The organism is Mesorhizobium sp. CCNWLY176 (genome assembly GCF_037153935.1).
GTDB classification, from domain to species: Bacteria; Pseudomonadota; Alphaproteobacteria; order Rhizobiales; family Rhizobiaceae; genus Mesorhizobium_M; species Mesorhizobium_M zhangyense.
Genome location: NZ_JBBBDZ010000004.1, coordinates 171,782 through 399,376 on the forward strand (window position 1 = coordinate 171,782; position 227,595 = coordinate 399,376).

Sequence of the window (227,595 nt, forward strand, 5' to 3'; positions counted from 1 at the left end):
TGGTCAGCTCCACGCGCGCTTCGGCTGCAGCGACAAGGGCCTCGGACTGTGCCACTGCCGACGCGAAAGGCGCCGGATCGATCGTGACGAGCAGGTCGCCCTGCTTTACCAGTGCGCCTTCGCGAAAATGCACCGACTGTATGGCGCCAGCGACACGCGAGCGAATTTCGACGCGGTCCACCGCTTCAAGGCGGCCGGAGAACTCTTCCCAGGTCGTAATCTCACGCGGTTCGACGACCGCGACCGAGACTGGAGTTGCCGGCGCGGCCGCCGGTGCCGACACTTCGGCCTTGGCGTTTTCCGGCAGGTTGGTGATTGTCGCTACGCCGAAAATCAGCGCAACAAGGGGTAGGCCGGCGCCCCAGAGGAGCCGGCGAGTGGTAGTCTTCTTCATAATGATCTCCTTAGCGGCGCTCAGGCCGTATAGGTTGGAAACGGTCCGTCAGTGGGGTAACGCTCCGGTCTCTTGGAAAAACTCGACAAACTGGCTGCGAACAGTCTCCCCCCATCCCGGCTGAACGGCCGGGCATCTCGAATAAGTGGCCGGCCATCCCGTCGGGATGCTCAACACACTTTCACGGACGATCACGCCCGCATCATTCAATCGCCGTGCATATTTCAGGCTTTCGTCGCGCATCGGATCGTCCTCCGCGGTCACGATGAGCGCAGGCGCGACGCCGGCGAGGCGCGCGCAATATGCAGGTGCGGCATAGGGGTGGCAGGCATTGGCGCCGAACCCCAGATAACGGTTCCAGCCGTCCGACCATTGGCAGCCGGTAGGCTTGGCTTCGGCCTTGCGAAACGATCCCGTCGCCATGAACGGATCAAGCATAGGCGAGAGCAGTATCTGCCCCTGCAAGGCGCCAAAATGCTGGTCGCGGCACATCAGCGCCAGCCCCGCGGCAAGATTGCCGCCGGCCTCTTCGCCGGCAACGAACAGTGCGGATTTCTTGTCCGCCCACTTCGCCCGCTGGCCGCACACACGGCCAAGAACTTCGTAGGAAAGCTGCAGCGCCCGTGGGAATGGATGCTCGTTGGCGCAGGAATAATCGGCTGAGACGACGACCGCGCCAGCTTCGGCAAGCAGGGTGGCGATTGCCTGCCCGGTTGCAAGCGAGCCGCCGAGAAACGAGCCACCATGCAGATGCATGACCAGCGGAGGCGCTTTTGCCAGCGCATCGCCGCGATAGAGGCGCACCGGCACGCGGCATGCTCCACCATCAAGCGATTCTTCTGTCCAACTGGCTTTCATGACCCCTGAAAAACTCGTCCTGTCATCCGATCGATCAGCCATATAGGACCTCAACCTAAGTTGAGGTCAAGCGGCTGATCTCTCATATCTCATATGCCTCCTGACAGCATCTTGTCAGGGGAAGCGCAGTGTCCCCGCGCGTCTTCAATAAGATGGGATTGTTGCTACATACGGAAAAGTAGGCGTTTTGTAATTTCACTGTTTCTGCTAGTGAATAATAAAGCAGATTTCAGAAACTTGGACAGGATAAAACGATGGACCAGCTTGCCGCCATGCGAGCCTTCGTTCGCGTCGTCGAAGTCGGCAATTTCAGCCGGGCGTCAGAATCACTGGCCACGCCCAAGGCCACCGTCACCAAACTGGTTCAAGGCCTAGAGGCGCATCTGCGCACCAAGCTCCTCAATAGAACCACCCGCCGCGTTCTGGTGACGCCCGACGGGGCGCTCTATTACGAACGCGCACTCAGGTTGCTTTCCGACATCGACGAACTCGACAGCAATATGGCGACTTCGCAGGCCCTGCCCAAGGGCAAACTGCGCGTCGACATGGCGGGAGCGCTGGCGAAGCTGATCGTCATTCCGGCGTTGTGCGATTTCTATGACCGCTATCCCGACATCCAGATCGACCTTGGCGTATCCGACCGGCAGATCGACATTCTGGCTGAAAACGTCGACTGCGCCCTGCGGACTGGTGAAATCAACGACCAATCCCTTATCGCTAGGCGCATTTCCGAGATGAGCGTCGTCACTTGCGCGGCACCGGCTTATTTCGAACGGTTTGGTGAACCGCAGCATCCGCTGGATCTCGAGAAAAACCATTATGTCGTAAGCTTTTTCATGCCGCCGATGGGTCGCCAGCAACCTTTCCTATTCAATCGTGGCGATGAGAAGCTGGAGATCCTCGGGCGCTGTTCGATGGCCACCAACGAGGCAATCACCTATGTCGCGGCGGCCGAGGCAGGAATGGGCATCGTCCAGGCGCCGCGTTTTCTGGTCAAGGAAGCGTTCAGCAAAGGCACCCTGCAGCCGGTGCTGCGCGAATGGAGCCGCGATCCCTTGCCGCTCTATGTCGTCTATCCGCCGAACCGGCACCTGAGCAACAAGCTGCGGGTCTTCGTCGACTGGGTCGCCAACCTCTTCGCCAATTCCGGCATAGACGAGCCACATCCATCATCCTGATCCCACAACGGATGCGGGATCAGGTACCGGCCGAACGTCTCATTCCGCCGCCAAAGGCCGTATCTCGCCCAGCGGCGTCACGGTGCTGACCGGTTCGGCCGGGCCGACCGGTTCAGCCGACTTCTTCTTCGGCTCCTTGCCGAAGAAGAGCGCATAACCTGCTGGAAGAACAAGGATGGTCAAAACCGTCGCCACCAGAATGCCGCCCATCATGGCGTAAGCCAGCGGACCCCAGAACACGCCGCGTGAAATCGGGATCAGCGCCAGAACGGCGGTCGCCGCCGTCAGCATGATCGGACGGAAGCGGCGAACGGCGGCACCGATGATCGCCTCCTGCCTTTCCATGCCGGCGGCAATATCCTGGTCGATCTGGTCGACGAGGATGATCGAGTTGCGCATGATGATGCCGAGCAGCGCGATCACGCCGAGAATGGCGACGAAGCCGAACGGAGCCCCGGTTATAAGAAGAGCCATGGCAGCGCCGATGATGCCGAGCGGACCGGTCGCCAGCACCAGCATGGATTTGCCGAAATGCTGCAACTGGATCATCAGAAGCACGAGGATGACCAGCAGCATGATCGGCGCCTTGGCGGCAATCGAAGCCTGGCTTTCCGCGGATTCCTCCGCACCGCCCTGGATCTCAACCTTGTAGCCTGCAGGGAGTGCGGCGCGCAGATCACTCATCCCGTTGAACATGGCTGTTGCTACGTCGTTGGACTGAACGCCATCCGGCAGCGTGCCGCGAACAGTAATCGTCGGCAGACGATCGCGACGCCACTCGATGCCTTGCTCCATCACCGGCACAACCTTGGCGATCTGCGAGACCGGCACGAAGCCGCCGAAATCGGTCGGGATGTAGACCGAGTTGACCGACGAAAGCAGGTGACGGGCAGCTTCCGGCTCCCTAGCCACGATCGACACGGTTTCCTCGCCGTCGCGGAAATCGTCGAGCGGCACGCCGGACATCGTCGCCTGAAGCATCTGGCGAACGCGCTGCGACGTCACGCCAAGCATCCGCGCCCGATCCTGATCGATGACCAGCTTCATGGCAGGTACCGGCTCCAGCCAGTCGTCATGGATCGCACCGATCCTCGGATCAGCATGGAACTTCTGCTTCACCTCATCCGCGATCTTGCGCACTTCCTCCCGGTCAGGCCCCGACACGCGCATCTGCACCGGCCAGCCGACCGGCGGTCCGAGGAAGAGGCGATCCACCTTGGCGCGAACCGTCGGGAAGTCTTCGGCAAGGATGCCGCGCAGCTTGGCGATGATGCGTTCGCGCGCAGGCTCGTCATTGGCCATGACGAGAAGCTGCGCGTAGTTCGGATTGCGCAATTGCTGGTCCAGCGGCAGGAAGAAGCGCGGTGCGCCCTCGCCGATATAGGTGGCGATGAACTTCTTGTCCGGGTCGTCCATCATGCGCGTCTCAAGCGCCTTCGCCTGGTTCTCGACTTCCTTGATGCTGGTGCCTTCCGGCAGCCAGAGGTCGACCAGGACTTCGGGCCGGGACGATTGCGGGAAGAACGCCTGCGGAATGAACTGGAAGGCGTACAGGCTGCCGGCAAAGGTGGCGAGCGTCAGCGATAGCACGATGATCCGGTGACGCACTGCCCATGTCACCGTGGAGCGAAGCCGGCGGTAGAAGCGCGTGTCGAAGACGTCGTGATGATCCTGTCCGGCATGTGCGCGCTGCTTGAGGATCATGTGGCCGAGCCATGGCGTGAAATAGACCGCCACGAACCATGACACCACAAGGGCGATCCCCACCACATAGAACAGCGAGCGTACATACTCGCCAGCCGTCGACGCCGCGAAGCCGACCGGGATAAAGCCGGCGATGGTGATCAGCGTGCCGGTCAGCATCGGAAAGGCTGTTGAGGAATAGGCGAAACTGGCGGCGTCGAGCTTTTCCAGCCCCTCCTCCAGCTTTCGCTCCATGAGTTCGACGACGATCATGGCGTCGTCCACCAGCAGGCCAAGCGCGATGATCAAGGCACCGAGCGATATGCGCTGCAGATCTATTCCCAGCTCGTACATGATGGCAAAGGTTGCAGCCAGAACGAGGGGGATGACGATGGCGATGATCAGGCCGGAACGCCAGCCGATCGACAGGAAAGAGACGACAAGCACGATAATGAGTGCTTCGACGAGCGCCCGCATGAACTCGCCGATGGCTTCCGACACCACTTCGGGCTGGTTGGATATCTGATCGACAGACACGCCGACCGGCATCGATTCCTCGAACCGCTCGTAGGTGGCATCGACAGCTTTGCCTACATCCGTGACCTTGAAGCCGTTTGCCATGACCACGCCGATCTGAACGCTGTCATGGCCATTCATCCGGAACTTGCGCGCATATGGGTCTTCGAGACCGGAGGAAACGGTCGCGATATCGCCCAGGCGTGTCACCTGATTGCCGGCCTTGATGCGCAGCTCGCGAATGTCCTCGACCTTGCTGACATCGCCTTCGACCGCGATGCGCACAGACCGCGTTCCCGTTTCGACCGACCCGGCCGGATCGACATTGTTCTGGCCTGCAACTGTGTTGCGAAGGTCGGTCAATGTCAGGCCGCGCTCGGCCAGCGCCTTGGACGAGACGTCGATATAGATTTTCTGCGGCTGGTCGCCGAGGATCACGGCCTTTTCGACACCCGGCGTGGTGAGCAGCATGTCGCGGGCCTGGATCGCGAACTTCTTCAATTCGGGATAGCTGAAACCGTCGCCGCTGATTGCATTCAGCGTGATGAAAGTATCGCCGAATTCGTCGTTGAAGTAGGGCCCGAGCAGACCTTGCGGCAGCTCGCTGGAGATGTCGCCGACCTTCTTGCGCACCTGATAGAAAGCGTCCTTCACCTGTTCGGCGTTGGTATCGCCCTTGATCTGCACGGTGATGATAGCGCTGCCGGCCCGAGAATAGGACCGTACGAAATCGAGATGCGGCGTTTCCTGCAGCTTGCGCTCTATCTTGTTGACGACCTGGTCCTGCATCTCCTCGATGGAAGCGCCGGGCCAGACCGCCTGCACCACCATGACGCGGAAGGTGAAATCGGGATCTTCCTTCTGCCCCATCCGCATCAGGCCAAAGGCACCGGCGACAATCAGCAGCACGAACAGAAAGCGTGCGATGCTCGGGTGCGCTATAGCCCAACGCGAAAGATTGAACGGCTGGCGTTCCCTGGAGGAATTGCTCATGGCCTTACTCACGCTTTGGAGTTTGAAGAAGGGCTACCGGACAACCCCGGCGTCAGGAACGACAGCGGGTTCCACTGCCGCAGCCTTCTGGTCACCGGTTTCCGGAAGCTTCACCTTCATGTTTTCCGACATGAACTGTGTGCCGGCGGCGACAACGACATCGCCGGGCCGCAAGCCGTCAGCAACGCGGACTCCATCATCGGAAAAGTCCGCGACTTTGACCGGGCGCATGTGAACCGTTCCGGCAGCGCGATCCACGAGCCATACGACCGACGCGCCGTCTTTCTGGCCAAGCGCGCTCAGCGGAATGGATATGGAAGCATTGGCATTGTCCACTTTCGCTTCGATCGTTGCCGTCATGCCCAGCAGAACGCGCGGATCGGCGGGCAGGCTGACGCGCACCGCAAAAGTCCGCGACTGAAGATCGGCACTGCCGGCGACCTCGCGAACCTTGCCATCGAGCACCAACGCATTGTCCGACCAGAAACGCGCCTGAACGGACTTGCCGATGCGGAACTGCGCAATATCGGTTTCCGGCACGGCGATCTGAACTTCCTTCTCGCCATCGACAGCAACCGTCACGACCGGCGTCCCGGTGCCCACGACCTGCCCGACATCGGCATTGATCGCCGTCACGATGCCGTTCAGGCCGGACATCAGATCGGTATAGGCAACCTGGTTCTTCGCCTGCTCCAGCGATGAGGCTGCCGCATCCCGGCTTGAAACCGCCTGCTCATAAGCAAGCGTCTGGGCCTCGAGCTGTGACTTGGATGCGAAGTTCTTCGCAAAGAGCTGTTCGGCACGCTTGCGCGTCAGGTCGGTGGTTTCGACCTGCTTCTGCGCAGCCATCAAGGATGCCTGCGCACTGCGCGTGGCAAGCTCGTAATCATTGGCGTCGACGCGAGCCAGAACGTCGCCCGGCTTCACCCGGTCGCCTATATCGACATTGCGCTCGATGACCTTGCCGTTGATGCGGAAGCCGAGGCTCGTCTCCGTGCGGGACTTTACCGAGCCGGAATAATCGAGACGCCGCGTGTCATCCACCTTGGCGATCTCCACGACCTTGACCGGACGGATCACCTCCATGGTTTCGGCCTTTTCCTGGGAGCAGGCCGAAAGCGTGAGACCAAGCGCAACGAAGAGCGCAAAACCGGGTATAGACGGCCTCTTCGACCGGGCTATGTACAGCGAGACCATGTCCGCACTCCGATAAAACTGTTCAATGAACGATTGCCGTTCCGCTTCCGGAACGGCTTATTTCTTCAGGGCCCGGATCGCGAACTCTATCAGCTCGTCCGCGGTGGCCCGGTTTTCCTTGTTCATGCACTGGGCCGCCACCTGGGGGTGGCACAGAGCGACCATAGAGGCGCCAAAACATCGCGCCGCGATCTCCGGATCCTGTTCGACAAATTCACCAGCGGCGATGCCATCGCTGATGATCTTGGCGAGAACGATGTGAAGCTGGTCGATATGTTTTTCGATAACGCCCCATTGATGCTCCAGGGCGACGACGACCATCTCATGCACCTTCTTCTGGTCGGTCAGAACATCAATGGTGAACTTGTGCTCTTCATGCCCATAACGTCTCAAACGCTCTTCCGCGCTGATCGGGAGATTGGCGATTTCCATCGCGAGGTCGTTTCTGTAGGTCAGCATGCGCTCCATCAGCGCCTGATGGATTTCGGACTTTGAACCGAAGAAGCGATAGATGTTGGCCGGCGACATGCCGAGGTCGCGGGCAATGTCGGCCACGTTCGTCTTGCTGTAGCCATAGTGCCTGAACAATCGGTCAGCCGCATCGAGAATGCGGTTCACGTTTTCCTGGCGACTTGAGTCGGCAACCCTGTCGGCGATATCGCTCACGCTTGGCCTCCGGTTACGAGTGACGATTTTCAATTTTCGTCAGTCGTAATCCATCATTTGACACTTGTCAAACTCCGGTTCCGAAATAGCGGGCACGTTGACCTGCCGTCCTACTCCTTCACCGCACCGGTCATCGACGACACATAATAGTCGACGAAGAAGGAATAGAGGATCACGACCGGAAGCGAACCGAACAGCGCGCCCGCCATCAGCGACCCCCACTCAAACACATCGCCACGAACCAGCTCGGTGAGTACACCCACTGGAACGGTCTTGTTTTCCGACGACTGGATGAAGGTCAGCGCATAGATGAACTCGTTCCAGGAGAGCGTGAAGGCGAAGATGCCCGCGGAGATCAACCCCGGCACCGCAAGCGGCAGGATGATCTTTGTCAGGATCTGCCAGCGCGAAGCGCCGTCGACCAGCGCGCTTTCCTCGAGCTCGAACGGGATCGAGCGGAAATAGCCCATCAGCAGCCATGTGCAGAACGGGATGAGAAAGGTCGGATAGGTGAAGATCAGCGCCAGCTTGGAGTCATAGATACCGAATTTGAAGACGATGAAAGCCAGCGGAATGAACAGGATCGACGGCGGCACTAGATAGGCAAGGAAAATCAGCAGGCCAACCGACCGCGAACCGGTGAAGCGCACGCGCTCGATCGCATAGGCGGCGAATACGGAGGCAGCCAGCGACAGCACCGTTGCGCCGACCGCGACATACATGGTGTTGAGCAGCCAGCCCGGATAGGAGGTTTCGAACAGCAGATATTTGATATGGTCGAGCGTCGGGCCCACCACCCAGAACGGACTATAGTTGTTATAATCGGTGAGCTGCGAGTTCGGCTTCACCGCGGTGATCGCCATCCAGTAGAACGGAAAAAGCAGCACGAAGACAAACACCGCCAGCGGCAGGTAGATCGTTACGACCCGCCGCGGCAGATTGTTCAGATAGCCCATGCCCTCGACATTGTCGGTCAGCGGGGAAATTGCCGGATTTGAGGTGTTCATCGTCATCTCCTAATCCTGCCCGCCCTGTTGCCACTTGCGCCGCTGCAGCCCGAAGAAGCTGAACAGGATCGAGGCCAGCAGGAAGGGGATCATGGCGACGGCGATGGCCGCGCCCTCGCCCAGCTGTCCGCCGGGAATGCCGCGCTGGAAGGAGAGCGTCGCCATCAAATGCGTGGCGTTCACCGGCCCGCCCTTGGTCAGCACATAGATCAACTGGAAGTCTGTAAACGTGAACAGCACCGAAAAGGTCATCACCACGGCAATGATCGGTGTGAGCATCGGCAATGTCACATAGCGGAAACGCTGCCAGCTCGTCGCGCCGTCGAGGGAAGCAGCCTCCTGCAACGACGGCGATATGGTCTGGAGGCCGGCGAGCAGCGAGATGGCGACGAAGGGAATGCCGCGCCAGACATTGGCAGCGATGACCGAGGCACGCGCATTGACCGGGTCGCCCAGGAAATTGATCGGGTGGTCGATCAGCCCGAGTTGCATCAGCGACCACGACACGATCGAGAACTGGGCATCGTATATCCACCAGAAGGCGAGCGCCGACAGCACCGTCGGCACCACCCAGGGCAAAAGCACGATCGCCCGGAAAAAGGATTTGAACGGCAGGTTCTCGTTGAGGATCAGTGCCAGCCAGAGCCCCAGCCCGAATTTGAGGATGGACGCGACGAATGTGTAGAGAACAGTGTTGAACACCGAGAGCCAGAAGACTGAATCGCCCCAAAGGAACTCATAGTTCTCCAGGCCGATGAAGATGCCGTCGCGGCCGATTTTCGTGTCGGTGAAGCCGAGCCAGACACCCAGCCCAAGCGGATAGGTCAGGAAGCAGACCAGAAAGACCGCAGCAGGCAGCATGAACATGACGCCGAGCGCATTGTTGTTCCGAAACAGCGACGTAAGGAAGGACGGCCGCGTTTCTGACGATGTGGTGCTCATCGAACGTCTCCAGTTGGAAGGCCGCCTCCCACCGCAAGCCGGCGGGAGGCTATTCGATTGCCTAGACGCGGTAATAGCGGTTGGCGCGTTTTTCGGCCTGCTCGACCGCTTCCTCGGGCGTCATCTGCCCGGTGACTGCGACCGCAAACATGTCGACAAGCACGTAGTCCGCCATCACGCCGGCTGAGGCGTAACCGAGCGGGCCGGCATAACCGTTCGGACGCAGTGTCTCCGAGGCTCGGGCATAGGGCGCGTGGATCGGATCGGCCGTCCAGACGGGATTGCTTGCAAACGCCTTGAGCGGCTGACAGCAATAGGCGCTGGCACCGGTGATCCAGGAATTCATCTGGTCGGCTTCCATCATGAACTTGATGTAGGCCTTGGCGGCTTCCGGATACTTCGTGTGACTGAACAGCAGCAATGAACTCGTCTGGTGAAGCTCCACGCTCTGTCCGACGGGACCGATCGGAAAATTGGTCGAACGGATATCGGCAGCAATCTCCGCAAGCGCCGGATCCTTCTTGGCTGCATAATAGACGGAGACACCATTGGCGATCAGCGATACCTGACCAGCGAGGAAGGCGCGGTTGTTGTTGATGTCCTGCCAGCTTTCGGTGCCCGGGATGAACGTCTCGTAGAGCGCCTTGGCGTAGTTGATGGCGGCGATTGTCTCCGGGCTGTTGATCGCGACTTTGCCGCCCTCGTCGACCATTTTGCCGCCATGGCTCCACAGCAGCCAGTGGGCGTAGTTGTTGCCGTCACCAACCGCCTTGCCGTGTGGGAAACCTGCGGGCGTGCCCTTGGCTTTCATCGCCTTGCAGAGTTCCAGGAAGCCGTCAGTGTCCTTCGGGAACTCGTTGAAACCGGCAGCCTTCATATGACTGTCGCGGTAGACAACGGCGTTGCCTATAGCCGCCAGGGGCAGAGCGATGAACTTGTCGTCGCGCACAGCATAGCCGCGCATACCTTCGTACCAGCCGCCATATTTGTCGCCGAGATAGGTGGCGAGATCAGTCATATCGACGAGCTTGTCGGGATATTGATGGGCATCGTCGAACCAGCACATGACCATGTCCGGGCCGGAACCGACGTTCGCCGCCACCGCCGCTTTCGGACGAATGTCTTCCCAGCTCTCCTTGTCGACACGGACTTCGACGCCAGTGGCCTCGATGAACTTCTTGGTGTTGGCGAGCCATGCGTCCTCGTCACCCTGCACGAAGGGTGTCCAGCGCAGGAGGCGCAGGCTGGCGCCTGCTTCCGGCGTGTATTTCGGCTCCGCGCCTTGTGCGAACGCAGGCGTCATTCCAAATTTTCCAAGGCCGCCCGCCGCCACAATGCCGGCGGAAGCGGCGAGTAAATCGCGTCTGTTGATCGTCATCGATTTTCCTCCATCTGGGTTTACGGGATCTGGTTATCTGCCAGCGTCGCACCGTCCCGAAGCGGCGCATGCCGTAATGAAACCTTTCAGGAAACGGCCTAAAGCCGGCGTCCGCTTTCGGCGTCGAAGAGATGCGTGGAACCGGTGTCGATCGCCACGTTAATGGTATCCCCGGGCTTGGCCGCGACACGTTCATGGAAGACGCAGGCGACGTCGACGCCTGCGAGTTTCGCCATTATCTGCGTTTCCGAACCGGTCGGCTCGATCACGATGACCGTGATGGGAATGCCCGAACCGTCAAGCCGCATGCTTTCGGGCCGAAGGCCATAGATAAGGTCCTTGCCCTTCGCCGCCTCAACAGGCCTTCCGACCGGAAGCACCGTGCCATCCAATGCAATGAAGCGGCTGGCATTTTCCGGATCGAGGCGGCCCTTGATCATGTTCATCGCTGGGGAGCCGATGAAGCCGGCGACAAAGAGATTAGCCGGCTGATCATATAGCTCGAGCGGCGCGCCAATCTGCTCGACAATACCGTCATGCATGACGACGATCTTGTCGGCCATGGTCATCGCCTCGATCTGGTCGTGCGTGACATAGACCGTCGTCGTCTTCAGTCTCTGATGCAGTTCCTTGATCTCGGCGCGCATGGCAACGCGCAGCTTGGCATCGAGATTGGACAGCGGCTCATCGAACAGAAAAACCTGCGGATCGCGAACGATGGCGCGGCCCATGGCAACGCGCTGGCGCTGGCCGCCGGAGAGCTGGCGCGGATAGCGGTCGAGAAGGGCCGTAAGCCCAAGAATTTCGGCGGCGGGTTTCACCCGCGTCTCGATCTCGGCCGTCGAAGCGCCCTTCAGCTTCAGCGAAAAGGCCATGTTCTCGGCCACAGTCATATGCGGGTAGAGCGCATAGTTCTGGAACACCATGGCGATGTCCCGCTCCTTAGGTGCCAGCCGGTTGACGACCTTGTCGCCGATGCGGATTTCACCTGCCGAGATGTTTTCAAGACCTGCCAGCATGCGCAGCAATGTCGACTTTCCGCAGCCCGACGGACCGACCAGAATGACGAATTCGCCGTCGGCGATTTCGACATCCACTCCTTTGATCACCGGATGCGATCCGAACGATTTCTTGACATTCACGAAGTCGACTGACGCCACGCTATTTCCTCCCAGAATTGCTGTGCAGATTCGGCTGTCGTTATCTTTTCAAGCGGCTCTCCTGTTCAAGCTCTCGTGGTTCGCTTCATCCGCGGCCGACCAATGGCATCTTCGTCGCCATGACGGTCATGGTCAGGACATTGGCCTCCAGCGGCAGGCTCGCCATATAGACCACGGCATCGCCGATGTGGCTTGCCGGGATGGTCGGCTCGCTTGCCATCTCCCCGTTCGCCTGTTGCACGCCGCCTGCCATTCTCGCGGTCATCTCGGTTGCAGCATTGCCGATATCGATCTGCCCGCAGGCGATGTCGAAAGGCCGACCGTCAAGCGCCGTCGACTTCGTAAGCCCGGTGATCGCGTGCTTGGTCGACGTATAGGGCGCGGAATTGGGGCGCGGGGTCTGAGCCGAGATCGAGCCGTTGTTGATGATGCGTCCACCCCGCGGCGCTTGAACCTTCATCAACCTGAACGCCTGCTGCGTGCAGAGGAACGCGCCGGTGAGATTGGCACCCACGACGGCACTCCACTGTTCGAAGGTAATTTCCTCCATCGGCACAGCGGGCGCGCCCATTCCGGCATTGTTGACCAGAAGGTCGAGCCTGCCGAACTCCGCCTTAACCGTCTCGAAAAGTGCCGCGACGGAATTGGGGTCGCCGACATCTGCCGGGATCGCCCGAACCTTGCCGCCCGCGGCCCCTGCGAGCTCGCTCGCAGCCTTGTCCAGAACGTCCTGCCGCCGACCGGTGATCACCACGGTGAAGCCCGCACCAAGGAGTGCCTTGGAGATGGCCTTGCCGACACCGGTGCCGCCACCGGTAACCAGGGCGATTTTGGCCTTTGCCGGTTCGTCCGTCATGATCAGACCTTGCCTCCCAATTCGTCCTCGATATGCGCCTTGATGATATCGTCGAACCGGGTTTCAGCCTTGAAACCAAGGCTCGCTGCACGTTGCGCGTCGAAATCACAGGGCCATCCGGCAACGATCCTGCGGATGGTTTCGTCCGGCTCACGCCTGATGAGGCGCGCTGCCTTGTCGCCCGCCACCCGGGTCAAAGCCGCTATCTCCTCGCCGACGGTCGCGGAAAGGCCGGGCATCGTCAGGTTGCGGCGGGCTCCGACCTTTTCCAGATCGAGCCTGGCGGCATGGATGAAGAAACCGGCAGCCGAGCGCGGGCTTGCGAACCAGTGGCGCACGCTCTCTTCCACCGGAAGCACCGCTTCCTTTCCGGCCAGCGGCTCGCGCAAAATATTAGAGAAGAAACCGGAGGCGGCTTTGTTGGGCGTTCCCGGACGGATGCAGATCGTCGGCAGGCGAATGCCGATGCCATCGAAGATTCCGCGACGGCTGTAGTCCGACAACAGCAGTTCGGTGATCGCCTTCTGGGTGCCGTAGCTGGTCAACGGCGTGGTGAAAAACTCGTCGCCGATCTTGTCCGGAAACGGCGCACCGAAAACCGCAACCGATGAAGCGAAGACGACGCGCGGCCGATACGGTGACTTCATACCTTCGGCGCGGATCGCATCGAAAAGGGCACGCGTGCCGTCGAGATTGACACGGTAGCCCTTGTCGAAGTCGGCCTCCGCCTCGCCGGACACGATAGCGGCCAGGTGAAAGATCATGTCGGGGCGTGATGCAATCAGTTTGGCAGCCGTACCGTCATCGGAAAGATCGACCGCGAACGACTGCGAAAAATCGGCCAGAAGTGGCGGTGCGACCGGCTCGACGACATCGACCAGCGACAGGCGCGTCACCTCGCCGCCAAGAACGCCGTCTTCCCCGGCAATTCGATCCAGAAGTTTGCGGCCGACCATTCCCGCCGCGCCGATGACGAGCACATCCATATGCCTAGTTTCCTCCCGGGGATGCAGCTTCGATGGCGCATCCTGATTCTTGAATTCTCAACGCCCTTCGCCTCGGGCGACGTGGCCTTCCAGCATCTCCTTGGTCGTGTCGTGAATGCGCTGCAGATGTCCCTTGAAGGCCAAGACGACCGCTTCGCGGTCATGCGCCCTCAGGGCCTCGACGATCGCAACGTGATCGGTATAGCTCTCATCGATCGCGCCCGCCCTGGCCATGGCATAGCGGCGGTGCTCCATCATGTAGGTGTAGAGGTCGGTGACGAAATCGGCCAGAAGCGGGTTTCCGCAAGCACGATAGACCGTGACATGAAACTCCCGGTCGCAGATCAGGAAGCGGACGGGATCGGTATTGGCCACCCGCTGCGCGGCGAGCGAACTGTCCAGCCGTGCCAGATCTGCTTCCCCGATCCGATCGGCGGCATCGCCGACCACCTTCAATTCGATGAGCAGGCGGGCTGCGTGGACGGAGTTCAAATCGTATCTGTCGATCGCGCTTGGTGCTGCGATCGTCACCGGGACATGAGTAAGATCGATATTGGCGACCCGCGTGCGGCTGCCTTGCGAGACTTCGACGATGCCGCGCGCCGAGAGCGCCTGTATGGCACCGCGAACGGTTTCGCGGCTGACGTCCAGCGCCGTCGCCAGTTCGCGCTCTCCGGGCAATTCGTCGCCGGCGGCAAGAACGCCTGTGGCGATCAGAGACATCAGTTTATCGGCAATCACATCACGCGCCGTACGACGCGTCAGGCTGGGCCTGAGGTCGGGTACCTGCGCCAGAATGTCGTTGCCGATCATATCCACAAGCACTCACTGATATACTGGTTGGTCCAGTAGACAAGTTAGACTAGTCGCATCGGAACGATGCTGTCAACGAGCAGAACGGCAGCAAAAACGAAGTTGTCAGCAGCAAGTGGGCCGCGTCCGTTCAAAACGCTTTTCATGTACATAAAATTATGAAATAGTTTTCTCATGTCGAAGGGAGAACGGGCTAAATGCGCAAGACTGGCGGGCACGGAAAGAAACTGTCCTACTACGATTTCGGGCACACCACCGTTTATGCCTCGCGCATGGACCAGCGTTTTCCCTACTGCGCTTATGTACCTCAAGATTATGAGGAAGATGGCGACAAGACCTATCCGCTCGCAGTGATCGTCCACGGCACGGAGCGGGGCATGCAGGCCTATCGCGATGGTTTCGCCGATTTCGCCGAGGAGAACGGCGTCATCGTCCTGTGCCCGCTGTTCCCGACCGGCATCTGCTTTCCCGGCGATCTTTCATCATACAAAATGCTGCGCGCAGGCGATCTGCATTATGACGCCATCATGCTCGATATGATCGAGGAGATGCGCGAGCGCTACCGCATCATGGGCGACCGCGTCATGATGTACGGCTTCTCCGGCGGCGGGCATTTCACGCATCGCTTTTTCTACCTGCACCCCGAACGATTGATGGCTGCCTCGATCGGCGCGCCCGGAGTGGTGACACTGCTCGATTTCGACCATGACTTCTGGGTCGGCGTGCGCGATTTCGAGGCTGTGTTCGGCAAGAAGATCAATCTCGAAGCCATGCGCAACGTCGCTGTGCAAATGGTCATCGGCGGCGACGACCACGAGACCTGGGAAATCACCATCACCCCCGAAGACGCGTGGTGGATGCCGGGCGCCGATCTCGCCGGCGCAGATCGCAACGACCGCATGCGCTCCCTCAAGAAAAGCTTCGAACAGCACGGCATCGGCGTGCGCCTGGATGTCGTTCCGGGCGTTGCCCATGACGACCGGCTGCTGATCGCCAAGGTCAAGGACTTCTTTAAGCAATCGCTGAGCGCTGTCCGCGCGCCGGCCTGACAAAACAATCAGCGGACGGAACACCTGGAGATAAACATGAGCTGGAAGAAATCGATCTTTTCGGCCGCGCTGGGCGTTGGCCTGACGCTGGCCGGCGCGGCCTATGCGGAGGAGCCCCAGACCGGCGGCACGCTTAACATCCGTATCAACTCGGATATTCGCGGCACCGAGGGCCTCAATCGTGATGCGAATACAGACACCGTCATGCATCACATTTTCGAGACCCTCGTCGCTTATCGCGAAGACCTGACCATCGGGCCTTTGCTGGCGGAAAGCTGGGAGATTTCGCAGGACGGCAAGACCTACACTTTCAAGATCCGTGAAGGCGCCACCTATCACAATGGCGACCCGGTGAAGGCAGCGGATGTGAAGTGGAACTGGGACCGCCGCGTGGCGGCCGGTGAGGAATGGCTGTGCAATCCTATCTTCGATGGTTCACGCGGCCTTAAAATCGAGGGGGTCGAAGCGACGGACGATCGCACCGTCGTCTTTAGGATCAACGAACCCAACGCCCTGTTCCTTGCCCAGCTTGCCAACATCCAGTGCAGCACCTGGGTGGCGAGCCCCAAGAATGTTGGTGCCGACGGCAAATGGAACCCCGAGCTTGCGATCGGCACCGGCCCCTTCAAGCTGAAGGAATGGCAGAAGGGCCAGTATGTAACGCTTGAGCGCAACGCCGATTATAAGCCGGTGAAGGAAAAGATGAGCGGCTTTGCCGGCGATCGCACCGCTTATGTCGACGACGTGAAGTTCCTCGTCATTCCGGATACGTCAGCTTCCGAAACCGCCCTCTTCGCCGGGCAGATCGACATTCTGCCCAATCTCGAGGCGAGCCGCATCGAGGAGACAAAGGGGCGCGGCGTCACCGTGTTGTCCACGCCGGGCCTCGCCTTCACGCCGCTGTTGATCCAGACAAATGACCCTCTGCTGTCGAATGTGAAAATGCGGCAGGCAATTGCCCATGCGATCGATTTCGCGCAGATCGCCAACGCACGCACCAATGGAATGTCTGCCTTCAATCCATCCGGCGTGGCGCAGGCCAGCGCCTTCTTTGACGACGATTTCCTGAACTGGCCGAAATACGATCTGGAAGCCACCAAGGCGCTGCTGGCAGAGGCCGGCTACAAGGGTGAGACCATCAAGATCCAGACCAACACGCGCTATCAGGGCATGTATGAGAACGGCGTGCTGGCGCAGGCGATGCTTGCCGCAGCCGGCATCAATGCCGAGCTCGAAGTGCTCGACTGGGCAGCGCAGCTCGACAATTATCTCGCCGGCAAGTTCCAGATCCAGGCCTTCGGCTATTCGGCGCGTCTTGATCCATCGCTTATGTACGGCGTTCTCCTCGGTGACAAGGCGACCGACCCGACCTCGCAATGGGACAACAAGGAAGCCTTCGACCTCTATCTGAAGTCGACCAAGACGACGAACTTCGAAGAACGCAAGGCGCTGTTCAAGCAGATCCACACACTGATGGCCCAGGAGGTTCCGATCCTCGGCCTTTACTACGAGCCGGTTACCGATGCGGTGAATGCGAATGTCAAAGGCTACAATGTCTGGCCCGCCGACAAGACGCGCGCCTGGGGCGTGTGGAAAACCAAGTAGCTTCTGCAAATATGCCAAATGAAAAGGGCGGGGAATTCCCCGCCCTTCTTTTTGTCAAAGCTGCCAGAACCAGCAGCCCGACCTGTCAGAAAGCCACCGCTTTTGCCTTGACGGCATCCATGGCCGCGAATTTCCGGTCGAGCAGCATCGCGGCATCGAGAAGCCGCTTGGTGTATTCATGCTTGGGCGCATCGAACACTTCGTCGCGCGCGCCGACTTCGACGATTCGCCCGTTCTCCATGACGGCGACGCGGTCGGCTACCTGTTCCACCGCGCCGAGATCGTGCGAGACGAAGAGACAGGCGAAGCCGTGGCGCTCCTGCAGGCTGCGGATCAGCTTCAGGATCTGTTTCTGCACGGTCATATCGAGCGCCGACACCGGTTCGTCCGCGACGACGAAAGCAGGCCGCCTCACGATCGCCCGTGCAATGGCGACGCGCTGGCGCTGGCCGCCGGAAAGCTGATGCGGCAGACGGCGGGCGAACTCCGGCCCAAGGCCGACTTCCGAGAAAACCTCCTTCACGCGCTCGGCCCGCTGGCGACGGTCCATCGTTGGGTCGAGCTTGAGCGGTTCAGCGACGATATCCTCGACGCGCTGGCGCGGATCGAGCGACGAGTACGGGTCCTGGAAGATGATCTGCATCTCGCGGCGTTGAGCGGCAGCACCCTGATCCAGCAGCGACTGGCCGCGAAAAGTAATCGCTCCGCTAGTAGGCTGAACCAGACCGACAATGGCGCGGCCAAGCGTGGTTTTGCCGGAACCCGAAGCGCCGACCAATGCCAGCGTCTCGCCCTTGCCGATCGTCAGGTCGACGCCGTGCACCGCACGTTTTCCGGCCGTTTTCTTGAAAAGCCCATCACGGCCGGGATAATCGATGACGATATCCCTGAGTTCGATCAATGGCTCGCCGGCGCGATCGGCGCGGGCACCGCCTGCGGAGCGGCGCGGCAGCGCATCGACAAGGCGCTTCGTATATTCGTGTTTCGGGCCATGCAGCACCTGTGTGCTTTCGCCCTGCTCAACGGCAAGGCCCTTGTGCATCACCACGACATTGCGCACGTAATGGGACACCATGCCGAGATCATGGCTGATGAGCAGGACGCTGGTCTGGTTCTCCGTCGTCAGTTCCACCATCAGGTCGAGCACGTCGCGTTGAACCAGCGTGTCGAGCGCCGTCGTCGGCTCATCGGCGATCAGAAGATCCGGCTTCAGCAGCATCACCGAAGCCAGCATGATGCGCTGGCGCATACCGCCGGAGAACTCGTGCGGGAAAGCCGCCAGGCATTTCGCCGGCTCATGGATGCGGATGCGCTCCAGCATCGCCAGGCAACGGTCGCGGATTTCAGCCTTCCCAAGCCGCTGGTGCAGAAGCAGACCTTCCGCCATTTGGTCGCCGACGGTCATCGAGGGGTTGAGGGAGACCATCGGCTCCTGAAACACCATGCCGATGCGCGCGCCGCGTATCTTGCGCATGGCCGCCGGTGGCAGGCGGGTAAGCTCGGTGTCGCGAAAGCGGATGCTGCTGTCCGGCGTCACGATCAGCGGCGGCGGGAGCAATCCAAGAACGGCGCGTGCGGCCATCGTCTTGCCGGAACCGGATTCACCGACGAGTGCCAGCATATCGCCCGGCGCGATCGAGAAACTCAGGCCGTCGACGACCTTGTTTCCAGCCGGGCCTATCTGCACGGAGAGATTGTCGACGGCGAGGATCGGCGAAGGCATATCTGGTTGCGGCATGATCAGCTCTGCATCTTCGGGTCAAGGCGGTCGCGGATTGCATCGCCCAGCATGTTTACGCCGAGCAGCGTGATCGAGATGCACAGGCCGGGCAGGATGATGAGATGCGGCGACTGGCTGATATAGGGCCGCGCCGTTGCCAGCATGTTGCCCCAGCTCGGCGCCGGCGGCGGCACGCCGAGGCCGAGAAAGCTCAGGGCGCTTTCCGAAAGAATGATCCAGCCAAACATGGTGGTTGCCAGAACGGTGATGGGCGCGACGCAATTGGGCAGGACATGCCGCGCCATGGTGATGATCTCGCTGTTGCCCATGACGCGCGACGCCTCGACAAATTCGCGCTCGCGAATGGACAGGACGGCGCCGCGAACGACACGCACCACCACCGGCAGATAGGCAAGGCCGAGCGCTATGATGATGCCGTTGCGGCTTGCACCGAACACAGCCATGAAGCCCAGCGCGAGCAACAGTCCGGGGAACGCCAGCAGCGCATCGTTGAACGTCATGAGTATGCGGTCGGTCCAACCGCGCAAAAATCCGGCGAGGACCCCGACGATCACGCCGAAGAAAATGGCGAAGGCGACGGTGGAAAATGCGATCCAGGCGCTGGTGCGCGCGCCATACATAAGACGGCTCAGAACATCGCGCCCGAACTCGTCGGCACCAAGCAGATGCGCCGACGACGGCCCCTTCAGGCGCGACATCAGGTCGAGCTTGAGGGGATCATAGGGCGCAAGCCATGGCCCGGCGATGGCGATGAACAGCAGCATCGCCACGACGATGCCGCCGACCAGGCCGTTGAAGCGCAGACGCGGCAGTTTCAACGCCCGCGCGATCATGTCGTAACCCTCGGATCAAGAAGCGGATAGACGAGATCGACGGCCAGATTGACCACGACATAGATGAAGGCGACGAACAGCATGCAACCCTGCACGACGGGATAGTCGCGGGCATAGATTCCATCGACCAGAAGCCGGCCGAGACCGGGGATGGTGAAGACGGTTTCGATGACGGCGATATTGGCAAGCAGGCTGCCCAGGATCAGGCCAATGAGGGTCCAGGTCGGCGCAAAAGCGTTCTTGAAGGCGTGCCGCCACATGACGGCCGGTTCCGACAGGCCCTTGGCGCGCGCATGGGTGATGTAGTCCAGCCGCGCAACTTCGATCGTGCTGGCTCGGGCCATGCGGGCGATAGAGCCTGATTCAACCATGACCAGTGTCGCGACGGGCATGATGGTGTAGAGCAGCGCGCCGGTGAAATCGCGCCCGAAGGGAACATAACCGACCACAGGCAGCCACCCCAGCCAGAGCCCGAAGACCATGAGCATCATGAGGCCGAGCCAGAAACTCGGGATCGACAAGAGCAGCGTCGATGTCGCGATGACCGCGATGTCACCGAAACGGTCCTGCCGCCAGGCGGCGAACATGCCAGCAGGCACTGCGATCAGTGATGCAAGGAAGACGGCCAGAAGAACGATCGTTGCCGACACTGAAAAACGTTCGAGAATGAGCGGCAGGACTGCCTGGTGGGTGGAGATCGATTGACCGAAGTCGCCCGAAACGACATTGCCGAGCCAGATCAGATATTGAACGATGACGGGCTGGTCGAGGCCCATCTGATGGCGCAACGCCTCGACCTGTCCCGGCTGCGCGAGATCGCCCAGCATCAGTGTCGCGGGGTCACCCGGAATAAGCCGTATCAGGGCAAATACGGTGATCGAAACGATCAGCAGGGTCGGGATCGCCGTGGCGAGCCGGCTCAGGATGAAGCGGACCATCGTTTCTCCCCGTGTTTGACAGCGGCGCCATTTGCAAGGCCGCCTGTGCTGGAAAGCCTGGCAAGCAACGCTTCGTCCATTCTCAGATCATAGCGGGTGAACGCCCGATTGATCGCTGGCAGCGGTGCAATTTCCATCATGCCTTTCGCCGGCTCGCAGACGATCATCGCGACGGTGGCGGAGAGGTTGCCGCCCTCCTTCTTCATGGGCGCGCGGCAGACGCAGAAAGGTGCTGCAAAATCGTCGAACAGCGCGTTCTTCAGATCATCGGCGACGATGTCGCCGCTGCGCGCAGACAGAAGTTTTTCGACGCGGTGGTCGCGATAAAGACTGTCCGGCACACTGGCGAGACCGGTCTCCCTGAGCTTCGAAAGCGCCACCTGGCTTTGCCAGTGATTGGCGTGCACGATCATCCCGTTTCTGGGATAGATCGGAAAGGCCTCGTCCGGCGCACATTCCAGATCGACCGCGTAGCCTTCGGCCGTGCTGACCATCATGTTGTTCGAGCCGGATTTGGGCGTGATGGCAACGACGCGGAGCGCCAGGGCGAAATGCTGCGCCTCCAGCGCACGCCGGCGAATGAACGGCAGGGGGATGCCGATGTCGCGATAGTCACGATCGGATTCGAGATAGTTGGCCGTTACCGTTATGCCGGCCGAATTGAAACCGCTGCGCGCCAGGCCGCCAGCTTCGGTGAAGGTCAGCACATCGGGCCCGTCGTCGCGCAGGATTCTCAGCACGACCGAGGTGTCGGCGCATTCGGCCTTCCAGTCCCAGTTCTGGCCATGAATGAGTGCGCCATCCCGGGTCGCTTCGGGCAGGATGACGGCGCCGGTGCAGCCATCCGGCTCGTCGTCGCCAACACCCTTCTCGCGGCGCGCCAGCTGAAGCACCTCGGTTCGCGCATTGACGAGCACGACGGAGGTGAGATCGACAGCCGCGCCGGCTGCAATTCCTTCCATCTCCTCAACGAGATCGGGCGCCCATGCCTTGATGTTCGGCAGGAATATCGTGACGAGCCGGGATACGTCTTCCGAGCTGAAACCAAGCCGACGCAGTTGCTCCTCGTAGAGGCTGGCGGAAAGTCTGACGCGCTCACGCGCCTGTTCGCCATACATGCGCCCGCGCTCGCTTGGCGTTCCCCGGACTTCAACGAGAGGGAAAGGGGCAATGTCAGTCATCAGGTTAAGCCTCAGCGGTCGCGTTCCAAATCAGCATAGTGCATTTTGATCAAATGAAAAGCACAATTTCGCGCAGTTTGAGGGGTTCGCGTTGCGTTGTGTTGCATCTATAATGCGCTTCGCACGGGGAGAACTCATGAACCAGACGATGATCGATGAGCACGAGCCTGCGGAAGGACCGAGCCCGCTTCAGATCGATCTGGCGCGGCGCATCCTCGAGCGCATCCGCGATTTCGAGCTGGGCGTCGGCACCCGAATATCAGCGCCGGAACTCGCCCGTGCCTTCGGCGTGTCGCGGTCTCCGATCAGCGCCGCGCTCGACATGCTGGTGGAAAAGGGCGTGCTGCAGCCGACGGAAAAGCGCGGCCTTCGCATCGCCTCGGACATCTCGGGCATAGACATCCACGATCTGCTGCCGAGTTCGCCGATCGAAGATTTGTATCGGCGGATGATGCGCGAACGCGCGTCAGGCGAACTGCCGCAGGACGTATCCGAGGCAGAGCTGATGCCGCGCTACGGTGTTTCGCGAGGGATCGTGCGCAAGCTCCTTATGCGTTTTGCCGCCGAGGGACTGGCGCAGCGGCTACCCGGGCATGGCTGGCGCTTCGTCGACTCGCTGGTTGGCGACCAAGCCTATCGCGAGAGCTACGAGTTTCGCATCGTCGTCGAATGCGCAGCATTGCGGGCGCCGGCGTTCAACGCCGATCCTGAACATCTGGGACAGGTCCGCCGCGCGCATGAGCGCATCCTCAGGGACCCCCAGGCCAGCACTGGCGGCGACGAGTGGTTTCGCGTGAATGCGTCGTTCCACGAAAGCCTGGCCGCCTGTTCGGGAAACCGGTTCCTGGTGGACGCTGTGCGGCAGCAGAACAATCTGCGGCGCATGCACGAGTCGGGCGTCTTCCTCGAGCTTCCGGTCGAACGCATCGAGCAGTCCTGCCGCGAGCATCTGGCCATTCTCGACGCGGTGGAGGCGGGCGACATGGAATGGGCGGAAGCGATGCTGCGCCAGCATTTGCGGCAGGCTTCCGAATTCCGCTGGCCACCGCGAACGCCTCAGGATTCCTGATACCTCACGCCTTGTGGTCGAGATAAGCGACCAGCCTGTCTCCAATCCATTGGATGGCGCAGACCATGACGATCAGCACGACCACGACCGCGATCATGATATTCGTCTCGAAGCGCTGATAGCCGTAGCGGATGGCGAGATCGCCCAATCCTCCGGCGCCGATCGCGCCGGCCATGGCGGATGCACCGACGAGCGTCACCAAGGTTACCGTGAAACCGGCGACAATGCCCGGCAGCGCTTCCGGCACCAGCACCTCGCGGATGATCGTCCAGCGGTTGCCACCCATGGCGCGCGCCGCCTCAATCAGCCCGCGATCGACCTCGCGCAGAGACACTTCGGCGATGCGCGCATAGTAAGGTGTGGCGGCAATGGAGAGCGGAACGATCGCCGCCCAGGTGCCGATCGAGGTGCCGACGATCAGCCTCGTGACCGGGATGAGCGCCACCAGCAGGATGATGAACGGCACCGACCGGAAGCCGTTGATGACCGCGCCGAGAATGCGGTTGACCCACAGGTTCTCGGCAATGCCGCCGCGGTCTGTGGCGATCAGCGCAAGGCCGAGCGGCAGGCCGACGACGAGCGAGATGATGCCGGATGCGGCGGTCATCAGCACCGTTTCCCACAGCGAGCGAAACAGAAGATCAATCATTACCGGTGACATAACCAAGCACCTCCACCCGGGCATTGCGGGTCTTCAGGAATTCGACAATTCTCGCGACATGATCAGCCTTGATCGCAGGCACGCCGAGAAACAGGCTCGCCACCGGCTGGCTCTGGACATGATCGACGCCGCCATGGATCAGCCGGAACGCGCCCGGGACCTCAGCAACCAGATCGGAAAGCAGCGGGCCTCGCGCCGCCTCTCCGGCGACATCGATCCGCAAGATCGCCTCCTTGCCGGCCGGCTTCAGCAGCACCGCGATCTCCGCCGGCAGTTGCGGGCGGATGCCGCCGAGCAGGCTCTGTGTGATTTGCGATTTCGGATCGGCAAAGACCGACCAGACAGGGCCTTCCTCGACGATCCGGCCGGTATCGATCACCGCGACGCGGTCGGCGATGCTGCGGACCACTTCCATCTCATGCGTGACCAACAGGACGGTCAGGCCGAGTTGCCGGTTGATGTCCTTGAGCAGCACCAGAATAGACCGCGTCGTCTCGGGATCCAACGCCGAGGTGGCCTCATCCGACAACAACAGCGCCGGTCTAGCCGCGAGCGCGCGGGCAATGCCAACGCGCTGCTTCTGGCCGCCGGAAAGCGACGCCGGATAGGCCTTGGCCTTTTCCGAAAGGCCGACCAGTTCGAGGAGCTCGGCGGCACGCTTGCGGCGCTCGGCCTTGGAGCGCCCTTCGATCTTCAGCGGCAGCGCCACATTGTCCTCGACTGTCTTGGCCGAAAGGAGATTGAAATGCTGGAAGATCATGCCGATGCGCCGGCGCAGCGGCTGGAGATCGCGCTCGCCAAGCTGGGCAATATCCCGGCCCTCGATGAATATCTGGCCGGAATCGGGGCGCTCCAGACCGTTGAGGCAGCGGATCAGCGTCGACTTGCCTGCGCCGCTGCGGCCGATGATGCCCAGAACCTCGCCCTTGCCGACCGAGAGCGAAATGCCATCGATGGCCGGCGTCGTGCCGAACCGGCGCTTGACATCGACCAGGCGAACGACCTGCTCGGCCTGCTGCGGATCGGCCTTGGCCGGCGGTTCGCCGGCCTCAGTGATGGCAAAGTGCTGGGTCATTTCGGGTTCCTTTCCCGACAGCCGGGAAGCCGGCTGTAAAACGCAGAATGAGACTGCCCGCAGCCTGAGCCGCGGGCAGTCTCATGATTGGAGCAAAGGCGCTTCGGCAAGCGTCAATAAGCGCTGATGCCGGTGCCCTTGTAGACGCGGTCGAACTCGGCTTTCACGGCCTCATTCTGATACGACGCGACCAGCGCCTTGACCCATTGTTCGTTTTCGCTGCCGGCCTTCACCGCGATGAAGTTGCGATACGGGTTGTCGGCCACCGGCTCCTGGGCAATGCGGTTTTCCGGCGAAAGCCCGCTCTTCAACGCCCAGTCGGTGTTCACCACGGCTGCGTCTAGATCCTCGATGGCGCGTCCGACGACGCCGGCATCGAGCTCCTTGATGTTCACCTTCTTCGGGTTCTCGGCGATGTCGGCGATCGTCGCCAGAATGCCGGTGCCGTCCTTGAGCTTGATGACGCCCTCATTCTGCAGCACGCGCAGCGCGCGGCCCTCGTTGGACGGATCGTTCGGCACGCCTATCACGGCACCCTCCGGCAGATCGGCGATCTTGGTGAACTTCTTGGAGTAAAGGCCGATCGGCCAGACGCCGGTGTAGCCGACCGAAACGATGTGGTAGCCTTGGGTCTTGATCTGGTTGTCGAGATAGGGCTGGTGCTGGAAGGCGTTTGCGTCGATCTCGCCGCGCTCCAACGCTTCGTTGGGCTGGGTGTAATCGTTGAAGACGACCGTCTCGATCGTCAGGCCGTTCTTGGCGGCCTGTTCGGTGACGACGCGCCAGACGTCCTCATCCTCACCACTGATGATGCCGACCTTGATCGATTTCTTGTCCTCGGCGAAGGACGGCGACGGCCCGGCGATGCTGACCAAAGCGACGCCGGCGGCGAGCAGTCCCGCGAGAGCCGCGCGGCGGGAAATAGCTTGCGAGAACAATCGGAGCCGGGTTTTTGCGAATGCGGTCATGGTGGATTCCTGTTGAAACCTGTTGCCGGAATTGGAGGGCCACGCTGGTTGCGAAGCCTTGCCCATATCGTCTGGAATGCCCGCCGTTTAAGCAAAGGACTGTTTTTTGCGCATTTCGCAAAGGCGAGAATATCGTCTTAAAAATGTTGCAGGTGCGAGCAGAACGAACCTGCGAACGAGGTGCAACGTCTCCCTCCCCCTTGAGGGGGTGAGAAAACGCCGGCGCGCTTCATCATCGCCACGCCTGCTTTCGCATCTGGCCATTGTCAAAGAACTGGGAACGCGGGGCGCAAAGGCCTTGCCTTCCTAGTTTGTAAATTCGTGGCGCAGCCATTGCGCCCCGCCAGCGCTCTTGTCCCGCTCAGTCGCCTCCACATTCGCGTGCCCAGCCGTAACTAAGACCCGGGCTTAGGGGTTCATCACCCAGCAACACTACCGCAGTGCCACCAGCCCGGACGCCGACACTTCCCCCTGATACCCGGTGCGCACCAGGGATCCCGTTGGAAGCGGATTTGCACGGGGAAGTATGCGCGAGGCTGGAAAGAGGGGGATAGATCGGGCGTGAAAAAATCTGTGTCGCGTGAGGGAAAACAACAGGTTAGAAGGAAATCAGGCGAAAATCTTTCCCACAGTTTTCGCTGGTTTCAGCTTCGGTAGTTCTGCACCGCAGAAGCCGTCATAGGTGTTCCGGCATGGATCCCCGGGTTCCTCCACCTCACTTCGTTCGGCTCCGGCCCCGAGGATGACGAACTTGTTATTTGCGCGTCTGCAAACCGCCAACGTTTGGGATTGGCGACAACCCCCAAATGCAATTCGTCATTCTCGACCTCGTGAGCGAGGAACGAGCGGAGAGTGTCGGGAATCCATGCCGGAACGGTGAGGAGCTTCGGCGGTGCATAACGCGCGTCAACATCAGGATCGGGCCAGACGATGTTGCGGCCGACGGATCCCGGATAACCTGCGCTTCGCTCCGGTTATCCGGGATGGCCAACTTCATCCATGGTTGTCACCGCTAATCGACAAGGTCGACGAACTGCATGTTCTGCCTTCGCCAATCGTCAATGGGGACGAGAGCTTGAGAACCTCACAACGGTTGCTACTGGTCCCGACCTCAACAGCGGCACGAAACCTTCCGCTGTCACCTTAGCGAAAATCCGCTATCGTCGAAAAAACGTTAGTCAGGCTAAATGGTTCAATCATGCAGATACCGATCAGAGCGATCTGGGTGTTCCACACCGCAGCACGCGCCGGCAGTATTTCCAAGGCGGCGGAGGAACTGAGCGTCACGCCGTCGGCGGTCAGCCAGCAGATACAGGCGCTGGAGGTGCAGCTTGGCGTGACACTGATGACCAGGATGGGTCGCGGCATCGTGCTGACGGAGGCGGGCGAGCGCTACTTTGCCACCATCACCGACGAGATCGAGGGCATCGCCGAGGCGACGAACACCATTCGCGGCTATCGCTCGATCACTGCGCTGACCGTGCGCGCCACGCCGACATTTTCGGCCAAATGGCTGCTGCCGCGCCTCGGCTCGTTCCTCGACAACCATCCTGATCTGGAGATGCGGCTCGACGGCACAAACGAGCCGACCGACTTCAACCGCGAACTGGTCGATGTCGAGATCCGCCATGGCGACGGCCGCTGGCCCGGCCTGTTCGTCGAAGGTGTGGCGGAGGAGGAGTTTCTGCCGGCCTGCGCGCCGCATTATGCGCCAGCGGGCAGCATCGAGGCGGCCGACCTGCCGGGTCACCGCCTGATCCATTCGGTGAAGTCGCAGGCGCAGTGGGGACGCTGGCTTTCACTCGCCGGCGTGGACCCAAGGGAGCGCTGGCGCCGCGTGCTGTTCGACCGCAGCCATATGGCGATCGACGCGGCTGTGGACGGCATGGGCATAGCGCTGGAAAGCACGCTGATGATGGAAAGCGAGTTGGCAAGCGGGCGGCTGGTCTGTCCTGTCAGGACACCGCCACAGGTGCGGCTGATCACGCAGTGGATCGTCTGTCCGCGCGACCATCTGCGGCAGAAGAAGGTGCGGCTTTTCCTCGATTGGCTGCGCAGCGAGGGCAGCGCCTGGCAGGCGCGGAACCTGCCAGCTGCGTGAGTACCTACCCGGCGCGCAAGACAGCCACGGCCTGCGCAACGATCTCGCCCGGCGTCAGCGCAATATCGAGGCGGATCGGCGCCTCATCGTCTGTGGGCGGCTCCAGCGTCGCAAGCTGGCTCGCCAGCAGCGTGGTGGTTGCGAAGTGGCTCTTGCGCGCGCCAAGTCTCTGCTCGATCAGGTCGGCAGGGCCGTCGAGAAACAGGAACCGGACGGGGCCGAGCCTGTCGCGCATGAAGTCGCGATAACGAAGCCGCAGCGCCGAGCAGGCGATGACCACCGGGCGGTCCGGCTCTGCAAGGGCGGCATCGCAGATGGCAGCGAGCCACGGCCAGCGCTGCTCGTCGGTGAGGCCGATGCCCTGCCGCATGCGCTCGACATTTTGGGCACTGTGCAGCCTGTCGGCCTCGATCCATTGGCAGGCAAGGGCTTCGGCAAGACGGCTGGCGATTTCCGTCTTGCCGGTGCCGGCTATGCCCATGACGACGAGGAAATCCGATCTGGCGGCAACTGCGTTCTTCATGCCGATGGTCATAGCCGGTCTAGTAAAGCCCGAGCAAGCGGATCGGCCCGAGCGTCAGCACGGGAAACAGCACCAGCGCCAGGATAGCTGCGACCAGCACCGACATCGGAGCAAGCGAACCCTTGATGACGTCCTCGATCGACATTTTTGCCACCTGCGCTACTGCGAAGAGGCAGACACCTACCGGCGGCGTGACAAGGCCGAGGGTCAACGTGATGACCATGACGATGAGGAAATGCATGGGATCCACCCCCATCGAGACGGCCGGCGGCATCAGCACCGGAATGAGGATGAACATCGCGGCAATCGCGTCCATGAACATGCCGACGACGATCAGGAACAGAAAGATCAGCACCAGCGTAGTGGTCGGTCCGTTGCTGATATGGCTGAGGAAGGTCGCGACCTGCGCCGGCAGGCCGTCATAGGTGAAGACCCATGCGCCGAGCTTGGCGGTGGCGGCGATGAACAGGATGGTGCCGGAGACACGCGCCGTTTCCATGAAGATGCCGGGCAATTCCCTTAGCGGTATCGTGCGGTAGAGCACCACGGCCAGGAACAGCGTGTAGAGCACGGCGATCGCGGCGGCCTCGGTCGGCGTGAAATAGCCGTCGACGATGCCGATGAGCAGGATGACCGGTGTCAGCATCGGCAGGATGGCGGCAAGGCCGGTGGTGATCACGAGACGCAGGTTGAACGGCGTCGGCGGGTTGTAGCCATGGCGCACGGCGTAGAAATGGTTGAACACCATGAACATGAAGGCGATGAACAGGCCGGGGATCAGCCCTGCCACCAGCAACGTGCCGATCGAGACATTGGCGATAGAACCGGCGATGACGACGAGGATCGATGGCGGGATGATGGACGACAGCGTCGAGGTGCACAGCGTCATGCCGACGGCATAGCCCTTGGGAAAGCCGTGGCGCTCCATGGCCTTGATCTCGATGGCGCCGATGGAGGCGATGTCGGCGACCGACGAGCCCGAGACGCCGCCGAAGATGACGGAGGAGACGACGTTGACGTGGCCAAGGCCGCCCGGCATCCACCCGACCATGGCGCCGGCGAAGTCGAACAGCTTTTCGGCAACGCGGCCGCGTTCCATGAGTACGCCGACGAGGATGAACAGCGGCACGGCGACAAGGAGGAAGGAGTTCATCGCCGAGAACATGCTCTGCGACAGGAGGTCGATCGGCGTCGAGGTGAACATCAGCATGGCGGCGACGCTGGCGAGGCCAAGCGCCACGGCGAGCGGAACGCCAAGCGCGGAAAGAAGCAGGAAGATGACGAGGAGTGCGATGCTCATGACGGCTTTCCTGCATTGGTGACGACGTCGGCGTCTTCGGTTCGGATTGCCGGGAACGCATCTTCAGGCAAGGCGATCAGGTCACGCCGGGTGCGCAGCGATTCGATGATGGCAAGGATGGCGAGCACCGCCGAGACGGGCATGATGATGCCGATGACCCACATGGGAATGGCGAGGGTTGCCGCAGTCTCGTTCATCATCAGCTGCTGCTTGACCAGCGTGATGCCGGTCCAGCCCATGAGGATGAAAAACAGGACGGAGGAAACGACATAGATCGGCACCGCCAATCGCCGGAACAGGCCGGGCACCGCACCGATGAACACTGTAACGCGCGCGGTCTCGACGGTACGGAAACCGGCGGAGAGGCCGAGAAAGATCATCCAGACGAAGAGATAGCGCGTGGCCTCCTCGGTCCAGGAGACCGGCACGCCGAGGAGGCGGCTCGACACCTGCAGAAGCACGACGACGAGAACGCCGAAGACGGCAATGCCGGCGGCCACGTCGGTCAACAGCGTGACGATCTTGCCGAAAGTGGATGTGTTGCGGGCCATGACGCCTCCTCCCTTTCCGGACCCGCCTGATGGCAGGTCCGATCAACCGGGTTTACTACTGCTTGCCGACGGCCGCGACCGTCTTGTCGAAGAAGGCCTGGTCCTTGACGAGGCCGGCGAAGACCGGGAACAATTCTTTGGACACGGCGACGAAGGCCTGCTGCTGCTCGGGCGTCAGGCGGTTGGTCTGCATGCCGTGCTTTTCGAGTTCGGCGATCGAGGACTCAGCCGTTGCCGCATCGTTCTCGACCTTCCAGGCTTCGGCTTCCTTGGCGGCCTCGGTGAGGGCGGCCTTTTCTGCGTCGCTCAGCGCATCATACTTGGCCGGGTTGATGCCGAGCACCCAGCCATCAGCCATGTGGTTGGTGATCGAGACGTATTTCTGCACCTCGTAGAACTTGGCGCTGACCGGCACGTTGATCGGGTTTTCCTGACCGTCGACTACCTTCAACTGCAAGGCGTTGTAGACTTCGGCGAAAGCCATCGGCGTCGGTGCGGCGCCAAGCTTCTTGAAGAACTCGACCCAGAGCGGATTGTTGGGCACGCGGAACTTCATGCCGGCGAGATCGGCCGGCTTCTCGATCGCATGGCGCGAATTGGTCATCTGGCGGAAGGGGCGCGTCCACAAATTGATGCCCTTGATGCCGATGTTGTTGAGATCGGAAATCAGCTCCTGGCCCTGCTCGCCGGCCAGATAGGTGCGAAGCTGTGCTTCGTCATCGAACAGGTAGGGGATCGAGATGGCCGAGAATTTCGGGTTGAAATTGGCGTAGAGCGACGTCGCCAGAACCAGCATGTCGAGCGAACCGCCGGCCAGCTGCTTCACCGCAGCCGATGGATCGCCGCCATAGAGCGTTCCGTTTGGGAATACTTTCACCGTGACCTCGCCATTGGTTTTGGCGGCGACCAGTTCGGCAAATTTGTTTGCCGCAACCGTGATCTCCGAACCGTCGGGATCGGGCGTAGACAGCGTCAGCGTCGCGCCGGCGTGAGCTGCGGTTGCGACGAACATTGCGGCTGCCGTCAGCAGGCCGCGGATCGAAAGATGCTTCATTTTATTCTCCTCCACTGTAGTCCTCAGATATCTCTATTGGCTCGGGTTAGTGCCTCCGCCGGAATTTATGCGTTCCAGTTCCAGGATGACGGCGCTGTGGTCGAGGTCGCCATCGCCATTGTCCACCATCGCCTGGAAGAGGCGGTCGACATTCTCCGCCACAGGCAATGTCAACCCATGCGCGCGGGCAAGGGAGAGTGCGGTCGACGTGTCCTTGACCTGATATTTGGCAGGGCCGCCCGGCTGGAAATCGCCCTTGACCATGCGCAGCGCGTGCTGCTTCAGCACGGTGGAATCGGCAAATCCGCCGAGCAGTGCCTCGCGCACACGGGCCGGGTCGGCGCCGCCACGTTTGGCCAGGGTGAGTGCTTCGGCGACAGCGCAGATGTTCGACGCGACGATCAACTGGTTGGCGAGCTTGGTGAGTTCGCCGGTTCCAACCGGGCCGACATGGGTGACACGCCCAAGCGGTGCAAAAACGGGGCGCATTGCTTCCACTGTTTCCGCATCGCCGCCGGCCATGATGGCGAGCGTGCCTTCGCGCGCGCCCTTCTCACCGCCGGAAACCGGTGCGTCGATGTAGCGGACGTTGCGCTCCGCGGCAGCAACTGCCTGAGCCTGTGCGGTTTCGACGGGAATGGAGCTCATGACGATAAGCGTCGCGCCCGGCTTCATCGCCGCGATGACACCGCCCTGCCCCAGCAGAACCTCATCGCAGACCGGGCCGGAACTCAGCATGCAGATGACGGCATCGGCATCCCGCGCTGTGTCGGTGGCCGAGGCACCGATCAAAACGCCCTGCCCCTTCAGGGCCTCGGCCTTTTGCGCCGTGCGGTTCCAGGCCGTGACAGTGAAACCGGCCTCGGCCAACCGGCGCGCCATGTGCCCACCCATGATGCCGGTGCCGACGAAGCCGATCCTGCGTCCGGTTTGCATCATGGATGCTGCCGTTCGGAAAAGCGCGGCGGAAGCTCCACCACGATCAGTGGTGGAAAGGCGTCACGGAACCGGCCCAGATGCGGCGTTTCCAGATGGGCATCGAAATCGGCGCGGCTGTCATAGACCTCGTAGAAGACGACCGTATCGTCGGAGCCCTCCGGCCGGATGACGTCGAACTGACGGCATCCGGGCTCATCGGCCACCGAATGGCGCGCATCGTCGAGGGCCGCCTCGAGAAAGGCATCCATCTTTCCAGGCTTCACCCGGAATTCCGCGATGACGACGAATGCCTTTGCCGTATTCACTTTCGATCCTCCCCGATCTTGCCGCCTCAGGCCGCGACGCTCTTGCCGGGACGGAAGCTGTCTTCCATGTCCCGGCGAAGCTTGACGACGTCGAGATCGTTGACCAGTTCGACATCGTCGAAGCTGACGATCTGATCCTTCTTGATCGGCCGCTTGAGCTTCACATTGTGGGCCAGGCCGATCGGCAGGGCGCGCAGATCGAGGCTGCGGGTCGCCGGTATGGCATTGGCCCATACGGCAAAACCGCCCTCGCCGTCGAGCATTTCGCCCGGCTGCATGTCCTTCTTGGCGGTGGCGACGGCATCGCCGCGGAATTCCTTGGACGTACCGGTGGCTTCGCCGCGCAGAACCGCCGAAAGCACGCTGACGGAGGTTTCCAGGCCGATGATGTGGAACGGACGCCACATCGAGGCATACCAGCCGGACGGGTCGGTCAGCAGGCCATACTGCTTGAAGCAGGCGCGGGCATATTCATTGTGCGCCTTGAAGGTGACGAAGACGCCGTAGCGTATGTTGTTGAACACCTCGCGGCCGTCCGGCTCCTGGCTGGCGGCGATGTCGACCAGACCCGAGCGGGCCATGCGCCCGCCATCGGCAGCCGGGCGGAACACTTTTGCCAGATCGTGCAGGCCCGAAGGCGGGAAGGCGAGGCCGTCATCCGGGCAGTCGAGACCGGTGCCGTTGGCGACCGCCGCCATCTCGATGGCCGCCTTGGTGCCGTCGGTGAAGGAGTTGTACATTTTCGGATTGAAGTCGCCCTTGGCGACCTCCTCCTCGGTCCAGCCGAAGAAGCCCCACACGGTGTCCGGCGTCGAATAGCGATAGCGCGGCTCGAAATTCATGCCCTTGCCTGCGGCGGTCACCTCGAAGCCGGAAGCACGCGCCCAGTCGACCAGTTCGCAGATCAGCGCCGGCTGGTCGCCATAGGCCATCGAATAGACCAGACCTTTGGCGCGGGCCTTCTCGGCCAGGATCGGCCCGACCATGACGTCGGCTTCGACATTGACCATGACGACATGCTTGTTGTGTTCGATGGCACTGAGGGCATGGCGGGCGCCGGCAATCGGATGGCCGGTGGCCTCGATGACGCATTCGATCTCGCCGCAGGCAAATAGCGCATTGACGTCGTCGGTGACGAAGGTGGTGCCGTTCTTCACCGCGTCCGCGGCGCTGGTGGCGGAGTAGCGCTCCTTCGGCCAGCCGACGCGATCAAACGATTCCCGCGCCTTGCCGACATTAAGGTCGGCCACGGCGACCATGTGAAAGCCTTCGATGCGCTGCGCCTGGGCGAGCACCATCGAGCCGAATTTGCCGGCGCCGATCAGGCCGACGCGGACGGGCCGGCCTTTGGCGGCGCGGGCTTGGAGCAAGGTCGAAAGATTCATGGTCTGGTCCTTGGGAGGATTGAGTTGATGGTCGGTTGCGGGCGCGTTTCAACGCTCCGGCAAACGGGCACCGCGCCGCTTGCCGTTCAGGTCACGACTTTCATGCCGGGCCCGGCGTCTAAAGACGCTGCCCGCTATCTGGACTGATGCTTGCCGGCTCTGTTTCCTCCGCACATGCGATTGCCGGATCGCCTGCGCAGGCAGCTTTTCAAGCGCTGCTTATGGATGGACCCTAAGAGGATCACCAAATTAGCACAATTTAGAAACTCAGGACGAACTGTTAGCTTAGCTAAACAGTTATGGTCGAATTGCGGCTTTCAGAACCGCAGCCGGGCCATCGCCAGGAGGTCGTGATACTCTCCATCGGTGAAGCCGGCCTTCACATGCCGGCCCTCGACCTCGAAGCCGTGGCGCGTGTAGAGCCGGATGGCCGGTTCGTTGTCGGCATAGACGGTCAGTTCCACCCGCTTCAGAGCGCGCCAGTTGTCGGCAACATCGAGCAGCGCCCCCAGTATCGCCGAGCCGATGCCCTTGCCGACAAAGGCATCGTCGAGACCGATATTGATCTCGCCGATATGCGAACGGCGCGGCGAGCTTTGCGCGATGAGACGGCCATCGCCGACGACCTTGCCATCCACCTCGGCGACGATCCACGTCGTCTCCTGACCGGACTTGGCGATGCGCCGCTCGACCTGCTCGACCATCTCGAACGGCATCCTGAGCGTGCCCCAGCGAAAGCCGGGCATGTTGAAGATGGCGCAAAGCGCTTCGGCATCGCTTGGCCGGACGGCACGAAGCTGCGGCTGCACTTTTTCGGAAGATGGAGATGTCGCGGTGGTCATGGCGTCCCGGTGGCTGGCAAAAATCCGGTTTTCACAATGCGCAGGACATTGCCGCAAAATCCAGCCGCCTTGACGATCTATGATGCCTATTGCGGGCTGTGCCGGGAAGCTGTGTAGAGTTTGAAAACACCGCTGATGCCGATCCAGCCGAACAGGGCGAGCCAGCACGATGTTCCCGTCGCGGACCAGTTTATCTTATGCACGGCAGCGTCGGTGACGGCGAGGCCGACGATGGCAAACAGGCCGATCAGGAGCTGCGCCAGGCCGAGCACCAGCAGCTCCTCGCGCGGGGCGCTTCTCCAGACGAGATAAATGCCACCCGCGCCAGCGAGGAAGATGGCGCTGTAGACCTGCGCGTGGAAAGCGTCGATCGGCCATGGCCAGAAGCTGCTGAATGTCAGAGGAAACAGCAACAAGCCGACGCCATAGAGCCCAAGGATCGCCGATTCCAGCTGCATGTAGCCGCGCCATGCCGGGTTCAAGGTCAACCCCTTGGCCGAAGGACGTGCTCTGGACCGCCACAGGAACCAGCCTGAAACAGCAACCGAGGCCAGATAGACGACAAACCAGAGCCAGGGCGCTTTGCGCGCGAAATCGAAATAGCCGAGGTTGATGAATGAAGCGACCGAGACGATGACGGTGAAGATGAAGGCCATGACAAGCACGAGCCTGCCGGGCGACCAGCGGTTCCAGACCAGCAGTGCGGCCATCACCACCATTTCGGTGGTGTAGAAACCGCCAAGGAAACGGGCGTTGAACGGGGTGACGGCCCATGGCCAGCGAGCCTTGACCAGCGCAGGCGCGAAAAACAGGCCGGCGCCGACGATCAGGACGATGATGACGGCTGCCGAGAAAAGGCGCAGGGCCGCGGGAAATGGCGGGTTGTCGGATGTCTGCATGGGAAAATTCCCAATGATTTATGCCCCGCTGCCAGCATAGAACCACCTGCGCCTGCTGGAAATGCACCGAATACAAATTCGGCTGTCAGCAGGCTCATCTATTCGAATGGCCGGATGGACCGATTCGCAGTAAAATAGAGGACCGTGACCGGAGCATCGGTCTGACAACGTTCCGGGGGCGCATTATCCGGAGCCGCTATGATGAATGAAGTTCAAGACCTGTTCTCACTTCTGCGGCAATCGAGCGATGTCGATCCGCAGGCGATCGACGCGATCAAGAAAACCGTCGCCGAGGGCGAGGATCGGGCGCTTTGCCGTATCAATGCACCGGCCTTCGCGGCCAGGCATGGCCTCGACGAGGAGCGGGTTATCGGCGCCTTTCTCCATGCGGCGCGGGTGGGCGTCTTCGATATTTCCTGGAACGTGCTGTGCCCCGGCTGCGGCGGCGTGCTCGACAGCAACGCCACGCTGAAAACCGTGCGCAAGGAGGAATACACCTGCGCGCTGTGCTCGGAAGGCTATGCGCCGACGCTCGACGAGATGGTGGAAGTGACGTTTACCGTCAGCCCGAGGGTTCGCCGGATCGCCGCGCACAATCCCGAGCAATTGTCGGTGACGGAGTATTTCCGCCAGATCTACTGGGCGTCCGGCGTCGACCTGCCCGAGGAGAATTTCGAGGAGGCCATGGCCAGCTTCGCGCTGGAGGACGTCGAGCTGGAGCCGGGCGAGAAGGGCGTGCTGTCCATCCAGCTTCCCGCCGAGTTCGTCATCATCTTTGAACCGGTCACGCATTCGGCACAGTTCATCGATGTGAAGGGCGAGCCGACAAAGGAACGCCGGAACCTGTCCCTGGTCTTCGACCGCGACCATATCCAGAGCCAAATGCTGGAGATGCAGCCGGGACCGCTGCGCATCGCGCTCGAGAACCGCACGGACACGCGCGTCCTGCCGACGGTCTGCGTTGCCGGCAACGAGCTGCACTGCTTGCTGGGCAAGCGGCGGCCGTTCCTTACGGCCAAGCGCCTGCTCTCCAACCAGACCTTCCGCGACCTTTACCGGACCGACACGCTCGACGTCGACCAACGCCTCAAGATCACCAGCCTGACATTCCTGTTCACCGACCTGCGCGGATCTACCGAACTCTATGAGCGGGTCGGCGACCTTTCCGCGTTCGATATGGTGCGCGCGCATTTTCAGGTTTTGCAGGAGATCGTGGCGGCGGAAGCAGGTGCTGTGGTGAAGACGATCGGCGACGCGGTGATGGCGACCTTCCCGACGCCGGACCGGGCGATCGCGGCGGCGCTGAGGATGCGCGATGCCATGCGGGCGCTGAACGACAAGAGTGGACGCGAGGACCTGCTGCTCAAGATCGGCGTCCATGCCGGGCCGTGCATCGCCGTGTCGATGAACGAACGGCAGGATTATTTCGGCCAGACGGTCAACATCGCCTCGCGCGTCCAGAATCTTGCCAACGCACAGGCGATCTTCGTCACCGGCTCGGTGGTCGACGACGGCCCCACCGCCGACCTGCTGCACAGGAACGCGCTGACGCCCGTGCCGCATGGCGTCTCGTTGCGGGGCATCGAGCGGGAGATCGCGGTCTATACGATCCCGTGACGACCGCTACACACGCCGATAGATGAAATAACGATCGGCCGGCACCGAAGGCGGCGGCGGAAGCTGCTGCAATTGCGGATGCTTGAGCGGCAGGCCGCTGACCGCAATGCCGCCGACGCGAAGCAGGCGCGCGGAAAGATCGGGAAGCCAGGTAAGGGTCACCGCATCGCGGTCTTCATAACCGGTGCCGATATCGGCATGGACGAGCGCTGCTTCGATGCCGACGAAAGTGCTCGCCGTCTCGCGAATTTCGCCGAGCACGAGGTTATCGGCATCGGGAATGGAGCTGGCGTGTGCGGCAAGCTTGCGGTCGAAGGCCACGATCCGGCGTCCGGGCAGGCGCTCGCGCAGATGATTGAAGGTCCGGCCATTGCCGAGGCCGAGCTCCACCACCGGCCCCTCCATCTTTGCCACTTCGATACAGACATGGTTGAGAATGTCGCGCTGTGCGGTCATTCGGCGGATGAAACTGTCGAGACGGCTCATGAGCGGTTATATGTCCTGAACCAGTCGACGAAATCGGCCATCCCGTCTTCCAGCGTGGTTTTCGGTTGGAAACCAAGGTCGCGTTCGGCCAGCGTAATGTCGGCAAATGTCCGCAGCACGTCGCCGGCGGGCTTCGGCTTCATCTCCATGATCGCCTCGCGCCCGGCAGCCTTTTCGATCGAGGCGATGAAGTCGAGCAATTTCACCGGCGCATTGTTGCCGAGATTGTAGACCGGCGCTGTCTCATCGGGCTTGGCGACGATGCGGTCCGCCGCGGCGACGATGCCGGCGACGATGTCGCTGACATGGGTGAAGTCGCGCTGCATCTCGCCATTGTTGAAGACGGAAATTGGTTTTCCCTGCAGAATCGCGTCGGTGAACAGCCACGGCGCCATGTCTGGACGGCCATAGCGGCCATAGACCGTGAACAGGCGCAGACCTGTGGAATGGATGCCGTGCATGTCGGCATAAACATGCGCCAGCAACTCGCCTGCCTTTTTGGTCGCAGCATAGATGGAAACCGGACTGTCGGTGCGGTCTCCTTCCGCGAACGGCACCTTGTCATTGGCGCCGTAGACGGAGGATGAGCTGGCATAGACGATCGGCGGGCGCTTCGGCAGCTGTCCCGCCAGTTCGAAAAGCGCTACCTGCCCCGTCACATTGGCATCGACATAGGCGTAAGGGTTTGTCACGGAATAGCGGACGCCGGCCTGTGCGGCGAGATGGACGATCACGTCGACATCTGCGCCTTCCGGCCCGATCGCTTCGCCAAGGTCGCGCCGGGCGACATCGATCTCCCGGAAGCGAAATCCCTTATGGGATTCAATCTGTTGAAGCCTGTCCTGCTTGAGCTTGACGGCATAGTAGTCGTTGAGATTATCGAGCCCGAGAACCTCATCGCCCCGGTCGAGAAAACGCCGGGCGGCGTGATAGCCGACGAACCCCGCCGCACCCGTCAAAAGTACCTTCATCGCGACGCCCGAATCTCGTCATATTTTGTCATGGCGATGTGTTAAACCCCCGATCGACACTTGCTGGACCGACCGGATAGAAGCGAACGATGAACATTGCAATAACCGAACGGGCAGCCGCCGATGATCATGGCGGCCTTTGGCGGGCCAAGGTGCCCCATGTTCAAGGGACGAACTCATGAAACTGAGCATTTTCGGGACCGGCTATGTCGGTCTGGTCACCGCTGCCTGCTTTGCCGATGTCGGCCACGATGTCCTTTGCATCGATATCGATGAGGATAGGATCGCCCTTCTGAATCAGGGCCAGGTGCCGATCTTCGAGCCCGGCCTCAAGGAAATGGTCACCCGCAATGCCCAGAACGGGCGGCTGCGGTTTTCGACCGACGCGCCGGCGGGCATCAAATTTGCCGAACTGATCTTCATCGCCGTTGGAACCCCGCCGAATGGCGATGGCTCCGCCGATCTCAGCCATGTGCTGGCTGTTGCCAGGACGATCGGCGAACATATCGACGGCCACAAGATCGTCGTCGGCAAGTCGACAGTTCCGGTCGGAACAGCGGACATGGTTTCGGACGTCATTGCCAGCACCTTGAAGGCGCGGGGCGTGGATCATCCCTTCGACGTCTGCTCCAACCCGGAGTTCCTGAAGGAAGGCAGTGCGATCGAGGATTTCACACGCCCTGCCCGCATCATCATCGGCACGAATTCGGAAGCCGTCCTGAAGACGCTGCACGACTGCTACGCCCCCTACAACCGCAACCACGACAAGCTGATGAGCATGGATGTGCGCTCGGCGGAGCTGACGAAATATGCCGCCAACGCGATGCTGGCGACGAAGATCAGCTTCATGAACGAGATGGCCAACATCGCCGAACGGCTCGGCGCCGACATCGAGGAAGTGCGCCACGGCATCGGTTCCGATCCGCGCATCGGCTACCAGTTCATCTACCCCGGCTGCGGCTATGGCGGTTCATGTTTTCCCAAGGACGTACGCGCGCTCGCCAGAACGGCACGCTCCAGCGGCTTCGCGGCAAATCTGCTGGAAGCGGTCGAGCGTGTGAACGACACGCAGAAGCATGTTCTGTTCGAAAAACTGTCGCAGGCCTTCGATGGCGATTTGCAGGGCCGGACGATCGCGCTGTGGGGGCTGGCCTTCAAGCCGAACACCGATGATATGCGCGAAGCGCCGAGCCGGGTCCTGATGGAAGCGCTGTGGGCCGCTGGCGCGAAGGTTCGGGCCTATGATCCGGAAGCCATGAAGGAGGCCCGCCGCCATTACGGCGAGCGGCCCGACCTGGTTCTTGCGGCAAGCCCGCAGGACGCGGCAAAGGGCGCGGATGCGCTGGTGATCTGCACGGAATGGAAGCAGTTCCGTGTCGCCGATTTCGGCTGGCTGAAGGCAAACCTGCTCAACCCGGTGATCGTCGACGGCCGCAATCTCTACGACCCGGCGCAGTTGCGCAAGCACGGCCTGCTCTACTACGCCATCGGGCGTGGCGACTCCGTCAGGCTGAACGGCGCGGAATCTTCGGCCCGGCGCGCGGCGGAGTAGCGGGCCTCACTTGTAGGGGTCGGCCGCATCCCGCAAGCCGTCGCCGAGGAAGTTGAACGCCAGGATGACGAGGACTACCGGCACCATCGGCAGGAGCAGCCAAGGATAGAAAGCAATTACGCTGACGCTGCGCGCCTCTGTCAGCAGGATGCCCCAGCTGGTTATCGGCGCCCTGAGCCCCAGCCCGAGAAAGCTCAGCGCCGTCTCGCCCAGGATCATGCCGGGTATGGAGATCGTCGCCGTTGCGATCAGGTGCGACATGAAGCCGGGAATGAGGTGCCGCCCGATAATGCGGCTGCTTTTCGCGCCCATCAACTGGGCTGCCAGCACATAATCCTCTTCGCGCAAGGCAAGAAGTTTTGAGCGAACGGCACGCGCCAGCCCGGTCCAGTCGAGCAGCCCGAGGATCACGGTGATGCCGAAATAGATCAGGATCGGGCTCCACGTAATCGGCATGATCGCCGCCAGTGACAGCCATAGGGGAATGCTGGGAATCGATTGCAGGACTTCAATTATCCGCTGCACGATCAGGTCGAAGACGCCGCCGTGGTAACCGGCAAGCCCCCCGATGACGATGCCGAGGACAAAGCTGAAGCTGATGCCGACGAGGCCGATGGTCAGCGAAATGCGCGCGCCATAGATGATGCGCGACAGCACGTCTCGCCCCAGCCTGTCGGTGCCGGCCAGAAACAGCTGGCCGTTTTCGGCGGGGCAGACGAAGTGCCTGTCGCCTTCGATAAGGCCCCAGAACCGGTAGCTGTCGCCCTTGCAGAAGAAGCGGATCGGCTGCACCTCGTCCTGCTTCTCGGTGTAGTTGCGCTTGAGCGTGTCCATGTCCAGCGTCATCTGGCGGCCATAGACGAAGGGGCCGACGAACTGCCCGTTATGGAACAGATGCACGCGCTGCGGCGGCGCATAGATGAAGTCCATGTTGCGCGTATGCAGATTGTAGGGCGCAAGGAACTCGCAGAACATGATGACGAGATAGAGCGCCAGAAGGAACACGCCCGAAACGACGGCGAGCCGGTGCTTGCGGAACTTCCACCACATCAGCCGCAACTGCGACGCCTGAAAGACCTTCGCCTGCTCCGGCGTCATCGCCTCGACGGACTGCGGGTCGAAGGGTGCGGTCGAGACGTAATGCTGCAGCGGAGCGCCCGGAGCGGGAAGCGGCGAATGCGTGTTCATTTGGTGCTGCCGCCCTGCAAACGAATTCGTGGATCAAGCAGCGCCAGCGCCAGATCCGAGATCAGGACGCCGATGACCGTCAGGAAGGCGAGGAACATCAGGAACGACCCGGCCAGATACATGTCCTGGCTTTGCAGCGCCTTGATCAGCATCGGGCCGGTGGTTTCCAGCGACAGCACGATCGCGGTGATTTCGGCACCGGAAATGATCGCGGGCAGGATGGAGCCGATGTCGGATATGAAGAAATTCAGCGCCATGCGCAGCGGATATTTGACCAGCGTCTTGAAGGGACTGAGGCCCTTGGCGCGCGCCGTCACGACATATTGCTTGTGCAACTCGTCCAGCAGATTGGCGCGCAGCCGCCGGATCATGCTTGCCGTGCCACCGGTGCCGATGATGAGGACCGGGATCCAGAGATGGGCGAGGATCGATTTCGCCTTGTCCCAACTCATCGGCTGGCCGAGATATTGCTGGTCCATGAGATGGCCGATGGACGTGCCGAACCAGATGTTGGCGAAATACATCAGGATGAGCGCCAGCATGAAGTTCGGGATGGCGAGCCCGAGAAGGCCGAGAAAGGTCAGCCCGTAATCGCCCCAGCTGTATTGATGCGTGGCGGAGTACATGCCGATCGGAAAGGCGATGAGCCAGGTGAAGATGATCGTGACGAAGGAAACCAGCACGGTCAGCCACATTCGGTCGCCGACGACGTCGCGGACCGGCAGCTCGTATTCGAAGGAATAGCCGAAATCGCCCTGCAGCATTCCGCCGACCCAGTAGAAGTAGCGGATGACGGGCGGCTTGTCGAAACCGTACTCCTTGCGCATCATCTCGATGCGGTCGGAATCCACCCCCTCGCCCTGGGCCCGAAGCTCGGCGACATAGCTGTCGAAATAGTCGCCCGGCGGCAACTCGATGATCGTGAACACCAGCGCCGATATGATCAGCAGCGTCGGAACCATCACGGCGATGCGCCAGACTATGTATCGCAGCACGCTCAGGAGTCTCCAAGCCAGAATGTATCCGGCATGTAGACGCCGAAATAGGATGTCGGGTCGAAGCCGTAGAGCGCCTTGTCAGGCAGGTTGCGCAGCCGCGAGGACGTCAGAACCGGTTGGAGCGTGGCGTTGACGGTGCCGATCGAAAACACCTGATCGGTGTAGATAGACAGCATCGAGTTCCAGATTTCGGCGCGCTCGGAGGTTTCGGTCGACGCATTCCAGCGCTTGAGCAGCGCCATAAGCTCGACCACGGGCGGAAGATCGGGCGCTTCGCCGAGCTTGCCGTGCGACAGATAATGCGCGCCCCACAGCGGCCATTGCAGTTGGTCGTCGATGGTGGGAGCGAGCTGGCTCGGGTTCATGTCGGCGGTCGGCACGCCATTGTCGATGCCTGACCACATCGACATCATGATCTGGCCGCCAAGCGCGCGGCTGCGGAAGATGTCGCGCTGCGAGGTGCGGATGAACAGGGCGATGCCGATCTTGCGCCAGTGATCGGTGATGAGTTCGAGCGCGTCGGTTTCCAGCGTGCTTTCGCCGGCAGTCTCGACCATGATCTGCGCCGGGCGTCCGTCGGGCAGTATCCGCAGGCCGTCATCGTCGAGTGTCTTGAGCCCGGCCTCGTCAAGCAGGGCGTTGGCCTGGTCCGGATCGTGAGCGACCCAGGCTTTGGCGAATTCCGGCCGGAAGAGCGGACTTTCCGGCAGGACCGTATCGGCGCTTTCCTGCGCCAGTCCGTAGAACACCGCCATGTTGATCTCGCGCCTGTCGATAGCGAGCGAAAGCGCACGGCGCACGCGAACGTCACGCAGCAACTGACGCCACACCTGGTCCCCGCAATTCAGGTTGGGCAGTAGCGCCAGCCGCGATCCCTGTGTACGCTTCCACAGATGGACCTTTACGGGATAGCGCTTCTCCGCGTCCTTGAGGAAGGTGTAGTCGGTGAAGTCTATCCCCATTGCCTGCAGGTCGGTCTCGCCGGCACCGGTCTTGGCGGAAATGATCGCCGACGAACTCACATTCAGGACGAACCGGTCGATATAGGGCAGTTGCCGGCCATTCTCGTCGATCCGGTGAAAGAAGGGATTGCGGTCGAAGATGAACTGTTCGGCCGGCGGCTTGGTGCGGTTCTGCCAGGGATCGAGCGTCGGCAGCTCCGGGTTCTCGGGCCGATACTGGCGCGCCATGCGGATGTGCAGCAGCGTCCACTTCTTGGCCCGGTTTTCCTTCATCAGGCCAGCCAATTTTTGCGGGTCCTGATATTTCTTGTGGAACTGCTTGAGATAGGCAGCCGGCAGGACAAGCGGCAGCGGCGAGGCCGCTGCGAGCTTCGGCAGGAAATCCGGATTGGGCGCATCCCAGCTATAGCGGACCGTCAGGGGATCGACGATCTCGAAGCGCGGCGGCTTGCCGTCCGCCACCAGGGCCGCTGCGAGACCACCCTGCGAAAGCTCCTCGTTCAGCCAGACATCTTCCCAGCAATAGCGAAAATCCTCCGGTGTCAGCAGGCTGCCGTCGGACCATTTGTGCCCATCCCGGATCTTGAAGGTGAAGACGCGGTCGTCCGCCACGTCGAAGCTTTCGAGGATGTCGGGCTGGAGGTTTAGTTTTTCGTCGTAGCCGACCAGCCGGGCATAGCCGTAGATCGTCATCAGCCGTATATCTTTCTGGCTGCCGATGATCGTGCGCAAGGTGCCGCCATACTGGCCAGGCTGCCGGCCCATGGCTGCGATGTTCACCACGCGCGGGGTCTTCGGCAGGCGCTCAGTAAGGGCCGGCAACGCTCTGGCCTTCAGCAGCTCTTGAAGAAATTCCGGTTCCAGGTCGCTGGCGCGCAGCGTGCCCGGCAGAAATGCCGATGCCATGAGGCCAAGGGCGATACGCCGGGTGATCAAGGGCGTAGCTCCTTGACGTCAGCGGTGCGCCGGGCAAGCACGAGGTGGCCGCCACCAAGGTCGAGCGGCGACAGCACATCGTCGTTGCCTTCGTCGCGGAACTGCGGCCCCCACGCGGTCGCATCCGAGGCGCCCGTTATCTTCAGCGTCTTGAAGTCCATCGGCCTGTCGAGATCGGGGAACGGCACGGCGGCAACCAGCGAGCGCGTATAGGGGTGGATCGGCTTCCGAAGCAGGATTTCGCGCGGCGCGAGCTCGACGATGCGGCCACCGCACATCACCGCGATGCGGTCGGCCATGTAATCGACCACCGCCAGATTATGGGATATGAACAGGTAGGTAAGGCCCAGCTCTTTCTGAAGATCCTTCAGAAGGTTGAGGATTTGCGCCTGGACGGAAACGTCGAGCGCCGAGACAGGTTCGTCGCAAATCAGCAGTTCAGGCCCCAGTGCAAGCGCACGCGCAATGCCGATGCGCTGGCGCTGGCCACCGGAGAAGCTGTGCGGATAGCGTTTGATGAAGCGCGGATCGAGCCCGATTGCCTGCATCAGGCTCTTGACCGTTTCGAGACGGGAGGCGGAATCGCCGCGCTCGTGGATTTCCAGCGGCTCGCTCAGGATGTTTTCCACCGTCATGCGCGGTGACAGTGACGAAACCGGGTCCTGGAAGACCATCTGGATCTTCGCCCGCAGCGTGCGCAGGGCGTCTCCCTCGGCCTTCAGGACATCGATCGGCCCGTCGCGTCCGTTGAAGATGACCGAGCCGCTGTCCGGCGTGACGGCCCGCATGAGGATCTTGCTGACCGTCGTCTTGCCGGAGCCGCTTTCGCCGACCAGCCCGAGACATTCGCCGCGCTTTATATCGAAACTCACGCCGTCCACGGCACGGACCGAGCTTTGCTCGCCGCCGAACCATCCCGATTTGCGCGTGGTGAAGGATTTGCCCAGGTCGCTGACCGACAGCAGGATGTCGTCCGCCCCCTTTGAGACCGGTGCGGTCTGCTTGCCGAGCAGGCTCTCGACATTCACCGGCACCTCGCGCAGCGCCTTGAGTCTTTCACCGGGCTTCAGGTCGAAATGCGGGACCGCCGCCATCAGGCCCTTCAGATAAGGATGGCCGGGCCGGCGGAATATCGCCTCGACCGGCCCCGCCTCCATGATCTCGCCGTGATAAATGACCACCACCTCGTCGGCGACATTGGCGACCACGCCGAGATCATGCGTGATCAGCAGCATCGCCATGTTCAGCTTGGACTGGAGCTCGCGCAGCAATTGCAGGATCTGCGCCTGGATGGTCACGTCGAGCGCCGTCGTCGGCTCGTCGGCGATCAGTAGCGCCGGCTTGCAGATCAGCGCCATGGCGATCATGGCGCGCTGGCGCAGTCCCCCCGAGAGCTCGAAGGGATACATGTCATAGGCGCGTTTCGGATTGGGAAAGCCGACGAGGCCGAGCATCTCCTCGGTGCGGATCTTGCGCTCCGCCGCTGGCATCGGGGTATGGATCTGCAGGGATTCGCTGACCTGGTTGCCGATCGTGTGCAGGGGCGACAGCGACGTCATCGGCTCCTGAAAGATCTTGCCGATACGGCTTCCCCTCAGCGCCCGGATTTCAGGCCCGTCGCGCGGCATCTGCAGGATGTCCTGCGTGGTGCCGGGCTTTTCAGGATCGGAAAACAGGATACGCCCGCGTGTATGGGCCGTCTTTGGCAGAATGCCCATCACGGCCTGGCTGATGACCGATTTTCCGGAACCGGACTCGCCGACAAGCGCGGTGACCTTGCCGGGCAGGACGCGCAGATTTGCCCGCCTGACGGCATGCAACGGTCCCCCGACGATGGCAAAGGAGATGCCAAGATCCTCGATCCGCAGCAGATCAACGCCCGAATTCATACGCACACCGGCCCCACTCCGAGGGCCTGCCTTGTTGGCGGCAGGTCCCAGAAAGGCGAGACTAGCGCATTGCCGGTTTAGAGCAACATGGATTCGAAACGACCACCGGTTCCGTTACGGAACCGGCAACTGGACTGCTTGCCAAAGGGCGTTCGGACCAAATAGCAGCGGTTATTGCAGCTTCTTCAGATCGGCAGCCGACAGACGGTTGGCATCGCGATGAAGCAGCATGACCTGCTCCGCATCCGAGATACGGTCGTAGATCGGCTCCAGCGCGCCATCTTCGTCGAGCGAAAGCGCTTCGGAAAAGTCGGGAGAAAGCACCGTCAGCTTCTGCTTGATGCCCGCCAGTTCCTCCTTGCCGAGCGTCAGCCAGCTATTGGCGCCGCAATAGCTGGAAAAATCCTTGCTGGCGAGAACGCTGTGCGGATACTTCTTGGTAAGGGTCTGGAGGCGCTGAACCTCGTTCACCGCCGAGCCGAAGGCAGAGAATGTGAGGCGGTCGGTAAGCCCGACATTGCCGAACATCACATTGCCGACATGCAGGCCGATGCCGAAGTTAATGTCGCCCAGGCCTTCGCTCTTTCTGCGCAGATTGAGATCGGCCATGCGCGCGGTGGCCTTGTGCGCTGCCGCGAGCGCGGCCTGGCAGGCGATTTCGGATTGCGAGCGATGCCTTTCGCAGGGATAAACGGCGAGGAAGCCATCGCCCATGAAGCTCATGATCTGCCCGCCGCTGCGGTTGAACGGTGCTGCGATGGCGTCGAAGAACTGGTTCAACGTGTCGATATAGATCTCTCGGCCGGAGGTCTCGGCAAGCCTGGACGAGCCGCGCATGTCGGCCATGACCAATGCGGCGCGGATCGTATCGCCCTCGCCGCGTTTGATCTGGCCGTTCAGCACGCGCTTGCCGGCATCGCCGCCGAGATAGGTGGTCATCATGTTGTCGGCGAGCTTGGTGAGCACCGCCATCTTGCTGGCGACAGCGAGATGGTTCTGGATGCGCAGCAGCGCCGAAATCATGCTGTCGCTGAAGCCTGCGGCACTGTCGGTCGCCCACGACCCGATCATGCCCTGGTTAGCGTTGCTGCTGAAGGGATGGACGAAAGCCATGTAATCGGTGACGCCCATCACCTTGAGCTCGTCGAATACCGGAAACTCCGACTGTACCGACGGGTCGATCCGACGCCGCAGGTGGTCGAGCTTGTTGCTGAGCAGGTGATAATACGGGCTGGTCAGGAACCTGTCATTCGGTCCACCGCCCTTCTTGCGGAAGCCTTCGACTTCCATGCCCTGCCCCCGAAGCCAGGTGAAGCCGAGTGCATCGTAAAGCGGGTGGAGCATCGAGAAACTCAGATGCACCCGAACCAGCGGCAGGCCGGCAGCCGCCAGCCGCTCACAAAAGCCCTTCACCAATGTTTCGAGATCGTTGCCAGCCAGCGCCGATTGGGTCAGCCAGTCGGCAACCTTGTCCATGAGAATGGTGGAAATTTCGGATTGCGCTGTGCTCATGCTGTTTCCAAAGCCCACGTCGAAACTATTCACAGGCAGGCCCTCTTCTTCTGATCCAAAAAGACGCGACGACCGGCCGTGGAAGCCAAGCATAAGACCATCGAAGTTAATGAAGCCGGCTAGGGGGCAAAGCCAGCGAAGAATTTCCCGAATGGCTGTCCTTGCGTAGGCAAGGCGCAGGCAAAACCGCATCTATCCGTCTGAGCTTCATGTGGTGAGGCGCCAGGCAGAGTGCAATCTCGATGCTGACAAAAAGGCGAAAAAAATTCGCCGGCGCAGCAAGGATCAGGCCTTCACGACGCTGTCTGAAGCCAGGCCGAGACGCCCAAAAACATTGCGGGTGTCTACGATCAGCGGGGCGTTGTCAGCGATCGCCTGATAGTCGACAGCGTCATGATCGGTTGCGATCACAATTGCGTCAAACCCCTTCAAAGCTGCAGCACTCAGCTCGACCGAACGCCGCCCCTTGATGGCCATGTGCTCGCGCGTGGCGGGGATTTCGGCGACATACGGGTCGTGAAACTCCGCCTTGCCGCCCCATTCCTCGATCAGTTCGATGAGCCGAAGGGACGGGCTTTCGCGGATATCGGGCACGTTCTTCTTGTAGGCGAGCCCGACGATCAGGATGCGCGAGCGACTCAAAGCCTTGCCGCAGCGACGGTCGAGCGCTTTTGCCAGAACATCGACCACGTGGCGCGGCATGGCGGTGTTGATTTCGGCGGCGAGCTCGATGAAACGGGTCGGCAATTCGTATTCGCGCGCCTTCCACGTCAGATAGAACGGATCGATCGGCACGCAATGCCCGCCCAGCCCCGGGCCGGGATAGAAGGGCATGTAGCCGAAGGGTTTGCTCTTGGCCGCCTCGATGACCTCCCATATGTCGATCCCCATCGCGCCGTAGACGACCTTCAGCTCGTTGACGAGGGCGATGTTGACGGAACGGAAGATGTTCTCCGTGAGCTTGACCGCCTCGGCGGTCGCCGTGGACGAGACGGGCACGACCGTCCTGACGACGCTCTGGTAGAAAGCCTGGACCGCAGCCGCCGCTTCGGGGCCGTCGCCGGCGACAACCTTGGGAATGGTGGCAACCTCGAAATTGCGGTTGCCGGGGTCTTCGCGCTCCGGCGAAAACCCGAGAAAGAAATCGACCTTCGACTTCAGGCCGGTTTCTTCCAGGATCGGCCTTATCACGTCGTCGGTGGTGCCGGGATAGGTGGTCGATTCCAGCACGATCAACTGGCCGCGCCGCAGATTGCTGGCGATGGTGCTTGCGGTGTTCCGGACGAAAGAGAGGTCTGGCTCGCGGTGCCTGGTCAGCGGCGTGGGAACGCAGATGATGATGATGTCGCAGCCGGCAAGCTCGGTGAAGTCCGCCGTCGCGCGGAAGCGCCCGCCTGCCACCTGTTCGGCAAGCACCTGCGACGTCACCGCCTCGATATAGGACTGGCCGCCATTCAGGCTTTCGATCTTCTGCGCCTCGATGTCGAAGCCGACAGCCGGGAAGCCGGCGCGTGCGACAGCGATTGCCAGCGGCAGACCGACATAGCCCAGCCCGATCACGGCGACCGACGCAGTCCGTGCCGAAATCCGTTCAAGAAGGAGATGATATGTCGATCCGGAGGTGTCCAAAAATCTGCTTTCCTGCCCGGACAAGCCGCCGCCACCATGGCGATGCCACGCTCATCCCAGGAGCTACCGGCGAGGCATATTGCGGAAATCGGATTTCCGCAAGCCGAAGTCAGCCTGCCAGCTTTGCCTTCAGGCCGGCGGCAGCCATCGCGTAGCCGCCGGCAGCGCCATCGACGAAGTGGACATGGTCGCGTTGCAGCGGCGAGGCGACGATGCAGGTCATGAGGGCCGATTTCTGCCGATGCAGGCCGTAGCTGCACACGCCTGCCTTTTCCGCCTGTTTCAGCCGGTCCTCGATCCTTTGCAGGACGTCCCGATCCACGTCGATGGTCATCTTCAAGCCGTCGTCGAATTTGCGGAAATCGGAATTGCTGGCCACCTGACGTTTGTAGAGATCGGGATCGAACGTCCCGACCTTGCGGCCGAGCTTTATGGCGACGGTCGTAAGCGTCATCAGGAAGACGACCCACAGTTTGGCCAGCCACCGCTTGCCCACGGGCGCTATCGCACGCGCTTCCAGATCGAGACCCGGCGGAGGGAAGCTGAAATCGGGGCCTTCCACCGGGACGGGATGCCCGCCACGCTCTTCTCCGCCAGTCAGGGCGATGATGTCGGACACCAGCGTCTGAAAGGCCTGCATGTCGCGCGAAGCACCGGGAATGGCGATGATCGAGACGATTTCGCCATGCCGCGCCTCGATGGGGTCCCAGCGGCATGAAAGGCCCGTAAGATCCGGTCGGGTTCCCGCTGGCGCGGGGTCGATGCGGTAGCGTCCCGCCTTCATTTCAGCTTCCGCCCAACTGCTGCCGCCACCGGCGAACATGGCGTAGAAAACCTCCTCGGAAGGCTGGAACCTTGCAACGCGCACGTCCAGCCCGTGCGCCCGGATATCGCTGACCGGCACGATCGCCGCGCGCAAGGTAAGGTTCAATTCGTCTGCCACCCACGCCTGCACCGCCGCCAAAGCGTTTCTGGTGATCTCCAGCTGGGAAGCCGGAAAGGCAACCATCGCGCCATCGCCGCCGAAGACGAAAGGAAGATCGCGCTGGCCGAGCGCGTTCAGCAAGGCCGATATTACGCTGGCGCCGGCCATGTTGACCGCTTTGTAACCACCGGCCGAGACTGCGTCGGTCGAGGCAACGATGTCCGCCGTCGCAAGCGCCCAGTCGTCGGGAAGCGGCCGATAGTTGCCGACATCGGCAACACCTTCGAACTCGGTGAAAACCGGCAAGGTGTCGACAAAGGGATCGGTTTTGGCGGATGTGTCCATGCCTATCAAATACCACATTTCCCCTGCGTGAGAGTGAAGTCGATCACGCTTCGAAATTGACTTGCACAGGCTTTCCGATGATAGGGTCCGGCGATGCGAATTGCCTTCTACGCACCCCTCAAGTCGCCCAATCATCCCGTTGCCTCCGGTGACCGCCAGATGGCTCGGATGCTTGTGAAAGCGCTCCGGAGTTACGGCCACAACGTCGAAATAGTTTCCGAGTTGCGCGGCTTTCTGCGCGAACCGGTGCAGGAAAATTTCGATGCGCTGAGAACCAAAGCTCAACAGGAAATCGCGCGGCTGAGCGAACTCTGGGCGCGGGATGGCCAGCCCGACCTGTGGTTCTCCTACCACCCCTATTACAAGGCGCCCGACCTGATCGGCCCCGAACTGGCCTCGACCTTCACTATTCCCTATGTGACGGCGGAAGCTTCGTATTCGAACCGGCGCAATAGCGGCCTTTGGGCCGAAACGCAGGCGCTGGTGGCGCGATCGGTCGAGCAGGCGGTGCTGAACATCTGCTTCACGCAAAGGGATCGGCAGGGGCTGGCGGATGCCATTCCCGACGCCGCCCTTGGTATGCTCGCCCCCTTCATCGACACGTCGGCATTCCAAAAAACGCCGCCAACGAGCGCGCCGGCTCGACTTGTCACCGTCGCCATGATGCGCCCGGGCGACAAGCTTGAAAGCTATGGCATGCTGGCAAAAGCGCTCGGCCTGATCGGCCATCTGCCATGGACCTTGTCGGTCGTTGGTGACGGGCCTGCCCGCGAGGATGTGACGGCGCTATTCGCCGGCTTGCCGGCCGAACGCATCGAATGGCTCGGCGCTATCGAGCCAGCCGCTGTGCCGGACGTCCTCTATGGCGGCGGTATCTATGTCTGGCCAGGTTTTGGCGAGGCTTATGGCGTCGCTTATCTCGAAGCACAGGCCGCCGGCCTTCCCGTCGTGGCGCAGGATATTGCGGGGGTGCCGGAGGTCGTAAAGCACGGCGAGACGGGGCTTCTTACGCCACCCGGCGACGTTGCGGCCTTTGCTTCAGCTATCGAACGGCTTTTGACGCGAGAGGATGAGAGAGCCGTCCTCAGCCACGCCGCCCGTCGTTTCGTGCTCGACGAACGCTCCCTCGACACGGCAGCAACGCGCCTGGCCGAACTTCTTGCGAAAGTGCCCGCATCATGACCGCGGATTCGATCTGGCAGCCATTGCGCGAAGAACTCATGCGCTGGAAAGGTGCCGGTCGCACGGCGGAGTTCTGGCTGCGGGATGATGACGCCGTGGAGCCGACGCCGGCACTTGACCGCCTTTTGACCCTCACCGGCGACTTCGCGGTTCCGGTCACGTTGGCCGTCATTCCGGCCATCACTGATGCGAGGCTTGCCGACCGGCTCAGCCACGCTGCTCATGCCGCGGTCGCCGTCCATGGCTGGGCGCACCAGAATCATGCGCCAGAAGACCAGAAAAAGCAGGAGCTCGGCGCACATCGGCCACGCGGGGCGTTGCTCGATGAACTCGCGCGCGGATTATCGAGAATAATCCGTCTTCACGGCGAGCGCGCGGTGCCGATGCTGGTGCCGCCGTGGAACAGGATCGACGCAGGCCTGATCGACGATCTCGGGTCAATCGGTTTCACCGCACTGTCCGTCTACGGGCCACCGAAACCGGCCCCCATCCGCGTGATCAACAGCAATGTCGACATCATGGATTGGCACGGCACGCGCGGCTGCCGGGATCACGTTCTGCTTGTTCAGGACATCGTCGCGCGATTGCAGCAGGCTTACGATGGCGGCGAGCCGGTCGGCCTGCTCACGCATCATCTCGTCCACGACGAGGCTGCGTGGATTTTCCTGGAGCGGCTCTTCGACGTGACAGGCCGCAGCCGCGCCTGCGAATGGCTTCCGGTCCGCGCATTGATCGATCGCCGGACAGAGGGCGGAAAATAACTATTTCCGGTGCCGTCCCGACGCTGGCAACTCCAGCGTCTGGCCGTCGCGGGCGGCGAATGCACCGGCAAACCTATCCTTGGCCTGCTTTTCGATCTCGTCCAGTTCCTCGTCGGTGCGCGTCGGATCGTGATGAAATAGCGCAAGACCGCGCGCGCCCGCCGCCTCGCACAGCTTGACGCCCTGTTGCCAGGTCGAGTGCCCGTAACCACGGCGACGTTCGATCTCCTCCTCCGTATAGGTACAATCGTAGAGGACGAGGTCGGCATTTTCGATCAGGCCGAGCACCGTCTGGTCAAGCTTGCCCGGCTCATGTTCGGTGTCGGTAATCATCGCCACGACACGACCGCCCCATTCGACGCGATAGCCGATGCAGCCGCCCGGGTGGTTGAGGCTGCCGGTTTTGACGACGATGCCTTCCCGGGGACGCAGCACGTCGCCAGAGACGAAATCCCGGCAGTCGAGGCTTGCCTTGCAGATATCGAGCTTTGCTGGAAACCACGGCGGCTGCATGAATTCGTCGACCATCTGCCGCGTCGTCATGCGCCCGGCCAGATGCCCCGACCAAAGCGTAACGTTCACGCTACGGTCATAGACCGGCGAGAAAAACGGCAGCCCTATGATGTGGTCGTAGTGGCAATGGGTGAAGAGCAGGTCGAAATCGGTCACGCCCGCCGCCCGAAGCGCTTCGCCGGCAGGCCTTAACCCCGATCCGGCGTCGAACAGGAGCGTATGGGGCCCGCACTGCATCTCGACGCAGATAGTATTCCCACCGTAGCGCGAGAACTCTGGCCCGGATACCGCAATGCTGCCGCGCGCGCCCCAAAACCTGACCAGGAAAACGTCGTCGTCCATGCTAGCCCTTCGCAGTCCCCGCCGGCCATAGTAGCCAAACAGCGGCGGCTAGGCGAGACAGGTTTTCTCCGGAGGGCCCCCTGAAAAAGAGGCATGTGCCATGGCTATGGGGCATGGAGGATCGAACGCCCGCCATTCGCTATTTGGCGCTTCGCGCGTCGATCAGTTCCGCTGTCGTATGGCTCAGGCGATCGGCCAGAACGCGCAGTATTTCGATCGTCATTTCGGGGAACTCCTTCATAAGTCTCAGAAAATGATCCTTGCGAATTCGAAGGACTTCCAGCGGAACCGCCGCTCTTACGGTGGCGGTGCGGGAAACGTTGCACAATATTGCGATCTCGCCAACAATCGAATTGGGTTCCAGTTCGGCGACCTTGATCGGCCCGGCGTCGGACTCGACCAGAATATCGGCTGTGCCTGAAAGGATGACATAGGCGGCGTCTCCCTCGTCGCCCTGACGGAAAAGGATCTGGCCGGCACCGTAGCTAACGCGGTCCGACGTGAAGGCGAGCAGCTTCAGCTTTGCCGGCTCGACGCCGGAAAACAGGGGAACGCGTTGCAGCATTCCAACTTCATCCTTGAGCAGCATCGTCGCAAACCTTCCCCAAAATTCGCGTTTGCCAGACCTTTATGACAGCAGTTCCTTGAAGATACCGTTTCTTGCCAAAAGTGTCTCGTGTGTTCCGTCTTCCACCAATTGACCCGCGTCGAAGACGGCAACGCGGTCGAACATCATCCCCATTGACGGGTTTGTCACGACCCAGACAATCGCCGGAGAATGGCCGTCACGTCTAGCCTCCTCAAGCACATTGCGCAGCACCTGTTCCTGCATGCGCTGGTCCAGAGCTGAAAGCGGCCGGTTCATGATGAGAAAATCGGGCCGCTTGAGCAGGGCCCGGGCAACGTCGAGCTTCTGCCTTTGTCCGCCGGTCAGCCGCCTGCCGCCGGACCCTACGTTGAAGTCCAGGCCGACATCCAGAACCTCGTTGTAAAGGCCGAGTTTGTCCAGAATGTCGTAGACGATGGAGCGTATGCGTTCCGGCGCGTCGGGATGATTGTTGCCCACGCGTCCGAACAGGACGTTGTCCATGACGGTGGCCGCAGCAATGTATTTCGCCGGGTCATACCGCTCGATCGCATTCTGCAGCTCGGGCGGCAGGTTTTCATAGAACCGGCTGCGCGCCGCAACGATCTTGCCCATCAGCTCCTCGGTCAGCAGGCCGAAGCGGTGCCGGGGTTCGATATAGGCAAAGCTCAAGGTGACGATCATGGCGCGGTCGCTTTCCGACACCGCCTCGTAAGGGCGGTTCTTGAGCCGCTGCAGCAAGGTTTCGTAGGCCGGAATCTCCTCGGGCGTCATGAAGGCGAGTTGCTGGAAGAACGGGTGATCGGGCGGCAGGTCGGCGAACAGCTCGATTGCCTGTTCGGCAATCTCCAGGCCCATTTCGTAGAGCGTGCGGTCGAGACCGCCCTGTCGCAGCACGGACGCGAAATAAGGATTGGCCGCAAGCGCCCTGTCGGCAAGCTCGGTGCCCGCGGCGGCGCCGAAGAGCAGGTTTTCGCCGATCGTTGCTTCCTTGTTGTAGGCGCCCGGTTCGAACGGAACCACCAGCCCGCTCAGTCCTTCCTGTTCCAGCCGGCTGCGAAGTGCTGCACGCAATTCGATGATCCGGCCGGCGAGCTCAGTGTGACGCGTGACGTCGACCGAAGAGCGCAGGCCGAGATCCAGGATGTCGCGCGACAGCAGCACCGCATCGAGCACCCGGCGCACGGCCTCGAAAAGGTCCTGCGGGCCGGTAGCGCCGGCGGAAGCGTAGTCGATCCAGTCGCTGCTGATGTCGAAATCGGGATTGCCCGACCGGCTTGCTTCATCGACGTCCCAGCGACGCTGGACCGCGGCAGCGCCGTCATAGGTCACGGGCGTAAGCGGCGCATGTTTCAGCCCGTAGAGAAGGTTCTCTCGAAGGCTTGCATGGAACAGGAAAACATCCGACGACGAGTAGGACATGCGCCGGCCGGTCACGGCTTCGGGAAGTTCAAGCAGGTCGTCGGTGCCCGAAACGACCCTGCCGTTCTCCGGCCGGTTCAGCCGCGCGAAAGCTTCCGCAAGCGCCTCGGCTCCGCCCGTCGCGGAACTGACCAGCGCCAGCGTCTCGCCCGGTTTGACCTGAAGGGACACACGGTCAAGCAGCATGGCACCGCCATCGTCAGTCATGGACAGACTGACCGCCGATAGAGCATTGGTCATCGGACCGGGATCTTCGATCGTCAAAGCCTCGATCTGCGGTTCGATGAGACCGTCGACCGTGAATTGCTCGACGACCTGCTGGTATTTGACCTGGACGTCCTGCCGCGCCTGATCCCAGTCGATCAGTTCCTTCATCGGTCCGGGCAGGTCCTTGTAGGCGCTGATGACGGCCACGAGCTGACCGACATCCAGCCGCCCCTGAATGACGAGGTAGCCGCCGATCATGTAGAACAGGAAAGGCGTGATCTGGGCGAGGAAATTGTTGAGGAACTTTACCATGAACTTCCACTGGTAAAGGTCGTAGCGGATCTTGAAGATGCGGCCGAGCCGGGCGGCTATGTCGGCACGTTCATAGTTGGACGTGTCGTGAATGTGGACCGCGCCGATGCCATCGACGATTTCGCCGACCCGGCCCGAAAGCGCGCGCGCCGTCAGCTGCCGCTCGCGGCTGAGGACGATCAGCCGGCGCCGCATGCGCGGGATAAGAATGATCTGAATGCCAACGATCACGGCGGCTATCATGCCGAGCCAGAAGTTCTGGACCATGATGAACAGCATGGCGGTCAGCGCCTGGCCACCGAGCAGCACCGGCTGGATGAAGGCATCGCCGATAAAGCCGCCCAGCGGCTCCACCTCGTCCTTCACCATGGTCGCCACCTCGGCGGATTTCACCCGTTTGAAGTAGAACGGCGGAAACCGCAGCACGCGATCGACCAGCTCGAAGCGGATGCGCCGCAGCATGCGCTCGCCAAGGCGGCCCTTGTAGGTATTGATGTAGAGCTTGAACAGGCCGTTGATGATGACCAGCAGCAGGAAGACCAGGCTCAGCGCAAACAGCGTCGCCTCGCGGCCGAGCTGGAAGCCATCGAAAAACTGGACATCTCCGATGAAAGGAATGTCGTAGTGAAGCTTCAGGAACGGCTGGGTCGCGCCCGGCTGTTCAAAACCGCCGCCCTGGATCGGACCGTTGACGATCAGCTTCGGCAGGTCGAAGGACATGAAATAGGGGATCATCGAGAGCACGACGATCATCACGATCCAGAGCTGCTGCTTCCGGGTGTGCGTCCAGATATAGCGGGCTAGGCTGGGTTCCATATGCGACTGCGGACCGTTCAGTTGGAAGGATGCAGGACGTAAAAGCGTCTTCTGGCGAATGGCGTAGCGGCGATTTCTTCATCGCCAAGGACAAGCTCGAAGTTGCAATGCACCGAGAGTGTCTTGCGCTCGAGGATGGAAGGAACCTGCGAGGCGGCGCGATCCAGTTCCGGCGCATAGTCGATGACGACGACGCTGGCATTGTCGATCAGCGAAAAAAGCAGCTGGCCGAGCGGTTCGCGGCTTCCATAGGGTTTTAGCGAATAACCCAGCAGGACAAGGCCGTAGCTGCGCGGGGCGTAGTCGTAGGAGACTTCCTGGAACTTGCGCGGAACATGCCGCACGCGGCAGGGATGGCCGTTGAGTTCGTCCGCTTCGAAGGCGGCAGTCTTGGGATCGACAGAAAGGACCGACAGGGGCTTATGCGTCAGATAGCCGGTGATTGGCCGTTCATGGCCGCCGATTTCGAGCACATACGGGCAATCGCGGACGAAATGCGCAGCCAGCACCTGACGGATGGAGGCCGACGGCCCGGATAGATGCAGCAGGCCCTCTCCGGCACCGGCCAACGGTGAAGCGGCTTGCAGCATAATCACATCCACGAATCAAACAGCCTTGCGGAAGGCAAGATTGCGTTGTGTCGCCCGAAATCCCAACATACAAGACGAATATGATGGATGTCACGCAAGCAGGCAATGCCGGCACGGACTGGCGCGAGCAAGCCTACGATCTCACGCGCGGGATTGCGGCCTATGCCGCCTGCCCGCTGGTGGCGGGACTGGCGCGCATCATCGCCAAGCATCCCGAGGCCGATATCGCCAACGCCTTCAACCACAAGCAGGTCGCCTGCAAGATGTGGGCGCGCGACAGGCTGTTCGAGACCTGCGGCGGCCGATATCGGAACATATGGGTTCTCGGCGGCTGGTATGGCGTGCTGCCGGCGATGCTTTTCAACGATGCCCGCTTCGACATCACGGCGATCGACAGCATCGATATCGATCCCGAAGTTGGAGCCGTCGCAAAAACGCTGAACCGCGAAGTCGGCGACCGGTTCCGGGCCGTGACCGGCGATATGTACGCGCTCGACTATGCAGCCGAGCGGCCTGATCTGGTGGTCAATACGAGCTGCGAGCATATAGCCGATCTGCGCGGCTGGCTGGCCGTCCTGCCGCAGGGTACGACTGTGCTGCTGCAATCGAACGATTATTTCAGCGAGCCGACCCACATCAATTGCATTGCCTCGCTTGCCGCCTTCGAGGCAATGGCCGCTTTGAAGGAAGTGCGCTTCTCCGGCGAGCTGCCGACGAAAAACTATACGCGCTTCATGCTGATCGGGTCGGTTTAGCTCAGCCGCTCGCGCAGGATTTGAGCCGTGCGCTGCGCGCCCTCCAGATCGAGGCGGTGCGCGGCAGGCGCAGGCGCGGCCAGACTTCGTTCGATAGCCCGGGCAAGTCCGTCCGGCGTAAGGTCCTGTTCCGCCAGTACCGTTGCAAGGCCGAGTTCCCCGAGCATCAGGGCGCGAACCGTCTGTTCGGTTTCGCCGCCGGCGGCAAATGGAACGAGCAGGGAGCGGCAACCGGCGCGCAGGACATCGCAGACCGTATTGTAGCCCGCCTGCGAGACCGACAGGCGGGCGCCAGTCAGCAGGCTGGCGAAATCCTCGCGGAACCGGAAGACGGACAGGCCCGGCGTCGCTTCCGCCGTGATTGCCTCGAAATCTTCTGTGGGCAGATTCGGGCCGGTGATCAGGCACCATTTCCAACCGTTATTGGCCTTCTGAGCCGCCGCGACCGTGGACCTGACAAGGCTCTTTCCCGCCGCCCCGCCGCCAACCGACACCAGAACGTCGAAGCGTTCGGACGTCGCCGGCGGTGGTGGTGCGGCCACAAGGCCGGTATAGGCAACCTTGGCCGCTATCGCGCCGGCGAGCGGGAATGTCTTGTCGATCGTCGCGAAAGCGGGATCGCCATGAACCAATACGAGGTCGAAATACCGATCGATGAGATCGACAGTTTCCTCGTTCCGGCCCGGTTTGACGCGCTCCTGGAGAATGTCGCGGACGGATGTCACCAGCAACGGCCTGGGCGATGTCGCGTCGATTGCCTCGATCAGCGGCAGAAGTTCAAAGCGCATCTGCCGGCGGCCGAAGGGGAACGCCTCGATGATGACGATGTCCGGCCGGCAGTCCCGGAACTCTTTCAACAACATTTCACAGCGACGCTGCTTGAAGGCATCGTCGACGGGCTTGCCCTGCAGGTCGACCAGCCCGGAAAACCCCTCGTCGCCGGAGGTGACAGGCGCAAGGGTCACGGATTTGACCCCTGGTCCCGGAAATCCGGCGACCGGCGCTCCGCCGGTCACGACGGTCACGTCAAAACCGTCATGGGCAAGGGCTGCCGCAATGCGGCTGGCGCGTGCGAGATGGCCGATGCCCAACAAATGCTGGACATAGAAGAAGACCCGCAGAGGTTTCATACGGCCGCCTGCCACTCCCGTTCGAACAGCTCCTTGAGCTGATCGATGCTCGAAACATGATCGAAGTGATGGCGCACTTTGTGTTCGGCAGCTTCGCCGAGACTGGCGCGCAGGGCTGGGTCGCGTATCAGCCGCTCCAGCGCCTTGGCGAGCGCGACCGGATCTTCCGGCGGGACGAGCAGCCCGGTCTCTTCGGGCGACAGCAGTTCGGGAACGCCCGAAACGTCGGTCGAGACGCAGGCAAGCCGCTGACTCGCCGCCTCCACCAGAACATTCGGCAGGCCATCGCGGTCGCCATTGGCGGTGATCCGGCAGGCCAGCGCAAAGATATCGCTGCGGCGGTAGTGCTCCAGCACCTCTTCCTGAGCAAGCGCGCCTTTCCAGGAAACGCGGTCGGCAATTCCAAGCTTTTGCGCCAGCGCCTTGAGCCGGTCGAGTTCTTCGCCACCCCCGATGTGCTCGAAACGCCACGCCAGACCAGCGGGCAACAGCGCCAGCGCATTCAGCAGGATGTCGTAGCCTTTCTTCTCGACGGCGCGCCCGACGCTGAGCACGATCACCGGCTCTTCGGCCAGCGAGCCGTCGCACTCGCGGCGCACCTCACTGAAACTGCCGAAGCGATCCAGATCGAGACCGTGATAGCTCAGATGCACCGGCGAGCTGCCATTGGCGAGCTTCTTCAAATGGTCAAAGCCGGTTTTCGTGCAGGTGACCGTCCAGCGGGCCGAGGAAAGCTTGTCTGCCAGATCCCAATCCGCCGACGTCCAGATGTCTTTCGCATGCGCCGAACAGGTCCAAGGCAAGCCACGAAGCAGGCTGGCATAGCGCGTAACCGAGGCGGGCGTATGCACGAAATGCGCATGCAGCCAGCCGGCATCTGCCGGCCATTCGGCGGCCAGCACCAGCGCCTGCCCGAAGCGCCGCACGCGGTTGCGGGTGAAATCGCGGGGAAAGTCCGCCGCCAGCGACCTGAGCGCGCGCCAGAAGCCCGCCCTCGGAAGGCAGGCCAGCAGCGAGCGCGTCACGCGCAACGGCTCTTGATGCAGATATTCCGGCAGATAATGGACAGGCGCCCTGATTTCGTCGTGGACCGGGTGCCGCTTGCCGTCGGTGGGCCGCCGCAATGCTACGATCGCCAATTCGAGCCCGGCGCGTTCCAGACCGAGCAGTTCCTGGGCGATAAAGGTCTCCGACAGGCGCGGATACCCCTTCAGAACCACGACGATCTTACGGTGCTGCAACTCAGTTCACACCTTCAACGACCGAAAGATGGTGGCCCGCTCGCCGATCCAGCAGCTCGGCCACGATTTCGGAGATATGAGGCAACCCTTCCAGAGTGAGATCCGGGTTGCTCTGCGACGGGCGCGGACGCCCAGGCAGCGCCTTCAACACATCGGCAAAACGCTGTGCATCCTCGGCCTCTTCCGGCAAAAGCATCTCGATCAGCCCGAGTTCGGCCGCCCGGCGGGCGCGTATGAGCTGCTCCTCGCGCGGCTTGACGCGCGGCACGATCAGCGCCGGCTTGTCGAAGGAGAGGATTTCGCAATAGGTGTTGTAACCGCCCATGGCCACCACCGCCTTGGCTCCGGCGATCAGCTCTTCCATGCGGTTATCGAACTCGATGATCTTGATGTGGGGGATCTTGGCTCCCTTTTTCAGCAGCTTGCTGCGCTTGCGCGCCGGCATATAGGGCCCAAGCACGATCAGCGCCTTATGCTGCAATTGCGAATCCTGCTGGTAGGCGTCGATGACGTTATGGATCAACTCGGCGCCGTCGCCGCCACCGCCGGTGGTGACAAGAATATAGTCGCCCTCGGGCCGGTGCCCCGGCATCTCGTCCTGCTGCAAGCCCCGTTGCAGGAAGCCGACGAACTTCATCTTCGCCCTCACGGTCGGCGGCACTTCAAGCCCCGTCAGCGGATCGTAGAAATCCGGCGGGCCATAGGCCCAGATCTTGTCGTAGAACAGGCCGATCTTGCGCATAACGTCCTTGCGCGCCCATTCGGCTTCGAGCAGATGCGGCGCATCCTTCACCTCGCGCAGGCCGAGAATGAGCGTCGTGCCGCGCGTCTTCAGGTAGGACAGGGTATCCTCGATCTCGCCGCGCAGCCCGAGCGGCTCCTTGTCGACGATGAAGATATCCGGCCGGAAGGTCTCTGCAGTGTGGCGGATGATCGACTGGCGCATCTTCAGCGTCTCGTGCAGGTCGATATGCTTCTCCAGCGAGGTGTATTCGCCGTTGCGCAGCTTGATGACGCTGGGGATCTTCACGAAGTCGACGCGGGCGCGGTAGTCGAACGCGCCGGCGATGGTCGCGCCCGAAATGATCAGCACCTGAAGCCCGCGAAAATCCTCGACGAGCGAATGCGCTATCGTGCGGCAACGCCGCAGATGGCCGAGCCCGAACGTATCGTGGCTGTACATGAGAATTCGTGCGTCTTGTACGCGCTGGGTCATTATCGAACCTCTTTTAAAATTCTCACCTTTGAGGACCGTGGATGGCCCCGCAGGCTCCTAAACCTGTATTTGTCAATTGACGATAGCAAGAGCCGGCCGAAGGGGACCGCTCTTACCGATGCAATATGGTCACAGGCGATGGGAGCCACCGCCGCCGGGCAAGTCGCCGCGAAGGGCGGCGATATAGCCCGGTTCGTCATCCAAATCCACTGCCGTACGGTCATGGGAGCTGGGCGCCGCATCGACACGAGAAAATCGCTGGGTTTCGCGTAATCTGTCCGGCATCTCTGTCACCACGGAAAATGGCCCGCTCGGTATATTGCCGACAGACCAGAAGCTACCTCTTGGGAAAAACACTCGTCGCCCCCTGGATGCCCTGATCACTGTGCGAGAAGCATAGGCGAGCAACGGGCCTTCGATCAACCCGAATCTCGGATGCGAGCGGCAGGCTGCGCCAAGTGCGATCTTGCAACCCGCTATTAGGGAAAGTGGAATAAGGTCTCTCCAGTCGAAGGCTGAAGATGGGAGAGGGCCGTGGACAACGAGCCTGCGATTGCCAAGGACGTCACCTCGATGATCACGGGCGTCGGGCAGATCGACGACCGTCTGGTTGCCGGTCTCCACAGCAGACTGACCGCCCTGAACGGCATTTCTGCGGAATTCCAATCGTTGAGAGATGCATTTTCGGCGGCGGGTGTCTCCCCTTTCCTCTTGATTTTCCAGATCATTCTCGTTGTCGCTTTGGTTGGCGGCGTCTTCATCTGGATCAGCCGCCGTTTCCGGCGCGCGACCGCCGACAGAAGTTTCTGGCGCAGATTTTTCGCCGGTGTTGCGGCAGCAATCCTGGCGCTTCTGGCCGGATTCATCGCTGCACGCCTGCTCAGCCGCACCGACCTGGAAATGCGAACCCTACGGGTCTGGACTATTTTTCCTGTTGCCGGCGGAATCACGCTCTTCACGCTCAGACACGTTCTGATGGCTTCGATGCCGCCTGCTTTTCCCAAACCCTCCGTCCACATGGCAACGCTGGTGCGTGGTCTGTCGATTGCCATCGGCTGGGCCCTTGTCGGCATTGGGCTGATCGCAACGCTGCATCTTTGGGGCGCCGGGCCGGGTCTCATGGACCTTGCCGGGACCGGACTGGTCGGAATCCCTGCTTTTCTACTGTTCGTGATCGCAGTCTGGCGCAACAAACGCACAATGGTGGTTGCGGTCGCCGGTTCGCGGCCGAGAAGCCATTGGCGCGGGCGTCTCGCCAGGGCATGGCCGGCGATCGTGATCGGGTTCCTGCTCGTAACCTTCTGCACCACCGAAGCCGCCCAGACATTGGGAATGCCCATTCCGGGGTCCGCCATCCTTCTGACCGCGCTGATCTTCATCGCCACGCCGCATCTGGACACGATGATCAGCCATTGGGCACAGCGCGGGCTCAAATCGCCAAGCACCTCGATTGCGGCGGCAGCTGGTATGCAAACGGCGCGCTTCGCCATTCTAGTGGTCATGCTGGCGCTTCTGGAAACCCTGTGGGCAACGCCTTTGGCTGTCGGGCTGGGCTTCGGCCTGCAGTCGGTCGCAACCAATGTGTTCGACATGGCGCTGATCGCCTTGGGAACGGCGTTCCTGTGGAACGTCATCGGCACGATAACCGGGCGGGCGCTGCTGGCCGAGGTTCCGACACTCGGCGCCAATCCGGAAGCGCTGAGCGCCCCGCGCTCGCGCCTTGGCACGCTGGTGCCGCTGCTGAGCGGCGTCGGCAAATCCACCATTCTGGCGCTGGCCATGCTTTCCGTTCTGGTGACGATCGGGGTGAATGTCTGGCCATTGATCACCGGCCTGAGTGTCTTTGGCCTCGCGGTCGGCTTCGGCTCGCAAACGCTGGTGAAGGATGTCGTTTCCGGGCTGTTCTTCCTGATCGACGACGCTTTCCGCTTCGGCGAATATATCGAAACATCGGGGGCTAAGGGCACCGTCGAGAAGATTTCCATCAGGTCCGTCTCGCTTCGCCATCAGCGCGGTGCGCTGGCGACGATACCCTATGGCCAGATCGGCAAGATCCAGAATTACAGCCGCGACTGGGTGATCGAGAAGCTGATGTTCCGCGTCGCTTTCGACACCGATGTCGAACTTGTCCGAAAGCTGTTCAAGAAGATCGGCCAGGAAATTGCCGAGGACCCGGAAGTCGCCGAGGACCTGCTGGAGCCCTTCAAGAGCCAGGGCATTGCCGAGGTCGAGGACGGCACACTGGTCATCACCGCCAAATTCAAGGCCAAGGCCGGCAAGCAGACCATGATCCGCCGCGCCGTTATGGTGGCCGTGCATCGCGCCTTCCGCGAAAACGGCATCCACGCGGTTTCGAAACCGATTACGTCAAGTCCGGCGCCTGCCTGACTCCGGCTGCTGGCAGGTTAGAACTCCCCTGCTGCTTTGCTTCGGGCAAGTTTGCGCCATCTGGCGTTTTCGCGGACCAGTTTCAGGTCGTCCGTGACCTCGGCTAGCGTCCGGGAACGATATTGCCGAAGTAGTTGGGGGAAAAGCCCGCCTGCCGGCAGGCTTGCAAGCTGCTCCCGTACAGAGATCTGCTCGTCGATGACCCGCATGCCCCAGGCATTTTCCCGGACCTGCAATTCTGCCGCCAGATCGCGCTCTTCCGGCACATTTTCGTCGAGCGCGGCGAGCAAAATCGAGTGGAACAGCGCGACATAGCCGACCTGCCGCAGGCCGCCCAGAACCCGCACGCGCGGCAATATGGCAAGGACGAGGAACATCAGGAACAGGTTCGGCAGCAGCACGCCGTCCAGCAACGCCTGCCGAAGAGGCTCCCGCTCAAGCGGGACCGACACGCCATTCGGCCGCTCCGGTTCGATCAGGCGTCCGTTCTCGATGACGAGCTTGCGCACGCGCTCCTCGCGGATGCCCCAGAAATAATCGGTGGCATTGGGCAGGAACCTGCCGAACGGCCCGGATGCGGCCTCCAGCAAGGCATGATCGAGGCGCTGGCGCCGTTGCGGATTGGTAAGCAGCTTTGTGAGTATGCAGTTGTCGTCTTCGAGGTGACGGGCCAAGGCCTTGGCTGCAAGCCGGTCGTCGATGAAAACCGGCCGGGCGGCAGTCGAACGATCCCAATTGGCCACCAGGTCCTCGTTAAGGCTCGTCAGCGCATCGGCGGCGGTCGGGAATTTTCTGTCGGCGCTGGCAAGCAGCGTGCCGAGCCAGCGGCTGGTGTCGGTTTCGTTGCCTGCCGCCTCTAGGGCCGGCCTGTTGAGGGATACAGGACCGGCCGCGCAAACGCTTTTGCGGCACAGCTTGTGACGTCCCATGCCGAACAGATTGACCTTGTCGCCGCCGACATCGAGCCAGCCAGGCCCTTCCCGGCCGATTGTCTCCATGGTCATGGTCGTTCCCACGAAGCCGACGAAGGCCGACAACCCATTTTCGACCGCCCCGAGCCAGGCAAGCAGGAGGGCATCGAAGGTAATCCGGTCCATCAAGAGCAGGCAGTGCAGGCCGGATTGAATGACCGGCCTCTGCTCGAATTCCTCGATCGCCTTGCGGGCCTCTTCAGGCCGCATGAGCGTGCCAAGCCGATCCTGCAGCACATCACGCAGGATCGAGCGGGCGGCGATTGCCGGACCAGAAGCCGGCTTCGCAACCGGCCGCCACAGATGGCGGGCGTATTCGGACACTGGAGCGTTCCAGTTCTGCTCGATGTCGCGCACGACCTCCGGGCAGAGCAGCGATAGAACCGCCAGAGTTTCTGCAGGGGGCGTTGTGCTCGCGGCAAGGGCATCGGTCATCGGCTTCGTCTAGCCGGTTGCAGCGAAAACGCCAAGATCGATGCGGCGCCTCCGATCCGGAAGTGCTGAATTGACCGATGCGAGCGGTTCATCAGCAGATTGTAAATCGGGTCAAAATGGTGTGAGACGAACACCGGCTATTTCCGACGGAGTTCAACCCCATGAGCAATCACCTGTTCGACGCCATCCGCAACGCGGCAGTCGATCGTGGCGCAACTTTCATCGTCGCACCCGACGGGCGCGTCTGGACCTATGGTGACATGGTGGATTTTTCGGGCCGGCTGGCATCGAGGCTCATCGAGCTGGGCGTGAAGCCGGGGGATCGCGTCGCCGTGCAGGTGGAAAAGAGCCCCGAAGCGCTGATGCTTTACCTTGCCTGCGTTCGGGCTGGCGCCGTCTATCTGCCGCTCAACACTGCCTACACGCTTGCCGAACTCGACTATTTCATCGGCGATGCCGAGCCACATCTCGTAATCGTCGCACCCGGCGCTGCTGAAGGCGCCAGGCCGGTCGCCGCGAGATATAAGGCCACGGTCGAAACGCTGGACGAAAACGGCGGCGGATCGCTGCTTGCCGGCCTGGAGGCTGGCACCGACTTCGCCGACGTGCCGCGCGGCCCGGACGACCTGGCGGCGATCCTCTACACGTCCGGTACGACCGGGCGCTCCAAGGGCGCTATGCTGACCCACGACAATCTCCTGTCCAATGCCGCTACGCTGCGCGACTACTGGCGCTTCACGGCAAAGGATCGGTTGATCCATGCCTTGCCGATCTTCCACACGCACGGCCTGTTCGTCGCCTCGAACGTCATTCTGCTGTCGGGGGCGTCGATGTATTTCCTGCCGAAGTTCGACGCCGGCGAGGCCCTGCGGCTGATGACAAGTGCTACCTGCATGATGGGTGTGCCGACCTTCTATGTCCGTCTCGTGCAGCATGACGGGCTGACGCGTGAAGCGACGGCCGGCATGCGGCTCTTCATCTCCGGTTCCGCGCCGCTTCTGGCCGAAACCCACCGGCTGTTCGAGGAGAAGACCGGCCACGCCATTCTCGAGCGCTACGGCATGACCGAGACCAACATGAACACCTCCAATCCCTATGATGGAGATCGCGTGGCCGGCACCGTCGGCTTTGCCCTGCCCGGCGTTTCGGTTCGCGTGACGGAGCCCGACACCGGCAAGCTGCTCGGAACGGACGCAACAGGGATGATCGAGGTAAAGGGCCCGAATGTCTTCAAGGGCTATTGGCGGATGCCGGAAAAGACCATGGCCGAATTCCGTACTGATGGCTTCTTCATCACCGGAGACCTCGGCAAGATCGACGACCGAGGCTATGTCCACATCGTCGGGCGCGGCAAGGACCTGGTCATTTCGGGCGGTTACAACATCTATCCGAAAGAGGTCGAGACCGAGATCGACCAGCTTCCGGGCGTGGTCGAAAGTGCCGTCATCGGCGTGCCGCATCCCGATTTCGGCGAAGGCGTCACGGCCATCGTCGTCAGGAAAACTGGCGATGCCATAGACGAGCGCGCGGTGCTCGACGGACTGAAGGACCGGCTCGCCCGTTACAAGCAGCCCAAACGGGTCATATTCGCCGACGAACTGCCGCGCAACACGATGGGCAAGGTCCAGAAGAATGTCCTGCGCGATATGCATGCCAATTTATATGAGAGCGCTGACACCGGTCGCATCGCGACGGGCGGGTGAAGCTTAGGCTATCGCTGTTCGCTTTTCCGTTTCGCCGCTGCTTCCGCAATGGCCATGTCCCTTGCGCGCAGGAAGACGCTTTCCATCCGCCAATGCTCATTGCCAAAGCGGGAATCGGCGGCCCATTCGTCCCATCCATGATTGCGGCGGAACTCCCCAAGCAAGCCGGATGCAACGATTTCGTCCTTGTCGACATCGGTGGGGTTTTCGCAGTCGGGCGCGACATAGATCGCGTCCTCCCGGCAATAGAGTTCGCACATGAAGCAGGTCTGGCAATCCTGCTGGTGCGCTATCTCCGGCGGGCCGTTCAAGCTCGGCGCCAGCACATTGGTCGGGCAGATCTCGACGCATGCATTGCAGCCCGTGCAGCGCTCGGCAATGACCAGTTCGATCATGATGCGAGTTCCAGGGCGCGACCGTAGTCGCTTTGGGTCCATACCTTGTCCAGCCCGCCGACAAGAATGCGGCGGTTGAAACGCGGATCGGTCTCCGGCCTGTCCTCGCGCTGGTGCATGCCGCGGCTTTCGTCACGTGCCAGCGCGGAAGCGATGCACCAGCGGGCCGTCGCCAGCATCGCCGCGGTCTCGCGCGTCCTGAGCCGCGTATCGCCGCTTCCGCGTGCGTGGGCATCGACATCCGCCCAGACATCTTCGAGCAGTTCGGCCGACCGTTTCAATTTGCTGCCGTGACGAAAGATGTTCTTGTCGTAAGACAGCATTTCGCCTTGGATCGCCAACAGCGCCTGGCTCAGGTCGATGTCCCTTTCAACCGAGGCGGGACGAAGGCCCGCCTGACCGATCGGCCGACCACCGGACGCAGCGCCATTTTCGGCAGCAAAACGCGCCGCGCCTCTGCCCGCCCATTGGCCGGATGAAACGGCCCAGGCGGAATTGATGTTGCCGCCACCGGAAATCGCGCCGGCGACGAGTTCACGCGTTGCCGTGTCGCCTGCCGCAAAAAGACCCGGAACAGAGGTTGCGCAGTCATCGCCTACGACCCTAAGGCCGCCGATGCCGCGGATGGTTCCCTCGCCGTGCAAGGTCACCTCGAAGCGCTCGCTATAGGGATCGACGCCCCAACGCCGGAACGGCAGCATGAAATTCGGCGAGATCGTCGGCACCTGGGCGCGAATGTCCTCGGGCGTGCGGGAGAGATCGCAGAACACTTTTCCTTCCAGCAATGCGCGCGCCAATGGCCGCATCGTGTCGGGACCGGGCGGCATCGGGATCACAGCGCCATCCTCGTCGTAATAGGTGGCGAAGGCGTAGGACATGGTACGCGTCATCGTCGAGCGCACCGGCGCGACGGTATGATAGGTCGTGAACTCCATGCCGGAGAGTTCGGCGCCAGCCTCAGCCGCCATCAGATAGCCGTCGCCGGTGTTGGTATGGGAGCCGAGCAGACGCGACAGGAACGACGTGCCGCCGGTGGCCAGAACGACCGCGCCGGCATTCACCTGCCAGTCCCCACTCTTCTGCCGCCGGATTCCGCGAGCGCCGGAAACGGAGCCGTCCGGACGCTGCAGCAATTCCAGCGCGGGGCTGTGGTCGAGGATGGTAATGCCGAGGCTTTCGACGAGCCGGCGCAGGGCGCGCATATATTCCGGCCCACGCAGCGCACGATACTGTGGCGCACCGCTTTCATCCTTCGAGAAGTCGTAGAAGCCGGCGAGCGTTGGCAGGCTTTCCCAGGTCAGCGCCAGCGTGCGTGCCATCCAGCCCGCATCGTTCAGGCCAAAGCCGGTCTTGCGCCGGTTGGCGATCGCGTTCTCGCGCAGTTCCGGCGGGTCGGGCGGTATCCACCAATGGCCCGGTCCCGCGGTGGCGGTGACGCCGCTGGTGCCGCAATAGCCTTTGTCGGCGAGGATTACCGTCGCCCCGGCGCGCCGTGCGGCTGCGGCCGCCCAGGTTCCGGCAAGGCCGCCGCCGATGACGAGGACATCGGCGTTGAGTTCCAGCGTTTCTTCAGAGGTTCGGGCCATTGCGACAACTATCCTCGATCACGCATCGTGCTGTTTGCCGTGACGGACACCGAGCCAGTCGAGCAGCGTGCCGCGGATCCTGGCGAAATCGGGATCGGCCACATCGCGCTGACGCGGCAGGTCGATCGGCTCCTCATGCGCAATGATGCCGTCCTTCATCACCAGCACGCGATCGGCGAGAAGCACCGCCTCTTCTACATCGTGGGTGACGAGCAGTATGGCGCAGCCATGCCGCTGCCACAGCTCGCCGACGAGATCCTGCGCCTTGATGCGTGTCAGCGCGTCGAGTGCGGCGAACGGCTCGTCAAGCAGCAGCAGGTCTGGCTCCCGCACCAGTGCCCGCGCCAGCGACGTGCGCTGCGCCTCGCCGCCGGACAGCACCTTCGGCCATTGGTCGGCGCGGTGGCTGATGCCGACTTCTTCCAAGGCGGCAAGCGCCCTCGCGCGGTTCGGTCGTCCGGGCAGGCCGAGCACGACATTGCGCCAGACCGTCTTCCACGGCATCAGGCGCGGTGCCTGGAAAGCGACGGCACGACGCACCGGCACCTCGACATCGCCTTCGATCTCGCGATCGAGATCGGCCAGAATGCGCAAAAGCGTGCTCTTGCCGCAGCCGCTCGCGCCAAGAAGTGCAACAAATTCCCCCGGCGCGATATCAACGTCGAGATCCTTCAGCACCTCCCGATCACCGAAGCGCCGCGACAGGCCACGCACGCGCACCGCAGGCGCAGTTACCCCGGATCGTCCGGAAAGGCGCGGCGGCGCTTCCGGGACGACGATCTTCAAGCTCCGCTGAACGCTGGTCGCCATGCCAGGAAAATCCTTTCGAGGGTGCGTACCGTGAAATCCACGGCGAGGCCGAGAAATGCGTAGACGACGAGGCAGACGACAATCACATCGGTCTGGAAGAACTCGCGCGCATTGGCCATGAGATAGCCGATGCCCGCAGTAGCGTTGATCTGCTCGCCGAACACCAGCGCCAGCCAGGCAATGCCGAGTGAGTAGCGCAGGCCGACAAGGGCACTGGGCAGCGCGCCGGGCAAGACGACGTGGCGGATCATCGCCGCGCGCGACAGGCCGAGCGTCCGGCCGGCCTCGATCAGCGTCGAATCGACATTGCGGATGCCGGCATAGACGTTGAGATAGAGGGGGAAAGCCGTGCCGAGCGCGATCAGCGCAATCTTGGGCGCCTCGCCGATGCCGAACCAGATGATCAGCAGCGGGATCAGCGCGACATTGGGCACCGTGCGCATCATCTGCATCGGCGCATCGACAAGGTCCTCGCCCAGGCGAAACAGGCCGGCGACAACCGCGAGCGTGATACCGATGCTGCCGCCGATGGCGAGGCCGGTCAAAGCGCGCTGGAGCGAGACCAGCATGGCTTCCTGCAGTTCCCCGGTGGCGATCAGCTTGGCGGCGCTCGACAGCACCGTGGAAGGACCAGCCAGCACTTCGCCCGGCAGCACACCGGTGATCGATGCGAGATGCCATGCAAGCAAGAGCAGGAGCGGTCCCGACAGGCGCCTTGCCCAGCGCGGGACGCCATGGCCGGCAGACGAGACCGGCGTTATCTTCTGAAGGGCCAGCCCGGCAGAGCGGGGCGCTGCCGATGCTGTCTTGCCTCGACCACGTAATGGCAGCGGGATCGAGGCGACGGTTTCGATCGAACTCATCGACGTTTCTCCGAGTCGTCAGTTGGTCGCCAGATCGCGATAGACATAGTCTCCCAGATTGAGCGAGCCGGTGAGCACGCCGGCTTCCTTCCAGGTCTCGAAGACGTTCTGCAGGGACGCAACGAAAGCATCGTCTATCGGCAGGCGTTTGATGGCTGCTTCGGCCGGATAAAGCCGTTCCACCGTTTCGCGGTCCTGCTTGGCGAAGCCGGCGTAGAAATCGAGATAGGCGTCCTTGTTCTCGCGCGACCAATCATTGCCACGATCGACCCGGGCGATAAAATCACCGATCGCCGCCACCTTGCCGGGATCGGCAAGCGCAGTGTCGGTGGCGCTGTAGACCGAGTTTCCAGTGTTGATGCCTACGCCCTCGATCAGAACGTTGGCCTTGAGCGTTCCGATGGAACGGGCCAGAAAAACGCCCCAGGTTCCCCAGGCATCGATGCTGCCGGATTGGAAAGCGGCACTGGCATCGGCAGGGGTGAGGAAGGCGAGCTTGACATCATTGGCGGTGAGGCCGGCCTTCTTCAGCACGCCGAGCGTGAGGTAGTGTGCGACGCTGCCGCGCGTGGTCGGCGAAATGGTCTTGCCCTTCAAATCCTGGATGGTCTTGATCGGGCTGTCTGCCGGCACGATCAGCGAACTGCCGAGGCCGCCATTGGAGAAGTTCGCCACGACCTTGATCCTGGAGCCGCCAGCAATGGCGCTGACCGTAGGAGAATCCGCGGCCTGGCCGATATCGACGGCATCCGCTTTCAATGCCTCGTGCAGGTTGACGGCGGCGGGGTAAACCGACCATTCGATCTGATAGGGCACATCCTTCAAAAGCCCGGCCGCTTCCAGCTTGGCACGCGTGGCGCCCGTCTGGTCGCCGACACGCAGCACGACCTTGCTCAGATCCTCCGCGGCGAAGCTCGCGGTCGCTGCGCCAAGCAGCGATGCTGCCGCAAGACCACCCAATGCGAAATTGAAGAGACGGCGGAAAATGGTTGTCATGACGGGGCTCTCTGAACGTTGACTTGTTGATTCCGTGACAGGGCTTTCGGGCCGCTTCATCTGCGAGTGAACGTCATCAGGCTAATTTCTACAAAATTAGTAGACTAGGCATGGCGTACTGAACTTTGCGCCTATCGGAGGTTCGAATTCTTCTTTCCGTCTCGATGCCGGGCATGTTGTTCAACGCGCGGAATTGGTGGCGCGGCCTATCGCGACGCCTTGCGGACATCGAAGACATCCATCAGCGTCACCGAGCGAAAATCCGAGACCAGAACGGTTACGCGCACGACCCAGAAACCATCCAGAGGCAGCACGAAACCGTCGGCATGGAACGCATCGGAAGTGGTGCTGCGCGCCTCATGGGCGAAGGGGCCGATGCCATAAGACGGCTTGTCCAGTTCGACATTCACACTCATCGGCTCGAACGGCTTGCCGTCGAGCAGGAGATCGCCGACCTCGACGCGGACGGGGCCAACGATGGGCGGGCGGATCGTCAGCAACGCGGTGACACCGTCTTTCGCCGCGCGGACTTCCTGCGTTTCATAAAGTGCCGGATTTTCGGCAATCGAGCGCGGCGGCGGCGTGAAGCGCCACAGGCCGAGGACGGCAAGAACCGCGGTTCCGAGCACGATCTCGGCAGTGATGCTGCGCCGCAGCCGTAGGGCTGCATACGCATCCCCCGCCGCTGCGGGTGCCGTAAGTGTGTAGCGGTTGAACAGGGCGAGCAGCAACATGCCGGCGACGAGCGCGAGTTTCACCAACAGGACCAGACCGTAATCGGTCTGCCACAGCGCGCCGATGGTTCTGACCTGCACGACCGCGATAATACCGCCGCTGACAAGCAGCACGGCAATGACAGCCGGGATAGCGGCGGAAAACCGCTTTAGCGCAACCGCAGCATCGCGGCGCGCGAGGACAAGGCCGAGCAGCACGAGCGCGCCCAGCCAAAGTGCGACAGCGACCGCGTGGAAAAAGACTGCCGGCACAGTCAGCCAGCGCGGCGGCGCGGCGGAGGCATGGCCGCTGGCAGCAACGGCTGCCCCGAGCAGCGACAGCGCGACAGTGGCGAGAAGTCTTCCGAACGCCGACCGGTGCGCCGATTGTACCGCGCCATAGGCAAGGATGATCGCGGCAGCGGCAACAAGGGACGCCATGCCATAGCTCGTCGCCCACAGCCCGGCCTGCCAGATTTCCGACTTCAGGATGCCCGGCAGAGGCTCAGCCAATGCGTCGAGACCCTGAAAGGCGATCATTCCGGGTGCAGCAGAGAGGCCTACAAGCAGCGCCAGCGTGACAAAGCGCCTACCCGGCATCGGTTCCCTACCGGTCAGCCATGATGAAGCAGCAACGCCACCCACCCCGAAGACAAGTCCGGCCAGCAGCAAAAGCCGCGCTGTCCACAGCGCGATGCGAACCGGAAGGTCGGATTGCGCAGCATCGGCCGGGGCAATCGCGCTTGGCGAGCCGATCGAAAAGAGCAGGCCGCCACCGATCGGATGCCCGTCCGACGAGGCCACCCGCCACGACAGGATATGCGTTCCCTGTTCGAGAGCGCCCGGCAAGGCAAGCACGATGGCGGCGCCCCTCTCGCCGATGTCGGCGAGGATCTCGGTGCGTCCGCCGGGATGGATAAGCCGCGCGACAAGCGGCCGGACCGGCTCGGAAAAAGTCAGCGTCAGGTGCTTCGGCGCTTCCGCCAGCACCGCGCCATCCACAGGATCAGCTGTGACAAGCTGCGCATGCGCCAGCGCGGGCGCGACAGCGCCCGCTAAGGAAATGGCGACAGCGAAAAGCGCTGCCGCCAGCCGAACCCACAGCAGGCCAAGCCGCTTCACGATCCGGGCGAGACCTTCACCGAAGGCGCTGGAAACTTGAGCGCGTCCGAAGAACCGCCAGCCGGCGGAATCTCGATCCAGCGCTCGACGCCCGTCTCGCATTGCTGGACGATCGGCACGAAGAGCTTGTCTTGTTCAACGTCAGCCGAGACCTTTGCCCGGAAGGCGAACTCATCATAGTGCGCGGCTTCGAGCCTGCCGCCGCTCCAGGAAATCTCCTTGATCAACGCCTCTTCGTCCTCGCCGTGCGATGCGTGTCCGGCCGCAGGTGCACCGTCGCCCTGCGCTTCGACCTTGTTGATGTCGAGCGTCCAGCCGGGCTTGGGTTGCGGCCTGACCTCGGTCAGCTCCTCCGGTATGGAGACACGCACGGCGGTCGTCGGCGAGCCGGCGCAGCCATGCGGGATGCGCAGCACGAACTTTACGGTACCGCCTGCCTTCACCTCCTTGTTCTCGAAGGTGACATGGGCACTTGCCGGCCAGGCCATCAGGGTTGATAGGCCAAGCATCGCGCCCAGCAGGAGTTTGGGTTTCGGTGTCATGTCAGCTCCGGAAATCTGGGGGATCACCACGTCGCGGCAAGGCCGAGATGGCCAAGCGCTTCGCGGCGCAGTTCGGCCAGGCGCGGGTCGCCGCGATGGCGGGGATAGGGAAGATCGACCGTTATGTCGGCGACGATGCGGGCCGGACGTGGCCCGAAAATCAGCACACGCTGGGTGAGGAACAGCGCTTCCTCGACATCATGCGTGACCAGAACCGCAGTCAGCCCGGCTTCCTGCCACAGCTTCACCAGTTCGGTCTGCATGGTCAGGCGGGTGAGTGAATCGAGCTTGCCGAGCGGTTCGTCGAGCAGCAGCAGGCGCGGCTCGTTGACCAGGGCGCGGGCAAGCGCGACGCGCTGGGCCATGCCACCGGAAAGCTGGTGCGGATAGGCCTTGTCGAAGCCGCCAAGGCCGACCAGTTCGATGGCCTTGTCGACACGGTGGCGCGAGCTTTTCAGGATGCCCTGCGCTTCGAGGCCGAGCGCCACATTGTCCCACACCGTCCGCCAGGGAAACAGCGTCGGGTCCTGGAAAACAAGGATACGGGACGGGTCGGGATCGCCGACGACGGTGCCATCGACCTTGAGCGCGCCTTCGGTCGGATGATCGAGCCCGGCAAGCAGCCGGAGCAGTGTGGACTTGCCGCAGCCCGAGGGGCCGAGGAGCGCCACGAAGGAGCCTGGTTCAACCGAGAAGCCGACTTCGTCGAGAACCGGAAGTGGTTCGCCCTCCAGCTCGAACTGATGGGATACTTTCTCGATGTCGATCCGCTGGCCGGCTGCCGCATAAGCAACCGGCGCTTCCACCGTCAGCGCTACCATCTGACAAGTCCTTTCTGCCAGGAGAGCGACCAGTCGCGCACGCGGAAGAGAATGGTGATCAGCCCGGAGCACATCAGCGCCATCACCAGCAGTGCCGCGTACATGTTGGCGTAAGCGGCCCAGCCCTGCGCCCATTGCAGGTACCAGCCAAGCCCGGCCTTCACGCCGAGCATCTCGGCGATGACAAGCACGGCGAAGGAGGTGCCGAGGCCCATGAACAGGCCGACGAAGACATGCGGCAACGCGGCAGGGATCGCGACCTTGAGGATCAGGAAGGATGGTTTTGCCCCAAGCGTGCGGGCGATGTCATAGTAATCGCGGTTGACGCTGGCGATGCCGGACCAGGTGAGGATCGTCACCGGGAAGGCGGTGGCTAGCGCGATCAGGAAGACGCTGGCCGAGCCGCTGGTCGGAAACAGGAAGAAGGCAAGCGGCAGCCAGGCGGTCGCCGGCAGCGGCCCGATCAGCCGGAGCACCGGATGGACCCAATAGCTCGCCACCCGCGACCAGCCGATGGTGACGCCGGTCAGAAAGCCGGCAAGCGCGCCGAAGAAATAGCCCTTCGCCAGCAACAGCACCGAATGATAGACGCTCTCGGCAAGCCGCGCCCAGTCGTCGAAGAAGACTTCGAGAATACTCTGCGGCGAAGAGAAGAACGGCACCGGCAGCAAACCAGTCTTCGCGGTGACCACCTCCCAAGCGGCCATCAGCGCGGCGGCGGCGATCAACCATGGCCCGTAATAGCGCACTGTGCTGGCGACCGGGCCAAGCAGCTTGCCCGTGGCCGCGACGACCGCCACCGCTAAGGCGATCGCGAGCGCAATGATCGCGAGTTCGCGGCCATAGGGCTGCGGGATGATCTCGGGCCACAGCTCGATGAGCGCGGCAACGCCGATCCAGCTAGCCGTCGCCGCCAATCCGACAAGCCATATGCCGGCCCTTGCTTGATTGGCTTCCTGAACCGAAGCTTCGGCGCGCTCGGAAAATGCCGGATCGATCGATGTCATTGCAGCAGCTCCTTATGCGGTCAGCACGTCGGCATAGACGCGATCGGCGAATTGCTGCGGGTCGGTGGACTGCTTGAACACTTGGACGTCGCGCAGTTCCTGGGCGTAGAGCGCGATCTCCTGGCGCAGATCCGCCCCGGTCGGGTTGTGGCCATGGGTCTGGTCGAGCAGCACGCCGACCAGTTGCTCGACGGTCTTGTCCTTCGGTGCATTCGGCAGGAAGGCCTTTGCCGCAAGCTCGGGCTTGGCGACGGTGAGATCCTGCGCCTCCAGAAGCGCGCGGGTGAGCGCCGAGGCAGTCGGCAGGTCGTCGCGGATCAGGCTGCCGCGCAGGCCGACGATGCAGCAGACGCGGTTCTCAAAACCGTGATCGAGGTTGGAGGCAATCTGCGTGTATTTCGGATCCTGTAGCCAGAAATAGGCCTTGGGATCGCCGTCGGCGATGGCATCGATTTCGCCCTTCTCGGCGGCCAGTTGCAGAAGCTCGCCGGGATACTGACGCCATTCGACATCGGCGATCGGGTCCAGCCCCTCCTTGTGCAGCAGGATCGAGAAGAAATTCTTGCCTGGGCTGGCGAGGTCGGAAATGCCGATCGTCTTGCCCTTAAGCTGCTTAAGATCGGTGATGCCGGCCGATTTCAGCGCCACGAGGCGCGAGCAGCCGCCATGCGTGCCGGCTGTGATCTTGACATCGAAACCCTGTTCAAGCGCCTTCAGCCAGCGCAACGCCATGCCGACGCCGCCATCGGCCTTGCCGGTGGCAATGGCCTCCAGCAGCGCTTCGGTCGAGGCACCGAAATTGACCAGTTCGACATCGAGGCCATACTTCTTGAAGATGCCCTGCTCGATCGCCACGAAGACCGGCGCGAGGCAGATCGCCGAGGCGTTGGTGGCGAATTTGATCTTCTTCAGTTCGCCAACAGGTGCGGCAGCCGTCTGAGCCGCGAGATTGCCGACGGAGAATGCGCCGAGCGGGGCAGCAAGCCCGAGCGCGCCGGCGGTCTTCAGGAAGGCGCGGCGATCCAGTCCGCCAATCAGGGAAGCACTTTCAGTCAAAGGCGATTTCTTGACGATCCAGTTCATCTTCGTTCTCCGGTCGGTGTTGTCGAGGAATTGGTGGGGCGGATGGCGACGGCGCCGTTATTCGGCAGCTTCCACGCGCGGCACGGCATTGTCCCGCTCGGCGACGAGTTGCCGGACCCGGGGGATGAGATCGCGCCCATATTGGAACGCATCTTCGAGCGGATCGAAGCCGCGAATGAGGAAGGTGGTGACGCCTAGGTCGTAGTAATCAAGCAGCGCTTCGGCGACCTGATCGGGCGTGCCGACCAGCGAAGTCGAGTTGCCGCTTGCGCCGGTGAGAGCCGCGATTTCCGTCCACAACCGCTTGTCGAGGCGCGTGCCTTGAGCGGCAGCATCCAGCAGGCGCCGCGAGCCTTCATTGGCCGGCCGCTGCGAGCCGTCGCGGACATTGACGTTGATGAGCCTTTCGCCGGCGCCGGCGCGCAGGGCCTTTGCCCGCGCCAGGATGCGCTCGGCCTTGGCCCACGCCGCTTCTTCCGTTTCCGCCAGGATCGGGCGGAGCGAAAGGCTGAAACGCGGCGAGCGGCCATAAGGCTTGGCGGCCGCACGGATGCGATTGATGGTGTCGGCCGCCTGCGCCTGGGTTTCGCCCCAGAAGGCATAGATGTCGGCGTGCCTGCCGGCGACTGCGATTGCCGCATCCGAAGAGCCGCCGAAATAGATCGGCACGCCTTCAGGTCCCTGCGGCCTGACTTCGGAAAATGCGCCGGCTACCTGATAATATTTGCCGTCATAGTCGAACGGCTTTTCGCTCGTCCACTCCTTGCGGACGATGTCGAGATATTCGTTCGTGCGTGCGTAGCGCTCGTCCTTAGTCAGCCTGTCGCCGTCCTGCGCAAGCTCCTGGTCGTTGCCGCCGGTGATGATGTGGACCGCAATGCGGCCATCGGTCAGGTGGTCGAGCGTGGCAAGCTGGCGCGCGGCAAGCGTCGGCGCGGTAAAGCCCGGACGATGCGCGATCATCAGCTTCAGCCGGCGGGTGAGGCTTGCGACATACTGGCTGACAAGAATGCTCTCTGGTGATGTCGAATGGAACGCAAGCAGCACCCGGTCGAAACCGCCATTCTCATGGATCGCGGCCGCTGCCCCGATATGGCTGCGGTCGATGACCGGGCCGGAGCGGGCTATAGTCTCCGAGGCATTGTGATTTCCGATGTAACCAATGAATTCGACAGGCATGGGGAGCTCCTTGATGCTTGCTGATCAGATGCCGAGGGCAGCTTTGCCGGCGCCGATGCGCACTGTGTCTTCCTGCGGGCTGTGAATGCGGCCGCAGAGCACGTCACGATGGTGCCGTTCGAGCGGATTGCTGCGTGAAATGCCGTGATTACCGGTGAGCTTCAGCGCCTTCTCCAATGCAGCGATGGCGTTTTCGGTGGTGACGACCTTGATCAGGCCGGCTTCCGTCTGGGTGAAGGGGCGGCCTTCGTCGATGTCGCGTGTTGCCGATGCGATCAGCCGGCGGTTGACGGCGATGAGTTCCTCTATCTCGCCGACTGCCTGCTGGATGCGCGGCACCGTAGCCAATGGCTGGCCGAGATTGGTGGGTACGCGTGCTTTCAGGAAACCGACCAGCCAATCGCGCGCAGCTTCGGCGACGCCAGTATAGAGCGCTCCGGGCAGCACGCCGAACCAGGCTGCCTGCCCTTCTCCGCGGCTGTCCCATTCAGATGGAAAGCGGATGTCGACAGCATGATCGAGCGGCACCTGGACGTTCTCGAGGATGGCGTCGTCGCTTGCCGTTGCCCGCATGCCGAGCGGGTTCCACGTCTTTTCGATCCGCAGTCCCGGCGCATTTGCGGGCACGAGGAAGGCACCGACGCGCGGCTCCAGTTCATCGGTCCGCGCCCAGATGATCGCCCAGGTCAGGCCCGCAGCACCGGTCGAGTAGATCTTGTGGCCGCTGATCGACCAGCCATCTGCCGTGCGCCGCGCCGCGGTGGCTGGCAGCCCGCCACGGATGGGCGTGCCGAGTTCCGGCTCGACGCGGAAAGCATTGATCAGCGCGCCCTTGCTGACGGCATCGCCGATGACCTGGCGCACCAGATGATCCGGCCAGCGCCCCTTCGGCAAGGTGGCGAGATTGATGTACTGCATGATCAGGATCAGCGCCGTCGAGGGCTCGCCGCGGGCGATTTCCCGGATGACCTCGGCAGCTTCATGGAGACCAGCTCCACCGCCTCCGAATTCCACCGGCGCGGTGAGCGCCGTCAGGCCTGCTTCGTGCAGGAGCCTGATATTTTCGTGCGGAAAGCTGGCGCCCGCATCGTGGTCGCCTGCTGTTCTGGCAAAGACCCTGCCAAGCTCGGCTGCAACCGTCACGGAATCTTCAACAGCCGTCAGGCTGCGGGTGCGGAGCGGTGTGACGGTCATGGGCGAAAACCTCCTGCTGACCGTGCCGCCATCATTCCGCCGCCACGGCCAGTCGAGCGCTTGGGAAGAAAGCCCCGAGCTCTGCAACCGCCTGCTCGACGCGGCGGCGGATCGGATCGGAGACAAGCCGGTAGTCGGCAAAGTCGCGGTCGGCCGCATAGATGGCGCTCGGCAAGGTATGCGCCATGAAGAAACCAAAGAGTGGGCGAAGCTGATGCTCGACGATGAGCGCGTGGCGGTCGCCGCCGCCCGTCGCGGTCAGGATGACCGGCTTGCCCTGCAGGGCGAGCGGATCGATCAGGTCGATCAGATGCTTGAACAGGCCGGTGTAGCTGCCCTTGTAGGTCGGCGTACCGACGATGAGGGCGTCGGCGGCGATGATATCCTGCACCACCTGCCGCCCGGTTTCATCGAGATCCTTGTAGCTGCGGGCATTGCCGAGTGACGGGCCGACGCTGATGAGATCATGCAAACGAGGGGCAAGGCCGTAGCGCTCCTCGGCAAGGTTCGCCACCGCTTCCACCAAGGCGAAGGATTTGGAAGGACGGCTGAAGTTGCCGACGAAACCGACCAGATTGCCGCGTGCCATGTTATACCCTTCCGCATTGATTTCCGATGGATTTCCAGGCTTCCGCGGCGATTCAGCCAAAGACGACCGTGTCGTCGCGCAGTAATGTCTACAATATTTGTAGAATTAGGATTTGGGAGCGGCGGGCGTTTCGAATCTCGGCGTGACATTAGAAAAATCATGTCCAGCGAACGGCGGCTTTGAGGAAACCGCGACACGAATGCCGCGCAGGACCCTTGGGGAAAGCACACCACCGGTCGCCGCCTGAATTGGAGGAATCTTCGCTATGCGCCACCATCAGCGCAATTTTTTCTCTCGTCGGCAGAATCCCGGTCTCTATCCTGAACGGGACGCGATGCCGTCCCATTCTTTCGCCGCCTCAGCAGCCCTCACCGGAAAACGGAGCCCGCAATGCCCACTGCACTTTCGCTCAACGAAACGCTTGCCGAGTTTCAGTCCAAGCGGGCTTTGACGATGCCGGCAGACAAACTGAAGATCAATGTCGACCAGCGCCGCCTGCTCATCGAGACGGCCGACCGTTCGGCCTTCATCAAGGAGGGTGACGCCGTCGAGCCCTTCACCCTGGCCGAGGTCGATGGTGAGGAGCTCAGGCGCGATGCGCTGCTGAAGAAAGGGCCGGTGGTCCTGGTCTTCTTCCGCTTTGCCGGTTGCCCCGCCTGCAACATCGCACTGCCTTACTACAATTCCTATCTTGCACCAGAGCTGAAACGGCTGGGCGCGACCCTCGTCGGCGTGAGCCCGCAGGTGCCGGAGCGGCTGCGTGATATCAAGGAACGGCACAAGCTCGATTTCCTGATCGCAACCGATGCGGACAACGCGTTGGCGCGACGGTTTGGAATTCTCTATTCCTATGATGAGCCTTCGCGTCGCTCTGCGATCGAAAGCGGCAACCCGATCGGCGACGTGACGGGAACCGGCACATGGGAACTGCCGATGCCGGCTACGATCGTCATCGACCGCAGCGGCACGGTGCGCTTCGCCGATGTCAGTCCGGACTGGCTGGTGCGCACCGAGCCAACTGATGTTATCGATGCAGTGAAAGCAATCGAGGCCCGCGCCGCCGCCTAAGGCCACAAGACCCACAGACAGGACAAGCGAGACAATTTTGACGCACGATCACGACCATGACGGCCACCATCATCATCACGGCGATGACCATGACCACCATCACGCCGAGCACGACTGGCGCGACAATGGCGTCAAGGTCATCCCCGGAAACTCGCTCGATCCCAACACGGCGCAGACACCCGGCATGAACCGTGCCACCGCGATCAGCAAGGCTCGCGCCGGCGCGGAAAAGATCTGGGCCGGCACGGTGACCATCCACGCCAACGCCAAGACAGGCGCGCACCATCATGGCGATCTCGAAAGCATCATCTACGTGGTGAAAGGCAAGGCGCGGATGCGCTGGGGCAACAACCTCGAATATGTCGCCGAGGCCGGGCCGGGCGATTTCATCTTCGTGCCGCCCTATGTCCCGCATCAGGAAATCAATGCCAGCCGCGACGAGACGCTGGAATGCGTGCTCGTTCGCTCCGGCCAGGACCCGGTGGTGGTGAACCTCGACATCGAACCGGTGGAGGCACCGGAGGAAGTGCTGTGGATCGACCCTATCCACAAATAGGGCGCGCCGGCATCACGACGGGGAAAGCGGCGGCGGGCGGCGCTCGATCGGCTTGGACTTGACGATGGCCGTGCTCGTCTCGGCCTTGTCGGCAATGCGGTCGAGAATGCCGTCGAGCCGGTCGATGGAGCGGATGTAAAGCCGTGCCACGAAGCAGTCGTCGCCCGTCACCTTGTCGCATTCGCCGAATTCCGGCATGTCCTCGATCAGCTTCTGGACGATGTGCAGCTTGCCGGGCAGAGGCCGGATGCGCACGATCGCCTGCAATTGATAGCCGAGAGCCTTCGGGTCGATCTCGACCGTGAAGCCGCGAATGACGCCGCGCTCTTCCAGCCGCCGCACGCGCTCCGAAACGCTTGGCGAAGACAGGCCGACCTGTGCGGCCAGTTCCTTCAGCGAAATCCGCGCATCCTTGATCAGGATCTCGAGCAGACGCCTGTCGATATCGTCGAGCATTTTACATTTCCTCCTAAAACCTGCCTATTACCTTACATAATTAGGCACGATTGGTCCATCGCCTTTCCATAATCATAGAGAATGTCGTCTGGCTATGAGATTCTCAAATCCTGAAAACTTCAGGAGACGACTATGGACGAAAAGATGCGCGGCACGGTCGAGATGACCGCGGCAATGGCCATTCTGGGAACGATCGGCTGGTTCGTCGTCATGTCGGGGCAGCCGGTGCTGGACGTCGTGTTCTGGCGCTGTGCCTTCGGCGCGGCGACGCTGCTGATCGTCTGCGCGGCCCTTGGACTGCTGCGGGGCAGACTCACGCTTCGCGTCGTCGGCATCGCCGCGCTCGGCGGTGCCGCCATCGTCGTCAATTGGCTGCTGCTCTTCAGCTCGTTTTCCCGCGCATCGATTTCGATTGCGACAGCGGTCTACAACACCCAGCCCTTCATGCTGGTTGGCTTCGGCGCGCTCTTCTTTTCCGAGCGCGTGACCCTGACAAAGCTGGCATGGCTCGGGATCGCTTTTGCCGGCATGTTGCTGATCATCCAGACCAAGCCCGACGCCGGCTATGCCGGCACCGACTATTTTATCGGGATCGTCATGGCGCTTGGTGCAGCCTTCTTCTGGGCGGTTGCGGCAATCATCACCAAGAAGCTCGCCGGCACGCCGCCACACCTGATCGCGCTGATACAGGTCTGCGTCGGTATCGTCATGCTTGCGCCTTTCGCCAGTCTTTCAGCCTTGCCGACCGACGTCTGGAGCTGGACCATGCTGGCAACGCTCGGCGTCGTTCATACCGGGCTGATGTATATCCTGATGTATGGCGCCATCCAGAAGCTGCCGACATATCTGCAGGGATCGCTGTCCTTCATCTACCCGGTGGTCGCCATCCTGGTCGATGTCATAGCTTTCGGCCACCGGCTGCATCCGCTGCAGATCGTCGGTGCCGCCGCAATCCTGATTGCAGCCGCCGGCATGAATCTCGGCTGGTCGTTGTGGCGGTCGCGGACGTCATCGGAAGACCCGGCCTTGCCTGCTCAGGCAAGGATTCAACGCCAGGACAGCTGATCCTTAGGCAACCGCCCGCTGGGATCGAATACTGCGACCTTATGCGGGAGATCGGCTCCCCATTGCCAGAGGACGAGGTTGCGGTCCTCGGCCTCGGCGCCAGGCGCGAAGCTCGGCACGAGAAGGCCGGCAATGCCCCGGGCTGAAAGCCGGTCATGGATCGACCAGGAGGCCGGGCGGCTGCCGTCCGCCTGCGCTGACGCCCATGCACAGGCCATGTCACCTTTGGCAACAGAGAACTCCTCCCGCCCCTGCTCCATGGTCAGGTCCGCTATGTCTTCGCAATCGATCTCGTAGGAGCACAGCACGCAGGGGTCGATACGATGGGCAAAACCCTGGTTGGCTTCCTTGACCGCTGTCATGACGCTCAAGGCAAGGTAGAGCGCGGGCACACCCTTCGGGTTGAAGCGCGCACCCCTAATCGCTGCTCCGTCTCCCGATATCGGTTTGAATGCCCAGCGCGGATCATGCGCCCGGTAACAGGTTCCGATGAACCTCAAGCAAAGCCACCAACGGCCATATGGTCGAGATAGTCTCGAACCGCGCCGGCCTTGCCATCCTTGACCAGAGCCTCGGCGGTGCGCCCGCCAAAAGCCGGCAGCGGCTGCGCACGATACCAGGCCATTGCCTGTTCCTTGCCGCCTGCCCAATCAGCCACCCTGCTGATGATCTCGAGCATTTCGCGCAGCCGCCCCTGCGTCTTCGCAGTCCGGCTGCGCGCCACCCGGTAAAGCGTTTCCCGGGCCAAGCCGGCTGTTTCGGCAAGCTGGCCTTTGGACATGCCGAAACCATCGGCCACCTGCTCGATGGCGATCTTCCCGGCCCTGTCCATATAGGACAAAACCAGCGGCTCGTTCTGCAGAGCTATTTTAAGTACCTGGCCCATGAGGTTCACTTTGCCATATTGTTCGACATGTTTCTTGTGCAAAACATAGGGCAAACTCTCCTTGGTTTCAAGTTACGGCGTCCAGCACCGAAAATGAGACCCTAACCTCCACGGAAATCGGCCCGACTTATGCCATGCCGTTGCAGCTTGTCGTAAAAGGTCTTGCGCGGGATGCCGAGCGCTTCGATCGTCAGGCGCACATCGCCCTGATGTTCGGCCAGCGCCTCGCGGATGATCGCGGCTTCATATCGCTCCATCTTTTCGGGAAGATTGGCCGCCGCCGGATCATCGGACCTCGCCGATGAGCCATTCGCTTCAAGTCCCAAGGCGACCCGCTCGGCAAAATGCGCCAGTTCGCGCACATTGCCCGGCCAGCTATGCCCCGCAAGATGGCGACGGACGGTTTCCCTGACAGCCGGCACGTCGCGACGGAAGCGCTCGGCGGCGCGGAAGAGAAAGTGGGAGAAAAGCAGCGGAATATCCTCGCGGCGCTCCCTGAGCGGCGGGATCGAAAGCGTGACCACGTTGAGGCGGTAATAGAGGTCCTCGCGAAAGTCGCCACGCTGGCCGGGATCGCCGAGATCGATCTTGGCGGCGGCGACGACGCGCAGGTCGATGGGCCGAACCTCGTTGGTGCCGAGCGGCGTGATCTCGCGCATTTCGAGCACCCGCAGCATCTTCACCTGCGTTGCCACCGGCATGCTCTCGATCTCGTCGAGGAAAAGCGTGCCGCCGCTGGCATGCTCGATGCGGCCGGTGCGCTTCTTCTGCGCACCGGTGAAGGCGCCGGCCTCATGGCCGAACAATTCGCTTTCGATCACGGTTTCAGGCAAGGCGCCGCAATTCAGCGCGACGAAATTGCCGGCGCGCCGGCGGCTCCATTGATGCAGGAGTTGCGCGACGACTTCCTTGCCGCTGCCGGTCTCGCCCGCGACCAGCACATCGACATCGGTATCGGCGATATGGCGCAAGGTACGGCGCAGGTTTTCCATTGCCGGCGTCTGGCCGATCAGCGGCAGGCTGTCATTGGCGCTTTCGGCAGCTTGCCTGAGCGCTCGGTTTTCCATCACCAGCCGGCGTTTCTCGGCCGCACGGCGCACGCTCTGCGCCAGCCGGTCGGCAGCGAAGGGCTTGGCAATGAAATCGTAGACGCCATCCTGAATGGCGCTCACAGCCATCGGAATATCGCCATGGCCGGTTATCAGGATCACCGGCAGGTCGGCATCCATCTCCTTGACCTTGGAAAAGAGCTGAAGTCCGTCGATATGCGGCATGCGGATATCGCTGACGACGACCCCATCGAATGCCGCCGTCAGTTCGCCAAGTGCCTCACGCGGGTCAGCGAAAGCGGAGACGGCAAAGCCCGCGAGTTCCAGCGTCTGCGCGGTTGCGCGGCGCAGATCCCTGTCGTCGTCGATGAGGAAAACGGAAACTGGCTGGCTCATTGCGTCAGGCTTTCCTGAGGTGAACGCTGAAGCGCGTTCCGCCGGCGTCGCTTTCAACCTCGATGCGGCCGCCATAATCGCTCACGATGTCCTTGGCGATGACGAGGCCGAGGCCCAAGCCGTTCTCCTTGGACGTGTTGAAAGGCGTGAACAGGCCTTCGCGGATCTTTTCCGGAATGCCCGGACCATTGTCGGCAACAGTCAGCGTCACGGTGTCACCGGTTTCGATCGCACGGACTTCGACACGACCGCCGTCCTCCGGCCCGACCGCTTCCAACGCGTTCTGGAAGAGGTTGATAAGCACCTGCTCAAGCCGGATCGGATTGCCCATGACCCGCAGCTTCTCCGGCGGAAGCGCGATGTCGAGCGCGTCCATGCGCCCGGCAAAGCGGCTGCGCAGCAGCATCAGCGCCCCTTCGATCACCTGTTTGAGCACGACCGGTTCAGCCGAACCACGCCCCTTGCGCGACAGCGCCTTCAAGTCACCAGTAATCGTTCCGATGCGCTCGGTCAGGGCCGCGATGTCGTTCAGGTTTTCCTCGGCCGACTGCCGCTGCCCGCGCGCGAGGAAGGTGCGGGCATTGTCGGCATAGGCACGTATCGTCGCCACCGGCTGGTTGATTTCATGCGCAACGCCCGCCGCCACCTGCCCGAGGATGGCCAGCCGGTTGGCCTGGACGAGATCCTGCTGAACCGTCTGCAAGGTGGCTTCCGTCTTGCGGTGATCGCTGATTTCCACCTGGAGCCGGTCGCGGGCAAGGCTCAGATCCTGGGTGCGTTCCGTCACACGGCGCTCCAGCTCGTCGCGCGCACGTTGCGCCTCGGCAATTCGCGCGGCTGCCCTTCGCCGCCTGTTCAGAAGGAAGCCGGCAAAGGCCAGAAGCGAGACAGCGCCAAGCAATGCCGCCGTCCGCGCTGCACGGACGGCGACGGGTACCTGCGGCTTGATCGGCATGAGGGTCCGGAGTTCCCAGGGTGTCGTCGGCACAGGCGTCCTCACTTCGAGGAATTCCGTCCTGCCGACGTTTCCGGGGAGGATGACGCCAGCGAGTGCCGCATCTTCGCCGACGGCTGCGCCTGCTTCGAAGGGCAGCGGTCTAAGCGGCGCGTCACCGAATTGCAGGCTCTCGCGAATGGCAACAAGCTTGTCGGCTGCTATCTCACTGAGCGTCATGAAGCGCCAGGACGGCAGGCTGGTGATGAGGACGATGCCGCGACGGTCGACGACATAGGACACCCGCCCGGTGGCGTTCCAGTCCGCCTCGACCTGATCGAACTCGAGCTTGACGACGACGACGCCCAGCTGCCCCGATGCGCCATCGACGCGGCGGGAGATGTAGAGCCCCGGCCGCTTGCTGACGGTGCCGAGGGCAAAATGCTCGGCGTTTCCCTCAGTCATTGCACGCTGGAAATATTCGCGGAACTGGTAATCATTGCCGACAAAACTCGTCGGTTCGCGCCAGTTGCTTGCCGAAACGGCGATGCCGTCCAGCCCGATGACATAGATCACCGCAGACTGCGTCCCTGCCGCCAGCCCTTCGAGCTTCTGGCTCAAACGGTTGAAGGCGCTGGCATCCTTTGTGGCAAGGGCAGCCTGAAGCTCGCTGTCCTGCGAAAGCACGAGAGGCAGTGCACGCTGTTTTTCCAGCACGGCGCGCAACAGCGCTGCGTTGAGATTGGCATCCGTCCTGCCCTGCGCCTCCAGTGCGACGATGGCACGGCTGGAAGCCACTTCGCCGGCAATCCACAGCGTTGCCGCGATCACGGCTGCAGCCACCGCGCCGAAGACCCACCAGGCCCGGCGACCGGACGCAGACGGGCCGGCAATCGATGACGGGACGCTCGCGGAAATTACCATCTGAGAATTGTGCATAATTTCGCACAAACCTCAAACGAAATTGAGCGACACCTCGCACAAGGCGGCCATCCCAAGAATCGCCTCTCAATATTTTATCTTTTAATATCAATGAGTAAGCTAATCGCGCCAAAACTGGCACAGGCTTTGCTGATCAGTCCTCAACAACGGCAGACCCGTTGGACTTGACGCTAGAGGGCTCGGGAGGCCGGAACGTATCCGGAGCTGAGCCAAAACGGAGGACATCATGATTGCAGCCCCAACGGGCGCGGCTGTCGAGCCGCGCGGCGCAACGCCTTTCTACAAGCATCTCTATGTGCAGGTCATCGCGGCCATCATTGCCGGCATCCTGCTCGGCCATTTCTATCCCGAACTCGGCACCCAGTTGAAACCGCTCGGCGACGCTTTCATCAAGCTCGTCAAGATGATCATCGCGCCGGTCATCTTCCTGACGGTCGCGACCGGCATCGCCGGCATGACCGACCTGAAGAAAGTCGGCCGTGTCGCCGGCAAGGCGATGCTCTATTTCCTTACCTTCTCGACGCTCGCGCTGATCATCGGCATCATCGTCGCCAATGTGGTCCAGCCCGGCGCCGGCATGCATATCGACCCGGCCTCGCTCGATCCCAAGGCGGTCATGACCTACGCCGAAAAGGCGCATGAGCAGACCATCACCGGCTTCCTGAGCAACATCATTCCGACGACGATCGTCGGCGCGTTTGCGGATGGCGACATCCTGCAGGTGCTGTTCTTCTCGGTTCTGTTCGGCCTGGCGCTCGCCATGGTCGGCGAAAAGGGCAAGCCGGTTGCCGACTTCCTGCATGCGCTGATGGCACCGATGTTCAAGCTGGTGGCGATCCTGATGAAGGCCGCACCGATCGGCGCCTTTGGCGCCATGGCCTTCACCATCGGCAAATACGGCATCGGCTCGATCGCCAATCTCGCAATGCTGATCGGCACCTTCTACCTCACCGCGCTTCTCTTCGTGCTGGTGGTTCTGGGTGCGGTGGCCCGCTACAACGGCTTCTCGATCATCGCGTTGATCCGCTACATCAAGGAGGAGCTGCTGCTGGTGCTCGGCACATCGTCGTCCGAGGCCGCCCTGCCCGCTCTGATGGACAAGATGGAAAAGGCCGGCTGCAAGCGCTCGGTCGTCGGCCTCGTCATTCCGACCGGCTATTCCTTCAATCTGGACGGCACCAACATCTACATGACCATGGCGGCACTGTTCATCGCCCAGGCGCTGGACATCCCGCTTTCCTGGACCGACCAGATCCTGCTGCTGCTGGTGGCGATGCTGAGCTCGAAGGGTGCCGCCGGCATCACCGGCGCAGGCTTCATCACGCTCGCCGCAACGCTGTCGGTGGTGCCGTCCGTGCCGGTGGCCGGCATGGCGCTGATCCTTGGCATCGACCGCTTCATGTCGGAATGCCGGGCGCTCACCAATCTCGTCGGCAATGCGGTGGCAACCATCGTCGTCGCCCGCTGGGAAAACGAGCTGGATACCGAAAAGCTCGCCATCGCCTTGGGCACAACCAAGGGCGGCCGATCTGCCGAACCTGCATTGATGCCTGCCGAGTAAACCGGCTCATAACCAATGAAAAACGGCCCGTCCATGACGGGCCGTTTTTGTATTCTGCAAGCGAATGGCACCGCACTTCAGGTTTGATTGATCGAAAGGTGTTCACGACCTGACTTTTCTACAAACCCTACCTTCCCGTTACCAATAATCCTTGTATTCTCCGCATCACTTTAAATGCCCCGAAATTTGTTTCGCGTATGAATAATCGTGAGAATTATGGGGGAATTAGACAATCATGTCTCTGTCATACGCATCCAAGTATTCCTGGTTCAACTTCAAAGAACATTTTATGGCAACTCGTAATCGCCGCTCGATGAGGATGGCATTTTTCTGCTCTGCTATTGCAGCAATGGCAGTTGGGTGCACATCATCGCCGGACATGACTGCCACGACATCATCGGTATCCAATGCTTCCGGCTATCCTGAACTTCTGATCGAGAAGAGGCCAGCAGTTCAGGAGCAGGCGAGCAAGCGAGTGTTGCCCGTCAAGCTGTCCAGCGACGTCTATGCCGGCCGAGCACCTTATATCTGCACGCCAAGCGGATTTGGCCGGACATCGAGCTGTTTTCTCCGCGGCTCTGCATCATAGCCCGGACTGGAACTGCGGACGGCGCTGGGCCATCGCCGTCCCGGAATATTGATCGATCAGGACAGGTCTTGTCGTCATGCGGGCGGCATAGAGATGCTGCTCAAACGAGCCGGATCTTTTTTGTGCCCTTGAGCGGAATAGCCCGCTGCGTCGCCTTGGTACGGATAGCACTGGGCGTTCTTCCCAGTTCCTTTGCTATCGCGTTCAAATCGACGCGCTTCGAAGCCAATTGCTTCAGTTGCTTCAGTTCTTCACGCGTCCAGCGACCTTTCGACCGGTCTCTTTCCATCCAAACCACCCCCATTGCCCCGTCACTCCAAACACTCGAAATCCAAGTAGCCCAACGCTCTCCTGCACATCCCGTCATACGGCACGGCAGGAGAGTAGTATTTCTGTCGAAGGCCTATTTGCTGCCCGACAACCGCGCCTCGATCCGCTTGAAACGAGCATCGACATAGTTGCCCGGACGCAGCTTGCGATACTCGTCGCCTGCCTGCGTTCGCGCATGCTTGAAGACGTACCAGTCGCCGTCAGGCTCCCGCTTCTGGAAAACAACCCCGTTCTTCTCGCGATGACTGAAGCAGGTCAGAGCCGAGGACACGCCGTCTTTGGCATGCCATTTGGCGTCGAAGCAGAGTTTCCCCGGGTCGGTGATGAACCATCGGCCGACAGCATAAGAACCTTTGCTACCGTCGCCCGTCGAGGCGACAAAACGGCGTTCCTTTGCCGGGAAATAGCCGAAGCCGTCCTTCCACATCCACGACCTATTGGCGTAGAGGCGATAAACCTCTTGCGTCGAAAGAGGCGCGGCGGATTGAGCCGCCACGCTAACCTTGCTCGGAGCCCCTGCTGCGCCCTGCATAGCAAAACCCATGCCTATCGCCACCAGCACCGTGATAGTTGAAAGCTTTTTCATGATCGTTCTCATTGCCTGAGTTGATTGAGACGCCCTAATTCACGGCCGGCCCGCCGACGCGCCAGTTCGGGCGGCCATAGTTGCCCGGCCACGGATAGACCTCGCGATCGTTGAAATAGACAACGCTCGTAAGCTTCGGGAAGTCGGCATTTGGCTTGGCGACGTTTTCGGCCCAGTTGCGGACATAGCCCTGGTCGCCCTCGTAACCGAGTTCGGCCACCACGATCGGCTTGCCGTAGCCCTCGGCCAGGCGATAGCCGGGTTCGAGTGCCTCCGCGAAGGTCCGGTCCTTGCCGAAATGATCCTTGTCGAACTGCTGCAGGCCAAAGACTGTCAGACCCACGACGTCGACATAGTCAGCGCCGGGATAGAAATCACCCATGTCGGGATTTCCTAACGGCGACCACATGTATTTCGCCGTCTTGTTATGCTCGCGACACACCGTGATCATGCGCTGGTAGGCCGCGACATAACTCTTCGGCTCCCAGTGCGACCAGGTGAACTGGTTGTTTGTTTCGTCCATTTCCTGGGCCCAGCGAATGGTGACCGGGCTCTTGAGATCGGCAGCCGTCGAACAGACCGACGCCATGTAGCTGTCGTAGCGACCAGCCAGTATTCCCCTCAGAAGCTCGTCCGATGTTACGCGCCAGTCGACCGACCACGACCACGGCTCGACCGTTATCAGGAGTGACCGCCCGCGCTGCAGGGCATACTCGTCTGCGAGGGCCAGCGTGGAGAGGTCGACGTCCTCCCACGGCAGGAAGAGATGTTCGATCTTCGAATTCGGATCGTCACCGAAATCGCCATGCGGATCATAGGCACCGAAGACGATTGAGGTGTTTGTGATGACCGGGCGCTTGTCCGTGGCCTGCCCTGTTGTCTGCGGGGCACTGCCGGGAAGCCCGCGAGGCTTGCTCGCGGCCAGCACTGCCCCTGACAGGGCCAGCGAGGCGAATGAGAGCGCAATCACCAGTGAAGCGCTTTTTCTGCTCTTACTCATGGCTGAATACTCCAGTTGATGTTGGCCTCTAAACGAGGTTTTTCGGGCTTTATCGCGGGTCTGATCTTCTGCAGTTTCGAGGAGACCAGATCGCCTCTCACAAGTTTGTTGAATTCGTCGTCCTGCGCGGGCGTGGAATGCTTGAAGACGTACCAGGCCTGCCCAGGCTCTCTCCTCTGATAGATCGTGCCGCCGACCCGTTTATGGCCGAAACAGGTCGTGGCCGGACTTGCGCCGGACAAGGAATGCCATTGCGCCTTGAAACAGAGCTGGCCGTTGTCCGAGAGCGTCCAGCGTCCTTCCGCCCAAGTGGCCTTGTCGCCCGATCCTGCCCATGCGGTGAAGCGGCGCCCATCGGACTGCATCCGCCCCGCGCCGTCGCTCCACTGCCACGACTTGTTGCGGTAGAGCATGTAAAGCTCCGCGCTGGTCATGACCTGCGCATCATGCGGCGGGACCGAGGCTTCGCTGTCGGCGGCCTGCGCCGCATCGGCGAAAGCAAGGAGCGAAACCACCGCCGACCCGATTGCAAGGCAGCGCCGCGCACGGAGGGCCTTCGTTGCGCTGTTTGAACGGAAGAACGTTGCCATGGCGTCAGCCCTCCCTCGCCGTACCGGTCAATACGGCATGCGAGACCGGCCTATGATCGGAGACCGCATGAACATCGCCCGAAATGATGCCGGATAGCTGCGGCACAGGCTGGCCGATACTCGTTACATGAAAACCGGCTGCCTGTGCCGCGCCCCGCCCAAACGCATTGCGAAGATCGATCATGATCGCAGACCGCATCGCTTGTTTGAGGCGATAGAGATCGAGCTGGCGGATGCTCTCCCATTCCGTGACGACAACGACGGCGTCCGCGTTGCGGACACATTCGTAGGGGTCGTCGAACATCGTGACGTTCTCGAGGATGCGCGCCGCGTTCTCCATACCGACCGGATCATGCGCCTGGATGTTGGCGCCGAAGCGCTGCAGGGTTTCGATCAGCGCCAGGGACGGCGCCTCGCGCATGTCGTCGGTGTCCGGCTTGAAGGTCAGGCCGAGAACCGCAATGGTCAGGCCGTCGACATCGCCCCCAACCGCATCGAGAACCTTGAGCGCCATCCTGCGCTTGCGGGCCTCGTTGGCGGCGACGGTTTCCTCGACGACGCGCAGGGCAACGCCATAGTCCTGGGCCGTGCGCAGAAGCGCCAGCGTGTCCTTGGGGAAGCATGAACCGCCATAGCCCGGCCCCGCCTTCAGAAAGGCCCTGCCGATGCGATGGTCGAGCCCGATGCCGAGAGCCAGTTCGCCGACATCGGTGCCGACCTGCTCGCACAGATCGGCGAGTTCATTGATGAAAGTGATCTTTGTCGCCAGGAACGCGTTCGATGCATATTTGATGAGCTCGGCGGCGCGCCGCTGGGTGATGACGATGGGCGTTTTTGCATCTGCCAGCGGGCCGTAGAGCACGGCCATCTTTTCCCGCGCCACGTCGTCCTCGATGCCGATGACGACACGGTCCGGGAACAGGAAATCGTCGATTGCTGATCCTTCGCGCAAGAATTCAGGGTTCGAGGCGACGGAGAAGCTGCCCTTGGGACGAATGGTTGCGATGATCTTTTCGACCGCATCGCCTGTGCCGACCGGAACGGTCGACTTGACCACGACGACCGCGTGGTTCTCCATTGCCTGCGCAATTTCCTTGGCCGCGCCGTAGACAAAGGAGAGATCGGCATCGCCATGGCCGGGCCGCGGCGGCGTGCCGACCGCGATCAAAACGACGTCGGCGCCAGCCATCGCCTCGGTGATGCTGGTCGTGAAGACCAGGCGGCCGGTCGCATGGTTGCGAAGCACGAGCTTTTCCAGGCCGGGCTCGTAGATCGGCAGCTTGCCTTGCCTGAGCTGTGCGATCTTTTCCGCATTCTTGTCGACGCAGACGACCGTGTTGCCCCATTCGGCAAAGCAGGTTCCGCTGACAAGACCGACATATCCGGTTCCGATGACTGCAATTTTCATGATCTTCAGCGCTCCCTGGCGCACTTCTGGTCTAGTGGTTGAAACGCGGCTCATCGCTGAGCCAACGGGGTCTGAATGTGATCTTGCGAAGAGCCTCGCCGCCATTTCCCGCGCCGGCGACGGCATATTTCTCGTCAAACAGGCTGACGCGGCCGAAACCGAATGCCAGAGATTCCAGGCCGTCCAGACCGCGTTCGGCAGTTGCGATACCCGGCAGCAGGAAGAGCGAAAGAAGGCTTGCTGCCATCGCCGGCCGATAGGAACGCTGCGAAACCCTGACGACGTTTTCGCGAGAATGTTGGACCACGATCACCAGCAGCAATATTGCGTAGAGGGCCGCATTGATGATCGCGAAGATGTAGAAGCCGCGCGCATCGCTCGCATCCTTCACCAGCAGCACCGGCACGACCGAGGCGACCGAGAGAAAGCCGTAGGGTGCCAGGACGCGCAGCGGCAACGGATCGACTTCCGAGGTGCCCTTCGGCGTGATGCGAAAGTCCACGAAGGAGCCTGTCAGCCAGTCACGAATGGCAGCGATGGTCCCGGCCAATGCCCAGGGCCAGCGCGCGAAGAGGAAGAGCATGAACTCCCAGCTCAGGATCCTGGCATCGACCGGCCGGAACGAGCCGCTTGACCGCCAGCGATAGGCCAGAAGGATCAGGATGGCGGAAAGCGGAGCGAAATGCGCGAGAAAGCCGGGATAGGTGACACTGACGAAATTCTCGCCACGAACCAGCGCCACGATCGGCAAGGCGAACATCAGCGCCATGAAGAGCGCGAACAGCGGATACCAGAACTGTGAAAACACGAACTGGAACTTCAGCCGCAGCGGCAGGCGCGGAACGTAGACCGGAGAATATTGCAGAAGCAGCGTGACCAGGCTGCGCGACCATTGGAACTCCTGGGTGACAAGGTCGGCGAAGGTGCGCGGGCCATCGCCATGAGCGATCGCGTCCAGCGCATGAACGCCGCGCCAGCCATGGGCATTCATCATCAACGTGGTCGAATGGTCCTCAGCGAGTTCCGGCCCGAGACCGCCGATTTCCTTCAGTGCCGCGGTGCGGACGGCATAATGCGATCCGATGCAGAGCGGGGCGAGACCGCCATTGTAGCCGGCCTGCAGCGAACCGTGCATGCTGGCCTCGGCATAGAGGCGTCCACGCGCCGACCAGCTTTCCGCAGCATTGCTGTCGCAGATGCTCGGCGCCGAGACATAACCGACGGCCGGATCAGCAAACGGACGCAGCATCTCGCGCAGATAGCCAGGCTCCGGAACATGATCGGCATCGAGCTGGACGCAGAAGTCGTAGAGTTCATAGCCGTAATGATCATAGAAGAAGGCAAGGTTGCCTTCCTTGCAGCGCGTGCGGCGCGGCCAGGTGGCGCGATGATAGTCGGTCCTGCCCTTGCGCGTCGAAACGAGGACGCCATGCTGCCGGCACCAGTCGAGCGTTTCAGCCGACGGATCCTCGTCGGCAAGCCAGGTGTGGTGGGGCACGCCCTGTGCCAGCATCGCCTTCAGCGTAACAGTCACCACCGAAAACGGCTCCGAAGGCGCCTTGGTTACAACCATCGCGACGCGACTGCCAGCCGGCAGACGAAGCGGGCCACCTGGCTTGCGGGCGCGATAGAAGATGGCAAGGAAATAGCCCGGCAGAAACGTGACCCAGGCAAGCGGCAGCGAAACCGCCAGAAATCCGAAAAGTCCGAGATAGTGCGAAGGGTCGATCCACCACGTCCAGAAATAAACGAGTGCCGCAAGCCAGACACAGGCGCCGGCCAGAAATTCGGCGCGGGCGTAGCCGGAAAGCAGGGGAACCATCAGCGGCTCGGTTGCCCGGTCGCCAATATCCGTCGCGTGCTTGATTGTTGACGTCGTCATGCCCGTGCCTCCAGCCCGAAGAAGGGAGCAGCAGTGCGCACGATCGTGTCGAGATCGGAGAACTCGGTCGAAAACCCCAGGGCCTGTGCGGCCATGCTTGGGTCGGCATAGAGCGCCGGCGGATCGCCGGCGCGTCTCGGATGGAGTTCTATCGGGACTTCACGCCCGGTGGTCCTTGCAACGGCATCCAGGATTTCCCGAATGGAGGAACCCTTTCCGGTGCCGAGATTAACCGCCAGGTTTTCACCGCCGGCATTCAGATAGTCGAAGGCAAGCAGGTGCGCGCGCGCCAGGTCGTTGACATGGATGTAGTCACGAATGCAGGTGCCGTCGGCGGTCTCGTAGTCGTGGCCGAAGACGGTCAGATGCGGAATTCTGCCGCCCGCCGCAAGCAGCGCGCGCGGGATGAGATGCGTTTCGGGATCATGCCATTCGCCGAGTTCGCCATCTGGATCGGCACCGCAGGCGTTGAAGTAACGCAGGGCGACATAGCGTTGGCCATAGGCAGCCGCGTAGTCCTGCAGCATATGCTCGGCGATCAGCTTGGTCCTGCCGTAAGGATTGATCGGAGCCTGCGGCGTCGTCTCCTTGATCGGAAGTGTCGCCGGCACGCCGTAAGTGGCGCAGCTCGAGGAAAAGATGATCTTGTCGACCTTCGCCAGACGGCAGGCGTTCAGGAGCGACTGCGTCCCGGCCACATTGTTCCGATAGTATTTCGAAGGATCTTCGACGGACTCTCCGACATAGGCCGAGGCGGCGAAATGGATGACCGCCTGCGGCTGGTACTGCATCAGCGTCTGCGCCAGATGCGTTGTGTCAAGAATGTCGCCGTGAACGAACGGTCCCCAGCGCACCGACGAGCGGTTCCCGGTCACCAGATTGTCGTAGACGACAGGCTCCAGGCCCTTCGCGCTGAGCAATTTGGACGTATGACTGCCGATGTAACCGGCGCCGCCGGTCACCAGAACGCGGTGCGTGGACATCATGCCGTCTCCGCGAGCTTTCGCGTTTCCCGAGTCAGCAGGTCGTCGAAATAGAGGATGGTCTTCTGCAGACCGACCGACAGCGCCACCTTCGGCGACCAGCCCAGCGCGCTTGTTGCGAGCGAGATATCGGGACGGCGCTGGCGCGGGTCATCGACCGGCAGCGGATGATAAACGATCTTCGAACGCGATCCGGTGAGACCGACCACCTGCTCGGCAAGTTCGCGAATGGTGAATTCGCCAGGATTGCCGAGATTGACGGGGGCGGCCGGCGCATTCGGCGAAGTCATGAGCCGCAGGAAACCGTCGATGAGATCGTCGGCGTAGCAGAACGAACGTGTCTGCGAGCCGTCGCCATAGATGGTTATGTCCGTGCCCTGGAGGGCCTGCACGATGAAGTTGGAGACGACGCGGCCGTCATCGGGACGCATGCGGGGACCGTAGGTGTTGAATATGCGGGCGATCCTGATGTCGACGCCGTGCTGCTTGTGAAAGTCGAAGAACAGCGTTTCGGCGCAGCGCTTGCCTTCGTCATAGCAGGAGCGCGGACCGAACGAATTGACGTTGCCCCAGTAGGATTCCGGCTGCGGATGAACATGCGGATCGCCGTAGACTTCCGAGGTGGAAGCCTGAAAGATCCGGATACCGCGCTCTTTTGCCAGCTCAAGCAGGTTGAGTGCGCCGAGCACGCTGGTTTTCATCGTCTGAATGGGATCGGCCTGATAGTCCGGCGGCGAAGCCGGGCAGGCCAGGTTGTAGATCTCGTCGACCTCGGCAGCCAAAGGCTGCGCGACGTCATGGCGGAGAACCTTGAATCTTCGGTTGTTTCTGAGGTGGTCGATGTTGCTGAAACGGCCCGTCAGGAAATTGTCGACGCAAAGAACTTCATGTCCTTGCGAGAGTAGCTTGTCGCACAGATGTGATCCGAGAAAACCGGCGCCGCCCGTCACAAGGACACGGCGCGGCGCCAGAACGGGACGAGAAATGCGGACATCACTCGACCTTGGTTCGGCGACAGACGTCGCCGATACCGAACGCAGTATTGTCATAATTAACCCCAAATGCCCTTGCTATACCTGCAGTTCGATCGATACGCTTCCTAAGCTTGCGATCTACACAAATACAGCTACCCAGATACGCAGTTACTCTTTACGCTACGCACTTCAGTTTACTTGAAGGTTTCGGACAAGTTTTAAAAATTTCGAAGAAACATTTCCTCCGCCTTCTTGTGTTTTTATATGTAATAGGATCCACTCTGTCGTTATCTTCGAATCCAAAATATTGTCATGGAATACATATCTTGAGCTAATACGATGGAGTTGCCTACTTGGCCGACCGGCTTAAGGCTCCCACCCATTATGATCTGAACTTGCGGCCTGGGGCCGATCAAAGCGCCCGCCCAGCGGGGCTGGGCAGAACATCTTGCTATATCCACAAACTACGCCACATAATTAACTGGGGCTGGGGCATAACCGGATTCGGATATGGCACTACCTGATGGGGAAGTGACTAAACCAAACGACGCGTCGGGAGGGCTCAGCGAGCATCCACAGCGCGAGAGGCGCCGTTGGCCGCGCGACGATGGGCAGCAAACGGCTTCACCCGGACCGCCAGCGCTTGAACCGCTTGTTTTCTCGACCCGCGAGTTGGCGCCGACACAGCAGTTTGCCGCCTGGCAGGCGCATGTGGCGGCGCTCGTGGACGTAAAGCTGCCGGACAACAAATCCATCGATGACGGCTTCCCGGCCGACCACACTGCCTGGAACCTTGGCCGCATGCTGATCGTGCAACAGACCGTTCCAGGCCACAGCTACGTGCGATCCGCCGCGAAGCTTCGATCCAGTTCGATCGATCACTGGAATGTCGTCTTGCCGCGCAATGGGCGGGCGTGGACGGAGGTCGACGGCCGTGTCGTCGAAGCTCCTCCCGGCGGCGTCCAGATCAGATCCCTTGGCTATCCGTTTCGCGGACGCGCGACGGACTCCGAAAGCCTCTGCCTCTATTTGCCGCGCGATCTGTTCACCGACGCTACGGCGCCCTTCGATGCGAAGAACAACTCCGTCCTGTCTGACAATTTCGCCAATCTCCTCATCGGCTACGTCAATGGCATCGAAGCAAGGCTGCGGAATCTGGCTGCCGATGATTTGCCTCGCGTCGTCCAGGCTACGCGCGATATCATCATTGCCGGCCTTTCGTCGCCAGCCGAGCACGACGCAGCTTTCGAACACCTGACGGGCGTGGCGCTGATGGAGCGGGCGCGCCGATACATCCAGAGCCATCTCGACGCGCCGGATCTAACGCCGGAGGTGATGTGCCGGGCCCTCGGCGTTTCACGCTCGCGGCTTTATCAACTTTTCGAGCCAAGCGGCGGGGTTGCGCACTACATCCAGAGGCGGCGGCTTCTGGCTGCACACGCCGCCCTGAGCGACCCCGTGGATATCCGGCGCATCATCGATATTGCCGAGGCAGTCGGTTTCAACTCGTCTGCCAATTTCAGCCGGGCGTTCAGCAAGGAATTCGGCTATAGCCCCCGCGAAGCGCGCAATGCCGAGGCCTGGCTTCGGCCCGCACATTCGAACTCCCTGGCCGAGCACGAAAAAGCCGGGTCCTTCGAAGACTGGCTGAAGGCTTTGGGAAGCTGACGGCGGCCCTGTTCGTCAGCCCACCAGCAGCGTCAGGTCGGGATGCAGTTTCTTGAGATTGGGCAATGATTTCGATTGCCAGGGTATCTCCGACGTCCCCCGCACCGTCATACGCACGCCAGGGTGCTTTCGTGCCTCAATGGTGAATTTCGCCAGGAGATTGATGCCGGACGAGTTGAGAAACTGCAGGTCCGTCAGGTTGAGCGTTATCGCAGGCGGTTCGGCGGCAAGAACGCTCATCGCCAGCGCCAGAATAGGTGCATATTCCGCGGAACTGGCCAGCCGCATGATGCCGTCGAAATAAATATCGTTTCCGTCAGCCCATACCCGGTAGTCGTCTGTCTTTATTTCCATGGCGTGGCGTTTTTCCGCTCAATTATGAGTTTGCGAGATAGGGATAGAAGCATAAGTTTCTAGACAAATACGATCATTTTCATCTGTCGGGCTGAAAATCCAGGCCAGCCGTGCGCCATAGTCGCTCATCAAGGTCAAAAGCCCAAGACCCGAACCCGTCATCTCCGGATCGGCGGCGTTCGCCTCGATGCGCTGAATGAGAAGATCGCCGGGATCGCCGACCGTTATCTCAGACAGGAGGCCCTGGAATCCGGAGGCTACATCACCTTCGACGACATTGGAGACCTTCACCTTGAAGGTTTCCGCGTCCATCGACGCCTCCACCATGATTTCACCCGGAGCGCGAAATTTTACCGCATTCTCGATGAGTTCATTGACCAGATAGCCGATGCTGTGCCGCACTTCCTTATAGTCGTTGCGGGATGCCTGAAACCGCACGGCAAACAGATCGGCGATGAAATCCGACGTCGTGGCGCAATGGTGCCAACTCAATTCTAGTGGCCCGTCGAACAGCCGCACGCGACTGAGGCCTCCGCCCATTCCGATTGCAACGTCGGCCGTTCCAAAAAGCGTGGTCATTTACCTATGCCTCATGATCACGAGGGTTATGTCATCGTGGATCTTCTGAGTTCCGATATAGGCCATCAGATCATCGATAATTCCGGTTTTGATCTCCTCCGCACTGCCACCGTGATGCTCGCTGGCACTCTTGCAGAGGCGGTCCAGGCCAAACAGCTTTCCTTCTGAGTTTTCAGCCTCGGTCACGCCGTCGGTATGAAGAACGATGACGTCGCCGCTGGCGAACGGGATATCGCGGGTGGCAATGAACGGCTTGATGTCCTGCTCCAGCCCGACAGGCAGGCCAAGATCGATCGTATCGATGCGCTCGACCTCGCCAGCGCCCCGCACGACCAGAACCTCCTCGTGCTGGCCCGACAGCGTCACGCGCTCGTCCCTGAAATCGAGAAAGGCCAGCGAGAGATGCTTGTCGGTGTTCGTCCGCTCGATGTTCTTGAAGATCGCCCTGTTCAGGCGATCGAGGAACTGCCGCGGATCGCCCTCGCCCGTCTCCTGCAAGGCGCGTGCGACGGACTGGACCATCAGCATCAGGACGCCGCTCTCCAGCCCATGCCCGGTCACGTCGCCGATCCCGATCTTGACGTGCGCTCCATCCTGCAGGACGTCATAATAGTCGCCGCCGACCTCGTCGGCGGGCCGCATATAGGCGGCAATCTCCACCTGCGGCATCGCTTCGAGTTCGCCGGCCTTCGGCAGGACCATCATCTGTATATGCTTGGCGACCGCGAGTTCGGCGCCAAGCCGGACGTTCTCGTCGCGCAATTTGTTGTTCAGGGCCGAGATTTCCTTGTTCGCGCCCTCAAGTTCCTTGGTCCGGTCGTCGACCAATTGTTCCAGATTTTCGGTGTGGAAGCTGATCTGCTCGGCCATGCGGTTGAAAGCCGCCCCCGCCTCTCCGACCTCGTCGCGCGTCGGAATGTTGACCCGGACGGAGTAGTCCTTTGCCTGAAGCCGCTTGGCAGCACCCGCAAGCGCGCTGAGGCCGGCGGTAATTCTCTTCGAGATTCCGGCTACCGCGGCAAAGACGATCAAAAGGGATAGGGCGATTGCCGCGATCTGATAGAGCAGAATACGGTTCGTCGCACGCGAAATGCTGTTCTGCGCGGCAAATAGCGAGGCATAGATTTCCCGTTCCGGCACGACGATGCCCACCGACATCGTCTCGGGCTTAATTGGCCCGGAGCTCCAGAGATTCGTCGGATTGAGCTTTTTGAGAACCACGATAAAGGGAACGTTCTCGCCTTGCTGGTCGAGCATTATGTGCTGGATCACGCCGTCATTGTTCCTGTCGAGCGGCAGCGAGGCGATGGCAGGCTGGGTGCTTCCGCGCAGCGAACGCTCCAGCCCGGTAACGCCTTGCGTAGCCTTGTCGCTCGACGATTTCAGGCCGATGACAGATTCGCCGGCAGGATTGATGGCTACCACATTGCCGTTCGACATGGTCAGGAAGCCGAACCCGGTATCTGAGATCTTCACGCTCTCGACGATCTCGGCAAGCTGATCGAGCGTGATGTCGGCCCCCGCCGTGCCGGCAACGCCAGTGCGGTCTCGAGTCCACAGCGGGCTGAAGAAGCTGACGATCAGCTTGCCGGTGATCGCGTCGGTATAGGGTGCCGTTTGTGTGATGTCGTCGGCTACGGGACGCGATGCCGGATTGGCAGCCCATTGCTGCCAGGAGCCATAGATTCCGGGAAAGAAGAACTCCCAGAAGTCCGCCTTGTTGTGACCGGGATAGAGGCGGTCGAATGTCTGGGCCTGATCCGTATAGGGAGCCGTCCGGAAGATCGGCCGTTCCTTCGGACCGATGAAATACATCTGCAGCTTTGACGAGCCACCGGCAAGCAGGCTCGGCGCGACGAGATCCAGAACGGCGCTATCCTCGATTTCGTTCTGGACAGCAGGGAGCGGACGGTGATCGGGACCCAATAGATAGCCCCAGACACTAACAACCGATGGCGCGCCAGGAAGGTTCTGTGCCCATTCACCCTTGGGATCGTAGACAACATTTACCGAAGCGGGAGCCTGATGCGCCAGACTCGCGCCGATCTGCTCCTGCCTTGCCGGATCGTCGATCTGGCCTTGCAGAACGCCGGCCAGGGCCTTGACGTCTCCATGGACCCTGTCGAGCAGGAGATCGACACGCGAGGCCGTCGAATTGGCGTAGGACAGGATGTATTCCTGATTTGCCTGCGTCAGGCCTTCGCCAACTTCGGACGTCGCATCCCGCGACAGCTTCTGGACGTTCCACAGCGCTAGCCCGCCGCTCACCAGCAGGTCGAACAGGACGGCACCGCCGACGACCAGTATGAATTTGGCCCGAAACGAGCGCAGCCCGAAACGCGGTGTTGGCTCACTGTCGGCGTTCATGACGGTTTACGCCCTGATGCGACCCAGATTGGCCAACCAGCATAACCCTTCGGATGCAGCGCCGCAAAAATATGATCCTGGAAACCTTGCCGAAAACGCTCGATCATCTCCGGGTCATCACCGCGCCGTACCGCCATGTCGCCGGCATAGACGTTTTCCCAAGCCGTGATGACGTCGGCGAAGTCCTGCGGATCGCCGTCGCCATTGGTGACCATGAAGGACTCGACGCGAATATCCTCGAACCCCGCCTCGATCAGATATCGCCGGCTCTTCGGGCCGAGCTCGACATCCATCTCGAAATGTTTGAACAGTTTCGCGACCTCGTTGTAGGTCCATTGGATGCTGTCGGCACGCGGTTCGCCGAGGCAGTGCGAATTCTTCTCATTGGTGATGTAGACGCGCCCGCCCGGTCTGCATATCCGGAAGAGTTCCTTGAGAATGAGCTCGGGGCGATTGAAAATCTGGAGCGAGTGCCGGCAGGTGACCAGATCGAACTGGTCTTCCTCGAGCAGCATTTCGGACGCATCGCCATAGGTATATTCAATGCCCCGTATATCGAAATCCGCCGCGACGCTTCGAGCATAGTCGAGGCTCGATCTGGAATGGTCGAGGGCGACGATCCGCGCCGGCTGGAACTCCTTCTGCACGAGCACCGCGAAATCGCCGATGCCGCAACAGATATCGGCCATGACGATGCCCGGCTGCATGCCGTGGCGCGGCAGGATCTTGCGTTCGTGGCGCCACGTCATCTTGGTTTGCGTGCGCAGGATGGGAATGAAGCCGCCTTCTTCAAGGAAACTCTGCCCGGGATAAAACTGGCTGTCGTATTCCTCGACCGTTATGTTCGGCTCAAGCCCGTGCAATCGGCCGAACTTTCGCGTCGTCCATCCAACCACGCTCGATGTGATAACGACGAATTTGAGATCGGGTCGGGTTCGGCACGCGTCGATGATGACTCGCGAGAAGGCGTGAAACGCAGTGTTGTTCATCTGCGTCAGGCGCCGGATATTCACATATAGAATGCCGCGCACACGGGCGATGGACTCCTTCAGCAGCGTCAGGCTGGGCGCAAGCTCGTCGATCGACTGGGGCCGAACCACCCCGGAAATGGAAAACTCCTGATTGTTTGTGTCGTATTGCGCTCGAAAGCGCGGAATCAGGTCATACGGGTTCACTGGGCAGGTCCTCGAGCGGAAGATCCACGACCAGCTTGATCGTGTCAGCATCTGTTTCCTCGAGCCGGAGCTTCGCATTGTAGTCAACGGCCAGTTCCAGGAGTACGACTTCCCGGCTCGGCGAAAGGTCGCCGGAAACCGAATTCATGTACCGGTCCCCGGTCGCCGATCCGACGATCTGCGACAGCGCTTCCCGGTAGAATTGCCGTTCTTCGGGCGTGCAGGGAAAGGTCAGCTCGATCCTGTCCACCCGGCCCTGCCGCGACACCCTGCATGCCAGTTCGCCGTCGGGATGGCGGGTGCGAAACGCAACCTCCAGCAATTCGTTCGCCACGGAAGAAAAGAGGTTCGAGTGCCGCACGGAGTCGGAGCGGTTGTGACTGACCATTCGTGCCAGGTAGGACGATATCTGATCGCAATACAGCCACATCGACAGGAAGGATTTTATTTCCATGTCGACCTGGATCATTGGTCCGAAATCGGTATCGCGAGAGGCAACAATCATCTTCATTCCCCGCTGTTTGCAGTCTTGCAGATTTCACCTACGTGCCGGGCGCAGTCTAAACTGCCCGATTTCGCTCCTCCTTTCCGCTGCTCGTCACATGCGCCGAACGCCTGACGAAATTGCGCGCCGCCTCCGCTCCCATAGGCCGTCCCAGCAGATTGCCTTGCAGGCAGTCGCAGCCTTCCTTCTTCAGCCACCGCGCCTGGCCCTTCGTCTCGACGCCCTCGGCGGTGACACTGATCCCCAGTCCATGGGCAAGTCCGATGATGGACCGGACTATCGTCTGGCTTTTCCGATCGGTCTCAAGGTCGTTTATGAAGTACTGGTCGATCTTCAACGTATCGAAGGGGAAGTTTTTAAGATAGCTCAACGAAGAGTAGTAGGTGCCGAAGTCGTCGAGCGAGATCCGAATACCCAGCACGTTCAAAGTGTTAAGCGTGTCGAGATTATCGATCGTCTGCTCGAGGAGAACCGTTTCGGTTATCTCGAATTCAAGTCGGTCGGCACGCAGCCCGACGGCATCGATGACCTGGGCGACGCTATCGGTAAGCGACCCGCTGAGGAATTGCGCCGGAGACAAATTCACCGATACCGTCAGTGAAGAGGGCCACGTCGTTGCTTCGCGGCAGGCTTCCTCAAGCACCCATCGACCGATCTCGTCCATCAGGCCATCGGCTTCGGCGATCGGTATGAACACACTCGGAGGAATTGTGCCGATCTCGGGATGCCGCCAGCGCAGCAACGCTTCGAAGCCGACGACGGACGAAGGCGTGCTGAAGAGAGGCTGATATTCCAGGTACAGCTCGCTGCGCTCGAGCGCCATTCGCAGGCTACGCCGCAGATTCTCGCGTTGTTCGAGCAAAAGCAGCATCGAGCGATTGAAGACCCGTGCACAGCCGCGCCCATCTCTCTTGGCCGCATAGAGCGCAATGTCGGCCGCTTTCATCAGCTGCTCGCTTTCGGTTCCGTGCTCCGGCCCGAAAGCGATGCCGATGCTTGCGCCGATGAAAACCGGAATGCCGTTGATCACAAACGGCGCCTTGAGCGCGTCAATCAGCGCATCCGCAAGACGTTCGGCTTCGACAGGCTGTTCCTTTCCCGACTGGATGACGGCAAATTCATCGCCGGCGTACCGGTAAGCCGACTCGCCATCCCGCAGCGTGTCCTGTATCCGGCCGGCGGCGAGCTGGAGCAAGGCATCACCCGCGCCGTGGCCGAGCGTGTCATTGACCGCCTTGAACTCGTCGAGGTCGATTTGCAGCAGGGCCACCTTCTCCTGCAAAGCATCGACCACAGTCAAAGCCTGCTGCAGCCGCTCGCTGAAGCGGCGGCGATTCTGCAGGCCGGTCAGAACGTCGTGTGTCGCCTGATGAAGGAGCGTTACATGTTCCTGCTCCTCGGCAATCGTCCGCCCGCCCTGCCCGGTTTCCCGGGATTCAATGATCCCCACACCATTTACGACGCCAAAAACGAAAGCCGATCGCGGCGTTTCATCGCCGGAGGCCCGAAGATCGATCGTTGTCGGCGAGCCACCGTGAAGCACGCGGTCAAGTTCGCCGCGAAGCCTCGTGTCGAGAAACCCTGGATAGACTTCCCAGATCGCGGCGCCTGCCGCGACCACGTTACCCTGGATGCTCTTGAGCTTGGTGGTGTAATGGGTCAGGCGGAAGTCGCGGTCATAGAACGAAACGATGTCAGTGGTGTTCGTCAAATGGTCCGCAAGGCGCGCGTCGCTCCCTGAGAGAGGGTCGCCTAAGGAAAAACCGTCGGTCTTCGCCCCGACCCCCCAAGTCTTTGGACGTAAGAGCCGGTCCCACAAACGGTATAAATTCCGCATCGCTTCACCTTAAGGTGAAGGTAGAAATAGCATAACCAGGGAAGCGCGTGCAAATATCCGCACGCGGGAAGGATGAACGCTTTCTTTACGACCGAAAGATCGGCGGCATTGCCGCGACAATCATGCTTGCTCGGTCAAGTTGCAAATTAGCCAAAGCTACAAACCTCATCATGTGAACTTATCAGTGACCGAGCCGCGTGCCGGATTGCCTGTCGAAAACATGTATCTGGCCTGCTGCTGCCGAAACATCAAACTGTCGTCCCACGGCTGCGTCGTGCATGCCATCCACGACCGCCACGACATCTTGCCCGGCATAGTTGAAAATCACATGGGTCTGTGCCCCGGTCGGCTCGACGATACGGGTCGCACCGGAAAGCAGACCGCCTCCGGAAACGGGCATCAGGTGCTCCGGTCGAATGCCGATCGTCAACGCCTGCCCTTCCTTGAGCGCCGCAGAAGCTGTTTCAAGCAGCAGCAAATTGCCTCCCTCCAGCTTCGCGGCCAATCCTTTCGGCGTCGAAACGGCTGTCGCCTCAAGAAAATTCATGGCAGGTGAGCCGATGAAGCCCGCCACGAAAAGATTTGCCGGGTTGCGATAGAGATCGAGCGGGCTGCCTTGCTGTTCGATACGCCCGCCATTCAAAACGACGATACGGTCGGCGAGCGTCATAGCTTCGAGCTGGTCGTGGGTGACATAGAGCGAAGTCGTCGCCACTTTCTGGTGCAGCGACTTGATCTCGGCACGCATCTGGACGCGGAGCTTGGCATCGAGGTTCGACAAGGGTTCGTCGAACAGGAAGATCGCCGGGTTGCGCACGACGGCGCGGCCCATGGCGACACGCTGTCGCTGGCCGCCCGAAAGCTGCGCCGGGCGCCGATCGAGCAGCGCGGTCAGATCGAGCATACGCGCGGCCTCATCGACGCGGGTCTTGATTTCGGCCTTTGATTTGCCGGACAGCTTGAGATTAAAGGCCATGTTCTGCGCGACCGTCATATGCGGATACAGCGCGTAGCTCTGGAACACCATCGCAATGTTGCGCTCGCGCGGGTTGAGGTCGTTGACGACCTTGTCACCGATCAGGATGTCGCCCTCGGTTGCCATCTCAAGGCCGGCGATCATCCGCAGCAAGGTCGACTTGCCGCAGCCGGACGGTCCGACCAGGGCAACGAATTCGCCATCCTCGATCCTGAGATCGAGATTGTGGATGATGTCGACCGCGCCGAAGGACTTCTTCAGGCTGCGCAGTTCAATCGAGGCCATAGGCGGGTCTCCGTAGAAGGAAGGCCGGGCGGCAGCTTGCGCCGCCGCCCGGACAGATTATTTCTCGCCGCGCATCTTTGCCTGAAACGCCGGCAGGTGCTTCTTCTGCGCCTCGAGCATGCGCTCGCGATAAACGCCATAGATGACGTCGGTGTCGTGGAGCGTCACACCGGCAATGGTCGGCGAAGCGAAGGTCGGAAGCTCGATGCCGCGGTCGGCAAGGTTCTGCGCAGTGCGGGCGATCAGCTCATGCGTCATGATCATCGCCAGAACGGTCGAAGAACCCGACACAGGGCGGCTCCAGCCTTCGACCGGCACTATGGCATCCTCGATCGGAGAGCAGGTGTCGATGACGAGGTCGGCGGCGTCCGCCAGCCGCTTGCCCGAGGAGTGCGTAGCCGGCTTGTCGAGATTGTTCTTGCTGGTGATCGCCACCACGAAGATGCCGCGCTTCTTGGCATAGAGCGCGGTTTCGATACCCGACGCGTTGCGGCCGCTATGGCCGAAAATGATGATGCTGTCGCCTTCGTTGAGCGGCTGGTGATCGAGGAATTTCTCTGCGTAGTTTTCGGTGCGCTCGAGCCAGAGCAATTCCCGCACGCCGCCGGCGCCGAGCACATTGTGCCACATGACACGGGGGTCGGTCAGCGGGTTGAAGCCGACATAGGTGCCGTAGCGCGGAAAGGCTTCCTGGCAAGGCAGGACCGAATGACCCGAGCCGTAGAGATGGACCAGGCCACCGCCGGCAAGCGTGTCGGCAAAGCGGCCGGAGGCGGTTTCGAACGCTTCGGCATTGGCTTTCGAAGCCTGTTCGATCAGGGCAGCCAGACGGCCAATATAGAGGTCGGACACAATAATTCTCCTGTTGGTGATTGGTTAGGAACGCAGCGTCGAACGGATTTCGTATCGATCGCCGCGCATGACCGAGACGGTGAACTCGAACGGGCCGCGCTCGTCGGTGGTGATGCGTTCCACGACGAAAGCCGGGGTTCCGGCAGGCAGGTCCAGCAGTGCGGCATCCTCGGCGCCCACGGAAGCCACGCGATAGATTTCCCGCGCCTCCACCGGATTGATGCCGTAGCGCCTGCTGAGAGCCTCATAGAGCGAGCCTTCAGGCGGGCCTGGTTCGAGAAAATCGGGCACCCGCGCCACAGGCAGCTGCGCCGTCTGGATGCCGATCGGCGCGTCGTTGCCAAGGCGAAGGCGGCGGATGCGCACGACCGGTTCGCCTTCTTCGATTTCCAGGGCGGCGGCCGCCGCTGCATCCGCAGTGGTCAGGCCGAAGTCGAGCAGGCGTGAGCCGACGACCAGGCCGAGATTGCCCATCTCCTGCGTAAAGCTTGTCAGCTCACGCGTGCCGGCAACCAGCTTGGCGCTGCGCACGAAGGTGCCACGGCCATGTTCGCGACGCAGAAGGCCCTGCTCCTCGAGATTGCGCAAGGCATGGCGCAGCGTGATGCGGCTGACGCCGAACATGATGCAGAGGCGATCCTCGGCGGGAATCTGGCTGCCGGTCGGCCACTCGCCGCTTTTGACGATGGTGCGGATGGCCTCCTCGACCTGATACCAGAGCGGTTCCGGTCGACGGCGATCGGGTTGGGAATAGGTCGCCTGGCTCATCGTATCTGTCTCCAGTTTTGTCCGGCCGCGCCGGCAAGTGCTGCGCCGACTATTCCGGCGCGTGCGCCGAAGGTTCCGGCTCTGATTTCGATCGGACGCAAATGCGCCGGAAGCTGCCTGCGCATCGCGTCAAGAACGGGTTGGCCGAGCACATCGAGTGCCGCGGAAATGCCGCCGGCAATCAGGATCACTTCCGGATCGAGCAGCGCGACCGCACCGGCAAGCGCCGTGCTCAGGCTTTGAACCGGCTTTTGCAAGGCTGTAATCGCAGCCGAGTCACCTTCGCGCGCCGCAGTGATCAACTCAGTTCCATTTGCCTTGCCCAGGCGAATGGCGATGTCATCGAGCGCCCGGCCGGCTGCCATGCGTTCGAGCCAGCCGCTGCGATCGTCGCCGGGATCGTCCATGTCGGCGCAGGCCCAACCGAAGGAACAGGCCCCACCCCGCGCACCGGCGACGATCCGGCCATTGGCGAGAACCGCTGAGCCGATGCCCGTGCCAATCGCCAGCAGGATGGCGTCGGAGGTACCGCGTGCCGCACCCGCAGCGCTCTCGGCCAGCAGAGATATCTGGGCATCGTTGCCGAGCCCGATCTGCAGATCCGGGAACAGTGCCGCGATGTCGAGACCGTCCAGATAGGGTAGATTGGGAATCCAGCGACATTGCGTATTCTCGACCAGACCCGGCACGGCAAGGCCAATCGCCGTCACATCCCCCACCTCCGCCCGCAACGCCGCGAGGCGGCCGGTGAAGTCAGCGAGGCTGGCCGGTGCTTGCTCCCTTGTGAGATCGCGCAGCGATGTGGGATCGCCGCTGGAAACCGCTGCGCGCAGCTGCGTTCCGCCGAGATCGATGGCAAGCACCTGCGTCATCGACCAAGCCTCGCAGCGTGCGGTTTAAAGGTCTGAAACCCTGCCCTCATGAGCGGCCTGACTTTCCGATGATGCGATTTCCCATTTCTTTTGCGCCGGCCTTGTGCGTTTACATAGATCATGTTGTTATAACGTCATGAAGACTTGCAGGCAAGATGATTTCCGAATGCTGCCGCTCAAGGGCGAAGACCGCAGGTTAGCCAGATTTTCTGGTCGCAGATCACCGGATCTGTTCCCCACCGGCCAACCGAAACCACCGCGAACACCTCCCCTTGCAGATATGAATATGACGTTATAACCTCTTGTCAAAGAATGCTACCCGGGAACATAATCAGATCAGTTGGAGGACCTATTTCATGAGACTCGTCTGGACGATCAAATACGCGCTCGCTGCCGGCATCATGGCGCTGCCGACAGCGGCTTTTGCCGAAGCAGTCAAAATCTCCTACCTCACCCATTGGGCGCCCGAGACCGTTGCCCTTCTGGAAGAGGCAGCGACGGAATATGCCAAGACCAATCCTGATGTGGCGGTGACCGTCAGGGCGGTCCCGTTCGGCGATCTCCTGACCACGCTGCGCTCGCAAGGCGGCGGCGCGGACGGCGCGACCATTGCCGGCATCTACGATCTGTGGCTGCCCGAACTCGCGCGCGACAAACTGGTGACGCCTGCACCTGAAACGGTCGCAACCGAGGTGAAAGGCGCCTGGCCAGCGGGTGTCGTTTCGGCGGCAAGTGTCGGCGGCACGCTTTACGGCATCCCCAACGAGATCGACGTTTACGCACTCAACTACAACAAGGCGCTGTTTGCAGAAGCAGGCATTTCAGGCCCACCCAAGACCTGGGACGAATTCAAGGACGCCGCTGCCAAACTGACCAAGAAGGACGCCGGCCAGCAGGGCTTCGGCATGATCAACTCCTGGGCGGCAGGCGTCGTGCATCCGTTCTCCTCGCTTCTCGTCTCCAACGGTGGCGATCTCGTCACCGACGGTAAGCCGATGCTTGATAGCAAGGCTGCCGGTGAGACGTTCCAGCTTTACGAAGACCTGATCAAGGCCGGGTCCACCGATCCGGCAATGGCCACCGCCGACGCGAATACGACCGGGCCGTTCCTCGACAATTTCGTCTCCGGCAAGACCGGCATGATCATCATGGCCAACTGGTGGGAAAGTGCGCTGAAGACGGGCATGGGCAACAAGTTCTCCAACATCGCCACCGCGCCCATTCCGGTCGGCCCGAACGGCGACAAACCGCGCTCCATCTCCTATTCGTGGATGACGGTGGTCAATGCCGGTGCCGGCGAGGCCGAGCAGAAAGCGGCCTGGGATTTCCTTGCCTGGCTGAACGGCGCGAAATCGGGACCGAACGGCTCATCGGCAATGGCCAACATCCTGATGTCGATGGGTATCCTGCCCTCACGCACCTCCGACGTGGATGCGTTCAAGGACAAGCTCGGCTCCGAGTTCCTCTCCGGCTATGTCAGCGTGCTGGCAGACGCCAAGCCGTTCCCGGTGGTGCTTGGCGGCCAGGAGTTCAGCGAATCCCTGCAACAGACGATCGAGGCGCTGCAATACGGCCAGGTTTCAGCCAAGGATGCGCAGGCGAACGCACAGACCGACGCAGTCTCCATCCTGGAACGCGCCGCAAAATAACCGGTCGGCCCGGGCAAGCGGGAGCCGTCTACCGATGGCTCCCGCAGCATTTACGCAGCATTTACAAGGCAGCTTCATGACTACTTCCTATCGCGGCTCCGTGTGGGTGATGCTCACCCCGGCCGTTGCCCTTATCGGCGTATTCATCTTGCTGCCGATGGCGCTTACAATCTGGCTGTCTTTGCAGGACTGGTCGACACAGACCGGATTCCAGACCGCGCGCTTTGTCGGGCTCGACAATTTCCTTGAGATTTTCGGCCCGACCTCGATCGGCCGCGACTTCAAGGGCGCTTTCGTCAACACGGCAATCTACACGGCCTTGTCCGTTATACTGATCCTGCCGCTTTCCGTCGGGCTCGGACTGCTCGTCTACCAGCGCAATGTTGCAGGCGGCAATTTCCTGCGCGCCGTTCTGTTCTCGACCTATATGGTGCCGATGATCGCGGTAGCCCTCGTCTGGTCGAAGCTCTATTCGCCGAGCGAAGGCCCGTTCAACCAGATGCTTGGCTGGATTGGGCTTGGGGGCCAGCCATGGCTTTCCTCACCTGGAACGGCGTTGATATCCATTGTCTTCCTCAATGTCTGGCAGCAGGTCGGATATTTCACCGTGCTGGTCATCGCAGGCCTGACGCAGATCCCGCGTAGCCTCTATGAAGCCGCCTGGATCGACGGGGCCGAACCCCATCAGCAGTTTTATGCGATCACCCTACCGCTGCTACGCCGCACACTGCTGTTCAGCGCGGTGATTGCCGTCATCAATGCCGTGCAGGTTTTCGAGCCGGTAGCGCTGATCACCCAGGGCGGTCCGGTCGGCTCGACCAATGTGCTGACCTACCATATCCGCCGGGTCGGCATCGAGCGCGCGCAAGGCGGCTTGGGGTCTGCCATGGCGGTAACGTTGATGCTGTCGCTGATCATCGTGATCTTCGCCCTGTTCGCCTTTGCCAGACGGAAGGACGAAGAATGACTGCCACGACCAATCAGGCGCCGACGCGGGGGCTGATTTTCCGCAGGGTGCGGCCTACGGGCGGCGACGTGATTGTTGCGACGCTAATGCTGGTCGTGGTCGTCGCATCGGCCTTTCCGCTTGTCTGGATGGTGCTTTCAAGCTTCAAGACGACTGCCGAAACCATGCAGGTGCCACCCGTCTGGCTGCCGCGCTCCCCGAGCTTCGATGCCTATGACAAGGTTGCCGGTGTCATCAATGTCGGCCGCTCGATGTGGAATTCGCTCGTCATTGCTTCGGTGACGACCGCCGGCATCCTGCTGACCAGCCTGATGGCAGGCTATGCCTTCGCCAAATACCGTTTTCGGGGCAGCAACCTTCTCTTTGCACTGCTGATCGCCACGATGTTCCTGCCGCCCATCGTGACCCTCATTCCGCTCTATCGGATCGTCGGTTCGCTCGGGTTGAATGCGAGTCTAGGCGGCGTAATCCTGCCCAACCTTGCCAACGCTTTCGGCATCTTCCTGATGCGCCAGTTCATTGCCGGCGTTCCCGACGACCTGATCGATGCGGCACGGGTCGATGGCGCGTCAGAACTGCGCATTCTCTTCAGCATCGTCGCCCCAAGCGTGATCCCGGCAATCGCAGCACTGGCGCTGTTTGCCTTCGTCTATCACTGGAACAGCTATCTCTGGCCTTTGACCGTGCTTCAGGGCAACAGCGATCAGTATCCGATCGTCATCAGCCTGAGCCGGCTCCTGAGCTACAACCGTGGCGCCATGAACACCGGCCTCGTCATGGCCGGGGCGACGCTTGCTGTACTTCCGCCGCTTGTCCTGTTCGTCTTCCTGCAACGCTTCTTCGTCGACAGCATCGTCGGCTCCGGCGTAAAGGGCTGAAGGAAGGCTTACTGACGTGCGTCGATCAGGCTGCGTCGGCCGGCTTTTCCTTCTTCCGGTTCTTTTTTACCTCCAGAAGGATTTGACGCGCGGCCTCGGCCTCGCCTTTGCTTAGCCCGGCAAGAAGCCGATCGGCGAAAACAACCGGCTCATCCAGTTCGTTGTCCCAAACGGTCCACAGATCGGTTGGCTCCAGGACAAGTTCAAAGCGCTGTTTCATATTGGGCTCCAAGAGAGCGCCTCAAAGGCGAGGCACCCATGGAGCGTGCGTGATTCTGCTCAACGAAAAATTAGCAAAATCAATAAGATAAGATTAGAATTTTAATGATTGCTGATAAAGTTTATCAGTATTTGCTATCGTTATGGCGCTCAGCCGGCGGCTCGAAGCGCATTCCTTTTCGGAGGATTTACAGCAGCATTCCAGCCGCGAGAACTGCACCCAATATTGCGATCGCAATCAAAACCCATGCGGCGATCTGCAGGCGCCTATGTCGGCGCACCTTGGTGCCGGTCCAATCGTAAGGGGATTCGTAGTTCATCGTTCCGATCTTTCGATCAGCACCAGTCAACGAACATTGCCCGTCGACCGGTGCTGAAATGCGCACTCAATACACAGCGCTCGAAGAAAGATGCCGGACGTATGGTTAAGAACCTCTGAACAAAGCCGTCAGCCCGCGTGCAGTCCACCGAACTGCACAACGCAGAACAATTCAGCGGTTGACAACTCCCGGCAAATTCATCCACCCTTGAGCCTCACCAGGGGAGTCCCGACAAGGGGCTGAGATACTGCTGGCTCTCGCAGCGCAGTGACCCGTTGAACCTGATCCAGTTCATACTGGCGTAGGGACGGTGCGGAAGCTTCGCGGGTCGCAGACCCAAGCAGAATTATTCCGGGCAGATTCCCGGATTCGGCAGGCGAAGCCTCTCTATCCTCCTTTCGGCATAGGACTGGGTCTCCAATGCGACCAAGCAAAGGAGGTCCATATGAATGCCTTGACCCCAACCGTGACCGTCGGCGAACTGCCGGCGTCTCGCAAGATCCACAAACCCGGTGTTATCCATCCCGACCTGCGTGTTCCCCTGCGCGAAATTTCAGTGCATCCGAGCGCGGGCGAACCGCCAGTGACGGTCTATGACCCTTCCGGCCCCTACACCGACGCGAGTGTTACGACCAATATCGAGGGAGGCCTTACGCGCCTTCGCGAAGACTGGATCGTCGCGCGTGGCGATGTCGAGCGCTACGAAGGCCGCGTCATAAAACCGGGAGACAACGGCTTTGTTTCCGGAAATCGGCTGACGCCGGAATTTCCGGTGCGCAACCAGCCTTTGAAGGCAAAGGGCGGCCGTGCGGTCACCCAGCTTGCCTATGCCCGCGCCGGCATCATCACCCCTGAAATGGAGTTCGTCGCCATTCGCGAGAATCTCGGACGCGATAGGGCGTATGCGGCTCTGGAGCGCGACGGCGAAAGTTTCGGAGCGGCGATCCCCGACTATGTCACACCGGAATTCGTGCGCGACGAGGTTGCACGCGGTAGGGCGATCATCCCCTCCAACATCAATCATCCGGAAAGCGAGCCGATGATCATCGGCCGCAATTTCCTGGTCAAGATCAACGCCAATATCGGCAATTCTGCCGTTACCTCGTCCATGGCCGAGGAGGTCGAAAAGATGGTGTGGGCGATCCGCTGGGGTGCCGACACGGTGATGGACCTGTCCACCGGCCGCAACATCCACAACATCCGCGAATGGATTATCCGCAATTCACCCGTGCCGATCGGCACCGTTCCGCTCTATCAGGCGCTGGAGAAGGTGAGCGGCATCGCCGAAGACCTGACCTGGGAGGTCTACCGCGACACGCTGATCGAGCAGGCCGAGCAAGGGGTCGACTATTTCACCATCCATGCCGGCGTGCGGCTGCCCTACATTCCGCTGACCGTCAATCGCGTCACCGGCATCGTCAGCCGCGGCGGGTCGATCATGGCCAAATGGTGCCTTCACCACCACAGGGAAAGCTTCCTCTACGAGCATTTCGAGGAAATCTGCGACATCTGCCGCGCATATGACGTCGCCTTTTCACTCGGCGATGGCCTGCGCCCCGGCTCCATCGCCGACGCCAACGATGCCGCGCAATTCGCCGAACTGGAGACACTTGGCGAACTGACGCAGATCGCCTGGGCGAAGGATTGCCAGGTGATGATCGAGGGCCCCGGCCATGTGCCGATGCACAAGATCAAGGAGAACATGGACAAGCAGCTTGCCGTCTGCGGCGAGGCCCCCTTTTACACGCTTGGACCGCTCACCACCGACATCGCGCCCGGCTACGATCACATCACCTCCGGCATCGGTGCAGCCATGATCGGCTGGTTCGGCACGGCGATGCTCTGCTATGTCACGCCGAAGGAACATCTTGGCCTGCCCGATCGCGACGACGTCAAGACAGGCGTCATCACCTACAAGATCGCAGCCCACGCCGCCGATCTCGCCAAGGGGCATCCAGCGGCAAAGATCCGCGACGATGCTTTGTCGCGGGCGCGTTTCGAGTTCCGCTGGGAGGACCAGTTCAATCTCTCGCTCGATCCCGAGACGGCGCGGTCCTTCCACGACCAGACGCTGCCCAAGGAGGCGCACAAGGTCGCGCATTTCTGCTCTATGTGCGGGCCGAAATTCTGTTCGATGCGCATCTCGCATGACATCCGCGCTGAAGCGCAGAAGGAAGGCATGGCGGCGATGGCAGCGAAATATCGCCAGGGCGGCGACCTCTATATGCCTGTCGATGAAGCCGAAAAACCTACCGTCGAAGCGGCGCCGGTGCCATGAAAGCGCTGGTCAAGGGGGCCGGCGTTGCCGGCCTCACTGCCGCCTACGAGTTTGCGATGCGGGGGGCGATCGTTACCGTCGTCGACCCGCGCTGCGACATGACGCGCACCGCATCGTGGTTCGCCGGCGGCATGTTGGCACCCGACTGTGAGCGCGAGAGCGCGGAGCAGATCGTCCAGGATCTCGGCCTCGATGCCGCCGACTGGTGGGAAACAGTTTTGCCGGGCCATGTCACCCGTGCCGGCACGCTGGTTGTGGCTGCGGGCCGCGATACCAGCGAATTGGCCCGCTTCGCCTCCCGCTCGAACGGCTTCCAGACTTTGGGCGACGAAGAGATCAGCACGCTGGAGCCCGATCTTGGCGGTCGTTATCGCCTGGCGCTGCATTTTGTCCGTGAAGCACATCTCGACCCGCGCGCGGCACTCACAGAGCTTCGCGACAGGCTGGAGCGAAAAGGCGTGTCGTTCGTCGAAAGCGAACCTGGGTGGACGAAGCGTTTCGACGTCACCATCGACTGCACAGGCGTGGCAAGGGCAAAGGCCGATCCGCAACTTCGTGGCGTGCGCGGTGAAATGCTCATCCTTCACACGCCGGATGTTTCGCTGTCGCGTCCCATCCGGCTGCTGCATCCGCGCTTTCCCGTCTATGTCGTCCCGCGTGACGATCACCGCTTCATGGTCGGCGCGACAATGATCGAAAGCGATGCCACCGGGCCGATCACGGCGCGCTCGATGATGGAACTGTTGAACGCCGCCTACACCGTCCATCCCGCTTTTGCGGAAGCCGAGATCGTTGAGAGCGGGGTCGGCATCCGCCCGGCCTTTCCCGACAATCTGCCGCGCGTGACGCGCAACGGTGACGTCATCCACATCAACGGGCTTTATCGCCATGGCTTCCTGCTGGCACCGGCCATGGCGCGGCAAGCCGCCGACCTGGCCTTTAGCCAAAACACGACAACGGAGCGCAACCATGAAGCTTGTCATTAATGGCGAGGTGCAGGAGGTGGCGGCCGACACTCTGGCAGCGCTGATGGCTGAACTCGACTACGCGGGGAACTGGCTGGCGACGGCCCGTAACGGCGAAGTCGTTCCGGTAGCGGAACGACAACTTTGCCGGCTGGCGGATGGCGACCGCATCGAAATCCTTTCGCCTATGAAAGGAGGCTAAGCGATGCTTTCCCTTTACGGAACCGAAATGTCCTCACGGCTCCTGCTTGGCACGGCACAGTACCCTTCGCCCACGATATTGGGTGACGCCATCAAAGCCTCGCGAGCGGAAATCGTCACCGTCTCGTTGCGGCGCGAGGCGGCAGGCGGCAGGACAGGCGAAAAATTCTGGTCGCTGATCCAGTCGCTCGGCGTTCGCGTGCTTCCCAATACCGCAGGCTGCCATTCGGTCAAGGAGGCGGTCACCACGGCAAAAATGGCGCGTGAGGTCTTTTCAACCAACTGGATCAAGCTCGAGGTGATCGGCAACCACGACACGCTGCAGCCGGACGTTTTTGGCCTGGTCGAAGCCGCGCGTATCCTTGCCGCTGATGGCTTCCAAGTATTTCCCTACACCACGGACGATCTCGTAGTAGCAGAGCGCCTACTTGAAGCAGGCTGCAAAATCCTGATGCCATGGTGCGCGCCTATCGGCTCGGCGCGCGGGCCACAAAATGTCGAGGCCTTGCGCAGCCTGCGGGGTCATTTTCCCGATACGCCGCTCATCGTCGACGCCGGCATCGGCCGGCCATCTCACGCAGCAACCGTCATGGAGCTCGGTTTCGACGCCGTGCTTCTCAATACGGCTGTGGCCAAGGCAGGCGATCCCATCGGCATGGCAACCGCTTTCGCCAAGGCGATCGAGGCCGGGCGCGCTGCATTCCTCGCCGGCATGCTCGAACCGCGCGACATGGCCGTTCCTTCGACCCCCCTCATTGGCAAGGCCGTATTCTCGTGAAGCTCGATCCTTTCTATCTCATCGTCGACAGCGCCAGCTGGATCGAGCGGCTGGTGCCACTCGGCGTCAAACTCGTACAGCTCCGCATCAAGGACATGGAAGAGCCTGCCCTGCGGCGTGAAATTCGTGTCGCCAAAACCATCTGTGCAAGGCATGGGTGCCAGCTCATCGTCAACGACTACTGGCAATTGGCGATCGAGGAAGGCTGCGATTTCGTCCATCTCGGGCAGGAAGATCTAGCCACCGCCAACCTTGCGGCTATCAGGCGAGCGAGCATCAGGTTCGGCCTGAGTACGCATGATAATATCGAACTCGAAACAGCGCTGGCCGCCGCCCCGGACTATATCGCGCTCGGCCCGATCTATCCGACGATCCTGAAAGCCATGAAATGGGCGCCGCAGGGGCTCGACCGCATCGCCGAGTGGAAGACCCGCGTTGGGGACCTTCCACTCGTCGCTATCGGCGGCCTGAATATTGAGAGAATCGATGGGGCGTTCGCTCACGACGCCGATAGTGCCGCGGTCGTCACCGACATTACGCGCAATTCTGATCCCGAGGCGCGCACCCGCGAATGGATCGCGGCGACCGCGCGATGGCGCTGAAAGGCGATCCGCATGTCCTGATCGTCGCCGGCTCCGATTCCTCAGGCGGCGCCGGCATCGCGCGCGATATTGAAGCGGTTTCTGCGGTCGGGTTGCGTACCTGCCTTGCGGTTACCGCCGTGACCGTCCAGATGCATCACTCGGTCGACCACATCGAATACATTGCCCCCGATCTCGTGGCTGCGCAGATGCGCGCCGCGCTGGTGTCCAACACAATCGCTGCAATCAAGGTGGGAATGCTCGGCATGATGGGAACCGTCGAAGCCGTCGCCTCCGTATTGTTGGAGCACCCATCCGTCCCGGTGGTTCTCGATCCTGTTCTGGCTTCCTCCTCAGGACGGTTGCTTCTGGCGCAAGAAGCCATAGACACCATGAAAACCGACCTCATGCCGCTTTGCCGGCTCGTCACGCCGAACTTGCCCGAGCTTGCCATTCTCGCCGGCACGCTGCGTGCCGGCGATGAGTCGGAAGCGTTCGATCAGGGCCGCTCACTGCTCAATTCAGGTTTGCGAGCCGTACTGATCAAGGGCGGTCATTCCGCGGGGCCGAATTCGACTGATATCCTGCTGTGCCCCGGTAAAAACCCGATCCGCTTCGACGCCCCCCGCCTGGCCGGAGAGATGCGTGGGACCGGCTGCATGCTCGCCAGCGCGATTGCCGCGCATCTGGCGCGTGGCAAAGCGCTCGAAGACTGCGTTCGCAGCGCAAAACGCTACGTCTTCGACCGCTATCGTCAGCTCGCCTGATCGACAGGTTCGGACCCAAGCCCGTTTACCGCTTCGTCATGGCAGCCGAAGCGGCCTTCCCCATCGTCATTTACGGGCAACGATTCCCGGGCAGATTTTTGTAGGTACGCAGGTCAAAAACTGCCAAGGATACGAACATGGTGGCCATCAGTGCGAATCTGGGCCGCGGTTGGGAGATCAGGACGGGACAAGACAGCCAGGCGATGAAAGAGACCGAAAGACCCCACGAGCGTCACGCCATCGCCGCCGACCTTATCGCCGTTCTGGTCGCCGTCACGAATGGCCAGCCTTCGGTTCTGACCATCCAGCAGGCCAGCGCCCTGCCCTCGGGTCCGTTCGAACTCAGCCACCGCTCGCTGCAATCGGGACTGCGGGACTGGGTCGAACAGCAGACCGGCCATCCGCTCGGCTATATCGAGCAGCTCTATACTTTTGCCGACCGCGACCGGACCGGCGGCGAGCGCACGCAGCGCGTCATCTCGATCAGCTATCTCGGCCTGACCCGTGAGGACCAGGCGGACGGTGCGAAACAATCCGGCTGGCGCAGCTGGTACGATTATTTTCCATGGGAAGATCACCGCGCCGGGCCGCCATCGATCCTGTCCGAAGTTCTGGCGCCCCGCCTCCGGCTTTGGGCCGACGAAGCAGACGATGTGGAAACACGCCGCGACCGCTGGCAGCGCGCGAGCATTGCCTTCGGCCTGGACGATCGCGGCTGGAACGAGGAATTCGTTCTGCAGCGCTACGAGCTACTGTTTGAGGCCGCTCTCGTCGAGGAAGCGCTGCGCGGACGCAAAAGCAGCAACGCGCAACTCATCGCCGGCCGGTCGATGATCGCCGACCACAGGCGCATTCTCGCAACCGGCATTGCGCGGCTGCGAACCAAGATCAAATACCGTCCGGTCGTGTTCGAACTGATGCCGCCTGTGTTCACGTTGTTGCAATTGCAACGCGCCGTCGAGGCGCTGGCCGGACTGCTCGTTCACAAGCAGAACTTCCGCCGCCTCATCGAACAGCAGGACCTTGTCGAGGAGACAGGCGAGACGACCTCCGACACCGGCGGGCGTCCGGCCAAGCTGTTTCGCTTTCGTCACGCCGTGCTGGCGGAACAAACCGTCGCAGGAACAAAATTGCCCCTTTCGCGGACTTGACAATCCTTATGCTCAAGGTAAGCATATGCCTATCTTATACTCACTTAGAGCATAATAAGGGTGGAAAATGTCCGGCATGTCGCTTACCTCAGCCTCGCTCTACGACCGGGTTCAGCGGGTCATTCCGCCGATGGAATGGCCGGTCTTTTCGGACGACATAGACGCTATCATTGCGCTCAAGCGCGAGCGCAATGCCGTCATCCTGGCGCATAATTATCAGACCCCGGAAATCTTCCATTGCGTCGCCGACATCGTCGGCGACAGTCTGGCGCTGGCCCGCAAGGCCATGACGGTCGAGGCCGACGTGATTGTTCTTGCCGGCGTGCATTTCATGGCCGAGACGGCCAAGCTGCTCAATCCGGGCAAGACGGTGCTGATCCCCGATATGGCGGCCGGCTGTTCGCTGGCCGACTCGATTACGCCCGAGGACATTCGCCTGCTGCGCCAGCGCTATCCCGGCGTGCCCGTGGTCACTTATGTCAACACCTCGGCTGCGGTGAAGGCCGAATCCGACATATGCTGCACGTCCGGCAATGCGAAGGCCGTGGTCGAATCGCTTGGCGTGCCGCGCGTGCTCATGCTGCCCGACGAATATCTGGCGCAGAACATCGCCGCCCAGACGGACGTCGAGATCATCGCCTGGAAGGGCCATTGCGAAGTGCATGAGCGCTTTACGCCGGCCGACATCCGCGAGCTGCGCGAGGCTCACCCCGGCATCACCGTGCTCGCCCATCCCGAGTGCCCGCCGGAGGTTGTCGCGGAAGCCGACTTTGCCGGCTCCACCGCGGCCATGTCAGATTATGTCGGGCAGAAAAAACCGGCGCGGGTCGTGCTGATTACCGAGTGCTCGATGAGCGACAATGTCGCCGTCGACCATCCAGATGTCGATTTCATCCGCCCCTGCAATCTGTGCCCGCATATGAAGCGCATCACGCTCAGCAACATCCGCACTGCGCTGGAAAAAAATCGTCACGCCGTGACGATCGATGCCAGTGTAGCAGTTCGTGCGCGGCTCGCCGTCGAGCGCATGCTGGCGGTATGATCACGGACGCTCACGATCTTTCCGGCCGGCCGATTGTCATCGGTGGCGGTATTGCCGGCATGATGACGGCGCTGGCACTGGCGCCCGAGCCGGTCGTACTGCTCACCAAGGCGCCTCTCGGCGCGGAGGCATCCAGCGTACTCGCCCAGGGCGGGTTGGCGGCAAGCCTCGGCGCCGACGACAGCCCGGCACTCCACCTTGCCGATACACTGGCCGCCGGCGACGGGCTCTGCGACGCAGCAACAACGAAGCGAATTGTCGAGGCGGCACCGGCAGCGATCGAAGCGCTTGAGCGCCTTGGCGTCGCCTTCGACCGAACGCCATCCGGGACGATGCGGCTCGGTCTCGAGGCCGCTCATTCACACCGCCGCATTGTTCATGCGGCAGGCGATGCCACCGGCTCGGAACTGGTTCGCGCGCTTGCTGCCGCCGTCCGTCGCACACCGTCGATCACGGTTCTCGAAGGCTTGGAAGCGCGTCGACTGTTGACCGAAGACAATGCGATGGCCGGCGTGCTCGCCGCTGGAGCAACTGGCGACATCGCGCTTTTGACGGGAAGGGTCGTTCTTGCCACCGGCGGCGTCGGCGGGTTGTTTCATGACACTACCAATCCACTCGGCAGCTTCGGCCAGGGGCTGGCACTGGCTGCGCGGGCTGGTGCTGAACTTTCCGATCTCGAATTCATCCAGTTTCATCCGACCGCTTTGGACAGCCCGACTCGGCCAATGCGGCTTATCAGCGAGGCGGTGCGCGGCGAAGGCGCAGTGCTGAACGATGAGAATGGCTTCCGTTTCCTAAGGGATTTGCCGGGCAGCGAACTGGCGACGCGCGATGCCGTGGCTCGCGGAGTCTTTCGCCATCTCGCCAAGGGCCACCGCGTCTTTCTGGATGCACGCGAAAAGCCCGGTGCGAATTTCGCCGCCCGCTTCCCGGCAATAGCCGGCTTCTGCCGTGAGATGGGACTGGACCCGGCGTTGGAGCCAATTCCGGTGCGGCCCGCAGCGCATTATCATATGGGCGGCATCGCCGTCGACGAAGCTGGCCGCAGTTCCATCACCGGCCTGTGGGCATGTGGCGAAGTTGCCGCGACTGGATTGCATGGCGCCAACCGCCTCGCCAGCAATTCGCTGACGGAAGCGGTGGTAATGGCCGGGTGGGTTGCTGCGAGCGTAGCTGAGACGACATCCTACTCCTGCCGGCCACCAATCCCCGCGCGCATACCACCACGACCCGACCCGTCTTCCGTGCGTCCGATTGTTTCTCGCGCCCTCGGCGTCGAGCGCAACGGTAACGAACTGCGCGATGCGATCGTGGCCCTCTTCCAACTGGCGTCGAGCCAGGATGCAGCCTCCGATCCGGCCATGGTCGGGCTGATGATGGCCGTCAGTGCGATACAGCGCCAGGAAAGCCGTGGCGCGCATTACCGGACGGATTTCCCCCAAAAGGCTGCCGTCGCACGACGCTCGTTTATCAGCCTCGATGAGGCGATCGATTTCGCAGGCAAACTGACGGACGACTTCCCAATCCAACTGGCCCGGAGTGCCTGATCGATGAACCTTCCACCGCTTCCGTCCGTCATGCTTGAACCGCTGGTGCGAACCGCTCTGCTTGAAGATCTCGGGCGGGCCGGCGACGTCACCACGGATGCGATCGTTCGCGCAGAGCAGCAAGGGCGGATGGTATTTTCCGCGCGCCAGCCGGGCGTGGTGGCCGGGCTCGATCTTGCGGCACTCGCCTTCCGCCTGATCGATCCTGCGATCGATTTGGAAATCAAACAGCCTGACGGCAGTGTTATCCAGCCGGGCGATATCATTGCCGAAGTGAATGGTTCTGCACGCGGCCTGCTGACAGCAGAGCGAACCGCTCTCAACTTTCTCTGTCATTTGAGCGGTGTCGCCACCGCGACCCGCTCGGTCGTGGAAGCGGTGCAGGGCCACAAGGCGAAAATCGTCTGCACCCGCAAGACGACGCCCGGGTTACGTGCCGTCGAGAAATACGCGGTGCGGGCCGGCGGCGGCTCCAACCACCGGTTCGGGCTTGATGACGCAGTGCTCATCAAGGACAACCATATCGCCATCGCCGGCGATATCCGCACCGCCATTGAACGCGCGCGGGCCTATGCCGGCCACATGGTGAAGATCGAGGTCGAGGTCGACACGCTCGACCAGCTTGAGATCGCACTTACCGTGGGCGTCGATGCAGTGCTGCTGGACAACATGTCTACCGAGGATCTGCGACGCGCCGTGACGATGGTCGGCGGAAGCGTCATCACCGAGGCATCCGGCCGCGTGACGCCCGCAACAGCCCCGGCTATCGCGGCAACTGGCGTCGATCTCATTTCAATCGGCTGGCTGACCCACAGCACGCCGGTACTCGACATCGGGTTGGACGTGCTGACAACCTGACGAGCGACGTGTCTTCGATCGACCGGCTCGCTCCTCAGACCACGCCCCATGCCTGAAACCGCTTGCGGCCCGTTATCTCGCGCAGATTGAGCTCGCCAACCAGGTTCAATACGCCTTGCCGCGTCAGTTTGAGTTCCGACTGGATCATCGTCGTCGAGACCAGCGGCCGCGCCAGCACCATTTCAATCAAGCGGGGCAGATTGGAACTCGACCGGCGATTCTTCAAACGCCGCTCCAATTGCTCGCGCGCCAGCATCAGGCGATCATGTTCCTTGAGGCCGGCGAGCGCCGATTGGTGAATGGCGTCGAGGAATGCCAGCAATCGTGTGGTCCTGTCGCGAGAACGACGGCGCTCTATCGGAATGTTTCGCAGTCCGATGTTGAGGCAAGCGAGATGGTTTGTGGTGATGGCCGTCTGCCGCAAAAGCGCCGCGACGAACAACGGGCCGAGCCAGGATGCATGCTGCAAAACTTCGATCTCACTCCAGGCGTCGCTGAGAATGGCCGCGCGCGCCATGGCCGGCAGGCCTTCGGTTTGCGCGACGACCGTGTTCCATTCGGAAAGTCTTTCTCCCTCGTTCCAGTCGCGATCATATATCAGGGAATCGCGCTCCGGCGCGGAGGGCGATCTGGACTTCGTCTCAAGCCCGTCAAGGACAGCGCTTGACCGCTCCAGCACGGCATCGATCGTGGCAAATTCCCCCGCAAGGCGGTTTGAGGGCTCATCGTCATCAAAGCCGTCAAGGGGCCCTGCACCGGCAGCAACCTCCCCTCCCTGGGTGCTTGCGTCGTCGGTCTCCTCCTCCACGGCCCCACTTCCGGCGAGTTGGCGCATTCCATCCCTGCTGAGCGCCCAGTCCGGCTTGTTGGCGAGTATCTTGCGGCGGGTGCGCAGCATCGAATGCGCGCGGGTAAGCTCATGGGTTGGCGCACGGATATCCATGCGGGCATCGTGCAGGACAAGATCCTCGATATGGACCAGTTCGCCTTGAACCCACAATGCTGCGACCGCGTCATGAAAGTGCATGCGGCCAATCCAGCCTTCGCGGGCCGGGGAACGGGCAAGACGCTCGTCGAGCCGCGTCAACGCCTCGCCGGCCCGCGTAACCGGGACCAGAAGCCTTTCAAGAGACAAAGGGGTGAACTGGTAAGCCATTGAAAGCACAATAGCCTAGCTTCGTTAGTCAAGCTATATGGTTCTTACGTTGACTTGCTGCGGGGCCGCATTGATCGCTTGTTTGGCGAAAGAAACAAGCAGTTTTGACCATCTCGGGGTCAGGCCTATGACGAATGCGGAACGCATGCAAATCATAGCCACAGAACGTTACGAAACATTGTACGACGCTTTCGGCGCACGGCAAGCCCCTTCTTAACGCCGCGTGTCTAACGACATTCACGGAGGGAAGGGCGCCTTCATGCGGGAACCTGGCTGAGCGAGGTTGGCGCACCGACCTGTGACCCTCCAGGAAATTCGAAGGCTCCATGCGGACCCCGTCTCCGCAAGGAGGAGTGCATGTCCGAGAACTAGCGTGTTCGTTATGTTCATTCGATGCCTGACATCGCGAGCCTCGCCGCAATTCCAATCTTGTATATCAGAGCCGGTGCCTGCTCGCGCACGGTTACAGTTATCAGCGACCAGCTTTCGATCAAGACACAGGAGCGACGGCACACACTATTGCGTTGCTTCTCACCCGAATCGGAATGCGCTACTCTGCGACGGCGAGAGATTCCTTCACTGCAGAACCTGTATTAAAATAACCCGTCGACAAAGTTTACGGCAGTAAACCCGCAGCATTGAATCGGCGTTAACCTTTTGTTAACCCTAAATTCCTTGCTCCCATATCCGAATCGGGACAAAATGCGCTTTCTTTGCGGATGATTTGAAAATTCGCATTTTGGAAAAGGCGCCCATGAATATCGCACCCGGCTTCAACAACGCGCTGTCAGACTTCGACCAGCTCATCCTGAAACAGGGTAGCGAGTTGTCGAAGCGATTGCAAAAGCACCGGCTGGATAGCTTTCCGCCCAATGCCCAGAAGACCTTGCGGCCCTTCCAGCTTGCCGAAGTCGCGAGCTATCTCGGCATCAGTTCCGGTCACCTCAAGAACCTCTCGCTGGAGGGCAAAGGTCCGCAGCCTGCCGTCACGCCGACGGGCCGTCGCTCCTATACGGCAGAGCAGATGCAGGAGATGCGTCACTGGCTCGACAAGAACGGCCGCTCCGAGGTGAAAAATTACGTTCCGCATCGGCGCGGCGAAGAGCATCTTCAGATCGTGGCCGTGGTGAATTTCAAGGGCGGCTCGGGCAAGACCACGACGACCGCGCATCTTTGCCAGCATCTCGCCCTCACCGGGCATCGTGTGCTGGCCATCGATCTCGATCCGCAGGCCTCGCTATCGGCACTCCATGGCTTCCGGCCGGAAATCGACCAGGATGAAAGCCTCTATGAGGCACTCCGCTATGACGACGGGCGCAAACCGCTTTCGGCGCTCATCAAGCCTACCAATTTCCCGGGACTGGACATCGTACCCGCTGCCCTCGACCTGCAGGAGTTCGAGTACGACACGCCGCTGGTTCTTGCCGAAAAGGGAACACGCGATATCGGCCGGGTCTTTTTCACCCGCCTCGATACTGCACTTTCCGAAGTGCAGGACCGCTATGATGTGATCGTGCTCGATTGCCCACCGCAACTCGGCTACCTGACGCTGACGGCGCTTTCCTCGGCAACGGCAGTTCTTATCACCGTGCATCCACAAATGCTCGATGTGATGTCGATGTGCCAGTTCCTGCTGATGCTCGGAGAGATCCTCAACCCCATCAAGCGCGGTGGCGGCAACATGAACCTCGATTGGTTCCGCTATCTTGTCACGCGCTTTGAGCCTGGCGACGGTCCTCAGGCGCAGATGGTGCATTTCATGCGGGCGCTGTTTGGCGACTATGTCTTGAAGAACGAAATGGTGAAAAGTACAGCCATTTCGGATGCCGGCATCACCAAGCAGACGCTTTACGAGGTTGAACGAAACCAGCTGACCCGGTCGACCTATGACCGGGCAATGGAAGCGTTGCACTCAGTCAACGGCGAAGTTACCGACCTGATCCATCAGGCTTGGGGGAGGGTATGACGATGTTTCGCGGAAAAACTCTGACAGGAGGACTTCGAGATGTCACGTAAAGGCCTTCTGGCGGGCCTCCTCGAAGAGGACGAGTTTACGGCAGTAAACCCCGACGCCCCCACCGCTCCTATCCCGTCGCCGCGCAGTGGCAGGGGCGCCTTTGGCATGATGAGCCGAGCCGCCGATGAAATGGCGACCAAGGTCGAAGCAGCGCAAGAAATCGAACGGAAGCTGCTCGCCGGCGAAAGCGTCATCGAGCTGGATCCCGATCAGATGGACAGCTCATTCGTGCTCGATCGCATGGAGCAGGACGATGCGCGCCTGGACGAGCTGGTCGAGGCAATCAAGGAGCGGGGGCAGGACTCCCCGATCCTCGTGCGGCCGCATCCAACGTCAGAGAACCGCTATCAGATCGTTTTTGGTCATCGCCGCGTCAAGGCGGCAAGGCTGCTGGGCAGACCGGTGCGGGCGGTGGTCAAACCCCTCACCGATCGCGAGCATGTCGTCGCCCAGGGCCAGGAAAACAGCGCACGCGCCGATCTCTCCTTCATCGAGCGTGCGATATTTGCGGCAAAGCTCGCCGAAAGCGGCTTCGACAACCAGATAATCATGACCGCGCTGTCGGTAAACAAGACCGTCGTGTCGAAGATGGCTTCGGTGACCAAGCAAATTCCGGTGGCGATCATCGAAGCCGTTGGAGCAGCACGCGGCATTGGCCGCGACCGTTGGTACGATCTCTCGCTCAAATTCCGCATTCACGGAAATGCAGCCAGGGCCGTTGCCTATGTTGCACGGACTGAATTCGGCGAATCGGATTCGGATGAACGGTTCAACAGCCTTTTCGATTTTCTTCCATCGGAAGAACTGAAGAATGGAGCCGCCCTCCATCAGGACAAAGCCCAGGCAAGCACCACGTCATGGGTGCCCGCCGACAAATCCCTCAGCGTAACGATGAAAACCACCGGAAAGGCGTTCACGCTCGCCTTGAAGGACAAGGATGGCACGCGCTTTGGCGACTGGATTTCGCAGAACCTGGAGGGGCTGTATCAGGCCTTCAGGCAAACCGAAAAGACCAAAACAGGAGACTAAACCGCAAAAGAAAAAGGCCCCCGAACGTTGCCGTCACGGAAGCCCTTCTCAAGTCTGTAGCAAGCTGAGAATCGCAAATCCGCGAATCACTGTCAAGAGTCATTGGCGTCGTTTTGGCGAGCAGATTTCTTTTGCCTGAAAAAAGGTGAGAGAAAAATGGGAGTAGTACTCTCGTCGACGCCCTTTGGGCGGCGAGCGCTGTCGTTTGCCATGGTGGCAGGACAGGTTACAGCCAATGAATGCCCACCAGACACCACCATCAACAAGTGGCAGGCGTTCCGAACCATATGCGAGGCCAAAGCAGCGATCGGCGTGACCGACCGTTCGCTCGTCGTTCTCAATGCTCTGTTGTCGTTTCACCCAGAAACCGACCTTTGCGGCGGCGACGACCTCATCGTTTTTCCGTCAAACGCACAATTGGCCTTGCGTGCCCATGGAATGGCGCCAGCCACGTTACGCAGACATCTGGCGGTGCTAGTCGAATGCGGGCTTCTCATCCGTCGCGACAGCCCGAATGGCAAGCGCTATGCACGAAAGGGGCAGGGCGGTTCCATCGAGCAGGCCTTTGGCTTCGACCTCATACCCTTGGTCGCGCGTGTCGCAGAATTCGTGCGTCTTGCAAACGAAATACGTGCCGAAAGGCGTGCTCTCCAGCTTTGCCGCGAGCGGATCACACTCAGCCGTCGCGACATCGCGAAAATGCTCTCGTTCGGCCGTGATGGTGGCGTCGCCGCCGATTGGAACCGGCTACAAATCGAATATCAGGCAATCATCGGTCGGCTGCCCAGAACAGCCACGCTCCTCGCGTTGGAACCTTGCGAAGAGGGCCTGGCTGCTTTGGCCGTAAAACTGCGCAAGATTCTGGAAACACACGTAAAATCGAAAAAACCAAGCGCCAATGAGTCCCATTTTGAGCGGCACATACACTATTCAAATCCGAATCCAGATGAAGTTGAATCTCGCCAAAACACGCAGGCGGAAACAATCACCGAGCCAACGGCTGAACCCGAAATCCAAATAACAACCAACTATCCGCTCAACCTTGTGCTGAAAGCCTGCCCCGACATTGCCGACTACGCCAGGAATGGCATTTCTCGCTGGGGCGATCTCATCGAAACGGCAAACCTTGTCCGCTCCGCCCTTGGCGTAACGCTCGATGCATGGAACCACGCCAATCAAGCGATGGGGCCTGTCGATACAGCCATCATCACGGCAGCAATGCTGCAACGTGCCGGAAAAATATCAAACCCTGGCGGTTATCTGCGTAGCCTGACTGAAAAAGCAAGGAACGGGAATTTTACCGTCGGTCCTGCGTTGATGGCACTGCTCAGAAAGCAAAATGGCCCGAGCGAAACGGCGGTTGCCTAGGAAAATTATGGAAGAAAATCCGCATCGCCAATTGGACGATTCATTCCATCCAGAGAAGCATAGTGACGAAACCCGATAATTATTTCTGCAAATCGAAGTCCCGGCTGCTTTGCGACAGCGATGCATCAACAGGTGGGCTTGCCAGCGCATCTTGCCCATTCCTGGCACGTATACGCCTTCTCCTCAGGTCAAAGAAAGGCTCACACATATGACGGCGTATATCGATCATTTGCGCGGAAATACGGCTTGGCGCTGTAGCGAGCCTACCGAAAACCTCTGGACGCGCTCGTGCTCGAACATTCTGCTACGGACGCCGGCAGCAAGGGTGAGGAATTGCAACACATCGAGATTCTGGCGGCCCGCTCACCCGCAAAATGCCTCCAGTCAGCAGCATAGGTTCGTCGAAAATGTCCGGTCGGAATCATTGCGAGCGCCATCTGCAACCTCCTTGGCCCGTAACGGGGAAACGGGTGGCGTCGGCAGAAATCAGCGTACCGTTCGACAACGACATATTCTCAGTTTTATGAGACGCTCTCGAAATCTGCTGAGAGTTTGTCGGTAATCTGATTGAGGGAGAGGTCGTTAGCGGTAGGATCATAAGAGGCTAATAAGGCAACATTATCGTTCGTTTTAAGTGAGCGACACCCTGTGCGGTTTAATGTGAAAGCGATGGCATAAACTGCACGGGCACTGTAGGCTAACCGGCATGGATTCGCCCACTGTCCGACCCGATTCACCTGCCGCGCATCTCCCCGCATGGGCTTTGCCGCGTGGTCGCGCGCCGAGCGAGGCGGATGCAGCCTTCGCCGCTGGCATTGCTTTGAAAGCGCTCGACGATTTTTTGCGCACCAACCCCGCCTGGGCCGGTTGCTTTCGCGCCCGCCAGGCGCTTTCCTGCGCCGCGGCGGCTGTTCGCCTGATGGGCCGGGGCGAAGACGAAGCCGCCCTGCGCGATGCCGTTCTGCTCACCGCGCTTGGCAACGATCCTGGTCCCGCCGGTAATTTTTGCCGGGCCTTCCAAAAACTGGCCGTTAAAAAACCTGTTCTGTCGGTGACGGTTGCGGCTGAGATCGCCGCGCTGTTCGGAATAGCCTGGGACGACCGCCTGGCCGCTGCCCTCGATCACGCTGTCGGCGTGCAGCAAAAATCTGGGCGCGCCGTGCCCTTTGCCGTCGCCGAGTTTGTATCCGCCATTTACACCGAACGCCCCGACGCCGAAATTCTGGCCTGGGCGCTCGCCGATGTTTTGCTCGCCGAAAGGCTGCAGTGGAAAAAGACCGTGCCGCTGCTGATGACGGTGCGGTTCGGTTCAGCCTTTCGGACGCCTGGGGGCACAGGTCGGGTGCGACCGGGTGAATCTTCTTTCCAACGCGCTGTTTGTCTTACCCTAGTCGAGGCGACAAATTCGGCGCTGCGGTCAGCGGGAGAAATCGCTCGACGCGCCGACATCCTTGTCGCCGTGACGCCGAAGGTGAGGACGAAGGGAGCTGACACCGTCATCGCAAAATTGCTCGAAGAGGACGCCGTGCCGGCCTCGGCGCCCGCCACAAGATTGTCGCGCTGGGCCGCAATGCGGCTGTTCGAACGGCTGGAAAGCTTTGGGGCGGTGCGCGAATTGTCTGGCCGTTCTTCGTTTCGGATTTTTGGGCTGTGACCATTGGCGGCGCCACGAAAACAGCGCGCGGTGAAAAAAAGATGGCCAGAGGCGAAATGCCCTTGGATCGCGAACTCGAAGATTTGTCGCCGGCCTTGCGCTGGCGCGAATGGATGCTGCGGGTCGAAGCCGTCTTGTTCGCCGCAGCCGAGCCGGTCTCGCGCGAAATTCTTGGCAGGGTGGTCGGCAAAGACTGCAGTGTCGAGCTTCTGATCGACGATCTCCAGGAGGAATTGCGCGATCGGCCCTACGAACTAGTCTCCGTCGCCGGCGGCTGGCAGCACCGAAGCCGTTCGGCTTACGCACCCGCGATCCGTGCAGCGGCGGCGCCCACCCGCTCGGCCACAGAAACTCTCTCCGACGGCGAGGCCATGTTGCTGATGGCAATTGCGTATTACCAGCCGGTGACGCGCGGCGATCTGTCGAAGATTTTTGGCAAGGAGGTCTCGCGTGACACCGTCGCCAGCCTGCGCGATGCCGGCTTCATCGTCTCCGGCCCGCGCAGCCCGACGCCCGGAGCGCCCTATACCTACGTCACCACAAAATACTTCCTCTCTACCTTCGGCCTGGAGACGCTGCGCGATCTGCCCGACCTCGAAGCGCTGGAGGATGCAGGGCTGCTGAGGCGGGGGGAGGCTAGACCAGGAGCCATTTCTGACCCTGCCGCTGAGATGGAAGACGACGGGCGTGCGTTGGCCGATTAGCTGTTTTGCGGCTACGCAGCTCCTCTGTAGATTAGGGAGCCGTCCACTTTTGACACAAAGTGATTTCCACCTTGCGCGCGGCGAATGGCAGCTAGCCGCGAGAAATCGTGCCTGGCCGATCAGATCGCATCGTCATTGACGGTAGCCAGACGAACCGGGAAGCAATCATTGCCTGCGATGGCGAGAGCCGGCTTCGAGACCAATCGCAACGGCTACTGAAGCCGATCCGCATCCGGCAGAGCCAATATCTGAACAACCGCATCGAACAGGACCATCGCCGAATCAAGCGTCGGATCCGGTCCATGCTCGGCTTCAAATCGATCACCTGCGCAGCAACTATACTGTGCGGCATTGAAATGGTTCACATGCTGCGGAAACGACAGGCGAGGTACGCGCACAATCCAGCACCGTCACTTGTCGAACAGTTTGAAATCCTGGCCGCGTAGAAACTGAGCAGAAGCCTTTCCGCGTCTCAACTTCGAGTTTGCGACAGAGCCGGCTGATGGGCGTGCGCTGCCGGCATGGCTGGGTGCTACGCGCAATGATCGGGTAACCGCCGGTCGGTCTTTTGTTCATCGACCTGCGCGTCTAGGCTGTTACCGAGGATGGAGTGGTGGAGGATACGTTCCGCCTCGATCTGCCCACCGGTTCGATATCCGATCACAGCACCGATCGCCGTGCCAGCGTAGGCAACGGGTTTTTCTCAGACCGGCTCCATCACGAACTGAATGGTGGCAAGGAAGAAGCAAGCCTGCTTGCCAGGGCGCTGGGCGGTGGGACCGCCCAGCAAATTATCGATCAAGCGTAGCTCGCATGAGTCCTGATCCCACCAGATCGGATCGGGTCCAGCGCCGAAAGGCTGTCCAAGTGGCGCGTTCTTATATCCTGCACAACTGCTGCTTCAGCCAGGCAAGCGTGTCCGCGACGCTGTCAATGCTGTAGGTCGCCTGAGTAGGGCCTCGCGGCTTGACGCGTATTGAAACGCCTTCCGCTTCATTGATCGCTTCGAAGCCGTTCTCGTCGGAGGTGTCGTCGCCCAGGAATACGGGCTGCCTGCCGGCGAATGGCGTGATTTTCAGGAAACGTCGAATGGCCGCGCCCTTGGCCGCTTCGAGTGGCATCAATTCCACGCCGGCATTGCCGGGAATTGTCCGATAGCCCTCGGGCAGTCTGTCCAATGCCCGGTCGACCAGTTCCGTGGCACGGGCCAGCAGATGGGGCGCTGCTCGCGTGTGGATGGCCAGGATCGGACCTTTGCGTTCGATATAGATGTCGCTGCCGGCGAACTCCGCCTCGATCTCAGCGGCAAGAGCGGCGATATCGTCAGGTTCGCCCGCTGCTTCAACCGGGCCGTTCGGCTCCAACCGATGCTCCAGTCCATACAGTCCCGCCGCGCGCAGCTTGAGCGGGTGAAAAAGCCTGTCCGCCTGAGCGATCGAGCGACCGGTAATGAAGGCCACTGCCCCATCCAACTGATGCTCCAGATCGATCAGGAGAGTACGGAGTTCCTCGCTAACGACGACAGCATCGGGATGCGCGGCGTGTTCCAGCAAGGTGCCGTCGATGTCGAGAAATAGCGACCATTTGCCTTCGGCCAGATCCGGCACGCGCAGTCTTTCCTGTATGTCCATCATGACGCCCTCTTGCGATCGAGTATCGAGACGATGTTGCCGCTTGCAGATGGCGGTTGGTAATCGACATTTGCCGTGGCGCGGTCGATCGCGCCGCGTTTGCGCAACCGGGCAGCGTCGAGCAGCATGCTGCCGGCCCATCTATAGACGTTGTTGTCACGAACGATGTCGCGCAGGCTTGCCATGCGCCGGCGCTGTTCGTCGGGGCTCATGGTTATGGCTTGAAGCAGCATGTCGCTCATCATCGTTGCGTCGTAAGGATTGACGATCAGCGCCTCGAGAAGTTCGCGCGCGGCACCGGCGAAGGTGCTGAGCAGGAGAACACCCTGTTCGTCATCGCGCGCGGCCACGAATTCCTTGGCGACCAGGTTCATGCCGTCGTGCAGGCTGGTCACCAGGCAGATATCAGCCGCCCGGTAGATCTCATAGACCTGCTCCTGCGTATGATGCTCGGCCACCATCAGCACCGGCTTGTAGCCATCGCTGCCAAAGCGGCGGTTCAGGTCCTCGGCCCGCTGAAGGCAATCTTCATAGAGCTGCTGGTAAGCCGGCAGTGTGCCGCGGCTGGGCGCTGCGATCTGCAGGACAACAACTCTGCCGATCCATTCGGGATGGTGCGTAAACAGTTCCTCCAGCGCCTCGAAGCGATCGAGAATGCCCTTCGTGTAATCGAGACGTTCGACGCCGACGCAAAGTTTTACGTCCTCATCCAGGCCGAACCTGGCGCGTATGTGATCCCGGCACTCGACGACGGATGGCAGGTTTTCCAACTGGGCCGGCGGCCATTCGATGGAAATCGGATATGCATGCACCAGGCTCGTCTGGCCGCCATAGGAGATGGCGGCATCCTCGCGCTCGATACGGCTTTCAAGAAAGCGATCGACGCTTTCGGTGAAATTGTTGCAGTGAAACTGGGTATGGAAGCCGATGATCGAGCTGCCGAGAAGCCCATCCAGTATCTGCTCGCGCCACGGGCAGATACTGAAGACCTCGGAATTGGGCCATGGGATATGCCAGAAGGTGATGATGATGGCTTCCGGCAGCCTCTCCCGGATCATGCGCGGCAGGAGTGCAAAATGATAATCCTGAACCAACACGATCGGCCGCTCGTTGCGTGCCTCGGCCACCACGGTGTCGGCAAACTTCCTGTTCACGGCCTCATATGCCTTCCAGTCGGAGGCACGGAAAATGGGCCGCGTGAAAGCGATATGGCATAGCGGCCACAGACCCTCATTGGCGAAGCCAAGATAGTAACCTTGCTGCTCTTCCTCGCTCAGCCAGACGCGGCGCAGCGTGTAGGAGGGGCGGTCCGGCGGAACTTCCACGCGATCGTTCTGGTCCACCGTCTGCTGGTCGGCTGAGCCGCCGCCATAGGCGATCCAGGTGCCGGCGCAGGCGCGCGTGATTGGCTCCAGTGCCGAGACGAGGCCACTGGCAGGCACCACAAGCTCGACATCGCCGTCATCCTTCAGATTATGGATGTAAGGCTCACGGTTGGACACGACGATGACCTGGGCACCGGGAAGTTCGCTCGCCAATATCCTGCGCAAGGTTTCCGGCGACCAGTTGATCAACGTTGCGTCCGCCGAATGCCCGTTTTTCTCGTATTCGCGCAGTTTGCTCGACGTGTCGGGCACCATCTCATCCTCGGCGCTATGCGGGCCTGATCGATGAGTTCGACGCTGTTGTCGCAAGGAAAACACCAGCGCGAAGATTGACAGCGCAACGCTTGCCGCAATCAAGAACCAAAGGGTGGGGAGGGAATGCAGAATATCCAAGCCGTCGCTTGTCATGGTAGTGCCAAAATCATCCTCGGCCGCAAGAACGGCCGTCTGTCGGGTCTGTGTCAGAAAATGCATCGCCGCCACTTGCAGGCGATCTGCTTGTGGATGGCTAACGCATCGGGTGCGCTATCGGTTCCTGAAAATCAGGTTCGAACGATAAGCGGCACCTTGCCCTCGTCGCGGCTTGCCAGAAATGCCCCGACACGGTCTCCCACGCGCTGGAATGTCAGATCGACCGCGTTCCCACCCACTCCAAGATGCCGGATGGTGAGATTGTCGATACCGATAGGCAATCTCGGACGATCGACATGGATTTCCCCGTTCCAGCCATCGATCTCGAGACCCAAACAGGCCTGCATGAGCATGAAGACCGAACCGGCGGACCAAGCCTGCGGCAGGCATGCGACCGGATAGGCGATCGGCGCCTCGCCTGGTGCCCGCGTGAAGCCGCAGAACAGTTCGGGCAGCCGCATGTTGAAATGGACAGCAGACTCGAACGTCCCGCTCATCAGCCGCACCAGATCGTCCCGCACGCCGTAGCGCGCAAGGCCTGCACCGCATATCGCCGTATCGTGCGGCCAGATCGAACCGTTGTGATAGGACATCGGATTGAAGAAGATGGCGTCGTCGGCGACCGTCCTCAGGCCCCAGCCTGAATGGAAGGGCGCTGCCAGAAGTTGATCCGCCACCCTTTCGGCGCGACCGGCTTCCGGCAGCCCGACATAGAGGAGATGCCCGGCATTCGACGTCCGGACGACGCATGGATTGCCATCGCCGTCGAGCGCCAGTGCATAGAAGCCGAGATCCTCGATCCAGAAGTGCCTTTCGACGGCAATGCGCATCGCTTCGGCGCGTTCCGCCCAATGCTCAGCCTTTTCGGTTTCGCCCCGGCGCGCAGCCAGTTCGGCCAGCCCCTTGAATGCGGCAAAGACATAGCCCTGGACTTCGACCAGAGCGATCGGGCCTTTCGGGATGCGGCCGTCGGCATGGAAGACGGAATCGAAACTGTCCTTCCAGCCCTGGTTGGCCAGACCTGTATCGGCCGCGCGCTGATAGGTGAGGAAACCGGTGAGGCGGCTGGCCTCCTCTATCCAGTTGGCTGCCGCGCAGAGAGACGGCCACAAGGCATCCATGAAGGCCATGTCGCCGGTGCGGTTGGCATAGGCGCAGGCAAGATGAATATAAAGCGGCGTTGTGTCGACGCCGCCATAATAGCGCCCGAAGGGCAGCTCCAGCAGCGCCGCCATCTCACCTTTGCGCGTTTCGTGCATGATCTTGCCGGGCTGAGAATCGCTGAAAGGCGACGTTTCGGTCGCCTGATGCTGTGCCAGGAAGGCGAGAACGCCGCGCGCCAGGCCAGGATTGAGCCAGAGCATCTGCAAGGCGGAAATGACACCGTCGCGGCCGAACGCCGTCGAGAACCAGGGAATTCCGGCATAGGGGTAGGGGCCCGTTTCCAGTTCGGTGGTCAGCAGCGCGACGTCCGCCCGTGCACGCCCGACCCAATCGTTGAAGACGCGGCCCGAACTGTGGATTGTCGCGCCATGACGGCGCTTTGCCCGCATGCCGAAACGCGCTCGCGCAGCTGCGTCGCGAAAGCGTTGGCGGCAAGGCATGCCGGCGATTTCCGGCCCGGCCTCGATATAAAAAATCTGCCGGCCGCGCTTTGGCACGGCGAGGCGAAAATCCGCCCTGCCTTCCGACAAATGATCGGCTGGATGGGAAAATGAGATCACCGAGACGCGGACGAGCTTATCCAGTCCCTCGTAGCGCAGTACGACGGAGCCAGTGCTGGTCTCGGCTTCGTGCACTGTGCCACGCTTGGCCCGGGTCGATCCGCGCACCTCGAACATGTCGCGGAAATCGGCGGCGAAGTGCAAGGAAAGCGCGATGGTTGAATCCTGCTGGCTATAGTTCGAGATGGTCACGCGCTCGTACAGACGGTTTTCCCACAGCAGCCTGACGCGTTCGATATGAACCGCTCCCTGCGGCATCTCGCGGCCTTCGAGGTTTTCGATCGGCAGGTTGGTCAGGTTGGTGGTGAACAGCACGTTGTCCTGGCTGAGCGATGCACCCAGCAGTGAGGTCGGGCGCCCGCCGACCGTCAGGCGAAACTCCGACAGCACGCGCGTGTCGTCACGGAAAAAGCCGTCGCCGGCACCGCGTATGTCGCCATATGCGTCTGCCACGGCGAAACAATCGCCATGCTTCAGGGCGAACTGCCGATGCGGCTCCCGTGGTGCGGTATCGTCCAGTGATGCAAGGGCAAGGGCCGGGTCGAGCTTGCGCTCGTCAAGTTGTGCCATCGGTCATGAAACTCTGCGGTTGTTGCTGCAATATGTTCGAAAAGGGCTCGCCGCTCAGGAGGCTTTCGCCTCGGCTGCACCGCCGAGCAACCGCGCATAGGCGCTGACATAGTCCCTTGCCATTCGTTCGGCAGAAAAGCGCCGCTCGAAGGTTCGGCGCACTTCACGCCGGTCGAGTTGCAGAAGCTGCGGCATGGACGCAACCGCCTCTTCGATTGAAGCGACGATGAAGCCTGTCACGCCGTTGTCGACGATTTCCGGCATCGCTCCGCAATTCCAGGCGATCACCGGCGTTCCGCAAGCCATCGCCTCGATGACCGCAAGACCGAACGGCTCGGGCCAGTCGATCGGGAAAAGCAGCCCGGCGGCATTGCCGAGGAAGGCGGCTTTGCGGTCTTCCGATATCTCGCCGACATAGTCGATCTGATCGCCATCGATCATCGGCTCGACCACTTCGTGGAAATAGGCGCGGTCGTCATCGCCGACCTTGGCCGCCAATTTGAGCTTGAGCCCGGCGCGTCGCGCGATCTCGATGGCTCGATCCGGCCGCTTGTCCCGCGACATGCGGCCCAGGAATGCGAGATAGCCCCCGTCGCGCCCTGCTTCGAAAGCAGGTTTGTAAATATCGACCGGAATCCCGTGATGGATTGTCGCGAGCCAATTGGCTTCTGCGAGCCCCATGCGCTGGCTGCGCGAAATTGAAATCATCGGAAAATTCGGAAAGCGCTCATAGGCCGGCGCCAGATCGGCGTAGTCCAGCCTGCCATGCGGCGTGGTCACCGTGCGCTGCGGCATATGCTCGAAGAACGGAAAATGCTGGAAGTGGCTGAGATGGAAATGGATGATATCGAACTGGTCGGCACGCTGCCTGACCTCGGCCAGCATGGCCAGATGCGCGGCAATCTCGGATTTCAGCGGATGAGGATCGAGACGAAGCGCGAGCCGTCGACACGGCACCAGCTTTGCCGATGTCGTGGTGTCGCCACTGGCAAAGAGGGTCACGTCGTGACCAAACGCGACTAGCGCTTCCGTCAGATAGGAGATGATGCGTTCAGTGCCACCGTAGAGCTTAGGCGGGACCGATTCATAGAGTGGCGCGACATGCGCGATTCTCATGGTTCAGGTTCCCTCAATCAATATCGTCGAGGTAACCGGAATGTTTCAGCCAGCAGATCGTTCCGACAACCCCGGTTGCAGCTTGAGGTGTCGAGCGAGATTGGAACTGCTGCCAGTCCTGTCGGGGGCGCTCAACGGCTCTGTCGCAAACCGCTCCATGACGGCGAGGCCGCAATAGGGCACGTAGGCTGCGGAATAGCCGCCTTCGTGTGACTCACGAGACGTCCACCGCACAGTTCGTCCGCCTTTTCCATCAGCATGCGTGTGATATCGCGATAGGTATCGCTGTGCAGCATCATGCAGCCGAGCGGATCGGCGCCCGATCCGTCGAAGCCGGACGGTACGACGATGAGGTCCGGTTTGTAGGCCTTGAGCGCCGGCAACACCATCTGCCGGAAGGCGGCGATGGACATTCTCAGAAGCCGGATTTGCCAAGAGTATCCGTCACGTCGTCGTGTCGGTCGCTCGAAATAGTGATTTTGCTTCACTTTCCGGAGAACGGAGGTTCAAACCTTATGGGAGCTGCTTCAAAGTCGCTCCTGGATCGCGGAAGGGGATGTGACATGGTGGATTCTGATCGGATCGACAACCTGATCGCAGCGGTGTCCCCCGCCTTGGCGCTTCGCGCCGGGATGGACCTTGGCATCTTCACCCGGCTCGGTGGCAGCGCGATGACTGCCGACACCTTGGGATCCGCGCTCAAAGTCGAGCCTGATCGCCTGTCGAGGCTCCTCTACGCGCTCGCCAGCATCGGTCTCCTCGAAGTCAAGGATGGTCAGTTTCGCAACGGAGCCGAAGCGGCGGCCTTCCTCGACGCGTCCAAGCCGACCTATCGCGGCGGCGATCATGCGGTTCTGCGCGAGCTTTGGGGGGCTGACCTACTGACCGCAGAGACGCTGCGACAGAACCGGCCGGCTGCGCTGCATGACTTTTCCGAAGCGGGGCCCGAGGCCGCGGCGGCCTTCAGCCGTATGCTTGCACCGGGCGGGATCATTTTCGGTCGACATCTGGCCCGGGAGGTGGACCTCTCTGCGATCGGTTCGGTGATCGACATCGGTGGAGGCCCCGGGACCATTCTCGTCGGACTTCGCGAGCGGCGGCCGCAGATTGCTGCGACGCTGATGGAACTCCCAACAGTCGCAGCGGTCGCGCCAGCAATCCTGTCAGAATACGGTGCCGACGACGTGGTTGTCGAAGAGGGTGACATAACTGTTGCGCCATCGATCGGTCGTCACGATCTGGCGATCCTGAAGGCCGTCGTCCAGGTCCTTCCGCCGGACCAGGCACGCAGTTCGATCCTGAACGCGGCGCGTTGCCTGACACCCGGAGGCGAGATAGCAATTGCGGGGTGGGGTGTCGTCGATGACGACCGCCTCGGCCCGCCTGAGGGTGTCTTTCTGAATCTCACCTTCTTGAACCTCTATCGCCACGGCGAATCGTACACTGAAGGTCAGTATCGAGCCTGGATGACCGAGGCTGGTTTCCGGGATATCTCCAGGTCGCGCCTGACGGACGGCTGCACGTTATTTCGCGCGCGCCTTACGAGCTGATCGTGGCTAAATGGTTGGTTTCGGACACAGAGTGTTGATTTCCGCTTGAACGTGACACGACGCCGCCAGCGACATTTCATTATTTCGGCAGTGAGACATAACAGCCATGAATTCTAGGATAACTTCTTAGAATGTCAGGTCCCGTTGACTTGGGTCCTGCTCAGGGCGCTTGCTAGAAGGCATATCAAACAAAAAATTCCGAGGGGTAACATGCCAGATTCGAGCAAGAACAAACTTCGCCTCGCCGCTGCATCGCTATTGTGTTTGGCCGCCATCTGGCCGGTTGGCAGCGCCAGCGCGGAAACGGTGCTGCGGCTCGCCCATGCGTCGAGTTCCGGCAGCCTGATCAACGATGCCGTGACGAAATTTGCCGACGAGGTGAAGGAAAAATCCGGTGGCGAACTAACCGTTCAGATATTCCCGGACGGCCAGCTTGGTGACGAAGGCCCGATCGCTGACGGCGTTGGTTCGGGCTCAATCGATATCGGTTTGGGTGGCGTTGTCGACCAGATCGATCCGAAGCTGAACGTGGTTACCCTGCCTTTCCTTTTTGCGAATGCCAAGGCTGCCCATGACTTCCTCGATGGGCCGGTGGGTAAAGAAGTGTTCACTACCGGCGGCGACCGCGGCTATCAGATGCTGGGCGCGCTGGATTCCGGTTTTCGTCAGTTTGCCAACAGTGCCCACACGATCAAATCGCCGCAGGACATCGCTGGACTGAAGCTGCGCACACCGCCAAATCCAGTCATTCTCGCCACCATCAAGCAGCTCGGTGCATTGCCGCAATCGATCCCGTTCGGGGAGGTTTACACATCGCTGCAGGCCAAGGTCGTTGACGGCGTCGAACCTGAGATCCGCGATTTCTATGATCAGAAATGGTACGAGAGCGCCAAATACCTCTCCATATCCAACTACATCTGGACGCCCAACTACTGGTACATGAACAAAGACCGTTACGACGGCCTAACGGATGACCAGCGCAAGGTGCTCGATGCGGCCGTGACTGATACCACCCAGTGGTATCGCGGCAAACTGGAAGAAGTCTATGCCGACGTGCGCGCCAAGCTTACCGAGAAGGGCGTGGAGATCAACGAGGTAGATGGAGCCCCGTTCCGGGCCCTGGTCGATCCCGTCTACCAGCAGTTTGGTGCCGAATGGGGCGCGGACTACGTTGCCAAGGTGCGCAAGGCGGCGACCGGCGAATAGCAGCCGTGCGATGGCGTAGTCAGGAACGACGTCTCGCATTGTGATGCCGCGGCGGTGAAATCATCGCCGCATTCGCCCTGAAGAGATTGGAATATCATCATGCAACGCACAGGGCATTGGATCACCCTGATCCTGTCGGTGATCGGGGTCTGCGTGGTCGCCGCACTCATCATCACCACCGGCCTCGGGGCAATCGGTCGTTATCTGCATATGACCGGCGTCACTTGGTCGTTTGAGCTGGTTGGAATGCTGTTTCTCTGGACAACGATGATCGGCGCAGTCCTGGCCGAGATCGCTGGCGAGAATGTCTCGATCGACGGCAACAGCGTGACAAGCAGCCGGGGGCAGGGCTTCCGCCTCTATCACAACTTGATCCTTCTCTTGGTGGCGGCTGCCTTTGTGTGGAGCGGCCTGGCCATGCTCGGCCGCACCGCCTTCGTGCCGACTCCGGTGATGCGTGCCCCTTCCTGGGTCGTCCATTCCAGCATAGCGTTTCTGGGCGCTGGCCTAGGCGTCGTTGCGCTGGTCCGCATCCTGCGCATTTTCCGGTGATTGCCCGATGACCCTGCTTGTCCTTTTCGGCATCTTCGCCGTCACGCTCTACACCGGGGTGCCGGTGGCCTGGTCGATCGCTATCTCGACGCTTGCCGTTATCTTCCTCGGGCTGGTGCCGCTGCCGCCATCCTGGTTCGCGCAGCAGGTTTATGGCGGCGCCGACTCTATTTCGCTGGCGGCTATCCCGTTATTCCTGGTCGCAGGCGGTATCATGAACGAAGGTGGTCTCACACGCCGCATCATCGATCTGGCCGACGATCTTCTCGGCTGGGTTCGCGGCGGCCTCGGCGTCGTTAATGTCGCCACCTGCATGGTTTATGGCGGCATCACCGGGTCAGCCACTGCTGACACCGGCGCGGTCGGCTCGATCATGATCCCCGCAATGGTCGAGCGTGGTTATCCGCCGGCCTTCGCGGCAGCGGTAACAGCGGCTGCCGGCACACTCGGCATCATCATCCCGCCAAGCGTGGTGATGATCATGTATGGGGTGCTCACCAACACCTCGATCGGCGGCCTGTTTGCCGCAGGCATCATCCCCGGCATCATGCTGGCGGTCACCTTCATGCTCACCGCCTGGTGGATCGGCGTGCGCGAAGGCTTCCCCAAATCTGATTCACGCCCGACGCTGAGGAGCTTCGCCACGCATCTGGTGCGCGCACTGCCAGCCATGCTGATGCCGATCGTGGTGCTGGGCTCGATGCTCACCGGCTATGCGACGACGACAGAGGCGGCGTTCGTCGCCGTGGTGTGGGCGCTGATAGTCGGTGGCCTCGTCTATCGCGAGATCACATGGAAGGCGCTATGGAAGATCGGTCTTGAAACCGTGCGCATGACCGGCGCCATAATGATCATCATGGCGGTCTCGACGCCGTTCTCCTGGATCCTGACGGTCGAGCAGATACCGCAATGGACCGCCGGCCTGCTGACGGCATCCGGCGCCGGGCCGACGGTTACCATCCTGCTCATCCTTCTGTTGCTGACCTTCGTCGGCACCTGGGCGGATCTTGGGCCGTCGCTGATCATCCTGGCGCCTATCGTCCATCCGATCGGCATCGATGCGGGACTGGCTCCTTACCAGCTCGGCCTCATCTTCACCGTCGCGCTGGGCATCGGCCTCTTCACCCCGCCGGTCGGCACCAACATCTTCGTCGTCTGCAATGTAGCCAAAGTGGGCGTCAACGCGGTGACGCGACGGCTGATCCCGTTCTTCATCACCAGCAACATCTGCCTGCTGCTCATTGCCTTCGTGCCGGCGACGACGGAATGGCTGCCGAAACTGCTGGGATTCTGACGCCGGCCATGTGGGCGCCAAGACATAACCTGGAAGCGAATAGAGACATGAAACATCTGGTAGGCGGCATTTCCAGCGCCGGTCGCGCGTTGCCAGCGGTCGACGGCGTCCCGTTCCTGACCGCCCGCTCGTCTGGCGCGCATGTGTGGGACGAACATGGCCGCCGCTACATCGATACTGCGCTTGGCTTCGGCGCTACGCTGCTCGGCCACGCGCATCCGCAGGTGGTCGAGGCGGTGAAGCGCGCACTGGCCGATGGACCAATGCCGGCCTTCGCCCATGCCGGTGAGGAGCGGGCGGCGGAATTGCTCACCGCTGCCACCGGGTCGCTGTCGCAGGCGATCTTCACCAATACCGGCAGCGAGGCCGTGCATCTGGCCTGCCGGCTGGCCCGCGCCGCCACCGGCCGCGGCCTGATCGCCAAGATGGCCGCGGGTTTCGACGGCTGGTATGACGACGTGGCCTTCGGCAATGCCGGCTCGGCCGAGGCAGAAATGCGCGCCAACCGGCGCCCCCGAAGCGCCCGAACCCTGCTGCTGCGTTTCAACGATTTCGACGATGTCGAGCGCTTGTTTGCCGAAAACGACGACGTGGCTGCAGTGATCATGGAGCCGATGCTGGCCAATGCCGGCTGTATCCTGCCAGCGCCCGGCTACCTGAAGCATGTCGAGACGGTGGCGCGACGCAACGGCGCGCTGGTCATCCTCGACGAGGTGCTGATGGGCTTCCGCACCGGCTTCGGCCTTGCCGGCCAGGCGATGGGCATCGATGCCGACCTCGCCACCGTCGGCAAGGCGATCGGCAGCGGCATCGCAGTTGCGGGCGTGGTCGGTACGCTGGAGGTCATGGCGCTGTGTGAAAGCGGCGAGGTGGCACGAGCAGGAACCTACAGCGGAAATCCGGTCGCCACCGCCGCCGTCTGCGCGACGCTGGGCCTGCTCGCCACGCATGACTACGACGTCTTCGTCGCGCGCGGCGAGCGCCTGCGCGGTGAGATCGAGCATGCGTTCGCTGTCAACGGGATCAGTGCCGTGACATCCGGCTATGGCAGTGTCTTCACCGTATGGTTCAGCGACGCTCCCCCGAAAGACTATAGGGAGGCGGCGGCCAAGGTCGACGAGGGGAGGTCGCGGGCCATGCATGAGGGATTGCGGCGGGAAGGGCTTCTTGCCATGCCGTCGCCCTACGGCCGGCTTTATCTTTCAGCGGCCCATGACGACGCGGTCATCGCCGAGATGGCGGAAATCTTCGCTCGGGTTGCCTTGTCCATGCGGTAAGCCCAGGCGGCTTGCTGCGTCGGCCACTCTCCCGATACGCTACAGGTCAGATTGCCTTAGGAGTTCCTCGCCGCTCGCCACCTGGAATTCGGAGCGAATGAAGCTTGCCATGCGTCGGACGGCAGCCCTTGCGCCTTGTGGCACGAGAAGCGCCAGATCGACCGGCTTCAGCGACGGCAAGCCGTCTTTCGCCTCGAGTTGGCGGTGTGCGGGCGAAATGACCGATGCCGGCAAAGCCGTTACAGCCTTGCCCAGTCCGATCGCGGTCTGGATCGACGGCAGGTGCGATGAGGTCCACGCTACCCGCCAGGGCAGGCCTGCTCGATCCAGCGCATCCAGTATGATGGGGCGAGCGCGGCAGAATTTCTCCGGAAACAGAGCCAGCGGCAGCGGCTTCTGCAATTCGGGCCTTCCGTCCTGCGATGCGCACCAGACGAGCGGCTCGTGGCGCAGGAATTCGCCCTTTGCCGGATCGTTGCCCCGGGTAATTATAGCGATATCGATTTCGCCCTGGTCGACGCGAGTTTCAAGCTCGCTCGAGAAATAGCACAGAATCTCGACCTGGATACGCGGGTTCTGGGCCGAGAAACGTTCAATCAATGGGGTGCCGAAAACGCCCAGATAATCGTCGGGCATGCCGACGCGCACGCGGCCTGTCAGTGCTTCAGGCTGGAGCGCGGCCAGTGCCTCATCTTCGATCGCTATCATGCGGCGGGCATAACCGATCAGGATTTCTCCCGTCTCGGTAAGATGCAGGCCACGCCGGGAGCGATCGAAAAGCTTCTTTCCCAGCTTATCCTCAAGCCGGGCAATTGCGTTGCTGACGCCAGCCTGTGTCCGGCCTATCCTGTGGGCTGCTGCGGTGAAACCGCCAGCGTCCACCACTGCAACGAGCGTAGCCAGCGCATCCCCGTCGAGATGTCTCATCGAGTGGGCTCCATATCGGCTTCCCGCCGGACGCAATCTATCATTCTATTGCCCGCATTCAATTAGGGGCAACTTCTGATGTTCGGCGTCCTGAGTGGTGCTCTGATGCTTCGCCGCAGTGCCGTCGCGGAACTCGGACGCACCCCAGCGGACCTGCGCACCCTTTGGACTCCGAGGCGACGCTGCCCGGTCTCCCAGTCTTATGTAGTTGGCCGTGGCAAACGACGTTGTTCCAGGATATTTGCCACAGCCTCGTCCTCCCAGGCGCATTACGGGCGCCTTGGCGGATTGGTTTTCATCTGCGGCCGGGTAACATCGTCCGCTGGCTATGCTTTTATGTGCCAAGTATGACCTTCGCGCTGTCCGCGTCCGTCACGATGATCGTTGCCAATTCCGCTCTGGCAATTGCAAGAAGAACTGCATGCTTGTGAGCGCCGCCGGAAGCGACGATGCGGCAGGGAATCTTGCGGTAGTCGTCGAGTTCGGGAGAAAGTACTTGCCCATTGATGGGGTGATCGACGGGATTACCCTCGATATCAAGATAGCGGCCTAAAAGATCCCCGACGGCGCCGGCTGCGATGAGGTTCTCCACCTCGATGCCGGCGGGCAGGCCGTAGCGCACCTGCAGCGACTGTCGGGAAACGTCTCCAACGCTCAGATAGGAGACATCGACATCGTGTGTCTGGAGGAAAATCTTGCGGAAGACCGATTGCGAGATGATCGTATCGCGCGATTGCGGGCTTTCTGCATAGACCGGCGCCACGAAATAGTGGCACTGCGCCTTCAGCACCTGGGCGAAGCCGCGCACGATCTCAAAGGTGTTGATCTCCGATCCGTAGGTCAGACCGCCCATCATGGAGCGCACGTCGATCTGCGGTTCGTTGGCGGGGCTCATATGCTGGACGGTTTCGCGTAGCGTTGCACCCCAGCCGATGCCGATCGAACCCGGCTTCTGCGTCTGGATCAGTCGGTCCAGATAGGCTGCAGCACCCCGACCGATGACCGAATGAAGCTGCAGCGGATCGGCGGGCGTCGGAACCACGACGGCATCCTTCAGGCCAAAGTGGCTGCGCAACTGCGCTTCCAGCTCGATATTGGCGGCAAGCGGTGAACTGAAGCTGATCCGGACGATCCCGTCTTCCAGGGCTGCGGCAAGAAGTTCATTCACCCTGCGGCGGGTCAGATTCATCTGCTCGCCGATCTGCGCCTGCGTTAGCCCTTCAACGTGATAGAGCCACGCCGCCTTGATCATCAACTCTTGCTGTTCCACGCGAACTTTCCTCCAGAATTACAAATGTCACATCGATGTAACATTTGTAATCTAATGCCGTCCTAACGATCAGATAATCACCGGAGAAGATTGTCGCGAAGAGGCGGCTGGTCGGCAATCGATTTCACCTGACACACGGAAACCTTCGCTTTCATGACGGTAGATCTTCTCATTTTTGATTGCGACGGCGTGCTGATCGACAGCGAACCGGTCGCAAGCGCCACGTTTGCCAAGTCGCTGCGGCGCGTCGGTGTCAATTTAAGTGCGGACGACGTCCATCGCCGCTTCACCGGCCTGTCGGAGAGCGAGAGCCGGCGCATATGTGCCGATGAGTTCGGGCTGGCGGATGTGGACCGCGTCTTTTCCAACTGGCAGGCGGACATTTATGGTGAGTTTGCGCGTTCCCTGCAGCCGATGGCGGGAATGACGGAACTGGTACGATCGCTGCCGCATCGCAAATGCGTCGCTTCCAATAGCACGATGGAAAGGCTGCGCCGAAGCCTCGGTCTCTTCGATCTGTGGAGCGAGTTCCACCCGAACATCTTCAGCGCCGATATGGTGAGGCACCCCAAGCCCGCGCCGGATCTTGCTCTGCTTTGCGCCAGGCAGCTCGGGGTGGAGGTTGAACGATGCGTCGTGATCGACGACAGCGCCATTGGCATTCAGGGCGCCGTTGCGGCCGGGATGAGAGCGATCGGCTTTGTCGATCCGGCCGATCCACGTACGGGACGGCATGCCGTCCTCGAGAAAGCAGGGGCCTCCTTCGTTGCCGAAGGTGCGGATGAACTCGCCATGACGATCGATGCGATTTCACCAGCCCCTGCGCGCAGAATGCCAGTCGCCACGCTTACAGGTTGAGTTCCCGAAGCCAATGCGGATCGCAGCATCCGCGTCGGCCACATGTCATGAAAACTTCATTCCAGCATTAAGAAACCGACACACCGCCAGCCGTACAAGCAAGGCCGCATGGCACCCGGTCACCAATTGTCGGCCATGGAAAAAGGAGACCTCCAAATGCTTTCACTTAACAGGCGCAGTGCCCTTGGTTTGCTGGGGGCCACCGCCGGCAGCATCATCCTGCCGCGCATCGCAATGGGCCAGGCAACGCGCCCGTCCGTGACGATTGCTGTGCAGAAGATCACCATCAATGGCACGCTCGATATCTGGAACGAAGGTTCCAATGTCGGCGAGCGCGTGTTCTTCCCGAACCTTTGGGAAGGCCTCATCCTGCGCAACTGGATGGGCGATCAAGGACCCCTTCCGGGCCTTGCCACCGAATGGACGCGCATCGACGACAAGACCGTCGAACTCAAATTGCGCCAGGGCGTGAAGTTCCACAATGGCGACGAACTGACGGCCGACGACGTCGTGTTCAGCTTCTCGCCCGAGCGGGTCTTTGGCAGCACCCAGCCTGCCGGCGGCAAGACGATCTTCGAGGCCGACCACAAGCCGACGACGGTGAAGGAACTGCCGGCTACGCTGCCGGGCAACGGCCGCCGCCTGTGGCCGGCGCTTGCAGGCGTCGAGGCCGTGGACAAATATACGGTGCGCTTCCACAACGCGACGCCGGACGTGACAATCGAGGGCCGTCTCTATGCCTTCGGTAGCCAGATCACCAACCACCGCGCCTGGAACGAGGCCGAGGCCTATGTCGACTGGGCGCGCAAGCCGATCACCACCGGCCCCTACATGGTCGGCGATTTCAGGCCTGACGTCTCGCTGACGCTGGTGGCGTTCGACGAATATTGGGGCGGGCGTCCTCCGCTGGCCGAAATCCGTTTTGTCGAGGTGCCGGAAGTGGCGTCGCGCGTGAACGGCTTGCTGTCGGGCGAATACGACTTCGCCTGCGACCTGCCACCGGACCAGATCGCCACCGTACAGGCGGCATCCGGCCTGGAAGTCCAGGGGTCGACGATCCTCAACCACCGCGTCTCGGTCTTCAACATCGAGAATCCGATCCTCAGGGATCCGCTGGTTCGCCGCGCCATGACCCATTCGATCGACCGCCAGGCGATCATCGACGCGTTGTGGGGAGGTCAGACCGTGATCCCGGCCGGACTCCAGTTCCCCTTCTATGGCGACATGTTCATCAAGGACTGGACCGTTCCGGAATTCAATCCTGAGCTGGCACGCGATCTGTTGAAGCAGGCCAACTACAAGGGCGATGCGATCCCCTACCGCCTTCTCAACAACTACTACACCAACCAGACCGCGAACGCCCAGATCATGGTCGAGATGTGGAAGCAGGTCGGCCTGAATGTCCAGATCGAGATGAAGGAGAACTGGGGCCAGATCCACGATCCGGCAGGCGTAAAGGGCGTGCGCGACTGGTCCGCCGGTGGCACGTTCAACGATCCGGTTTCCGGCATCGTCAACCAGTACGGCCCGAACGGCGAAGTGCAGCAGAAGAAGGACTGGACCAACACTGAGGCCAACCAGATGGCGGCGGTCATGGAAACCAGCACCGATCGCGCCGCCCGCAAGAAGGCTTTCGCGCGCATGCTGGAAATCTGCGAGCGCGAGGACCCGGTCTATCAGGTTCTGCACCAGAACGCGGTGTTCACCGGCATGAAGTCTTCGCTGAAGTGGAAGGCCGCACCTGCCTTTGCAATGGATTTCCGCGCCTCAAACTGGGCGAGTTGATAGTCCATTCCGTTGTTGCTCCGGCAGTTTTTAGCTGTCGGAGCAATTCTTTTTCCAGCGCACAAATCCTTACTTGTCCGGAAACGGACAGAACGCAGCTTGAGAGGGAAACATGGGCGCAGCAAAATCCAATCTGGTGGAATTGCGAGACCTGAAGGTCGCTTTCGACGGTGTTCAGGTTTTACATGGTATCGACCTTACCGTAGGCCGCGGCGAGGCGCTGGGGCTTGTCGGCGAGTCGGGTTGTGGCAAGTCCGTCACCTGGCTGGCCGCACTCGGGCTTTTGCCGGGCAAAGCCGGCGTCAGCGGGTCTGTCCGGCTCGAAGGGCGCGAGCTTTGCGGCAGTCCGCGCAGTACGCTGGAATCGGTTCGTGGCGGGCGGATCGCCATGATCTTTCAAGATCCGTCGAGTTCGTTGAACCCGGTGTTACGCATCGGCCGCCAGATCACCGAGGCTCTGGCGCTACATCGCGGTCTGCGGGGCGATGCAGCAAGGACGGAGGCACTACGGCTGATGGATATGGTCGGTATCCCCGACGCCCGCAGCCGTTTCGATCTTTACGCCCACGAATTTTCAGGCGGCCAATGCCAGCGCTTGATGATCGCCATGGCGCTGGCCGGAGAGCCGGATCTGCTGATCGCGGACGAGCCGACCACGGCGCTCGACGCGACGATCCAGGCGCAGATTCTTGACTTGCTGATCCAGCTTCGCGCCGAAACCGGCATGGCGACGGTGTTCATCAGCCATGATCTCGGTGCGGTGTCGGAGGTCTGCGAGCGGGTATGCGTGATGTATGCCGGCCGCATCGTCGAGCAGGGAACCGTCGAGCAGCTATTCGCCGCGCCGCGTCATCCCTATACGCGCGGTCTGTTCGACGCGATCCCGCGAATTGACGGTCCCCGTCAACCGCTGGTTCCCATTCCCGGCACAGTGCCCAATCCGAAACATCTGCCTGCCGGCTGCGCCTTCTCCCCGCGCTGTTCGAGGGTGCTGCAATCCTGCCACACGGAACTGCCGCCTCTTGTCCCGCAAGGCGACGGCCGCCTGCTGGCCTGCGCCCGCCCGGTTCCGCTGGCGCTCGTCATCCACGCGGCAAAGCCCCGGACACCTGCCCGGATTGTCGAGAGTGCGCTGCAATGACGCCGCTGATCCAGGCCACGAACCTTGCCCGCATCTATCAAGTGCGACGTGGGCTTTTTGCCCAGCCGAAGCCGGTACGCGCTGTCGACGGTGTTTCGCTCGCTGTAATGCCGGGCGAGACGCTGGGTATCGTCGGCGAATCCGGGTCCGGCAAATCGACGCTTGGACGCATGCTTCTCGGCATCGACCAGCTACAGGCGGGCGAGGTGCGCTTCGAGGGGCGGGCAATGCCCGAACTGCGCACGGCCGAGTGGCGCGCCCTTCGTGCGAAGATGCAGCTGGTCTATCAGGACCCGCTGGCAGCACTCGACCGGCGCCTGACGATCGCGTCCCAGCTTGCCGAGCCGCTGGAAATTCATCGCATCATCCCGAAAGACCAGCGCCCCGCCCGCGTTGCCGAACTGATGGTGGCGGTCGGCCTGCGCCAGGATCAGGCCGGGCGTTTCCCGCATGAGCTCTCCGGCGGGCAGCGCCAGCGCGCGGTGATAGCGCGGGCGCTGGCTTCGCGCCCGAAGCTTCTGGTCTGCGACGAGCCGGTTTCGGCCCTCGACGTTTCCATACAGGCGCAGGTCGTCAATATGCTGCGCCAGCTTCAGGAACAGAACGGCATCGCCATGGTCTTCATCAGTCACGACCTGAAGGTCGTGCGCAACATCGCCGACCGCGTCGCCGTCATGTATCTCGGCCGGATCGTGGAGGAGGCCTCCTCCGACGTGATCTTCCGGTCGCCCCGGCATCCCTATACACAAGCGCTGGTCTCGAGCGTGCCGGTGCCGGGCAAGCTGCTGGAGGGCCGCGTCATCCTGCAGGGCGAGCCGCCCAATCCCGCCAACCGTCCCGCGGGCTGCGCTTTCCACCCCCGCTGTCCCATCGCGCGCGACATCTGCCGTAGCACTGCGCCCGTGCTGCGCCAGATCGAAAACCGGCGCACCGCTGCCTGCCATATCGTGGCGGATGGCGCGGTTCCGGTCGCAGCCTAAGAGCATGACATGATCAGTTTCGTTCTCACGCGCCTGCTCAGGGCCATCATTACCATTCTGGCTGTGGTGACCTTCGCCTTCGTCGTGCTGCGCATGTCCGGCGATCCGGCCCAGGTCATGCTCGGCCCCGACGTGCCGCAGGATGTGATCGACGCGTTCCGCAAGGCATGGGGCCTCGACCAGCCTGTATGGGTGCAATATCTGGCCTATCTCAAATCGATCTTCACCGGCGATTTCGGCGTGTCGATGCGCGACAAGGCATCCGCGCTCGATCTCGTGCTGGAACGGGTGCCCGCCACGCTGCAGTTGACGATTCCCGCGCTGATCCTCAAGCTCGTCATCGGCATACCGGCCGGAATCTACGCAGCGCTTCATCGGCAGAGCTTTGCCGACCGCGGCGTCATCCTGCTCGCGATCCTCGGCTTCACCATCCCGTCCTTCGTCATGGGGCTGATCCTGGTGCTGGTCTTTTCGATCATTCTCGGCGTCCTGCCGTCAGGCGGCCAGGATACGTGGGTGCACGGCATCCTGCCGACGATCACCATGAGCATTGGGGGCATCGGCATCCTCGCCCGTTTCTCGCGCAGCGCGATGATCGAGGTGATGGGCCAGCCCTTCATCCGCACGGCTTCGGCCAAGGGGCTGAAATGGCGTGACGTCGTCTGGAGCCATGCTTTGCCCAACGCCGCCGTGCCGATCGTGACGATCGTCGGTTTCATGGTTGGGTCGCTGATTGCGGGTGCTGTGGTGGTCGAATCGATCTTTTCCTGGCCGGGCATTGGCCGCCTGCTGATCGTATCGGTCAGCAACCGCGATCTAGCGGTGGTGCAATGCATCTTGCTTGTCATAGCGGCCACGATGGTTGTCTCGAACCTGATCGTCGACCTGCTCTATGGTTGGCTCGACCCGCGCCTGCGCTCGCGCGCTGCGCATTGAGGAGATGGGAATGGCTTCGGCAGATTTTCCGGCGGCTAAGCGGACGGGCAGGGGAGATGAAGGCTTCATCGCGTTGATCCGCCGTAATGTGCCGCTGAGCGTCGGCCTCGGCATCTTCTGGCTCGCAGCGATGGTGCTGATTGCCATTTTCGCCGACCAAATTCGCCCATATGGCATCACCGCGATGGACCTTGCGAGCCGGCTTTCGCCGCCCGGCAATGTGAAGCATTGGCTCGGCACCGACGAGCTGGGCCGGGACGTGCTTTCGCGGCTTATACAGTCGATCCGGGTATCGCTGATCATCGCCTTCGGTGCCACGATCCTGTCGGCAGTGTTCGGCACCGCGCTCGGTTTCGCCGCCGCGCAGTTCCGCGGCGCGGTCGAGCATCTGGTGCTGGCGCTGGCCGATTTCCAGGCGGCCTTGCCGTTTCTGATCATGTCGCTGGCGGTTCTGGCCTTCTTCGGCTCCTCGATGCTGCTGCTTGTCTGCCTGATGGGTTTTTATGGCTGGGAACGCTATGCGCGCATCGCGCGCGGCCTTGCCATCTCCGCCAGCGCGCAGGGTTATGCCGCTGCCGCCGTGCAACTCGGCGCCACGCCGGCGCGCGTCTATCTTCGCCATATCCTGCCCAACGTCGCTTCGACGCTGATCGTGTCGATGACGCTGACCTTTCCGGAAATCATCCTGATGGAAAGCGGGCTGTCGTTTCTCGGCCTCGGCGTGCAACCGCCCGAGACCAGCCTCGGCAATATGGTCGGCTTCGGGCGCGAATATCTGACGCGCGCGCCCTGGGTCATGCTGGCGCCGGCAGCCGTCATCATGCTGACGACACTCTCCATCTCGCTGGTCGGTGACTGGCTGCGCGACAAGCTCGATCCGACCGTGCGCTGAAACAGGCGCGCCTAACCCGCAACCAGGAAGAAATTCATGACGCTCATCACCGGCCATCGCGGCGCCCGCAACCTCTGGGCTGAAAACTCGCTGACGGGCTTTCGTAACGTCCTGCAACTCGGCGTGGATGCCGTCGAATTCGACGTGCATCTGACGAATGCGGGCGAACTTTTGGTCATTCACGACGCCATGCTTGACCGTACGGCAGAGGGTACTGGACCGGTTCGGCTGCTGACGCCCGAGGCGCGGGCAGGCATGAAACTGAAAGGCACGGACGAGGGAATCCCGACATTGGCCGACGTGCTCGATGTCATTCCCCCGGCTACCGGGCTTGCGCTGCATGTGGAGATCAAGCTCGACGAGACCGGCACGCCCTATCCGGGCATCGCCGAGCGCATCGCACAGGAACTTGCCCGCTTCGGCGTGGAGGAAAGAACGCATCTGACCTCGTTCGACACCTCCGTCCTGGAGGATTGCCGCCGTTACGCGCCGCATATCGCACGTCTTGTCTCGGTGAATGCTGCTTGGGCCGAAAGGCAGGGCGGGCTCGCCGCGTTTCTCGATCGGGTCGACGACCTTGTCGAGATCGTTGCGGTCCATCACGAACTGATGGAAGCTCAATGGGACCTGATTGCTCGGACCTTGCCGCTCGAACGGCTATGCGTCTGGACCCTGAATGACGAAGAGACGCTCCGCCAATGGCTGGAGCGGGATATTGGCCACCTGACATCGGATAGCCCCGACATCGCGCTCGCCCTTCGCGCAGCGCAGTCCAGCAGGTCAAATCTCCTGCAGCCGACGCACTGAACTCAATAAGATCGGAGACAATCATGAGCAATATCATCGCAAGCGGCTTCAATTCGGGTTCCATCGACGGCGAACTCGACAGCCTGGAAACCGACTTGCGCCGCCTGGCTGGCCTCGGCGTCGATACCGTCGAACTCGGACTGACCAGCATCGATCTCATCGCCGGCGGACGGTTGATAAAGGAGCGGCTGGACCGGCTCGTGGCATTGACCGGCCAGTTTCCGTTTCGCTACACCGTTCATGGCCTTGTCTCGTCCAATTTCATGGACCCGGTGACGTCGCGCTATCAGCTCGACGCGGCCAAGGCACTGGTCGAGGTCTGCGACCGGATCGGCTCGCGCATCATTGTCCAGCATGGCGGCTGCCTGCGCGCCGACCAGATTGCCGAGCGCACAAGTGCTGACCTGCGCGAACGCGAGGCGCTGTTCGAGCTTGCCGAATTCGCCAGGCCTTATGGCATCCGCGTCGCCTTCGAAAACATCTTCACCACGGAGCCGGGTCAATATCGCCAGACTCCGGCCGAGCTTGCGGAGACGGTGAAAACTGTCAACCACCCCAATCTCGTCGCGCTGATCGATTTCAGCCACGCCTACATCGAAGCGACTTATCGCGGGCTGAATTTCCGCGAGCAGTTGCGCGCCATGGCGCCGGTGACGGGCCATCTGCATGTGCACGATTCCTTCGGTCGTCCGCAGGGTTTCTACAAGGCATACCATCCGCAGGAATCCACAGCACTCGGCATAGGCGACCTGCATATGCCGTTGGGGTGGGGCGACATCGACTGGGAGGGAATCTTTAGTGAGCTGGAATTTCTCCCCGATACGGTTCTGATGATGGAAATCGGCCCGCGCTACCGCAGCGAACAGCCGGCCTGCCTGGAGCGCACGCGACAACTGATCACGCTGAACAACAACGGCGCGTCCTTGGCTGCCGAATGACAGCAATTTTGAACCGTCGAGGCCCTCCGCCGGTCTTTATGCCGGCGGTGATAGATAACCCGGCATGATGTCGTGAGACGGCGAAAGACGTATGTCCATGCAACAAGGCCGTCCGAAATCTCTTCATTCCGCGGTGACGGGCCTTGTTAGTCTTTGACGGGTAGCCGCGTTACAAGTGCGGCCACATCGATCAACTCCTTGATAAGAGGGTTTGCTGGCTGGCGGTGGCCTATGGCTATGATGCAATCGTCCATATTGGAGACTTTGCGGAAGGTAACGCCGGGCCGGGCGTAGAAACGCGCAGTGCTTTCCGCGGTTATGCTTATGCCTTTACGCAAGGCCACGGCCTGCAATTCAGAATCAACGGTGGCGGCTTCGAACACGACGCGGGCCGGCTGACCCTGCCGGTACTGGCTGGCAAGCCAGTAGTCGCGCCATACGCCGGTTCCCGGTGCGGCGATGAAGGGTTCGTCGAGCAGTTGTTCCACCTGAACCGTATCCTGCAGGCTCAATGGATGACCGTCAGGCAAACAGGCAACGCATTTCTCCCGGGCGATCTCTACGATATGTATGCCCGGCGTATCGACCGGCGGACGGAAAATGCTGCAGTCCACGAGTTCCGTCGACAATCCGGCATCCGGATTGGTGAAGTCGTATTCGACGAATTCGAGCGTCGCGTTCGGCCGGCGCCGTTCGAATTCCTGGGTAATCTTCGGAATGAATTCCACGGCAGTGCCGATCAGATATCCGACCCTGAGGAAATTGTGTATCGACAGCTGGAGGGCTTTTACCTCCTTGTGGAACGTCTCCATCGAGCGGTTGAGCTTGTGGGCGTATTCGCAGACTGTCGCGCCGTCCTTGGTGAGGGTGACGCTGCGCGTGGTTCGTTGGAAGATTTCGAACCCTAGCGTCGCCTCAAGTTGCATAATGGTTTGCGACAACGCCGGCTGCGAGACAGCCAGCCTTTCGGCCGCTCTCGCGAAGTTCTTCTCACTGGCGACGGCGAGCAGGCACCGGATGTGGCGAAGCTGGATATTCATAAGCGACATGAATTAATCCTTTCGCTAATCGTCCTTGTTGTTGACACCACAGGCAGAGTTGGGCATCTCCTATGATGGCCAGCTTGGCTCTAGGACTCAGCAGCACGGCTTTAACGCAAAACTTGGGTTACGGTTTTGAACAAGCACGGCGTGCTGCTGCCCATTGTCATGACGACGATCGCAAATAGGTTCGGCGCAAAATAGGATTTCCTTTGCCCAGCACGCGGCGATCATCGAAGCGCGGCACGCCTCGCGGCTTGTTGGGCAGCTGCGGCTCGACAACGCGCCACTCGAAGTCGGTCAAATCGTATCGGCTCATGCCGATGCTGAATCCGGGTTCCACCCAATGGGCAAGACCGCCAGCTTATGACCGCGCTTGTCTTGCCTTTGTGGCCATCACGCCAGATGCTATGGTTCAAATTGCTCGAGAGAGGAAGGCAATGCGGACATCACTCTACGACCTCAGCGTGCCGACCTTCCTGCAAACCGTAAGATCCGTCGGAGGCTTTCTCGACCGTGCGGCCACCCACTTTTTAAACACCGGTGTCGATCCCGATAATTTCGTGAACACCCGCCTCTTCGATGACATGGCACCATTTCATTTTCAGATCGAAGCGGCATGGCATCATTCCGTGTGGGGGGTCGAGGCGCTCAAGACCGGCGCGTTTACCCCTCCCGCCTTGGTCGGACCTATTCCTTTCACTGACCTACAGGCGATGATCGGCAAGGCAGAAACGGCGCTGGAGGCGTTCGTCCCCGAAGAGATTAACGACTGCGCGGGCAAGCACCTGGACCTCCAGATCGGTCCGCGACGGCTTGCTTTCACGTCGGAGACCTTCATTCTCTCTTTCTCTCTGCCAAACTTCCATTTCCACGCCGTCACCGCATACAACATCCTGCGCTCGCGAGGCGTGCCGCTCGGTAAACGTGATTACGAGGGTCGGCTGCGAACCAGTTCATTCTGAGCCGAAATTTGGTCTCCAGCAAAAGGACCGTTGCCACTCGAACACCGCGACCACCCGCCATTTATGAGTTCACGGCCTAGTCGCGAGGTGCGGGGACGACAGTCTTTCTGATCTTCAGCCGAAAAGCTGGCAGTCAGCTTCCGGCCCCCAAGCTGACTTAGGTGTCGAATCGAAGATTAAGGTGCATCTGCAATGTTTGTGTTTCGTGCGCGGAAAGTCCGCATAAGATGCAGCGGGGAACGACTTCGGGCTCGCGGAAATTGACTTCTCGAAAGTTCGGTCTTGGGTAAAATTGGGGGCAGTCGCAAATGGAATTGCGATTAAACTCCTTCTAAGCAAAACCCCGCTACGAGAGCGGGGTCGTTAATTTCATTCAAGGACGGGCTCGGTAGTTTACCCTTTGGCAGGGGCGAGATCGACTTTGAACCACTTCTTCGACAGTTCAGAAAGTGTGCCATCAGCGGACATATCGGTCAGGGCCTTGTTGAGGATAGCCTGCAACTCCGGCTCTGCCTTGCGGATGCCCAGGCAGACGTTGGTCGCCTGTATGCCACCAACGAGCAGGGGACCGCTTGTCGTCAGGGTACCGTTGCTGGCCGCGGCACGATCCTGGGCGAACACGACATTGTCGAACTGGCCGTCAAGACGACCGCCCTCGATGTCAAGTTGCACCTGTTCGGAAGACTTGTAGGTCTTGATCTCCACGACATCGCCAAAGTTCTGCTCGACGAACTTCAACTGGCTCGTGGAAAGCGATGCGCCGAGTGTCATTCCCTTCAAGACTTCCTTGATTTCGGCGACGGCCTTCTGACCCTTCTCGGTATCGGTGGAAAGATTCTCACCTGTATGAGGAAGCTTTGCCAGCGGACCGTCGGCGGCAACCAGGAAGGTATTGGGCGTGATGACATAGGGATCTGAAAAATCGATGACCTTTCGCCGCTCTTCGTTCGGACCCATGGTCAGAACCACATCGAACTTGCCGGAAAGGAGTGACGGAATCTGGCTGTCCCAATCCTGCGCCACGATGTTGCATTCGAGAGTTGCGCGCTTGCAGACTTCCTTGATGACGTCAAGATCGAGGCCCTGAAGCTCACCGGTGGCGCTGGTCGAATTGAAGGGCGGAAACGCGCCTTCAACGCCAACCGTGACCTTCTTCCAGTCTTTGGCGAGCGCGGTCCCGCCCATCATCATTGAAAATGCACAGAGCGCGGTGGCTGCTGCGAAAGCCGATTTTCCGAACATGGTTCCCTCGTTGTTCTTGGCCGTTTTGGATGCGCAGGCTTTCTTGGCTCGGTATTCCCCGGGCGATGAGCCTGACTGATTGGAGTTTGAGCCCGCTCCTCAGCTCTGAAAAGGGAAATCACGTTCACACATGTGAATTCTGTTCAGAATAAGCACGAACGTATCCGCGATTGGCAGCCGAATCCAAGCGCGTGATTACGGGCCAGGCTTCGGCTGCGGGATTCGTCAATGAGTGGAATAGGGCCTGAAGGAAAATTACATGCAGGCCGATTTCGCATGGCGTACGACGTCCGCATGTGTGCCGAACCACACGTCCCTTCTGTCTCGAATATGCGCGATCAGCTCCTTGAGAATCCAGATGCGGCTTCGATGCCCGATAATATCGGGGTGCATGGTCAGCTGGAAAATTCCGCCCTCTTCGTATGCTGCGTCAAACTCTTTGATGAAGATCTGGAGAATGTCGTGTGGTGCGATCTGCGGACGAAGACCGCCCCAGCGGTCCATGACCAGGTAGGCTGCATCATCACGAATCCACTCCACAGGCAATTCGATGACGCCTGTTGGCTCGCCATGAAGCAGAAGCTCGTAGCAATCCACATCCGCCATCAAGGAAGAATCGTAAAGCAGTCCCATTTCGGCTGTGATCTTCAGCGTGTTTTCACTGAAGTCCCAGGAGGGTGTGCGGATTCCGACGGGACGAATGCCGGTGATCTGTTCCAGCGTGTCGGCCGCACGGTATTGCAGATCACGTTCAGTCGTTTCGTCGAGCAGCGTGTTGCGTTCGTGAATCCAGCCATGCAAGCCGATTTCGTGCCCTTCGGCAACGAGCGCACCCTGTTCGTCGGGGTAATGCAACGCGGAAATGGCAGGGACGAAGAAGGTCGCTGGAATTCCATTGTTTTCGAGCAACCGGCGAATACGGGGAATACCCTGCCGCGGGCCGAAATGGCCTTGTGAAAGGGCTGATATGGATTTGCCGCCGTCGCGCAGTTCGAAGGTGTCGTGATCGGAATCAAATGACAGGGCAACGGCGCATTTGGCGCCGCCTGGCCATGAAGCGGGCCTGAGGCTGCGTCCGGCGCGGGCGCGGTTCATGAGCCCCTGTAAACGTTCTTCGGGCCACGTCCAGGTCGGAAGCGCTGCACTATCGGGGTTCACGACACAGGCCCTCCGCTTACGGACAGGGTTTGGCCTGTGATCCAGCTGGCAAACGGCGATGCCAAAAAGAGTACGGCGTTCGATATGTCTTCCGGCTGGCCGATACGACGAAGCGGTATCTGTTCGAGCATCGCTTGCTGGCCGACATCGCCATAGGACGCCCACTGCCGCTCGTAATCGGGGCTTGTCCGCAGGAAGCCTGGGGCCACGGCGTTGACATTGATACCGAATGGGCCGAGCTCATGGGCCAATTGGCGAGCAAGGCTGATCAATGCTGCCTTGGCGCTGGCGTAGGCCTGAATGCCTGTCAGGCTGACGCCCAGTCCGGCCCCGCTCGAAATGAACACCATCTTTCCCTCGCCGCGCGCTTTCATCGCCGGTACAACGGCACGCGCGATAAGGAATGCGCCTCGTACATTGACGCTGTAGATGCTGTCCCAGTCCGCCGCCGGAACCGTTTCGACCGGCTTGCGTGTCTGCCCGAGAACGCCGCCCGCGACATGGACGAAGATGTCGTAGCCCGCGCTCTGCTCCTCGATCAGCTTTGCGATGTCCGCCTCGTCGGTCACATCAAGCCTGGCTGTGGAGATCGATCCGCCTCGCGACGCCAGAGCGCTTTGCCTCAAGGGCTCGAGTTCCGTCACGTTGACGTCTGTTGCCAAAACCGCTGCGCCATTTGCGGCAAATGCCTCGCAGATGTCGCGTCCGATGCCGCGGGCCGCGCCCGTGACAAGGACCCGCTTTCCTTCGAATTGAATGTCCATATTACTGATTTTCCGTGGTTGGGGTCTTGTAGCCGAGCCTGTAACTGAGCTCGTCAGCATTACGGATCACGGCAGCGATCATTCTTTCCCGATTGGCGGCAAAGCGAGCGGTGACCGTTGCGATGTTGAGTGCCGCGATGACTTCACCAGTGGCGTCGCGCACTGGTGCTGCAACACCTGAGCCACCGGCGACGGCCTCTTCGTCACTGATCGCGTAACCATTCTCGCGCGCAGCCTCGATGATCCGGCGAATTTGCGCTCGATCTATCACAGTGTGATCGGTTATCTGGACGATACGTTCACGGGCGAGGTATGCCGCCGTCTTCTCCGGCCGCCAGTATCCCAGCAGCACCCGCCCCATTGCCGTGCAGAAAGACGCATCCGACCCGGTCAGGTCCGAATCGAAGCGCACCAGCTGGTGGCTGACGCTCTTGGCCAGGAGCTTGATGCGGCCGTCCCTCCGGCGGGCGCCCAGGAAAACAGTTTCACCTTCGGCGTCACGCAACGCATCCATGATCGGCTGGGCGGTCGCAATCAGTTGCGCGTCGCGGCCGCTGGCCCAGCCCGGACCGTTCCGGAAGGCTTCGTGTATGCGGTAGGCTTCGGATTCATCGCGCGTGAGGTAGGCACGTGAAACCAAGGTGGCGAGCAGATTGAACGTACTGCTTTTCGGATATCCCAGCTCGGCAACGATCATTTTCAGGGTGAGTGGTTTCTGTGCGCGGGCGAGCAGTTCGAGCATTTCGAGAACGCGGACTGCCGATTTCACTTCAGAGTCGTTATTGTTGTTCATATATATGAACCAAATTCTCATTGAAGAATATAAATGGAGCCATACCATGTTCCTGGATTATTGAAAAGGAGCAGTTTGAACATGAGTGCACAACAGAAGGTCGCAATCGTCACCGGTGCGGCGCGAGGGATCGGCAAGGCATGTGCGATGGATTTGGCACGGGCAGGTTATTCCCTGGTTCTGGTTGATCTGCTCGAAAAGGAACTCGCCGACACCGCCGAGGAAATTGGTGCACTCGGCCAGCAGGCGCTGACATTCATTGCCGACGTCTCAAGCCATCGGCGCGCGGGTGAGATCGTGGCCGAAACGATCCAGTCGTTCGGTCGGATCGACTTTCTGCTGAACAATGCGGGGCGTTCGGCGCCGGTTGGTATTCTGGAGATTTCCGAGGACGATTTCGATCGGGCGATCGCCGTCAACCTGAAGAGCTGCTTCAACTATATCCAGCATACCGCTCCCCATATGCTTCGTCAGGGCAACGGGCGCATCGTCTCAATGTCGTCGCTGAACGCGCTATCAGGTGGAGTAACGGCCGCCGTCAGCCGCTTTGCCTATGCGGCTGCAAAGGCAGGCATTCTGGGTATGACCCGAGCACTCGCCAAGGAACTGGGTCCGGTGATTTCGATCAATGCGATATGCCCCGGTGTGATCCGCACCGAAATCGACACGAACGTGACAGATCGTGCCGAAGAGGTGATCAAGGGGATCGCCCTCGGCCGGCTCGGTTGTGCCGATGACGTGGCACGCCTTGTGACGTTTCTCGCCACATCAGAACCGTGCTTCATGACCGGTCAGACGCTGACGGTCGACGGCTTCCAGTTTAACGTCTAGGCCACCAGCCAACCGGTTATAAGAGGACAGGGCAAAGATGATGGAGCTACTGCAACTGTTGAGTTTCGGACCTGACGGATGGGGCTTCGCATTGCTTGCCGCCGCCTTCATGACCGTCGCTGTCGCAGTCTGCGGCTTCTTGATTGGTGGCATCATCGGTGCCGTGGTTGCCTGGGGAAAGCTTGCAGGCAGTCTACCGGTTCGCCTGTCTGCCGATGCGTACACGACAATTTTGCGCGGCATACCCGATCTTCTTGTGATTTATCTGTTTTATTTCGGTGGCAGCATGGCCGTCACAGGGCTGTTTAATCTCTGGGGGCAGGAAGGCTTTGTTGGCGTCCCGCCTTTCGTGGCTGGGGCAACCGCCATCGGTGTCGTTTCCGGCGCTTATCAGGCGGAAGTGTTTCGCGGAGCCTTCCGCGTGCTGGCGAAAGGCGAAATCGAAGCGGGGAAAGCTGCCGGCATGGGCCAGTTGCTCTTGTTTCGCCGTATCATCGCACCGCAGGTCTTTCGTCATGCGCTGCCGGGTATAGGCAACATATGGCAGATGGCGCTGAAGGAATCGGCGCTGATTTCAGTAACAGGTCTGGTCGAACTTCTTCGCCAGGCCCAGATCGCAGCGGGATCGACCCGCAAGCCGTTTGAGTTCTATCTCATTGCGGGTGCTATTTTCCTGGCAATCACATGGTTGTCGCAACGCATTTTCTCCTGGCTTGAACGACGGGCGGGACGCGGCATATCCGGAGGACTCGTCTGATGGATACGCTTTTCATCCGAGACAGCTTTCTTCAGTTGCTCTCCGGCGTTCCGCTCACACTCGAGCTGACGGCCTTCGCTTTTCTGCTCGGGCTGATGCTGGCCATGCTGATCGCCTTGATGCAGGTATCTCGCCTTCGCCTGGTTCGTATGCTCGCCGGCTCCTATGTCTTCGTCATTCGCGGCACGCCGCTCCTGGTGCAGATATTCCTGATCTACTACGGCCTGGGCCAGTTTCGTCCCACATTGCAAAGCCTGGGCCTGTGGCAGTTTTTCCGGGAAGCCTACTGGTGCGGGATCTTGGCCCTGTCCCTGAATGGCGCCGCCTATGGCAGCGAAGTGCTGCGCGGTGCGTTGCAGTCGGTGTCGAAGCGTGAAATCGAAGCTGCAAAAGCCTGCGGTATGTCGGGCTTTCTTCTCTACCGCCGGATCATCATGCCATTGGCGTTGCGTCAGGCGTTACCTGCATATGGCAATGAACTGATCCTGATGGTGAAGGCGACGTCGCTCGTCTCGATCATCACCATGATGGAAATCACCGGCATCGCCGCGCGGCTGATCTCCGAGACCTATCGGCCTGTGGAGGTCTTCATCGCTGCCGGGACGATCTACCTCATCATCAATTTTTTGCTGACGCGTGTCGTATCGATGCTGGACTGGTGGCTGACGCCGCATCTGAGAGGCGTGCCCACAACCGGCAATCCGGAGCATGCCAATGACTGAAGGTGCTAACATGCAGCCTGTGATTTCCCTCCGAAACCTGCACAAAAGCTTCGGGACGCTCGAGGTCCTCAAAGGTATTTCCTTTGATGCACACAAGGGCGATGTCATCGCGATCCTCGGCGCGTCCGGCTCCGGCAAAAGCACCATGCTGCGCTGTATCAACATGCTGGAAATCCCGACCGCCGGCGACGTGGCGGTCGGCGGGGAGACTGTAAAGCTAAAGAAGCACGGTACCGGCCTTGCGATTGGCGATCAGCGTCAGATCGACGGCATCCGCTCGCGGGCGGCAATGGTCTTTCAAAGCTTCAATCTATGGTCCCACATGACCATTCTTGAAAACCTCATCGAGGCGCCGGTCCATGTTCAGCGCCGCCCAAAGGCGGAATGCGTCGCGGAAGCGATCGCCCTGCTGGAGAAAGTCGGAATCGCCGACAAGCGTAATGCCTATCCGTCCCACCTTTCGGGTGGGCAGCAGCAGCGCGCCGCGATCGCAAGAGCTTTGGCGATGCATCCTCAGGTGATGCTGTTCGACGAGCCGACCTCCGCTCTCGATCCGGAAAGGGTTGGCGAGGTGCTGGCGGTAATGCGGTCGCTCGCAAACGAGGGGCGTACCATGCTTCTGGTCACGCATGAGATAGCATTCGCCCGGGATGTCGCGAACCGCGTGATCTTTCTACACGAGGGCGTCATTGAAGAGGACGGCCCTACAGACGTGGTGTTTGGCAATTCGAAATCGGAGCGGTTTCGCAAATTCATTTCCAATAGTCAGCAGGCTGATCGGGGACAGGGCAGATGAAGCGTCGTGAAGCCGCCATTTTCGAATGGATTTCGTCGCAGCAGGAAAGCATGGTGTCTTTGCTCGCGACTTTGGTGAACACCTATTCCGGATCCTATGACAAGGTCGGTGTCGATGTTGTCGGCATGCTCCTGTCCAAGTTCTTCGCCGATCATGGCATCAAGACCACAACGCTGCCGTTGGAGGGCTTTGGCGATACGCTGCTTGCTGCACCGGTGCCGTCCGACGGGCTCAACGCTCGATAACATGACAACTCCCGATTAGCTGTTTTGCGGCTACGCAGCTCCTCTGTAGATTAGAGAGCCGTCCACTTTTGACACAAAGTGATTTCCACCTTGCGCGCGGCGAATGGCAGCTAGCCGCGAGAAATCGTGCCTGGATCTTCAGACAGGGCCAGGGAAATTCTCTCGGCTGCCGCAACGACCTGCTGGGGGAAACCGGCCTGCGCCACGGCATCGACCTGGCCGCTTTCGAACACCATGCTGACGCCAGCCACAACCCGTTTGTTCATCAGGATTGGAGCGGCGATACCGACGCGTCCCTCCGCAACTTCGGCCACTGTGATAGCAAACACATCGCGCTGGATGCCGCGCAGGGCGGCTTTGAATTGCTTCCAGTTTTGCGGCCCTTCACCCTCGCGGATGAGCATTTCGTTTTCGAGGTAGATCCTCTTGAGTGATCTGTCGTCGAGGTGGGCCAGGATGGCCTTCGATGATGCACCGCGAAAGAATGGCATTGCGACACCCGGCCATAACTCGACACGGGATGGGGTGCGTCCCCCTGTTCCTGATGCAGACACATGACCTGGTCGCGGAAGCGCCAGCATAGCACGACGCTCGCTTTGTGGGTTGTACTTTCCAGCAGGTGCCGCATCACCGGCGTGGCGACCGCTATCAGCGGATCGCTGCTTCGAATGATCTGGTCGAAGGCAATGAAAGCCGGCCCAGGGCATAGCCGGCTCCGGTTACGGGGTCGAGAAAGCCAGCATGCACCAGCGCCTGAACGTCTCGATAGGCTGAGCTCGCCGACACGTTGACGGCACTGGCGATCTGAAATGAGGTCGAAACCCGCACAGCACCTTTCGGATGTTCATGCTCCGTTCGCCGAACGTCGTATAAGATGCACGAGGAAACCCATCACAATTCCTAGTCCTTGCCCTCCGAGGCGACCCACTAGCGAATGATGATCAGAGGGCCAATCCGGGTCGCTTTCACAGTGAGTGCCTGTTTGATGAACGCGAGCGCAGCGTCGATATCGGCGATCGCTATCGTGCCACTCACGCGGCGTTGTGCGAGCGCGGTGCCGGCGACGACGATCCGCCCGGAAAAGTGGCGGTTCATCTCTTCCACGACATAGGACAGCGGGGCGTTTTCCACGGCGATCTGCCCGCGTTGCCAGGCCAGAGCCACGAGGCGGTCGACAGGCTGGATTGCTGTCTTGCCGCTGTTGCGGTCATAAGTGGCTTGTTCGCCTTGCGTGACGCGCACGGAAGACCTGGTGGCGTCGTTCGACTCCACCAGGACTGAGTTTTCTGTGACGGTCACCTCCGTATCGGCTTCGCCCAAACGTACGTCAAAGGCCGTTCCCAATGCCGTGACACGGGTAGTGCCGGCCTGGACGGTGAAAGGCCGCTCCGGTGCATGTGCAACCTGAAAGAAAGCCTGCCCGCGCAGGAGCCGGATATTTCGCTGCTTCCCGTCGAAATTGACGGCGATCGCGGAGGAGGCGTTGAGCTGTACGGTCGAGCCGTCCTCGAGCGTAAGGCTAGGCATTTCGTCGGTTCCCGCAATCGCATCCGCCTGCAGGAGCATCGGCCCGTCGAGCATCAGGAAGGCCGTGGCGGCGCAGGCGAGCAAGAGTAGCGATACCGCGAGCGGCTTGGCTGTACTGCGGGGTTTGACGTTGATGTTGAGCAGAGCCGGGTCGGATTCAATCGCCTTGCGCGCGTCGCCCAGCAGGCGTTCTGCGGCACTGTAAGCGCGACGATTTTCCGGGTCCTGGTCCAACCATTGCCTGAAGCGATCTTTGTCTTCGACGGATTGCTTGAGGTCGGCGTTGCGCAAAATCCAGTCCGCTGCCTCTGCGTTGCATTTTCGCTGAGCTCGGGTCGCTCTATTGCCCGGCATTGGCTTCTCCAGCAGCATCCAGTCCTGCCTAGTAGACGGTTGGCATCGCCAATTAGGGACTCGTACTCGATCTAAAGAAGGCAGTCGAGGCAGTGGGCGAACGCCCGACGAAGGTGGCGATCGACCATATTCCGGGAAATGTTGAGTTTTGCCGCGATCTCGTCAGGGGAAAGATGGTGCAGCCGGTGCAGGATGAAGACGACGCGGCGGCGGGTCGGCAGCTCGGCAATTGCATCGCGAAGAATGGCGACCCGGGCTTCGATCTCGAGCTGACGGTCTGGCGCCGTCCCAACACTGGCAACCGACAAAGCCTCTCGTTCGGTGCCGGAAAAGAGGCGCGCTTCCATGCTCTCTCGCCGTAACCTGTCTATTCCGAGATTGATGGCAGAACGGCAGAGGAAAGCTTTGATCGACCGCTTGTTGCGCAGGATGTCGGGCTGGGCTGCAAGCTTGACGTAGAGATCGTGAACGACGTCCATGACGGTGGAACGTGGATGCCCCTTGCGTCTGACAGCGGCCATGATGTCGGCATAATGCGCCTCCATCGCCCGGTTCAGAAGATCATTGCTTTCAAGATTGTCCCAAGCGAGCGGGGAAGGGGAACTCGACATTGGCACTCTATTCCTGATCCAATGATGAACACGCAATTATCCGGTACTTCCAGGCGCTGAGAGCCTGCACATTCCCTTGGCAGCAACGTTTGAAATGGCTATCGAATCTGTAAAATGCCTGCAAGTGCAATAGGTTAGAATGGTTCGAAGGTGGCTACCCGGGCGACGCTAAAACAAGACTGTAAAAGTCATCTTTATGCCTGATTTTGTTGCCCGATTCCCTGCAGAGGGGCGAAATTCCTATCTCGGCTTGCGCCTAAAAAAAGCGGGTCATGTTGTATTTTTGTAACAGCAAAACGATAGCTGTCAGGATTCTTCGCACCCTACAGAGGGACGCACAGCGGTGTTCCAGCGACCGGATCGCGGATAATGACCGACTTGACGCCGAACACGTCTGCAATCGCCTCGGCTGATATCACCTCGTCGGGCGGTCCGGCGGCTGTGATCTTCCCGTCCTTCAGGATAACGACATGCTCGGCGTAGCGGGCTGCTTGGTTGATATCGTGCAGAACGGCGACGACGGTCTTGCCGTGCTTGTGCACCAGCACGGTTATCAGTTTCATCAACTCGATCTGATGCGCGAGATCGAGATAGGTTGTCGGCTCGTCGAGCAGGAGAACCTCTCCCTGCTGGGCCAGTGTCATCGCGATCCATGCGCGCTGGCGCTGCCCTCCAGAAAGACTGTCGAGCGCCGTATCTGCGAGCGTCGTCATGCCGGTCAGCATCAGCGCCTCTTCGCAGGCGTCCTGATCTTGCTCCGACCAGCGCCCGAACAATGATCGGTGCGGATAGCGGCCCTGCTGCACGAGGTCGCGCACCGTCAGCCCCTCAGGCGCCACCGGTCCCTGAAGAAGGACGCCGACACGTTTAGCCATCTCCTTGGTGGAGAGCGTATCGATGCTGTGGCCATCGAGCAGGATGGTCCCGTCGGCTTTCGCCATGAGGCCGGCGAAGGTGCGCAGGACGGTGGATTTGCCGCTGCCGTTCGGCCCGATCAGCGCTGTGAAGCGACGCTCGGGCACGATGAGGTCGAGATCCTCGACGATCCGGTGTTGACCATAGGCAATGGATACGCACTGCCCCGTCAGCTTCGCCGGTGTGTTCTTGTCATTCACGGGCATGACGGCGACCCCATAGAAGATATGCGAAGAAGGGAGCTCCGATCAGGCCCGTGACGATTCCGGCTGGCAACTGAGCCGGCGCGATGATCACGCGCCCGACGAGATCGGCCGATGCCACAAGGCTTGCACCGGTCAGCGCGGCGACCGAAAATATCCTGGCATGCGACGGGCCGACCAGCCGGCTGGCGATATGCGGCGCGACGAGGCCGACGAAGCCGACCAGCCCTGCGGCCGCGACGGCCGCACCGGAAATGAGCGTGCACAGCAGGATCATGACACCGCGAACCAGATCGACCCGCTGGCCGAGGCTCCGCGCGGAATTGTCGCCGAAGCGAATGAGGTCGAGTTCGCGCGACGACATCCATGCCAGCGCCATAGGTATGATCAACCAGAAGAACAGCAGTCTCACTTTAAGGATATTGGCGTCGTAGACACTTCCGGCCAGCCAGATCATCGCCCGCTGGACATCGCCGATCTCCCCGAAGGTCGAAAGCAAAGTCGTGGCCGCACCGGCAAGCGAACTGAGGCCAATGCCGATGAGGATGATGCGCAGCGACGACGTGCCGCCGCGCCATGACAAAAGGTATACGGCCGCCGTCATCGCGACCGCGCCGAGGAATCCGGCTGCCGGCAGCAGGGCGGCGGGCGGATCCTGAAGCAGCACGATGACAACCATAACCGCGGCTGCCGCGCCGCTGTTGATCCCCAACACGCCCGGCTCCGCAAGCGGATTGCGCATGATGGCCAGCGCGATCGTGCCGGCCGTCGCGAGCGCAGCGCCGACGAGAAGGGCGAGTAGAACTCGCGGCAGGCGCAGGTCAAATACGATCATCACGTTCTGCAAGCTTGCCTCTGGCGATCCTGTGATCGTTTCGAAGAGCTCGCGCCAGGACAGGGGTATGTCCCCAAATGCCAGGCTGGCCAAGATCAAGCCGATGAGGAGAAAAATCAGGACGGTGAGCAACCGCGTCATGTCGCACCTCCCGCCCGGTTTCGGGCAAGCCATAGAAAGAACGGTGCACCGATGAGGGCGATCGTGACGCCTACCGGAAAACTCTGGCTGGTGAAGAGCATGCGTCCGGCGGTATCCGCGCCCACCACCAGCAGGGCGCCGCCGAGCGCGCTGAACGGGATGATCCAGCGATAATCAACGCCGATCGTCAGGCGCGCGATATGGGGAACGACAAGCCCGACAAAGCCGATCGGGCCGGCGAGGGCGACGGCGCTGCCGGCGAGCAGGATGATGAGGACGACGGCAATCGCGCGCCAGACCAGCGGGTTCTGTCCGAGCGACCGCGCCGCATCGGCCCCGAGGCTCAAGGTGACCAAATGCCGGCCGAGGAGAAGGGCGGAAGCAAGCCCCACCAGGATGTAGGGCGCGACCGCAGCCGCCTGTGCCATGGTTCTGCCCGATACGGATCCTGCCGTCCAGAACCGGACTGTATCCAGGGTGCTTTCGTCGAAGATGAGCACGGCGCCGGTCAGGGACATCAGGAACGTTGCGACGATCGCACCGGCGAGAACAAGACCGACGGTCGATTGACCGGCCAGGCCGAAAGAACCGAGTCCGTAGACGACGATCGCGGCACCGCCGGCTCCGAAGAACGCGTACCACAGATAGACGTCGCTGGTCCCAGCGCCGAAAAGGGTCATGACCAGCACGACGGCGAAGGCTGCGCCCGCATTGATCCCGAGCAAGCTCGGCGAGGCGAGGGGATTGTTCGTTACGGCCTGCATGATCGCGCCGGAGACCGCCAGTGCGCTGCCGGCAAGCAGGGCCGCAAGCACGCGCGGGAGCCGGATCGTCGTGACCAGCAGGTGCTCGCGCGATCCGTCGAAATCGAAGATCGCATTCCCTACCGACTGGAGCGGGATGCTCACCGTCCCGAGGGTGACAGCCCACATCGATATCGCGACAAGCAGGCAGAAAACAACGAGCAGGGCGAAAAGCCTGCTCCTGCCGGTCATGCTTAAACGGCCCAAAGGCCGCGCAGCCGGCATGCCCTTGCTGCGGCTCATCGATCCGCCAGGATATAGCGCTCGATGTCGTCGAGAACCCGATTGGCGGAGCCAATGCCGTGAAAGCTCTGCCAGGTTACCCGGTCGACGCGGTAGGCGCGGCCGTTCCGCACGGCGGGCAAGAGCTGCCAGAGCGGGTTTTCGGTGACTTCCTTCTCGAGCGCATCGTCCGGTCCGCTCTCGAAGCCGCTGGCGGAGACGTAGAGAAGAATGTCGCCATCGAGATTGGCAAGTTCCTCCCAGTCCGGCCGCTTGACGATCGTGCCGTCGGTCACCGTCTCGTAGGCCGTGCGCTTGACGCCGGCCTCGTGCAAAACTGAAAAGGGCGCATAGGCGGCAGGACCATCGACGAAGACGACGAAGCGGCCAGGCGCGAAGCGGACGGTCGAGACGGTCACGTCCGTCTTCTTCACGCGGTCGCGGATCGAGGCGACGCGCTTCTCGTAGGCGGCGAGCGCCTCATTGGCCGCACCCTCGCGGCCGGTGATCTCGGAGAGAAGCTTGAGATACTTCTTCCAGTCCATATGGTTGGTCAGGACGGTCGGCGCGATCTTCGATGCCGTATCGTAGATGGAGGAATGCGCCTCCGCGCTGCCGATGATGAGGTCGGGCTTCAGTGCCGCGATCCGCTCGAGGCTCGGTTCCCTCGGATTGCCCAGGTCGACCATCTTCGACCGCTTGACGAAATCAAGCACCACGGCGTCCTGGATGGCCATGTAGGGCGTGGCGGCGACGGGCGCCTTGAGCTCGATCAGGAGGCCGAGCGTCAACAGCGGATCGAGCGTGACGATCCTCTTCGCCTCCACTGGTGCGCAGAACGGCGGATTATAGACACCCTCCGCTATCTCCTTCCCCCGACAGGCGGCGTGCGCGATCGAGAGGGGAAAGAGGAGGAAGAGAAGGGCGAGCCAGAAGCGCAAGACGGATACCATTTCAGATGCACGCAGAAAGAGGATTGCGGGGCTTTCGCCCCACAATCCCGGTTTGTCAGAACTTCGTACGAAGGTTCAGTCCGAAGGACCGCCGGGGGCCAGCCTGGCCGAAGGCTGGGGTGTAATCGGGATCGACGATCGTGAAGTATTTCTCATCGGTGAGATTTTCCACGAAGGCGGTGATCTCCCAATTGTCCTTCTTGAAGCCGGCTTGCGCATTCACGATGAAGCGAGAGTCGATGTCGTACATGCCTCCCGTGCCGAAACGTGAATTGTAGTCGCTGGTGTATTTGGCATCGGCGCCGACATAGATGCCGTTCTCGAACTCATATCGACCGCCGAAGCCGAAACTCCATTCCGGCGCTTCCGGAAAGGCTTTTCCAGACTGGTCGCCCAAGCCGCCGTGATCGAATTCGAGGAACCTGGTGTTCAGATATCCAATCGAAGCGAATGCCGAGAACTGATCGGTGACCTGATAGGTTGGCTCGATTTCGAAACCCCATGCGCGCGAGGACGCGGCATTTTCCGTTATTCGATAGCCCGGAATGGGAGATGGGGGGCGGATTTCGATCTGCTGGTCTTCATACTTCGTGTAGAAGAGATTGGCGTTGAGCCTGAGGCGATCGTCCAGCAGGGTTCCCTTATAGGACAACTCGTAGCTCTGGGAGTATTCCGGATCGTACGTTACGAGTGGGAACGTCGGATCGCTGCGATTGACATAGGAGCCACCCGACCGGAAGCCTTGCGTATAGGTGAAACCAACCGTTTGATTGTCACCGAATTCCTTTGACAGGCCAATCTTCGGCACGAAGTTCAATTCGTCGAAAGATGCCGGGTCTCCGGAGAAGACAGGCGTACCGGGGAACATGATAAATGAGTTCTGCTCGGTGTTCGTCTCTTCCAGGTAATCCAGTCTTCCGCCCAGGGTCGCAAACCAGCTGTCCGCGAATTCATAGGTCGCTTCACCGAATACAGCCAGGTTCGACGTCTTGCGGGTCTGCTGGTCGTCCAGCTGGTAAGGCGCCACCACGAAACGCGACCATCCGTCAAAGACCTGATGGCTGCCGAAAACGCCTGCAACCCACTTCCAGCGGTCGCCCTCGTAGTTCAGGCGCAGCTCCTGGGTGAATATCGAGTCGTCATCCGTACCCCAGATTCCATTGTCGATGCCGGGCGTGTCCGCATCGACGGAGCGTCGTGTGTTTATGCCGTACTGAAAGCCGGTTTGCGAAGTAAAGCGGAGCGTGTCGGAGAAATCATGCGTGATTTCAAGGCCGAGATTGTGAACCTCGGTCCACCGATACTCCGTGTACGTGATGAAGTTGAAATCACCGCGCCCGGTGTTGAGGCCGACCAAGCGGTCGTTCGGACGATCCTTTGAGTAGGCATAGGTCAGAAGGGCGCGGGTGTCCGGCATCTCTGACGGCGTGAGGAGCAGCTTTGCGCGAATGGTCCCGCTGAGGTCCGTGGTCAGGTCATCATAGCCGGCGTAGTCCTCGAGATTCGTATAGGAAACGTCGGAACGGGAACGCTCGAACGCGCCGGAAATGCGCAGCGCGACCTGGTCCTCGACGAGCGGCGTGTTCACGACGAAGGCGGTGCCGACCAGATGGTTGCTGCCGACGGTGCCCGACAGTTCGACTTCCTTGTCGAAGGTCGGATCCTTCGACTTGATGTAGACGGCACCGGACATGGCGGCGCGGCCGGAGAGCGTCGATTGCGGTCCGCGGTAGACCTCGACCTGTTCGACGTCCCAGAGGTTTCTCGCTCCAAAACGGGCATTGTAGCGGGTCTGGAGAATGCCATCCACATAGAGGGAACCGACTGGCGCCCCACCCGGAACGAAGCCTTCTGAGCTCATGCCGCGGATGACAAAGCCGGAATTGACCGTCGCGCTGTCCAGCACGTTCGCAAGACGCCGATAGGCATCCTGCGTATGTCTGATCTGGCCGTCTTCAATCGCCTTGGCATTCACGATACCGACGCTCGCGGTCGTATCATTCAGCGTCGTCGCGTCGCGCGCGCCATAGATCGTAATCGGGGCGAGCACGAGTGCCCCGCTGGCGTCTACGCCAGTTCCCCCTGCCGAGGATGTATTGACGCTGAGCGTCACCTGATTGCTGCCGGCAAAACGTGCGTCCACGCCCGTGCCCGCAAGAATGGCGTTCAAGGCTTGCTGGGGCGTCAGGTTGCCACTCGCGCCCGCAGTTGTCCTGCCTTCAGAAACAGCAGCATCATAGAGAATTTGAAGGTCGGTCTGGGCGGCGAGGCTGTTCAAGGCCGGTGTAAGAGACCCCGCCGGAACCGAAATTGATCGCTCGGCGGACTGAGCCGGTGCAGCCGCTTGCGCTGTAGCCGGTGTTGGCGGATTGAACACGAGCACCGCTGTGCTTGCCAGAAGCGCAGCATGAAGCCTGGCTCGGGCCCCCCGCGAAATTGCCCTGACGGACACATTCCTAGTCATCAAAACCCCCAATCATGCGGCGTTCAAGGCGCCGCAGTCCACCATTAGAAGCGGTTACGCATTCCGCTCGTAGGGGAGACGATTGGTGGCCAACGTTTGGGACTCTCCACGAAGAAATAATCGATACGCTGCAATTTCTACCGAGGATTGATCGTGTTGGTTACCGCTACACCCAGATGCCCAATCAGGATGTCTTGCGTCTTTTTTCCATATCGATTTGGGAGGTGTGTTTCACGGGCTCTTCCTTGCAAGCGATAAGCCATTGTTATCTCTCGCAAGTTGCAGTTCAAACCTGAACCCACCTCAGTTCAAAGTCACATAAGATGCAGAAGGGAAGGGGACGTTTAACGCAAAGCGACGTTCGGACTTCCGTGAAGGGGCGACTGCTTAGTGCCCATGCCTGCCGCAGAGATCAGTCTTGCCGTTTTCTGAAAGCAGGCATCATTGATGCCCAAGCGGAAGTCAAATTCGTAATCCCATGCGCATGATGGCAGTGCGTAGAATCTCTTGTGAACAGCTACACTCAGCCTTCGCTATCGAATGCCAGAGCAATTTGAACCCAAATCGCCCAGCAGGCGGCTTAGTTTGGAGGGCTCGCGTGGTCCAACCTGAAGGGTTTACTCCAACAAGGCGTGAAATTTTGGACGCCGATTGACACACGAGGCCGAGCCGGAGCGCTTTCAGACGGCCCGTACGTATATCTCCGCCCTGACGCTTAAGCGCGAACTCCCGGTCTCCCGTCACATAGCACGCCACCGGATCGCCCCACCGACCGGAAGCTCATGCCTGAATCACCTGTCGCCAGACGTTGTGCGCGTAAACCCATCGAAAGCGGCTAGCCCTCCCATGCTGGCCTCCATATCCCAGCCGGAATTCTGAATCAGACTGCCGGTCGAAAAACGCCCTAGACGTTTCTTATGCCCTTCCAATGCTTCAACCGCTGTGCGATCAGCTTCGAGCGTTGGCGATCATCGCGTCCGTTCAGGATGCTTGAATCGTTCGGCTCAGCGCGCAAGTAGACACCGGAGGTCCTTGCGTTCACTTCCGGTTGCGTCTCCGAAAGCGTGGTGAAGTATCCGGATGCGCGATCGGCGGACTCGAGCTTGATCTCTCCTGTACCATGCAACTGTGGAGCATTGGGATGCAAGGGACGCTCCCCCCGCCAGAAGTAGAAAATACCCGAAGGATCCCGCTTCTCCTTAACCGCTTCGCTCCAGTATCGAGACGACAACGTACCGTCTTCCTGCCAAGCACGGCCAGTGATTTCGAGCGCGCCGTCGCCGTCACGCGAAATGTTCAAGAGACTCACGGCGGAAGGCTCGCGGTCGGTGCGCGATGTTAGTGAAAACTGCCACCATTGCCCCTCGATGCGAGCCAAGCGCCCTTCGTTCTCAATTGCTTGCCGGACCTTCTGGTTGACGGTGTCCATTTCGGTAGAGCTGATGCCCTCATCGTAGCGCACACAAGTCAAGCCGAGGAGATCAGTGGGCAACTTCGAGCCTCTGGCATGGAGAATGAAGGTACGGCGCATGCCGAGGACTCCGCCAAAAAGACCAGCTTCGAAGACCACATTGTCTCGCGGCGAAGCCACACCAGCCTCCAACACGGGAGAGGCCGGTGGGCTGGCGGTCGTCCAGTCGTCCTGGGCGAAGACGAATGCGGCAAAGTCTACCTCGCGGGTAAGCTCGAGAAGGCGACCTAGCGTGGTAGTTCCGGGACTGAAGGTCGTCGTCCAGGGTTCGACGTGAGCGGTGTCATCGAGCCCTTTGGTTAGGGCCTCCAACAGTTGCGCCTGCTTTCCCGACGAGCCCAAGAATATGCGAGGCTTGTCCATATCATTCTCCTGCCAGATTGTGTGCATGCTCACAATCGAGGTGCACGGTGAAGCTTCTCCGTCGCCAGATCGATAACGTGGAAAGCCTCTACATAGAATAGGAAATTGTCTTTTTGCCGCGATGGCTTTGAGGTCGGTCTCCTCGCCGAGCATTTTGCGCAGCTCAACTAGGGTTTTTGATAAAGCGCGTCTTCCCGACGACTCGCCCGTAGATCTCGAATGTCGAGCTGCAGCGCTCATCAGAATCTATCAGTCGGGAATCTCAGATGAGAAAGAAAGAACTTTAGGTGCCCTTGGCTATACTCTCGAGGATTGAAATTCCCGAAGCCCTCCGCTCCGAAAGGGGTGTCGGGCCTTTTTTCGTTATTAGAAACCGACTGACCGTCACGTTGTTGTGTTCAACGAAGGGGACGGATCATGACAGACCGGCAGCATCTCCTGATCATGTTGCAAAACGCGAGAGATACACTGCATGAACTGAGTATGGCTCTGGTTCTTGCCGACAGTGAAAATCTTAGAGATGTCGAGGCGCTCGTTGGGGCTACGGAAGAGGGGGGCCGTCGCGAGTCGCGGCGGATGGAAAGCAAAGGATGAGGCGGAGAGAGTAGCCCTTGACTCAATGTCGGCGTTGGGTGCTGCCTCGGAGACGTTGTTCGTGGTCTCCGAGGCGTGGCTGAACCAGATCACCAGTGAGGCAAAGCGCGGCAAGACGATCGCGATCTACGTCCGCCTTGCAGGGACACATCGGCTCAAAGTCCAAAGTCTGCGCCGGTTGTCCAATTCTGTGTTTATTTTTGCCGGGTGATGATCACGGTGAGGCATCGCCGACGACCAATTTCGGGACAGAGCGCCAAGGCTTTGGATTCTGTGCTCATGACTCGCTGCCATAGAGAGTTAAGCTCAAAAGCCGTTGATCTGAGAATTGCCCAGTGCGCGCTTTTGGCGCTGTAATCCGCTGCAGCCGATCAAACTGGAAGGGAAGGCAGAGATGTCCACCTCGAATGCAGCGCCAAAAACCGCGATGCAGAGGTTTCTCGATGGCGTCGAAAGAGTGGGGAACATGGTTCCTCATCCGGTCGTCATCTTCCTGATTCTGATTGTAATCGTCATGGTGCTATCAGCTCTATTCAGCGCTTTCGGCGCCGCGGTAACGTTTGAGCGCATAAACGCGGAGACACATGAGATTGAAACCGCGACCACCGAGATCCGCAGTCTGTTGAATGCCGACGGTATACGCTTCCTGTATGCGTCGCTCATCCCAAATTTCATGAGTTTTACCGCGGTCGGACTGATGATCGCTGCGATGATCGGAGCCGGCGTGGCGGAGGAATCAGGGATGGTCACGGCGCTTATCCGAAAGCTCGTGATCGTGTCTCCGGCCTGGGCGCTTACCTATATCCTGTCTTTTGTCGGTATCCTCTCGAGCATCGCTGCGGACGCAGGCTATCTGGTTCTGATCCCTCTCGCCGGGGTCGCCTACCTGGCTGTTGGGCGAAACCCACTCGCCGGCTTGGCGTTGGGCTTTGCCGCCGTGGCTGGCGCCTTCACCGTCAACATGCTGATCAAGCCGCTCGATGCCGTCCTCGTCGAGTTTACCAACGACGCTGCCCGTCTCGTCGACTCTAACAGTTCGATCAGCCTGGCCTCGAATATCTGGTTCTCGATCGTGTCGGTGATCTTCCTTGCCGTGGTCGTGGCGTTCATCACCGATCGCATGATTGCGCCCCGCCTGGGCGTCTACGATCCCGCGTTGGCGGCCGACGGCACGATGACCGAACAGGGCGCAATACTCAGCGAGCAGGAATCGCGCGGCTTGCATTTCGCCGGGCTCGGCCTGCTCGGCCTGATCATCGTCTTCTGCTTCCTGACGATCCCGTCATGGGGGCCGTTGCGCAATCCCGACACCGGCGAACTGATCGGCAACTCGCCGTTCATGAACGGCTTGATCGCGCTAATCATGCTGATCTTTCTGGTGACAGGCTGGTGCTACGGCATCGGCGCCGGAACGCTGCGCACTTTGACGGAAGTCATTGGGGCGATCGAGAAGTCGATCAAGAACATGGGCGGCACGATCTTCCTATTCTTCGTGTTGAGCCAGTTCGTCGCCTATTTCACCTATACCAATATCGGCACGGTTATGGCGCTGAGCCTCTCGGGTGCCCTCCAGGCGGCCAATATTGGCTCGCTGCCGTTGCTGCTCGGCTTCATCGTCGTGGTGGCGATCATCGATCTGCTGCTGACTGGCGCCATCGCAAAGTGGGCGATTTTCGCGCCCGTCTTTGTCCCGCTTCTGATGAAACTCGGCGTCGAGCCGGAGGCGGTTCTGGCCGCCTATCGCGTCGGCGATTCGCCGATGAACGCGATTACCCCGCTGAATGCCTATTTCGCACTCGTGGTGGGCTTTATGCAACGCTACGACAGGAACGCTGGAGTTGGCACCGTTGTGGCACTAATGCTGCCCTATGTCGTCTGGATGTTCGTCCTGTGGACGGCGTTGTTCGCGGTCTGGCAGATGCTGGGCCTGCCTTGGGGGCTTTGAGTGTCCATGCGGAAGCTTAAAGCGATCAAGGTTCAAGTGACAGGATGAACATGATGAGCACCTCCTCTATTCCCCTCGATGTCGCCGTCGCCGAAGATCACTTAATGCGGTTCCTCTCGGTGGAAGGCGTGACAGGATACGAGGCCAATATCGCGGCCGCCGTCATTGATGCTCTGAAGGCCGCTGGCGTGCCGGCTTCGGCAATCCGCTTCGACGACGCCAACACACGGATTCCGCTGCCGACGGAAACCGGCAATCTCATCGTAAATCTGCCCGGAACGCGCGGCGGGCCCAGGCTGCTGTTCTCAACCCACCTGGATACCGTGCCACTGTGTGCAGGCGCCAAGCCCCGGCGAGAGGGTGATCGCATTGTCTCCGACGGTACGACAGCACTAGGAGGCGACGCCCGAACAGGCGTTGCCCTTCTCGTGGTGCTTGCCGAGACACTTATCAAGCACAAGCTGCCGCATCCTCCAATCACGCTGCTTTTCACGGTGCGCGAGGAGAGTGGGCTTCATGGGGCACGTGAATTGAACGCAGCCGATCTCAGTGGCCCGAGCATGTGTGTCAATGTCGATGGTCAACTCGCTTCGGACCTGATCATTGGTGCGGTTGGACAAGAAAACTGGGAAGTCGAGATCAAGGGCCGTGCCTCTCATGCCGGCGTTGCGCCCGAGAAGGGCATATCGGCAACATTGGTCGGAGCGATAGCCTTAGCGGAGGTGCACAACGCAGGCTGGTTTGGCAAAGTCGTCAAGCCGGACGGCCGCGGAACAAGCAATGTCGGAATTTTCGGCGGAAAAGACGGAAAGCCTGCGGGCGATGCAACCAATGTTATCACCGACTACGTCTTCATCGCGGGCGAGGCTCGTAGCCCTGAGTCTGCTTTCGCGACCAAGATTGCCAAGGGTTACGGTGAGGCCTTCGCGAGAGCAAAAGGACAGGTCAAGGACCATGAAGGGCGCACGGGAGAAGTGGCGTTCAATCACCAGACAGCCTATCCGCCTTTCAAACTCTCAGAGAGCAGCCCGGTTGTGAAGCGCGCCGTGAAGGCGTTGGAGATGATGGGCATCAAGGCCAATTGCCTCTTCTCCAATGGCGGGCTCGATGCAAATTGGCTCGACAAACATGGCATTCCCACCGTCACCATCGGTGCGGGCCAAGCCGAGATCCATACAATCAAGGAATATGTGAACCTTGCCGAATACGAAAAGGGCTGCCGCCTCGGCTTACTTATGGCGACACTAGAGGAGTAGCAGTCACGTCGCGGCTCGGCGGCGGTTGGGCCGGATGGCGGTGCTAATTTTTGGCGGCTCGAGGAGAGCCAGGGAGGAACCAAGCGATTGAGCCCCATAGCCTACACTGCCACCATCATCGCGGCCATCGTCGTCCTGTTTGTCTGGAACAAGCTGCCCGTCGTCGTTGTCGCGATGTCAACAGCTGCAGCGCTGTGGGCAACCGGCGTCTTGACGATTGACCAGGCGCTCGGGGGCTTCGGTGACCCCGCGGTGATCTTCATAGCCTCTCTTTTCATTGTCAGCGCGGGACTCGACCTGACCGGCGTCACCGCTTGGGCTGGTCAGCTTCTGATCCGTGGCGCGGGCGAAGAGAGCCGCACTCGCCTGTTGATGCTGACGATGAGCATGGTCGCACTCCTTACAGCGTTGATCAGCGTCAACGGTGCCGTCGCCGCGCTCCTGCCAGTTGTGGTCGTCATCGCAGTCCGCTTGAAGCGAAACTCGGCACAGTTGCTCCTGCCGCTCGTTTTTTCCGCGCATGCCGGTTCGAAACTCGCTCTGACGGGTTCGCCAGTGAACGTCCTGGTCTCGAATGCAGGCAGCGACGCCGGGGTGGGCGGCTTCGGTTTCTTCGAATTCGCGCTTGTTGGCTTACCGCTGCTGGCGGGAACGATGGCGATCATCATATTGTTTGGAAAGCGGCTCTTGCCTGAACGCAATGGCGCGACCATGCCTGCGGATTTCAGCCGCCATGCGAAGACGCTCGTCGAGCAGTACGGCCTTGCCAGCGGCGTGTACCAGATGCGCGTGCGCGCAAGTTCGCCCTTCATCGGCGTGCCCGCATCTGCGATCGAGTTGGCAGCCTATCCCGAATTGCGCCTCGTCGCCGTTCAGGAGGGTGAAACGGCCAGCCCACTGCGCAGGCCTGTCATTGCCGAGGGGGATCATCTGCTGCTGCGGGGCGACGCCGAGTCGGCCGCCGCTTTCGCGTCGGATAAACACCTCGCATTCAGCGAGGCGGCGGCGTCCGGTCACGGAGAGGGCACGCTGTTCAATCGCAGTTCAGGCCTCGCAGAGGTGGTGATCCCGCCACGCTCCGGCCTTATCGGCCAGAACGTTTTCCCTGGGATGGTCACTGAGAGCGGCGACCTTATCGTCCTTGCGGTGCAGCGCGCCGGCGCGGAGGTTGCCGCCACCAACGCAACACGAGATGCTGGAGGCATCGTGTTGCAGGCCGGTGACACGATGCTCCTGCAGGGAACATGGAAAGCTCTCGACCACCGCCTCCAGGATCCGGATGTCCTGGTCGTCAATTCGCCTGAACTGGTGCGTCGTCAGGCAGTGCCTATGGGGCCAGGTGCCGGCCAGGCCGTTGCCATTCTAGCCGCGATGGTCGTACTCCTGGCCACCGGCATCACCCCGCCAGCGGTCGCCGGCCTACTCGCCGCCGGAGCGATCGTCGTGTCAGGGATTATGAGCGTCGAACAATCCTATCGAGCCATTGACTGGACGACGGTGATCCTTGTGGGTGCAATGATGCCGCTCTCTACCGCCATGATCGAGACGGGCGCCGCGAAACTAATGGCCGAGCATCTTGTCGCGCTCATCGGCGACGCCGGTCCCGTAGCTCTACTCGCCGGCCTGTTTGTATTGACTGCCATAATGGGGCAGCTCATCAGCAATACCGCGACCGCTCTCATCGTCATCCCGATCGGGGTGGCAGCTGCGGCAACCATGGGAATATCTCCCCGCCCGGTTCTCATGAGCACGGCGGTCGCGGCGGCGGCGGCGTTCCTTACTCCCATTGCAACCCCAACCAACTTGATGGTCATGGGTCCCGGCGGTTACGCTTTCGGGGATTATTGGAAGCTCGGTCTGCCGCTACTGCTCTGGTTCTTTGTCGTGGCTGTGTTCATAGTGCCGATGATCTGGAGATTCTGAATTGCCATGAAGGCCAGCTGGGTTCCGGTACTGTTGGGCATTATCTGCGCAGTTCTCGTGCTGGCTGTGCTCCATTTCGCAGATGCGGTCATTGCGCCCGTTGCTGCCGCGCTATTCATCATCGCGATAGCCTGGCCACTCCAAAAGCGGCTTCAGACGCGCCTGCCGCAACTTCTGGCGCTCGCTATTGTTGTGCTGCTGGTGCTGCTGGTCTTCATTGTGTTCGCGTCTGTCGTGGCTTGGGGGTTCGGTCGGATCGGCCGATCACTCATCGCGGAGACGCCGCGGCTTCAGGGACTCTACGAACTGGCGACGGCCTGGCTGGAGACACACGGGATCGCCGTTGCCGGCCTGTGGGCCGAGCACTTCAACATGCGCTGGATCGTGGCGGCAATTCAGGGTCTGTCGGCCCGGCTGAATACGATGATCTCGTTCTGGATCGTGGTATTGGTCTACGTACTACTTGCCCTGCTCGAGGTCGGCCCGCTGGCGCGCAAGATTCCCAGCATCATCAGCAGCGACGCTGCGCGCGTCTTGGTCGTCGGGGGCGAACGCACCGCGACCAAGCTGCGCCGGTATGTGATGATCAGAGCGATCATGAGCGTTGCAACCGGCAGTTTGGTCTACGTATTTGCCCTGGCGCTCGGCCTGCAGCTAGCCGCGGAGTGGGGCGTCATCGCCTTCACTTTGAATTTCATTCCCTTCGTCGGCCCGTTCATTGCAACGCTACTGCCGACCTTCTACGCGTTGGCGCAGTTCGAATCCCTGTATTCTGCACTGTTTGTCTTTGCCTGTCTCAATCTCATTCAGTTCGCGATCGGCAGCTATGTAGAGCCGCGCGTGGCGGGAAATGCGTTGGCGCTGTCTCCCTTTCTGGTGCTATTTTCCGTCTTTCTGTGGATGTTCCTCTGGGGACTGTTCGGCGCCTTCATCGGGGTTCCTATCGCGATAACCCTGCTGACCTTCTGCGCCCAGGCCCCCGCAACGAAATGGGTTGCCCAATTGTTGGGGGCGCCTGACGATGAGGTGGAAGACATCGAGAGCGTTTTATGGAATGAACGGGAATAACCCGCTGCGAAATTAACCGTTCAAGCGGCTCCGGATCAGGCCCAGAACAGCCATCAAGATGCCGCCGCCGAGCAGGCCCGACACGCCGGCCCCGATCAGGACAGCGGGAGTTAGCCCGCCGACCCCGCGCATCGTCGAATCGGCAGCGTTTTCAACATGCCCAACCAGGTAGCCGATGCCGGGAAATTGCGCCGCGACAAAGGTCAGGGCAAAGCCTCCTACCATGCCGATTAGAGCGGTTGTGATCTTGGCAAGTCCAAGGCGGGGCCACCACCACCCCACGGCGAGTGCCCCGGCCACGCCGCAAAGCATCTCGATGGCAATGGCTATGACGGTTGCAGTCGAGGACATGGTTACTTTCTCCGGACGAGCGGGAGCGTTGATGCCGGTCTACGCTGGCAGCGCCGAACCGGCTTATCCGGAATGGCCCTGGAGCGCGTCGCGCAGGACCTGCTCCTTGGTTTCGTCGAGTGAGGTCTTGAGGACAATGCCGCCGAAACCCTGGATTTGCTTTAGAACTTTGTCCGCAGTCATCTCCTGAATTAGCAGGAAGAGCGCGGCATTCCCCGGTTCAATGCTTGCGGACAACTCTTTCATGAATGCATCATTTATGCCGACATCGGTCAACGCGCCTCCGAGCGCACCCGAAGTCGCGCCCACCGCCACGCCTACAAGCGGATTGAGAAACAGCACCCCGATGAGCAATCCCCAGAAGCTACCGGAAACCGCGCCGGTGGCGGTGGTATTCAGAAGCTGGTTCAGCTTGACTTTTCCCGCCTCAGTCTTGGTGGCGATGACCGCGTCGCCAAGCCTGATCACATATTCCCTTTGCAATCCGAGCAAAGTCTGACGGACTTCTTCTGCCTTCGTTTCGGTGGGGTAAACAATTGCGATAAGGGTCGACATGTAGGCTCCTGCGGAGGGCAGCGGCCAGGCTGCGCAAGGGTGTCCCCTATTTTAGGGCTTCAAGCGCCTGAAGAAATCAGCTCGGAGTCCTACCGGTGTGCTCTATGTCTCTTTTTTGACCCGGGGCTCGTCATTTCGTTCGAATAGGACGCTCCGCTGGACCCAGCGATTCAGAGCCCGCAGGAACTCCTAGCTTAGAAATTGGCATTGATTTCTTGGAGGTCGCGCGTCGACATTTGTGCACGCACAAGCGCCTAACGAACCAAATTTCCTATTGCGTTCGGGGTGTTACTCGATCGCTGGCCTAAACCGGGATGGCGCCGGCACAGCTAGGATGAACATGGCAATTTAGTCAGTTGCACCACCTTGAGGTGACCGCGCGGCGCGTTGCTTCCCGAAGGTCTTTGATGCCATTCAACTTGAAGCTGTTGACGCTCAGCGAGTGTTCTCTGGAAAGTGCTTGGATGCAAGGGAGCCGAACCCACCAATTTCTGATCCGGTTCCGATCATGTGACGCTCTCCGCCAAGTAGCACCCTTCTCGTGAAGCAACACATAACTTTGATGGCACAAACGGCATTTAAAGCACCACGGAAGACAAATGTACTCGCAATCGCGAGGAATCCCGGAAATTTTCAGATTAGCCCGCGGAATGTCAATTTTTTACTGTGCGGTTTACATCTTGGTGACCTGGGATAAAATAACTTTCAAATTCCTAGATATTAGGAATTAGAATAAATTAAGTCGATTGTTTGATATGGAGCGTTCCTAATGTATCAGGAATCTGCATTGCGGTCGTACAATGAGCATGTAATAGAAAATCTGCAACTTAGGCACGCGGTATATTTTACAACGCTTGTATTTCCGGATCACAATCAATTCGATGCTTTCCGTTCTTCATATCAAGGAGTGATGGACATATCGTCTGTTAGCGGTGAACCAGAACGCTTCCCGGCGATTCAAATGGTGTGGGACTTGGGCAGAATGGTATTCACACGAACTAAGCTTCCCGGCAAAGGATATACCCACCGCCGGAGGCATCTGAGTAAACGCGTTCTTGATCATTGGTATATAAACTTGCCGTTTAATTCTTTGGAGCCAGACGGTCAGCGTCTCGGCGCCAAGGCGATGCCAGAATTGCACTGTCTAGCAACTTCGTTGGAAACCGAAGTCAACGATGACGGCATGCTTATGCTTTTCTTCCCTCATGATCTATTTACCTCGACTGTCATGCTCGATCGGATGTTGGACGTTCAATTGGATGGAGGCTTGGGGAGATTGCTTGCGGATTACCTTTTTCTCTTGGACCGCTCACTACCGCAATTGCAGGCCGAGGAAGTCCCTCATGTTGTTGAGGCCACCCGCAGCCTTGTAGCTGTATGCCTTGCCCCATCACGAGATCGGTTGGCCGAGGCTCAGGGTCCGATTGATGCAACACTGATGGGACGCGCGCGTCGATTGATAGATGTTAAACTGGCAAACCCCAATCTTACTTCAGAAATACTGTGTGCTGACCTTGGCGTGTCGCGCTCCCGTCTCTACAGGCTGTTTGAGCCTCTGGGCGGTGTTGCTTCGTATATTCGAAGGCAAAGGTTGCTGCGAATACGTGCCGCACTGGCCGACAGTATGGACGGTCGATCTATATTCCGGATAGCCGGGCAGTGGGGATTCGTCGATGCGTCGGCGTTCAGTCGAACGTTCAGGCACGAATTTGGTATTTCGCCGAAAGAAGCGAGGGATATCGGATGGGCAAGCGACGGCTTTGACGTCGTTCAAGATTGTCTGGATCGATCTGAAACCCCGCAGACACTTGGTCAAGTGCTGCGTGTGCTTGCCGCTTGAAGGGTCCGGGTCCGATTGGCAGAAAAAGGGAGCGAATTAAGTCGACCCCTTTTTGTCCTCTCAGGCGGGCCATAATCGTATCTGCCGCATCGACGCATCAGTTCTCCATGCTGAACCGCATAAAACGTTGTCTGCGAGCGTGCAGGATGTAAGAGCGCCTCTTGGGTGAACTTCGCTCCTTCGCAAGTCATCAACGTCGACGCAGCCGTTCAATGTATTGCAACCACCATCGCCCATTATGGCGCCACCAGCATCGAAGGCGAGGATCCAAGGGAATTCTGGGTCGACACTCCTACCGTTCAGTTACAATGATGGGAAACTTCATCGCATTCTCTCCCTAGTTTCGCTGCTTCGCGGCAGGTTTGCATCTATCCGCTGATTGCCGGTGTCGCACCACGATTAAAGAAAAAGGTCTTCAGTCGGGCAACGTCCTCAGCTGTAATGTTCGGCGGCTCGGTTACTGCTAGCCACGCATCGATATAGTGCTGCGGAGCAAAGACATGGCCGTACCCAATGGGAGAGGTCGTTGCGATCGCCATGTCTACTGTAAGCTGCAGCATCGTGATAAGTGGATACCAGCGAACCTGCTCTGATACATCTGGACCGCGCGGCCCTTTCATCCAGTCAGGTTCCCGATAGAGCGTGGCGGCATCGAAGAACGTAATCGGATCGCTGGCGTATTGCAGGTACACGATGCGGATCGGACCCCATGAGGCAGCGGGTATTTCGAGGACGTTATTCTGATTGGTGAAGCGGAAGATCGAAGCGTCCCGGAAACGGGGGAGCCGTTGGGGCGATCCGGCATTTCGATCATCGGTAACGGATCGCCAGGTGCGGCTCGGAAAGGGAGGCCCGCTCCAAAGCGCGCCCTGAAACGGATTGGCGATAATGTCGTAGAGGCTCGCCGAAAGTTCGGAATTCATGGCGCCGAGGCTGGGGCCATGCAGATAGAGCTTTGGACGGCTGTCGCGCGGCAGCGATGACCAGTAGGCATATACCTCTCTGCGGCAACTCAAGATAGGTCCACAGCCAATAGGCAAGAACGCCCGTGCCATATCCGAGAGCCGCTGAGATCCCGGAGAGCACGCCCTGGATGAGATAGGATCGCGGTATCAGGCTTGGGGTCAGAGAAGCGGCGAAGGCCAGCGCCCCGACCAGCACGCCGATGGTAAGGAACGAATTCGCGACCCTCGCCAAGATTGCACGCAATCCCATAACACCGAGCATCCTTGGTTACCGGGCAGCAGGCGCAGATGGCGCGCAGCCAAGAGCCGCCGCCTTGCACTGCACACGACGGGACGGGCACGGAGTCAGGATTACCCCAAGGACCTCATCTTCTGATGCGGCGCACATCAATGACACGGCCATTGTGGGCGCTCACCGCGATTTCGAACCGGTTGCCGCCGCGCCAGGCCCGATAGACGAGGAACCGGCCGCGGCAATCGACGCGCCGGATGTCCCGGAACCCACGATTGCGCAGGATTCTCTCGCCACCCCGGCAGGTTATTGCCCGGCCATTGTTTAGGCTGGTGCCGATGCTCAGGTTGATGGTGAGGGCTTGCGCCGTGGTCGGCAACGCCATGGGCAGGATGGCAAGGGTGAGGACGACACCCAGGCAAGCGAAAATGGGACGACGCATGATATCCTCCATGAGGCGCTTTGTGTGACATCAAGTCGTCAAGTGCCCCTTGTCAAGGAAATGGCGGCGCGCGCTGCAAGTTCGGGACAGACTGCCCATGTTTTGGATTCTGTGCTCATGACTCTTCCGAACAGAGGGTTAAGTTGACCGCCAATGTGATCTTCTGCGTGGGTTTCGACACCCGTGGTTACCCAGGCTACGTGGAGAACCGTCTGTCATGCCTGAGGAACGAAAGGGAGGTCTCGCCCGCCGAGACTTTATGATTGCATCCCTCGCCACGGTCGGCGCTTCGGTTGCCCTAGCAGCCGGTTCGAAGGAGGCGACTGCTCAGGAGCCGGTGGCATCCTCAGCCTCCCCCGCATCCGGAACGACCTATACCGGCGATGTTATCGATGGCAAAAAGGTCATCAGCGCGCTCGACGTCAACGACCTGCAACCCGGCAAGAAGCACCTTTTGTATTTTCAGGGCGTTGAGACGCCGACCGGGCAGCATTGGTATGTGTCCGTGACGGTCGCCAAGGGAGCAAAGCCGGGCAAGCGCGGCGTCCTGACCAGCGGTGTCCATGGCGACGAGATGAGTTCCATTCATACGGTCCAGACCGTGATGAACCAGCTCGATCCGGCTGAGATGTCGGGCACGGTGATGGCGGTCACGGACGTGTCGCGTCCGGCCCTCGAAAGCATGCAGCGCAGATGGCCCAACTCGGGTAGGGGCATCGATCTGGTCGATATGAATCGCGTGTGGCCCGGCAATGAGAACGACGTCACCGCGACCAGCCGCCACGCCGGGCTGCTGTTCAACCGGCTGCTGCGGCCGAACGCCGACTTCGCGGTCGACTTCCATACCGGAACGACCGGGTTCGAGGTCACCGCATTCAATATTGCCGAGATGGACGTGCCCGAGATCAAGGCGATGGTGGAGCTCTACCCCGTCGGCCAGATCTTCGATAATCCTACATATCCCAGTGTCCTCCACAACGCATTTATCGCCGCGGGCATCCCGTCCTTTTGCCCGGAGATCGGGGCGGCCCGTCACCTGGATCTCGAGATGATCGCGCTCTTCGTGGAAGGCACGATGAACGTGCTCAAGCATCACGGCATCGTCACCGGGTCGATGGGACGCACAGGCAAAGACGTGAGTGTCTTTGTCGGCAATAGTTCGTTCCCGATTCTAGCAACCGAGGGCGGGGTCGTCGAGCATCTGGTCAAGCTCAACGATAAGGTCGAGCCCGGACAGAAGGTGGCCATTCAGCGCAACAGCTTCGGCGAGGTGGTGGCGGAATACACGAGCGGCATTGCCGGAGAAGTGACAGGGCAGCGCAGCGATGCCATGTCCGAGCCCGGCAACCCTTTAGTATTCATCCTTTTCCGCGACGCAACCACGAACGGCGCAGTAACCTACCCCGAATGAGGTTGCATGGAAGATTTTGCCGGATGCAGGATGTTGAATCGAGACGGTTGCCAGGTTTCGACTGCCTCGCAAGATCGGCGCACCGCGCCGGAGATACGCTCAAAATTGAGCGGGATTACGCTCACCGGGTTCGAGACGGTCTCTCGGACCGGGATTGCCGGGAGAAATGGAAATGACCAAGCGCAAGACTATAATTAGTGTCCTTCTGCTTTCCGCCGTCCTGGCCGGTTGCGCGGCTACCGAACAGGAGCAACGGGCTGGAACGGGTGCTCTCATCGGAGCGGGAGCGGGAGCGGTGGCGGGCCAGGCAATCGGCGGCGACACGCGAAGTACCGTGGGCGGAGCTGCCGCCGGCGCTCTTCTCGGCGCAGTAGTTGGTACTGCAACGACGCCACAAGGTCCCCGCTATTGTCGCTATCGGCGCCCGGACGGCACGATCTATGCGGCTCGATGCTGAGAATCCAAAGCTCTTTCCGCATGGCGTAATCCAGGTAGTGGCACTACGGGACTGCGGCTTTCCTTAGAACTTGCAGAGGAGTTATGGCGAGCTGTCGTAGATTGTTTGAAGCTCGGCATGTACTTCGATATGCTCGGCGCGCCTTGCTCCAGCAAGAGATGCCTGCGTGGCTGGTCCGAGCACAAACGCTGCAATCCTCGCCGTCCGCTTTCGCGGCCTAATCTCCCAGCCTCCAGACACTGTGGCCGCTTGTTACAGTCGTTGTCCTGAGTGCCAAAGTTTTCCGACTCTTGAGTGGCAACTGCAACTTCTATGATACACTGGGTGCTATCGTAATGGAGTGAATACCATCCTGGGTGGGATGCGAACGAATGGAGGGTTCGATGAAGCATTTTGTCGCGAGTCTTGCGATTGCCAGCTTGTCCGTGGTTTCCGCCCGGGCCGAGGAAGCAAGCGTTCCTGCTTTCTTCGTGCTGAGTGATCGCGGCGAAGGACGTTCGATATGGAGGCCTGGCAGCGTGCGACCGTAGCATTGAAAAGCGAGGAGCTCGTGCGGACCTATCGACTCGGCGGGGACGGCAGCGTCCTGCAAAAGGCGCAGGCGGATGCGGAGAAGGCACATGCGGCGGCCAATGTCGTTATGCTCATGACAACGACCACGCAGGACAGAAACTCGACTGAGTTTCACGAGTCGCTCCGCCAGGTGGAGCAGCAATTCCAGACCGACCCAACACTTAAAGGTGCGAGCGTGCTCGCCAGATGGCCAATGTGCGCGCTCGTTCAACTCGGCAAGACCCGCAACGCCAAGATGCCGCCCATAGCGATGATTTTTGTTCTTGATCACCCGCAAGCGAACGCGTTCTGCTATCCGATGGTGCAATCCTACTTCACGACGCCACTAGGTGCTGATGGCAAGCGTGTTGCGCCCATCAGCATCGACGGTGCAACCGTCGCCCTGCAGGCGGCGCTCCCACCAATTAAGCTCGCCAAGAAGACACTAGCGGACAAGGCGGCGTTCAAGCAAAGCAACCTCATTGAGCGCCCGACCAACGTCTTTGCGCCGCGCGAGGAGATATTCATCTACGCCTTTCTCGAGAATGTCGGCCGCAAGGACGTCGGCACGCCAATGGCCAGTTACGAGATAGGGCTCGACATAGAAGTTCGCGATCGCGCTGGCCAGATTCTGAAATCACTTCCCAATGAGCATACCTACAAGGCTGACTCCCCACCGCCGTTTCCCGTGTCGCGAGGCTACTTCACCAATTTCGCAACCGCCGGTATTTCCCTCGATACTCCCGGCAACTACACGATTGTCTACATCTTTCATGATCGTGCCCGGCCTGAAACGCCGCCAGCAACGGCGGAATTCGCCGTGACAGTCAAGTAGGGCAATCCGGCTGTCGTGGCGGCAGCGGCTTAGCTGATCGGTTGGCTCTATGCTGCCGGTTTCTATATTGATCGCGCAGTTTCGAGTTTTCAGATTTTTTGAACTGAGACCACATTACCCGACGCATCGATCACACAGTTTGCGCGAGCGCCTTTGCCCTCGACGATGACCTGGAACGTCTGGGGATCGATTTGGGAAGAACTGACAGGCAGAATGGCGGAGCTGTCCACTCCCAAAGGCGCAGCCGCCGCGGAAGCACAAGCCAGTTGGTGTTCGGCCGGAGCAGTCGTGCCAGTATTCCGGACGCTATTTGGTTCAGGTTGGTTGGCCATGCACCCGATGATCTGGATCGTGGCCAGAATCACGGCGAAGACCATCACTCGGTTGCCACACTTCTTGATCGGAAGCGGCTTGGATGGCCAGGCGCTGAAGTGGTTCATGGGCGGTCAAACTCCCTTGTAGAGTGAAGCACCTTGCATGAGGACGATAACCTTCGCTCCAACTTCGATCCGGGAATGAAGGTCGGTGATGTCGTCATTGTTCATCCGAATGCACCCTGACGAGACGTCGAGACCAATCGTCCAAGGCTCGGGGGTGCCGTGGATCCGATAGATGGTGTCTTGGTTGCCTTGGTAGAGATAGAGGGCCCTCGCACCGAGTGGATTGTCCGGACCGCCCGGCTGGCCTCCCGCCCATTTTGCCGCATTCGGATCGCGCGCCACCATCTCGGCAGGCGGTGTCCAGGTCGGCCATTCCGCGGTGCGACCGACCCGCACGATACCCGCCCAGCCAAAGCCTTCGCGGCCGACGCCTATTCCATAGCGGATGGCAGTGAAACCCGGCTGGACCAGATAGAGGAAATGCTGGTTACCGTCGATGATGATGGTGCCAGGTTTCTCGGCGGTCTTGAATTTCACGACCTGTCGGCGAAAAGTCTCCGGCACCTGTTTGTGCGCTGCGTAATAGGACCTCGCCTTCTTACGGTCATACTCGACCCACTTGTGAGTTTTGGGATCGAATATCTGTGTCTCTGCTGCATACGCCAGTGTCACCCCGGCAGCGAGTGCGAGGGCCAGACACGCGGCGATCCCACGAACCGCACGGCTGCTGAGTGTGAAGTAGGGTACGGGAAGTTGCGACATCTTCAACATCAGCTCATTTGGTCCAGCTTTCCAATCGGTCTTCATGCGTCGCGATCCACTTCTGGGCAAATGCCGCAGGATCCTGTTTTTCCACCTGCAGCGCATAGCTCATCTCCGTGACTTCCTTCGCAGTGAAGTCGATTCTGGAGAGAAACGACGCGACCTTCGGCAACCTCTCGGCCGTCTTTGTCGCGAAGGCGATCTGGAAATGCGACGGTGGCCACCCCACAGGCGCAGACGACTTGGAGAGCCAACCTGCCGGATCGTCGCTGGGCAGCACGATTTTCCATTTGCCATCATCATGTTTTGGCTCGGTCAACTGAACGATGTCGTGGAGATCAAAAACGTGATGCGGGCTGTAGCAGTAGAAAACGATCGGCTCATTCGTTGCAGAGGCGGCATCGACAGCCGCCATGGCCAAGTCCTCCGGCATCTCCAGAAGTTTCACCGTCTTGGTGTAGCCGTAGCTTTCAGCACGTATTCTCTCGATAGTCGTCGATGACCAGGTCTCCGCGCCGATCCAGATTTCACCCTGCCCATCGCCATCCGTGTCGAGAACTGATGTCTTCTCGGGATCGCTTAAATCCGCGATATCCTTGATTCCGTACGTGTCTGCAGTTTCGCGTGTGGCACACATGCCTTGTGTGGCCGCAACTTCCTTTGGGCTGAGTTTGACCGTTTTCTTGTCATCGACGTATCTCTTCACGAGAGAGTCGAGATTGGGCAACCAGACCTCGGGATGGACATCCACTTCGCCCGCATCCAGTCCGGCGAAGATCGTTAGCGTTCCCATCTCACGAACTTCAACATCCAGTCCCAGCTCCTTCTCGATGCCGAACTTGATGATGTTGGCGGACGCTTGGCCCGATGGCCAATTGGGCATGCCAACTACAAGATCAGCTGCGAAACTCGTGCCGCAGGAAACCAGTAGCATAAGGGTTCCGCTCAGATGCAGCGCAACATTCCGAGTCACAACCTATCCTCCACGCCGTTCCAACGATTGTTCAGCAAGTCCAAAAGCGGTTCCGGACGATTTGTTACAATGGTAATTTGCAAGCGAGGCCGATAGTTGCCCTTTGGTCCATCGGTATTGACGAATACGGTTGCCTTTATCACAGCTCGGCGGGAGCCGCATTTGTGGGGAGCAACAGGCCTGTTGATTTCCATTGAGAGCTGACCCGGCGGGGGTGCGGATAAAAACTTGGACTGCTTTATAAATAAGTTCAGGCCGAGGCTCTTACGATACTCGACCGGGCTGAGCGATCCCAGCGATATCTTGATACGCTTCTCGTTGTACCAGCGAATATAAGCGTCTACCTCGGCGACGAACTGTTCGATTGTGATGGCCTTCCAATCTCGTGGATAGAAGAGTTCCGTTTTCAGCCGGCCGAAGAACCCCTCGCACGCGGCGTTGTCTTGTGAGCAGCCCTTTCGGGACATTGAGCGAACCAATTTCGCTTCGCTAATCCGTGTGAGCCAACCGGGCCAGCGATAATGAGCTCCGCGATCGGAATGGACGATTGGCCGTTCCGCTGCGGTGGTCATCTTGGCATCGCCGAGATGCTGGCCCATTTGCTGAAGCTTAGGTTGGTGGTGATGATGACGCTGGTGTGCTCGTAGAGCTTGCTCAGCAGATGGAAGAGCAGTGCACCGCCTGACGCGCTGAACGGCAGGTAATCAAGCTCGTCGAGGACGAGATCGGAACGGCGACAGATCCCTATTCCAACGCCCTGCTGAAAGAACCCAAGGTGCTGCTCGACAACGCGCTGAACGACGACAGTGAGCAAGCCGACGTGTGCGGCTTGCCCGTGCGGGACGTGGTAATCCACGCCGGGGAGGGGCCCGACGCCTCACCGCTGCAACCACGTATCGCTGGTAGCGTGAAGCAATACGCCAACCTTTATGAATCGCCATTTGAGGTGTTCGCAGTCTGCTCACCGGCTGATGCAGGACAACCGGCTAAAATCGTCAAATTGCCCAGTAACACTGAGGACTGCTACTTCGCTGGCGGAAAATTGGAATGCTCTTACTTGGCAAGAGATGAAGTTGTGCCAGTCGATTGATGAGAAGCCTTGAGCGCGGCGGTCGACACTATTTGATATGCGCTAGGCAGCGTTCCTGGAACGAAAAAGCCCGCTGCCGGGAGGAGGTGGCAGCGGGCTTGATTTCGAAAACGGTGCGGGAGGAGGTGCACCATATTCAACACCGGCATCGCATCTGGGAGGAGTAGATGGCCGACAAATTTAAGATAGCAATCGCATCAAATATTGCAATGCACAAAATCTATTTTGCACAGCAATAGATGCCGGTTGATCTGGATCGCTGGCTCACTCAGCGCGGTCAGATACGAGATGACGTTGCCGCCAACCGATTTTCATCGTCAATCAAGCTAAGACGGGCAGGCGCCTCATCGCCCCAGTTCCAGAGAACGAGGTTTAGATCGCCTTCGGACGCGCCTGGGGCGAAACTTCTGACGAGCAGCGCACGATAGCCGCCGGCAATCAGCCGTCGGGAAAAGGCTTGCGTCGCGGCCTCTCCGGTTGCCTTCATCTGGTCGCGCCACGTGCCGTCTGCCAGCGCAGCTGTATCCAGACCTTCTGCCTCGAGGGCTTGTTCATCCCGGCAATCGAAAACACCGTCGATCTCGGCATCGTAGCAAACCAGTGTCGTTGGCTGGAGATTGCCGACCTGATTGGCTTCCCGCAGTGCCGTCATCACCGACAGGGACGCATAGAGCGCCGGCACGCCTTTCGGGTTGAACCGCCCGCCATAGAGTTCGGCGCCTCGGCCGGACAGCGGCTCGCGCGCATATACAGGATTGAGTGCTCGATAGAGCTTGCCCCGATAAAGCATCAACCCGGTTAGGCGTGTACGCCTGCGTCGACCGCGTCGATATAGTCGAGCACGTCGTCGGCACGCCCACTGCGAACGAGCTGCATTGCCGTCTGACCCGAGAAGCCGGACAGGGGCTCGGATCGATACCAGGCATATGCCATAAGGCTCGAACCGAAGCGCTGCTCCACTTTATTGATTACCTCGACCATCTCGCGCAGCCGGCGCTGGGTTTTGTCCGAATGCACGCGATCCTTGCGCTGGACAGCGTCCTTGCCGAGCCCTGCCGTCCGGGCGACTTCCTCGCTGGTCGTTCGAAAGGCATCCGCGATCTTGCGCGGGGCGAAGAAGCCGTTGTCGTAGTATTGAACCAAGCCCATTTAGGTCTCCCGCCGAGAGAACGCCCCTTTTATTGACGGAATATAGCGACAGTTTTGGCGGCATTCAAGGTGGGGGTCTATGTGCCGTTTGAACGGCATTGTTCACATCCGTCGCCTTGCCGAGCGCGCCATGTCCAGGGCTCGATGAACTTTCCCTGCCAAATTCCGGCTTTTCGCTGTTTTGCGTCGCGCTGCTCGGGCGACGCTTTCATAGCAATATGTCATATTAAGCATCAAAAAAATGATCATACGTAGCGCTGGCTGTTGCTACCTTCCGATGTGAGGGAGGACGGCATGGCTGCATTGCAGGAAATGTTCAATGTGAGGGGCAGGTCGGTCATTGTGACCGGTGGAGCGAGCGGCATTGGACGCGCCTATGCCGAGGTCATGGCGGACAACGGTGCGCGTGTCTGCATTTTCGACCGTGATGCAGGCAATCTCGATGTGGTGGTGAAAGAATTGCAGCGTGACGGCGCTGACGTCTGGGGCCAGGCTCTCGACGTCTCGGATCGCGCAGGGATGGCGGCTGCCTTCGATGCCGTTGCTGAACGCCATGGCCGGATCGACGTGGTCTTCGCCAATGCAGGCATCGACGCAGGCCCCGGCTTCCTGTCGACCACCGGCGAGCGCATCCCGGAAGGGGCGATCGACGTTCTGGACGACGACCACTGGGACCGTGTCATCGAGGTCAATCTCACCTCCGTCTACACCACGGTGAAGCACGCCGCACGGCACATGAAGGCGACGGGAGGCGGACGTATCATCGTCACGTCCTCGATTGCGGCGCAGATCAATGAGGCGATCGTCGGAACCCCCTACATGCCTGCCAAGGCCGGCGTGGATCATTTCGTCCGCCAGATGGCGATGGAACTGGGCGCATTCGGTATCCTCATCAACTGCATTTCGCCCGGCCCCTTCATGACCAACATTGCCGGCGGGAGATTGAAGATTCCCGCCGATCGCAAGGCTTTCGAGGCGCAATCCCTGATCGGCCGGATCGGGGACACCGAAGACATCAAGGGCCTCGCGCTCTATCTCGCGTCCCCATGCTCTTCCTATGTGACGGGCAGCCAGATCGTCATCGACGGGGGAGCAATGCACCGCATCGCATGACAGTTGCCGCCGGTTCGGGAGAGGCCGGCGAATGACGGGAACATAAACACACTGAGGGAGGAGACCATAATGGACCTGAAGACGAATTTTTCTCAACCGTCGCGCCGTTCGGTGCTGAAGGGTATTGGCGCCGGGCTAGCGGCTTCGACACTGGGCGCGCCGATGGTGGCCCGCGCCCAATCGGCGGGCACGATCAAGATCGGTTTCGTAACGCCTGCAACCGGTCCGCTTGCACTGTTCGGAGAGACTGACGGCTGGGCGCTCGGCAAGGTCAAGGATGTCGTGAAGAACGGCCTCGAGACAGCCGCTGGCCGTTTCGATGTCGAGATCATAATGCGCGACAGCCAGTCCAATCCGAACCGGGCGGCGGAAGTGGCCGGAGATCTCATTCTCAACGAGGAGGTGCACCTGCTGCTGCCTGCCTCGACCACGGATACGGTGAGCCCCTCCGCAGACCAGGCGGAGCTCTACGAGTGCCCGTGTCTCTCCACCGGCGCGCCGTGGCAGGCAGTGATCTTCCCGCGCGGTGGCCAGGACAAGCCGTTCAAATGGACCTATCACTTCTTCTGGGGTCTCGACGAGGCGCTCAACACTTTCGTCGGCCTGTGGAACACGATCGACACCAACCGCAAGGTCGGCCTGCTGTTTCCGCAGAACGCCGATGGCGAAACCTGGGGCAACACCAATTATGGATTGCCCGTACCGACCCAGAAAGCCGGGTTTGAGATCGTCGTGCCAGGGTTCTTCCAGCCGCGCACGAATGACTACTCCGCCCAGATCAGCGCGTTCAAGCAGGCCGGCTGCGACATCATCGGCGGCATCACCTATCCGGACGATCTGAAGACCTTTGTAAACCAGTGCGCGCAGCAAGGTTACAAGCCAAAGGCGGTAACGGTTGCCGCTGCCCTTCTCTTTCCTTCGGGCGTGCAGGCGCTTGGGCCTCTTGGGGACGGCATGTCTTCAGAGGTTTGGTGGACGCCGGCCTTCCCCTTCAAATCCACGCTCACGGGACAGCTCAGCCGCGAGATCGCCGATCTGTGGGAGAGCGAGACCAAGAAGCAATGGACGCAGCCGCTGGGCTACAGCCATGCAATCTGGGAAGTGGCGTTGGACGTCTTGAAGCGGTCGACCAACCCGCTCGATCGCGAGGCCAACCGCGAGGCGCTCGTCGCCACCAAGATGGAGACGCTGGTCGGCAAGGTCGACTTCTCTTCCGGTCCGCATAAGAACGTATCCACCACGCCCATCTTCGGTGGCCAGTGGGTCAAGGGCGAGAAGTGGCCCTACGATCTCAAGATCGTCGACAACTCGGTCAACAAGCTGTTCGAACCGGAGCAGAAGATGAAGCCCATGCCGTGGTCCGCCTGAGACGGACTGCACAAGATCATGCCTTGGCCTGTTGAGCAGGCCAGGGCCGGATAGCGAAAGCCACGCCACCGGTCGCAAACCGGGAACGGAGGAGCATGGCAAACGGCGTAATACTTGAGGGACGGGGACTGAGCAAAGCCTTTGGCGCGTTGCGTGTCCTGCATGATGTCAGTTTCGAGGTTCGAACCGGTGAGGTCCTTGGTATCCTCGGGCCGAACGGCGCGGGCAAGACGACTCTTTTCAATCTGGTCAGTGGTGATCTGCGTGTCGACAGCGGCGAACTGGCCTTCGCAGGGCAGCCGCTTGTCGGCCAGCCGCCATACCGACGATGCCGCATCGGCATCGGCCGCACCTACCAGATTCCGCGTCCCTATGTTGGGATGACCACTTTCGAGAACCTTCTCGTCGCCGCGTCGTTCGGCGGCGGGCGTTCGGAAGCCGAGTGCTATGCCTGGTGCGCGCAGATCCTTCGGGACTGCGAGCTCTCGGACAAGGCGAACCGCTCCGCCGGCACGCTCACGCTTCTCGACCGCAAGCGCCTCGAATTGGCGCGCGCTCTGGCTTCCGGTCCGAAGCTCCTGCTTCTGGACGAAATCGCCGGCGGATTGACGGATGAAGAGGGCAGGGAACTCGTGTCCCTTATCCGCCGTATCCGCGATCGCGGCGTCACCATCGTATGGATCGAGCATGTTCTGCACGCGCTTCTTGCCGTGGCCGACCGGATGATGGTGCTGAACTTCGGCGAGAAGATCGCCGAAGGCGTGCCGGAAGACGTCATCAAGGACCCCGAGGTCAGGCGCGTCTACATGGGGGTTGAAGGATGAGCAGCACACTTCTTTCAACCCAGGGGCTGGTGGCGCGTTACGGCGATTTCCAGGCGCTCTACGGCATCGACTTCGAGATCTCCGAGGGCGAGGTCGTCGCGCTGATCGGCGCCAACGGCGCCGGCAAGTCGACATTGCTGAAGTCCATCATGGGGCTGTTGCGCGTCGCGCCTGAAATGGTGCGCCTTGACGGTCGTCCCGTGGGCGGGAGCAAGCCCAATCGCATGGTGTCCGACGGCGTCGCCATCGTGCCGGAAGGCCGCCGCCTTTTCACGGGCATGTCGGTCGTCGATAATCTGAGGGTCGCTATCGATCACGCGGCTGTACCACGAGGAACGGCCTGGACGCTCGATCGGGTTTTCGAGCTGTTTCCGATCCTTCGCGAAAAACAGGCAGTGCCGGTGCAATCGCTCTCCGGCGGTCAGCAGCAGATGGTTGCAATAGGCCGGGCGTTGCTCAATCAGCCGCGGTTGCTCTTGTGCGACGAAATCAGCCTGGGCCTTGCGCCAAAGGTCGTGAAGGAAATCTACCGGGCCATTCCGTCGATCTCGGCCAATGGCACGGCCATCATCCTCGTGGAGCAGGACGTCGGATTGGCGCGCTCTGCATCCAACCGTCTGTATTGCATGCTGGAAGGTCGGGTCAGCCTGACGGGCCGCTCACAGGACATATCGCGCGAGGTGATCGGCGCGGCCTATTTCGGAGGCGCCCATGCAGTGGCTTGACGGTCTCGTGCAGGGCGTCCTGCTTGGCGGTCTCTACGCGCAGTATGCTTTGGGCATGGCGTTGATGTTCGGTGTCATGCGCATCGTGAACATTACCCACGGCGACCTGATGATCCTGCTTGCGCTGACGGGTATCAGTCTGGCGGCCACCTTCGCGCTCGGCCCTTGGACGGTTCTGATGGTGTTGGTGGCGCTGGGGGCTATCCTCGGCCTTCTGCTGCAACGCCTGATCCTGAATCGGGTGGTGGGGGCGGATCCGCTTCCTTCGCTGATTGCAACATTCGGCCTGTCCGTCGCCCTGCAGAACGCCATGCTGCAGGTCTGGTCCGCGGACACTCGTTCGCTCGGGGGTGGCGATATCGCGCAAGCATCATTCCAGCTCGGCACGCTTTATGTCGGGGTGCTTCCGGTCATCGTCCTGGCGACCGCGACCTTGCTTACCGGCGGGCTGGACGCAACCCTGCGCTACACGCGGTTCGGTCGATCGCTTCGGGCTGCGTCGGCGGATGTGGAGGCTGCCGCAATGACCGGCGTCAATCCCAAAGGGGTGTATGCCGGCGCTACGGCCGTTGCCGTGGCGATCCTTGGTTTTGCTGCCGTCTTCCAGTCGATGCGGGCCACCGTGGCACCGGCCGACGGCCCGTTCCAGCTGATCTATGCGTTCGAGGCGGTTATCATCGGGGGCATGGGCTCGATCTGGGGTGCTTTTCTCGGCGCCATAGTGCTCGGCATCAGCCAGTCCATCGGCTTCCGCATCGATCCAGGTTTCGGAATTCTTGCCGGCCATCTCGTCTTCCTTCTCATCCTTGCCCTGCGACCGCAGGGTCTTCTCGGAAAGGACTGAAGCCGTGACAGACGCGCTCGCCGCAGCTTCGACGACTACGTTCGATGGTCCCCGGGTTCGGGTTCAGCGCCGAACGACATCCAGTATCGTCGCCTTGATCTTGAGCGTGGTGGTATTGGTCGCGGTCGCCTCCATGCCGCTGTGGGCCAGCCAGGGGCTGATCCGCGACATCGTACGGCTGTGCTGCTACATCGCCATCGCCCAGATGTGGAACATGCTTGCAGGCTATGCGGGCATCGTCTCGGTCGGCCAGCAGGCTTTCGTCGGTGTCGCCGCCTACATGATGTTCATAATCGCGCAACTCTGGGGCGTCGATCCGTTTGTCGCCGTGGTTCTGGCGATGATAGCGCCAGCCCTGCTGGCGATCCCGACCTACGGGCTCCTGCATCGGCTGGACGGTCCCTATTTCGCGATCGGCACCTGGGTGATTGCCGAGGTGATGCGGCTCGCGACGTCGAACTTCGGTTATGTGAACGCCGGCGCCGGCATGAGCCTTCGCGTCATGACCGGCTACTCCGCCACGGAACGCGCAGTCGGCATTTCTCTCCTTGCGGCACTGATGCTGCTCGTCACCGTCGGCGGCAGTTACTGGCTGCTGCGTTCGCGCTACGGCCTTGCGTTGATCGCCATGCGCGACAATCCGATCGCCGCCGCAAGCCAGGGCGTCAATGTAAGCCGCCTGCGCTTCCTCATCTGGGTTGCCGCCGCCGTTGGTACGGGGCTTGCCGGGGCAATCTACTTCATGGCCCAGCTTCGGATTACGCCGCCATCCGCCTACGATCCCAACTGGGCCAACATCGCAATCTTCATCGTCATGGTCGGTGGGCTGGGCTCACTCGAGGGCGTGATCATTGGCGCGCTCATCTACTTCTTCGCCGACCGCTGGTTCGGCCAGTACGGCGCGACCTATCTTGTTGTGCTCGGCCTCCTCACCTTGTTCATGGCGCTGTTCGCCAGGGGCGGTATCTGGGGCCTCATCTGCAAGGTCGTCGATGCGCCCTGGTTTCCGACACGACGTACATTGGTGGAGGAACGGCAATGAAAGCGGCGGTGTTCGATGGCATCGGCCTGCCGCTGCGCATCAATGAGGTGAGCCGGCCCGAACCGACTGCGGACGAGGTGCTCTTGCGCGTCGTAGCCTGCGGCATCTGCGGCTCCGACCTGCACATGACGGAGGATCCCTCGACCTTCGGCCTCAACAAGGCCGACGTCCTCGGCCATGAATTTGCTGGCGAGATCATCGGCTGCGGCAGCGCCGTGACCGATTTCCAACCCGGTGACCGTGTGGCCGTCGCGCCGATGCGCGGCTGCGGCCATTGTGACAGTTGCCGCCGGGGCGAGCCCGCCTGGTGTCCGGAAATGCGTCTGATTGGCGGCGGCTATGCTGAATACACAACCGTTGCGGCGCGGCAGTGCCGGCATCTGCCGGACGATTTGCCGATGGAAGAGGGCGCCCTTGCCGAGCCTCTGGCGGTCGGCCTGCATGCCGTCATGCGCTCGGGCATCAAGCCGGGCGATCGTGTGCTGGTTCTCGGTGCTGGACCAATCGGTCTTCTCGTCGCCTTCTGGGCGCGTCGGTTCGGCGCCCGCGATGTGGTCGTGGCCGATATCAATCGACACCAGCAGGACCGTGCGGCCGCGATAGGCGCGACCGGTTTCGCGCTGTCGGGGCCGGACCTCGCCAAAGACTTTAGCGAGCTTGCCGGAGGAGAGCCGGACATCGTCTTCGAATGCGTCGGCAAGCGTGGCCTTATCGACCTGGCCTGCCGTCTGGTTCGCCATCACGGCACGGTAGTCGCGGTGGGGCTTTGCGTCGGCGGCGACGAATGGGATCCCTTCGCAGCGCTGTCGAAGGAAATCCAGATCGTCTTCGCCGTCTTCTTCTCGATGGCCGAGTTCGAAACCGCGCTGCGCGCACTCGGGCCGAGCGACTACCGGCCGCAGGCACTGGTGACCGGGAGGATCGGCTTTATCGACATTCCCGATACCTTCGAGGGCCTGCGACGCCGCACAACGCAATGCAAGGTTCTGATTACGCCCGCGCTCGGGTGAACTGACGATCGGTGGAGGAGTAAAAATGGAATTCGAGACCCTGACTTTGGACATCGACGGCGTGCGCACGGTCGTCAAGGCGATCGGCAATGGTCCCGCCGTTCTCGCGCTGCATGGCGCCGCCACTCTCGAGGGGCACAACTGGGCGCGAGGCCTCGCGGATCGCTTCCGCATCTATCTGCCTTTTCATCCAGGGTTCGGCGAGAGTGACGAGGCGTCCCATTTCGTGGGCATGCAGGACATGATTGCCCACAATTTGCGCCTCGTTTCCGCGCTCGGTCTCGACCGCCCGCATCTCGTCGGCCATTCGATGGGTGGCTGGATGGCCGCCGAGATGGCTGTCGTTGCCGGTGAGCGGTTTTCGCGGCTGGTGCTGAATGCGCCTGCCGGTCTCAACCATCCCGAACACCCTGGCGCCGATCTCGCCAGTATCGGCCCGGAAGCGCTTCCAGCCTACCTCGCCCACAATGTCGATGTCGCGCTGCGCTATTTCCCCGGCGGTGCCGAATGTCCGCCGCTGGATGAATTCCTGGCCGCCCGGGAAAAGGAAGGCCAGGCGTTGGGACGCATTCTCGGTGTCCACGGCATGGGGCATCCCAATCTCGGACGGTGGCTGAGCCGGATACCCAACGAGACGCTCGTCGTCTGGGGTGAGAAGGACCGCATGCTGCCGGCCCCGCAAGCTGCGATCTGGGCTGAACGCATACCCAATGCCCGATTGTTGATCATTCCAGACGCCGGCCATTTCGCAATGCAGGAGAAGCCGGAGACCGTAAGCGCGCTTGGCGATTTTCTCGCAGGCTGAAGCCTCGCGGACCGCCTCACTGCGGGGTTGGCAGACTAACGCTGCACCTCGCGCAACCCATCGACGAAGGAGGAATTGAGATGAACGCACCGCTGAAACACGCATCCGGCTATTGGGGGACAAAGACCGATTTCAACGCTCTTATGGAACAGGTTCGCAAGATCGGACCGGTCCTTGAGGAACATGCAGCGGAGACGGAAGCGCTCGGGCGTCTCGACGAGACGACGTTCAAAGCCCTCGCACCGCTGAGGATGTCGCATATCTTCGCCAGTGAGGAACAGGGCGGAGCCCAGTTTTCGCCGACACAAGGGTTGAAGCTTATCGAGGCGATCACCTACCACAGCGGCGCGGCTGGTTGGGTGTCGATGGTGCATGCCTGCATCGGCGCCATGTCGGCAGCCTTCCTGCCCGATAGCGCCATCGCGCGCCTGTTCGTGCCAGGCGAGGATAATCGCTTTTCAGGGCAAGGCACGCCAACCGGCATGCTGAAGAAGGTCGATGGCGGTTATCGCCTGAACGGCAAGTGGTCTTACGCGAGCGGTATCTACCACGCGACCTACACCCACACCGCAGCGCTTCTCGATGACGGCAACGGCCAGCCCGCAAAGGACGAGAACGGCAACGTGATTGTGCTTTGTGCCCACGCACCCGTCGAAGACCACGACCTTCTCGGCAACTGGGAGGTGCTCGGCCTGCAGGGCACCGGCAGCATCGACTATGCCGCCAAGGATGTCTTCATCGCCGATGACATGGTGTTCCCGATCCTGACCGCTGAGCCGCAGCGCCAGAAGGAGTTCTTCAGCCTTGGCGTCGTCGGTCTTGCCGCCATCGGCCATTCGGGCTGGGCGATCGGCGCGTCACGCCGCATGCTGGACGAAGTGGCCAAGTTCGCATTGACCAAGACGGGCAGGGCGGGGCTGCTTGGCGAGAGCGAGAAATTCTGGTTCGACTACGGACGCGCTGAAGCACGCGTTCGTGCCGCCCGCGCCTTCCTGTTCGAGATATGGCACGAGGTGGAAGCGTCGATCGAGGCAGGGAATCGGGTTTCAACCCGGCAGATCAGCTTGATCCATCTCGCGAAATCGGAAGTTCACGAGGCTGGCGTCGACGCCTGCCAGTTCGTCTATCGCGCAGCAGGGGGCGCATCGCTGCGCAAGGGCGTCATGCAGCGCATCTATCGCGAGATGCTGACGGCCGCCAACCACTTCACGATCAACAACAACATGGTGTCGGCGGCTGGCCGCGAGATCGGTGGGCTGTGGAGCGATCGCGCCTGGCAGTTCTACGATCTGGTCGAAAAGAGATGAGCGCACGTCCGGATCAACAGGTTCGGCCGGCAGCTCCGGTGGGAGAGGCGGGGGTGGCGGAGGCGTTCCTGACGGCCTTCCGTCATCATCCATCCGGGGTTGCAATCATCACGGCCGATCCTGGTGACGGGCCGGTCGCGCTCACGGTGAGTTCGCTGATCTCGATCAGCGTCTCGCCGCCGACCGTCGCTTTCTCGCTGTCGGACAACTCGTCAAGTGCGGCAGCGGCGAAACGGGCCGAAACCGTCGTGGTGCATTTCGCGCGGCAGGACGACATGCAGCTTGCGCAACTGTGTGCGACGAGCGGCAAGGACCGTTTCGGCGATGGTGTGCGGTGGGAGCGGCTCGCAAGCGGCGAGCCGTACTACCCGCAGGTCGACCTGTGGTTTCGGGCGGCTGTTCGCGAGCGCTTCCCGGTTCCGGGCGCCTGCATCGTCACTGCCGAGCTGCTGGGGGTCTCGCCATTCGCACAAGAGATGCACCTTGCGGAAACGCTCGTCTATGCCAACCGGAGATGGCACGGCCTGCATCCACTCACGGGCGCAAGCCGGGTGCCGATCCTGCTTTGGCCCGACGATTCGGCCACCTTCTGACGCGCCAGCTTGCGGCCTCGCCGCTGCGTGCGTCAAACATCACAGACCCCAGACGACCGCGTTCTCGTGGCGTTTGATCAGGTGCTTCAGGTTCTCGAAGCTTTTCTGGATGTGGTTCGAGAAGGCCTCGACCGCCGGCGCGCCCAGGTCCTCGGCACGGTGAAGGATGCCCAGAGCCCGTTCGGGATGCGGAATGTTGATCGGAAGCGCCGTTATCGCCTTTTCGTTGCGGTAGGCGAAAACCACGCTGTGCGGCAGGATCGTCAATGCGTCGCTTGCCTTCATGTAGTTGATCGCAGCAGTCAGCGAGCCGCCGTAATAACGGATCTTCGTCTCCGTGGCGCCGAGGAACAGCACGAGGCTGCGCAGGTCGGCCATAAGCGGACTGCCTGGCGGCGGGGAAATCCACGGATAGTCGAGAAGCTCCTTGGGATCGAGCTTGCGCCGCATCAACAGCGGGTGGGTTACGCGGCAGGCGACGACGTTGCGGCCCGGAAGAACTTCCTGGAAGCGCAGGCCGGAGCCTTCCTCCAGGATGTCGATGGGGCAGACGGCAAGATCGATCCGGTCGGCGTTGATCGCGGCGCGCAGTTCGGGAAGGTAGCCATAACTCTGTTCGACCCGGACTTCGGGATAGGCGTGTTGGAACTCGGCGATCATGCCGGCGACGAGGGCGTCGGTGAAGAAGGGGCTGCCGCCGATACGAACCACGCCCGTGCGCCCATGGCGGAAGCCGTCGACCAGCGCGGAGGCCTTGCGCGAGGCAGTCAGCATCGCCTGACCGTGGTCGGCAAGCGCGCGACCCAGCGGCGTTGGCTGCAGCGGCCGTCGGCCCTTGACGAACAGAGGCTCGCCCACCCGCCTCTCCAGCTGCGCGATGGTGCGCGAAACGGCTGGTTGGGTTAGCCCGAGCAGGCTTGCGCCTTCGGTGACGCCGCCCGCCTGCACGACAGCCGCAAGCTGGATGAGATGCTTTTCATCGATCTTCATAGCAATAAGGAATATTAATGATCAAAAAAATTATCAAGTGCTACGCAACTTGTTGATACCGTGCAGCCGTGGGAGGAACCATGGCAGCTCTATCGTTCAGCGAGAACAATTCTGCGGAAATCGTGGCGGAGCGTCTGGCGCGGCACTCCTCGGGGAAGCTGCCTAAGGCACTGTCGTCCCTTGTAGATCACCTTCACCGTTTCATCGTCGAAACGCGTCCCACTTCCGCCGAATGGCGCAAAGCCATCGAGTTCCTGACGGAGGTCGGTCACGCAAGCGATCAAAAGCGCCAGGAATGGGTGCTTATGTCGGATCTGCTCGGCATCACGGCACTAGTGGAGGAAATCAATTCTCGCAGGCCAAAGGGCGCGACCCCGAATACGGTCCGGGGACCGTTCTACCGGCCGGACGCGCCAAGGCTTCCGCTGGGCGCCAATATTTCCCTGGATGGTTTAGGCGAGCCGCTGGAGGTGTCGGGCCATGTCATCGACCTCGATGGCAAGCCGGTCTCAGGCGCGGCGATCGAGACCTGGCAGGCGAACGCCCAAGGTTTCTACGAGAACCAGCAGCCGGACATGCAGCCGGAATTCAATCTGCGCGGCGTGTTCACGACCAGTGCCGACGGCGCTTTCCATTACCGCACGGTCAAGCCTGCGGGATACGCCGTTCCGTGCGATGGTCCTGTGGGACAGATGCTTGGTGCTGTCGGCTTCCCGCTGCGTCGGCCGGCTCACCTGCACTTCATCGTCAAGGCTGAGGGTTTCGAGGCGATAAGAACGCATGTCTATGACGGAGCCGACCCCCATTTGGGCGAAGATGCTCTTTTCGGCGTCAAGCAGGAACTGATCGGTGCCTTCATGCCGGAACAGTCACACGGCAGATGGTCGCTTGATTTCACCTTCGTGATGATCCGGGCAAGGAAGGAGCGTCAGTCGGCATGACGATGAAATTCTCGTATCAGGGAAACGCTGCCCGCATCGTTTTCGGCTTGGGCGCCAGTGCCGATGTCGGCAGATGGCTCGTGGAACTGGGCTGCAAGCGTGCGTTGGTTCTGTCCACACCGCATCAGGCGGCTGACGGCGAGGTGCTGGCGAAGCGTCTCGGTGGCCTGGCGGTCGGCGTATTCCCCGGCGCGACAATGCATACGCCGGTCGAGGTGACGGAACGCGCCATCGCGCATGCAGCGGCACTCGATGCCGATTGTGTGGTTTCGCTCGGCGGAGGCTCCACCACCGGCCTCGGCAAGGCGATGGCCTATCGTACCGATATTCCGCAGATCGTCGTCCCGACGACCTATGCCGGCTCGGAAGTCACCCCGATCCTCGGCCAGACCGAAGGCGGCATCAAGACAACGCTGCGCAGCCCGAAGGTCGTGCCGGAGGTGGTGATCTACGATGCCGCGCTGACCATCGGCCTGCCGGTCGCCATGAGCGTCACGAGCGGGCTCAACGCCATCGCCCATTCCGCCGAGGCGCTTTATGCCAGCGACCGCAACCCGATCACCAACATGATGGCCGTGGACGGCATTCGCGCGCTGAAGGAGGCTCTGCCCATCATCGTCGATAAGCCGCAAGACATGGAAGCGCGGGAAAAAGCGCTCTATGGCGCGTGGCTGTGCGGCACCGTGCTCGGCCAGGTGGCGATGTCGCTGCATCACAAGATCTGCCACACATTGGGTGGTAGTTTCGATACCCCGCACGCCGAAACGCACGCGATCATGCTGCCGCACACGATCGGCTTCAACGCGGCGGCTGTACCGGAACTGCTGCAGCCGGTTTCCGATATCTTCGGCGGTACGCCGGGGCAGAGCCTTTACGATTTCGCCAAGTCCATCGGCTCGCCGCTGGCACTCAGGGATTTCGGGCTTTCGGAGAGTGACCTCGACCGCGCCGCCGAGATCGCCACCCGTAATCCCTATGATAATCCGCGGCCGATCGACCGCGATTCCATCCGTTCTCTGCTCCAGGATGCCTGGGGAGGACGGCGCCCGCCGCTTTGAATGTTTCTTTTGGGAGGAAGAAAGCACATGATTACCAGACGCGAACTGCTGAAGAATACAGCCGCCACCGGCGCGCTTGTCGCGACGTCGGGTCTAGCCATGCCGGCCATTGCCCAAGGCGCCAAGATCAAGCTCGGCTATGTCAGCCCGCAGACCGGGCCGCTCGCGGCCTTTGCCGAGGCCGACAAGTTTATCGTTGACGGCTTCAAGAGCGCTGCCAAGTCGGCCGGGCTCGATATCGAGGTCATCGTCAAGGACAGCCAGTCGAACCCGAACCGCGCTGCCGAGGTCGCCAAGGGACTGATCGTTGACGATGAGGTTAACATCATGCTCGTTGCCTCGACGCCGGAGACCACCAACCCGGTTGCGACGACCTGCGAGGCCGAGGACGTGCCCTGCATCTCGACGGCCGCCCCCTGGCAGCCATGGTTCATCGGCCAGCAGGGTAACCCGGGCGACCCGTCGACCTGGAAGCCTTTCAACAGCGCCTTCCACTTCTTCTGGGGCCTGGAGGACGTGATCGCCGTCTACACCAATATGTGGGGGCAGCTCGATACCAACAAAAAGGTCGGGGGCCTCTTCCCGAACGACGGGGACGGAAATGCCTGGGGCGACAAGGCCGTTGGCTTCCCGCCCGTACTGGAAAAGGGCGGCTATACGCTGGTCGACCCGGGCCGCTACCAGAACCTGACGGACGATTTCTCCGCGCAGATCAATGCCTTCAAGTCGGATGGCTCGGAAATCATCACCGGCGTCATGATCCCGCCGGACTTCACCACCTTCTGGAACCAGGCCCAGCAGCAGGGCTTCAAACCCAAGGTGGCCTCGATCGGCAAAGCCATCCTGTTCCCGCAGGCGGTGGAAGCGCTCGGCAAGACCGGCCACAACCTGTCCTGTGAAGTCTGGTGGTCGGCAAGCCATCCTTTCAAGTCGTCACTGACGGGTGAGACCGCGGGACAACTCGCGGAAGGCTTCACCAAGTCAACCGGCCGGCCATGGACCCAGCCGATCGGTTTCGTCCATGCCCTCTTCGAAGTGGCGGTAGACGTGCTGAAGCGCGCCGATCCGAGCGACAGTGCCGCGGTCATCGAGGCGATCGCTGCCACCAGGCTCGACACCATCGTCGGCCGCGTTGCCTGGGACGGCGCCAATGTTCCGCCGTTTGCGGCGAAGAACATCGCCAAGACGCCGCTGGTCGGCGGCCAGTGGCGCGTGAAGGACGCCGGCGGCTACGAACTGGTCATCGTCGACAACAAGACCGCGCCGCATATACCGACCGGTGGCCAGATGGAGGCGATTGCCTAAGGCCGCTGCCGGGGACGCGACGGCGGCCGGATCGGGAAGGAAGGCGATGGTCTTCTTTCCCATGCCGCCGCCGTCGCGGCGCATGGACACGACGGGGAAACAGAATGCCCATACTCGCGCTCGACAACGTCTCGAAAAGCTTCGGCGCCCTGAAGGTCGCCGACCAGGTTTCGTTCGCGCTGGAAAAGGGCGAGGCGCTCGGCGTGATCGGACCGAACGGCGCTGGCAAATCGACGCTGTTCAACCTGATCACCGGCAACCTGGGCGTCGACGGCGGCACGGTAACCTTTGACGGCGCCGACGTGACACGCCAGCCGCCGATGGTGCGCTGCCTTGCCGGCATCGGGCGGACCTTCCAGATTCCGCAACCCTTCGAAAAGCTCACCGTGTTCGAAAACCTGCTGGTGGCGGCAGCTTTCGGCTCCAGCAGGACGGAAAAGGACGTGTCGGACCGCTGCGCCGATATTCTCGTGGAAACCGGCCTGATAGCCCGCGCCAACCAGACAGCGGGAAGCCTCGGCTTGCTTCAACGCAAGCGGCTGGAACTCGCTCGCGCGCTCGCCACCCAGCCGAAAGTTCTGCTGCTCGACGAGATAGCCGGCGGCCTGACCGAAGGCGAATGCCAGGAGTTGGTGGACACGATCAGATCTATCCACGCGGCCGGTGTCTCGATCGTCTGGGTCGAGCACATCCTGCACGCGCTGACCTCGGTGGTCGGTCGTCTGCTGGTACTCGACTTCGGCAAGGTGATCGCCATGGGCAAGCCCGACGACATCATGGCCTCCAAGTCCGTTCGGCAAATCTACCTCGGGATCGAAGTCTGATGGCGCTTCTCGAAACAAGGGAGCTGACGGCCTTCTACCGCGACTTCCAGGCGCTCTTCGGTGTCGATATCCGGCTGGAGGAAGGCGAAACGCTGGCGATCATCGGCGCCAACGGTGCCGGCAAGACGACGCTGTTGCGCTCGCTCTCGGGCCTCATCACCAATCAGCCGGGCCATATCCTTCTCGACGACCGCCCGATCGGCGCCATGCCGGCCCCGGATGTCGTGGCCCAGGGCATCGCCATGGTGCCCGAAGGCCGCAAGCTCTTCCCCTCGCTCACCGTCGAGGAAAATCTCCAGATCGGAGCATATGGACGGTCAGGCAGCGGCACCTGGACGCTCGGCACGGTCTACGATCTTTTCCCGGTGCTCAAGGAACGCCGCAACAGTCCGGGCACCGCATTGTCCGGCGGCCAGCAGCAGATGGTCGCGATTGGCCGGGCGTTGATGTCCAATCCGCGTGTGCTGCTCTGCGACGAGATCAGCCTCGGCCTCGCGCCGGTCGTCATCAAGGACATATACGCCGCCTTTCCGCGAATCCGCGAAGCCGGCGCCTCCATTATCATCGTTGAACAGGACATTGGTCAGGCGCTCAAGGTGGCCGATCGGGTCTACTGCATGATGGAGGGGCGCATCACGCTTTCGGGTATGCCCGGCGCGATCAGCCGCGACGACATCCATGCAGCCTACTTCGGAGCACATGCGCGATGAACTGGCTCGACACCATCGTTCAAGGCGTGCTGCTGGGCGGGCTCTATGCGCTCTTCGCCGCTGGCCTCAGCCTTGTTTTCGGAATCATGCGGCTCGTCAATCTCGCCCATGGCGACCTGATCGTGCTTGCCGCTTTCCTGGCGCTGCTGCTCGTGACGACGCTCGGCCTCAACCCGTTCATCGCTGCGGTCATCGCAATGCCGGTGATGTTCGCGCTCGGCTGGGTGCTGCAGTTCGGGCTCCTGAACCGCACGCTGGGCAACGACATCCTGCCACCGCTTCTCGTGACCTTCGGCCTCTCGATCGTCATTCAGAACGCGCTTCTCGAAGGTTTTTCCGCCGACAGCCGGCGGATTTCCGCAGGCGGGCTGGAAACAGCGTCGCTGCAGTTGGGGCCGATCAGCGTTGGCACCATGCCGCTGCTCACCTTCCTGTCGGCAGTCGCCGTCATCGTCGGCCTCAATCTGCTGTTCTACCGTACCGCGCTTGGCCGCGCCTTCCGCGCGACGTCCGACGACCGGGAGACGGCGGGACTGATGGGCATCCAGCCGAACCGCGTTTTCGCGACCGCGACCGGCCTTGCGATGGTCGTTGTTACGATCGCCGCGCTCTACCTTGGCATGCGCGCAAATTTCGATCCGACGATGGGGCCGGCGCGCCTGATCTACGCCTTCGAGGCGGTGATCATCGGTGGTCTCGGTTCCTTCTGGGGAACGCTTGCAGGCGGCGTCATCATCGGCGTGGCGCAGACGGTCGGGGCGTCGATCAATCCCGAGTGGCAGATTTTGGCCGGCCACATCGCGTTCCTTCTCGTACTCCTCATCTGGCCGCGAGGCCTCTTCCCACGGGCGGTGGACTGACATGGCGGACCATGCATTCTCCCCTTGGAAGGTAGAAACACGCACTCGCGCCTCCTCCGCCTTCGGCCTCATGGCTCTCGGCGTGGTGATCGCTGCCGCCGCGGCGCCCCTATTCGTTTCGCGCAGCGTCATCCAGGATCTGTTCTTTATCCTGACCATGCTCGTGCTCGCCCAGTGCTGGAACCTGCTTGCGGGCTATGCCGGCCTCGTCTCGGTCGGGCAGCAGGCTTTCGTCGGCTTTGGCGCCTATACGATGTTCGCCGTCGTCATCCTCGCCGGGCTCGATCCGATCGTCGGCATCCTTCTCGCCGGCATTACGGCATCGGTGCTTGCTATCCCGGTCGCATTCTTCGCGTTCCGCCTGCAAGGCGCCTATTTCGCCATTGGAACCTGGGTCATTGCCGAGGTGGTGCGGCTCCTGCTCGCGCAGTGGAAAGCGCTGGGCGGCGGAACAGGCACGTCGCTACCATCGGGCGCGACGCGCGAGATGTTTGGTGTAGGTTTGGTGAGCGACTGGCTGGGTGTGCGTCCCTCGCAGGCCGCCGACATCGTGTGCTACTGGCTGGCTCTTGTCCTCGCCTGCGCGACGATCGGTTTCATCTACAAGCTGTTGCGCTCGAAGCAGGGATTGGGGCTTGCCGCCGTGCGCGACAACCGGGAGGCCGCGCGCTCCGTTGGCGTCGATCCGGGTTGGATGAAATCGGTGGTCTATCTCGCCGCAGCTCTGGTGACCGGGATTGCCGGCGCGCTGATCTATGTGCAGAAAGCTCGCATCTCGCCGGACGCTGCGTTCTCGCTTACCGACTGGACGGCCTATGTGATCTTCATCGTGGTCATCGGCGGCATCGGCACTATCGAGGGGCCGATTGTGGGCGTGATCGTCTTCTTCATCCTGCAGAATCTGCTCGCCGATTACGGCTCATGGTACCTGCTTGTTCTTGGCCTCATCGGCATCATTGTGATGTTGTTCGCCCCGCGCGGGCTGTGGGGCCTGTTCACCGACCGAACCGGAATTCAACTCTTTCCCGTCCGTCGCATCCTGACGGGCGCATCCTCGACAAAGACGACCAAGGGAGTGCCGCATGGCTGACATTGAAACTGACGTTCTGATCATTGGGACCGGCCCGGCCGGCTCGGCCTGCGCCGCGCTGCTCGCCACCTACGGCATCGACAATATGGTGATCAACCGCTACCGCTGGCTCGCCAACACGCCGCGCGCGCACATCACCAACCAGCGCACGATGGAAGTGTTGCGCGACCTTGGCCGAGACGTCGAGGACGAAGCCTATATGTTCGCCACGCATCAGGATCTGATGGGTGAGAACGTATTCTGCACGTCGCTTGCCGGTGAGGAGATCGGGCGCATGAAGAGCTGGGGCAGGCATCCGCTCAGCCGTGCCGAGCACCAACTTTCCTCACCGTCGCATATGAACGATCTGCCGCAAACGCTAATGGAGCCGCTGCTTTACAAAACCGCCTGTTCGCGCGGGACGCAGTCGCGCATGTCGACGGAATATATCTCGCATGTGCAGGATGCGAAGGGCGTCACGACAACTTGCCGCGACCGCCTGACGGGGAAGGAATTGACCGTACGCTCGAGGTATCTCGTGGGTGCGGACGGCGGAAACTCCAAGGTTGCGGAAGACGCCGGCCTCACCTTCGAAGGCAAGATGGGCGTCGGAGGATCGATGAACATCCTCTTCAAGGCGGACCTGACGCGCTACGTCGCGCACCGGCCCTCGGTGCTCTACTGGGTGGTGCAGCCCGGCGCCGACGTCGGCGGCATTGGCATGGGGCTCGTGCGTATGGTGCGGCCATGGAACGAGTGGCTGATCGTCTGGGGCTACGACATCAACCAGCCCGCGCCCGAGGTGGATACAGCCTTCGCCACCAAGGTGGTGCGCGATCTGGTGGGCGAACCGGATCTGCCGGTCGAAATTCAGTCCGTCTCGACATGGACGGTCAACAATATGTACGCCACGACGATGCAGAATGGCCGTGTGTTTTGTATGGGCGACGCCACCCATCGCCATCCGCCGTCCAACGGGCTCGGCTCCAACACCTCGATTCAGGACGCCTTCAACCTCGCCTGGAAGCTCGCCTATGTGCTCGAGGGAAAAGCGGGCGAGGCGTTGCTCGACAGCTATCAGGTCGAGCGTGCTCCCATCGCCAAGCAGATCGTCACCCGCGCCAACAAGTCGATCGAGGAGTTCGGCCCGATCTTCAAGGCGCTCGGACTTCTCGACTCCATCGATCCGGTGAAGATGCAGCAGAACATGGATGCGCGCTGCGACAACACATCGGCCGCCGAGGCCCAACGGCAGGAGATCCGCGCCACCATTGCCGCCAAGGTCTACGAATTCGATGCCCACGGCGTGGAGATGAACCAGCGCTACACCTCCAACGCGATCCTAAGCGATGGCCAGACGGAGCCTCCTTTCGAGAAGGATGCGGAACTGCATTATCATCCGACGACCTGGCCCGGCGCACGCCTGCCGCATGCCTGGGTCTTCGGTGCCGACGGCACCAGGGTTTCGACGCTCGACCTGTGCGGCAAGGGCCGCTTTACGGTGCTGACCGGCATTGGCGGCAACGGCTGGGTCGAGGCTGCAAAGGCCCTGTCAGCGGAGCTGGGCATTGACATTCGAGCCCACGTCATTGGCCCGCGTCAGGAGTGGCAGGACCTGACCGGCGACTGGGCCGGGCAGCGTGAGATCCGCGACAGCGGCCTCGTGCTCGTCCGGCCCGATCAGCATGTCTGCTGGCGTCGGGAGACGCTGGCGGCCGATCCCACCGCGGAACTGCGCCGCGCATTGCAATCCGTTCTGGTCCTGTGAGGTTCGACATGGAAGCGCATGAAAGAGGTTTCTTTACCGAGGAGAACTCGGTCGAGGTCGTCACGGACCGCAACCGCAACGCCAAGGACGAACGGCTGAAGCAGGTGATGGAAGTGATCACCCGGAAACTGCACGAAGCCGTCAAGGAAATCGAGCCGACCCAGGAAGAGTGGTTCCAGGCGGTGATGTTCCTGACGAAAACGGGGCATCTCTGCAACGAATGGCGGCAGGAATTCATCCTGCTCTCCGACGTGCTCGGGGTTTCCATGCTGGTCGACGCCATCAACAACCGCAAGCCCTCGGGTGCATCGGAATCAACGGTGCTCGGGCCGTTCCACGTTGCTGATGCGCCGGAACTGCCCATGGGGTCGAACATCTGCCTCGACCAGAAAGGCGAGGACATGGTCATCCATGGCCGTATCCTGGACACGGAAGGCAAGCCGGTCGCCAATGCTGTTCTCGATGTCTGGCAGGCAAATGACGAGGGCTTTTACGACGTCCAGCAGAAAGGCATTCAGCCCGATTTCAACCTACGCGGTGTGTTCCGCACCGGCCCTGACGGGGGCTACTGGTTCCGTGCCGTGAAGCCGAAATACTACCCGATCCCTGACGACGGCACGGTCGGCAAGATGCTGACCGCGCTCGGCCGCCATCCCTATCGGCCGGCTCATCTTCACTTCATCCTCAAGGCCGACGGCTTCGAGACGCTGACAACGCACATATTCGATCCCGACGATCCCTACATCAATTCGGACGCGGTGTTTGGCGTGAAAGAAAGCCTGCTGGCAGAGTTCGACAAGGTCGACGATGCCAAGCGCGCTGCCGAACTGGAATTCGCCGGACCATTCTGGGAGGTCGAATACGACTTCGTGCTTGCTCGCACCAAGGGTGCCCGTGGCTGAAGCGGCTATTCGCTCGGCTTACGGTGCTCCGCCATGAAAGGACCGGGAGCCCAGCTGATCGAACGGTCGTACTTCTCCGTGACCCGTCGGAGTTCGGCGGACTCACGGCGGAGATGGCCAATGAACTTGCGGCTCGCCGGGTTCGAATAGGGTTTCTTCCGCGTCAGGATGCCCAGCACGCGTTCCGGTTGGGGAATATCCAGCGGGATGATGCTGATCTTGTCCTCGCGGCGGAAGGAATAGGCGACCGACAGCGGCAGGATGGTGAGCGCATCGGTTCCCGCCAGATAGTTGACCACGCTCAGCAGCGACCCGCCTGCATAGCGCACCGACACTTCCTCCAGGCCGAGCGTTAGCAGGATGTTGTGCAGGTCGAGAACCAGGGGAGAGCCCGGCAGCGGTGCGACCCAAGGGTAGTTGACCATGTCCTCCGTCGCCAGGTTGCGCTTGCGCACCAGAGGATGACCGGCGCCGCAGGCCAGTACGTTGCGCGCCGGAAGAATGGGTTCGAAAAGATGGTCGACCCTCATATCCACCGATCCTGTCGGCGTGATCGCCAAATCGATCTGGCCGGAATCGAGTGCTCCCACCAGATCTGAATAGTTGCCGTAGGACTGGTCGATCATGATGCCCGGCTCGTCACGCTGAAAGGATGCGATCATCAGCGAGACGATCGCATCCATGAAGAAGGGCACGCCACCGATTCTTACGCGGCCTGCGGAGCCGGATTTGAAGCTGCGGACGATCTCTGCAGCCTTGCGCGACGAGGCCAGGATCGACCTGCCCTGCAGGCCGAGTTGCTCGCCGAGCGGCGTTGGTTGCATCGGGCGGCGGCCGGATACGAACAGAGGCTCGCCTATGCGCTTCTCAAGAACGGAGATCGTGCGCGACACCGCCGACTGCGTCATACCAAGCATCGCTGCAGCCTCCGTCACGCCCCCGGTTTCTATGACGGCGGCAAGCTGGACGAGATGGTGCTCAACAATTTTCATAGCAATTTGCTATACCCTTGATGAATATTCTCATCAACAGCAGAACTGGATGGGTTAGATTATTGCATCATGAGGCGTTGTAGCGGCCGGACTTCCGGCAGCGACCGCCGCCGGAGGGATAAGCGGGAGAGGAGCCCGCCAGCTCTCGGGAATGAAAGGCCATTTTTAAGGAGGAGCAAGATGGCATTTGTCAGCGGATATCATCACCTGACGCTTTGCACCGACGGCGTGCAGGAAGACTACGATTTTTACACGAAGGCGCTGGGGCTCTATTCGGTCAAGCGCACCGTGCTGTTCGATGGAACGATCCCCGTCTACCATCTCTATTATGGCTCGAGGATGGGCGACGCCTCCACCATCATCACCACCTTCCCGTTTCGTAAACCCGCGGTCTATGGCAGGCGCGGCACCAACCAGTCGAAAATCATCCAGCAGGCGATCCCTGTCGGAGCCGCGGACTACTGGGTCGACCGGCTGAACAAGTACGGTATCAACGCCACCAAGATAAGCCGCTTTGGCATCGGCCGCGTTGCGTTCGAGCATCCCTGCGGCATTCCGCATGAACTGGTCGAGAATCCGGCCGATAACCGCCCCTCTATCGTTAACGAGGCACAGGGCGTTACGGCCGAGCACGGCATCAAGGGCATCTATGGCGTGGCGATCGCCGTCTTCGATCGCACCTCCATGGACGATTTCCTGACAGTCGGCATCGACATGAAGAAGGAAGCGGACAGCGATGAGGGGCTGATGTTCTCCGTGCCCAACGCAGGCGGACCGAGCAGCGTGGTGGAGGTGTTGCACGAGACGGCAGATGGCCGGCAGGGCACCTGGACGCTTGCCGGCGGCACAATCCACCACCTCGCGCTCAACACGGGTAACGAGGAAAACCAGCTCCGCCTGAAGGCGCATCTGGAAGGTCTCGGTTTCACCGACGTTTCGGACCAAAAGGACCGCAACTACTTCAAGTCCTGCTATGTACGCTCGCCCGGCGGCGCGCTTTTCGAGATAGCATGGTCAGTGGAAGGCGGCTGGGCGCTGGACGAACCGGCGGACAAGATCGGTTCGACGCTGGTTTTCCCACCCTGGTTCGAGGACCGCAGGGCCGAACTGATGGCCGGCCTGGAACCCGCAAAGTTCTAAGCCGGTTCCATGTCGTTCCATGAAACACCTCTGTTTCTCGGTGCACCGCTCGAGGAAGCGCAAGCCCACTGCATCTTCATTCACGGGCGTACCCAGACGCCCGAGGATATGGGAGAACAGGTGATTGGCAGGCTGAGCGCACCCGGCGTGGCGTTCGTGCTGCCGCGTGCTGCCGGCAACAGCTGGTATGCCGCGCGCGCGACGGAGCCGCTGACGAATACGACGCGTCAGGAGCTTACGCTGTCGCTCGAATATATCAGAGAGATCGTCGCCAACCTCTCGCACGCAAGCGAACGCCCCAAGCCGCTCCTTATCGGCGGCTTCAGCCAGGGCGCCTGCCTGTCGCTGGAATACGCCATGCATCACGGGCCGTGGCATGGGGCCATGGTCAATCTGACCGGTTGCCGGGTTGGCACGCCGTTCTGTGACAAACCCTTCGCCGATCTCGACTGCATGCCGGTCTACCTGACAGGCTCGGACAAGGACGCCTGGATCCCGGTCGACGCTTTTGCAGGAGCAGCCGAAGCTCTGGCCCGCGCCCGTGCGCGCTTGCGATGCGATATTCTTCCTGATCGGGCGCACGAGGTTTCCGATGTGGAAATCGCTGCTTTCGACGCACTCTTGAGGGAAATCGTTGGCCCGGGTTCGTCTCGTGATTAAGAAAGCCTTTTGGCTGGCGCAGGCGACATCCTCAGGATCGATCGCGATCTTGTTTGGTCGCAAACTGCCGTCATTTGGCTTTCCGGCGAATCGGGCTCATTCTGCGGAAATTACCATGGGCAAGTGGCATAAGATGCAGTGAGGGATAACCTCGCCAGGAGGTCGGTCGAAGCACTGGGGATAATGGCAGCGGTCGCGGCCATCGGGTTTTGGGCCACGACCTAACGCCCGTCGCGCGGGCATGACTTCAGGATACCAAGCAGGCGTAACGTCTGGCTATCAGAAATTCAGTCAGTTGAACCAGGAGATGGGCGAAATCCGTTCTGAGGCCCGGACGGCGGCCGCCATCGGCCTTGCGGCGGCGTCGCTTCGCTATGACGATCGACCAGGCAAGTTGAGCGTGGCCATGGGCGGTGGTTACTGGCGAAGTGAAACGGCCCTTGCCTTCGGTGCCGGCTACACAAGTGAAAACGGACGTGTCCGCGCCAACCTGTCAGGCACGTTCGCTGACGGCGATGTTGGCGTCGGCGCAGGCCTTAGCTTGACTTTGAACTAAGCAGCAAACTCATAAACGGACTACCGTTTAGTGCCGGGTTCTGATTCAAGGCTTCTTTTGGAGGCTTGAATGCGGCGTTATGAACTGAGCGATTTTGAATGGAGCGTGATCCAGCCAAACTTGCCTTGCAAGGTTCGCGGCGTGGCGCGTGTCGATGACTGTCGAGTTCTCAACGGCATCCTGTGGCGTTTCCGAACCGGCTCGCCCGGGGCTGATGTGCCGGAGCCTACGGCCCCTACACCACCTGCTACAACCGGTTTGTTCGATGGCGCAAAGCCGGGGTCTGGGATCGGCTTTTGGCGGCGGTTTCCACGGCTTTCGACGGCGACATCGTCATGATCGACAGTTCCTGTGTTCGCGTTCACCAGCACGCGACCACGGCAAAAAAAAGGGGTTCCGACGATGGACGTGCGACGTCCTGCCTTCGCAAACGGTCATGCGATGAAAAGTGGACAGCTGGACCCCGACCGGTCTGGCTACACGCGTCGGCATCCTTTCCGTGCAATAGTGTGTGAAGCCCTATATGGACTTCACTTTTACTGTCGTCGGATGTCTGTGATGACGAGTAATGTTCACTTGTCCGAGGCGAATGGATTGTATTCGACGTCGCCCGAAGCGTCGTAGGGTATTTCCTCCGGCAGCCCGGCCAGTTCCCGCAGTACGGGATAGACAGCCGTATAGTCCTGCCTGCCGCGACCGCTTGCACGCACGATCGAATAGGTCTGTGCCGCAGCACTGCCCATATAGATCGGCACATTGACCTGTGCTGCAAGCTGCAGCGCAAGTCCCAGATCCTTGTGCGCCAGATCCACCGGGAAACCGGCGATCAGGTCGCCCTTGAGCACCTTGTTCGGGTAGGTTACGCGCATATGGCCGATGCCGGCGATCGTCCCGCGCATCACCTCCAGTGCCAGCCGGATATCGAGCCCGGATGCCTCGGCGAGGGTAAGAGCCTCAGCCGTGAGCGCATTCAACGACACGCCCATGAAGTTGTTGATGACCTTGACACGCGAGCCGTTGCCCAATGCACCGCAGTCGATGGTCTGGTTACCCATCACGTCGAAGACCGATTGAGCGCGCTTCATCGCCTCAGGCGCGCCGCTCGCGAGAATGAGCAGCGCGCCGCGTGCCGCCTCGATGGCCGAACGCCCCACCGGGGCATCGATCATGGTGATGTTGCGTTCGCCCAGTGCGCTTGCGATCCGGTCGGTTTCCTCCGGCAGGATCGTCGACATGTTGATGAAGATCGAACCTGCCGCAATCGTTTCGGCGATCCCGCCAGCATTGAAAAGTGCTGCTTCGATATGCTTGGCGGTCGGCAGCATGGTGATGACGAAAGCCGCATCACGTGCCGCCTCGGCCGCGGATGCGGCGCTCGTACCGCCGGCCTCGACGAGTGCCTCCGTTGCCGAAGCCGACAGGTCGAAGCCTTTCACCGCAAACCCCGCACGCGCAAGGTTTGAAGCCATTGGCAGCCCCATGGTGCCGAGGCCGACAAAGCCGATATTTGCTGACATAGTTCTAACTCCTCCCAAGCCGCTCAATCAGGCGCCGGCGTTCGTTTCCGCATCGATTTGTGCATAGACTTCGCCGATGACGCGAAGCGAATCGAGTGCGGCTGGCACGCCGCAGTAGATTGCGGCCTGAAGCACCACTTCGCCGATCTCCTCGCGGGTAACGCCATTGTTCAATGCACCGCGCACGTGCAGCTTGATCTCATGGGGGCGATTCAGTGCCGTCAGCATTGCGAGATTGAGGAAGCTACGCGTGCGCCGATCCAGGCCCGGGCGGCCCCAGACTTCACCCCAGCACCATTCGGTGACCAGTTTCTGAAGCGGAGCGGTGACGTCCGTTGCCGCGTCGACCGACCGGTCGACATAGGCAGCGCCAAGGACCTCACGCCGGATAGCCAGCCCCTTCTCGAACTTTTCACCTTGAAATTCGGGACGTCTGCTCATCTAGGTCTGCTCCTTTGCCCGCTGCCGGGCTTTCTAAATCTGCGGGCGATCATACAATTCGATGAACTGGCGTCAAGTTTGTATTATGGTAGTATCGTATGTTGAATTTTCTTGACAGTTGATGTTTAAGCGAGGGTGTTGGCTCGGCGCACAAACGGGCCGGCTGAGGTGGAGAAAAGACGATGCCAGATATAACCGGCCCCGAGCCATTTGAGCTGTTCGCACTGAAATATGCCCGGCATGGCGGACGCAAGGCCAACGACAATTTCATCGGCGGCGACCTGCACGAGGCGGGCTCCGACCTGTTTTATTACGTCTGGGTGGCGCGCCGGTCGGATAAATTGTTCGTCATCGATACGGGATTTGGTCCGGACGCCGCAAAGCAGCGGGGCAGGGAGCTGGACTGCCTGCCCGCCGAGGCGCTAGGCCGTCTGGGCATCGCTGCGGCCGATGTCGATCAGGTCATCCTGACGCATCTCCACTACGACCATGCCGGCACGCTCGGCCATTTTCCAAAGGCCTGTTTTCATGTGCAGGCCAAGGAGGCGGCCTATTCGACCGGCCCCTGCATGTGCCATTCGTTCCTGCGGCATCCCTTCGACGTCGAAGATATCGTCAGCTTCGTCAGGCTCAACTTTGCCGGCCGTATCGCCTTTCAGGACGAGACGACGGAATTGGCGGACGGGCTGACCCTGCACCGCACCGGAGGTCATTCCGGCGGATTGCAGGTGGTGCGTGTGTGGACGCGCCGTGGGTGGGTGGTGATCGCATCGGACGCCACGCATCTCTATGCCAATTACCGCAACAATCTGGCATTTCCGGCGGTCTACCATGTCGGCGAGTTGCTCGACGGCTATCGCACGATACGCCGTCTTGCCGATTCGGACGATCATGTCATCCCGGGCCATGACCCCATGGTGATGCGGCTTTATCCCGCGCCCTCACCTTCGCTGGAAGGGATTGCCGTGCGCCTCGACGTACCTCCACGCGAAAGCTGAACGAAGGAATACTTTATGTTGAAGGGCAAGACGGCACTGGTGACCGGCTCGTTTGCCGGGCTGGGTCTTGGCGTGGCCGAAGCGCTCGCCGCGGCGGGAGCGAACGTGGTTATCCACGGTCTGTGCGATGCGGAGACAGGACAGGCGGCAGCATCCAAGGTTGCCCGCGCGCATGGGGTGACGACGTTGTTCTCAGGCGCCGACCTCACCTCGGTCGAGGCGATAGAGGGTATGACCCACACGGTTGCTGAGAGGTTCGGGCAGGTGGACATCATCGTCAACAATGCGGTCCTGCGCCATTTCAAGCCTGTAGAAGATTTCACAGGCGTTGAATGGGATGCGTCGCTGGCAGTCAATCTGTCGTCGGCCTTTCATCTGGCTCGCCTTTGCGTTCCGGCGATGAAGGCGTCCCGCTGGGGGCGTATCGTCAACATGTCCTCGATCTACGGCGTTCGCGGTGCGGAAAACCGCATCGACTACGTCACGACCAAGACGGCACTTCTGGGCATGACACGCGCATTGGCCATCGAACTGGCGCGCACGGGCATAACCTGCAACGCGGTCAGCCCAGGCACCGTGCCGACCGAAGCCATCCTGACGCGGATTGCCGGTCAGGCCGAAGCTTCCGGCCTATCGATGGAGGAGGCCGAGACAGCGTACCTGAACGGGCGCAACCCCACCGGACGCTTTGTCTCGATCGAGGCGGTTGGCGCCCTGGTGGCGTTTTTGTGCGGCCCGCAGGCTGCCGATATCACTGGCGCGAACATGCCGATCGATGGCGGCTGGTCGGCGATCTGAATATTTCCGGAGGAAGACGATGAGACTGAAGAACAAGACCTGCCTGATCACGGGCGCGAACGGTGGCATCGGACTGGCCATGGTCGAGGCCTTTCTGGCGGAAGGTGCGACGGTCGTTGCCACTGACCTCGATGCGGATGTTCTGCGCGAGCGCTGTGCGCCGCTGGCGGGCAGCGAGCGGGTTCTGTCGCGCCGTCTCGACGTTACGAATCCCGATGGCATTGCTGCGCTCGAGGCCGAACTCGGGGCAGAGAGCGTTTTTGTCAACGTACTGGTCAACAATGCCGCAGCCATCACCATCGGCAAGCTCCTGGATGCCACGGTCGAGGACCTGCGGCTGGTGTTCGGGGTGAATGTCGAGGGCCTTTTCAACGTCACGAAAGGCTTCCTGCCGGGCATGATCGCGCGGGGCGGCGGCACGGTATTGAACATGGCATCGCTGGCTTCGGTCCGCGCCATGCACGAGCGATTTGCCTACAGCGCCTCCAAGGCCGCAATCGCGATGATGACGCGGTCGATCGCGGTCGATTATGTGGGGCAGGGCATCCGGGCAAACTGTATATGCCCTGCGCGCGTGCACACGCCTTTCATCGAGAATTATCTGACGAAGTACTACCCAGGCGAGGAAGAACAGCGGCTCGAGGCGCTGTCGCGCTACCAGCCGATCGGACGCATGATCCAGCCGGCGGAAGTGGCGTCGATGGCCGTCTATCTGTGTTCGGACGAATCCGCGATGGTGACCGGCGGCAGTTTCGTCATAGACGGCGGCGTCATGGCCGGGGACCAGCCTCTACACGCGGCATAAATCGGCAGGCCCCATCGGGGCCTGTCCATTTCTCAAGGTGTGGCAAGCCGCGCAAGCCTGGACATATCGTCCGTCGCGTCGATCGCGAGGATAGCCGCAATCAATGGGTCCGGTCTCACGCCCGGTGCCTCGAACGTCACCAGATCGCGCAGCTTGCGCTCCAGATCGGCATTGGTCAGCGGACGTTCGCTGTCGCCGCGCGCCTTGTCTATGCGCGAAACCAAAACCTCGCCGCTGGCCATATGCAATTCCACCCGCGCTGCGCCGACCGGCATTTCAGGATCGATGACCACCTGCACCTTTTTGCGGAATGCGGCGTTCGCAGCATCCGCTACGGCGGCATCGCTGAACTCGGGCAATCCCGCCTTGCTGTGCAGCAGGCAGACCGCAATCGCATGCTGGGCGCTGACCTGCGCCTCGCGACCTTCGCGGATTGTTGGTCGGTCAGCACGCTCAGCAAGGAGCGCGTGACCACGAACCGTCACGGCCTCCACCAGCGAAGGGTCGAAGCCTGGTGACGAGGCAAGGCCAAGCGCTGCCTCGATCACCGGGTTGAGGACCACACCGCACGGGTATGGCTTGTAGGTGTTGCGCAGCAGTTCCCAGCTTTCGCCGAGGCCGTCCGTCAGGCAGGAGAATTTGGGATCGTCACAGGTTACCCGCAGAAAGCCACGTGGACCTTCCAGCGGCAACTCCGGGCCCCGCATACCATCCTGCGCCAGCAGGGCGGCGACGATGCCATTACGTGCGGCATTGCCGACGCCGACGCTTTTGGCCATGGAACCGAGCGTTTCGACAAGGCCCGAAGCCTGCGCAGATGCAATTCCCAGCGCGTGAAGCATCTTGTCCGCATCAAGCCCGAGAATACGCCCGGCCGCCGCTGTGGCGCCGAATACGCCGCAGCTGGCGGTGATATGCCAGCCCCGGCGGTAGTGACCGGGAGAGACCGCATTGGCTATGCGGCACTCGACCTCGACACCGACGGCGAATGCGTCGAGAAAATCACGGCCCGAGACGGGCATTTTTTCTGCCAGCGCCAAAAGCACCGGCAACACCGGCGCCGTCGGATGCAGGATGGTTCCCGGGTGCGTATCGTCGAAGTCGAAGACATTGATGCTGATCGCGTTCAGGAATGCCGCGGTCAGAATGTCGTAACGGTCGGCATGGCCGATGACAGACGCATCTGCGCCACTCGAAAAGCGGCCCATCACTGTCCTGGCATGGGTGGTCGCGGCATCGCGACAGCCGGCAAGGCCAGTCGCGAAGCCATTCATGATCGAGCGTATCGCCTCGTCACGGACACGCCGCGGGACAGGCGCGCGTCTGGCGGCAAAGGCCGCCAACTGCGCTGAAACGCCTTGCTCGCGAGCGGCTGAGGCGGTCATGCCTTGCTGCCGAAGCCGTCGCCGACTTCCACGCCTGCCCAGCCCTCGATCGGCTTGATGAGCGCCGTCAGATCGCCGTCAGCGCCAAGCTGGCCTTTCGCGACTGTCAGAAGCTGGCGCGCCGCGCTGCCGACGATCATCGGAACGCCGAGCGCTTCGGCCTCATCGAGACACAGGCGAACATCCTTGGCGGAAAGACCGAGCGCGAAGCCGAAATCGAACGAACGGGTCAGCACGTATTTCGGGATCTTGTCCTCACTTGCATTGCTGCGGCCGCTGCCGGTGTTCACCACCTGCATCAGCATTGCCGGATCGATGCCGGCCTTCTGCGCCAGCACCAGTCCTTCAGACGCGATGGCAAGTGCCGTCACCGACATCAGGTTGTTGATGACCTTGATCAGCTGTGCCTGCCCTGGTTCATTACCGACATGGGTGATCTTGCCGAAGTTCAGCAGGATCGGCTCGACCTCGGCAAACAGCTCCGGCGCACAGGCAGCCATCAGCGAAAGCTTGCCGCTTGCCGCACCCGCCACACCGCCGCTGACCGGGCAATCCACCGCGCCTACGCCGTGTGCTGCCAATCCTTCCGCCAGGACCTTGGCTCCGCGCGGGCCGGTGGTGGACAGGTCGATCACGATGCGAAGCCCGGCAGAGGTCGTCAAGCCGTTGGCGCCCAGCGCCGCGTCCTTCACGATCTCCGGCGTCGGCAGCGAAAGGAGAACGATTTCCGCAGCGGCACTTACCTCGGCCGGGTTGGACGCCGCCTGCGCACCCGCCTTGACGAGTTCGGCGATGGCATCAGCGCTTGGATCGAAGACCGTTACCGAATAGCCCGCCGCGATCAATCTGCGAGCCATCGGCGCTCCCATGCGGCCAATGCCGATGAAACCGAGTTTTTTCGTCATTTTCTATCTCCGGTATTGAAAGATTTGGCGCGCAGCGTGGCGGTCCATGGTTGCCCCATCAGCTTATTCGGCTTGGCAGCCACAGTACGATTTCAGGGAAGACGTAGAGCAGGGCGATGAAGGCCAGCATCAGGAGGATGAAGGGTGTGACGCCAATGACGATATCGCGCAACGGCACTCCGCTCATGCCACGCAGGATGAACAGAACGATGCCCACGGGCGGCGTCACCAGGCCGATCTCGACCAGGATCACCAGCACGATGCCGAACCAGATGGGATCAAGCCCCAGCGCCACGATGATCGGGAAGGTGACTGACAGCGTCATCAGCATCATCGATATGGATTCGATGAACATGCCCAGGATCAGGTAGAAGATCGCGATCATCACCACGACCATCCAGGGCGCCAGATTCCAGCCGGTTACCACCGATACCATCTCACGCGGCAGACGCAGGAAGTCGAAGACCCAGCCGAAGATCGATGCGCCGATCACGATCAGCATGATGAAGGAGGTCACCGTGACTGTATCGTACAGCACCTTGTAGAACTGCTGCAGGTTCATCTTGCCCTGCTGGATGCACAGCACCAGCGCGGCGATAGCGCCGACGGCGCCGGCTTCCGTTGGCGTGGCAATGCCGAAATAGAGCGAGCCCAGCACAGCCGTGATCAGGGCAAGGAACGGGAGCACCCCGACCAGCGACTTGAGCTTTGCCGAAAACGGATAGCGCTCGCCCACCGGAACCGAGCTAGGGCTGATATAGGACCAGACAAGGACGGTCACTGCGAAAAGCGCTGCGAGCAACAGGCCGGGAACGATGCCGGCGACGAACAGAACGGTGATGGGAACACCGACCGTGTTGCCATAGATGATCATGGCGATGCTGGGCGGTATCAGGATGCCCAGCGTAGCGCCTGCGGCGACGAGACCGTAGGTAAGGCGATTCGAGTAGCCGCGCGCCGTCATTTCCGGTGCCGCGACGCGGCCCAACGTGGCTGCCGTTGCGAGGCTCGATCCGGACACGGCGGCAAATACCGCCGAAGCGCCGACGGTAGCATGCCCGAGCCCGCCGCGCGTGCGGCCGAACCAGACGACGAGCATGTCGAAAAGCTTGACCGTTACGCCGCTGTGCACCAGCAGCGAGCCCATCAGCACGAAGGTCGGCACGGCAGTCAGCGTGAAGGAGTTGATCGACGTCCACGAACGATCCGACAACATCGGCAGTTGCGGCTGTCTGATCATGAAAAGCAGCCCAAGAAGACCGATGAGCCCCATCGTAACCCCGACCGGCACGCCGATGAACAGCAGGAACATCATCGCGCCCACAAGGATGAGGCCCGTCACCAGCAGCGACATACTGAGCGACAGATAGAACAGGCCACCGATGATGCCCACGATCAGCAGAACGGCGAGGCCGACGCGCCAGCCGCTCCACACGAAGGCGCCAAGCATAAGGCCGCCCATGATGACCAGCGTTGCCCAATCCATCCGAGTACCCGCGACGCGGATGTCGGTGCGGCCGATATAGGCCAGAGCAACGAGAATCGTCAGCAGGATCAGTGGCAGCGCAGCTTGCAGCACGCGGCTTTCCGGTGCGGATTTCTTGCAGATGTCGCGCAGCAGCGCGGTGCAGAACAGAACGTATCCAATGATGACGGGTATTTCCGGTATCCACTGCGGGGTTGCAAGCAGCCCCCAGTCGCGCGTGCCATTGATGTATTCGGATACGGTGAAGCAGTACATCTCCCAGCCGGTCACCGCTGCAAACAGCAGGCCGAGCCAGGTCCCGATCAGTTCCAGCTGCTGGCGGCGCGGGGGTGAGACGTTGTCGATCAGCACCTCTACCTGGATATGGGCGCCTTCGCGCTGGCCGACTGCCAGGCCGAGAAAAACCAGGGCGACGAATGCGTAAACACTGATTTCCGACACCCAGGTAGTGGGCATGTTGAAGCCCGACCGCATCACGACCTCGTAGACGACGATGCATGTCATGAAAAACAGGGTGATCGAGGCGAGAAGGCCCGCACCCTTGGTGATCGTGTCTATTCCATCTATGAACCAGCCGCCGGCAAGGCCCGTGTCCTTGGGCTTGTTGGTTGCCATGCTAGGCGCAGTTTCGCTCAGATGCCCGTCGAGAACGTCAGCCATTTTTCCTCCTACGACCCGTCCCGCGATATGTTCGGCGGTCTTCTTGTCGGCTCCGTTAGCACGAGGCAGGCTTGACAGGCAACAGAATGTATTATCGTATGTTGATACCACGAACCGGGGAGGTACGTGGAGGGATGCGGCTTGGGTAGTGACATGACTGTCACGCGACCGCGAAGACAATCTGTACGTGGAGGAACTTCATGATTACTGCAATTTCGCGGTTTGTCGGCAGCGCTGCCGTTGCCGCCCTGGTTCTCGGCGCGGCATTTTCTGCCTCCGCGCAGAGCCGCCCCGAATACGATTTTACGATGGGCGTCATCACCTCGCCGGGCGATGTCTATACGGCAATGACTCAAGGGTTGCCGGAGCGCATTGCCAAGGCCACCGACGGCCGCGTTCAGATCACCGTCAGCGACTCGCTGGTTGCCGCGAATCAGGTTGCCGGTGCAGTGCGTGATGGTCGCCTGCCGATGTCGGCCGCCTTGCACACGTATATTTCCGCCGAAGATCCGCGCATGGGCATCTTCAATCTGCCGGGCCTGATCAACAATATCGACGAATATACCAAGGTGCGCGAGGCGTTCTGGCGCGAAGACGTCAAGAACATCTGGGCCGACAAATGGAATGCAGTGATGCTTGCCGATGGCGCCTGGTGCCCGACCGCGCTTTTCTCAAAGACACCAATCCGCACAGTCGAGGATTTCAAGGGTAAGCGCATCCGCATCCACAACCCCCAGACCGCTGAACTTATGAGCGCGCTTGGTGCGTTGCCGGTGCCGATGCCGACGTCGGAAGTGACGCCTGCACTGGAGCGTGGTGTTATCGATGGTGTCTTTACGTCCATCTGCGTCGGCTCGGCATTCGAGCTCCCGCGTGTCGCGCCGCACGTTCAGGATTGGGCGATGTCGCCGGTCACCGGTTGGGTCATCCTGATGAATGCCGATACCTGGGCAGAACTGCCGGACGACCTGAAGGAGAAGATCCAGACGGCGCTGCTGGAGATGCAGGACGAGGCTTTCTCGACCTACCAGACCTATTTCGATCGCGCGGTCGAAAAGGTGAAGTCGCTCGGCTCGGAATACTGGGTTGCATCGGATGAACTGAAGGCCGCTGCCAGCGCGCCACAATACTCTGACCCTGTCTATGCATCGTGGTATACCCGGTCGAAAGAGCTTGGCTTCGACGGTGAGGCCTATGTCGCGCAAATCAAAAAGGCGCTTGGCAAGGAATAATCTGCGTCT

General features: G+C 61.0%; 209 protein-coding genes, 8 pseudogenes and 1 riboswitch (1 of these 218 running past the window's edge). Of the genes and pseudogenes, 92 read left to right on the forward strand and 125 right to left on the reverse strand.

The window, feature by feature from the left end:
- Both WBQ96_RS08505 and WBQ96_RS08510 read right to left on the reverse strand, forming a co-directional pair.
- A protein-coding gene (locus WBQ96_RS08505; protein WP_336549154.1) for an efflux RND transporter periplasmic adaptor subunit crosses the window boundary here: on the reverse strand, window positions 1–394 show its 5' end (the start). 824 nt of this gene lie to the left of the window's left edge; only the first 394 of its 1,218 coding nucleotides appear in the window; the start codon lies at window positions 392–394; its stop codon lies off the left edge, out of view.
- A 48-nt stretch (window positions 395–442) separates the two neighbouring features.
- Window positions 443–1,204 carry an alpha/beta hydrolase gene (locus WBQ96_RS08510; protein WP_337035877.1) on the reverse strand — a complete coding sequence of 254 codons (762 nt, stop codon included), beginning with the start codon at window positions 1,202–1,204 and terminating at the stop codon, window positions 443–445.
- A 302-nt stretch (window positions 1,205–1,506) separates the two neighbouring features.
- On the opposite strand from WBQ96_RS08510, the gene WBQ96_RS08515 reads away from it, so the two are divergent.
- Complete coding sequence (locus WBQ96_RS08515; protein ID WP_336549158.1) at window positions 1,507–2,430, forward strand: LysR family transcriptional regulator; 924 nt, start codon at window positions 1,507–1,509, stop codon at window positions 2,428–2,430.
- A gap of 39 nt (window positions 2,431–2,469) precedes the next feature.
- Here WBQ96_RS08515 and WBQ96_RS08520 read toward each other — a convergent pair whose 3' ends face one another.
- The 10 genes from WBQ96_RS08520 to WBQ96_RS08565 all read right to left on the reverse strand — a co-directional run bounded on the left by WBQ96_RS08520 (window position 2,470) and on the right by WBQ96_RS08565 (window position 14,627).
- Window positions 2,470–5,622 (reverse strand): efflux RND transporter permease subunit, encoded by a 3,153-nt coding sequence (locus WBQ96_RS08520; RefSeq protein ID WP_336549160.1) that lies wholly within the window; start codon window positions 5,620–5,622, stop codon window positions 2,470–2,472.
- A 33-nt stretch (window positions 5,623–5,655) separates the two neighbouring features.
- On the reverse strand, window positions 5,656–6,819 hold the full coding sequence (locus tag WBQ96_RS08525) for an efflux RND transporter periplasmic adaptor subunit (RefSeq protein WP_336549162.1): 1,164 nt from the start codon (window positions 6,817–6,819) through the stop codon (window positions 5,656–5,658).
- A 57-nt stretch (window positions 6,820–6,876) separates the two neighbouring features.
- Window positions 6,877–7,485 carry a TetR family transcriptional regulator gene (locus WBQ96_RS08530; RefSeq protein WP_336549164.1) on the reverse strand — a complete coding sequence of 203 codons (609 nt, stop codon included), beginning with the start codon at window positions 7,483–7,485 and terminating at the stop codon, window positions 6,877–6,879.
- Between the two features lie 110 nt (window positions 7,486–7,595).
- Window positions 7,596–8,498, reverse strand: a complete 903-nt coding sequence (locus WBQ96_RS08535; RefSeq protein WP_336549166.1) for a carbohydrate ABC transporter permease — start codon at window positions 8,496–8,498, stop codon at window positions 7,596–7,598.
- Between the two features lie 3 nt (window positions 8,499–8,501).
- On the reverse strand, window positions 8,502–9,434 hold the full coding sequence (locus WBQ96_RS08540) for a carbohydrate ABC transporter permease (RefSeq protein WP_336549169.1): 933 nt from the start codon (window positions 9,432–9,434) through the stop codon (window positions 8,502–8,504).
- A gap of 61 nt (window positions 9,435–9,495) precedes the next feature.
- Window positions 9,496–10,812: an ABC transporter substrate-binding protein gene (locus WBQ96_RS08545; protein ID WP_336549170.1), complete on the reverse strand. Its 1,317-nt coding sequence runs from the start codon at window positions 10,810–10,812 to the stop codon at window positions 9,496–9,498.
- Between the two features lie 98 nt (window positions 10,813–10,910).
- The gene (locus tag WBQ96_RS08550; RefSeq protein ID WP_336549172.1) at window positions 10,911–11,972 is read right to left on the reverse strand and encodes an ABC transporter ATP-binding protein; all 1,062 of its coding nucleotides are present in this window, start codon (window positions 11,970–11,972) and stop codon (window positions 10,911–10,913) included.
- Window positions 11,973–12,057: 85 nt separating this feature from the next.
- Entirely contained in the window at window positions 12,058–12,828 is a 771-nt protein-coding gene (locus WBQ96_RS08555) for an SDR family oxidoreductase (RefSeq protein WP_336549173.1), read from the reverse strand.
- A gap of 2 nt (window positions 12,829–12,830) precedes the next feature.
- Window positions 12,831–13,814 carry a D-erythronate dehydrogenase gene (denD, locus tag WBQ96_RS08560; protein ID WP_336549175.1) on the reverse strand — a complete coding sequence of 328 codons (984 nt, stop codon included), beginning with the start codon at window positions 13,812–13,814 and terminating at the stop codon, window positions 12,831–12,833.
- Between the two features lie 57 nt (window positions 13,815–13,871).
- The gene (locus tag WBQ96_RS08565; RefSeq protein WP_336549177.1) at window positions 13,872–14,627 is read right to left on the reverse strand and encodes a FadR/GntR family transcriptional regulator; all 756 of its coding nucleotides are present in this window, start codon (window positions 14,625–14,627) and stop codon (window positions 13,872–13,874) included.
- Window positions 14,628–14,824: 197 nt separating this feature from the next.
- Between WBQ96_RS08565 and WBQ96_RS08570 the strand changes: the two genes are divergently transcribed.
- Both WBQ96_RS08570 and WBQ96_RS08575 read left to right on the forward strand, forming a co-directional pair.
- Window positions 14,825–15,676: an alpha/beta hydrolase gene (locus WBQ96_RS08570; protein WP_336549179.1), complete on the forward strand. Its 852-nt coding sequence runs from the start codon at window positions 14,825–14,827 to the stop codon at window positions 15,674–15,676.
- A 36-nt stretch (window positions 15,677–15,712) separates the two neighbouring features.
- Window positions 15,713–17,281 carry an ABC transporter substrate-binding protein gene (locus WBQ96_RS08575; protein ID WP_336549181.1) on the forward strand — a complete coding sequence of 523 codons (1,569 nt, stop codon included), beginning with the start codon at window positions 15,713–15,715 and terminating at the stop codon, window positions 17,279–17,281.
- Between the two features lie 85 nt (window positions 17,282–17,366).
- Here WBQ96_RS08575 and WBQ96_RS08580 read toward each other — a convergent pair whose 3' ends face one another.
- The 4 genes from WBQ96_RS08580 to WBQ96_RS08595 are packed head-to-tail and all read right to left on the reverse strand — an operon-like array spanning window position 17,367 to window position 21,974.
- Window positions 17,367–19,019 (reverse strand): ABC transporter ATP-binding protein, encoded by a 1,653-nt coding sequence (locus WBQ96_RS08580; RefSeq protein WP_336549183.1) that lies wholly within the window; start codon window positions 19,017–19,019, stop codon window positions 17,367–17,369.
- 2 nt (window positions 19,020–19,021) lie between these two features.
- Entirely contained in the window at window positions 19,022–19,834 is an 813-nt protein-coding gene (locus WBQ96_RS08585) for an ABC transporter permease (RefSeq protein WP_336549524.1), read from the reverse strand.
- Between the two features lie 17 nt (window positions 19,835–19,851).
- Window positions 19,852–20,793 (reverse strand): ABC transporter permease, encoded by a 942-nt coding sequence (locus tag WBQ96_RS08590; protein WP_165119275.1) that lies wholly within the window; start codon window positions 20,791–20,793, stop codon window positions 19,852–19,854.
- The gene (locus WBQ96_RS08595) at window positions 20,775–21,974 is read right to left on the reverse strand and encodes a C45 family peptidase (RefSeq protein WP_336549186.1); all 1,200 of its coding nucleotides are present in this window, start codon (window positions 21,972–21,974) and stop codon (window positions 20,775–20,777) included. The genes WBQ96_RS08590 and WBQ96_RS08595 overlap by 19 nt, the downstream gene beginning before the upstream one ends.
- A 136-nt stretch (window positions 21,975–22,110) precedes the next feature.
- On the opposite strand from WBQ96_RS08595, the gene WBQ96_RS08600 reads away from it, so the two are divergent.
- Entirely contained in the window at window positions 22,111–23,043 is a 933-nt protein-coding gene (locus WBQ96_RS08600) for a GntR family transcriptional regulator (RefSeq protein ID WP_336549189.1), read from the forward strand.
- Between the two features lie 4 nt (window positions 23,044–23,047).
- Here the strand turns inward: WBQ96_RS08600 and WBQ96_RS08605 are convergent, their stop codons facing one another.
- From WBQ96_RS08605 to WBQ96_RS08615, 3 genes are all read right to left on the reverse strand, one after another.
- The gene (locus WBQ96_RS08605) at window positions 23,048–23,704 is read right to left on the reverse strand and encodes a methionine ABC transporter permease (RefSeq protein WP_336549191.1); all 657 of its coding nucleotides are present in this window, start codon (window positions 23,702–23,704) and stop codon (window positions 23,048–23,050) included.
- Window positions 23,685–24,779: a methionine ABC transporter ATP-binding protein gene (locus WBQ96_RS08610; protein ID WP_165119271.1), complete on the reverse strand. Its 1,095-nt coding sequence runs from the start codon at window positions 24,777–24,779 to the stop codon at window positions 23,685–23,687. Before WBQ96_RS08610 ends, WBQ96_RS08605 begins: the two co-directional genes overlap by 20 nt.
- A 113-nt stretch (window positions 24,780–24,892) precedes the next feature.
- A complete protein-coding gene (locus tag WBQ96_RS08615; protein WP_165119270.1) occupies window positions 24,893–25,747 on the reverse strand; it encodes a MetQ/NlpA family lipoprotein in 855 nt (284 codons plus the stop codon).
- Between the two features lie 1,198 nt (window positions 25,748–26,945).
- On the opposite strand from WBQ96_RS08615, the gene WBQ96_RS08620 reads away from it, so the two are divergent.
- A complete protein-coding gene (locus WBQ96_RS08620; protein WP_336549195.1) occupies window positions 26,946–27,848 on the forward strand; it encodes a LysR substrate-binding domain-containing protein in 903 nt (300 codons plus the stop codon).
- 4 nt (window positions 27,849–27,852) lie between these two features.
- On the opposite strand, the gene WBQ96_RS08625 is transcribed toward WBQ96_RS08620, so the two are convergent.
- From WBQ96_RS08625 to WBQ96_RS08665, 9 genes are all read right to left on the reverse strand, one after another.
- The gene (locus WBQ96_RS08625) at window positions 27,853–28,371 is read right to left on the reverse strand and encodes a gluconokinase (RefSeq protein WP_336549197.1); all 519 of its coding nucleotides are present in this window, start codon (window positions 28,369–28,371) and stop codon (window positions 27,853–27,855) included.
- Between the two features lie 19 nt (window positions 28,372–28,390).
- The gene (locus tag WBQ96_RS08630) at window positions 28,391–29,671 is read right to left on the reverse strand and encodes a TRAP transporter large permease (protein WP_336549199.1); all 1,281 of its coding nucleotides are present in this window, start codon (window positions 29,669–29,671) and stop codon (window positions 28,391–28,393) included.
- Window positions 29,668–30,222 carry a TRAP transporter small permease gene (locus WBQ96_RS08635; protein WP_336549201.1) on the reverse strand — a complete coding sequence of 185 codons (555 nt, stop codon included), beginning with the start codon at window positions 30,220–30,222 and terminating at the stop codon, window positions 29,668–29,670. The genes WBQ96_RS08630 and WBQ96_RS08635 overlap by 4 nt, the downstream gene beginning before the upstream one ends.
- A 55-nt stretch (window positions 30,223–30,277) precedes the next feature.
- Complete coding sequence (locus WBQ96_RS08640) at window positions 30,278–31,276, reverse strand: DctP family TRAP transporter solute-binding subunit (protein ID WP_336549203.1); 999 nt, start codon at window positions 31,274–31,276, stop codon at window positions 30,278–30,280.
- Window positions 31,277–31,309: 33 nt separating this feature from the next.
- Window positions 31,310–32,212, reverse strand: a complete 903-nt coding sequence (locus WBQ96_RS08645) for an NAD(P)-dependent oxidoreductase (protein WP_336549526.1) — start codon at window positions 32,210–32,212, stop codon at window positions 31,310–31,312.
- Window positions 32,212–32,520, reverse strand: coding sequence for a putative quinol monooxygenase (locus WBQ96_RS08650; RefSeq protein WP_312857892.1), 309 nt, complete (start codon window positions 32,518–32,520; stop codon window positions 32,212–32,214). The genes WBQ96_RS08645 and WBQ96_RS08650 overlap by 1 nt, the downstream gene beginning before the upstream one ends.
- A gap of 26 nt (window positions 32,521–32,546) precedes the next feature.
- Complete coding sequence (locus WBQ96_RS08655) at window positions 32,547–33,905, reverse strand: NAD(P)H-dependent oxidoreductase (RefSeq protein ID WP_336549205.1); 1,359 nt, start codon at window positions 33,903–33,905, stop codon at window positions 32,547–32,549.
- A gap of 317 nt (window positions 33,906–34,222) precedes the next feature.
- On the reverse strand, window positions 34,223–34,747 hold the full coding sequence (locus WBQ96_RS08660) for a GNAT family N-acetyltransferase (protein ID WP_336549206.1): 525 nt from the start codon (window positions 34,745–34,747) through the stop codon (window positions 34,223–34,225).
- Between the two features lie 86 nt (window positions 34,748–34,833).
- Window positions 34,834–35,646, reverse strand: coding sequence for a hypothetical protein (locus WBQ96_RS08665; protein ID WP_336549208.1), 813 nt, complete (start codon window positions 35,644–35,646; stop codon window positions 34,834–34,836).
- Window positions 35,647–35,847: 201 nt separating this feature from the next.
- Here WBQ96_RS08665 and WBQ96_RS08670 point away from each other — a divergent pair, with 201 nt between their 5' ends.
- A complete protein-coding gene (locus WBQ96_RS08670) occupies window positions 35,848–37,263 on the forward strand; it encodes an adenylate/guanylate cyclase domain-containing protein (protein WP_336549210.1) in 1,416 nt (471 codons plus the stop codon).
- A 6-nt stretch (window positions 37,264–37,269) separates the two neighbouring features.
- On the opposite strand, the gene WBQ96_RS08675 is transcribed toward WBQ96_RS08670, so the two are convergent.
- Both WBQ96_RS08675 and WBQ96_RS08680 read right to left on the reverse strand, forming a co-directional pair.
- Window positions 37,270–37,749 (reverse strand): class I SAM-dependent methyltransferase, encoded by a 480-nt coding sequence (locus WBQ96_RS08675; RefSeq protein ID WP_336549212.1) that lies wholly within the window; start codon window positions 37,747–37,749, stop codon window positions 37,270–37,272.
- Window positions 37,746–38,720 carry an NAD-dependent epimerase/dehydratase family protein gene (locus WBQ96_RS08680; protein WP_336549214.1) on the reverse strand — a complete coding sequence of 325 codons (975 nt, stop codon included), beginning with the start codon at window positions 38,718–38,720 and terminating at the stop codon, window positions 37,746–37,748. Before WBQ96_RS08680 ends, WBQ96_RS08675 begins: the two co-directional genes overlap by 4 nt.
- Window positions 38,721–38,898: 178 nt before the next feature.
- Between WBQ96_RS08680 and WBQ96_RS08685 the strand changes: the two genes are divergently transcribed.
- Window positions 38,899–40,272, forward strand: coding sequence for a UDP-glucose dehydrogenase family protein (locus tag WBQ96_RS08685; protein ID WP_336549216.1), 1,374 nt, complete (start codon window positions 38,899–38,901; stop codon window positions 40,270–40,272).
- 6 nt (window positions 40,273–40,278) lie between these two features.
- Here the strand turns inward: WBQ96_RS08685 and WBQ96_RS08690 are convergent, their stop codons facing one another.
- From WBQ96_RS08690 to WBQ96_RS08720, 7 genes are all read right to left on the reverse strand, one after another.
- Window positions 40,279–41,460 (reverse strand): ABC transporter permease, encoded by a 1,182-nt coding sequence (locus WBQ96_RS08690; protein ID WP_165119257.1) that lies wholly within the window; start codon window positions 41,458–41,460, stop codon window positions 40,279–40,281.
- Window positions 41,457–42,455, reverse strand: coding sequence for an ABC transporter permease (locus tag WBQ96_RS08695; RefSeq protein WP_165119256.1), 999 nt, complete (start codon window positions 42,453–42,455; stop codon window positions 41,457–41,459). Before WBQ96_RS08695 ends, WBQ96_RS08690 begins: the two co-directional genes overlap by 4 nt.
- Before the next feature lie 2 nt (window positions 42,456–42,457).
- Window positions 42,458–44,356: an ABC transporter substrate-binding protein gene (locus WBQ96_RS08700; protein ID WP_336549218.1), complete on the reverse strand. Its 1,899-nt coding sequence runs from the start codon at window positions 44,354–44,356 to the stop codon at window positions 42,458–42,460.
- On the reverse strand, window positions 44,353–46,245 hold the full coding sequence (locus tag WBQ96_RS08705; RefSeq protein ID WP_336549220.1) for an ABC transporter ATP-binding protein: 1,893 nt from the start codon (window positions 46,243–46,245) through the stop codon (window positions 44,353–44,355). The genes WBQ96_RS08700 and WBQ96_RS08705 overlap by 4 nt, the downstream gene beginning before the upstream one ends.
- Window positions 46,246–46,416: 171 nt before the next feature.
- Window positions 46,417–47,757 (reverse strand): adenylate/guanylate cyclase domain-containing protein, encoded by a 1,341-nt coding sequence (locus tag WBQ96_RS08710; protein WP_165119253.1) that lies wholly within the window; start codon window positions 47,755–47,757, stop codon window positions 46,417–46,419.
- Between the two features lie 285 nt (window positions 47,758–48,042).
- The gene (locus WBQ96_RS08715) at window positions 48,043–49,386 is read right to left on the reverse strand and encodes a nucleotide sugar dehydrogenase (protein ID WP_336549222.1); all 1,344 of its coding nucleotides are present in this window, start codon (window positions 49,384–49,386) and stop codon (window positions 48,043–48,045) included.
- 109 nt (window positions 49,387–49,495) lie between these two features.
- On the reverse strand, window positions 49,496–50,656 hold the full coding sequence (locus WBQ96_RS08720) for a DUF3095 domain-containing protein (RefSeq protein ID WP_442920808.1): 1,161 nt from the start codon (window positions 50,654–50,656) through the stop codon (window positions 49,496–49,498).
- A gap of 93 nt (window positions 50,657–50,749) precedes the next feature.
- Between WBQ96_RS08720 and WBQ96_RS08725 the strand changes: the two genes are divergently transcribed.
- Complete coding sequence (locus tag WBQ96_RS08725) at window positions 50,750–51,838, forward strand: glycosyltransferase family 4 protein (protein WP_336549226.1); 1,089 nt, start codon at window positions 50,750–50,752, stop codon at window positions 51,836–51,838.
- Window positions 51,835–52,599: a polysaccharide deacetylase family protein gene (locus tag WBQ96_RS08730; RefSeq protein WP_336549229.1), complete on the forward strand. Its 765-nt coding sequence runs from the start codon at window positions 51,835–51,837 to the stop codon at window positions 52,597–52,599. The genes WBQ96_RS08725 and WBQ96_RS08730 overlap by 4 nt, the downstream gene beginning before the upstream one ends.
- Here the strand turns inward: WBQ96_RS08730 and WBQ96_RS08735 are convergent, their stop codons facing one another.
- The 4 genes from WBQ96_RS08735 to WBQ96_RS08750 all read right to left on the reverse strand — a co-directional run bounded on the left by WBQ96_RS08735 (window position 52,600) and on the right by WBQ96_RS08750 (window position 57,387).
- Entirely contained in the window at window positions 52,600–53,454 is an 855-nt protein-coding gene (locus tag WBQ96_RS08735) for an MBL fold metallo-hydrolase (protein WP_336549231.1), read from the reverse strand. It lies immediately after the preceding gene.
- A gap of 139 nt (window positions 53,455–53,593) precedes the next feature.
- Entirely contained in the window at window positions 53,594–54,043 is a 450-nt protein-coding gene (locus WBQ96_RS08740; protein WP_336549233.1) for a cyclic nucleotide-binding domain-containing protein, read from the reverse strand.
- Between the two features lie 39 nt (window positions 54,044–54,082).
- Entirely contained in the window at window positions 54,083–56,797 is a 2,715-nt protein-coding gene (locus WBQ96_RS08745) for an ABC transporter ATP-binding protein (RefSeq protein ID WP_336549235.1), read from the reverse strand.
- A gap of 17 nt (window positions 56,798–56,814) precedes the next feature.
- Window positions 56,815–57,387 (reverse strand): hypothetical protein, encoded by a 573-nt coding sequence (locus tag WBQ96_RS08750; protein ID WP_336549237.1) that lies wholly within the window; start codon window positions 57,385–57,387, stop codon window positions 56,815–56,817.
- Window positions 57,388–57,467: 80 nt separating this feature from the next.
- On the opposite strand from WBQ96_RS08750, the gene WBQ96_RS08755 reads away from it, so the two are divergent.
- Complete coding sequence (locus WBQ96_RS08755) at window positions 57,468–58,142, forward strand: class I SAM-dependent methyltransferase (protein ID WP_336549240.1); 675 nt, start codon at window positions 57,468–57,470, stop codon at window positions 58,140–58,142.
- Here WBQ96_RS08755 and WBQ96_RS08760 read toward each other — a convergent pair.
- The 3 genes from WBQ96_RS08760 to WBQ96_RS08770 are packed head-to-tail and all read right to left on the reverse strand — an operon-like array spanning window position 58,139 to window position 61,729.
- The gene (locus tag WBQ96_RS08760) at window positions 58,139–59,272 is read right to left on the reverse strand and encodes a glycosyltransferase family protein (protein WP_336549242.1); all 1,134 of its coding nucleotides are present in this window, start codon (window positions 59,270–59,272) and stop codon (window positions 58,139–58,141) included. The two genes, WBQ96_RS08755 and WBQ96_RS08760, sit on opposite strands and share 4 nt — an antisense overlap.
- Window positions 59,269–60,513, reverse strand: coding sequence for a glycosyltransferase (locus WBQ96_RS08765; protein WP_336549244.1), 1,245 nt, complete (start codon window positions 60,511–60,513; stop codon window positions 59,269–59,271). The genes WBQ96_RS08760 and WBQ96_RS08765 overlap by 4 nt, the downstream gene beginning before the upstream one ends.
- 1 nt (window position 60,514) lies before the next feature.
- Window positions 60,515–61,729 carry a glycosyltransferase family protein gene (locus tag WBQ96_RS08770; protein WP_336549246.1) on the reverse strand — a complete coding sequence of 405 codons (1,215 nt, stop codon included), beginning with the start codon at window positions 61,727–61,729 and terminating at the stop codon, window positions 60,515–60,517.
- A gap of 534 nt (window positions 61,730–62,263) precedes the next feature.
- On the opposite strand from WBQ96_RS08770, the gene WBQ96_RS08775 reads away from it, so the two are divergent.
- Window positions 62,264–64,117 carry a mechanosensitive ion channel family protein gene (locus WBQ96_RS08775; RefSeq protein ID WP_336549248.1) on the forward strand — a complete coding sequence of 618 codons (1,854 nt, stop codon included), beginning with the start codon at window positions 62,264–62,266 and terminating at the stop codon, window positions 64,115–64,117.
- Between the two features lie 17 nt (window positions 64,118–64,134).
- Here the strand turns inward: WBQ96_RS08775 and WBQ96_RS08780 are convergent, their stop codons facing one another.
- Window positions 64,135–65,523 (reverse strand): hypothetical protein, encoded by a 1,389-nt coding sequence (locus WBQ96_RS08780; protein WP_336549251.1) that lies wholly within the window; start codon window positions 65,521–65,523, stop codon window positions 64,135–64,137.
- A gap of 161 nt (window positions 65,524–65,684) precedes the next feature.
- Between WBQ96_RS08780 and WBQ96_RS08785 the strand changes: the two genes are divergently transcribed.
- Complete coding sequence (locus tag WBQ96_RS08785; RefSeq protein WP_336549252.1) at window positions 65,685–67,226, forward strand: malonate--CoA ligase; 1,542 nt, start codon at window positions 65,685–65,687, stop codon at window positions 67,224–67,226.
- An 8-nt stretch (window positions 67,227–67,234) separates the two neighbouring features.
- Here the strand turns inward: WBQ96_RS08785 and WBQ96_RS08790 are convergent, their stop codons facing one another.
- The 13 genes from WBQ96_RS08790 to msuE form a co-directional block, all read right to left on the reverse strand.
- Window positions 67,235–67,621 carry a 4Fe-4S dicluster domain-containing protein gene (locus tag WBQ96_RS08790; RefSeq protein ID WP_336549254.1) on the reverse strand — a complete coding sequence of 129 codons (387 nt, stop codon included), beginning with the start codon at window positions 67,619–67,621 and terminating at the stop codon, window positions 67,235–67,237.
- Window positions 67,618–69,207, reverse strand: a complete 1,590-nt coding sequence (locus WBQ96_RS08795) for an FAD-binding protein (protein ID WP_336549256.1) — start codon at window positions 69,205–69,207, stop codon at window positions 67,618–67,620. Before WBQ96_RS08795 ends, WBQ96_RS08790 begins: the two co-directional genes overlap by 4 nt.
- A gap of 18 nt (window positions 69,208–69,225) precedes the next feature.
- Window positions 69,226–70,017: an ABC transporter ATP-binding protein gene (locus WBQ96_RS08800; RefSeq protein ID WP_336549258.1), complete on the reverse strand. Its 792-nt coding sequence runs from the start codon at window positions 70,015–70,017 to the stop codon at window positions 69,226–69,228.
- A complete protein-coding gene (locus tag WBQ96_RS08805) occupies window positions 69,990–70,880 on the reverse strand; it encodes an ABC transporter permease subunit (RefSeq protein ID WP_336549260.1) in 891 nt (296 codons plus the stop codon). Before WBQ96_RS08805 ends, WBQ96_RS08800 begins: the two co-directional genes overlap by 28 nt.
- A gap of 18 nt (window positions 70,881–70,898) precedes the next feature.
- Window positions 70,899–71,876, reverse strand: coding sequence for an ABC transporter substrate-binding protein (locus tag WBQ96_RS08810; RefSeq protein WP_336549262.1), 978 nt, complete (start codon window positions 71,874–71,876; stop codon window positions 70,899–70,901).
- A gap of 206 nt (window positions 71,877–72,082) precedes the next feature.
- Window positions 72,083–73,711: a copper resistance CopC/CopD family protein gene (locus tag WBQ96_RS08815; RefSeq protein ID WP_336549264.1), complete on the reverse strand. Its 1,629-nt coding sequence runs from the start codon at window positions 73,709–73,711 to the stop codon at window positions 72,083–72,085.
- Window positions 73,708–74,253, reverse strand: coding sequence for a YcnI family copper-binding membrane protein (locus tag WBQ96_RS08820; RefSeq protein WP_165121178.1), 546 nt, complete (start codon window positions 74,251–74,253; stop codon window positions 73,708–73,710). The genes WBQ96_RS08815 and WBQ96_RS08820 overlap by 4 nt, the downstream gene beginning before the upstream one ends.
- A gap of 23 nt (window positions 74,254–74,276) precedes the next feature.
- Window positions 74,277–75,074 carry an ABC transporter ATP-binding protein gene (locus WBQ96_RS08825; protein WP_336549268.1) on the reverse strand — a complete coding sequence of 266 codons (798 nt, stop codon included), beginning with the start codon at window positions 75,072–75,074 and terminating at the stop codon, window positions 74,277–74,279.
- Entirely contained in the window at window positions 75,068–76,081 is a 1,014-nt protein-coding gene (locus WBQ96_RS08830; protein WP_336549270.1) for an ABC transporter permease, read from the reverse strand. Before WBQ96_RS08830 ends, WBQ96_RS08825 begins: the two co-directional genes overlap by 7 nt.
- A 12-nt stretch (window positions 76,082–76,093) precedes the next feature.
- Window positions 76,094–77,164 (reverse strand): ABC transporter substrate-binding protein, encoded by a 1,071-nt coding sequence (locus WBQ96_RS08835; RefSeq protein WP_336549272.1) that lies wholly within the window; start codon window positions 77,162–77,164, stop codon window positions 76,094–76,096.
- 57 nt (window positions 77,165–77,221) lie between these two features.
- Entirely contained in the window at window positions 77,222–78,343 is a 1,122-nt protein-coding gene (locus WBQ96_RS08840) for an LLM class flavin-dependent oxidoreductase (RefSeq protein ID WP_336549274.1), read from the reverse strand.
- Between the two features lie 24 nt (window positions 78,344–78,367).
- A complete protein-coding gene (locus tag WBQ96_RS08845) occupies window positions 78,368–79,537 on the reverse strand; it encodes an acyl-CoA dehydrogenase family protein (RefSeq protein ID WP_336549276.1) in 1,170 nt (389 codons plus the stop codon).
- A gap of 31 nt (window positions 79,538–79,568) precedes the next feature.
- Window positions 79,569–80,126 (reverse strand): FMN reductase, encoded by a 558-nt coding sequence (gene msuE, locus WBQ96_RS08850; protein ID WP_336549279.1) that lies wholly within the window; start codon window positions 80,124–80,126, stop codon window positions 79,569–79,571.
- Between the two features lie 390 nt (window positions 80,127–80,516).
- Here msuE and WBQ96_RS08855 point away from each other — a divergent pair, with 390 nt between their 5' ends.
- Window positions 80,517–81,194 carry a peroxiredoxin-like family protein gene (locus WBQ96_RS08855; protein ID WP_336549280.1) on the forward strand — a complete coding sequence of 226 codons (678 nt, stop codon included), beginning with the start codon at window positions 80,517–80,519 and terminating at the stop codon, window positions 81,192–81,194.
- A gap of 37 nt (window positions 81,195–81,231) precedes the next feature.
- Window positions 81,232–81,750 carry a cupin domain-containing protein gene (locus WBQ96_RS08860; RefSeq protein WP_336549282.1) on the forward strand — a complete coding sequence of 173 codons (519 nt, stop codon included), beginning with the start codon at window positions 81,232–81,234 and terminating at the stop codon, window positions 81,748–81,750.
- 12 nt (window positions 81,751–81,762) lie between these two features.
- Here the strand turns inward: WBQ96_RS08860 and WBQ96_RS08865 are convergent, their stop codons facing one another.
- The gene (locus WBQ96_RS08865; RefSeq protein WP_336549284.1) at window positions 81,763–82,206 is read right to left on the reverse strand and encodes an Lrp/AsnC family transcriptional regulator; all 444 of its coding nucleotides are present in this window, start codon (window positions 82,204–82,206) and stop codon (window positions 81,763–81,765) included.
- A 132-nt stretch (window positions 82,207–82,338) separates the two neighbouring features.
- Here WBQ96_RS08865 and WBQ96_RS08870 point away from each other — a divergent pair, with 132 nt between their 5' ends.
- Window positions 82,339–83,271 (forward strand): DMT family transporter, encoded by a 933-nt coding sequence (locus tag WBQ96_RS08870; RefSeq protein ID WP_336549286.1) that lies wholly within the window; start codon window positions 82,339–82,341, stop codon window positions 83,269–83,271.
- On the opposite strand, the gene WBQ96_RS08875 is transcribed toward WBQ96_RS08870, so the two are convergent.
- The 4 genes from WBQ96_RS08875 to WBQ96_RS08890 all read right to left on the reverse strand — a co-directional run bounded on the left by WBQ96_RS08875 (window position 83,253) and on the right by WBQ96_RS08890 (window position 87,475).
- Window positions 83,253–83,771, reverse strand: coding sequence for an RES family NAD+ phosphorylase (locus WBQ96_RS08875; protein ID WP_336549289.1), 519 nt, complete (start codon window positions 83,769–83,771; stop codon window positions 83,253–83,255). The genes WBQ96_RS08870 and WBQ96_RS08875 overlap by 19 nt on opposite strands.
- Complete coding sequence (locus WBQ96_RS08880) at window positions 83,768–84,157, reverse strand: antitoxin Xre/MbcA/ParS toxin-binding domain-containing protein (RefSeq protein WP_336549291.1); 390 nt, start codon at window positions 84,155–84,157, stop codon at window positions 83,768–83,770. Before WBQ96_RS08880 ends, WBQ96_RS08875 begins: the two co-directional genes overlap by 4 nt.
- 101 nt (window positions 84,158–84,258) lie before the next feature.
- Window positions 84,259–85,602, reverse strand: a complete 1,344-nt coding sequence (locus WBQ96_RS08885) for a sigma-54-dependent transcriptional regulator (protein ID WP_336549293.1) — start codon at window positions 85,600–85,602, stop codon at window positions 84,259–84,261.
- Window positions 85,603–85,606: 4 nt separating this feature from the next.
- A complete protein-coding gene (locus WBQ96_RS08890; protein ID WP_442920809.1) occupies window positions 85,607–87,475 on the reverse strand; it encodes a sensor histidine kinase in 1,869 nt (622 codons plus the stop codon).
- Between the two features lie 229 nt (window positions 87,476–87,704).
- Between WBQ96_RS08890 and WBQ96_RS08895 the strand changes: the two genes are divergently transcribed.
- Entirely contained in the window at window positions 87,705–89,039 is a 1,335-nt protein-coding gene (locus WBQ96_RS08895) for a dicarboxylate/amino acid:cation symporter (protein WP_336549297.1), read from the forward strand.
- A gap of 225 nt (window positions 89,040–89,264) precedes the next feature.
- Here the strand turns inward: WBQ96_RS08895 and WBQ96_RS08900 are convergent, their stop codons facing one another.
- The 9 genes from WBQ96_RS08900 to WBQ96_RS08940 all read right to left on the reverse strand — a co-directional run bounded on the left by WBQ96_RS08900 (window position 89,265) and on the right by WBQ96_RS08940 (window position 97,456).
- Window positions 89,265–89,447, reverse strand: coding sequence for a hypothetical protein (locus WBQ96_RS08900; RefSeq protein WP_336549299.1), 183 nt, complete (start codon window positions 89,445–89,447; stop codon window positions 89,265–89,267).
- A 281-nt stretch (window positions 89,448–89,728) separates the two neighbouring features.
- Window positions 89,729–89,932 carry an SANT/Myb-like DNA-binding domain-containing protein gene (locus WBQ96_RS08905; RefSeq protein ID WP_165121161.1) on the reverse strand — a complete coding sequence of 68 codons (204 nt, stop codon included), beginning with the start codon at window positions 89,930–89,932 and terminating at the stop codon, window positions 89,729–89,731.
- 99 nt (window positions 89,933–90,031) lie between these two features.
- Window positions 90,032–90,544 (reverse strand): DUF995 domain-containing protein, encoded by a 513-nt coding sequence (locus WBQ96_RS08910; RefSeq protein WP_336549302.1) that lies wholly within the window; start codon window positions 90,542–90,544, stop codon window positions 90,032–90,034.
- A gap of 34 nt (window positions 90,545–90,578) precedes the next feature.
- The gene (locus tag WBQ96_RS08915) at window positions 90,579–91,544 is read right to left on the reverse strand and encodes a glycoside hydrolase family 26 protein (protein ID WP_336549306.1); all 966 of its coding nucleotides are present in this window, start codon (window positions 91,542–91,544) and stop codon (window positions 90,579–90,581) included.
- A complete protein-coding gene (locus tag WBQ96_RS08920; protein ID WP_336549308.1) occupies window positions 91,541–92,134 on the reverse strand; it encodes a DUF995 domain-containing protein in 594 nt (197 codons plus the stop codon). The genes WBQ96_RS08915 and WBQ96_RS08920 overlap by 4 nt, the downstream gene beginning before the upstream one ends.
- Before the next feature lie 4 nt (window positions 92,135–92,138).
- A complete protein-coding gene (locus WBQ96_RS08925; RefSeq protein ID WP_336549309.1) occupies window positions 92,139–93,542 on the reverse strand; it encodes a UDP-glucose dehydrogenase family protein in 1,404 nt (467 codons plus the stop codon).
- Window positions 93,543–93,573: 31 nt separating this feature from the next.
- Complete coding sequence (locus WBQ96_RS08930) at window positions 93,574–95,424, reverse strand: glycosyltransferase family 2 protein (RefSeq protein WP_336549310.1); 1,851 nt, start codon at window positions 95,422–95,424, stop codon at window positions 93,574–93,576.
- Window positions 95,421–96,407, reverse strand: coding sequence for a UDP-glucose 4-epimerase GalE (galE, locus tag WBQ96_RS08935; RefSeq protein ID WP_165121191.1), 987 nt, complete (start codon window positions 96,405–96,407; stop codon window positions 95,421–95,423). Before galE ends, WBQ96_RS08930 begins: the two co-directional genes overlap by 4 nt.
- Window positions 96,407–97,456, reverse strand: a complete 1,050-nt coding sequence (locus tag WBQ96_RS08940) for a UDP-glucuronic acid decarboxylase family protein (RefSeq protein ID WP_336549317.1) — start codon at window positions 97,454–97,456, stop codon at window positions 96,407–96,409. The genes galE and WBQ96_RS08940 overlap by 1 nt, the downstream gene beginning before the upstream one ends.
- A 456-nt stretch (window positions 97,457–97,912) precedes the next feature.
- On the opposite strand from WBQ96_RS08940, the gene WBQ96_RS08945 reads away from it, so the two are divergent.
- Complete coding sequence (locus tag WBQ96_RS08945) at window positions 97,913–99,049, forward strand: helix-turn-helix domain-containing protein (protein ID WP_336549319.1); 1,137 nt, start codon at window positions 97,913–97,915, stop codon at window positions 99,047–99,049.
- Between the two features lie 15 nt (window positions 99,050–99,064).
- Here the strand turns inward: WBQ96_RS08945 and WBQ96_RS08950 are convergent, their stop codons facing one another.
- The 10 genes from WBQ96_RS08950 to WBQ96_RS08995 all read right to left on the reverse strand — a co-directional run bounded on the left by WBQ96_RS08950 (window position 99,065) and on the right by WBQ96_RS08995 (window position 109,619).
- A complete protein-coding gene (locus tag WBQ96_RS08950) occupies window positions 99,065–99,403 on the reverse strand; it encodes a slr1659 superfamily regulator (RefSeq protein ID WP_336549321.1) in 339 nt (112 codons plus the stop codon).
- Between the two features lie 18 nt (window positions 99,404–99,421).
- Window positions 99,422–99,982: a slr1658 superfamily regulator gene (locus tag WBQ96_RS08955; protein ID WP_165121154.1), complete on the reverse strand. Its 561-nt coding sequence runs from the start codon at window positions 99,980–99,982 to the stop codon at window positions 99,422–99,424.
- Window positions 99,983–102,349, reverse strand: a complete 2,367-nt coding sequence (locus tag WBQ96_RS08960; RefSeq protein WP_336549324.1) for a SpoIIE family protein phosphatase — start codon at window positions 102,347–102,349, stop codon at window positions 99,983–99,985.
- Complete coding sequence (locus WBQ96_RS08965; protein ID WP_165121152.1) at window positions 102,346–103,524, reverse strand: class I SAM-dependent methyltransferase; 1,179 nt, start codon at window positions 103,522–103,524, stop codon at window positions 102,346–102,348. Before WBQ96_RS08965 ends, WBQ96_RS08960 begins: the two co-directional genes overlap by 4 nt.
- Window positions 103,511–104,029, reverse strand: coding sequence for a ubiquinone biosynthesis methyltransferase UbiE (locus WBQ96_RS08970; RefSeq protein ID WP_336549327.1), 519 nt, complete (start codon window positions 104,027–104,029; stop codon window positions 103,511–103,513). The genes WBQ96_RS08965 and WBQ96_RS08970 overlap by 14 nt, the downstream gene beginning before the upstream one ends.
- A gap of 55 nt (window positions 104,030–104,084) precedes the next feature.
- Window positions 104,085–105,740, reverse strand: coding sequence for a putative bifunctional diguanylate cyclase/phosphodiesterase (locus WBQ96_RS08975; protein WP_337035878.1), 1,656 nt, complete (start codon window positions 105,738–105,740; stop codon window positions 104,085–104,087).
- Window positions 105,741–106,047: 307 nt separating this feature from the next.
- Window positions 106,048–107,127 (reverse strand): ABC transporter ATP-binding protein, encoded by a 1,080-nt coding sequence (locus WBQ96_RS08980; protein ID WP_336549332.1) that lies wholly within the window; start codon window positions 107,125–107,127, stop codon window positions 106,048–106,050.
- A gap of 57 nt (window positions 107,128–107,184) precedes the next feature.
- Window positions 107,185–107,979, reverse strand: coding sequence for a sugar isomerase domain-containing protein (locus WBQ96_RS08985; protein ID WP_336549334.1), 795 nt, complete (start codon window positions 107,977–107,979; stop codon window positions 107,185–107,187).
- Between the two features lie 24 nt (window positions 107,980–108,003).
- Window positions 108,004–108,747: a GntR family transcriptional regulator gene (locus WBQ96_RS08990; protein WP_165121148.1), complete on the reverse strand. Its 744-nt coding sequence runs from the start codon at window positions 108,745–108,747 to the stop codon at window positions 108,004–108,006.
- Window positions 108,744–109,619: an ROK family protein gene (locus WBQ96_RS08995; RefSeq protein WP_336549336.1), complete on the reverse strand. Its 876-nt coding sequence runs from the start codon at window positions 109,617–109,619 to the stop codon at window positions 108,744–108,746. The genes WBQ96_RS08990 and WBQ96_RS08995 overlap by 4 nt, the downstream gene beginning before the upstream one ends.
- Window positions 109,620–109,975: 356 nt before the next feature.
- Between WBQ96_RS08995 and WBQ96_RS09000 the strand changes: the two genes are divergently transcribed.
- The 3 genes from WBQ96_RS09000 (at window position 109,976) to WBQ96_RS09010 (ending at window position 113,113) form a co-directional block, all read left to right on the forward strand.
- Window positions 109,976–111,268 (forward strand): extracellular solute-binding protein, encoded by a 1,293-nt coding sequence (locus WBQ96_RS09000; RefSeq protein WP_442920810.1) that lies wholly within the window; start codon window positions 109,976–109,978, stop codon window positions 111,266–111,268.
- A gap of 76 nt (window positions 111,269–111,344) precedes the next feature.
- Window positions 111,345–112,235 carry a carbohydrate ABC transporter permease gene (locus tag WBQ96_RS09005; protein ID WP_336549338.1) on the forward strand — a complete coding sequence of 297 codons (891 nt, stop codon included), beginning with the start codon at window positions 111,345–111,347 and terminating at the stop codon, window positions 112,233–112,235.
- Window positions 112,232–113,113, forward strand: a complete 882-nt coding sequence (locus WBQ96_RS09010) for a carbohydrate ABC transporter permease (RefSeq protein WP_165121144.1) — start codon at window positions 112,232–112,234, stop codon at window positions 113,111–113,113. Before WBQ96_RS09005 ends, WBQ96_RS09010 begins: the two co-directional genes overlap by 4 nt.
- Before the next feature lie 25 nt (window positions 113,114–113,138).
- On the opposite strand, the gene WBQ96_RS09015 is transcribed toward WBQ96_RS09010, so the two are convergent.
- On the reverse strand, window positions 113,139–113,333 hold the full coding sequence (locus WBQ96_RS09015) for a hypothetical protein (RefSeq protein WP_165121143.1): 195 nt from the start codon (window positions 113,331–113,333) through the stop codon (window positions 113,139–113,141).
- Between the two features lie 528 nt (window positions 113,334–113,861).
- A riboswitch (TPP riboswitch) is annotated at window positions 113,862–113,978 on the forward strand.
- Window positions 113,979–114,097: 119 nt separating this feature from the next.
- Between WBQ96_RS09015 and thiC the strand changes: the two genes are divergently transcribed.
- The 10 genes from thiC (at window position 114,098) to nadC (ending at window position 123,820) form a co-directional block, all read left to right on the forward strand.
- Window positions 114,098–115,930 (forward strand): phosphomethylpyrimidine synthase ThiC, encoded by a 1,833-nt coding sequence (gene thiC, locus WBQ96_RS09020; RefSeq protein ID WP_336549341.1) that lies wholly within the window; start codon window positions 114,098–114,100, stop codon window positions 115,928–115,930.
- Entirely contained in the window at window positions 115,927–116,916 is a 990-nt protein-coding gene (gene thiO / locus WBQ96_RS09025; RefSeq protein WP_336549342.1) for a glycine oxidase ThiO, read from the forward strand. The genes thiC and thiO overlap by 4 nt, the downstream gene beginning before the upstream one ends.
- The gene (thiS, locus tag WBQ96_RS09030) at window positions 116,900–117,097 is read left to right on the forward strand and encodes a sulfur carrier protein ThiS (protein WP_336549343.1); all 198 of its coding nucleotides are present in this window, start codon (window positions 116,900–116,902) and stop codon (window positions 117,095–117,097) included. The genes thiO and thiS overlap by 17 nt, the downstream gene beginning before the upstream one ends.
- A 3-nt stretch (window positions 117,098–117,100) precedes the next feature.
- On the forward strand, window positions 117,101–117,874 hold the full coding sequence (locus WBQ96_RS09035; protein ID WP_336549345.1) for a thiazole synthase: 774 nt from the start codon (window positions 117,101–117,103) through the stop codon (window positions 117,872–117,874).
- Window positions 117,871–118,476, forward strand: coding sequence for a thiamine phosphate synthase (locus WBQ96_RS09040; RefSeq protein WP_336549347.1), 606 nt, complete (start codon window positions 117,871–117,873; stop codon window positions 118,474–118,476). Before WBQ96_RS09035 ends, WBQ96_RS09040 begins: the two co-directional genes overlap by 4 nt.
- Complete coding sequence (locus WBQ96_RS09045; RefSeq protein WP_337035879.1) at window positions 118,467–119,222, forward strand: hydroxymethylpyrimidine/phosphomethylpyrimidine kinase; 756 nt, start codon at window positions 118,467–118,469, stop codon at window positions 119,220–119,222. The genes WBQ96_RS09040 and WBQ96_RS09045 overlap by 10 nt, the downstream gene beginning before the upstream one ends.
- A gap of 203 nt (window positions 119,223–119,425) precedes the next feature.
- A complete protein-coding gene (locus tag WBQ96_RS09050) occupies window positions 119,426–120,373 on the forward strand; it encodes an NUDIX hydrolase (protein WP_336549533.1) in 948 nt (315 codons plus the stop codon).
- Between the two features lie 67 nt (window positions 120,374–120,440).
- Window positions 120,441–121,415, forward strand: a complete 975-nt coding sequence (gene nadA / locus WBQ96_RS09055) for a quinolinate synthase NadA (RefSeq protein ID WP_336549352.1) — start codon at window positions 120,441–120,443, stop codon at window positions 121,413–121,415.
- The gene (locus WBQ96_RS09060) at window positions 121,412–122,962 is read left to right on the forward strand and encodes an L-aspartate oxidase (RefSeq protein ID WP_336549355.1); all 1,551 of its coding nucleotides are present in this window, start codon (window positions 121,412–121,414) and stop codon (window positions 122,960–122,962) included. Before nadA ends, WBQ96_RS09060 begins: the two co-directional genes overlap by 4 nt.
- Window positions 122,963–122,965: 3 nt before the next feature.
- Window positions 122,966–123,820: a carboxylating nicotinate-nucleotide diphosphorylase gene (gene nadC / locus WBQ96_RS09065; protein WP_336549357.1), complete on the forward strand. Its 855-nt coding sequence runs from the start codon at window positions 122,966–122,968 to the stop codon at window positions 123,818–123,820.
- A gap of 34 nt (window positions 123,821–123,854) precedes the next feature.
- Here the strand turns inward: nadC and WBQ96_RS09070 are convergent, their stop codons facing one another.
- Window positions 123,855–124,976 carry an RHE_PE00001 family protein gene (locus tag WBQ96_RS09070; protein WP_336549358.1) on the reverse strand — a complete coding sequence of 374 codons (1,122 nt, stop codon included), beginning with the start codon at window positions 124,974–124,976 and terminating at the stop codon, window positions 123,855–123,857.
- A gap of 754 nt (window positions 124,977–125,730) precedes the next feature.
- Here WBQ96_RS09070 and repA point away from each other — a divergent pair.
- The 7 genes and pseudogenes from repA to WBQ96_RS09105 all read left to right on the forward strand — a co-directional run bounded on the left by repA (window position 125,731) and on the right by WBQ96_RS09105 (window position 132,556).
- Window positions 125,731–126,942, forward strand: a complete 1,212-nt coding sequence (repA, locus tag WBQ96_RS09075) for a plasmid partitioning protein RepA (protein ID WP_165120080.1) — start codon at window positions 125,731–125,733, stop codon at window positions 126,940–126,942.
- 39 nt (window positions 126,943–126,981) lie between these two features.
- Window positions 126,982–128,022 carry a plasmid partitioning protein RepB gene (repB, locus tag WBQ96_RS09080; RefSeq protein WP_165120079.1) on the forward strand — a complete coding sequence of 347 codons (1,041 nt, stop codon included), beginning with the start codon at window positions 126,982–126,984 and terminating at the stop codon, window positions 128,020–128,022.
- 156 nt (window positions 128,023–128,178) lie between these two features.
- Window positions 128,179–129,390, forward strand: coding sequence for a plasmid replication protein RepC (repC, locus tag WBQ96_RS09085; protein ID WP_336549363.1), 1,212 nt, complete (start codon window positions 128,179–128,181; stop codon window positions 129,388–129,390).
- A 706-nt stretch (window positions 129,391–130,096) separates the two neighbouring features.
- The gene (locus WBQ96_RS09090; RefSeq protein WP_336549364.1) at window positions 130,097–131,044 is read left to right on the forward strand and encodes a DUF1403 family protein; all 948 of its coding nucleotides are present in this window, start codon (window positions 130,097–130,099) and stop codon (window positions 131,042–131,044) included.
- Window positions 131,045–131,085: 41 nt separating this feature from the next.
- Window positions 131,086–131,748: an SMC-Scp complex subunit ScpB gene (gene scpB, locus WBQ96_RS09095; RefSeq protein WP_337035884.1), complete on the forward strand. Its 663-nt coding sequence runs from the start codon at window positions 131,086–131,088 to the stop codon at window positions 131,746–131,748.
- 113 nt (window positions 131,749–131,861) lie between these two features.
- Window positions 131,862–132,194: pseudogene (locus tag WBQ96_RS09100) on the forward strand (DDE-type integrase/transposase/recombinase); the annotation flags it as partial.
- A 167-nt stretch (window positions 132,195–132,361) separates the two neighbouring features.
- Complete coding sequence (locus WBQ96_RS09105; RefSeq protein ID WP_165120075.1) at window positions 132,362–132,556, forward strand: hypothetical protein; 195 nt, start codon at window positions 132,362–132,364, stop codon at window positions 132,554–132,556.
- A 70-nt stretch (window positions 132,557–132,626) separates the two neighbouring features.
- Here the strand turns inward: WBQ96_RS09105 and otsB are convergent, their stop codons facing one another.
- From otsB to WBQ96_RS09130, 5 genes are all read right to left on the reverse strand, one after another.
- On the reverse strand, window positions 132,627–133,379 hold the full coding sequence (gene otsB, locus WBQ96_RS09110) for a trehalose-phosphatase (RefSeq protein ID WP_165120126.1): 753 nt from the start codon (window positions 133,377–133,379) through the stop codon (window positions 132,627–132,629).
- Window positions 133,379–135,019 (reverse strand): alpha,alpha-trehalose-phosphate synthase (UDP-forming), encoded by a 1,641-nt coding sequence (locus WBQ96_RS09115; RefSeq protein ID WP_442920811.1) that lies wholly within the window; start codon window positions 135,017–135,019, stop codon window positions 133,379–133,381. The genes otsB and WBQ96_RS09115 overlap by 1 nt, the downstream gene beginning before the upstream one ends.
- A 287-nt stretch (window positions 135,020–135,306) precedes the next feature.
- Window positions 135,307–137,469 (reverse strand): amylo-alpha-1,6-glucosidase, encoded by a 2,163-nt coding sequence (locus WBQ96_RS09120; RefSeq protein ID WP_336549369.1) that lies wholly within the window; start codon window positions 137,467–137,469, stop codon window positions 135,307–135,309.
- A 54-nt stretch (window positions 137,470–137,523) separates the two neighbouring features.
- A complete protein-coding gene (locus WBQ96_RS09125) occupies window positions 137,524–138,585 on the reverse strand; it encodes a glycosyltransferase family 4 protein (protein WP_165120072.1) in 1,062 nt (353 codons plus the stop codon).
- A gap of 131 nt (window positions 138,586–138,716) precedes the next feature.
- Window positions 138,717–138,998 carry a hypothetical protein gene (locus WBQ96_RS09130; protein WP_246245855.1) on the reverse strand — a complete coding sequence of 94 codons (282 nt, stop codon included), beginning with the start codon at window positions 138,996–138,998 and terminating at the stop codon, window positions 138,717–138,719.
- Window positions 138,999–139,148: 150 nt separating this feature from the next.
- On the opposite strand from WBQ96_RS09130, the gene WBQ96_RS09135 reads away from it, so the two are divergent.
- The 5 genes from WBQ96_RS09135 (at window position 139,149) to WBQ96_RS09155 (ending at window position 144,464) form a co-directional block, all read left to right on the forward strand.
- Complete coding sequence (locus WBQ96_RS09135) at window positions 139,149–140,135, forward strand: methyltransferase (protein ID WP_165120071.1); 987 nt, start codon at window positions 139,149–139,151, stop codon at window positions 140,133–140,135.
- 210 nt (window positions 140,136–140,345) lie between these two features.
- On the forward strand, window positions 140,346–141,341 hold the full coding sequence (locus tag WBQ96_RS09140) for a TRAP transporter substrate-binding protein (RefSeq protein ID WP_165120125.1): 996 nt from the start codon (window positions 140,346–140,348) through the stop codon (window positions 141,339–141,341).
- 99 nt (window positions 141,342–141,440) lie between these two features.
- Window positions 141,441–141,893, forward strand: a complete 453-nt coding sequence (locus WBQ96_RS09145; RefSeq protein WP_165120070.1) for a TRAP transporter small permease — start codon at window positions 141,441–141,443, stop codon at window positions 141,891–141,893.
- 7 nt (window positions 141,894–141,900) lie between these two features.
- On the forward strand, window positions 141,901–143,187 hold the full coding sequence (locus WBQ96_RS09150) for a TRAP transporter large permease (protein WP_165120069.1): 1,287 nt from the start codon (window positions 141,901–141,903) through the stop codon (window positions 143,185–143,187).
- Window positions 143,188–143,234: 47 nt separating this feature from the next.
- Window positions 143,235–144,464 (forward strand): aspartate aminotransferase family protein, encoded by a 1,230-nt coding sequence (locus tag WBQ96_RS09155; protein ID WP_165120068.1) that lies wholly within the window; start codon window positions 143,235–143,237, stop codon window positions 144,462–144,464.
- A gap of 39 nt (window positions 144,465–144,503) precedes the next feature.
- Here WBQ96_RS09155 and WBQ96_RS09160 read toward each other — a convergent pair whose 3' ends face one another.
- The gene (locus WBQ96_RS09160) at window positions 144,504–145,391 is read right to left on the reverse strand and encodes a LysR substrate-binding domain-containing protein (RefSeq protein WP_165120067.1); all 888 of its coding nucleotides are present in this window, start codon (window positions 145,389–145,391) and stop codon (window positions 144,504–144,506) included.
- A gap of 334 nt (window positions 145,392–145,725) precedes the next feature.
- On the reverse strand, window positions 145,726–146,661 hold the full coding sequence (locus tag WBQ96_RS09165) for a sugar-binding transcriptional regulator (RefSeq protein WP_165120066.1): 936 nt from the start codon (window positions 146,659–146,661) through the stop codon (window positions 145,726–145,728).
- 189 nt (window positions 146,662–146,850) lie between these two features.
- Here WBQ96_RS09165 and WBQ96_RS09170 point away from each other — a divergent pair, with 189 nt between their 5' ends.
- The 8 genes from WBQ96_RS09170 (at window position 146,851) to WBQ96_RS09205 (ending at window position 154,998) form a co-directional block, all read left to right on the forward strand.
- On the forward strand, window positions 146,851–147,519 hold the full coding sequence (locus WBQ96_RS09170) for an HAD family hydrolase (RefSeq protein ID WP_312857904.1): 669 nt from the start codon (window positions 146,851–146,853) through the stop codon (window positions 147,517–147,519).
- A 156-nt stretch (window positions 147,520–147,675) separates the two neighbouring features.
- Entirely contained in the window at window positions 147,676–149,304 is a 1,629-nt protein-coding gene (locus WBQ96_RS09175) for an ABC transporter substrate-binding protein (protein WP_165120064.1), read from the forward strand.
- Between the two features lie 112 nt (window positions 149,305–149,416).
- Window positions 149,417–150,445 carry an ABC transporter ATP-binding protein gene (locus WBQ96_RS09180; protein ID WP_336549381.1) on the forward strand — a complete coding sequence of 343 codons (1,029 nt, stop codon included), beginning with the start codon at window positions 149,417–149,419 and terminating at the stop codon, window positions 150,443–150,445.
- The gene (locus tag WBQ96_RS09185; RefSeq protein WP_336549383.1) at window positions 150,442–151,425 is read left to right on the forward strand and encodes an ABC transporter ATP-binding protein; all 984 of its coding nucleotides are present in this window, start codon (window positions 150,442–150,444) and stop codon (window positions 151,423–151,425) included. Before WBQ96_RS09180 ends, WBQ96_RS09185 begins: the two co-directional genes overlap by 4 nt.
- Before the next feature lie 9 nt (window positions 151,426–151,434).
- Window positions 151,435–152,361: an ABC transporter permease gene (locus WBQ96_RS09190; RefSeq protein WP_165120061.1), complete on the forward strand. Its 927-nt coding sequence runs from the start codon at window positions 151,435–151,437 to the stop codon at window positions 152,359–152,361.
- A 10-nt stretch (window positions 152,362–152,371) separates the two neighbouring features.
- Window positions 152,372–153,253 carry an ABC transporter permease gene (locus tag WBQ96_RS09195; RefSeq protein ID WP_336549385.1) on the forward strand — a complete coding sequence of 294 codons (882 nt, stop codon included), beginning with the start codon at window positions 152,372–152,374 and terminating at the stop codon, window positions 153,251–153,253.
- Window positions 153,254–153,289: 36 nt separating this feature from the next.
- A complete protein-coding gene (locus WBQ96_RS09200; protein ID WP_165120059.1) occupies window positions 153,290–154,060 on the forward strand; it encodes a glycerophosphodiester phosphodiesterase family protein in 771 nt (256 codons plus the stop codon).
- Between the two features lie 23 nt (window positions 154,061–154,083).
- The gene (locus tag WBQ96_RS09205) at window positions 154,084–154,998 is read left to right on the forward strand and encodes a TIM barrel protein (protein ID WP_165120058.1); all 915 of its coding nucleotides are present in this window, start codon (window positions 154,084–154,086) and stop codon (window positions 154,996–154,998) included.
- Window positions 154,999–155,144: 146 nt separating this feature from the next.
- On the opposite strand, the gene WBQ96_RS09210 is transcribed toward WBQ96_RS09205, so the two are convergent.
- Both WBQ96_RS09210 and WBQ96_RS09215 read right to left on the reverse strand, forming a co-directional pair.
- Complete coding sequence (locus tag WBQ96_RS09210) at window positions 155,145–156,047, reverse strand: LysR family transcriptional regulator (protein ID WP_337035880.1); 903 nt, start codon at window positions 156,045–156,047, stop codon at window positions 155,145–155,147.
- A 208-nt stretch (window positions 156,048–156,255) separates the two neighbouring features.
- Window positions 156,256–156,357: pseudogene (locus WBQ96_RS09215) on the reverse strand (IS5/IS1182 family transposase); the annotation flags it as partial.
- A gap of 121 nt (window positions 156,358–156,478) precedes the next feature.
- Between WBQ96_RS09215 and WBQ96_RS09220 the strand changes: the two are divergent.
- On the forward strand, window positions 156,479–157,003 hold the full coding sequence (locus WBQ96_RS09220; protein WP_165120056.1) for a DUF1993 domain-containing protein: 525 nt from the start codon (window positions 156,479–156,481) through the stop codon (window positions 157,001–157,003).
- 393 nt (window positions 157,004–157,396) lie between these two features.
- Here the strand turns inward: WBQ96_RS09220 and WBQ96_RS09225 are convergent, their stop codons facing one another.
- The 4 genes from WBQ96_RS09225 to WBQ96_RS09240 form a co-directional block, all read right to left on the reverse strand.
- Window positions 157,397–158,245: a transporter substrate-binding domain-containing protein gene (locus WBQ96_RS09225; RefSeq protein ID WP_336549390.1), complete on the reverse strand. Its 849-nt coding sequence runs from the start codon at window positions 158,243–158,245 to the stop codon at window positions 157,397–157,399.
- A gap of 255 nt (window positions 158,246–158,500) precedes the next feature.
- Entirely contained in the window at window positions 158,501–159,340 is an 840-nt protein-coding gene (locus tag WBQ96_RS09230; protein ID WP_165120124.1) for a polysaccharide deacetylase family protein, read from the reverse strand.
- A 59-nt stretch (window positions 159,341–159,399) separates the two neighbouring features.
- Window positions 159,400–160,167, reverse strand: coding sequence for an SDR family NAD(P)-dependent oxidoreductase (locus WBQ96_RS09235; RefSeq protein ID WP_165120054.1), 768 nt, complete (start codon window positions 160,165–160,167; stop codon window positions 159,400–159,402).
- Window position 160,168: 1 nt separating this feature from the next.
- Window positions 160,169–160,960: an IclR family transcriptional regulator gene (locus tag WBQ96_RS09240; protein WP_336549394.1), complete on the reverse strand. Its 792-nt coding sequence runs from the start codon at window positions 160,958–160,960 to the stop codon at window positions 160,169–160,171.
- Between the two features lie 33 nt (window positions 160,961–160,993).
- On the opposite strand from WBQ96_RS09240, the gene WBQ96_RS09245 reads away from it, so the two are divergent.
- Genes WBQ96_RS09245 through WBQ96_RS09265 form a run of 5 tightly spaced genes read left to right on the forward strand, consistent with a single transcriptional unit; the run spans window position 160,994 to window position 164,311 of the window.
- The gene (locus tag WBQ96_RS09245) at window positions 160,994–161,791 is read left to right on the forward strand and encodes an SDR family NAD(P)-dependent oxidoreductase (protein ID WP_337035881.1); all 798 of its coding nucleotides are present in this window, start codon (window positions 160,994–160,996) and stop codon (window positions 161,789–161,791) included.
- A 40-nt stretch (window positions 161,792–161,831) separates the two neighbouring features.
- On the forward strand, window positions 161,832–162,548 hold the full coding sequence (locus WBQ96_RS09250; protein ID WP_165120122.1) for an ABC transporter permease: 717 nt from the start codon (window positions 161,832–161,834) through the stop codon (window positions 162,546–162,548).
- The gene (locus WBQ96_RS09255; RefSeq protein ID WP_165120052.1) at window positions 162,548–163,270 is read left to right on the forward strand and encodes an ABC transporter permease; all 723 of its coding nucleotides are present in this window, start codon (window positions 162,548–162,550) and stop codon (window positions 163,268–163,270) included. Before WBQ96_RS09250 ends, WBQ96_RS09255 begins: the two co-directional genes overlap by 1 nt.
- Window positions 163,257–164,066, forward strand: a complete 810-nt coding sequence (locus WBQ96_RS09260; protein WP_442920812.1) for an ABC transporter ATP-binding protein — start codon at window positions 163,257–163,259, stop codon at window positions 164,064–164,066. Before WBQ96_RS09255 ends, WBQ96_RS09260 begins: the two co-directional genes overlap by 14 nt.
- Complete coding sequence (locus WBQ96_RS09265; protein ID WP_336549401.1) at window positions 164,063–164,311, forward strand: hypothetical protein; 249 nt, start codon at window positions 164,063–164,065, stop codon at window positions 164,309–164,311. The genes WBQ96_RS09260 and WBQ96_RS09265 overlap by 4 nt, the downstream gene beginning before the upstream one ends.
- A gap of 110 nt (window positions 164,312–164,421) precedes the next feature.
- Here the strand turns inward: WBQ96_RS09265 and WBQ96_RS09270 are convergent, their stop codons facing one another.
- The 9 genes from WBQ96_RS09270 to WBQ96_RS09310 form a co-directional block, all read right to left on the reverse strand.
- Window positions 164,422–165,018 carry an IclR family transcriptional regulator domain-containing protein gene (locus tag WBQ96_RS09270; protein WP_336549402.1) on the reverse strand — a complete coding sequence of 199 codons (597 nt, stop codon included), beginning with the start codon at window positions 165,016–165,018 and terminating at the stop codon, window positions 164,422–164,424.
- A gap of 220 nt (window positions 165,019–165,238) precedes the next feature.
- Window positions 165,239–166,210 carry a FecR family protein gene (locus WBQ96_RS09275; protein ID WP_246245851.1) on the reverse strand — a complete coding sequence of 324 codons (972 nt, stop codon included), beginning with the start codon at window positions 166,208–166,210 and terminating at the stop codon, window positions 165,239–165,241.
- Between the two features lie 53 nt (window positions 166,211–166,263).
- Entirely contained in the window at window positions 166,264–166,803 is a 540-nt protein-coding gene (locus WBQ96_RS09280; RefSeq protein WP_165120049.1) for an RNA polymerase sigma factor, read from the reverse strand.
- A gap of 323 nt (window positions 166,804–167,126) precedes the next feature.
- Window positions 167,127–167,924: an ABC transporter ATP-binding protein gene (locus WBQ96_RS09285; protein WP_336549406.1), complete on the reverse strand. Its 798-nt coding sequence runs from the start codon at window positions 167,922–167,924 to the stop codon at window positions 167,127–167,129.
- Window positions 167,911–168,897, reverse strand: coding sequence for a FecCD family ABC transporter permease (locus WBQ96_RS09290; protein ID WP_336549408.1), 987 nt, complete (start codon window positions 168,895–168,897; stop codon window positions 167,911–167,913). Before WBQ96_RS09290 ends, WBQ96_RS09285 begins: the two co-directional genes overlap by 14 nt.
- On the reverse strand, window positions 168,894–169,943 hold the full coding sequence (locus tag WBQ96_RS09295) for a FecCD family ABC transporter permease (RefSeq protein ID WP_336549410.1): 1,050 nt from the start codon (window positions 169,941–169,943) through the stop codon (window positions 168,894–168,896). Before WBQ96_RS09295 ends, WBQ96_RS09290 begins: the two co-directional genes overlap by 4 nt.
- On the reverse strand, window positions 169,940–170,749 hold the full coding sequence (locus WBQ96_RS09300) for an iron-siderophore ABC transporter substrate-binding protein (RefSeq protein WP_337035882.1): 810 nt from the start codon (window positions 170,747–170,749) through the stop codon (window positions 169,940–169,942). Before WBQ96_RS09300 ends, WBQ96_RS09295 begins: the two co-directional genes overlap by 4 nt.
- A 181-nt stretch (window positions 170,750–170,930) precedes the next feature.
- Window positions 170,931–173,339, reverse strand: coding sequence for a TonB-dependent receptor (locus WBQ96_RS09305; protein ID WP_337035883.1), 2,409 nt, complete (start codon window positions 173,337–173,339; stop codon window positions 170,931–170,933).
- A 904-nt stretch (window positions 173,340–174,243) separates the two neighbouring features.
- Window positions 174,244–175,173 (reverse strand): TIR domain-containing protein, encoded by a 930-nt coding sequence (locus tag WBQ96_RS09310; protein ID WP_336549417.1) that lies wholly within the window; start codon window positions 175,171–175,173, stop codon window positions 174,244–174,246.
- Window positions 175,174–175,828: 655 nt separating this feature from the next.
- Between WBQ96_RS09310 and WBQ96_RS09315 the strand changes: the two genes are divergently transcribed.
- The 5 genes from WBQ96_RS09315 (at window position 175,829) to WBQ96_RS09335 (ending at window position 181,959) form a co-directional block, all read left to right on the forward strand.
- The gene (locus tag WBQ96_RS09315) at window positions 175,829–175,978 is read left to right on the forward strand and encodes a hypothetical protein (RefSeq protein WP_336549421.1); all 150 of its coding nucleotides are present in this window, start codon (window positions 175,829–175,831) and stop codon (window positions 175,976–175,978) included.
- A gap of 183 nt (window positions 175,979–176,161) precedes the next feature.
- The gene (locus tag WBQ96_RS09320) at window positions 176,162–177,712 is read left to right on the forward strand and encodes an AbgT family transporter (RefSeq protein WP_336549423.1); all 1,551 of its coding nucleotides are present in this window, start codon (window positions 176,162–176,164) and stop codon (window positions 177,710–177,712) included.
- 53 nt (window positions 177,713–177,765) lie between these two features.
- Entirely contained in the window at window positions 177,766–178,968 is a 1,203-nt protein-coding gene (locus tag WBQ96_RS09325; RefSeq protein WP_442920813.1) for a M20/M25/M40 family metallo-hydrolase, read from the forward strand.
- 87 nt (window positions 178,969–179,055) lie between these two features.
- Complete coding sequence (locus tag WBQ96_RS09330; RefSeq protein WP_336549428.1) at window positions 179,056–180,891, forward strand: SLC13 family permease; 1,836 nt, start codon at window positions 179,056–179,058, stop codon at window positions 180,889–180,891.
- A 6-nt stretch (window positions 180,892–180,897) separates the two neighbouring features.
- The gene (locus WBQ96_RS09335) at window positions 180,898–181,959 is read left to right on the forward strand and encodes an AI-2E family transporter (RefSeq protein WP_336549429.1); all 1,062 of its coding nucleotides are present in this window, start codon (window positions 180,898–180,900) and stop codon (window positions 181,957–181,959) included.
- 12 nt (window positions 181,960–181,971) lie between these two features.
- Here WBQ96_RS09335 and WBQ96_RS09340 read toward each other — a convergent pair whose 3' ends face one another.
- Window positions 181,972–182,310 (reverse strand): hypothetical protein, encoded by a 339-nt coding sequence (locus WBQ96_RS09340; protein ID WP_165120037.1) that lies wholly within the window; start codon window positions 182,308–182,310, stop codon window positions 181,972–181,974.
- Between the two features lie 63 nt (window positions 182,311–182,373).
- A complete protein-coding gene (locus WBQ96_RS09345) occupies window positions 182,374–182,865 on the reverse strand; it encodes a DUF1269 domain-containing protein (RefSeq protein WP_336549431.1) in 492 nt (163 codons plus the stop codon).
- 769 nt (window positions 182,866–183,634) lie between these two features.
- Between WBQ96_RS09345 and WBQ96_RS09350 the strand changes: the two genes are divergently transcribed.
- Window positions 183,635–184,705, forward strand: a complete 1,071-nt coding sequence (locus WBQ96_RS09350) for a helix-turn-helix domain-containing protein (RefSeq protein ID WP_165120035.1) — start codon at window positions 183,635–183,637, stop codon at window positions 184,703–184,705.
- A gap of 368 nt (window positions 184,706–185,073) precedes the next feature.
- Here the strand turns inward: WBQ96_RS09350 and WBQ96_RS09355 are convergent.
- From WBQ96_RS09355 to WBQ96_RS09365, 3 genes and pseudogenes are all read right to left on the reverse strand, one after another.
- Window positions 185,074–185,706, reverse strand: a pseudogene (locus WBQ96_RS09355) (alpha/beta-hydrolase family protein); the annotation flags it as partial.
- A gap of 52 nt (window positions 185,707–185,758) precedes the next feature.
- A pseudogene (locus WBQ96_RS09360) lies at window positions 185,759–185,932 on the reverse strand (alpha/beta-hydrolase N-terminal domain-containing protein); the annotation flags it as partial.
- A gap of 103 nt (window positions 185,933–186,035) precedes the next feature.
- Entirely contained in the window at window positions 186,036–186,344 is a 309-nt protein-coding gene (locus WBQ96_RS09365; protein WP_165120119.1) for a hypothetical protein, read from the reverse strand.
- Between the two features lie 217 nt (window positions 186,345–186,561).
- Here WBQ96_RS09365 and WBQ96_RS09370 point away from each other — a divergent pair, with 217 nt between their 5' ends.
- From WBQ96_RS09370 to WBQ96_RS09380, 3 genes are all read left to right on the forward strand, one after another.
- Window positions 186,562–187,755 carry a M14 family metallopeptidase gene (locus WBQ96_RS09370; RefSeq protein ID WP_165120033.1) on the forward strand — a complete coding sequence of 398 codons (1,194 nt, stop codon included), beginning with the start codon at window positions 186,562–186,564 and terminating at the stop codon, window positions 187,753–187,755.
- A 172-nt stretch (window positions 187,756–187,927) separates the two neighbouring features.
- Window positions 187,928–188,212 carry a glycine zipper 2TM domain-containing protein gene (locus WBQ96_RS09375; protein WP_165120032.1) on the forward strand — a complete coding sequence of 95 codons (285 nt, stop codon included), beginning with the start codon at window positions 187,928–187,930 and terminating at the stop codon, window positions 188,210–188,212.
- 502 nt (window positions 188,213–188,714) lie between these two features.
- Window positions 188,715–189,599, forward strand: coding sequence for a hypothetical protein (locus WBQ96_RS09380; protein ID WP_165120031.1), 885 nt, complete (start codon window positions 188,715–188,717; stop codon window positions 189,597–189,599).
- 89 nt (window positions 189,600–189,688) lie between these two features.
- Here the strand turns inward: WBQ96_RS09380 and WBQ96_RS09385 are convergent, their stop codons facing one another.
- From WBQ96_RS09385 to WBQ96_RS09415, 7 genes and pseudogenes are all read right to left on the reverse strand, one after another.
- Complete coding sequence (locus WBQ96_RS09385; protein ID WP_246245848.1) at window positions 189,689–190,039, reverse strand: hypothetical protein; 351 nt, start codon at window positions 190,037–190,039, stop codon at window positions 189,689–189,691.
- Between the two features lie 6 nt (window positions 190,040–190,045).
- Entirely contained in the window at window positions 190,046–190,741 is a 696-nt protein-coding gene (locus WBQ96_RS09390; RefSeq protein WP_165120117.1) for a L,D-transpeptidase, read from the reverse strand.
- A 13-nt stretch (window positions 190,742–190,754) separates the two neighbouring features.
- On the reverse strand, window positions 190,755–191,675 hold the full coding sequence (locus WBQ96_RS09395; RefSeq protein WP_165120030.1) for an ABC transporter substrate-binding protein: 921 nt from the start codon (window positions 191,673–191,675) through the stop codon (window positions 190,755–190,757).
- 284 nt (window positions 191,676–191,959) lie between these two features.
- A pseudogene (locus tag WBQ96_RS09400) lies at window positions 191,960–192,277 on the reverse strand (transposase); the annotation flags it as partial.
- Window positions 192,254–192,441, reverse strand: a pseudogene (locus WBQ96_RS09405) (ATP-binding protein); the annotation flags it as partial. The pseudogenes WBQ96_RS09400 and WBQ96_RS09405, both read right to left, overlap by 24 nt.
- A 640-nt stretch (window positions 192,442–193,081) precedes the next feature.
- On the reverse strand, window positions 193,082–193,594 hold the full coding sequence (locus WBQ96_RS09410) for an RES family NAD+ phosphorylase (protein ID WP_165120029.1): 513 nt from the start codon (window positions 193,592–193,594) through the stop codon (window positions 193,082–193,084).
- 8 nt (window positions 193,595–193,602) lie between these two features.
- Window positions 193,603–193,953 carry an MbcA/ParS/Xre antitoxin family protein gene (locus WBQ96_RS09415; RefSeq protein WP_165120028.1) on the reverse strand — a complete coding sequence of 117 codons (351 nt, stop codon included), beginning with the start codon at window positions 193,951–193,953 and terminating at the stop codon, window positions 193,603–193,605.
- Window positions 193,954–194,247: 294 nt separating this feature from the next.
- Here WBQ96_RS09415 and WBQ96_RS09420 point away from each other — a divergent pair, with 294 nt between their 5' ends.
- From WBQ96_RS09420 to WBQ96_RS09465, 10 genes are all read left to right on the forward strand, one after another.
- A complete protein-coding gene (locus WBQ96_RS09420; protein ID WP_165120027.1) occupies window positions 194,248–195,066 on the forward strand; it encodes an SDR family NAD(P)-dependent oxidoreductase in 819 nt (272 codons plus the stop codon).
- Window positions 195,067–195,135: 69 nt separating this feature from the next.
- A complete protein-coding gene (locus tag WBQ96_RS09425) occupies window positions 195,136–196,434 on the forward strand; it encodes an ABC transporter substrate-binding protein (protein ID WP_336549444.1) in 1,299 nt (432 codons plus the stop codon).
- 95 nt (window positions 196,435–196,529) lie between these two features.
- The gene (locus tag WBQ96_RS09430) at window positions 196,530–197,258 is read left to right on the forward strand and encodes an ABC transporter ATP-binding protein (protein ID WP_165120025.1); all 729 of its coding nucleotides are present in this window, start codon (window positions 196,530–196,532) and stop codon (window positions 197,256–197,258) included.
- Window positions 197,255–197,983: an ABC transporter ATP-binding protein gene (locus WBQ96_RS09435; RefSeq protein ID WP_091918264.1), complete on the forward strand. Its 729-nt coding sequence runs from the start codon at window positions 197,255–197,257 to the stop codon at window positions 197,981–197,983. Before WBQ96_RS09430 ends, WBQ96_RS09435 begins: the two co-directional genes overlap by 4 nt.
- Window positions 197,970–198,827 carry a branched-chain amino acid ABC transporter permease gene (locus tag WBQ96_RS09440; protein ID WP_336549449.1) on the forward strand — a complete coding sequence of 286 codons (858 nt, stop codon included), beginning with the start codon at window positions 197,970–197,972 and terminating at the stop codon, window positions 198,825–198,827. Before WBQ96_RS09435 ends, WBQ96_RS09440 begins: the two co-directional genes overlap by 14 nt.
- Window positions 198,828–198,831: 4 nt before the next feature.
- Window positions 198,832–199,869: a branched-chain amino acid ABC transporter permease gene (locus WBQ96_RS09445; protein WP_165120023.1), complete on the forward strand. Its 1,038-nt coding sequence runs from the start codon at window positions 198,832–198,834 to the stop codon at window positions 199,867–199,869.
- Window positions 199,866–200,879 (forward strand): zinc-dependent alcohol dehydrogenase, encoded by a 1,014-nt coding sequence (locus WBQ96_RS09450; RefSeq protein ID WP_165120022.1) that lies wholly within the window; start codon window positions 199,866–199,868, stop codon window positions 200,877–200,879. Before WBQ96_RS09445 ends, WBQ96_RS09450 begins: the two co-directional genes overlap by 4 nt.
- A 25-nt stretch (window positions 200,880–200,904) precedes the next feature.
- Window positions 200,905–201,684: an alpha/beta fold hydrolase gene (locus tag WBQ96_RS09455; RefSeq protein ID WP_165120021.1), complete on the forward strand. Its 780-nt coding sequence runs from the start codon at window positions 200,905–200,907 to the stop codon at window positions 201,682–201,684.
- Window positions 201,685–201,764: 80 nt separating this feature from the next.
- A complete protein-coding gene (locus WBQ96_RS09460; protein ID WP_165120020.1) occupies window positions 201,765–202,991 on the forward strand; it encodes an acyl-CoA dehydrogenase family protein in 1,227 nt (408 codons plus the stop codon).
- Window positions 202,988–203,584: a flavin reductase gene (locus tag WBQ96_RS09465; protein WP_165120019.1), complete on the forward strand. Its 597-nt coding sequence runs from the start codon at window positions 202,988–202,990 to the stop codon at window positions 203,582–203,584. The genes WBQ96_RS09460 and WBQ96_RS09465 overlap by 4 nt, the downstream gene beginning before the upstream one ends.
- Before the next feature lie 39 nt (window positions 203,585–203,623).
- Here WBQ96_RS09465 and WBQ96_RS09470 read toward each other — a convergent pair whose 3' ends face one another.
- A complete protein-coding gene (locus tag WBQ96_RS09470) occupies window positions 203,624–204,574 on the reverse strand; it encodes a LysR family transcriptional regulator (RefSeq protein ID WP_165120018.1) in 951 nt (316 codons plus the stop codon).
- 80 nt (window positions 204,575–204,654) lie between these two features.
- Here WBQ96_RS09470 and WBQ96_RS09475 point away from each other — a divergent pair, with 80 nt between their 5' ends.
- The 9 genes from WBQ96_RS09475 to WBQ96_RS09515 all read left to right on the forward strand — a co-directional run bounded on the left by WBQ96_RS09475 (window position 204,655) and on the right by WBQ96_RS09515 (window position 214,011).
- A complete protein-coding gene (locus tag WBQ96_RS09475) occupies window positions 204,655–205,515 on the forward strand; it encodes a dioxygenase family protein (protein ID WP_165120017.1) in 861 nt (286 codons plus the stop codon).
- Window positions 205,512–206,573, forward strand: a complete 1,062-nt coding sequence (locus tag WBQ96_RS09480; protein ID WP_336549452.1) for a maleylacetate reductase — start codon at window positions 205,512–205,514, stop codon at window positions 206,571–206,573. The genes WBQ96_RS09475 and WBQ96_RS09480 overlap by 4 nt, the downstream gene beginning before the upstream one ends.
- Window positions 206,574–206,600: 27 nt before the next feature.
- Window positions 206,601–207,878 (forward strand): ABC transporter substrate-binding protein, encoded by a 1,278-nt coding sequence (locus tag WBQ96_RS09485; RefSeq protein WP_165120015.1) that lies wholly within the window; start codon window positions 206,601–206,603, stop codon window positions 207,876–207,878.
- A gap of 104 nt (window positions 207,879–207,982) precedes the next feature.
- A complete protein-coding gene (locus tag WBQ96_RS09490) occupies window positions 207,983–208,702 on the forward strand; it encodes an ABC transporter ATP-binding protein (protein WP_165120014.1) in 720 nt (239 codons plus the stop codon).
- Window positions 208,702–209,412 (forward strand): ABC transporter ATP-binding protein, encoded by a 711-nt coding sequence (locus WBQ96_RS09495; RefSeq protein WP_336549455.1) that lies wholly within the window; start codon window positions 208,702–208,704, stop codon window positions 209,410–209,412. The genes WBQ96_RS09490 and WBQ96_RS09495 overlap by 1 nt, the downstream gene beginning before the upstream one ends.
- Window positions 209,409–210,272 carry a branched-chain amino acid ABC transporter permease gene (locus tag WBQ96_RS09500; protein ID WP_336549458.1) on the forward strand — a complete coding sequence of 288 codons (864 nt, stop codon included), beginning with the start codon at window positions 209,409–209,411 and terminating at the stop codon, window positions 210,270–210,272. Before WBQ96_RS09495 ends, WBQ96_RS09500 begins: the two co-directional genes overlap by 4 nt.
- 1 nt (window position 210,273) lies before the next feature.
- Window positions 210,274–211,362 (forward strand): branched-chain amino acid ABC transporter permease, encoded by a 1,089-nt coding sequence (locus WBQ96_RS09505; RefSeq protein ID WP_336549460.1) that lies wholly within the window; start codon window positions 210,274–210,276, stop codon window positions 211,360–211,362.
- Complete coding sequence (locus tag WBQ96_RS09510) at window positions 211,355–213,109, forward strand: FAD-dependent oxidoreductase (RefSeq protein ID WP_336549461.1); 1,755 nt, start codon at window positions 211,355–211,357, stop codon at window positions 213,107–213,109. Before WBQ96_RS09505 ends, WBQ96_RS09510 begins: the two co-directional genes overlap by 8 nt.
- 8 nt (window positions 213,110–213,117) lie before the next feature.
- Window positions 213,118–214,011, forward strand: coding sequence for an intradiol ring-cleavage dioxygenase (locus WBQ96_RS09515; protein ID WP_165120009.1), 894 nt, complete (start codon window positions 213,118–213,120; stop codon window positions 214,009–214,011).
- Between the two features lie 5 nt (window positions 214,012–214,016).
- Here the strand turns inward: WBQ96_RS09515 and WBQ96_RS09520 are convergent, their stop codons facing one another.
- Window positions 214,017–215,003, reverse strand: a complete 987-nt coding sequence (locus WBQ96_RS09520) for a LysR family transcriptional regulator (protein ID WP_165120008.1) — start codon at window positions 215,001–215,003, stop codon at window positions 214,017–214,019.
- Window positions 215,004–215,183: 180 nt separating this feature from the next.
- On the opposite strand from WBQ96_RS09520, the gene WBQ96_RS09525 reads away from it, so the two are divergent.
- From WBQ96_RS09525 to WBQ96_RS09540, 4 genes and pseudogenes are all read left to right on the forward strand, one after another.
- A complete protein-coding gene (locus tag WBQ96_RS09525; RefSeq protein ID WP_165120007.1) occupies window positions 215,184–216,143 on the forward strand; it encodes a VOC family protein in 960 nt (319 codons plus the stop codon).
- Window positions 216,144–216,152: 9 nt separating this feature from the next.
- Window positions 216,153–216,803, forward strand: a complete 651-nt coding sequence (locus WBQ96_RS09530; RefSeq protein ID WP_336549463.1) for an alpha/beta hydrolase — start codon at window positions 216,153–216,155, stop codon at window positions 216,801–216,803.
- A 280-nt stretch (window positions 216,804–217,083) separates the two neighbouring features.
- Window positions 217,084–217,359: pseudogene (locus tag WBQ96_RS09535) on the forward strand (YadA-like family protein); the annotation flags it as partial.
- 69 nt (window positions 217,360–217,428) lie between these two features.
- A pseudogene (locus WBQ96_RS09540) lies at window positions 217,429–217,766 on the forward strand (IS5 family transposase); the annotation flags it as partial.
- Between the two features lie 165 nt (window positions 217,767–217,931).
- Here the strand turns inward: WBQ96_RS09540 and yihU are convergent.
- Window positions 217,932–218,876, reverse strand: coding sequence for a sulfolactaldehyde 3-reductase (yihU, locus tag WBQ96_RS09545; protein ID WP_336549466.1), 945 nt, complete (start codon window positions 218,874–218,876; stop codon window positions 217,932–217,934).
- A gap of 27 nt (window positions 218,877–218,903) precedes the next feature.
- Window positions 218,904–219,317 (reverse strand): carboxymuconolactone decarboxylase family protein, encoded by a 414-nt coding sequence (locus WBQ96_RS09550; RefSeq protein ID WP_336549468.1) that lies wholly within the window; start codon window positions 219,315–219,317, stop codon window positions 218,904–218,906.
- Between the two features lie 182 nt (window positions 219,318–219,499).
- Here WBQ96_RS09550 and WBQ96_RS09555 point away from each other — a divergent pair, with 182 nt between their 5' ends.
- Genes WBQ96_RS09555 through WBQ96_RS09565 form a run of 3 tightly spaced genes read left to right on the forward strand, consistent with a single transcriptional unit; the run spans window position 219,500 to window position 221,918 of the window.
- Window positions 219,500–220,315: an N-acyl homoserine lactonase family protein gene (locus WBQ96_RS09555; RefSeq protein WP_336549470.1), complete on the forward strand. Its 816-nt coding sequence runs from the start codon at window positions 219,500–219,502 to the stop codon at window positions 220,313–220,315.
- A gap of 15 nt (window positions 220,316–220,330) precedes the next feature.
- A complete protein-coding gene (locus WBQ96_RS09560) occupies window positions 220,331–221,113 on the forward strand; it encodes an SDR family oxidoreductase (protein WP_336549472.1) in 783 nt (260 codons plus the stop codon).
- 19 nt (window positions 221,114–221,132) lie between these two features.
- Window positions 221,133–221,918, forward strand: a complete 786-nt coding sequence (locus WBQ96_RS09565; protein WP_336549474.1) for an SDR family NAD(P)-dependent oxidoreductase — start codon at window positions 221,133–221,135, stop codon at window positions 221,916–221,918.
- Between the two features lie 32 nt (window positions 221,919–221,950).
- On the opposite strand, the gene WBQ96_RS09570 is transcribed toward WBQ96_RS09565, so the two are convergent.
- From WBQ96_RS09570 to WBQ96_RS09580, 3 genes are read right to left on the reverse strand one after another with little or no spacing between them, the layout of a single operon-like run.
- Entirely contained in the window at window positions 221,951–223,303 is a 1,353-nt protein-coding gene (locus tag WBQ96_RS09570; protein ID WP_336549477.1) for an MmgE/PrpD family protein, read from the reverse strand.
- Entirely contained in the window at window positions 223,300–224,208 is a 909-nt protein-coding gene (locus tag WBQ96_RS09575) for an NAD(P)-dependent oxidoreductase (protein WP_165120000.1), read from the reverse strand. Before WBQ96_RS09575 ends, WBQ96_RS09570 begins: the two co-directional genes overlap by 4 nt.
- A 58-nt stretch (window positions 224,209–224,266) precedes the next feature.
- A complete protein-coding gene (locus WBQ96_RS09580; protein WP_336549479.1) occupies window positions 224,267–226,354 on the reverse strand; it encodes a TRAP transporter large permease subunit in 2,088 nt (695 codons plus the stop codon).
- A gap of 200 nt (window positions 226,355–226,554) precedes the next feature.
- On the opposite strand from WBQ96_RS09580, the gene WBQ96_RS09585 reads away from it, so the two are divergent.
- Complete coding sequence (locus WBQ96_RS09585; protein ID WP_165119998.1) at window positions 226,555–227,586, forward strand: TRAP transporter substrate-binding protein; 1,032 nt, start codon at window positions 226,555–226,557, stop codon at window positions 227,584–227,586.
- The last annotated feature ends 9 nt before the right edge of the window (window positions 227,587–227,595 follow it).

Bases quoted from the DNA above. Each gene is read 5' to 3' on its own strand.
- WBQ96_RS09050 (WP_336549533.1), top strand. From the start codon at position 119,426: ATGAAAGAGACCGAAAGACCCCACGAGCGTCACGCCATCGCCGCCGAC.
- WBQ96_RS09250 (WP_165120122.1), top strand. From the start codon at position 161,832: ATGGAGCTACTGCAACTGTTGAGTTTCGGACCTGACGGATGGGGCTTC.
- WBQ96_RS08810 (WP_336549262.1), bottom strand. From the start codon at position 71,876: ATGACAACCATTTTCCGCCGTCTCTTCAATTTCGCATTGGGTGGTCTT.
- WBQ96_RS08835 (WP_336549272.1), bottom strand. From the start codon at position 77,164: ATGAACTGGATCGTCAAGAAATCGCCTTTGACTGAAAGTGCTTCCCTG.
- WBQ96_RS09140 (WP_165120125.1), top strand. From the start codon at position 140,346: ATGCCAGATTCGAGCAAGAACAAACTTCGCCTCGCCGCTGCATCGCTA.
- WBQ96_RS08885 (WP_336549293.1), bottom strand. From the start codon at position 85,602: ATGAGCCAGCCAGTTTCCGTTTTCCTCATCGACGACGACAGGGATCTG.
- WBQ96_RS09450 (WP_165120022.1), top strand. From the start codon at position 199,866: ATGAAAGCGGCGGTGTTCGATGGCATCGGCCTGCCGCTGCGCATCAAT.
- nadC (WP_336549357.1), top strand. From the start codon at position 122,966: ATGAACCTTCCACCGCTTCCGTCCGTCATGCTTGAACCGCTGGTGCGA.
- WBQ96_RS09185 (WP_336549383.1), top strand. From the start codon at position 150,442: ATGACGCCGCTGATCCAGGCCACGAACCTTGCCCGCATCTATCAAGTG.
- WBQ96_RS08930 (WP_336549310.1), bottom strand. From the start codon at position 95,424: ATGACGACGTCAACAATCAAGCACGCGACGGATATTGGCGACCGGGCA.
- WBQ96_RS08960 (WP_336549324.1), bottom strand. From the start codon at position 102,349: ATGAACGCCGACAGTGAGCCAACACCGCGTTTCGGGCTGCGCTCGTTT.
- WBQ96_RS09180 (WP_336549381.1), top strand. From the start codon at position 149,417: ATGGGCGCAGCAAAATCCAATCTGGTGGAATTGCGAGACCTGAAGGTC.
- WBQ96_RS09485 (WP_165120015.1), top strand. From the start codon at position 206,601: ATGATTACCAGACGCGAACTGCTGAAGAATACAGCCGCCACCGGCGCG.
- WBQ96_RS09490 (WP_165120014.1), top strand. From the start codon at position 207,983: ATGCCCATACTCGCGCTCGACAACGTCTCGAAAAGCTTCGGCGCCCTG.
- WBQ96_RS08865 (WP_336549284.1), bottom strand. From the start codon at position 82,206: ATGCTCGACGATATCGACAGGCGTCTGCTCGAGATCCTGATCAAGGAT.
- WBQ96_RS09115 (WP_442920811.1), bottom strand. From the start codon at position 135,019: ATGGTGCCCGACACGTCGAGCAAACTGCGCGAATACGAGAAAAACGGG.
- WBQ96_RS09390 (WP_165120117.1), bottom strand. From the start codon at position 190,741: ATGTCGCAACTTCCCGTACCCTACTTCACACTCAGCAGCCGTGCGGTT.
- WBQ96_RS09520 (WP_165120008.1), bottom strand. From the start codon at position 215,003: ATGAAAATTGTTGAGCACCATCTCGTCCAGCTTGCCGCCGTCATAGAA.
- WBQ96_RS09060 (WP_336549355.1), top strand. From the start codon at position 121,412: ATGATCACGGACGCTCACGATCTTTCCGGCCGGCCGATTGTCATCGGT.
- WBQ96_RS08680 (WP_336549214.1), bottom strand. From the start codon at position 38,720: ATGAAGGTACTTTTGACGGGTGCGGCGGGGTTCGTCGGCTATCACGCC.
- WBQ96_RS09410 (WP_165120029.1), bottom strand. From the start codon at position 193,594: ATGCTTTATCGGGGCAAGCTCTATCGAGCACTCAATCCTGTATATGCG.
- WBQ96_RS08980 (WP_336549332.1), bottom strand. From the start codon at position 107,127: ATGGCCTCGATTGAACTGCGCAGCCTGAAGAAGTCCTTCGGCGCGGTC.
- WBQ96_RS09380 (WP_165120031.1), top strand. From the start codon at position 188,715: ATGGAGGCCTGGCAGCGTGCGACCGTAGCATTGAAAAGCGAGGAGCTC.
- WBQ96_RS08590 (WP_165119275.1), bottom strand. From the start codon at position 20,793: ATGGTCCGCTTCATCCTGAGCCGGCTCGCCACGGCGATCCCGACCCTG.
- WBQ96_RS08575 (WP_336549181.1), top strand. From the start codon at position 15,713: ATGAGCTGGAAGAAATCGATCTTTTCGGCCGCGCTGGGCGTTGGCCTG.
- WBQ96_RS09310 (WP_336549417.1), bottom strand. From the start codon at position 175,173: ATGGACAAGCCTCGCATATTCTTGGGCTCGTCGGGAAAGCAGGCGCAA.
- WBQ96_RS08920 (WP_336549308.1), bottom strand. From the start codon at position 92,134: ATGGCAACGTTCTTCCGTTCAAACAGCGCAACGAAGGCCCTCCGTGCG.
- WBQ96_RS09280 (WP_165120049.1), bottom strand. From the start codon at position 166,803: ATGTCGAGTTCCCCTTCCCCGCTCGCTTGGGACAATCTTGAAAGCAAT.
- scpB (WP_337035884.1), top strand. From the start codon at position 131,086: ATGGCCAGAGGCGAAATGCCCTTGGATCGCGAACTCGAAGATTTGTCG.
- WBQ96_RS09120 (WP_336549369.1), bottom strand. From the start codon at position 137,469: ATGGCACAACTTGACGAGCGCAAGCTCGACCCGGCCCTTGCCCTTGCA.
- WBQ96_RS08905 (WP_165121161.1), bottom strand. From the start codon at position 89,932: ATGGGGGTGGTTTGGATGGAAAGAGACCGGTCGAAAGGTCGCTGGACG.
- WBQ96_RS08565 (WP_336549177.1), bottom strand. From the start codon at position 14,627: ATGATCGGCAACGACATTCTGGCGCAGGTACCCGACCTCAGGCCCAGC.
- WBQ96_RS09505 (WP_336549460.1), top strand. From the start codon at position 210,274: ATGGCGGACCATGCATTCTCCCCTTGGAAGGTAGAAACACGCACTCGC.
- WBQ96_RS08830 (WP_336549270.1), bottom strand. From the start codon at position 76,081: ATGACATCGATCGATCCGGCATTTTCCGAGCGCGCCGAAGCTTCGGTT.
- WBQ96_RS09160 (WP_165120067.1), bottom strand. From the start codon at position 145,391: ATGAGACATCTCGACGGGGATGCGCTGGCTACGCTCGTTGCAGTGGTG.
- WBQ96_RS08970 (WP_336549327.1), bottom strand. From the start codon at position 104,029: ATGATTGTTGCCTCTCGCGATACCGATTTCGGACCAATGATCCAGGTC.
- WBQ96_RS09375 (WP_165120032.1), top strand. From the start codon at position 187,928: ATGACCAAGCGCAAGACTATAATTAGTGTCCTTCTGCTTTCCGCCGTC.
- WBQ96_RS08620 (WP_336549195.1), top strand. From the start codon at position 26,946: ATGCAGATACCGATCAGAGCGATCTGGGTGTTCCACACCGCAGCACGC.
- WBQ96_RS09035 (WP_336549345.1), top strand. From the start codon at position 117,101: ATGCTTTCCCTTTACGGAACCGAAATGTCCTCACGGCTCCTGCTTGGC.
- WBQ96_RS08665 (WP_336549208.1), bottom strand. From the start codon at position 35,646: ATGCAGACATCCGACAACCCGCCATTTCCCGCGGCCCTGCGCCTTTTC.
- WBQ96_RS08995 (WP_336549336.1), bottom strand. From the start codon at position 109,619: ATGACGCAGGTGCTTGCCATCGATCTCGGCGGAACGCAGCTGCGCGCA.
- WBQ96_RS08580 (WP_336549183.1), bottom strand. From the start codon at position 19,019: ATGCCGCAACCAGATATGCCTTCGCCGATCCTCGCCGTCGACAATCTC.
- msuE (WP_336549279.1), bottom strand. From the start codon at position 80,126: ATGGCACGCGGCAATCTGGTCGGTTTCGTCGGCAACTTCAGCCGTCCT.
- WBQ96_RS08710 (WP_165119253.1), bottom strand. From the start codon at position 47,757: ATGAGCACAGCGCAATCCGAAATTTCCACCATTCTCATGGACAAGGTT.
- WBQ96_RS08640 (WP_336549203.1), bottom strand. From the start codon at position 31,276: ATGAAGCATCTTTCGATCCGCGGCCTGCTGACGGCAGCCGCAATGTTC.
- WBQ96_RS08515 (WP_336549158.1), top strand. From the start codon at position 1,507: ATGGACCAGCTTGCCGCCATGCGAGCCTTCGTTCGCGTCGTCGAAGTC.
- WBQ96_RS09260 (WP_442920812.1), top strand. From the start codon at position 163,257: ATGCCAATGACTGAAGGTGCTAACATGCAGCCTGTGATTTCCCTCCGA.
- WBQ96_RS08645 (WP_336549526.1), bottom strand. From the start codon at position 32,212: ATGCAAACCGGACGCAGGATCGGCTTCGTCGGCACCGGCATCATGGGT.
- WBQ96_RS08720 (WP_442920808.1), bottom strand. From the start codon at position 50,656: ATGGACACATCCGCCAAAACCGATCCCTTTGTCGACACCTTGCCGGTT.
- WBQ96_RS09365 (WP_165120119.1), bottom strand. From the start codon at position 186,344: ATGCGTCGTCCCATTTTCGCTTGCCTGGGTGTCGTCCTCACCCTTGCC.
- WBQ96_RS09045 (WP_337035879.1), top strand. From the start codon at position 118,467: ATGGCGCTGAAAGGCGATCCGCATGTCCTGATCGTCGCCGGCTCCGAT.
- WBQ96_RS09335 (WP_336549429.1), top strand. From the start codon at position 180,898: ATGAAGGCCAGCTGGGTTCCGGTACTGTTGGGCATTATCTGCGCAGTT.
- WBQ96_RS08855 (WP_336549280.1), top strand. From the start codon at position 80,517: ATGCCCACTGCACTTTCGCTCAACGAAACGCTTGCCGAGTTTCAGTCC.
- WBQ96_RS08615 (WP_165119270.1), bottom strand. From the start codon at position 25,747: ATGACCGCATTCGCAAAAACCCGGCTCCGATTGTTCTCGCAAGCTATT.
- WBQ96_RS08725 (WP_336549226.1), top strand. From the start codon at position 50,750: ATGCGAATTGCCTTCTACGCACCCCTCAAGTCGCCCAATCATCCCGTT.
- WBQ96_RS08610 (WP_165119271.1), bottom strand. From the start codon at position 24,779: ATGACCCAGCACTTTGCCATCACTGAGGCCGGCGAACCGCCGGCCAAG.
- WBQ96_RS09430 (WP_165120025.1), top strand. From the start codon at position 196,530: ATGGCAAACGGCGTAATACTTGAGGGACGGGGACTGAGCAAAGCCTTT.
- WBQ96_RS08520 (WP_336549160.1), bottom strand. From the start codon at position 5,622: ATGAGCAATTCCTCCAGGGAACGCCAGCCGTTCAATCTTTCGCGTTGG.
- WBQ96_RS08735 (WP_336549231.1), bottom strand. From the start codon at position 53,454: ATGGACGACGACGTTTTCCTGGTCAGGTTTTGGGGCGCGCGCGGCAGC.
- thiC (WP_336549341.1), top strand. From the start codon at position 114,098: ATGAATGCCTTGACCCCAACCGTGACCGTCGGCGAACTGCCGGCGTCT.
- WBQ96_RS09420 (WP_165120027.1), top strand. From the start codon at position 194,248: ATGGCTGCATTGCAGGAAATGTTCAATGTGAGGGGCAGGTCGGTCATT.
- WBQ96_RS09145 (WP_165120070.1), top strand. From the start codon at position 141,441: ATGCAACGCACAGGGCATTGGATCACCCTGATCCTGTCGGTGATCGGG.
- WBQ96_RS09435 (WP_091918264.1), top strand. From the start codon at position 197,255: ATGAGCAGCACACTTCTTTCAACCCAGGGGCTGGTGGCGCGTTACGGC.
- WBQ96_RS09275 (WP_246245851.1), bottom strand. From the start codon at position 166,210: ATGCTGCTGGAGAAGCCAATGCCGGGCAATAGAGCGACCCGAGCTCAG.
- WBQ96_RS08625 (WP_336549197.1), bottom strand. From the start codon at position 28,371: ATGAAGAACGCAGTTGCCGCCAGATCGGATTTCCTCGTCGTCATGGGC.
- WBQ96_RS08540 (WP_336549169.1), bottom strand. From the start codon at position 9,434: ATGAGCACCACATCGTCAGAAACGCGGCCGTCCTTCCTTACGTCGCTG.
- WBQ96_RS09345 (WP_336549431.1), bottom strand. From the start codon at position 182,865: ATGTCGACCCTTATCGCAATTGTTTACCCCACCGAAACGAAGGCAGAA.
- WBQ96_RS08655 (WP_336549205.1), bottom strand. From the start codon at position 33,905: ATGAATCTTTCGACCTTGCTCCAAGCCCGCGCCGCCAAAGGCCGGCCC.
- WBQ96_RS08820 (WP_165121178.1), bottom strand. From the start codon at position 74,253: ATGACACCGAAACCCAAACTCCTGCTGGGCGCGATGCTTGGCCTATCA.
- WBQ96_RS09245 (WP_337035881.1), top strand. From the start codon at position 160,994: ATGGAGCCATACCATGTTCCTGGATTATTGAAAAGGAGCAGTTTGAAC.
- WBQ96_RS08525 (WP_336549162.1), bottom strand. From the start codon at position 6,819: ATGGTCTCGCTGTACATAGCCCGGTCGAAGAGGCCGTCTATACCCGGT.
- WBQ96_RS09415 (WP_165120028.1), bottom strand. From the start codon at position 193,953: ATGGGCTTGGTTCAATACTACGACAACGGCTTCTTCGCCCCGCGCAAG.
- WBQ96_RS09565 (WP_336549474.1), top strand. From the start codon at position 221,133: ATGAGACTGAAGAACAAGACCTGCCTGATCACGGGCGCGAACGGTGGC.
- WBQ96_RS08705 (WP_336549220.1), bottom strand. From the start codon at position 46,245: ATGAATTCGGGCGTTGATCTGCTGCGGATCGAGGATCTTGGCATCTCC.
- WBQ96_RS09510 (WP_336549461.1), top strand. From the start codon at position 211,355: ATGGCTGACATTGAAACTGACGTTCTGATCATTGGGACCGGCCCGGCC.
- WBQ96_RS09455 (WP_165120021.1), top strand. From the start codon at position 200,905: ATGGAATTCGAGACCCTGACTTTGGACATCGACGGCGTGCGCACGGTC.
- WBQ96_RS08730 (WP_336549229.1), top strand. From the start codon at position 51,835: ATGACCGCGGATTCGATCTGGCAGCCATTGCGCGAAGAACTCATGCGC.
- WBQ96_RS09575 (WP_165120000.1), bottom strand. From the start codon at position 224,208: ATGACGAAAAAACTCGGTTTCATCGGCATTGGCCGCATGGGAGCGCCG.
- WBQ96_RS08605 (WP_336549191.1), bottom strand. From the start codon at position 23,704: ATGTCACCGGTAATGATTGATCTTCTGTTTCGCTCGCTGTGGGAAACG.
- WBQ96_RS09150 (WP_165120069.1), top strand. From the start codon at position 141,901: ATGACCCTGCTTGTCCTTTTCGGCATCTTCGCCGTCACGCTCTACACC.
- WBQ96_RS08595 (WP_336549186.1), bottom strand. From the start codon at position 21,974: ATGACTGACATTGCCCCTTTCCCTCTCGTTGAAGTCCGGGGAACGCCA.
- nadA (WP_336549352.1), top strand. From the start codon at position 120,441: ATGTCCGGCATGTCGCTTACCTCAGCCTCGCTCTACGACCGGGTTCAG.
- WBQ96_RS08955 (WP_165121154.1), bottom strand. From the start codon at position 99,982: ATGACCACGCTTTTTGGAACGGCCGACGTTGCAATCGGAATGGGCGGA.
- WBQ96_RS08745 (WP_336549235.1), bottom strand. From the start codon at position 56,797: ATGGAACCCAGCCTAGCCCGCTATATCTGGACGCACACCCGGAAGCAG.
- WBQ96_RS09225 (WP_336549390.1), bottom strand. From the start codon at position 158,245: ATGTTCGGAAAATCGGCTTTCGCAGCAGCCACCGCGCTCTGTGCATTT.
- WBQ96_RS08670 (WP_336549210.1), top strand. From the start codon at position 35,848: ATGAATGAAGTTCAAGACCTGTTCTCACTTCTGCGGCAATCGAGCGAT.
- WBQ96_RS08685 (WP_336549216.1), top strand. From the start codon at position 38,899: ATGAAACTGAGCATTTTCGGGACCGGCTATGTCGGTCTGGTCACCGCT.
- WBQ96_RS09550 (WP_336549468.1), bottom strand. From the start codon at position 219,317: ATGAGCAGACGTCCCGAATTTCAAGGTGAAAAGTTCGAGAAGGGGCTG.
- WBQ96_RS09470 (WP_165120018.1), bottom strand. From the start codon at position 204,574: ATGAAGATCGATGAAAAGCATCTCATCCAGCTTGCGGCTGTCGTGCAG.
- WBQ96_RS09525 (WP_165120007.1), top strand. From the start codon at position 215,184: ATGGCATTTGTCAGCGGATATCATCACCTGACGCTTTGCACCGACGGC.
- WBQ96_RS08880 (WP_336549291.1), bottom strand. From the start codon at position 84,157: ATGGGCCAGGTACTTAAAATAGCTCTGCAGAACGAGCCGCTGGTTTTG.
- WBQ96_RS09070 (WP_336549358.1), bottom strand. From the start codon at position 124,976: ATGGCTTACCAGTTCACCCCTTTGTCTCTTGAAAGGCTTCTGGTCCCG.
- WBQ96_RS09500 (WP_336549458.1), top strand. From the start codon at position 209,409: ATGAACTGGCTCGACACCATCGTTCAAGGCGTGCTGCTGGGCGGGCTC.
- WBQ96_RS09475 (WP_165120017.1), top strand. From the start codon at position 204,655: ATGGCAGCTCTATCGTTCAGCGAGAACAATTCTGCGGAAATCGTGGCG.
- WBQ96_RS09370 (WP_165120033.1), top strand. From the start codon at position 186,562: ATGCCTGAGGAACGAAAGGGAGGTCTCGCCCGCCGAGACTTTATGATT.
- WBQ96_RS09135 (WP_165120071.1), top strand. From the start codon at position 139,149: ATGGTGGATTCTGATCGGATCGACAACCTGATCGCAGCGGTGTCCCCC.
- WBQ96_RS09585 (WP_165119998.1), top strand. From the start codon at position 226,555: ATGATTACTGCAATTTCGCGGTTTGTCGGCAGCGCTGCCGTTGCCGCC.
- denD (WP_336549175.1), bottom strand. From the start codon at position 13,814: ATGGATGTGCTCGTCATCGGCGCGGCGGGAATGGTCGGCCGCAAACTT.
- WBQ96_RS09230 (WP_165120124.1), bottom strand. From the start codon at position 159,340: ATGAACCGCGCCCGCGCCGGACGCAGCCTCAGGCCCGCTTCATGGCCA.
- WBQ96_RS09340 (WP_165120037.1), bottom strand. From the start codon at position 182,310: ATGTCCTCGACTGCAACCGTCATAGCCATTGCCATCGAGATGCTTTGC.
- WBQ96_RS09265 (WP_336549401.1), top strand. From the start codon at position 164,063: ATGAAGCGTCGTGAAGCCGCCATTTTCGAATGGATTTCGTCGCAGCAG.
- WBQ96_RS09560 (WP_336549472.1), top strand. From the start codon at position 220,331: ATGTTGAAGGGCAAGACGGCACTGGTGACCGGCTCGTTTGCCGGGCTG.
- WBQ96_RS09175 (WP_165120064.1), top strand. From the start codon at position 147,676: ATGCTTTCACTTAACAGGCGCAGTGCCCTTGGTTTGCTGGGGGCCACC.
- WBQ96_RS09010 (WP_165121144.1), top strand. From the start codon at position 112,232: ATGACTGCCACGACCAATCAGGCGCCGACGCGGGGGCTGATTTTCCGC.
- WBQ96_RS08630 (WP_336549199.1), bottom strand. From the start codon at position 29,671: ATGAGCATCGCACTCCTCGTCATCTTCCTGCTTCTTTCCGCGCTTGGC.
- WBQ96_RS08790 (WP_336549254.1), bottom strand. From the start codon at position 67,621: ATGATCGAACTGGTCATTGCCGAGCGCTGCACGGGCTGCAATGCATGC.
- WBQ96_RS09495 (WP_336549455.1), top strand. From the start codon at position 208,702: ATGGCGCTTCTCGAAACAAGGGAGCTGACGGCCTTCTACCGCGACTTC.
- WBQ96_RS08805 (WP_336549260.1), bottom strand. From the start codon at position 70,880: ATGAGTTCGATCGAAACCGTCGCCTCGATCCCGCTGCCATTACGTGGT.
- WBQ96_RS09235 (WP_165120054.1), bottom strand. From the start codon at position 160,167: ATGGACATTCAATTCGAAGGAAAGCGGGTCCTTGTCACGGGCGCGGCC.
- WBQ96_RS08785 (WP_336549252.1), top strand. From the start codon at position 65,685: ATGAGCAATCACCTGTTCGACGCCATCCGCAACGCGGCAGTCGATCGT.
- galE (WP_165121191.1), bottom strand. From the start codon at position 96,407: ATGTCCACGCACCGCGTTCTGGTGACCGGCGGCGCCGGTTACATCGGC.
- WBQ96_RS09130 (WP_246245855.1), bottom strand. From the start codon at position 138,998: ATGTCCATCGCCGCCTTCCGGCAGATGGTGTTGCCGGCGCTCAAGGCC.
- repC (WP_336549363.1), top strand. From the start codon at position 128,179: ATGGGAGTAGTACTCTCGTCGACGCCCTTTGGGCGGCGAGCGCTGTCG.
- WBQ96_RS09465 (WP_165120019.1), top strand. From the start codon at position 202,988: ATGAGCGCACGTCCGGATCAACAGGTTCGGCCGGCAGCTCCGGTGGGA.
- repA (WP_165120080.1), top strand. From the start codon at position 125,731: ATGAATATCGCACCCGGCTTCAACAACGCGCTGTCAGACTTCGACCAG.
- WBQ96_RS09440 (WP_336549449.1), top strand. From the start codon at position 197,970: ATGCAGTGGCTTGACGGTCTCGTGCAGGGCGTCCTGCTTGGCGGTCTC.
- thiO (WP_336549342.1), top strand. From the start codon at position 115,927: ATGAAAGCGCTGGTCAAGGGGGCCGGCGTTGCCGGCCTCACTGCCGCC.
- WBQ96_RS09580 (WP_336549479.1), bottom strand. From the start codon at position 226,354: ATGGCTGACGTTCTCGACGGGCATCTGAGCGAAACTGCGCCTAGCATG.
- WBQ96_RS09555 (WP_336549470.1), top strand. From the start codon at position 219,500: ATGCCAGATATAACCGGCCCCGAGCCATTTGAGCTGTTCGCACTGAAA.
- WBQ96_RS08545 (WP_336549170.1), bottom strand. From the start codon at position 10,812: ATGACGATCAACAGACGCGATTTACTCGCCGCTTCCGCCGGCATTGTG.
- yihU (WP_336549466.1), bottom strand. From the start codon at position 218,876: ATGTCAGCAAATATCGGCTTTGTCGGCCTCGGCACCATGGGGCTGCCA.
- WBQ96_RS08915 (WP_336549306.1), bottom strand. From the start codon at position 91,544: ATGAGTAAGAGCAGAAAAAGCGCTTCACTGGTGATTGCGCTCTCATTC.
- WBQ96_RS08760 (WP_336549242.1), bottom strand. From the start codon at position 59,272: ATGAAACCTCTGCGGGTCTTCTTCTATGTCCAGCATTTGTTGGGCATC.
- otsB (WP_165120126.1), bottom strand. From the start codon at position 133,379: ATGGACATACAGGAAAGACTGCGCGTGCCGGATCTGGCCGAAGGCAAA.
- WBQ96_RS08535 (WP_336549166.1), bottom strand. From the start codon at position 8,498: ATGACGATGAACACCTCAAATCCGGCAATTTCCCCGCTGACCGACAAT.
- WBQ96_RS08795 (WP_336549256.1), bottom strand. From the start codon at position 69,207: ATGGCCCGAACCTCTGAAGAAACGCTGGAACTCAACGCCGATGTCCTC.
- WBQ96_RS09155 (WP_165120068.1), top strand. From the start codon at position 143,235: ATGAAACATCTGGTAGGCGGCATTTCCAGCGCCGGTCGCGCGTTGCCA.
- WBQ96_RS08555 (WP_336549173.1), bottom strand. From the start codon at position 12,828: ATGACGGACGAACCGGCAAAGGCCAAAATCGCCCTGGTTACCGGTGGC.
- WBQ96_RS09015 (WP_165121143.1), bottom strand. From the start codon at position 113,333: ATGAAACAGCGCTTTGAACTTGTCCTGGAGCCAACCGATCTGTGGACC.
- WBQ96_RS09385 (WP_246245848.1), bottom strand. From the start codon at position 190,039: ATGAACCACTTCAGCGCCTGGCCATCCAAGCCGCTTCCGATCAAGAAG.
- WBQ96_RS08825 (WP_336549268.1), bottom strand. From the start codon at position 75,074: ATGGTAGCGCTGACGGTGGAAGCGCCGGTTGCTTATGCGGCAGCCGGC.
- WBQ96_RS08780 (WP_336549251.1), bottom strand. From the start codon at position 65,523: ATGACCGATGCCCTTGCCGCGAGCACAACGCCCCCTGCAGAAACTCTG.
- WBQ96_RS09570 (WP_336549477.1), bottom strand. From the start codon at position 223,303: ATGACCGCCTCAGCCGCTCGCGAGCAAGGCGTTTCAGCGCAGTTGGCG.
- WBQ96_RS09395 (WP_165120030.1), bottom strand. From the start codon at position 191,675: ATGCTACTGGTTTCCTGCGGCACGAGTTTCGCAGCTGATCTTGTAGTT.
- WBQ96_RS09325 (WP_442920813.1), top strand. From the start codon at position 177,766: ATGAGCACCTCCTCTATTCCCCTCGATGTCGCCGTCGCCGAAGATCAC.
- WBQ96_RS09425 (WP_336549444.1), top strand. From the start codon at position 195,136: ATGGACCTGAAGACGAATTTTTCTCAACCGTCGCGCCGTTCGGTGCTG.
- WBQ96_RS09200 (WP_165120059.1), top strand. From the start codon at position 153,290: ATGACGCTCATCACCGGCCATCGCGGCGCCCGCAACCTCTGGGCTGAA.
- WBQ96_RS09350 (WP_165120035.1), top strand. From the start codon at position 183,635: ATGTATCAGGAATCTGCATTGCGGTCGTACAATGAGCATGTAATAGAA.
- WBQ96_RS08870 (WP_336549286.1), top strand. From the start codon at position 82,339: ATGGACGAAAAGATGCGCGGCACGGTCGAGATGACCGCGGCAATGGCC.
- thiS (WP_336549343.1), top strand. From the start codon at position 116,900: ATGAAGCTTGTCATTAATGGCGAGGTGCAGGAGGTGGCGGCCGACACT.
- WBQ96_RS09285 (WP_336549406.1), bottom strand. From the start codon at position 167,924: ATGCCCGTGAATGACAAGAACACACCGGCGAAGCTGACGGGGCAGTGC.
- WBQ96_RS09000 (WP_442920810.1), top strand. From the start codon at position 109,976: ATGAGACTCGTCTGGACGATCAAATACGCGCTCGCTGCCGGCATCATG.
- WBQ96_RS08950 (WP_336549321.1), bottom strand. From the start codon at position 99,403: ATGGAAATAAAGACAGACGACTACCGGGTATGGGCTGACGGAAACGAT.
- WBQ96_RS09210 (WP_337035880.1), bottom strand. From the start codon at position 156,047: ATGTCGCTTATGAATATCCAGCTTCGCCACATCCGGTGCCTGCTCGCC.
- WBQ96_RS08570 (WP_336549179.1), top strand. From the start codon at position 14,825: ATGCGCAAGACTGGCGGGCACGGAAAGAAACTGTCCTACTACGATTTC.
- WBQ96_RS08675 (WP_336549212.1), bottom strand. From the start codon at position 37,749: ATGAGCCGTCTCGACAGTTTCATCCGCCGAATGACCGCACAGCGCGAC.
- WBQ96_RS08600 (WP_336549189.1), top strand. From the start codon at position 22,111: ATGAACCAGACGATGATCGATGAGCACGAGCCTGCGGAAGGACCGAGC.
- WBQ96_RS09190 (WP_165120061.1), top strand. From the start codon at position 151,435: ATGATCAGTTTCGTTCTCACGCGCCTGCTCAGGGCCATCATTACCATT.
- WBQ96_RS08755 (WP_336549240.1), top strand. From the start codon at position 57,468: ATGATGGATGTCACGCAAGCAGGCAATGCCGGCACGGACTGGCGCGAG.
- WBQ96_RS08940 (WP_336549317.1), bottom strand. From the start codon at position 97,456: ATGACAATACTGCGTTCGGTATCGGCGACGTCTGTCGCCGAACCAAGG.
- WBQ96_RS09240 (WP_336549394.1), bottom strand. From the start codon at position 160,960: ATGAACAACAATAACGACTCTGAAGTGAAATCGGCAGTCCGCGTTCTC.
- WBQ96_RS09295 (WP_336549410.1), bottom strand. From the start codon at position 169,943: ATGAGCCGCAGCAAGGGCATGCCGGCTGCGCGGCCTTTGGGCCGTTTA.
- WBQ96_RS08740 (WP_336549233.1), bottom strand. From the start codon at position 54,043: ATGCTGCTCAAGGATGAAGTTGGAATGCTGCAACGCGTTCCCCTGTTT.
- WBQ96_RS08925 (WP_336549309.1), bottom strand. From the start codon at position 93,542: ATGAAAATTGCAGTCATCGGAACCGGATATGTCGGTCTTGTCAGCGGA.
- WBQ96_RS09480 (WP_336549452.1), top strand. From the start codon at position 205,512: ATGACGATGAAATTCTCGTATCAGGGAAACGCTGCCCGCATCGTTTTC.
- WBQ96_RS09195 (WP_336549385.1), top strand. From the start codon at position 152,372: ATGGCTTCGGCAGATTTTCCGGCGGCTAAGCGGACGGGCAGGGGAGAT.
- WBQ96_RS09290 (WP_336549408.1), bottom strand. From the start codon at position 168,897: ATGACGCGGTTGCTCACCGTCCTGATTTTTCTCCTCATCGGCTTGATC.
- WBQ96_RS09090 (WP_336549364.1), top strand. From the start codon at position 130,097: ATGGATTCGCCCACTGTCCGACCCGATTCACCTGCCGCGCATCTCCCC.
- WBQ96_RS08840 (WP_336549274.1), bottom strand. From the start codon at position 78,343: ATGCCTGTCGAATTCATTGGTTACATCGGAAATCACAATGCCTCGGAG.
- WBQ96_RS08990 (WP_165121148.1), bottom strand. From the start codon at position 108,747: ATGAGCCAGGCGACCTATTCCCAACCCGATCGCCGTCGACCGGAACCG.
- WBQ96_RS09460 (WP_165120020.1), top strand. From the start codon at position 201,765: ATGAACGCACCGCTGAAACACGCATCCGGCTATTGGGGGACAAAGACC.
- WBQ96_RS09530 (WP_336549463.1), top strand. From the start codon at position 216,153: ATGTCGTTCCATGAAACACCTCTGTTTCTCGGTGCACCGCTCGAGGAA.
- repB (WP_165120079.1), top strand. From the start codon at position 126,982: ATGTCACGTAAAGGCCTTCTGGCGGGCCTCCTCGAAGAGGACGAGTTT.
- WBQ96_RS08845 (WP_336549276.1), bottom strand. From the start codon at position 79,537: ATGACCGTCACACCGCTCCGCACCCGCAGCCTGACGGCTGTTGAAGAT.
- WBQ96_RS09125 (WP_165120072.1), bottom strand. From the start codon at position 138,585: ATGAGAATCGCGCATGTCGCGCCACTCTATGAATCGGTCCCGCCTAAG.
- WBQ96_RS08660 (WP_336549206.1), bottom strand. From the start codon at position 34,747: ATGACCACCGCGACATCTCCATCTTCCGAAAAAGTGCAGCCGCAGCTT.
- WBQ96_RS08910 (WP_336549302.1), bottom strand. From the start codon at position 90,544: ATGAAAAAGCTTTCAACTATCACGGTGCTGGTGGCGATAGGCATGGGT.
- WBQ96_RS09515 (WP_165120009.1), top strand. From the start codon at position 213,118: ATGGAAGCGCATGAAAGAGGTTTCTTTACCGAGGAGAACTCGGTCGAG.
- WBQ96_RS09305 (WP_337035883.1), bottom strand. From the start codon at position 173,339: ATGACTAGGAATGTGTCCGTCAGGGCAATTTCGCGGGGGGCCCGAGCC.
- WBQ96_RS08635 (WP_336549201.1), bottom strand. From the start codon at position 30,222: ATGGCCCGCAACACATCCACTTTCGGCAAGATCGTCACGCTGTTGACC.
- WBQ96_RS08895 (WP_336549297.1), top strand. From the start codon at position 87,705: ATGATTGCAGCCCCAACGGGCGCGGCTGTCGAGCCGCGCGGCGCAACG.
- WBQ96_RS09205 (WP_165120058.1), top strand. From the start codon at position 154,084: ATGAGCAATATCATCGCAAGCGGCTTCAATTCGGGTTCCATCGACGGC.
- WBQ96_RS09220 (WP_165120056.1), top strand. From the start codon at position 156,479: ATGCGGACATCACTCTACGACCTCAGCGTGCCGACCTTCCTGCAAACC.
- WBQ96_RS08750 (WP_336549237.1), bottom strand. From the start codon at position 57,387: ATGCTGCAAGCCGCTTCACCGTTGGCCGGTGCCGGAGAGGGCCTGCTG.
- WBQ96_RS09320 (WP_336549423.1), top strand. From the start codon at position 176,162: ATGTCCACCTCGAATGCAGCGCCAAAAACCGCGATGCAGAGGTTTCTC.
- WBQ96_RS08800 (WP_336549258.1), bottom strand. From the start codon at position 70,017: ATGGCGACCAGCGTTCAGCGGAGCTTGAAGATCGTCGTCCCGGAAGCG.
- WBQ96_RS09270 (WP_336549402.1), bottom strand. From the start codon at position 165,018: ATGCCCTGGGCCGGCTTTCATTGCCTTCGACCAGATCATTCGAAGCAG.
- WBQ96_RS08890 (WP_442920809.1), bottom strand. From the start codon at position 87,475: ATGCACAATTCTCAGATGGTAATTTCCGCGAGCGTCCCGTCATCGATT.
- WBQ96_RS09255 (WP_165120052.1), top strand. From the start codon at position 162,548: ATGGATACGCTTTTCATCCGAGACAGCTTTCTTCAGTTGCTCTCCGGC.
- WBQ96_RS09005 (WP_336549338.1), top strand. From the start codon at position 111,345: ATGACTACTTCCTATCGCGGCTCCGTGTGGGTGATGCTCACCCCGGCC.
- WBQ96_RS08770 (WP_336549246.1), bottom strand. From the start codon at position 61,729: ATGACCCAGCGCGTACAAGACGCACGAATTCTCATGTACAGCCACGAT.
- WBQ96_RS08690 (WP_165119257.1), bottom strand. From the start codon at position 41,460: ATGAACACGCATTCGCCGCTTCCCGCTCCGGGCGCTCCGCTGCAGCAT.